The organism is Actinophytocola oryzae (genome assembly GCF_004364325.1).
Taxonomy (GTDB): domain Bacteria; phylum Actinomycetota; class Actinomycetes; order Mycobacteriales; family Pseudonocardiaceae; genus Actinophytocola; species Actinophytocola oryzae.
In genome coordinates, this window is the sequence record NZ_SOCP01000007.1 from 115344 (window position 1) to 346029 (window position 230686).

Below are 230686 nucleotides of genomic sequence, written 5' to 3' on the forward strand. Positions count from 1 at the left end.
GACGACGTGGCCGAACGCGACGGCTGGCGATGCTGGGTGTGCGACGAACCGGTCGACCCCGACCGGTCGGTGAACGACCCTCGGGGACCGAGCGTCGACAGCCGCACCACCGACCGGAAGGCCAGGGTCGCCGAGCGGCTCGCGCACCGAGGGTGCAACACCCGCAAGGGCGCGGTCAAGGTGGTCATCGCCTGGCCGGAGCACCTGCACGTGGTCGAACCAGCGCCGCTGATCACGGTCGCCGGTCGGCTGGAGCGCAAGGGCGGCCGCGAGCTGGTGGCGCGTTGCCCGACCGAGCGTGACGCCCGGGAGGCGGCGGACTGGCTGGTGGACCGGTTCTCCCGGCTGGTGCCGGGGCTGCCGGTGACCGCGAACGTCGAGGCGGGCGGCGGCCAGTTCCTCGTCGTCCTGGCCACCGGCCGCCGCTGACCGAAGGGCGGCACTCCGCCTCAGAAGCCGGGGAACACCCGGCGAAGGTCGTCGAGCGTGACGCTGCCGTCGACGGTGACGCCGTCGTCGTACGGCTTCTTGAGGCGACCGGTGACCAGCCGGACGAACGCCTCCTGCGGCCCGTCGAACGTCGCGGAGGGTGACTCGAGGTGGTCCACCACGGTGACCGCGTCGTCGATCACCAGGCCGGCGCCGGGGATCGCGACGGACACCGGGTTCGCCAGCTCGGCAGGCTTGGCGAGGAAGCCGAGCATGAAGCCGAGGGGCCCGGCCAGCAGGTCGACGACCAGCGCGGCCGAGTCGGCGTCCACTCCGGCGTCCGGGTCGAAGGCCACGCGCACGTCCCACGAGTGGTTGGCCACCTCGCTCAGCCGCATGCCGAGGGCCGTCAGCAGCGGCACCGGCTCCGGCAGGAACCCGAGGTCGACGGTCAGCGACGAGCGCTGCTCCGGCGTGAGGGCCTCGACGGTGTCGACCCAGCGGGCGTTGTGCTCCAGGAAGCCCTCGGCCTGGGCACGCGGCGTGGACCCGTCCCAACGGGCCCAGATCGTCTGGTTGTCCTCGACCGCCACGGTCTCGCCCGCGGCCCTGGCGATCGGTGCGCGGCCGATCTCCGCGCCACTGCCGAGGTGGGAGACGACCTGGGCGACGGTCCATTCCGAGGCCCCGCTGGGGGCGGCCAGCTGGTCGTCGGTGAGGCTGGCGACCAGAGCGGCGAGCACGTCGTGCTCGGCGCGCAGGGCAGAGATCGTGCGGTCCACGAGTTGACTCATGCCACCCTCAACCCACGAGCGGACGCCGGTGTTCCGCCGAACCACCCGCGAACGCGAAGATTTCGACCTCGCCAGCGTCGCCGGGGGTGAGCGGACTGGCCTGTGTGGAGGCCCCTGCGGCAGGGTGTGACCGAGTTGTTCCTGATGTCCGGTCCGGGGTGCGGGGCCGTCTCGTTCAACCGAGGAACGCGCCACCACCGCCGGCGGCAGCGGGGTGGCGACGCGACAGGGTGCCTGGTTCGCGCCATGCGCGTGTGTCCGCAGTCGAACGCCGCATTGCCACGTGGGCGAACGATGGGGTGTCATGTGGTAGTCGCGGCGCCCGAGTCAGGACCAGGAGGATGGATGACGGTCATTCCGTGCCTGCGTCGAGCAGGTCGAACACGGCGTCGGCCACCCTCGCGTCGCGAAGCAGGTCCGCCGGGCGGACCGGAAAGCAGATCTCCGTCCTGGCGGACTTCGCGCCGGCACTGGAGCCCTGGGAGGTGAGAGCCGTGCCCGCTGCCCAGTCGACGTCGGCGGACAGTCGTGCCGCGGCGGCCAGATAGGACACGTACGAGCGGAACATCTCCGTGAACTCGGCGCGCATCGCATTGTCGAGAGCCAGGCGTGTGAATGCCGCGCTGATCGCGTCGTCGTAAAGCCCGACTATTTGTGTGGCTGCTTTCGGGAAGTCGTCGCCGGCGGCGTCGCACACATTTCCGCCTTCGATGAGAAGCCGTTGCCTTTCCGGTCCGGAAAGGGTCGTGATGAGTTCCACGATCCTGCCGAAGTCCCGGTGGAGGTCCGCGACCGACACCGGCTGCGGGTCGAACAACACCAGTTCCGGGCGCCGTCCGCAGGCCGACTCGATCCGGTCGGCGAGTGCGGGCAGGAACACGCAGCCCACGCAGTAACCCATGACCGCGTCGACCCGGCCGCCCACCCCGGCGGCCCAGAAGTCCAGATACTCGTTGGCAGGCAACAGATCGCGCGCACTGTCCCGAGGGGCGACGGTCTGCCAGAGCGCGTGGTCGAGATCCGACACCTCGGCGAAGTCCCCGAAGTTCGCCTCGGGGCGGCCGGTGAAGTCGAAGTCCACGGCGAGAACGGACCGCTCCACCGTCCCCACGCGCACCCTGCGCCAGGAGTCGCTTTGCCGCACAGTCCTACCTCCGTCGTGTATCGCCGGGGCTCCGGGGGAAATGTGCTGCCGACGTTACCGGAACCGGCCAACGAAATCCCCTTGCACTCGAAGGAATCTGCGCTACGGTACGAGACAGCGAATTGACTGAAATTGGATACCGGGGGGCCCGTCCTCGTGCTTGACAGAAAGTCAGCTCGTCCTTCCGTCCACAATGACCCGTTGACGATCCAGGCCGCGCTCGGTGCCCGGATGCTGTCGGCCGGTGGGCATGACGACTTCAACCAGGGGCAGGTGTCCTGCCGTCGGCCCGGCTCCGCCGACTTCGTGATCAAGGGCGCGCTGGTCGGGTTCGACGAGGCGACACCACAGGACTTCGTGCCCGGCCAGGTGGACCCACTGGCGCCCCCGCACCGGCTCGCCCCGCCGGAGATCCCGTTGCACCAGGCGGCGTACGAGGCCAGGCCGGACGTCAACTGCGTGGTGCACTCGCACTCGCCCGCCGCGCTGGTGTTCGGTGCCCTGCGGGAGGCCCTGGTTCCGCTCAGCCACGAAGGCGCCCTGCTGCACGGCGAGACACACCACTTCACCCTCACCAGCAACACGGTCCTGGACATCGGGGTCGCGCGGGCGATCGCCACGACCCTGTCCTCCGGTATCGGCGTGTTCCTGGTGAACCACGGCAGCCTCGTGGTCGGCAAGAGCGTGCGCCAGGCGGTGGTCTTCGCGCTGATGCTCGAACGCGCCTGCCGCCTGCAGTTGGACGCACTGGCAACCGGGCGCGAGTTCTCCACCTCGACCATGGTGGACGTCGAGGCCAAGCGGGAGTTCGTCTTCGCCGACCTGTCGATCCGCGCCTACTGGGAGCACGCCCGCCGCCGGGTGCTGCGGACCACTCCGGAAGCCGGGGAGTGGTAGGGATGCCCAGCGGTGGCGTCATCACCTGGTCGGACGTGAGCAGACCGAGTATCCCGCCGGTCAGCCGGTACTCGGGCCTTCCCGGCGGAGTGGCCGCCGCGGTCGCCCGACTGGAGAGGGCGGTCGGCAGGCGGCCCGGGTCCGCCAAACGGGCGGCGCCGTCCGCGGGTGCCTGCTATCCCTGCGAGATCGTGCTCGCGCCCGTCGACCACACCGCTCTCGCACTGGTGGACCTGCAGCAGCGGCGGTTGCTCGTCAGGAGCGCCGAACGCGAGTGCTGGAACGGCGACGCCTTCGTCTACTTCCTCGTCGGCCGCCCCTGGCTCTCGATGCGCAGGTACGGCAGAAGAGGCTACCTCTACCACCTGCTCGACGCCGGTCACGCCATGCTCAACCTCGCCGTCGCGGCGGCGGACCCGCCGCGGGACTTCCGGGTGCCCCGGGAGGTCCTCCGCCGCGCGGAGGAGTACGCGGCCCAACGCGCGGCGTCGGTCCTGGCCGTGGGGCTGCTCGACCGGGGTGGTCCCGGCGAGGCCGGTGCGCGCTGGATGCTGCAGGAGACGACTCGCCTGCCCGTCCCACTGTCCGATGTGGAGATGATGATCACGTCGGTGCTGCCGCCCACACCGCGTCCGGTGTGGCTTCGGCTCGACGACGATCCCGACGTGGCGGCGTTGGCCGCCGCGCTGCGGCAGCGGCACTCCGCGTCCGTGCTGGACGCCATGCCGGACACCGGCGGTCTCGGGGACGCGCTGGCACAGACGGAGAAGCTCTGCCGGCGCCTGGTTCCGGCGCTCGACCTGCCGGTGCCGGAGGTGCGCGTGTTCTCCCGCCACCCGGGGCTCGGTGCCACGCTGCCCGCCACGACATGGGTCACACAGGCGATCCTCGGGCAGTCGGACCTGGTGAACGCGAGCACCTTCGTGGTGTTCCAGGCCGAGGTGCCCGACAAGGCGAACGGCGTCCTGTCGCCGGAGGCACAACGGACGGTCATGGCCTGCGGGATGGCGGGCGAGATCGGCTACCTGGTCGCCGCGCGGTCCGGTCTCGGCATGACGGGGATCGGCGGGTTCGACCCGGTCATGTGGGCCCGGCAGTGCGGGACGGCGGAGGACGTGCTGTTCCTCCTCGCGTTCGGGCAGGAGCGGTCCGGCGAGAAGGCGGACGCGACCGGCGCGGGCGGGAACCACGGCCGATGAACGGGATCCTTCTCAGGGCGTTGACCGACAGCGTCGCCCGGCATCCCGAGTCGCTGATCGGCGCGCGGGCCGGTCGCGAGACCTGGGCGCGCACCCTCGACGACGGGTACGACCGGAGCAGGCGCCTCGCGCGAGTCCTGCCCGGCGACCGCGGTCGCGTGGCGATCATCCGCCGGAACTCGCCCGCCTACGTCTCGGATCTGCTCGCGGTGCTCGCCGCCGGACACGTGCCGATGCTGATGGACCCGGCGCTCGGCACGGCGGAGCTCGCGAGGCTCTTCGCCGACTGCGGGGTCGACGCGGTACTGCACGACGACACGGCCCGGCTCCCGGCCCTGCGCTCCACAGTGGACTGCGCGGGTACCGCGCTCGGTCTCGTCGACGGCGGGACCGGCCCGGTGCCGCAGCTGCACCCCGACACCGAACTCTGCCGGCTCACCTCCGGATCCACCAGGACACCCGGCTGCATCGAGTTCTCCGGCGCGGCGGTGACGGCGGCCGCGGCTGGCTGGCGAACGGCCTGCGGCTTCGGCCCGGAGGACCGGATCCTCTGCTTCGCCGGGCTGTACAACGGTCTGGGCTTCAACGCCGCACTGATACCCGGCCTGCTGGCCGGGGCGAGCATGTACCTGCCCGCCGGCCTGCCGTCCGCGGGCAACCTGCGGCGTCATCTGGTGGAGGTCGACCCGACCGTCCTCGTCGCGTTCCCCGCCGCGTACGACGGCCTCGCGGCCTCGGATCCGTCCACTCTGTCCCGGCACAAGGTCCGGCTGGCACTCTCGTCCGCGGCACGCCTGTCGACGAGGACCAGTTCGGTGCTGGCGGCCCACGGCATCCGGATCGGCGACTACTACGGCATTGCCGAGACCGGGCCGCTGACGTTCAACCCCGACCCCCAGCCGGGGGGCGGACAGGGCCGTCCGCTGCCGGGAGTCTCCCTGCTGTTCGACGGCGACCCACCCACGCTGCTCGCGAGGAGCAGGTCGATGGGGACGCGGTACCTGAACTACCCGGGGATGCTCGAGCAGCGGATCACCGAGTCCGGTCACTACCGGACCAGTGACCAGGGGATGCTCACCGCCGACGGGGAGCTCCGGCTCGGTGACCGGGTGGACGACACGTTCAGCGTCGGTGGCAAGAAGTTCAGCGCGGACGAGATCGAGGAGCTGCTCTCCTCGCACCCGGACGTCACCGAATGCGCCGTCACGATGGTGGTGCGGGAGGGACGCTCCTTCCTCGGTGCGGCCGTCGTGGCACCGGAAACACTCGACATCGTGGCCGTGCGCCGGTTCTGCCTGGCAAGGGCGGCCGCGTTCAAGGTGCCGGAACGGCTCGTCGTCGTGCAGGCGATCCCGCGCAACGGTGCGGGCAAGGTCCAGCGAGCGGTGATCTCGAAGCTGCTGCTCGCCGGTCTGGACCAACCATCCAACGGCTAGGGAACGGACATGCCGCAGACCGACGAGGAACTGAAGACCGAGATCACCAGCCTGATCGTGGAGACCTCCGGCGGCGTCGTGACTGGCGCGCAGGTCGTCGACGAGTCGGCCAACCTGCTGGAGAAGGGCTTCTCGTCACTGTCCTTCCTGCAGCTGATCGACGCACTGGAGACCCGCTACGGCATCTACATCGACCTCGAGGGCGACACCCGTTTCCTCGGCAGGGTCAGCTCGATCGTGACCTTCCTGCGGGAACAGCACGTTGACTGAGGTGGTGCTCGGCGTGGTGGGCGCGACGGGCCGGCTCGGCTCGGCGGTCCTCGCGGAATGCGCCCGGCTCGGCGTCGCGGTCGGGGTCACGGCGTCGCGGGCGGGCTGGGTCGGCACGACACCCGCCTCGGTGCTCGTCGACGCCAGCGGGCCGGACGCGCTCGAGGACACCGTCGACTACTGCGAGCGGAACGGCGCGGCGTTGGTCTACTGCGTCTCCAGGACCACCGACCGGACCCGCGACCGCCTCACCGCGCTGGGGGCCCGCACCCCGGTCGTGGTCGCGGACAACCTCTCGATCGGACACTGGCTGCAGACGAGACTGGTCCACGTGGTGGCGGAGCTGACACAAGCGCTGCCGACCCGGCCGCGCATGTCGGTCCACGAACGCCACCCGGTGACCAAGCGGGACCGGCCGAGCGCGTCGGCACGCTCACTCGCCGCAGTGTGGGCGAGTGCGGCGCCGCCGGAGTCGTGCGGTGAGACGACCGCGCAGCGCAGCGGGCAGCCGGTCAGCGACCACGTGGTCACCTTCGACCTGCCCGGCCTGTCCCTGTCCATCGGGCACTCGGTCACCGACCTGACCGCGGCGGCGACCGCACTGCTCGGCATCGCCGGACACGTGCGGAGCCTGCCACCCGGGTGCTACCCGGTCTTCGAGATCTACTCACGCCGGTACGGATCTGCGGGGGTGCGCGGAGATGGCCGATGAGTCCGACCGGTTGCTCGCCGAGATCGACGGCATCGTCGCCGAGGAGGTCCGGCCGGTCTGTGCCGAGCACGAGCGCACGGCGACCTATCCGGTCGACCTGGTAAGGAAGGTGTGTGCGCTCGGGCTGCCCGCGCTCGTCACCGACGAGTCGGACACGCCGTACCCGACCGAGCTGTTCTGTGCGGCCGTCGAACGGCTCGCCGTCGGCTGGGTGGCGCTCGCCGAGTCGGTGCACCTGCAGACACTGGCCGCCGTCGGGCCCGCCCGCCACGGTAGCGCCGAGCTGCGGGACCGGTTCCTCCCCGACCTGCGGCTGGGCCGCGTGATCGCGGGCAACTGTCTGTCCGAACCGGACGCGGGCTCCGACCTGTCGTTGATCCGGACCTCCGCGACACGGCACGGCGACGGGTACCGGCTCGACGGGGTGAAGGCCTACGTCGGGCACGCGGGCGTCGCCGGCCTGTTGAACGTGTACGCCAGGACCGGGGGCGGCGGACTCGGCGGCATCACCTGCTTCCTGGTCGACGCGCACGCGCCGGGCGTCGAGGTCCAGCCACCCGAGGAGAAGATGGGCGTCCGGTCGCTGCCGACCGCGAGGGTCGTGTTCTCCGACGTCGAGGTGCCCGCCGACCGGATCGTGGGCAGGCTCAACCGCGGCATGATCGTCGCGCGGAGCGTCTTCGTCCAGGGGCGCCTCGGCATCGCCGCGTGCGCGATCGGACTGGCACAGGCGGCGCTCACCCACGCGACGGCGTACGCCCGGCGGCGGTCGCAGTTCGGCTCGCACATCATCGACTTCCAGGGGGTGGGGTTCCTCCTGGCGGACGCGTCGATCGAGATCGAGGCCGCGAGGCAGCTGCTCTACCGCGCCTGCCGGGAGGCGGACACGGGAGGTGCGCGGGTCGAGCTGTTCGCCGCGCAGGCCAAGGTGTTCGCCACCGACACGGCCATGAAGGTCACCACGGACGCGGTCCAGGTGCTCGGCGCCCGCGGCTACACCGCCGTGGAACCGGTTGAGCGCTGGATGCGCGAGGCGAAGCTGTTCCAGATCATCGAAGGCACCAACCAGATCCAGCGCGCGGCCATCGCGTCACGACTCTGACGGCCAGGAGGGCCCATGCGACTACCCACCCGTTTCGGCTGTTTCACCTCCCCGCTGCACCGGCCGGGGACCGACCCCCACCTCCTGCTGAAGGAGGACCTGCGGCTCGCGGAGGTGCTCGACGAGCTCGGCTTCGACGAGTTCTGGGTAGGGGAGCACCATTCGGGCGGCTGGGCGACCCTGAGCAGCCCGGAGCTGTTCATCGCCGCCGCCGCGCAGCGGACCCGCCGGATCAGGTTCGCCACCGGCGTGCTCGGGATGCCCTACCACCACCCGTTCCTCGTCGCCGAGCGCGCGTTGCTGCTCGACCACCTGACCGACGGCCGGTTCATCCTCGGCGCGGGATCCGGTGCCTACCAGGCGGACATGCACATCCTCGGCATCGACCCGGCCACCGCGCGCGACCGGCTGTCGTCGGCGCTGGAGACCATCCAGCCACTGCTGGCAGGCGAGGAGGTCACGGCCCGGACCGACTGGTTCGAGATGAACGAGGCCCGCGTCCAGATCCGGCCGGTGGGCGCGCCGATCGAGATGGTGGTGGCCAGTGCGGCGACGCCGTTCAGCATGCGGCTGGCAGGCAGGCTCGGCATCAACGCCATGTCGCACGTCGCCCCGCCGTGGGGCGCGATCCGGGCAGGCCAGGACATCGGCGTCGACCGGCTGCCAGGACAGTGGCAGCACCTCGAGGAGGCCGCCGGGGGAGTCCGCGACCGGGGCGAGTGGCGCCTGGTCGTGCCCGTGCACGTCACCGACTCCCTGACACAGGGCAGGAACGAGCTGCTCGACGGTTGGGCCCATCAGCGGGTCGACCTCTACCGGAACACCCTCGGCGTGCCCATCCCCACCTCGGACACCGCGCAGGAGAAGGCGTTCGACTACACGGTCGAGCAGGGCGGGATCATCACGGGGTCGCCGGAGGACTGCGTCAGTGCGATCACCGCGCTCGCCGAGCGGGTGGACGGGTTCGGCGGACTGCTGCTGTCCTACCAGGACTGGGCACCCGCGCCGGAACGACTGCGCAGCCTGGAGTTGTTCGCCAGGCAGGTGATGCCGCGGCTCAGGGGACAGCTCGCCGGGGTGGCGGAGTCACAGCGCTGGGTGGGCGAGCGGCGGGAGGGGTTCGTCAAGTCGAACGCGGGCGGGCGGACCGCGCAGATGACGGCGGCGGCGACCGGCGCGGGCTCCGATGGCTGAGATGCCGACCGGCTGGCGCCGGTACGTCGGGGTCGGCATCGGGCGGAGCACGTGGCTGCTCACCGCCTGCCAGACGTTCTACTTCATGGGCATCACCGTCGACCTCACGCTCACCGGCATCGTCGGTCTCTCGCTGGCCCCCACCCCGGCGCTGGCCACCCTGCCCCTGGCGGCGATCACCATCGCGGGCTCGCTCTGCGCGTTCTTCGCCGGGTTCCTCACCCAGCGGATCGGCTACGTGCCCGTGATGGTGCTCGGGGCACTGGTGGCGATCACCGGCTCCGGGCTGTCCGTGATGGCCGTCGTGACGGGCTCGTTCCCGCTGCTGTGCTGCGGCACCGCGATGGTCGGCGTCTACCGCGCAACCGGTGGCTACATCCGTTACATGGCAGCGGACCAGGCGCCCCCGGGGCAACGGGAGCGAGCGCTGAGCTTCATCCTCTACGGCGGGCTGGCCGCCGCGTTCGTCGGGCCGTTCGTGGCGACCACGACCTCGAACCTCTTCGGTGCGCAGTACGCCGGGGCGTACCTGATGGTCGGTCTCTACGCCATGCTGAACATCCCGCTGCTGCTGGCGGTCCGCGCGAACGGGGTCAAGGCGACCAACCAGCCGGAGAAGCTGACGCCGGTCCCGCTGTCCGACGTGCGCGGGACACGACGGTTCATCACCGGACTGGTCGCCCTGCTGTGCGCGGGGTCGATGATGACCATGATCATGGCCGTCGGTCCGATCGGCAACCAGCACGCCGGTCACTCCGCGAGCGCCGGTGCCGTGATCATCCAGTGGCACCTCGTCGGCATGTTCGCCCCCTCCATCGTCAGCGGCGTCATCCTGGCCAGGATCGGGCCGGTCCGCACGGCGCAGATCGGTGCCGTGCTGTTCCTGGCCGCGGCCCTCTGCGGCGTGTCCGGGACCTGGTTCGTCAACTTCCTGCTGGCGCTGACGTTCAACGGGATCGCGTGGAACTTCCTCTACCTGGCGGGCACGACGTTGCTCGTGCGGTGCTATCCGCGTGGCCGGGGCGGGCGGGTACAGGCCATGGCCGAGGGAGTGGGCTCGGTGACCGGGGTGACGTCGTCGCTGTCGGCCAGCACGGTCTTCTACCTCCTCGGCTGGCAGGGCACGAACGTCCCGGTGCTGACGATCTCCGTGGTGCTGCTGGTCGTCATGACACTCGCCGCCCGCCGTCCGGCGGACGAGTTCGCCGCGGTCGCCGAGGAGGAACCGGCGCCGCGACCGGCGCAGCAGACCGTGGAAGCCGATCACTGAGGGCATGGGGGAGTCGTGGCCAGTCTGTCGTCAGGCCAGGAGCGGATGTGGCTGCTACAGCAGGTGAACCCGGGCAGCTGCGCCTACAACGCACGCGTCGCGCTGAGGTTCGGCCGCGGTGTGGACCGCGTGGCGCTGGAGACCTGTCTCGCCGTGCTCGTGGCGCGGCACGCGGTGCTGCGGTCGGTCTTCGGCGTCGACGAGGACGGCGGTCCGTACGCGGCCGAGGTGTCCGGGTTCTCGGTTCCGGTGCACTGGCGGGAGTCCGGTGAGGACTGGCGCACCGCCGCGGCGCCGTTCTGCGAGATCCCCTTCGACCTGTCCTCGGCGCCGCCGGTGCGCGCCCTGGTGCTCGCCCTCCCGGACGGCTCCGCCGTGCTGTGCATGGTGTTCCACCACATCGTGATGGACGGTCGCTCCTTCGAAGTCCTGCGCGGCGAACTGTCCACACTGTACGACTCCGCGTGCCGTGGGGAACCGGTCGAGCTGCCGGAACCGACCTCGACGTATGCGGACTACGTGTCGTGGCAACGGGGGGACGCCGACCCGGCGACGACCCGGACCCGGCTCGACTTCTGGCGCACCGAGCTGGACGGCGCGCGACTGCTCGACCTGCCGCTCGACCTCCCGCGAACCGCCGAGCCGGGCACGGCGGGTGCCGTCAGCGAGTTCGCCCTGTCGGCCCGCATGACGGCCGAACTGCGGGCCATCGCCCTGCGCTGGCGCTGCACGCTCTCGGGTGCGGTGGCAGGACTCCTCCAGGCGACCCTCGCCCTCTACGCGGGGCAGGAGGACATCACCATCGGGACAGTCCTCAGTGGCCGGCAGCGCCCCGGGTTCGAGGATGTCATCGGGCTGTTCGTCAACACGGTGGTGCTGCGGGGCCGGGTGTCGCCGTCGGCGTCGTTCCGGGAGCTGCTGCGTGGTGCCAACGCGGCCATGGGCCGGGCGAACGCCCACCAGGACGTGCAGTTCGACCGGGTCGTGGCGGAGCTGCGGCCCGGCAGGCAGACCAGCCGCAACCCGTTCTTCGAGGTGCTCTACATCTACCAGGGCGAGCACACCACGGACGCGGACGGGGGACTGGCCCGCCTGCCGTGGCTCGACGACGTCCCCCGGTTCGACCTCGAACTGCGTGCCGAGGTCGTCGACGACCGGCTGACGGGCGCGTTCATCTACCGCTCGGACCTGTTCCGGCCGAGTACGGTCGAGCGGCTCGGTGAGCTGTTCGTGCGCCTCACCGAGTGCCTGGTGCGCGAGCCCGACGGCAGGCTCGCCGGTGCCGTCCTGCTCGACGAGGCACCGCCCCGGGAGGTCCTGGCGCCTGCCGGGATCCCGCTCGGCACCCTGCTCACTCGCCAGGCCGCCCGCACGCCGGACGCCGTCGCCGTGTCGTGCGGCGCGGTCCAGCTCAGCTACGCGGAGCTGGACGCCCGGTCGAACCGGCTCGCCGCCCTGCTGTGCTCCCGGGGCCGGCCGGAGGTCGTCGACATCGTCCTCGATCGCGGCCCGGACCTGGTCGTCGCGATGCTCGGCATCGTCAAGGCAGGCGCCGCCTACCGGTGGCTCACCACCGAGGACCGCCCCACGAGCGCGATCGTCCTGACCGACGGCCCGCGACCGTCCGACGTGGACCCCGGCTCGGTGGTCCTCATGTCCTCGGTCGACGGGTTCCCGAGCGACCCGGTCGTGGTCCCGGCCGTACCGGTGGCGGCCGTCCACGGTTCGGTACTCCTGTCCCACGACGCGATCGCCGACAGTGCGACCTCCCGCGAGCTGGGGCGACTGGCGAAGCCGAGGACGCTGCTGCACTCCGCGCCCGCCGACCGCGCGAGCGTGCTCGAGGTCTGGTCGGCCCTGCTGAACGGTGGACGGGTCGTCGTCGCCCCGCCCGGGCCGCTGACCCCCGAGGTGCTGGGGCGGCTCACCGGCGAACGGAAGCCGAGCAGGCTCTGGCTTCGGCCCGAGACCTTCCGCGGCGTCGTCGAGGAAGACCCGAGATGTCTCACCGGCATCGCGGAGGTGTGGACCGGGCACCTGGAACCGTCGCCGGTCGGCCGGGCGCTCCGCCGGTGCCCCGGTACCGAGATCGTGGTCGCCCATGCCTGCGCGGCCACGGCAGGCTTCGTCGCGGCCCACCGGTTCACCTCCCGGCCGGATCCCGCCGCCGACCTCCCGATCGGCAGGCCGTGGCACCGGTGCTACGTCGTGGGACCGGGGATGACGCTGCTCCCGCCGGGGATTCCCGGCGAGCTGTACGTCGCCGGGGCCGGCCTCGCCATCGGTCACCGGGACCGGCCGGGCCTGACGGCACAGCGGTTCGTGGCCGATCCGTGGGGACCGCCGGGCACCCGGATGTACCGCACCGGCGACCTCGCGCGCCTGCTGCCCGACGGGGAGCTGGAACTCCTCGGGACAGCCACCGGCCGGACCCGGATCGCGGGGGTGCGGGTGGACCTCGGCGACGTCGAACGGCTTCTCGGCAGGCATCCCGACCTCGACGACGTGGTCGTCGCGCCGCAGGACCAGGACGGCGGCGGGCAGCGACTCGTCTGCTTCGTGACCGGCTCGGCCGGGACCGCGCCGGACCCCGCCGAACTCCGGCGCTTCGCGACGAGGCGACTGCCCGCCCACCTCGTGCCCTCGGTCTTCGTCGTGCTCGACGCACTGCCGCGTGACGTCGCGGGCGAGGTGGTGCGAGCCGACCTGCCCTTCCCGGGCACCGCCGCAGGCTCGCACGGCCGGCCGCCCCGCGACCTGCGCGAGGAGGTGTTGTGCGCGTTGTTCGCCGACATCCTGGCCGTGCCCACGGTGAGCGTCGACGACGACTTCTTCGCACTGGGCGGCCACTCCCTGCTGGTCGCCCAGCTGGTCGGCCGGATCCGCACCGAGCTGTCGGCCGAGCTGGGCATCCGGGCGGTGTTCGAGCACCCCACCGTCGCGCGGCTGGCCACCATGCTCCAGGACGCCGCCGTACCACGCGAACCGCTGGTGTCCCGGCTGAGGCCGCACCGGCCCGCCCTGTCGTTCCCGCAACGCAGGCTCTGGTTCCTGTTCCAGAGCCAGGGACCGGACCCGACCTACAACATGCCCATCGCGTCGCGGCTCCTCGGTGCGCTCGACCGCACCGCGCTGACCCGCGCGCTCGGCGACGTCGTGCGGCGGCACGAGAGCCTGCGCACGATCTTCCCCGCCACCGCCGGAGTTCCCCACCAGCAGGTCGTGGACGCCGAGATCGTCCCTACGCACGTGCGGGTCGCGGAACAGGACGTGCAGCGGGCGCTGGACGAGGCCGCGCTGCACCCCTTCGACCTCACCGACGAGATCCCGGTCAGGGCGTGGCTGTTCGAGTCCGGCCAGGAGGACCACACGCTGCTGGTGCTGATCCACCACATCGCGTGCGACGGCGCCTCGATCGCGCCGTTCACCCGTGACCTCGCCGAGGCGTACCGGGCGCGCGTCGCAGGGCACGAGCCCCGCTTCGCCCCGCTGCCGGTCCAGTACCACGACTACAGCCGCTGGCAGCTCGACTTGCTCGGCGACGTGAAGGATCCGCGAAGCCTCGCGGGACGCCAGGGCGAGTACTGGAAGACCCAGCTCGCCGGCCTGCCAGCCGAGGTGACGCCCCTGGGGGACCGGCCGAGGCGGGCCAGGGCGGGCATGGCAGGCGCGCGGATCCCGCTGGAGATCGGCCCCGAGCTGCACGCCCGGCTGCGTGAGGTGGGCCTGCGCTGCCACGTCAGCCTCAACATGGTCCTGCAGGCCGGGATCGCCGTGCTGATGAACAAGCTCGGGTGCGGCGAGGACATCCCGATCGGCGGCGTCGTGGCCGGGCGTACCGACGAGGCCACCGCCAGCCTGGTCGGCTTCCTGGTCAACACCGTCGTGCTCCGCCACGACCTGAGCGGCGGACCGACGTTCACGCGGCTGCTGACCAGGGTCCGGGAGGTGAACCTGGCGGCCCACGAGAACCAGGACCTCGACTTCGAGCAGGTCGTCGAGCTGGCCGCACCGGTCAGGACCCTGGGGCTGCACCCGCTGTTCCAGGTCATGATGGCCTTCCAGAGCCACGACGAGGGCGCGCTGACCCTCGCGGGCCTGACGGCGCAACGGCGGACCGCCGACGTGCGGACCGCCAAGTTCGACCTCGGGTTCACGTTCACCGAGCGGCCGGACACCGGCGGGGTGGCGGGAGTCCTCGACTACGCCGAGGACCTGTTCGACCGCGACACCGTCGAGACCATGGCGCTGCGGCTGTCGCGCCTGCTCGCCGACCTCAGTGCCGACCCGGACCGGTCGATCGACGCCGTCTCCGTGCTGGGACGGCAGGAGCTTGCTCGGATCGCGGCCTGGAACGCCACGGAACACCACGTACCCGACGTGACCCTCACCGAGCTGCTGGAGCGCCGCATGAGCGCCGACCCGGACGCGGAGGCGGTGGTGTTCGGCGGCGAGCGGCTCACCTACGCCGAGCTGGACCGGCGTTCCGCGCGGCTCGCGACCGCGCTCCGGGCACGGGGCGCCTGCCAGGAGGAGATCGTCGCGGTGTCGCTCCCCCGGTCGGTCGAGCTGGTGGTCGCGCTGGTCGGGGTGCTCCGCTCCGGCGCGGCCTACCTGCCGCTGGAGCCGGGGCTGCCCGACGGCAGGCGGGCGGCGATGCTCACCGACGCGAAGCCCGTGCTGGTCCTCGACACCGGGTCGTACGCGGAGCTGATGTCCGCCGAGGACGGTCGGTTCGCCGCCGCCGACCTGCGGCCGGGCAACCCGGCGTACCTCATCTTCACGTCCGGCACCACGGGCCGTCCCAAGGGCGTGCTGGTCGACCACCGGGCCATCGTCAACCGCCTGTCGTGGATGTCGCACAAGTTCGGCCTGCGCGCCGACGACCGCGTGCTGCAGAAGACGCCCGCGGGTTTCGACGTGTCGGTGTGGGAGTTCTTCTGGCCGCTCGTGGAGGGCGCCACGGTCGTGGTGGCGGCCCCCGACGGGCACCGCGATCCGCACTACCTGGCCACCACCATGCGCACCGAACGGATCACGACCGTCCACTTCGTACCCTCCATGCTCCGTGCGTTCGTCGCGGAGCTGCCCGCCGAGTACCCGCCGCGACACCTCCGCCGCGTGATCTGCAGCGGCGAGGCGCTCACCCCGGACCTCGTGCGGGACTACCGCAGGCTGCTGGCGACCCCGCTGTACAACCTCTACGGGCCGACGGAGGCGGCGGTGGACGTGACGAGCTGGGACTGCGTCGACGACGACACGGCGGTCACGGTGCCGATCGGCGGCCCGGTGTGGAACACGCGGCTGCGTGTCCTCGACGCGCGGCTGGCGCCGGTGCCGGTCCGGGTCCCCGGCGAGCTCTACCTCGCCGGGGTGCAGCTCGCCCGTGGCTACCACCGCAACCCGGGCCTGAGCGCCGAGCGGTTCGTCGCGGACCCGTTCGGACCGCCCGGCGCGCGGATGTACCGGACCGGCGACCGGGTCCGGTGGACGGCGGACGGGCACCTGCAGTATCTGGGCCGGGGCGACGACCAGGTGAAGGTGCGCGGCGTCCGGATCGAGCTGGACGAGATCAGCGCCGCACTGGCCACCCACCCGGCCGTGGAGCGTGCGGCGGCGTCGGTGTACCGACCGGAGTCCGGGGACGAGCGGATCGTCGCGTACGTGGTGCCCGACGGCACGGCGGCGCCCGGCGTCCGCACGCTCGCCTCGGCGGACGCCGGCGGTGCGCTGGGCGGCATGCCGAGGCACCCGCTGCCCAACGGACGGCTGGTGCTCGGCCGCAACAACGCCGAGATCGACTTCCTGTACCAGGAGATCTTCGAACGCCAGGAGTACCTGCGGCACGGCGTGACGGTGCCCGCCGGGGCGGTCGTGGTCGACGTCGGCGCACACGTCGGCATGTTCAGCCTGTTCGCCGCCACCCGGGCGCCGGAGGTGACGGTGTACGCGTTCGAGCCGATTCCGGAGCTGTACCGCGAGCTGACCCTCAACACCGCCCTGAACGAGGTGACCGCGCACACCTTCGCCTGCGGGCTGTCCGACCACGCGGGCACGGCGGAGTTCGTCTACTACCCGCAGTTCTCCATGCTGTCCGGGCAGTTCGACGACGTCGACGAGGCAGGGGCGCTGGCAGGCAGCCAGATCAGGCGGCTCACCGACGGCCTCGAGGACCTGCCCAACCTCACCGGCGCACTGGAGGTCCTGGTGTCCCAACGACTCCAGGAACGCCAGGACATCACCTGTGAGCTCCGCACCCTGTCGTCGGTCATCGACGAGCACGGCATCGAGCGCGTCGACCTGCTGAAGGTCGACGCGGAAAAGAGCGAGCTGGAGGTGCTGCTCGGGATCCGCGACGAGCACTGGCCGCGCATCCACCAGGTCGTCGTCGAGGTGCACGACAGCGGCGACCGGCTGGCGCGGGTGCTCGCGATCCTGTCCGGGCACGGCCTGACCACCGTGACGGAGACCGCGGGCATGCTCGCCGACAGCGGGCTGGTGAACGTCTTCGCGGTCCGCCCCGGCTCGGTCACGCGGCCCGCCGTCCCTCCGGAGGACGAGCGGCTGTTCGACCCGGACCGGCTCACCGCCGCACTGCGTGCCAGGGCCGAGGACCTGCTCATCCCGGCCATGGTGCCCACCGACTACCTGTACCTGGACACGTTGCCCATCTCGCGCAACGGCAAGCTCGACCGCGGCCTGCTGCCCGCACCCGGCCGAAGGGCGACGTCGTCCGGCAGGGCCCCGACCAACCCGCAGGAGGCGAGGTTGGCCGAGCTCGTCGCCCGCACCCTCGGGGTGGACAAGGTCGGTGTCGACGCGAACTTCTTCGAGCTGGGCGGGCACTCGCTGCTCGCGGCCCGGCTCGTCGGCCTCGTCAAGGAGTCACTCGGCGTCGAGCTGGGCGTCGGCGCGGTCTTCCAGGCCCCCACCGTCGCCGAGCTGAGCGACCTGATCGGGCACGGCGGCGCCGGTGAGGCGCTCGACGTGCTGCTGCCCATCAGAACCGGCGGTGACGGGCAGGCGATCTTCTTCCTGCACCCGGGAATCGGCCTCGGCTGGTGCTACTTCGGCTTCGGGCGGTACCTGCGCGGCCAGTCGCTCTACGCGATCCAGTCCAGGGCGGTGACCGGTCTGGACAACATGGCGGCGACCATCCCCGAGATGGCGGCGGACTACCTGGCGCAGGTGCGTGCCGTCCAGCCCTCGGGACCGTACCGGTTCGTCGGCTGGTCGTTCGGCGGCAACATCGCCCACGCGATGGCCACCACGGTCGAGGCCCAGGGCGAGGAGGTCGAGCTGCTCGCGATGCTGGACGCGTACCCCTACGCCGGCACCCCGCCCGCCATCGCCAACCCGGTGGTGGCCGAGGTGAACCCCCTCCACCTCGCGCTGGTGCGGCAGTGTTTCCCGGAGATGGCGGCGGCGGACACCATCGACGAGGAACGGCTGCGGCTGCTGGCGGGCATCCTCACCAGGCACCAGTGGATGGCCAGCCACTACGAGCCTGGCGTGCACCGGGGCGACATCCTCCACTTCCAGGCCGACGGGCACCCCGACGAGTGGCGGCTCAACCCGAACGCCTGGCGGGACTTCACCTCCGGTGGGGTGCGCACCTACCCGATGGGGGTCAGCCACTTCGACCTGCTGACCGCGGACTCGCTGACCCGGATCGCCTCGGGCATCGAGGCCGAGCTGAAGCGGCCGGTATGACGTTCGTCAGGCTGTTCGAGGCGCAGGTGGCACGCACCCCGGACCTGGTCGCCGTGGAGTGCCGGGGCGAGTCGCTCACCTACCGGCAGCTGAATCGGCGGGCCAACGGGCTCGCCCACCACCTGGTCGAGGTCGGTGTGCGTGCCGAGACGGTGGTCGGGCTGGTGCTGCCGCGTTCCGCCGAGCTGGTCGTCGCGGCGCTGGCGGTGATGAAGGCGGGTGGGACGTACCTGCCGATCGACCGGGAGCACCCCCGGGACCGAATCTCCCACATCCTCGGCGACGCGGCCCCCTCGGTCGTGGTCACCACCAGCGACTCGCGGCTTCGCCTCGAGGCCGTCGAACGGGTGCACCTCGACGAGCTGACCGGGCTGAGCGGCGACGACCTGCCCGTCGAGCCGGCCCCCGACGCCGCCGCGTACGTGATGTACACGTCGGGCTCGACCGGCAGGCCCAAGGGCGTCGCCGTACCGCACCGCGCGCTGGAGAACTTCCTGCTCGGCATGCGGGACGAGCTGGGCATCGGGGTCGGCGACCGGCTGCTGGCCGTCACGACCGTGGCGTTCGACATCTCCGGGCTGGAGCTGTACCTCCCGCTGATCACCGGGGCGGCGGTCGTGGTGGCGGGGGAGGAGCAGCCGCGGGATCCCGACGAGCTGGCCCGGCTGGTCGTGGACCGCGGCGTCACCGTGCTCCAGGCGACGCCCGCGCTGTGGCAGATGGTCCTCGACGGCGAGCGGGACGCGGCGTTCCGGGACGTGCTGGTCCTGGTGGGTGGCGAGGCACTGCCGTCCACGCTCGCGGACGTGCTGAAGGTGACGTCGGCCCGCGTGGTCAACCTGTACGGGCCGACCGAGACCACGATCTGGTCCACGAGGGAGTGGCTGGGGGAGGCCACCGATCCGTCGGCCATCGGCCACGCGATCCGCAACACCCGCCTGCACGTGCTCGACGGGCGCCTGTCCACCGTGCGGGACGGGACCGAGGGCGAGCTCTACATCGCCGGGGACGGCGTGGCCAGGGGGTACGTCGGACAGCCCGCGCTCACCGCGGGCCGGTTCGTGGCCGACCCTTTCGGGCCGCCCGGTTCACGCATGTACCGAACCGGTGACCTCGTGCGCCGTGCACCCGACGGGGCGCTGCACTTCCTCGGTCGCACGGACCACCAGGTCAAGATCCGCGGGTTCCGCATCGAGCTGGGCGAGGTCGAGTCGGTGCTCGCGGCGGTGCCGTCGGTCGCGCGGGCGGTGGTGGTCGCCAGGCGGCTCACGGACAGCGACGCCAGGCTCGTCGCCTACGTGACCGCGAACCCCGGCGAGGAACTGCCCACCGCCCGGCAGCTGACCCGGTACTGCCAGCGGCGGCTGCCTGCCTACATGGTCCCGTCGGCGTTCGTGGCGGTCGCGAGCTTCCCGTTGACCGCCAACGGCAAGCTCGACCGCGCCGCCCTCCCGGAACCGACCTGGGGAGCCGAGGCGACCGGAAGACTGCCACGAACCGCGGGGGAGACAGCCCTGTGCCGCCTGTTCGCGGAGCTGCTCCACGTGGACTTCGTGAGCGTCGCCGACGACTTCTTCGACAGGGGCGGGCATTCCCTGCTCGGGGCGCAGCTGCTCGGCAGGCTCCGCGCCGAGTTCGGCCTGACGCTGTCGATGGCCGACCTGTTCCGCGACCCGACGGTCGCGGCCCTCGCCGCACGGCTGCCGGTGGTCGGCGACGACACGCTCGACCCCGCGAGGATCGAGGCGACGCTGAAGGAACACGAGCTGGTGGCCGACGCCGTCGTCACGGCCGGTGTCGAGGCGCACGTCGTCCCGGTGCCCGGCTACGCGGCCCGGCTCGACACAGCTCGTCACCGGCTCGACGAATGGCGCGAGATCCACGAGACCCACTACGCGGGCGCGGCGTCGGCGGACCTGGACGAGGACTTCTCCATCTGGCGGAGCAGCTACGACGGCAGCCCTATCCCCGTCGAGGAGATGCGGGAGTGGCGGGACGCGACGGTGGGCCGGATCCGCGCCATGCGACCGCGCCGGGTGCTCGAGATCGGCGTCGGCAACGGCCTGCTGCTGTCGCGGCTGGCCGACGAGACCGAGGTCTACTGGGGCACGGACCTGTCCGCGGAGGTCATCCGCCGGCTGGCCGCCGACGTGGCCCGCCACCCCGGCAGAGGGGACAGGGTCACGCTGCTCGACCGCTCCGCCGACGACTTCACCGGCATCCCGGCGGGCTTCTTCGACCTCGTCGTGCTCAACTCGGTCGTGCAGTACTTCCCGTCAGCGCGGTACTGCCTGGAGGTGTTCGGCAAGGCTGCCGGCGCGCTGACGAGAACAGGCGCGCTCTTCGTCGGCGACGTCCGCAACCTGGGGCTCCTGGAGTGCTTCCACGCCGGGGTGGCAGCCGCCCGGTCCATCCCGGTCGAACAGAGCCTCGCGCTCGAACGGGAGCTGCTCGTCGATCCCGCCTTCTTCGCCGCCTACACGCGGTCGGACGACGCCTTCCACTCGGCGACGATCCGACTCAAGCCGGGTGCCGCGCGCAACGAGCTGACCCGCTACCGCTACGACGTCGTGTTGACGAAGGAACCGCGTCCCGACACGCCCGACGTTCCGGTGGCCGAATGGGGCACGGACTTCGCCGACGCGACAGATCTGCTGCGGTGGGCGAGGAACCGCGCCGCGTGCCGCTTCCTGGCCTCCGGGATTCCCAACACCCGCCTCGCACCGGACCTGGCCGCCCGCTACCCGGACAGGCCCGCCGTGGCCGGACTCGACCCGCAACAGCTGGTGGACGCCGGGACCGCGGCCGGTTACCGCGTCCGCGTCCGGTGGTCCCGTGACGCGGAGAAGTTCGACGCCTACTGGGCAACCGGCCCGGCCACCGTGCCCGGCGACGCGCCTGCTCCAGGGGCTGCCGAGGACGACCTGTCCGGGTACTTCAACGATCCCGTGGCCGACGGGCACGCCGGCGCCCTCGGCGAGGTGCTGCGGCGACACCTCGCCGCGGCAGGCGTCGGGCTACCGCACAGCCTGACCGTCGCGGGCTCGACCGCCGACCAGTGACAGGGGGCCGGGTCACGACAGCGGACCGGCAGGAACAGGACGACTCGGAAGGGTGCCCCGACCAGGAATACAGACTGTGCACTGATCATCCGTTCGTCGTACGGGAGCGCTTCCGTGCACCTTGAGTTCGCCGTACTCGGAGCGCTGGCGACCCGGAGATGTCGGTACGGCACTCGATCTCACTGTCCTATGCGAACCTGCCGGAGGCGGCGCGCACCTTGTTCAGACTGCTCGGATGGCTGTCGTCGCGGCGGTTCTCCACGCGGACGGTCGCGACGCTCGCCGGCACGACACCCGCCGCGACGGGCGGCCTGCTGGAGAAACTGGCCGGCGCCGGCCTACTCCAACGCAGACCGGGCGGGCTCTACGAGCTGCACTCCCTGTTCCAGGAGTTCGCGGTGGAGGCGGACGACGAGGACTGAGCCGTGCCACGGGGAAGTCGTTCGACCGCTGCTGTGTCACGGTTGAACACTCCTCGGACGCAGGTCGGTCCAGTGCTCGTCGACGTAGTCGATGCACGCCTGACGGGTGTCGTCGCCGTGCACGACGGTCCACCCCGCCGGAACCTCGGCGAACGTCGGCCACAGCGAATGCTGGTTCTCGTGGTTCACCAGCACGAAGTAGCGCTCGTCGTCGTCTTCGAAGGGGTTTGTCACAACTTGCTCCTGACTTCTGCGGGGGAGGTCACGCACGCCGAAGGTTGCCACGGGTGAACCTACCGGCATTCCCGGCGGTTCCGGTCGTGGCGGCGGTCAGGCGGTGTGGTGCTCACGCTGCTCCAGCTGCTCGGCGAAGTCGCGCCACACCTGTGCCTGCACGCGGGCGAGCACCGCGATCAGGCTCGTGCAGTGCAAGGGGGCGTTGCGGATCACGCCGGCATCCTGAGGCGTGGCCAGGTGGGTGTCGAGCCAGCGGAGCAGATCCCGCCCGGCGTCGGAGAAACGCAGCGACGGGTCCTTCTTCAGGTTCTGCAGGATCGAACCGGTGTCACTGTCGACGACCACCGGCGTCGAGCCTCCCCGGCGCGGCGTCTGGTCTTCCGGCGCCCGGTCTTCCTGTGCCTTCCTGCCGCGGGCGGGCACGGGATCCTCACCCCGCCGCAACCGGGCGCGGACATCGTGCGCGGTGGCCATGGACACGCCCGCCGCGCCGGCGATCTCCCGTATCGACGCGTCAGGACGTGCCCGGATCACCTGTGCCGCCCGCGTGCGCCCCTCGGCGATGTCCAGTGGCCGCACCTTGCCGTCCCGGCCGATCCGGCCGGCGGGGTCCGACGTCCGGTCGGGGGCGACACGGCCGCGGATGGCGGCGACGGTCTTCGCGGACAGCCCGGTGCACGCGGCGATCGACCGATCGGACCACTGTGGACACACGGCCGTGATCCGCTCGGCCGCCGCCTTGCGGTCCCGCAGGGACAGCGGCAGTCCGTTGCGGACGTTGCACTCGACGGCGAGCGCGAAGGTGAGCTCCTCGCTCTCGTCGCTGAACTGCACCTCGATCGTGTCGTCGCCACGCAGCTCCGCGGCACGCAGCCGGTGCATCCCGTCGATCACCCGCATGGTCGACCGGTGCACGACGATGGGCGGCAGGGGCTCCTCGACCTCGGCCAGTGCGCGAACGTGGTCGAGGTCCTCACCGCCGAGCCGGGGCGAGTCGGCGGCGTGCAGGCCGGCGATCCGCACCCGCACCGAGGTGGTCCGGTCGATCGAGGCCAGCAGGTTCGCCTGTTCTCGCGGCAGGGCAGGGCGAGTGGTCATCTCGGACCCGCGGCGGGCTGCGGTGCGGGTCTGCGCGTGTCCATCCGGGACCAGTCCTCGATGAGCATCTCGTTGCCCTCCAGCTGCGCGGGTGACCTCGTTCATCCCGCGGTCAGTCTTGCCGACAGCGGATAACAGGCAGATGACTCGGCGATTACACCGCACCTGCCCCGAGTTCACACGGATCCGATCGTCCTTTAAGGACGAAGGGGATGTCGCGGGCCGGTGTTCAACCGGATCCGGAAACCGGTTGAACATCCAGCGGAAATACAGGAATCGGCCGCGACCTGGCCAGAATGCCCGACGCGGCCCCGAGAACCGGCCCGCGGCGCGTCACCCTCCGCGCAGGAGCGTTGACGCACGGAACGCGCGCCGTTAACTTTCACGCGGAACTCGGTACGTTTGCCGAGCGCGTGCTGGTCCGCCCAACATTCGCAGGTGGTTCGTGTTCGACGTCGTCGTTGTCGGAGGCAGATGCGCCGGTGCACCCGTCGCCATGCTCGCCGCGAAGGCCGGACTTCGTGTACTTCTGCTCGATCGCGCCAGGTTTCCGAGCGACACCGTCTCGACGCACCTGATCCACCAGCCGGGCGTCGCGCTGCTCGCGCGCTGGGGAGTCCTCGACGCCGTGGTGGCGACGGGGTGCCCGCCGATCGAGTCCGCCGGTTACCGCCTCGCGGGCACCACGTTGCGCGGCAGGTCCGAGGCGGTGGACGGCCAGGCGGCGGCGTACGCGCCGCGCCGGTACCTGCTGGACGAGATCCTCGCCGACGCGGCGGTCTCGGCGGGCGCCGAGTTCGTCGACCGCTCGACCGTCGTCGGTCTGCTGCGCGACGAGGACGGCGCCGTACGCGGTGTCCGTTACCGCCGCGGCGACGCGCTCGTGGAGGCGTCCGCCTCGCTGGTCGTCGGAGCGGACGGGATGCGGTCGACGGTGGCGCGCCTCGCGGGGGCGCCGACGGTCGTCGAGGATCCGACGATGACCTGTGTCTACTACGCGTACTGGCGGGGACTGCCCGCCGAGTTCGCCCTGTACGAGGAGCCCGGCAGGTTCGTCGGCACCATTCCGACCAACGACGGCCTCACCGTCGTGGCCGCGTACTTCCCGCAGGTGGACTTCCCGAAGGTGCGCAGGGACGCGCGTGCCGCGTACGTGACGAACATAGGCGACACGGTGCCCGGGCTGGCCGCGGTGCGCGTCGACGACGAGCGGTTCGACCGGCTGCACGGCTTCGGCGCGCAGCGGAACTTCTTCCGGCAGGCCGCGGGGCGAGGTTGGGTGCTCACCGGGGATGCCGCGCACCACAAGGACTCCATCACCGCCAGGGGCATCTCGGACGCCTTCGTCCAGGCGGAGCTGCTGGCCCGGCAGGTGCTCCCCGCGGTGACCGACCCCCGCGCACTGCGGGACTCCCTCGCCGCGTACGCGGAACTGCGGGACGACGCACTCGCCGAGTCCTACTACACCACGCTTTCGGTGGCACGGCTGGAGGTGCGGGACGACCGGGTGGAGTTGCTCCGCGGCATCAGCGGTGACCAGCGCATGGTCGACCAGTACTTCTCCGTGGTGTCCGGGGCCCGGTCGGTCGAGGACGTCTTCGCGCGACACGTGCCGATGCTGTCCCCACTCCACTGACGTCCCTCGCCGATCCTGGAGGAAACCCGTGCGGCTGGCCGACATCTACCTCGACTCGATCGGCGTGCACCTGCCGACACCGGTCGAGGTCCGGGACGCGGTGGCCGACGGGCACTACGAGGCCGAGCTGATGGCCGAGACGGGCTTCACGCGCACGTATGTCGGCGCCGGGGTCTCGGCGCTGGACATGGCGGTGGCGGCGGGCAGACAGGCGATGGCGCGCGCCTCCGTCGACCGCGCCTCCGTCGGCTACCTCGTGCACGGCGGGGCGTACTACCAGGGCCCGCCAGGATGGTCGGCCACCGGTTATCTGATGCGCGGGATCGGCCTCGGGCAGGCGCCTTCCGTGCAGGTCGCCCAGGAGTGCAACGGGATGTTGACCGGTCTGGAGCTCGCGATCGGACAGCTCACCGGTGCCGCGGAGCGGGAAGCCGTGCTGGTGACGTCGGCGGCGAACTACGCGACGCCCCTGGTCGACCGCTGGCACCAGGCAGGCCCGCAGAGTGTGCTCAGTGACGGCGCGGCCGCGATGGTCGTCACCAGGAAGCACGGCTTCGCCGAGGTCCTGTCGGTGAACTCGCGGACGATGCCGGAGGTCGAGGGTTGGGCCCGCGGCACCGCGACGCTCATGCCGCCCACGGCGACCGACGACTGGTCGCTCGACCTCGTGCGGCGCGCCGTGGACCACTCGCAGGCGACCGGTGTGCCCATGCAGGACTGGCTGGACGACCTCGCGGACCACTGCCGCTCGCTGGCGTCGAGGTCGCTGGCCGACGCCAAGCTCGAGATCTCCGACATCCGGCGGCTGATCACCTTCCACACGGCGCGGTACGCCTACGAGGAGTCGATCGGTGACACGCTCGGTGTCCCGGTCGAACGGTCCAACTGGGAGGTCGGCCGCTCGGTCGGCCACATCGGCCCGTGCGACCACGTCGTCTCGCTGGAGTTGTTGCTCGGGGCGGGCGAACTCCGACCCGGTGACCACGTCCTGTTGGTGTCGTGGGGATCCGGCATGACCGCCACGACCGCCGTGCTGCGGATCCTCGAGCTGCCGTCGTGGACCGAGGGCACGGAGGTCCCGGCATGACACCGTCGTCACTGGCCGGCGCGGCGCTGACGCCGCACCCCGGTCGCCGCATCGACGAGATCGTCGCGAGGCGTGCCGAGGAGCGACCGCACCTGACGGCGGTCCGGTGCGGCGACGAGACGGTGTCCTACCGGGAGCTGGTCGACCGTGCCGACCGGATCGCGGCGACGCTGACGGCGGCGGGCATCGGCCCGTCGGACGTCGTGGCCGTACAGCTGCCCCGTGACATCGACATGGTCTGCGTGGTGCTCGGAGTGCTGCGGGCCGGTGCGATCTACACACTGATGCCGCTGGACTGGCCGGTGGACCGCCGCCGGGACGTCCTGGCACGAACCGGGAGCAGGCTGTGCGTGACCCGGCCCGACGACCGGTTCGACGCGGCGACGCCCATGACGAGCCCCCGCCTGCTGCACGCCGCCCCGCTCGACGCCCTCCCCCGGGCGGACGGCCACGAGCTGGGCGATCTGCGGGACGCGTGCTGCGTGTTCTTCACCTCCGGCAGCACGGGACAGCCGAAGAGCGCGGTCGCCCCGCACCTGGGCGTCATCCGCGTCGTGTTCGACCCGGTCCTGCGGTTCGACCGGGAGACCGTGATGCTGCAGGCGCATTCCCCGGCCTGGGACACGTTCGCGCTGGAGCTGTGGGGGCCGCTGCTGCACGGCGGCGTCACCGTCCTGTCGGAGAGCACCTACTTCTCCCACGACGACCTCCGCGCCGCCGTGCGGCTCGGCGTGAACACGGTGTTCCTGACCCCCACCGTCTTCGACGACGCGGTCACCGGGGAACCGGACTGCCTCGCGGGCCTGGACACCGTGGTGCTCGGCGGTGAGCGGGTCTCCCCGGCACACCTCAAGGCCTACCTCGACCGGTATCCCGGGGCCACGGTGTTCAACATCTACGGCCCGGTCGAGGCCACCATCTGCGTCACCGTCCACCACGTCACGCCGGACGACGACTTCGGCCGGGACCTGCCCGTCGGGCGCCCGGTGCCTGCGACGAGCGTCCACGTCGTCGACGCGTCACTCGTGCCCGTCGCGTCGGGCGAGGTCGGTGAGATCGTGGTGGCCGGCGACGGGATCGCCCTCGGCTACCTGGGAGACCCGGCCGAGACGGCCACCCGGTTCGCGGTGGCACCCCTCGGCGAGCACGGCGCGGACGTCCGGGTCTACCGGACCGGCGACTACGGCCGGATCGACGCGCACGGGCGGTTGTGCTTCGAGGGGCGGCGCGACCGGCAGGTGAAGATCCTCGGCCTGCGGGTCGAACCACGCGAGGTGGAACTCGCCGCGATGGCGCTCGACGGGGTGACCTCGGCACTCGCCGTGCCTGTGCCGCCCGAGGCGCCGGACATGCTCGGACTGGTCTACACGGCGCCGGACGGCACCGGACCCGAGGTCGTCCGACAGGCCGTCGGAGCCGCGCTGCCCGGTCCGTTCGTGCCGAAGGTCATCCGACGGGTCGACACGCTTCCCCGCAACGCCAACGGGAAGGCCGACCTCCCCGCGGTCGCCGCCCTGCTGTCCACTGTGGCGGAGCGGGCGCCGGTCCGCGTGACCCCGCTCACGACGGTGCTCGCCGAGCTGACGAAGCTGACGGGGCGGGAGGCGACCGAGGACTCGGACGTGATCGACCTGGGGCTCACCTCGATCACCGCGCTCAAGCTCATCGGCAGGATCAACGCCGTCCACGGCGTCCGCGTGCCGATGCGGGTGGTGTTCCGCGGCAGGACCCCCGCCGCCGTCGCCGAGTGGATCGCCGGGAGATGACGGCCACGGGAGGATGGATCGACTGGGCGGACGGCGAGTCGCGGCTGTCCACGCTGCGGGACTGGGGCTACCGCGAGACGTCGCGGCCCGTTCGTGCCGACGGCGCCGCACTGGAGGGTCGCTGGCTGGTCGTGGTGCCCGCCGACTGCCACGACGACACGGTGTCCGCGTGTGTGGCCGGGCTGGCCGGTCGTGGCGCCGAGGTCGAACCGGTGGTGCTGGCGGCGGACATGTCCCGCACCGGCCTGGCCGCCCGGCTGCGCGGCGCGGCGGCAGGGGTCGTGTCGTTGCTGGGACTCGACGCCCGGTGCAACCCCGAGGGTCTGACCCCGGGCTGCGCGGCGACCGTCACCCTCGTGCAGGCGCTGGCGGACAACGGGAGCCGGAGGCCGCTGTGGAGCGTGACCCGCGACCAGCCGCACCTGCGCGGCCTGCTGCGGGTGGCGGCGCACGAGTACCCCGCGTTCTGGGGCGGGATCGTCGAGGTGACCGACCCCCCGGACTGGGACCTGGTGGCCGCGGCCCTCGGCAACGACACCGGCGAGGACCAGCTCGTGGTGCGGTCCGGCGGACTGTGGGCGCGGCGGCTCGTCCGGGCCGGGACCGCCGGTGCCACGGGCCGGTCGTGGGCCGAGGACGGCACCGTGCTGGTCACCGGCGGCACCGGGCGTCTCGGCGCCGCCGTCGCTCGCCGGCTCGCCGAGCGGGGCCTGCGGCGGCTGCTGCTGGTCAACCGCGGTGGCCTGGGGACGCCGCGCGCACGGGAGATCACCGAGGAGCTGACCGGCCTCGGCGCACACGTGTCGGTGGTCGCCTGCGACGTGACCGACCGTGCGGCCCTGGCCGGTCTCCTCGCGACGATCCCGGCCGCACATCCGCTGACCGCCGTGGTGCACGCGGCGGCCGTCCGGCAGCAGGCCCGCCTCGACGACGTCACGGTCCGCGAGCTGGACGTGGTGTTCCAGCCCAAGGCCGCGGCCGCCTGGCACCTGCACGACCTGACCCGCGCGGGCGACCTCCGGGGCTTCGTGCTGTTCTCCTCGCTGGCAGGCGTGTGCGGCACGCGCGGCCAGGCCGGCCACGCCGCGGCCGACGAGTCGCTTCGTGCGCTGGCCGAACACCGGCGCGGCCTGGGCCTGCCGGTCGTCGCGATCGCGTCGGGGCCGTGGGCGCTGTCCGGCGCGGAGGGCAGGGCGGCCTCGCTGCGTGTCCTGCGCCGCACCGGAACCCGGCCGATGCCACCGGACCGCGCGACCGAGGGTGTCGCCGAGATCCTCGGCCGGGGGGACGGGACGGTCGTACTGGCGGACTTCGACTGGGCGCGAACTGTCCAGCTCGCGCCCGCGGACCCGATGTTCGCCGACCTCCCCGAGGTCGCCGGGCTCGGGAGCCGGGCGGACGACACCACCCAGGCCGCGCTCGTGACGGGCATGTCCGACGGACAACGGCGTCGCGTGCTGCGCGACCTGGTGTGCGGCCACGTCGCCGCCGTGCTCGGGGACGTGGACGCGGGGGCCGTCGAGGTGCACAGGCCCTTCCGCGAGCTGGGGATCGACTCCGCCGGTGCGGTGGAGCTCCGCGACCGGCTGGCCGCGAGCGGTTTCGCCGTGCCCACGTCCGTCGCGTTCGACCACCCGTCCCCGGCGGCGCTCGTCGACCACCTGCTGGAACGGGTCCCGCCGCCCGGCGGCCCGAACGAGCCCCGCCGGACAGCGGAGGAGACGGCCGAGCCGGTCGCGATCGTGGGCATGGCCTGCCGGTTCCCCGGCGGCGTGTCCTCCCCGGCGGACCTGTGGCAGCTGGTCGCGGACGGCAGGGACGTGGTGTCCCCGTTCCCGGAGGACCGCGGCTGGGACCTCGACCGCGTCCACCACCCGGACCCGGCGCACGTGGGCACGAGCTACGTGCGGCACGGCGGCTTCCTGACCGACGTCGCGGGTTTCGACGCCGAGTTCTTCGGCATCTCGCCGAGGGAAGCACTGGCCATGGACCCGCAGCAACGCCTGCTGCTCGAGGTGTCGTGGGAGGCCGTCGAGCGCGCGGGTGTCGACCCGCTCTCGCTGCGCGGCAGCGACACCGGTGTGTGGGTCGGCGGGTTTCCCCAGCTGTCGCAGGAGCTCGACGGCACGGACGGGCACGCGCTGACCGGTTCGCTCGGCTGCATGCTCTCCGGCCGCCTGGCCTACGCGCTGGGGCTCGAAGGACCGGCGGTGTCGGTGGACACGGCGTGTTCCTCCTCGTTGGTCGCGCTGCACCTCGCGAGTCGGGCGTTGCGTGCGGGGGAGTGCTCCCTCGCCCTGGCCGGTGGGGTGACGGTGATGACCTCCCCGGCGATGTTCCTGGAGTTCAGCAGGCAACGCGGGCTGGCCCCGGACGGGCGGTGCAAGTCCTTCGCCGCCGCGGCGGACGGCGCGGGCTGGGCCGAGGGCGTCGGGGTACTGGCGCTGGCCAGACTGTCGGACGCGCACCGGCACGGCTACCCCGTGCTCGCGGTCGTCCGGGGCAGCGCGGTCAACCAGGACGGCGCGTCCAACGGTGTGACCGCGCCGAACGGCACGGCACAGCAACGCGTGATCCGGCAGGCGCTCGCGAACGCGCGACTGTCCGCGGCGGACGTCGAGGTCGTGGAGGCACACGGGACCGGGACGACGCTCGGCGACTCGGTCGAGGCGCAGGCGCTGCTGGCCACCTACGGGCAGGACCGGTCGGCGCCGCTCTTCCTCGGCTCCCTGAAGTCGAACATCGGCCACACCCAGGCGGCCGCTGGTGTCGCCGGGGTGATGAAGATGGTGGAGGCGCTCAACCGAGGTGTGCTGCCGAGGACGTTGCACGTCGACGAGCCGACACCGCACGTCGACTGGACGGCGGGCGCGGTCGAACTGCTCGGCGAGGCACGTGCGTGGCCGGAGCTGGACCGGCCCCGCCGCGCGGGTGTCTCGGCGTTCGGCATCAGCGGCACCAACGCCCACGTGATCCTCGAGCAGCCGCCGACGCGGGTGGAACGACCGCGGTCGGGCGAGGCGTTGCCGGTGACGCCGGTCGTCCTGTCCGGACGGTCCGGGGACGCCGTGGCGGCACAGGCCGCCCAGGTGCGGGCACTGCTCGCGAACCCCGAGGTGGCGCCGGCCGACGTGGCGTGGTCGCTCGCCACGACCCGGTCGGTGTTCGACCACCGCGCGGTGGTCGTCGGCGCGGACCGGGCCGACCTGCGCCACCGGCTCGACGCCCTGATCGCCGGCAGCCCGGTGGACGGGGTGCTGTCCGGCACCGCGGCCGACGGTCGCGTCGGGTTCGTGTTCCCCGGCCAGGGCACGCAGTGGGTCGGCATGGGCAGGCAGCTGTGCGCGACGTTCCCCGTGTTCGCCGGGGCGTTCGACGCCGTGGCCGCCGAACTCGACCGGCACCTCGCCCGTCCGCTGCGGGACGTGGTGTGGGGCGAGGACGAGGACCTGTTGCGGAGCACGGAGTTCAGCCAGCCCGCCGTGTTCGCGCTGGAGACCGCGTTGTTCCGACTACTGGCGTCGTGGGGCGTCCACCCCGAGGCGGTCGCGGGCCATTCGGTCGGTGAGCTGACGGCCGTGCACGTCTCCGGTGCGCTGTCCCTGGCCGACGCGTGCCTGCTCGTCGCCGCACGCGGACGGCTGATGCAGGCGCTCCCGACCACCGGCGCCATGGTGGCGATCGCCGCCACCGAGGCCGAGGTCGCGCCGCTGCTCGTGCCGGGACGCGTCGGGTTGGCCGCGGTGAACGGGCCGTCGGCCGTGGTGGTCTCCGGCGACGAGGACGACGTGGCCGGGATCGCCAGCCGTTTCGCGGAGTCGGGCCGGCGCACGACCCGTCTCGCGGTGTCGCACGCGTTCCACTCGCCGCTCCTCGACGCCGTCGTCGCCGACCTCGCCGAGGTGGGCGCGACCCTGACGGTTACGACACCGGCGATCCCGGTGGTCTCGGGCCTGACCGGTGCGCTGCTGTCACCCGAGGAGCTGGCCGAGCCGGGGTTCTGGGGCAGGCACGCGCGGGAGACCGTGCGCTTCCACGACGCGGTGCGCCGTCTCACCGCACAGGGTGTCACCACGTTCGTCGAGGTCGGCCCGGGCAGCGCGCTCACGACCGCGATCCAGCGGTCGACGGCGGACGCCGTGGCGGTTCCGCTGCTGCGTGCGGACCGCACCGAGCCGACCAGTGTCCTGACGGCGCTCGCGGCGGTCCACACCACCACCGGCGAGGGCGTGCGCTGGCGGACCGTGCTCGGCGGACGCGGCGCCCGACGCGTCGACCTGCCCACGTACCCGTTCCGGCACGAGCGGTACTGGCGGCCCCTGACCGGCGCCGGCCCGCCCGCGCGGCTGGGCATGAACACCCCGGACCACCCGCTGCTCGGCGCGGCGCTGGAGCTGCCCGGGGTGGGTGGCTGGGTGTTCACCGGGCTGCTGTCGCTCGACACCCACCCGTGGCTGGCCGACCACTCGGTCCTGGGTGGCACCCTCCTGCCCGCGACCGCGTTCGCCGACCTCGCGGTGCGGGCCGGCGACCAGGTGGGGTGCACGGCGGTCGAGGAACTGGCCGTCGAACTGCCGCTCGTCCTGCCCGATCGCGGCGCGGTGCGGCTCCAGGTCCTGGTGGGCGCCCCCGACGAGTCCGGCAGACGGTCGATGACCGTGCACTCCCGGCCGGACCACCGGGACGAGGCACTCGACACGGAGTGGACCCGCCATGCCAGTGTGACCCTGGGCCCGTCCGCCGCGTCGCCCGAGCACCTCGAGTGGCCTGCCGACGTGCCCGACATCGACCGCGACGAGGTGTACGAGGACCTCGCGGGCCGCGGGTACCGCTACGGGCCGCACTTCCGAGGGCTTGGTGCCACGCTGCGGCGGGGGGACGACCTGTTCGCCTCCGCCGCCTTGCCGAGCGGTGCCGAGTCCGACGGGTTCGGGCTGCACCCGGCGCTCCTGGACGCGGCACTGCACTGCCTCGTGGGTCCCGGCGGGTTCTTCGGCGACGAGGGGCACGCGTACGTGCCGTTCTCCTGGCACGACGTGGTGCTGCACGCCTCGGGCGCGACGGCGCTGCGGCTGCGGGTGACGCGCACCGGCGCGGAGACCGTGCGCCTGACGGCGACCGACCAGGCAGGCGGGCCCGTGCTGTCGGTCGGCAGGCTGGTGCTGCGCCGGGTCAGCGCGGAGCAGGTCGGCGGGCGGCGGACCGACGCCTTGTTCCGGCTGGACTGGGTTCGGGTCGACCCCACCGGTGACGTGGCCGGCCTGGTGCACCTCGGCGCCGCCGACGGTCCGCAGGCCGCGATCGAGGACGGATCCACCCCGGCGTTCGTCGTGGCGCCGTGCATGTCCGACGAACCCGTGCTCGGCGCCGCGCACGCGGTGACGAACCGCGCGTTGGACCTGGTGCGCGACTTCGTGGCCGGCGAGCAGTCCGTGGACGCGAAGCTCGTACTGGTCACCCGCCGAGCCGTCGCGACACCGGGGGACGGGGTGGACCCGGCCGCCGCGGCGGTCTGGGGACTGGCCCGGTCGGCGCAGACCGAGTACCCGGACCGGATCGTGCTGGTCGACGTGGACGAGCTGTCGCCGTCCGCGGTGCGACGGGCTCTGGCGACGGGCGAGCCGCAGGTGGCGGTGCGGGACGGGGCCCTGCTGGTGCCGCGGCTCGCGGCGGTCGACCCGGCGCAGGCCACGCTGTCGTTGGACGGCACGGTGCTGGTCACCGGCGGCGTAGGCGCTTTGGGTGCCCGGCTCGCCCGGCACCTCGTCACCACACACGGTGTGCGCCACCTCGTGCTGACCGGCCGGCGCGGCGCGGCGACCCCGGGTGCCTCGGAGCTGGTGGACGAGCTGGCCGCCCACGGCGCCGACGTTCGCGTCGAGGCGTGCGACGTCACGGACCGGGCCGGCCTCGCCGCCCTGTTGGCGTCCATTCCGGACCGTGCGCCGCTGTGCGGGGTGTTCCACGTGGCGGGGGTACTCGACGACGGCGTGATCGAGTCGATGACCCGCGAGCGGCTCGCCGCGGTGTTGGGCCCCAAGGTGGACGGCGCCTGGCACCTGCACGAGCTGACCAGGGAGCTGCCGCTCTCGGCCTTCGTGCTGTTCTCGTCAATGGCGGCGACGCTCGGTACCGCGGGGCAGGGCAACTACGCGGCGGCCAACGCCTTCCTCGACGGCCTCGCCGAGTACCGGCGTGCACTCGGGTTGCCCGGCCTGTCGCTCGGCTGGGGAATGTGGGAACAGACCGACGGCATGGCCGACCGCCTGACGAGCACCGACCGCGCCCGACTGCGCCGGAGCGGGATCGCCGGCATGACACCGGCACGTGCGCTGACGCTGTTCGATCACGCGGTGACTTCGCACCACGCCGTGGTCATGCCTGCCGAGCTGGACTGGGCCGGCCTCCGCGAGCTGGGGGCCTCGGGCGCGGTGCCCCCGGTGCTGCGGGGACTGGTTCGCAACCGGCCTCGGCCGGTCAGCGCCACCTCGTCCTCTGGCGCGGACCTGCGGGCGCGGTTGGCGTCACTGCCCGCCGCCGAGCGGGAACGGTCGCTGGTGGGGCTGGTGCGGGAACAGGCCGCGGGGGTGCTCGGGCACGCGACGGGTGACACGCTCGCCGTCGACCGGGGTTTCCTGGAGCTGGGTTTCGACTCCCTGACCGCGATCGAGCTGCGTGGTCGGCTGAACGCGGTGACGGGGTTGCGTCTTCCCGCGACGCTGCTGTTCGACCTGCCGACGGTGACGGAGCTGGCACGGCACCTGCGGACCGAGCTCGTCGGCGAACGGGACGACGTCGAGCCGACCGCGCCCGTGCCCCGCGCCGACGACGCCATCGCCGTGGTGGGCATGGGATGCCGGCTGCCCGGTGGTGTGTCCTCGCCGCAGGACCTGTGGGACCTGGTTGTCTCGGGAGGTGACGCGGTCGGGCCGTTCCCGTCGGACCGAGGTTGGGCGGACCTGTTCGACCCGGATCCCGACAGCGCGGGGAAGAGCTATGTCCGCGAAGGCGGGTTCCTCGCCGACGCCGCCGGTTTCGACGCGGAGTTCTTCGGTGTGCCGCCGGGGGAGGCCCTGGCGATGGACCCGCGGCAGCGGGTGTTGCTGGAGGTGTGCTGGGAGGCACTCGAACGGGCGGGCATCCCGCCCCTTTCGCTGCGGGGCACACCCGCCGGGGTCTTCGCCGGCGTGATGTCACACCACAGCGGCGGTGCGCCGGACGTGCCTGCGGCCCTGGAGGGTTTCCTCGCGACCGGCACCGCGGGCAGCGTCGTGTCGGGCCGGGTGGCGTACGCGCTGGGACTGGAAGGGCCCGCGGTGTCGGTGGACACGGCGTGCTCGTCGTCGTTGGTCGCCGTTCACCTTGCCGCGCAGGCGTTGCGCAGTGGCGAGTGCTCGCTGGCGTTGGCGGGCGGGGTGACGGTCATGACGACGCCGAGTCCGTTCGTGATGCTGAGCCGCCAGCGCGGACTGGCTCTCGACGGCCGGTGCAGGTCGTTCGCGGCGGACGCGGACGGCACCGGCTGGGGCGAGGGCGCGGGCGTGCTCGTGCTGGAGCGGTTGTCCGATGCGCGGCGCGGTGGCCGTCGGGTGCTGGCGGTGCTGCGTGGGTCGGCGGTGAACCAGGACGGGGCGTCGAGCACTCTGTCGGCTCCGAACGGGCCGTCGCAGCAGCGGGTGATCCGGCAGGCGTTGGCGAACGCGGGGCTTTCCGCGTCCGAGGTGGATGTGGTGGAGGCGCACGGGACGGGTACGCCTCTTGGTGATCCGGTCGAGGCGCAGGCGTTGCTTGCCACCTATGGGCGGGATCGGGTGGCGCCGTTGTGGTTGGGGTCGGTGAAGTCGAACCTCGGGCACACCCAGGCCGCCGCCGGCGTGGCGGGTGTGATCAAGATGGTGATGGCGTTGCGACACGACGTGTTGCCGCCGACGCTGCACGTGGACGAGCCGACACGGCACGTGGACTGGTCGGCCGGGTCCGTTCGGCTGTTGACGGAACGGACGCCATGGCCCGCCGGGGACCGGCCCCGCCGGTTCGGTGTGTCGTCGTTCGGCATCAGCGGCACCAACGCACACGTCATCGTCGAGGAGGGCCACGAGCCCGGTGTCGAGGCACGGCCGGATGCGCCGTCGGTGTGGGTCCTGTCCGCCCGCTCGGCGGAGGCGTTGCGGGCGCAGGCCGAGCGGTTGACGGCCTTCGTGGCCGCGAGCCCAGGGGTGTGCGTGCAGGACGTGGGGCTGTCGTTGGCTACCACGCGGAGCCACTTCGGGCATCGCTTTGCCGTGGCAGGCGATCGGGCCGCGTTGCTGAGGGGCTTGTCCACCGTGAGCGGCAGTTCGCCGAACGCCGCGGCTGACCGCCCGGTGTTCGTGTTCCCGGGTCAGGGTTCGCAGTGGGTGGGTATGGCGGTGGAGTTGTTGGACGTCTACCCGGTGTTTGCCGCGTGGATGGATGAGTGTGCGCGGGCTTTGGCGCCTCATGTGGATTGGTCGTTGTTGGGGGTGGTGTGTGGTGGGGGAGTGTTGGACCGGGTCGAGGTGGTGCAGCCGGTGTTGTGGGCGGTGATGGTGTCGTTGGCGGGGTTGTGGCGGTCGTTTGGTGTGGAGCCTGCGGCGGTGGTGGGGCACAGTCAGGGTGAGGTCGCCGCGGCGGTCGTGGCGGGTGGTCTGTCTCTTGAGGACGGTGCACGCGTGGTCGCGTTGCGGAGCAGGGCGTTGCGTGGTTTGTCGGGTGGGATGGTGTCGGTTCCGTTGTCCGAGCGTGAGGTTGGGGAGTGGCTGACCGGGGATCTGGCGGTGGCGGCGGTGAATGGGCCGGGGTCGGTTGTGGTGTCGGGCGCTGCCGATGCGGTGGTGGAGCTGCTCGATCGGTTGGTGGCGGCGGGTGTGGATGCGCGGCGGATCGCGGTGGACTATGCGGCGCATTCGTCGCAGGTCGACCAGATCCGTGACGAGCTGTTGGTGTCGTTGGCGGAGATCAGGCCGTGTTCGGGTGATGTTCCGTTTGTCTCCACGGTGACCGGTGGGGTGGTGGACACGTCTGTGCTGGATGCTCGGTACTGGTTCGAGAATCTGCGTGAGCCGGTGCGTTTTGTGGAGGCGGTGCGGGTGTTGTTGGCCGACGGGCATCGGACGTTGTTGGAGGTAAGTCCGCATCCGGTGCTGAGTCTGGGGATGCAGCAGACCCTCGACGAAGCAGGCGTCTCGGGGACGCTGTTGGCCACGCTGCGTCGAGACGACGGCGGCCGGCGCCGGATGCTGACCTCGGTGGGACAGGCCTTCGTCGCCGGCGTCGAACTCGACTGGGACGCCGTGTTCGCCGGTAGCGGCGCGAGGCGAGTCGAACTACCCACCTACGCCTTCCAGCACCAACGGTACTGGCTGCCATCCCTCCCCACCCCGTCCCGGGCGACCGGACATCCCTTCCTGGAATCGGCGGTCACGTTGGCCGACGGCGACGGCGCCGTCCTGACCGGGCGACTGTCCCTCGCGACCCACCCCTGGCTGGCCGACCACTCCGTGTTCGGCACCGTGCTGGTGCCGGGATCCGCCATCGTCGAGCTGGCGTGGCAGGCGGGAGCACACGCGGGATGTGCGCACATCGCCGACCTCGTCACAGAAAGACCGTTGGTGCTGCCGGAGAAGGGAACCCTCGAGCTACAGCTACGGGTCGGCCCAGACCGGGACGGACGGCGTGAACTCGGTGTCCACATCAGACCGGACACCGACCACGAACAGGACTGGACACGAGCCGCCACCGCCGTACTCACCGGTCGTCCGAGATCGCCTCACCACGAGCGGACATGGCCGCCGAGTGGGGCCACACCCATCGACGTCGACGACTTCTACGACCGGACTGCCGACCAGGGTCTCCGCTACGGCCCGGCCTTCCGAGGGCTGCGCGCCGCGTGGCGACATGGCGACGACGTGTACGCCGAGGTGGCACTGCCCGACGAGATGACCACCCGGACCGGCGGCTACGGACTGCACCCCGCGCTGCTGGACGCGGCACTCCACGCCGCGAGCCTGTGGTCGCCACTCGACGCCGTGTCCCTTCCCTTCGCCTGGCGCGACCTGTCCCTGGAGTCGGTCGGCGCCACGAACCTCCGCGTCCACGTCACGTCGGCCGACGACGGCGGCGCACGCCTCGAACTGACGGACGAGTCGGGTGGCCCGGTCGCGACCGTGGCGTCCCTGACGTTCCGAGCCGCGTCGAGGGACCAACTGGCCGGCGCCGGCACGGACTCGTTGTTCCGGCTGGGCTGGAAACCCGTGCCACCGGCCGACGCCACGACCCGCGTGGTCGTCACCCGGGACCTCGAGTCACTGCTGGCGGCGGACGACGTGCCCGAGGTCGTGGCCGTGCGCGTCGAGACACTCGGCCGTGACACCGCCGCTGTCCTTGCCGCACTCCAGACCTGGCTCGCGCACGAACGGTGTGCCGGTTCGCGTCTCGTGCTGGTCACCCGCGGCGCGGTCGCGCTCGACGGGGAGTCGCCGGACCTGTCCTGGGCGCCCACATGGGGTCTGGTGCGGTCCGCGCAGGCGGAGCACCCCGGACGGTTCGTGCTCGTGGACACCGACGAGGACACCGTCGACACCCTGACCCGTGCCGTGGGCACCGGCGAGCCGCAGGTCGCCGTCCGCGCCGGCCGGATGTCCGTGCCCCGACTGGAACCCGCGACCCCGGGCACCGGCGGGCAGCGCGTCGACCAGGAGGGCACCGTCCTCATCACGGGCGGTGTCGGCCGGCTCGGCGCCGAGCTGGCCAGGCATCTCGTCACCGTCCACAACGTAGGACACCTGCTGCTCACCGGCCGCCGTGGCATGAGCACCCCCGGCGCGGCGGAACTGGCCGCCGAACTCACCGCGCACGGCGCCGACGTCGACATCGTGTCGTGTGACGTGACCGATCGCGCCGCGCTGGCACGACTCCTGGCGGACGTCCCGGACGAGCACCCGTTGACCGCCGTCGTGCACGCGGCAGGCACCCTCGACGACGGCGTGGTCGAGTCCCTCACCCCGGAACGCCTCGACGCGGTACTGGCGCCCAAGACGTCCGGGGCCTGGCACCTGCACGAGCTGACACGGGACAGGGACCTGTCGGCGTTCGTCCTTTTCTCCTCGATGGCCGCCACGCTCGGCCCCGCGGGCCAGGCCAACTACGCGGCCGCCAACGCCTTCCTCGACGCCCTGGCCCACCACCGGCACGCGCGTGGCCTGCCCGCCCTGTCGTTGGGCTGGGGACTGTGGGACCAGAGCAGCGGCCTCACCGGACACCTCCAGGACACCGACCGCACCCGCCTGCGGCGCACCGGCCTCGCCGGCCTCGCCACCCCCGAGGCCCTGCGCCTGTTCGACACCGCCCTGACCACGTCCGACCCCGTGGTGCTGCCGGCCCGCGTCGACCGCGCCGGCCTGCGCGACCTCGGCGAGGAGGCCCCTGCCGTGCTGCGCGGCCTCGTCCGGACCCGGCCAAGGCACGCGACGGACGCCTCGGCCTCGCTGGTGCGCCGGCTCGCCACGCACACCGAGGCCGAACAGACCCGGCTGCTGCTCACGCTCGTGCGCGAACAGGTGAGCACCGTGCTCGGCCGCGGCGGCCCGGACGGCGTCGAGCCGGCGAAGGCGTTCCGCGAGCTGGGCGTCGACTCGCTGACCGCGGTCGAACTGCGCAACCGGCTCAGCGCCAGCACCGGCCTGCGCCTGCCCGCCACCGTCGTCTTCGACCAGCCGACCCCGGCGGCACTGTCCGAGTTCCTGCGCACGCAGCTCGGCATCGCCGATCCTGCGGAGGAGGACGAGGAACGCCGTGTCCGTGCGGCCATCGCGGCGATACCCACCAGCCGGTTGCGGGAGACCGGGTTGATCGACGTCCTGCTCGACCTCGCCGGAACGACCGCGCCCGGGACCACCGCGGGCGACCCCGCCGACGAGTTCGCCGCCATGGACGCCGAGCGGCTCGTCCGGCTCGCACTCGGCGCCGGGCAAGAGGAGTCGGGATGACCTCGGCGCACAAGCTCGTCGAGGCGCTGCGGGCGGCACTCCGGGACGCCGATCGCCTACGGCGGGAGAACCGGGACCTCGCCGCGCGGCAGCGCGAGCCGATCGCGATCGTCGGTATGGGCTGCAGGCTGCCCGGCGGCGTCGGCTCTCCGGACGAGCTGTGGGACCTCGTGCGGTCCGGCCGGGACGCGATCGGGCCCTTCCCCGCCGACCGGGGCTGGGACCTCGCAGGCCTGTACGACCCCGACCCGGACCATCCCGGCACGACCTACACGCGTGAAGGCGGGTTCCTCGACGACGCGGCCGGGTTCGACGCCGGGTTCTTCGGCGTGCCGCCACGCGAGGCCCTCGCCATGGACCCGCAGCAGCGACTCCTCCTGGAAGTCTCCTGGGAGGCACTGGAACACGCCGGGATCCCGCCCGCGGGCCTGGCCGGGAGCCCCACCGGGGTCTTCGCGGGCGTCATGTACCACGACTACGTCGACGACGTCGGCATCGTGCCGGACGGGCTCGAGGGCTACATCGGCAACGGCAAGGCGGGCAGCGTCGTCTCCGGCCGCGTCGCCTACGAGCTGGGGCTGGAGGGGCCCGCCGTGTCCGTCGACACGGCCTGCTCCTCCTCGCTGGTCGCGATCCACCTCGCCTGCGGGGCACTGCGTGCCGGCGAGTGCTCACTCGCGCTCGCGGGCGGCGTCACCGTCATGGCCACACCGCGCGTGTTCGTGTCCTTCAGCCGCCAGCGCGGCCTGGCGCCGGACGGCCGGTGCAAGTCGTTCGCGGACGGCGCGGACGGCGCGGGCTTCTCCGAAGGCGCCGGAGTCCTGGTCCTGCGGCGGCTTTCCGACGCCGTGGCCGCCGGGGACCGGGTGCTGGCCGTGATCCGCGGGTCCGCGGTGAACCAGGACGGCGCGTCCAACGGCTTCACCGCGCCGAACGGCCAGGCGCAGCGGCGGGTCATCGCCGAGGCCCTCGCCAACAGCGGACTGGCCGCGAGGGACGTCGACACCGTCGAGGCGCACGGAACCGGGACGGCGCTCGGCGACCCCGTCGAGGCGCAGGCGTTGCTGGCGGCCTACGGGCAGGACCGCGCCGAGCCGTTGTGGCTCGGGTCGGTGAAGTCCAACATCGGCCACACACAGGCGAGCGCGGGCGTCACCGGTGTCATCAAGACGGTGCTGGCCCTGCGGCACGGCGTCCTGTCCCCGACCCTGCACGTCGACGAGCCGTCGAGGCACGTCGACTGGACGCGCGGGTCCGTCCGGCTGCTCACCGAGGCGCGGCCGTGGCCGGGTGGCGACCGCCCGCGCCGGGCGGGTGTGTCGTCGTTCGGGGTGAGCGGCACCAACGCGCACCTGATCCTCGAACAGGCGCCCGGACCCGTCGCCGAGGACGGAGGACCGGACGCGGGACCCGGGTTGTGGGTGCTGTCCGGGCACTCCGACGCTGCCGTGCGGGCGCAGGCGGAGCGGCTGGGTGCCTGGCTCGCCACGCGTCCGGGACCGCGTGTCCAGGACGTGGGCCGGTCACTGGCACGCAACCGCACGCACTTCCCGCACCGCGCCGTCGTGCTCGGCCGCGACCGCGCCGAACTGCTGGCCGGCCTGGCCGACCCGGACACCGCGCAGCGGGGTGTCGCGGGGACCGACGCCCGGCCGGTGTTCGTGTTCCCCGGCCAGGGCTCGCAGTGGGTGGGCATGGCGGTGGACCTGATGGACGGCTCGCCCGCGTTCGCCGCGCGCATGCGGGAGTGCGAGGAGGCGCTGGCGCCGTTCGTCGACTGGTCGCTCTCGGCGGAACTGCGTGCCGGGACCGACCTCGACCGGGTCGACGTCGTGCAGCCGGTGCTCTGGGCGGTGATGGTCTCGCTCGCGGGACTGTGGCAGTCCTACGGTGTCACGCCCGCCGCGGTGATCGGCCACAGCCAGGGCGAGATCGCGGCGGCGTGTGTCGCGGGCGCACTGTCCATCTCGGACTCCGCGCGCGTGGTCGCGATCCGTGGGCAGGCCCTGCGGGAGCTGTCCGGGCTCGGCGGCATGGTCTCCGTCCCGTTGCCGGAGAACGAGGTCGCACACCGGATCGAGGCGTACGCAGGCGCAGTCGGCGTCGCCGCGGTCAACGGCCCGGAGTCCGTCGTGGTCTCGGGTGACGCCGACGCCCTGGCGGAGCTGCTGGCGGAACTGCGGACGTCGGGGGTCGACGCGCGGCGGGTCAACGTCGACTACGCCGCGCATTCCGTCCACGTCGAGAGGATCCGCGACACGCTCGCGACCGGTCTCACCGGCATCGACCCACGGCAGGCGCGCGTCCCGTTCTACTCGACCGTCACCGGCGAACGCGTCGACACGAGCGGGCTGGATGCCGGGTACTGGTACGACAACCTCCGCCGGACGGTGCGTTTCGACGCCGCCACCCGGTCGGTGCTCGCCGCCGGGCACCGCACACTGCTCGAGGTGAGCCCCCATCCGGTGCTCGCGCTGGGCATGCAGCAGACCATGGACAGCACCGACACCAGGGCCACGCTGCTCGCCACCCTGCGACGCGGCGACGGCGGCCCCGACCGGTTCCTGACGTGCCTGGCGCAGGCCCACATCGCGGGCGTCGACCTCGACTGGGCCGCGGTCTTCCCCTCGGACGCCCGCACCGTGGAGCTGCCGACCTACGCGTTCCAGCACGAGCGGTTCTGGCTGCCCCGGGCGCGGCACACCCCCGACACCTCGCAGTGGCGCTACCGCGAGGAGTGGCGGCCCCTGCCGTCGTCCGCGGCGGCGCTGTCCGGGCACTGGCTGGTGGTCACCCCCGCCGGCTCGGTCGACCCCTGGGTCGACGACCGCATCGCCGAACTGGCGGCCCGTGGCGCCGACATCACGCGCGTCGCCGCCACGGACCGGACGACGATCGCCGCGCGGGCGCGGGACGTCACCGGGGTGCTGTCCTTCCTCTGGCTGGACGAGCGGCCGCTCGCGAGCACGGTCGCCTCGCTCGCGCTGCTGGCGGCGCTCGGCGACGCCGACCTCGACGCTCCACTGTGGACCGTGACGCGTGGTGCGGTCGGCGCGGGCGCGCCACTGCACAGCCCCGCACAGGCCATGGCCTGGGGACTCGGCCGCGTCGCCGCACTCGAGCACCCGGACTGCTGGGGCGGCATGGTCGACCTCCCAGCGGTCGTCGACGAGCCGGTCGCGGCACGGTTCGCCGCGGTGCTGGCCGGCGCGGGCACCGAGGACCAGGTGGCGGTGCGTGACACCGGGGTGTACGGCCGCAGACTGGCGCGTGCGCCGGAGGCTCCGGCGACGTCGTGGCGGCCCGCGGGGACCGTGCTCGTGACCGGCGGCACGGGTGCCCTCGGCGGGCACGTCGCACGCTGGCTCGCCGACCACGGCGCGGAGCACCTGCTGTTGCTGAGCAGGCGGGGCCCCGCCGCCCCTGGGGCGGCGGAGCTGGCGGCCGACCTCGCCGAGCGTGGGGCACGGGTCGACGTCGTGGCGTGTGACGTGGCGGACCGGGCGGCGCTCGCGGAGGTCCTCGCCCGCCACCCGCCGGACGCCGTCGTGCACACCGCGGGCACCCTGGACGACGGTGTCCTGGCGGCACTCACACCGGAGCGCGTCGAGGCGGTGCTGCGGCCGAAGGTGGCCGGGGCGTGGCACCTGCACGAGCTGACGCGGGATCGGGACCTGTCCGCGTTCGTCCTGTTCTCGTCCATGGCGTCGGCCGTCGGCAGCGCCGGGCAGGGGGCCTACGCGGCGGCGAACGCCTACCTGGACGGCCTGGCCGAGTTCCGCCGCGGTCGTGGACTGCCGGCCGTGTCGGTCGCCTGGGGTGTGTGGGCGGGCGACGGGCTGGCCGTCGGCGCGTCGACGGCCCTGGCGCGGCGAGGTGTCGTGCCGATGAGACCGGAGGCCGCGGTGGCCGCGATGGCGACGGCCGCCGCGGGCACGGACCCGACCGTCGTCCTGGCGGACGTGCGGTGGGACCGCTTCGTCCCGGACTTCGTGTCCGCCCGGCCCGGTACGTTGCTGAGCGAGCTGGCCGAGACGACCGCGCCCAGGGCCGACACGGCGCGCCTCGCCGACCGGCTCGCGGCCTTGCCGGGCGCCGAGCGGCTCGACCTCGTGCTGGGACTGGTCCGCTCGACGGCCGCGGCGGTCCTCGGCTTCGCGGGCACCGAGGACATCGAGCCGTCGCAGGCGTTCCGGGAGACCGGGTTCGACTCGCTCACCGCCGTGCGACTGCGCAACCGGCTGGTCGCGCTGACCGACCTGCGCCTGCCCACCACGCTGGTCTTCGACCATCCCACGCCCGCCGCGCTGGCTCGGCATCTCCTGGCGGAACTGACCGGTGTGGCAGAACACGTCGCCCCGGTCGCGGCCGCCGTGGTGCCGACCGACGATCCCGTCGCCATCGTCGGTATGGGCTGCAGGTTCCCCGGTGGGGTGAACTCACCGGACGACCTGTGGGACCTCGTGGTGTCCGGCGGCGACGCGGTCGGCGAGTTCCCCGCCGACCGCGGCTGGGACCTGGAGAACCTCTTCCACACCGACCCGGACCACCCGGGGACCAGCTATGCCAGGGAAGGTGGCTTCCTCGCCGACGCGGCCGCGTTCGACCCGGAGTTCTTCCGGATCTCCCCGCGTGAGGCGTTGGCGATGGACCCGCAGCAGCGGCTGCTGCTGGAGGTGACCTGGGAGGCGCTGGAGCGCGCGGGCATCGACCCCCACTCCCTGGCAGGCGGCGCCACCGGCGTCTTCACCGGCGTGTCCCGGCAGGACTACGGGTCGGTCGCCGACGCGGAACCCGAGACGGAGGGCTACCTGCTGACCGGCAATGCGGCGAGCGTCGTGTCCGGCCGGGTGTCCTACGTCCTCGGCCTGGAAGGGCCTGCCGTGTCGGTGGACACGGCCTGCTCGTCCTCTCTCGTCGCCCTGCACCTCGCCGCGCAGGCACTGCGTAACGGTGAGTGTTCACTCGCGCTGGCAGGCGGCGTGACGGTGATGACCAACCCGGACGTGTTCGTCCTGTTCAGCCGTCAACGCGGCTTGGCGGTCGACGGCCGGTGCAAGGCGTTCTCGGCGGCCGCGGACGGCACCGGGTGGGGCGAGGGCGCCGGGGTCGTGGTGCTGGAGCGGCTTTCCGACGCCAGGCGCAACGGGCACCGGGTGCTGGCGGTGGTGCGTGGGTCGGCGGTGAACCAGGACGGTGCGTCGAACGGCCTGTCCGCGCCGAGTGGTTCGGCGCAGGAGCGGGTGATCCGTCAGGCACTCGCGAATGCCGGTTTGTCCACTCGGGATGTCGACGCGGTCGAGGGGCACGGTACCGGCACCGCGTTGGGTGATCCGATCGAGGCGCGGGCGTTGCAGGCGACGTACGGGCAGGATCGGGCGGAGCCGTTGTGGCTCGGGTCGGTGAAGTCGAACATCGGGCACACCCAGGCCGCGGCGGGTGTGGCTGGGGTGATCAAGTCGGTGTTGGCGTTGCGGCACGGCGTGTTGCCGCCGACGCTGCACGTCGACGAGCCGACGCCGCATGTGGACTGGGATGCGGGCGCGGTGCGGTTGTTGACCGGGCGGTCGTGGTCGGTGGCGGGGAGGCCGCGGCGGATCGGGGTGTCGTCGTTCGGGGTCAGCGGGACCAACGCGCACGCGGTGCTCGAAGCCGGGCCCGCCGAGGAACCGGCCGCGTCGGCGGGTGACGGCCCGTCGGTGTGGGTGCTGTCCGGACGGACGCCTCGGGCGGTCCGGGACCAGGCACACCGCCTGTCCGAGTTCGTCGCGGCCCGACCGGAGCTGACCGCACGCGACGTGGCGTACACGCTCGCGGTGACTCGCGGCCACTTCCCGCACCGCACGGCCGTGGTGGGCGGCGGCCGCGAAGAGCTGCTCGCCGCGTTGCGTGCCTGCGGCGACGTGACGGTCGGGTCCGGTGGCGCGGTGGCTTTCCTGTTCTCCGGGCAGGGCAGCCAGCGGCCCGGGATGGGCCGGGAGCTGTACACGGCCTTCCCGGTGTTCGCCGCCGCCTTCGACGAGGTGTGTGCCGCGTTCGACGGTGTGCTCGGCGAGTCGCTGAAGGACGTGGTGTTCGGTGACGGCGAACTGCTCGACCGGACGCTGTTCACGCAGGCCGGGCTGTTCGCGTTCGAGGTCGCGCTGTACCGGCAGGTGACGGCGTGGGGGCTGCGACCGGACTACCTGGCCGGCCACTCGGTCGGCGAGCTGACCGCGGCGCACGTGGCCGGTGTGTTCACCCTGGCGGACGCGTGTGCCCTGGTCGCCGCGCGTGGCAGGGCGATGGGCGAGCTTCCCGCCGACGGCGCGATGGTGGCGGTCCAGGCGAGCGAGGCCGAGGTGCTCCCGATGGTGGCGGACCGCGTGAGTCTCGCGGCGGTCAACGGCCCCGACTCGGTCGTGGTGTCCGGCGACGCCGACGCGGTCGAGGAGATCGCCGCGTGGTGGCGGGACAAAGGGCGCAGGACGAAGCGGTTGCGGGTCGGTGCCGCGTTCCACTCCCCGCACCTCGACGGCCTCCTCGACGACTTCCGGTCGACCGTGGCGGGGGTCCGGCGCACCCCGCCCGCGATTCCCGTGCTGTCCAACGTGACCGGCGACCTCGCCACCGCCGACCAGCTGTGCTCCGTCGACTACTGGGTCGAGCACGCGCGCGCCACCGTGCGGTTCGCGGACGACGTGACGCGGCTCCTGGCCGAGGGGGTCACGACGTTCGTCGAGCTGGGCCCGGACGGTGTGCTCACCGCGATGGCCACGGCGTGTGCGGGTGGCGTGGACATCCTCGGTGTGCCGACGTCACGTGCCACGGCACCGGAACCGACCACGCTCCTGTCCGCGCTCGCCCGCGCGCACACCGCCGGCGTGCCGGTGGACTGGGCGGCCGTCCTCGCCGGTGGCCGCCAGGTGGACCTGCCCACGTACGCGTTCCAGCACGAGTGCTACTGGCGCACGCCCGGCACCGAGCACCCGCTGGTCACCAGCGTGGTGGAGCTGGCAGGTGACCAGGGGGCGGTGCTGTCCGGTCGTCTCTCGCCGAGGACCCACCCGTGGCTGGCCGACCACGCGGTCATGGGCGCGGTTCTGTTCCCCGCGACGGGGTTCGTCGAGCTGGCCTGGCAGGCGGGCAGGCGGTTCGGGTGCACACGGGTCGAGGAGCTGACCGTCGAGGCGCCCCTGGTGCTCCCGGGCGACGGCACCGTCGAGATCCAGGTGCGGATCGGCCCCGCCACCGGCCACCGGCGTCCGGTGACCGTGCATTCCCGGCGTGACAACGGTTCCTGGACCCAACACGGCTCCGGCGCGGTGGGTGAGCACGACGCCGGGGTGCACGTCGAATGGACGGCGTGGCCGCCATCGGGCGCTGAGCCACTCGACACGACCGGCTTCTACGCGTCGTTGGCAGAACAGGGCTTCGACTACGGCCCGGTGTTCCAGGGGCTGCGTGCGGCCTGGCGCCTGGGACCCGACGTGTTCGCCGAGGTGGCCCTGCCGGATGAGCGTGCGGCGGACTTCGGCCTGCACCCGGCACTGCTCGACGCCGCGCTGCAGGCGGGGACCCTGCGGGGCGACCGGGGCGAGTACCTGCCGTTCGCCTGGAACGGGGTCACGCTGGACGCGGTGGGTGCCACCGCGCTGCGAGTGCGGATCTCGCCCAGGGGGCCCGGCGCGATCGCCGTGGTGATGACCGACACCGCGAACCGCCGGGTCGCGGCCGTGGAGTCCTTGCTGTTCCGGCCGATCTCGCCGGAACTCACGCGCACGACCGGCCCTGTGCGGGACAGCTTGTTCGGTGTCGACTGGGTCCCGATCGCGGATCCCACCGGGGTGGACGCCACTGGCTGGACGGTGGTCGGCTCGGAGGGCTACGCGACCGTCGCCGAGCTGACCAGAGCTCTGGCCGAGGGGACCGAAGTCGCCGGGACGGTCGTCGTCCCGGCCGACCGGCTGGACCGCGACCACGCCGTCGGCGAGGCGTTGGACCTGCTGCGTTCCTGGCTTGCCGCGCCTCGGACAGCCGACGCGCGGCTGGTCCTCGTCACCCGCAACGCCATCACCGCGGAGGGCGAGTCGCCGGACCTGGCGTTGGCGCCGGTGTGGGGGCTGGTGCGGTCGGCCCAGTCGGAACACCCGGGCCGGTTCGTCCTCGTGGATGTCGACGACCCGACCGCGTCGGTGGCCGCGGCGGCGGCGACCGGCGAGGCCCAGGTGGCGGTGCGGGCCGGTCGGCTGCTGGTGCCCCGCCTGACACCCGCGACCCCCGGCGACGGGAGGCTGGCACTGCACCCGTCCGGAACCGTGCTCGTCACCGGTGGGCTCGGGGTGCTGGGTGCGGCGGTGGCACGGCATCTGGTGTCCGCGTACGGCGTGCGGAACCTGGTGTTGGCCGGTCGTCGTGGCCTGGGTGCCCCGGGTGCCGCCGAGTTGGCCGCCGAGCTGACCGAACGTGGGGTGAGCGTCGAGGTTGTGGCGTGTGACGTGCGGGACCGGGCGGCCGTCGCGGGCGTGGTGGCGGCCGTTCCGGAGAGCCGACCCCTGGTGGCCGTCGTGCATGCGGCGGGCGTGGTCGACGACGGGCTCGTCGAGTCGCTCACCAGGCAGCGGTTGGCCGACGTGCTGGGTCCGAAAGTGCTTGGTGCGTGGCATCTTCACGAGTTGACCAGGGATCTTTCGCTGTCGGCCTTCGTGTTGTTCTCGTCGGTGGCGGGGACGACGGGTGCGCCGGGACAGGCGAGCTACGCCGCCGCCAATGCCTGGCTCGACGCGCTCGCGCTGCACCGGCGTGCCGTCGGACTGCCCGCGCTGTCGCTCGCGTGGGGGCCGTGGGACCGGGAGAGCGGCCTGACCGCGAGCCTCCGGGACACCGACCGGGCACGCTTCCGGCGCGCGGGCCTCACCGGGCTGCGGACCGACCGCGCGCTGGCGCTCTTCGACGCGGCGTTCGCGGCCGGGCGCGCGGTCGTCCACCCGGTGGAGCTGAACCGGTCCGGCTGGGACGAGGTCCCGCCGATCCTGCGTGGCGTCGTGCGGACCCGGCCGCGCCAGGCCTCGGCGGACGACGGCGCGGCGTCGCTCCGTGAGCGGTTGGCGGCGATGCCGGCCGCCGAGCAGGAACGGCACCTGACCGGCGTGGTGCGCGAGCAGGTCGCCCGCGTCCTCGGGCACGTGACCGTCGACAGGGTCGACGTGCGGCAGGGCCTGCTCGAGTCGGGCTTCGACTCACTGACCGCGCTCGAGCTGCGCAACCAGCTGATCAGGCTCACCGGCGCGCGGCTGCCCGCGACGCTGGTGTTCGACCACCCCACGGTGACGGCACTCGCCCGGTTCCTGCGGGCAGAGCTGACCGGTGCGCCCGCCGCCCCGGTCCCGACGCCGGTGTCGGCACGGGACGTCGACGAGCCGATCGCGATCGTGGGCATGGGATGCCGCTACCCCGGCGGTGTCGCGTCGCCGGAGGACCTGTGGCAGCTCGTCGTCTCCGGCGGCGACGCGATCGGGCCGTTCCCGGCGGACCGCGGTTGGGACCTCGACGGCCTCTACGACCCCGACCCGGACCGGACCGGGAAGACCTACGTCCGGCTCGGCGGTTTCCTCGCGGACGCCGCGGGTTTCGACGCGGAGTTCTTCGGGATCTCGCCCCGTGAGGCGTTGGCGATGGACCCGCAGCAGCGGCAGCTCCTGGAGGTGTGCTGGGAGACGCTGGAACATGCCGGCGTGGACCCCACGTCGTTGCGCGGCAGCGGCACCGGGGTGTTCGCCGGGGTGATGTACCACGACTACCTCGACGCGGTCGGCGTGGTGCCGGCGGAGCTGGAGGGCTATGTCGGCAACGGTAACGCGGGCAGTGTGGTGTCGGGTCGGGTGGCGTATGCGTTGGGTCTGGTGGGGCCGGCGGTGTCGGTGGATACGGCGTGTTCGTCGTCGTTGGTGGCTGTTCATCTTGCCGCGCAGTCGTTGCGGAGTGGTGAGTGTTCGTTGGCGTTGGCCGGTGGGGTGACGGTGATGGCGACGCCGGGGCCGTTCGTGGGGTTCAGTCGGCAACGTGGCCTGGCCGTGGACGGCCGCTGCAAGTCGTTCAGCGCCGCGGCGGACGGCACCGCCTGGTCCGAGGGCGTCGGCGTGTTGGCTTTGGAGCGGTTGTCGGATGCGCGGCGCGGTGGCCGTCGGGTGCTGGCGGTGCTGCGTGGGTCGGCGGTGAACCAGGACGGGGCGTCGAGCACGTTGTCGGCTCCGAATGGTCCGTCGCAGCAGCGGGTGATCCGACAGGCGTTGGCGACTGCCGGCCTGGACCCGTCCGATGTGGACGCCGTGGAGGCGCACGGCACCGGCACGTCGTTGGGTGATCCGGTCGAGGCGCAGGCTTTGTCGGCGGTGTATGGCCGGAACCGGTCGGCATCGTTGTGGTTGGGGTCGGTGAAGTCGAACATCGGGCACACCCAGGCCGCCGCCGGTGTCGCGGGAGTGATCAAGATGGTGATGGCGTTGCGACACGAGCTTCTGCCGCCGACGCTGCACATGGACGAGCCGACACCGCACGTGGACTGGGCATCGGGCGCGGTGGAGTTGCTGGCGTCGCCGGTGCCGTGGCCTGCGTCCGGTCGACCCCGTCGGTTCGGTGTGTCGTCGTTCGGGGTGAGCGGCACCAACGCGCACGTCGTGATCGAGCAGGGACCCGCCGTGGACGAGCCGGTGCCTGCGGCCGGGCCGACTGTCTGGGTCGTGTCCGGACGGTCGGAGCAGGCGTTGCGGGCACAGGCCCAGCGGCTGATGTCCTTCGTGGACGGTGGCGCCGATGTGCACGCGGTCGCGGCCACGTTGGCGACGGGCCGGACACACTTCCCGCACCGGGCCGCCGTGGTGGCCGACGACCGGGACGACGTGGTGGCCGGGCTTGCCGAGGTGGCGAGCGGGTCACCTGGTGTCCTGCGGGGCGTCGCGGGCGCTGACCGCCCGGTGTTCGTGTTCCCGGGTCAGGGTTCGCAGTGGGTGGGTATGGCGGTGGAGTTGTTGGACGTCTACCCGGTGTTTGCCGCGTGGATGGATGAGTGTGCGCGGGCTTTGGCGCCTCATGTGGATTGGTCGTTGTTGGGGGTGGTGTGTGGTGGGGGAGTGTTGGACCGGGTCGAGGTGGTGCAGCCGGTGTTGTGGGCGGTGATGGTGTCGTTGGCGGGGTTGTGGCGGTCGTTTGGTGTGGAGCCCGCGGCGGTGGTGGGGCACAGTCAGGGTGAGGTCGCCGCGGCGGTCGTGGCGGGTGGTCTGTCTCTTGAGGACGGTGCGCGTGTTGTGGCGTTGAGGAGTCGTGCGGTGGTGGGGTTGTCGGGGGCGATGGTGTCGGTTCCGTTGTCCGAGCGCGAGGTTGGGGAGTGGCTCACCGGGGATCTGGCGGTGGCGGCGGTGAACGGGCCCAGGTCGGTTGTGGTGTCGGGTGCTGCCGATGCGGTGGCGGAGCTGCTGGTTCGGCTGCGGTCGGCGGGTGTCGACGCCCGGCGGATCGCCGTGGACTACGCGGCGCATTCGTCGCAGGTCGACCAGATCCGTGACGAGCTGTTGGCGTCGTTGGCGGAGATCAGGCCGCGTCCGGCTGATGTTCCCTTTGTCTCCACGGTGACCGGTGGGGTGGTGGACACTTCCGCGCTGGATGCCCGGTACTGGTTCGAGAATCTGCGTGAGCCGGTGCGGTTCGCGGAGGCGGTGCGGGTGTTGTTGGCCGACGGGCATCGGACGTTGTTGGAGGTGAGTCCGCATCCGGTGCTGAGTCTGGGGATGCAGCAGACCCTCGATGAAGCAGGCGTCTCGGGGACGCTGTTGGCTACACTGCGTCGAGACGACGGCGGCCAGCGCCGAATGCTGAACGCCCTGGCACAGGCCCATGTCGCCGGCGTCGAACTCGACTGGAACGCCGTCTTCCGCGATGAGATGGCCCGCGTAGAGCTGCCCACCTACGCCTTCCAGCACGAGCGATACTGGCTCACCCGTCGGACATCGGCCGAGGCATGGCACCCTTTCCTCGACACGGCGGTCGACCTCGCCGACGAGAACGTGACCGTGCTGACCGGCCGCCTGTCGTCGGCGACACACCCGTGGCTCGCCGACCACACCGTGCGGGGGGTGCCCGTGCTTCCCGGCACGGCATTCGTCGAGCTGGCGTGCCAGGCAGCCAACCACGTCGGCTGCGACCGGCTCGACGAGCTGACCCTCGAAGCACCCCTCGCGCTCGACGGCACCGTCGAACTCCAGGTCCGGATCGGTCCCGACCGCGACGGCGGCCGGGAGCTGAGCGTCCACGCGCGCCACGTCGACGACGACCGGTGGGTGCGTCACGCCACCGGCACCCTGACCGGCGGTGCCGCCACGACCTTCGAAGATCACCCCCAGTGGCCGCCCGGGGGCGCCGAACCCGTCTCGGTGGAGGAGCTGTACGACTCGCTGGCCGACGGCGGACTCGACTACGGACCCGCGTTCCAGGGTGTCCAGGCGTGCTGGCGGCACGGCGACGACCTCTATGCCGAGATCGAGCGGCCGGACGTCCCGACGGGACAGTTCGCCGTGCACCCCGCGCACCTCGACGCGGCCCTCCACGCGGTGGTCCTTCACCGGCCGAAGCAGGATGCCCCGCTGCCGTTCGTGTGGAGTGGGGTGACGTTCGGCGTGAGGGGCGCGTCGACACTGCGTGCGCGGATCTCCCCGGCCGACACAGGTGGCGTCGCGCTGCTCGTCACCGACGAGGCGAACAGGCTCGTGCTGTCGGCGGACTCGCTCGTGTTCCGTACCGCCACTGCGGACCAGCTCGCCGGTCGACGCGGGAACCAGCTGTCGCGCGTGGACTGGGTCCCCGTCGAGGAAGGCACGCCCGGCCCGCTCACGTTGCGCACGGAGGTCGCGGACCTGGTCGCGACCGAGGCCGGCGTGGCGGTCTCCACCGACGCCCTCCCCGGCGGGCTGACCGCGGCGCTGAGCCTCCTGCAGACCTGGCTGGGCAGCAGCCAGGGGGACGAACAGCTCACACTGGTCACCCGAGGCGCGGTGGCACTCGACGGCGAGTCACCCGACCTCGGCTGGGCGCCCCTGTGGGGTCTGGTGCGCTCGGCACAGGCCGAGCACCCGGGACGGTTCGTCCTCGTCGACACCGACGACGACTCCGCGGCCACCGTCGCCCGCGCGGTCAGCTCCGGAGAACCCGCCGTGATGGTCCGCGACGGACGGCTCCTCGCGCCCCGGCTGACACCCGTCACGACTCCGGCACGCGGGGGCGCGCCGTTCGACCCGTCCGGAACCGTGCTCGTCACCGGCGGCGTCGGCGCGCTGGGCGCGGCGGTCGCACGCCACCTGGTGACCACGCACGGGGTCCGGAATCTCGTGCTCACCAGCAGGCGCGGCCCGGCGGCGCCGGGGGCCGTGGAGTTGGCCGCCGAGCTGGCGGAACGTGGTGTGAGCGTTGAGATCGTGGCGTGTGACGTGCGGGATCGGGCGGCTGTCGCCGGTGTTGTCCGGGCCGTTCCGCCGAGTCGGCCGCTGGTGGCGGTCGTGCATGCGGCCGGTGTGCTCGACGACGGGGTCGTCGAATCGCTGACCGGGGAGCGGTTGGATGTCGTGTCGGCTCCGAAGGTGCTTGGTGCGTGGCACCTTCACGAGTCGACCAGGGACCTGCCGTTGTCGGCGTTCGTCCTGTTCTCGTCGGCTGCGGGGACGCTGGGTGCGCCGGGGCAGGGGAACTACGCGGCTGCCAACGCCGGTCTCGACGCGCTGGCCCAACACCGGCACGCGCTCGGGTTGCCCGCGCTGTCCGTGGCATGGGGTCGCTGGGCGCAGGACAGTGCGATGACCGGAGAGCTGCGGGACGCCGACCGCGCACGCATGCGCCGAGCCGGCCTCGCCCCACTGTCCACCGAGGACGCACTCGCCATGCTCGACGCCGCGCTCACCACCCCGCACCCCGTCGTCGTCGCGGCCAGGGTCGACCGGGCCGAGCTGCGTGACCTCGCCCACGAGGTGCCGCCGCTGCTACGCGGGTTCGTCCGAGGCAGGGCCGGGAACCGGGATGCCACGGGCCTACCCGACCTCGGGCGGCTGGCGGCGATGTCCGAGGAGGACCGGGAGACCGCACTGCGCGAGCTGGTCAGGGAACAGGTCGCGGCCGTGCTGGGACACAGCGACGCCGCCGCCGTCCACGCGACCCGCGCGTTCTCCGAGATCGGGTTCGACTCACTCGCCTCGGTCGAGCTGCGCAACCGGCTCGCCGCCCGCACCGGCCTGCGCCTGCCCGCCACGCTCGTCTTCGACCACCCCAACCCGGTGGCCGCGGCGGCCTTCCTCGCCGTCGAGCTGCGGCGGACGACGGCCCTCCCCGTCGGCGACCCGCTCGTGCGCCTGACGGAGCTGCAGGCTCTCCTCGACTCGACCACGGAACCGGCAGTGCTGCACGACGTGACGAGACGGTTGGCGGACATGCTGTCCGGCTGCCGTGACCGGCTCGACGGGCAACCGGGACGAGGCGGTCCGGAGACGTTCCGGACGGCCTCGGACGACGAGCTGTTCGCGTTCATCGACCAGAGGCCGGAACCGAGCGGGGGGCGCGGTGTCTGACGAGACCAAGGTCCGGGAGTACCTGCGGCGCGCGTCCGCCGAGCTGCACGAGTCGCGCACGCGGCTGCGTGCGCTCGAGAGCGGTCTGCACGAGCCGGTCGCGATCGTCGGGCTGGGCTGCCGCTTCCCCGGTGGGATCGACTCGCCGCGACAGCTGTGGGAGTTCGTGCTCGCGGGCCGGGACGCGATCGGCGCGTTCCCGGACGACCGCGGCTGGTACCTCGCCGACCCGTCCACCCCCGAGGCGACGAGCCACGTCCGCGAAGGAGGTTTCCTCGACGACGCGGGCGGTTTCGACGCAGGCCTGTTCGGGATCTCCCCGCGTGAGGCACTCGCGATGGACCCACAGCAGCGGTTGCTGCTGGAGGTGTCGTGGGCGGCGCTGGAACACGCCGGGCTCGCCCCCAGGTCCCTCGCCGCCACCCCGACCGGGGTCTTCGCCGGAGTCATGTACCACGACTACGTCGACGGGACCACACAGATCCCGCCCGAGCTCGAGGCCTACATCGGCAACGGCACGGCGGGCAGCGTCGTGTCCGGCCGCGTCGCCTACGCACTCGGGCTCGCGGGCCCCGCGGTCACCGTGGACACCGCGTGCTCCTCGTCGCTGGTGGCGCTGCACCTCGCGGCACAGGCGCTGCGCGACGGCGAGTGCTCGCTCGCCCTCGCGGGCGGGGTCACGGTCATGTCGACCCCCACCGTGTTCGTGTCGTTCGGCAGGCAGGGCGGCCTCGCCGCCGACGGGCGCTGCAAGTCCTTCGCCGACGACGCCGACGGGACCGGCTTCTCCGAAGGTGCCGGCATGGTCGTCCTCGAGAAGCTGTCCGACGCGCGGCGCAACGGCCACCGGGTGCTGGCCGTCCTGCGCGGCTCGGCCGTCAACTCCGACGGCGCCTCCAACGGGCTCTCCGCGCCGAACGGCCCCGCACAGCAACGCGTGATCCGGCAGGCGCTCGCCAGGGCCGGTCTGTCCACATCGGACGTCGACGCGGTCGAGGCGCACGGCACCGGCACCACGCTCGGCGACCCCGTCGAGGCGCAGGCGCTGCTCGCCACCTACGGTCAGGGCAGGCGGCACCCGCTGTGGCTCGGCTCGGTGAAGTCCAACCTCGGCCACACCCAGGCCGCCGCCGGAGTGGCCGGTGTCATCAAGACGGTGATGGCGCTGTGCCACGGCATCCTGCCGCCGACCCGCCACGCCGAGCGGCCCACGTCCCGCGTGGACTGGACGGCAGGGGCGGTGGAGCTGCTCACCCGGTCGCGGCCGTGGCCGGACGTGCACCGGCCACACCGTGCCGGCGTCTCGTCGTTCGGCATCAGCGGTACCAACGCGCACGTCATCCTCGAACAGGCGCCCCCGGTCGTCCCCGCCGCCGAGAGCCCCGGCGAGGTCCGTGGCCGAGGCGTGTTGGCGATCTCGGGCATGTCCGAGCAGGCCGTGCGTGCCCAGGCCGAACGGCTCGTCGCGCACGTGGTCGAGCACCCCGAGCTGGCGGTTCATGACATCGGGTACTCGCTCGCGGGCACCCGCACGCACCTGCCGTGCCGGGCCGTGATCCTCGGGGCCGACCGGGGCGAGGTGCTCGCCGGGCTGACCGCCGTGGCGGCGGGCGCGCCGGGGCCCGGGGTCGTCCTCGGCACCGCCGCGCCGGGCGGCACCGCGTTCCTGTTCTCCGGACAGGGCAGCCAGCGGGTCGGCATGGGCCGGGAGCTGCACGCGGAGTTCCCGGTGTTCGCCGAGGCGTTCGACGAGGTGTGCGCGGGCTTCGACCGCCTGCTCGACAGGTCGCTCGCCGAGGTCGTCCGGAGCGACGGCGCCCTGCTCGACCAGACGCTGTACACGCAGGCCGGCCTGTTCGCGGTCGAGGTCGCCCTGTTCCGGCTGCTGTCGCGATGGGGCGTGCGCCCGGACTACGTGCTGGGGCACTCCGTCGGCGAGCTGGTGGCCGCGCACGTGGCAGGCGTGTTCTCCCTGGCGGACGCGTGCGAGTTGGTCGCCGCCCGCGGCCGGGCGATGAGCGACCTGCCACCGACGGGGGCGATGATCTCCGCGCAGGCGGGCGAGGACGAGGTCCGGCCGCTGCTCACCGGCCGCGTGAGCCTGGCCGCGGTGAACGGGCCGCGCTCGGTCGTCATCTCCGGTGACGAGGACGTGGTGGCGGACATCGCGGACCGGTTGGCGCGGCAGGGCCGCAGGACCAGGCGGCTGCGTGTCAGCGGCGCGTTCCACTCCCCGCACCTCGACGGCCTCCTCGACGAGTTCGCCTCGGCAGCGGCGCGTGTGCGGTTCAGCCCGCCGTCGATCCCGGTGCTCTCCAACGTGACCGGCGCGGTCGCCACCCCCGACCAGCTCTGCTCGCCCGACTACTGGGTGCGCCACGCCCGCTCGACCGTCCGGTTCGGGCAGGGCGTGCGGCACCTCGCCGAGGCGGGCGTCGCCCGGTTCGTCGAGCTCGGTCCCGACGGCGTGCTCACCGCCATGACCCAGGACTGCCTCGACGGGGCCGGGGCGGCGGTCGTCCCGGTGCTCCGCACCGACCAACCCGAGCCGCGCACGGTGCTCGCCGCCGTCGCCACGGTCCACGCGACCGGCGGCGACCTGGACTGGGAGCGGATCCACGAGGGGTCGCGCGCCCGCCACGTCGAACTCCCGACCTACGCCTTCCAACACGAGCGGTACTGGCTGCCCAGCGGCCGTGACCGGCCGGTCACCGCGAGCCGGCGCTACCTCGTCGACTGGACGCGGCTCACCGGCACGCCCGGCCCCGTCACCGGGAGGTGGCTGGTGGCCGTCCCCTGCGGGGTGACCGACCCGAGGGTGTCGACGTGTGTCGACGCGTTGGCGGCACGGGACGTCGAGGTCGTACGGGTCGAGGTGGACTGCACGGCGCCCGACCGGATCACCGGGCACGTCCCTGACACCCCGGTCGACGGCGTGCTGTCCTTCCTGGCTCTCGACGACCGCCGCCTCTCGGGCGGCCTCCCCGCCGGGCTCGCCGCGAACGTGGCGCTGCTGCGGGCTCTCGGCGACGTCGCGCGCACGTGGTGGGTGACCGCGGGCGCGGTGTCCACCGGCCCCGGCGACGCACTGACCTGCCCCGCCCAGTCGATGGCGTGGGGGCTCGGCAGGGTCGCGGCCCTGGAGCACCCGGGGACCTGGGGCGGTCTGGTGGACCTGCCCGCCGTCGTCGACGCACCCGCCGCGGACCGGTTCGCCGAGGTGCTCGGCGGATTCGCCCACGAGGACCAGGTGGCCGTGCGGTCCTCCGGTGTCTTCGGCAGACGGCTCCTGCGGGCGCCCGCACGCAACGCGGAGGCCTGGCGCCCCGGGGGGACGGTGCTCGTGACCGGCGGGACCGGCGCGCTCGGCAGGCACGTGGCACGGTGGCTCGCCGGGAACGGTGCCGAGCACGTGGTGCTGCTGAGCCGTCGAGGTCAGGACGCCCCCGGCGCCGCCGAACTGGGGGCAGAACTCGGTGCGCTGGTCAGCGTCGTGGCGTGTGACGTCACGGATCGGGACGGACTGGCCCGCGTCCTCGCAGACCACCGGCCGACCGGCGTCGTCCACACGGCGGGCGTCGGGGCGTCCGCCCCGCTGTCCGGGACCGGACCGGCCGAGCTGGCGGCGGTCCTCGCGGCGAAGGTCGTCGGCGCGCACAACCTGCACGAGCTGCTCAGGGACGTCCCGCTCGAGGCCTTCGTGCTGTTCTCCTCCGGCGCCGGCGTGTGGGGGAGCGGCGGCCAGGGCGCGTACGCGGCGGGCAACGCCTACCTGGACGGGCTCGCCGAGCACCGCCGCTCACTCGGGCTGCCCGCGCTGTCGGTGGCGTGGGGTACCTGGGCCGGGGACGGCCTGGCCGACGCGGCAGGCGCCGACCGCCTGGTCCGCCACGGCGTGGTGCCGATGGACCCCGGGTCGGCCGTCGCCGCGCTGGGACAAGCCGTCGGGCTCGGCGAGACGCACGTGGTGGTCGCGGACATCGACTGGCCGCGGTTCGCGGCGGCGTTCACCTCGGCCCGGCCGAGCGCGTTGCTCGCCGACCTGCCGGAGGCGGCGCCGACCGCCCCGGAGGTGAGTGGAGGCGCCGGGCTGCGCGGCCTGCCGGCGTCGCGGTCGCCGGCGGAGCAACGCAGGTCCCTGCTCGACCTGGTGCGGCGGGAAGCCGCGGCCGTGCTCGGCCACACCGGCGCGGACAAGGTCGAGGCCGAGCGGGGCTTCGTCGACCAGGGCTTCGAGTCCCTCACCGCGGTGGAGCTGCGGAACCGGCTCACGGCGGCGACCGGGCTGCCGCTCGCCACGACCGTCGTGTACGACCATCCGACGCCCTCGGCGCTCGCCAGGCACCTGCAGGCGTGCCTCGCCGGCGCGGGCGCGCGGGCGGGAGCGGTGACCCAGGTGTCGGCGGCCGACGAGCCGATCGCGATCGTGGGCATGGGCTGCCGGTTGCCGGGCGGTGTCGGCTCACCGGAGGACCTGTGGGACCTGGTGGTGTCCGGCGCCGACGCGATCGGCGACTTCCCGGCCGATCGCGGCTGGGACGTCGGCGCGCTGTTCGACCCCGACCCCGCCGCGCCGGGCCGCAGCCACGTCCGGCACGGCGGGTTCCTCGCGGACGCGGCCGGCTTCGACGCGGACTTCTTCGGCATCAACCCACGCGAGGCGCTCGCGATGGACCCGCAGCAGCGCCAGCTGCTCGAGGTCACCTGGGAGGCACTCGAGAACGCCGGCATCGACCCCGGCACGCTCGCGGGGTCGCCCACCGGCGTGTTCGCGGGCGTGTCCAGCCAGGAATACGGGTCCTTCGACGGCCGGGAGCCCCAGTCCGAGGGCTACCTGCTCACCGGGACCGCCGCGAGCGTGGTGTCCGGTCGGGTGGCGTACGCGCTGGGGCTGGAGGGGCCCGCTCTGTCGGTGGACACGGCGTGTTCGTCGTCGTTGGTCGCTGTCCACCTTGCCGCGCAGGCGTTGCGCAACGGCGAGTGTTCCCTGGCGCTGGCCGGCGGCGTGACCGTGCTGACGACACCTGGCGTGTTCGTCGCGTTCGGCCACCAGCGTGGTCTGGCGGCGGACGGCCGCTGCAAGTCGTTCGCGGCGGCGGCGGACGGGACGGGGTTCGCCGAGGGCGTCGGCATGATCGTGCTCGAACGGCTCACGGACGCGGAGCGGCTCGGGCACCGGGTGCTGGCGGTGGTGCGTGGGTCGGCGGTGAACCAGGACGGTGCGTCGAACGGTCTGTCGGCGCCGAGTGGTTCGGCGCAGGAGCGGGTCATCCGTCAGGCGCTCGCCAGTGCCGGTCTGTCCACCCGGGACGTCGACGCAGTCGAGGGGCACGGCACCGGCACCACGTTGGGCGACCCGATCGAGGCGCGGGCGTTGCAGGCGACGTACGGGCAGGACCGCGACGAGCCGCTGTGGCTCGGGTCGGTGAAGTCCAACATCGGGCACACCCAGGCCGCTGCCGGTGTGGCCGGGGTGATCAAGTCGGTGCTGGCCCTGCGGCACGGCGTGTTGCCGCCGACACTGCACGTCGACGAGCCGACGCCGCACGTGGACTGGGACGCCGGCGCGGTGCGGCTGCTGACCGGGCGGTCGTGCTCGGCGGCGGGGAGGCCGCGGCGGATCGGGGTGTCGTCCTTCGGGGTCAGCGGGACCAACGCGCACGTCATCCTGGATCGACCGGTCATCGTGGACACCCCGGCGGACGCGGACGGTCTCGGCGGTATGTGGTTGCTGTCCGCCCGGTCCGAGGCCGCGCTGCGTGCCCAGGCCGAGCGGCTGCGCGACCTGCTCGCGTCCGACGCCGACTGCCGTGTCCTCGCCCGCTCGCTGGCGGTGACGAGGGCACACTTCCCGCACCGCGCGGTGGTGCTCGGCGACGACCTCGCCGAGCTGACGGCCGCGTTGCCCGACCTGGCCGGGCCTGCCGTCGTGCGTGGTGTGGCTCGTCCCGGCGCTGAGCCCGTGTTCGTGTTCCCCGGGCAGGGGTCGCAGTGGGTCGGGATGGCAGGGGAACTGCTCGACCGGTCGCCCGTGTTCGCCGCCGCGGTCGCGGAGTGCGCCGAGGCGTTGGCCGAGTGGGTGGACTGGTCACTGCCCGCCGTTCTGCGTGGCGAGCCGGACGCACCCGGTCTCGACCGGGTCGACGTCGTCCAGCCGGCGCTCTGGGCCGTCATGGTGTCGCTGGCCCGCGTGTGGCAGTCCTACGGTGTGCGGCCGGCCGCGGTCATCGGCCACAGCCAGGGCGAGATCGCCGCCGCCTGCGTCGCGGGTGGACTGTCCCTCCCGGACGCGGCCCGCGTGGTGGCGTTGCGCGGTAGGGCGTTGCGGGCGCTGTCCGGGCTCGGCGGCATGATGGCCGTGCCCCTGTCCGCCGACGAGGTGGGACAGTGGTTGTCCGACGACACGGTGTCGGTCGCGGCGGTCAACGGGCCGGGGTCCGTGGTGTTGTCGGGTGCCGTCACCGCACTGGACGAGCTGTCGGCCCGGTTCACGGCGGGGGGCGTGGACGCGCGGCGGATCGAGGTGGACTATGCGGCGCACTCCGTGCAGGTCGAGCGGATCCGGGCCGGGCTGACCGACGCGCTCGCCGGGATCACACCGCGGCCTGCCGAGATCCCCTTCTACTCCACGGTGAGTGGCGAGCTGCTGGACACCGCCACCCTCGATGCCACGTACTGGTACGAGAACCTGCGGCGGCCCGTGCTGTTCGAGGACGCCACGCGCGCCGTGCTCGCCGACGGGCTCGAGGTCCTGCTGGAGGTGAGCCCGCACCCGGTGCTGACGCTGGCGATGCAGCAGACCGCCGACGCCGTCGAGTGCCAGGCGACCGTGCTGGCGACGCTGCGGCGGGACGACGGCGGTGTGGACCGGTTGCGCACCGCCATCGCCAGGGCGCACGTGGCCGGGATCGAGGTGGACTGGACGGCGGTGTTCCCCGGCGGGCCGACCGTGGAGCTGCCGACCTACGCCTTCCAGCACCGGCCATTCTGGCTGGCCCCGCGCCCCACCGGGGCGGTGGTGCCTCGGCACCCGCTGCTGAGCGACGTGGTGGACCTCGCCGACGACCAGGGCACGGTGCTGACCGGCGTGCTGTCGACGGCCACCCACCCGTGGCTCGCCGGTCATCGGGTCATGGGCTCGGTGCTGTTGCCCGGCACGGTGTTCGTGGAGCTGGCCTGGCAGGCCGGTCACCGGGTCGGCTGCGGCCGGATCGCCGAGCTGACCCTGGAGACGCCGCTGGTCCTCCCCGACGACGGTGCCGTCCGGGTCCAGGTGCGGGTCGGCGCGACCGCCGACGGCGTCCGTGAGCTGACCGTGCACTCCCGGCCCGCCGCCCGACCGGCCGACGCCTGGGTGCGGCACGCGTCGGCCACGCTGGCCGCCGACGAGGACCGGGACGACCCCCGACCCGCGGTCTGGCCGCCCGCCGACGCGGAACCCGTCGCGGTCGACGGGTTGTACGACCTCCTCGCGGCCCGCGGGCTGGACTACACCGGTGTGTTCCGCGGGGTCCGGGCGGTGTGGCGGCGCGGCGCGGACCTGTTCGCCGAGGTCGCCGTGCCCGGGGACGCGGCGGCGCGGTTCGGTGTGCACCCGGCGTTGCTCGACACCGCGGCACACGCGCTCGTGCTGGCCGAGCCCGGTGACCGGGCACGCGGGTGGCTGCCGTTCGTGTGGCGCGGGGTGTCGGTGTCGGCGGTCGGCGCGTCCGTCCTGCGGGTGCGGATCACGGTCGGCGACGACGGGGCCGTGTCCTTCGTTGCCGAGGACGCGTCGGGGAGGCTGGTGGTTTCCGTCGACTCGCTGGTGTTCCGGCCGGTCGCCGCGGACGGGCCGACCGGGAGCCGGGCGAAGGGCTCGCTGTTCCGGCTGGACTGGGTGCCGGCCCCGGTCGACACCGAGCCGGGTGCGGTCGAGGTCTGCCCGGACGTGGTGGCGTTGCTCGACGCCGTGACGGCCGGTGCCCCCGCGCCGGAGACCGTCGTGGTCGTGGCGCGCCCGTCGGTGACCGAGGTGCTGGAACTGGTGCGGGCGTGGCTCGCGTGTGAGCAGGTGGCCGGGTCGCGGCTGGTGCTGGTGACCCGGCGGGCGGTGGCCGTCGGGCACGAGGTGCCCGATCTGGACGCCGCCCCGGTGTGGGGGCTGGTACGCAGCGCGCAGTCGGAGCACCCGGACCGGTTCGTGCTCGTCGACCTGGACGACCACGAGGCGTCGCGCTCGGCTCTCGGTTCGGCCGCCGGTTCCGGTGAGCCGCAGCTGGCCGTTCGCGCAGGCGTGGTCGTGATGCCGAGGGTCGGGCCGGTGGAGGACGGGTTGCGGGTGCCGCCTGTCCCGGCCTGGCGGGTGGAACTGCCTGTGCGGGGGAGCTTCCGCGACATGGCGCTGGTGGCCACGGATGCCGACACGCGTCCGCTCGGCGCGGACGAGGTGCGTGTCGTCGTGCGTGCGGCGGCGCTGAACTTCCGGGACGTCGTGGTGGCGCTGGGGATGGTCGACGCACCCGAGGAACCGCTCGGCAACGAGGCGGCGGGCGTCGTGGTCGAGGTCGGCCCGGCGGTGTCCCGGTTCGCGCCCGGCGACCGGGTGGCGGGCTTGTTCGCGGGCGCCTTCGGTTCCGTGGCGGTGACCGACGAGCGGCTGGTGCACCGGATCCCGCCCGGTTGGTCCTTCGTGGACGCGGCGGCGGTACCCGTGGCGTTCCTGACCGCGTACTACACGTTGGTGGACGTGGTTCGTGCGCGCCGTGGCGAGTCGGTGCTGGTCCATGCCGGTGCAGGCGGCGTCGGTATGGCCGTCATCCAGCTCGCGCGGTGGCTGGGGCTCGAGGTGTTCGCGACGGCGCGTCCTGACAAGTGGGGTGCGGTGCGTTCCCTGGGGGTGGCCGAGGACCACGTCGCTTCGTCGCGGTCGACGGACTTCGAGGCCGCCTTCCGCGCGGTGACCGGTGGTCGGGGCGTCGACGTCGTGGTGAACTCGTTGACCGGGGAGTTCGTGGACGCGTCGTTGCGGCTGCTCGCGCCGGGCGGCCGGTTCGCCGAGCTGGGGAAGGCGGACGTTCGCGATGCCGGCGTAGTCGCGGCGGAGTGTCCGGGTGTCTCCTACCGGCCGTCGAACTTCCACGACGCCGGCCCCGACCGTGCGCACGAGATGCTCGACGAGGTCTTCGCACTGTACGAACGCGGCGTGCTGGACACGCTGCCGGTGTCGGTGTGGGACATGCGGGAGGCGCCCGATGCCATGCGGCACCTCGCGCAGGCCAGGCACGTCGGCAAGGTGGCCATGGCAGTGCCGACGCCGCCGGACCCTGACGGCACCGTCCTCATCACCGGCGGTGTCGGGGTGCTGGGCCGCGAACTGGCGCGACACCTGGTCACCGGTCACGGCGTCCGGCGGCTCGTGCTGACCGGTCGCCGCGGCCCGGACACCGAGGGCGCGTCGGCGCTGGCGGCCGAACTGACCGCCCACGGCGCGCACGTGGAGATCGTGGCGTGCGACGTGACGGACCGGGCCGCGGTCGCGGGCGTGCTCGCCGAGATCCCGGCCGGGCACCCGCTGACCATGGTCGTGCACGCCGCGGGTGTCCTGGCCGACGGCGTCGTCGACACGCTCACCCCGGAGCGGATGGCCGCGGTACTGGCGCCGAAGGTGACGGGCGCGTGGCACCTCCACGAGCTGACCAGGGACAAGCCGCTGTCGGCGTTCGTGCTGTTCTCGGCGATGGCCGCGACGCTGGGCAGCAGCGGGCAGGGCAGCTATGCGGCGGCGAACGCCTACCTGGACGCCCTGGCCCACTACCGGGTCGGGCAGGGCCTGCCTGCACTGTCGCTCGGGTGGGGTCTGTGGGCGCAGGCGAGCGGCATGACCGACCACCTCGACGACGGCGACCGGGCCAGGATGCGGCGCTCCGGGCTGGCCGGACTGTCCACCGAGGACGCACTGGCGCTGTTCGACGCCGCGCTCGCCGCTCCCCACGCCGCGGTGCTGCCCGCGCACCTCGACCGTGCCGCACTCGCCACCCGTGAACAGGTCCCCGCCGTCCTGCGTGGTCTCGTCCGCGCGCGGCCTCGCCGGGCGGCCACCGAGGACACCGGCGCCACGACGCTGCGGGACCGGATCTCCGGCCTGTCCCCGGCCGACCGGGCACGCATGCTCCTGGACCTGGTGCGTGAACAGGCGGCGACCGTGCTCGGGCACACCGCGCCGGACGCGGTCGAGCCCGGCAGAGCGTTCCGGGACCTGGGATTCGACTCCCTGACGGCCGTGGAGCTGCGCAACCGCCTCGGTGCCGTGACGGGCCTGCGGCTGCCCGCCACCCTCGTGTTCGACCACCCGAACCCCGGCGCGCTGGCCGAGTTCCTCCGTGCGGGGCTGACCGGCGACACCACCCCGGTCGCGACGGTGTCCTCGGCCGTCCCGGTCGACGAGCCGATCGCGATCGTCGGCATGGCCTGCAGGCTGCCCGGCGCGGTGGCCACGCCCGAGGACCTCTGGGAGCTGGTGCTGTCCGGCACGGACGCCATCGGCCCGTTCCCGACCGACCGCGGCTGGGACATCGAGGGCCTCTACGACCCGGATCCCGCGCGGCAGGGGAAGAGCTACGTCCGCGAGGGTGGGTTCCTGGCCGACGCGGGTGGTTTCGACGCGGAGTTCTTCGGCGTGTCGCCGCGTGAGGCCCTGGCGATGGACCCGCAGCAACGGGTGCTGCTCGAGGTGTGCTGGGAGGCCCTGGAAGACGCCGGGTTCGCGCCCGGCTCGCTCGCGGGCTCGCCGACCGGGGTTTTCGCCGGCGTGTCCGGACAGGGCTACGGCGGCGCGGTCGCACGGGAGTCCGGCGCCGAGGGATACCTGCTGACGGGCAACGCCGCCAGTGTCGTCTCGGGACGGGTCTCCTACGCGCTCGGCCTCGAAGGGCCCGCGGTGTCGGTGGACACGGCGTGCTCGTCGTCGTTGGTCGCGCTGCACCTGGCCGCCCAGGCGCTGCGCGCCGGTGACTGTTCGCTGGCACTGGCAGGCGGGGTCTCGGTGATGGCGACGCCGACCCCGTTTGTGGTGTTCAGCCGCCAGCGCGGCCTCGCCCCCGACGGCCGCTGCAAGCCGTTCGCGGCGAACGCCGACGGCACCGGGTGGTCGGAAGGGGCGGGTGTCGTCGTGCTCGAGAGGCTGTCCGACGCGCGCCGGGCCGGGCACCGGGTGCTGGCCGTGGTGCGGGGCTCCGCCGTGAACCAGGACGGAGCCAGCAACGGCCTCTCCGCTCCCAACGGGCCGTCGCAGCAGCGGGTGATCCGGCAGGCGCTGGCGAACGCGGGGCTTTCCGCGTCCGAGGTGGATGTGGTGGAGGCGCACGGGACGGGCACGACTCTCGGTGACCCGATCGAGGCGCAGGCGTTGCTTGCCACCTACGGACAGGACAGGGTGGAGCCGTTGTGGTTGGGGTCGGTGAAGTCGAACATCGGCCACACCCAGACCGCGGCGGGTGTCGCCGGCGTGATCAAGATGGTGCAGGCGTTGCGCCACGGGGTGTTGCCGCCGACGCTGCACGCCGACGAGCCCACCCCGCACGTGGACTGGTCGGCCGGGGCGGTCAGGCTGCTCACCGAGACGAGGCCGTGGGCCGACCCGGGGCGGCCACGCCGCGCCGGGATCTCCTCGTTCGGGGTGAGCGGTACCAACGCGCACGTCCTGCTCGAACAACCACCCGAGGTGGACGAGGACGGACCGGTCGCCGGCATCGGCGGCATGTGGGTCGTGTCCGGCAGGACCGAGGAGGCGTTGCGGGCCCAGGCGGAGCGACTGCGGTCCGTAGTGGACGAGGCTGTCGACGTCCATGGTGTCGGTGCCGCGCTCGCGTTGGGGCGGGACCATTTCGCGCACCGGGCCGTCGTGGTGGGGGAGGATCCCACCGCCCTCGCCCGAGGGCTGGACGCCCTGGCCCGTGGTGTTGCCGGGACCGGTGTCGTGCGTGGCGTCGCGCGCGCCGGTCGACCGGTCTTCGTGTTCCCGGGTCAGGGTTCGCAGTGGGTCGGGATGGCGGCCGGGTTGCTGGACGAGTCGCCGGTGTTCGGGGCCGGGATGGCCGAATGTGCGCGCGCCCTTGCGCCCCACGTCGACTGGTCGCTGCTGGAGGTGGTGCGTGGTGGGGGAGAGCTGGACCGGGTCGAGGTGGTGCAGCCGGTGTTGTGGGCCGTGATGGTCTCGCTGGCGCGCCTGTGGCGGTCGTTCGGTGTCGAGCCCGCGGCGGTGGTGGGGCACAGTCAGGGTGAGATCGCCGCGGCGGTCGTGGCGGGTGGCCTGTCTCTTGAGGACGGTGCACGCGTGGTCGCGTCGCGCAGCAGGGCGTTGCGTTGGCTGTCGGGTGGGATGGTGTCGGTGTCGCTGCCCGAGTCCGAGATGCGGCAGTGGATCGGGTCGTCCGCTGTGTCGGTCGCCGCGATCAACGGCCCTCGTTCCGTTGTGGTGTCGGGGGAAGTCGCCGCGATCGAGGACCTGCTGGCCCGGCTGGCGGCCGAGGAGGTCGACGCCCGGCGCATCGCCGTCGACTACGCGGCACACTCGGCCGAGGTCGATCAGGTTCGTGACGAGCTGTCGGCAGCGTTGGCGGACATCAGGCCACGCTCCGGGGAGATTCCCTTCGTGTCGACGGTGACCGGCGAGGCGTTGGACACCGCCGCGCTCGACGCCAGGTACTGGTTCGACAACCTGCGTGAGCCGGTGCGGTTCCAGAGCGCCACACAAGCGGTGCTCGCGGCGGGGCACCGAGTGTTGCTGGAGGTCGGCCCACACCCGGTGCTGAGTCTGGGGATGCAGCAGACCCTCGACGAGACCGGTGTTTCCGCCACCCTGCTGGCCACCCTGCGCCGGGATGACGGCGGGATGGACCGGTTGCGGACCGCCCTGGCGCACGCGCACGTCGCCGGCGTCGAACTGGACTGGCAGGCCGTCTTCGGCGCCGGTGCCCGACGGGCCGAACTGCCCACCTACGCGTTCCAGCACGAGCGCTACTGGCTGACCGGCCGGCCCGAGGACACGTCGGGTACCCCGCACCCGTTCCTGGACACCGCCGTGGACCTCGCCGAGGACAACGGAACCGTGCTGAGCGGCCGGCTTTCCCTTGCCGCCCAACCGTGGCTGGCCGACCACGCGGTGCTGGACACGGTCGTGTTGCCCGGGGCGGCTTTCGTCGAGCTGGCGTGGCAGGCGGCCGAGCACGTCGGTTGCACACGAGTGGAGGAGCTCGCGCTCGAAGCGCCCCTGGTCGTGCCGGAGACCGGCACGGTGCGTCTCCAGGTGCGTGTCGGCCGGGAGATCGACGGTCGACGGACCGTCACGCTGTACTCGTGTGCCGATGACGAGACCTGGACCCGCCACGCGACCGGCACCCTCACGCCCGACGACGGGAGACCCGCCGAACGGCACCACGAATGGCCACCCCCGAACGCCACGCCCATCGACGTCGACGACCTCTACGCGGCGTCGTCGGCGCGCGGCCTCGACTACGGCCCCGTGTTCCAGGGCCTGCGCGCGGCGTGGTCCAGGAACGACGAACTGCTGGCCGAGGTCGTCCTGCCCGACGCGGCCGACCCGTCCGGGTACGGGCTGCACCCAGCCCTGCTCGACGCGGCGCTGCAGACCCTCCTGGTCAGGCCCGGCGCCTCGGACGATCGGACACGCATGCCGTTCACCTGGAGCGGAGCGACACTGCACGTGTCGGGAGCTTCGGCGCTGCGAGTGCGGATCACGCCTCTCGGCACCGACGCCGTGACCGTCGCGATCACCGACTCGACGGGCCGGGCCGTGGCCACGGTGGACTCCGTGACGTTCCGGACGGGCGCCACCGACCAGCCGGCCGCGCCACGGAGGCGAAGGGACACACCCTTCCAGCTCGACTGGGTGCCGGTGCCGACGGCTGCGCTCGACGGAGCCCTCGCCGTCCTGGACTCGCCCGACCTGACCGCGGTCGACGGGACGCCGGACGTGGTCGTCGCCCCGCTGCCGAAGGCGGCAACACCTCACGACGCGGTCGTCGCGGCCCTGGCGCTGGTCAAGGCATGGCTCGCTGACCAGCGGTGGACGGCCTCGCGGCTGGTGGTCCTCACCCGCGGCGCGGTGTCGGTCGCCGGTGGTGCACCGGACCTGGTGTCCGCGCCGGTGTGGGGCCTGCTGCGGTCGGCGCAGTCCGAGCACCCGGACCGGCTCGTCGTGCTCGACGTCGACACGGACGTGGACCAGGCACTGCTCGGCGCGGCGATCGGCACCGGGGAGCCGCAGCTCGCTATCCGGTCCGGCGTCGTGCTGGTGCCGCGGCTGGCGCCCGCGGCCCCCACGACCGGCGGGCTCGCCCTCGATCCACGGGGGACGGTGCTCGTCACGGGAGGCACCGGTGCCCTCGGCACGGAGGTCGTCCGGCACCTCGTCTCCGACCACGGCGTTCGCCGCCTGCTGCTGGCCGGTCGCCGCGGTCCCGAGGCGCCGGGCGCGCTCGAGCTGGCGGCCGAGCTGGCCACCCGAGGTGTGCACGCCGACGTCGTGGCGTGCGACGTCGGTGACCGGGCCGCGGTCGCCGAGCTGCTCGCGTCCGTTCCGGACACCCGGCCGCTGACCGCGGTCGTGCACGCGGCCGGTGCGCTGGACGACGGGGCGCTCGAGTCGCTGACCCCCGAGCGCGTCGCCACCGTGTTCGGCCCCAAGGTCGACGGCGCCCGGCACCTGCACGAGCTGACGAAGCACCTGCCGTTGAAGGCGTTCGTCCTGTTCTCCTCGATGGCCGCCACGATCGGCGGCGCCGGTGTCGGCAGCTACGCGGCCGCCAACGCCTTCCTCGACGCCCTCGCCTGCCACCGACACGACCAGGGGCTGCCCGCCGTGTCGCTCGGCTGGGGCATGTGGGAGCGGACCGAGGGCATGGCAGGACACGTCGGCGAGCTGGACCGCCTGCGAATGCACCGGATGGGCCTGAACGCACTGACCACGGAACACGCCATGGCGTTGTTCGACGCGGCGTTCACCACCGGGCGACCGTTCGTGCTGCCGATCGACGTCGACCGGCGGGCTCTGCGCGAGGACGCGGCCTCCGGGACCGTGCCGCCGGTGCTGCGCAACCTGGTCCGCGTCCGACGCCGACACACAGGCGACGACGCGACCGCGTTGCGCCGACGCCTCGCCACGATGAACACCGCGGACCAGGAAAGAACACTGCTCCAGCTGGTCCGCGCCAAGGCCGCCGTCGTCCTCGGGCACACGGACGCCTCGGGCGTCGACGCGGCGCGGGGCTTCCTGCAGTCCGGGTTCGACTCCATGACCGCGGTGGAGCTGCGCAACCTCCTCAACTCCGCGACCGGACTGCGCCTGCCGGCCACCGCGATCTTCGACCACCCGACCCCGCTCGCACTCACCCGTGCGCTCCACACCTGGCTCACCCCGGGGGAAAACGGCGGGGAGAGCACCGAACAGTCCGAGGAAAGCCGCATCCGCGAGGTCATCGCGTCGATCCCGACGGGCAGGCTGCGCGAGTCGGGCGTGCTCGACATCCTTCTCGGACTGGCAGGTGCCGAGCCGACCGCGAACGACGCGCCCGTCGAGCAGCCGCTGGACACCATGGACCTGGAAAGCCTCGTCGAGATGGCCCTCGGTGCGCGTTCGGACGATGCCGGGGAGGCCGACGGTTGAGAACGACCCCGACACGGGACATGGCACCGCTCGAACAAGCACGATGGAGGGCACCGCGTGGCTTCGTCGGAGAAGATCGCCGAGGCTCTGCGGGAGTCCCTGAAGGACGCGAACCGGCTGCGCGGGCTGAACCGCGAACTGACCGCCCGGCACCGCGAACCCGTCGCGGTCGTGGGGATGGCCTGCCGGTTCCCGGGTGGGGTGTCCTCGCCGGAGGAGCTGTGGGCGCTGGTCGCCTCGGGCGGTGACGCGATCACGCCGTTCCCGTCGGACCGTGGTTGGCCGGACCTGTTCGACCCGGACCCCGGTCGCGCGGGCAGGAGCTGTGTCCGCGAAGGCGGGTTCCTGGCCGACGCCGCCGGTTTCGACGCGGAGTTCTTCGGGATCTCGCCCCGTGAGGCGGTGGCGATGGACCCGCAGCAGCGGGTCTTCCTGGAGGTCTGCTGGGAGGCGGTCGAACACGCCGGTCTGGCGCCCGGATCGCTCGCGGGCAGCAGGACCGGGGTGTTCGCGGGGGTCTCGACCCAGGGCTACGGCGGCTCGGCCGGTTCGTCGGAGGAGGCGGAAGGCTATGTGCTGACCGGAAACGCCGCCAGTGTGGTGTCGGGACGGGTCTCGTACGTGCTGGGGTTGGCCGGCCCGGCGGTGTCGGTGGACACGGCGTGTTCGTCGTCGCTCGTGTCCCTGCACCTCGCCGTGCAGGCACTGCGCAACGGCGACTGCGCGCTGGCGCTCGCCGGTGGTGTGACCGTGATGGCCACCCCGGGCGTGTTCGTGGGGTTCAGCCGGCAGCGCGGGCTCGCGGCGGACGGCCGCTGCAAGCCGTTCGCGGCCGCGGCGGACGGCATCGGTCTCGCCGAGGGTGCCGGCGTCGTGGTGCTGGCGCGCCTGTCCGACGCACGGCGCGACGGGCTTCCGATCCTCGCGGTGGTGCGGGGTTCCTCGGTGAACCAGGACGGGACGTCGAGCGGCCTGTCCGCGCCTAACGGCCCGGCACAGGAGCGGGTGATCCGGCAGGCACTCGCGAACGCCGGGCTCGGTCCGGCCGACGTGGACGCGGTCGAGGCGCACGGCACGGGCACCAGGTTGGGTGATCCCATCGAGGCGCGGGCGGTGTCCGCGACGTACGGGCAGGGCCGCGCGACACCGCTGTGGCTGGGATCGGTGAAGTCCAACATCGGCCACACGCAGGCGGCGGCCGGGGTGGCCGGTGTGATCAAGATGGTCATGGCGCTGCGGGAGAACGTGCTGCCACGGACGCTGCACGTGGACGAGCCGACGCCGCACGTCGACTGGTCGGCCGGCGCCGTGGAGCTGTTGACGTCGCCTCGGGCCTGGCCGGACAGGGACCGGCCGCGTCGGTTCGGCGTGTCCTCGTTCGGGGTCAGCGGCACCAACGCGCACGTCGTGTTCGAGGAGGCGCCGCGGGCGGTCGTCGCGCCGCGGCCGGACGTGCCGTCGTTGTGGGTGCTCTCGGGCCGGTCCGGCGAGGCGCTTCGTGCACAGGCCGGTCGCCTGAAGTCCTGGGTGGACTCCCGGCCTGACCTTAGTGCACAGGACGTGGGGCTGTCGCTCGCGACCACGCGAAGCCACTTCGGCCACCGCGCCGCGGTGGTCGGGGACCGGGACGCGTTGGTCACCGGGTTGACGGATCTGTCGCGTGCGACCGTGGGCCGGGCCGCGGCCGACGCCGCCCGCCCGGTGTTCGTGTTCCCGGGCCAGGGGTCGCAGTGGGTGGGGATGGCGGCGGAGCTACTGGACGTCTACCCGGCCTTCGCCGCACGGATGGGCGAGTGCGCCGAGGCGCTCGAGCCCTACGTGGACTGGACGCTGCCGGACGTGTTGCACGGTGAGCTGGACCGGGTCGAGGTGGTGCAGCCGGTCCTGTGGGCCGTGATGGTGTCGTTGGCCGGGCTGTGGCGGTCGTTCGGTGTCGAGCCTGCCGCGGTCGTCGGCCACAGCCAGGGGGAGATCGCCGCGGCGTGCGTGGCCGGTGCGCTGTCCCTCGAGGACGGTGCGCGTGTCGTCGCCCTGCGCAGCCGCGCGTTGCGGGACCTGTCGGGTGGCATGGTGTCGATCCCGTTGCCTGCCGGAGAAGTCCGGGACTGGCTTGGCGACGGTGTCTCGATCGCCGCGGTGAACGGTCCGGGATCCGTGGTGGCTTCGGGGGAGGTCGCCGCCGTGGTGGCACTGTCGGACCGGCTGCGGGCGGCGGGTGTCGATGCCAGGCGGCTCGCGGTCGACTACGCGGCACACTCGGCCCAGGTGGGCCCGGTCCGGGACGAGTTGTCGACGGCGTTGTCGGCGATACGGCCGCGGTCGAGCGAGGTTCCCTTCGTGTCCACGGTGACCGGCGCGGTGTTCGACACCGCCGGTCTCGACGCCCGCTACTGGTTCGACAACCTGCGGGAGCCGGTCCGGTTCGCGGACGCCACACGGGCGGTGCTCGCCGAGGGGCACCGGGTGCTGCTGGAGGTCGGTCCGCACCCCGTGCTGAGCCTCGGGATGCAACAGACCCTCGACGAGGCCGGTATCACCGCGACCCTGCTGGCCACCCTGCGCCGCGACGACGGCGGACGCCACAGGATGCTGACCGCACTGGGGCAGGCCTATGTCGCAGGCGTCATGCCGGACTGGGACGCGGTGTTCGCCGGAGACGACGCCCGGCGGGTCCGGCTGCCCACCTACGCCTTCCAACACAGGCCCTACTGGCTCACCCCGCCGATGCCCTCCGCGCCCGGCCACCCGCTGCTGGACACCGCCGTCGACCTGGCCGACGACCAGGGAACCGTGCTGACCGGGCGGCTGTCCGCCGCGACGCACCCGTGGCTGGCCGGCCACACCGTGCTGGGTTCGGTGGTGGCACCCGGGACGTTGCTCGTCGAGCTGGCGTGGCAGGCAGGCGAGCGCGTCGGCTGCGCCCGGCTCGACGAGCTGGTGCTGCGGTCCCCACTGGTGCTGCCCGAGCAGGGCGAGGTGCGTGTCCAGGTCCGGGTCGGCGCCGACGACACCGGGCGGCGCCCGGTCAGCGTGCACACCCAGCGCGAGGGACACGACTGGCGCTGCCACGCGACCGGAGTCGTCGGCGCCGCCACCCGCCCCGTCGACCTGGAGGCGTGGCCCCCGGCCGGCGCGGAAGCGGTCGACGTGGCGCCGGTGTACGACGTGCTGGCCGGCCGGGGGTTCGCGTACGGGCCGGTGTTCCAGTGCCTGACCGCGGCCTGGCGTCGAGGTGACGAGGTCTTCGCCGAGGTCGCACTGCCCGACGGGGTGGACGTCGACGGCTACGGGATCCACCCCGCGTTGCTCGACTCCGCGATGCACGCCTTCGCCTACGTGGCGAGCGGCGCACAGTCCGGCACGCGGCTGCCGTTCGCCTGGACCGGGGTGTCCCTGTATGCCGTGGGTGCCACCGCGTCACGGGTGCGGGTCGCCCCCGCGACGTCCGGTGACGGCGCGGTGTCGATCGTCGTCGCCGACGGTTCCGGTGCGCCCGTCGCGGCCGTGGACTCGCTGGTGTTCCGCCCGGTCGACACCGACCAGCTGGTCGCGCCCGCGGTCGGGCACGACTCGCTGCTCCACCTCGACTGGGTCCCGGCCGACACCGACGGCGTCGCGGGCACCGAGGGCTGGGCCGTGCTCGGACCACACGACCTCGGCCTCGACCTGCCGGTCTACCCCGACCTCGACGCACTCGCGGGCGCGCGGGTAGCACCGACCACTGTCGTCTTCGACCTGTCGCGGGAGGACACGCCGGTCGGCACGACGCTGACGCTACTGCGGTCCTGGCTGGCGGAGTCCGCGCTGGACGGGTCCCGGCTCGTACTGGTGACACGTGGTGCGGTGCCTGTCGGCGACGAGGCTCCCGACCTGGCGGCGGCCTCGGCCTGGGGGCTGACGCGGTCGGCCCAGGTCGAGCACCCCGGCCGGTTCGTGCTCGTGGACACCGACGACACCGCCGATGTCGAACCGTCCACCGTGGCGGCCGCGGTCGACTCCGGCGAGCCGCAGTGCGCGATCCGCGCGGGCGCGGTGTTCGTGCCCCGGCTGACGCCCGTCGCGGGCCGCGGCACCGCGCCCGAGATAGATCCTGACGGAACGGTGTTGATCACCGGTGGCCTCGGCCTGCTCGGCGCCGAGACCGCACGCCACCTCGTCGCGGAGTACGGCGTCCGGCGCCTCGTCCTCGCCGGCAGGCGAGGCGCGGACACCCCCGGCGCGCCGGACCTGGCGGCCGAGCTCACCGCCGGGGGCGCCGACGTCCGGGTCGTCGCGTGTGACGTCGCCGACCGCTCGGCGGTGGCAGCGCTGCTGGCCTCGATCCCCGACGAGCACCCCCTGACCGGCGTCGTGCACGCGGCCGGGGTGCTGGACGACGGTGTCGTCGAGACCCTCACACCCGACCGGCTGGCGACGGTGTGCCGACCCAAGGCCGACGGCGCGTGGCACCTCCACGAGCTGACCAAAGACCGGCCGCTCGCGTTGTTCGTCCTGTTCTCGTCCCTGGCCGGCATCCTCGGCGCGGCCGGACAGGGCGGCTACGCGGCCGCCAACGCCTACCAGGACGCGCTCGCCCGGTACCGCGCCGCCGCCGGGCTGCCCGCGACGTCCATCGCATGGGGGCTGTGGGACCGGCCCAGCGAGCTGACCGGCCGCCTCGGCGCCGCCGACCGCGCACGACAGCGCCGCACCGGCATGTCCGGCCTGTCCGTGGCGGACGGGCTCGCGCTGTTCGACAGGGCCGTGACGGCCGGGCACCCGGTAGTGGCCGCGGCCAGGCTCGACCGCGCCGCACTCCACGAGCGCGGGATCGGCGACGGTCCGCCGCCGCTGTTCCGCGCGCTCCTGCGGACGCGACCACGACAGGCCACGAACCGCGCGGGCACGCCGTCGCTCACCGCCCGGCTGGCCGCGTTGCCGCACGCCGAGCGTGACCGTGCCGTGCTGGCGCTGGTGCGACAGGAGGCAGCCGCCGTCCTCGGCCACGTCGACGACCGGGCGATCGACCCCGGCCGCGCCTTCCGCGAGTCGGGGTTCGACTCCCTGACGGCCGTCGAGTTCCGCAACCGGCTCGCGGCACTCACGGGGCTGCGGCTGCCCGCCACCCTGGTCTTCGACCACCCGAACCCGCTCGCGCTGAGCAGGCACGTGCTGGGCAGGCTCTCCGGTGCGCGGACGGCGGACGCGCCCGCGTCGGTGGCCGCCACCGGCGACCCGGTGGCCGTCGTCGGGATGAGCTGCCGGCTGCCCGGCGGAGTGTCCTCGCCGGAGGACCTGTGGGACCTGGTCGTGTCCGGCGGTGACGCGGTCGGCCCGTTCCCCGACGACCGGGGCTGGGACCTGGAGACGCTGTTCGACCCCGACCCCGGACGTGCGGGCACCAGCTACGTCCGCGAAGGCGGGTTCCTGGCCGACGCCGCCGGTTTCGACGCGGAGTTCTTCGGGATCTCGCCCCGCGAGGCGCTGGCCATGGACCCGCAGCAGCGGTTGCTGCTGGAGCTGTCCTGGGAGGCACTGGAGCGGGCCGGGTTCGACCCCCGGTCGCTCGCGGGCTCGCCGACCGGGGTGTTCGCGGGCGTGATGTACCACGACTACCTCGAAGGACTGCGCGAGGTCCCGGCGGAGCTGGAGGGCTATGTCGGCAACGGCAACGCGGGCAGTGTGGTGTCGGGCCGGGTGGCGTATGCGCTGGGGCTGGAGGGGCCCGCTCTGTCGGTGGACACGGCCTGTTCGTCGTCGTTGGTGGCTGTTCACCTTGCCGCGCAGTCGTTGCGGAGTGGCGAGTGTTCGTTGGCGTTGGCCGGTGGGGTGACGGTGATGGCGACGCCGGGGCCGTTCGTGGGGTTCAGTCGGCAACGTGGCCTGGCCGTGGACGGCCGCTGCAAGTCGTTCGCCGCCGCCGCGGACGGCACCGGGCTGTCCGAGGGGGTCGGCATGCTCGTGCTGGAGCGGTTGTCGGACGCGCGGCGCAACGGCCATCCGGTGCTGGCGGTGCTGCGTGGGTCGGCGGTGAACCAGGACGGGGCGTCCAACGGCCTGTCCGCGCCGAACGGCCCGTCGCAGGAGCGGGTGATCAGGCAGGCCCTCACCGCCGCCGGGCTGTCCGGTGTGGACGTCGACGCCGTCGAGGCGCACGGGACGGGCACGCGACTGGGTGATCCGATCGAGGCGCAGGCGGTGCTGGCCACCTACGGGCAGGACCGCGACGAGCCGCTGTGGCTGGGGTCGGTGAAGTCGAACATCGGCCACACCCAGGCGACCGCGGGTGTGGCCGGTGTGATCAAGATGGTGATGGCGCTCCGGCACGGTGTGCTGCCGAGGACGCTGTTCGTCGACGAGCCAACCCCCCACGTCGACTGGTCGGCAGGCGCGGTAGAGCTGCTGACCACGCAGTGCGCGTGGCCGGAGCGGGACCGGCCTCGGCGGTTCGCCGTGTCGTCGTTCGGTGCGAGCGGGACCAACGCCCACGCCGTCTTCGAACAGCCACCAGTGGTGGAACCCGGCCGCGCAGCCGGTGGTGACGGCGTCTGGCTGCTGTCGGCGCGGACCGAGGACGGGCTGCGTGCCCAGGCGTCGCGACTGCGTGAGCACGTCACGGCCCATCCGGAGCTGGGCGTCGCCGACGTGGGTCACTCCCTCGCGACGACCCGCACCCACTTCTCACAGCGCGCCGCCGTGTCGGGCGGCCGGTCGGCGTTGCTGGCCGGGCTCGCCGCGATCGCCGACGGTGGGTCCGGCGCGGGTGTCGTCCGGGGCACGGCGCTCGCCGACCGTCCGGTGTTCGTCTTTCCCGGCCAGGGCTCGCAGTGGGTGGGCATGGCGGTGGACCTGATGGACGCCTTTCCCGTCTTCGCCGCCCGCATGGGCGAGTGCGCCGCGGCGCTGGAGTCCCATGTGAGCTGGTCACTGGCGGAGGTGCTGGGGGATGAGGAGGCCCTCGGCCGCGTCGACGTGGTGCAGCCCGTCTTGTGGGCGGTGATGGTGTCCCTGGCCCACCTGTGGCAGTCGTTCGGTGTGCGGCCTGCCGCGGTCGTCGGGCACAGCCAGGGTGAGATCGCCGCCGCCTGTGTCGCGGGCGCGTTGTCCCTCCAGGACGGTGCACGCGTGGTCGCCCTGCGGGGCAAGGCGTTGCGTGGGCTCTCGGGTGGGATGGCGTCGGTGCCGCTGTCCGAGAACGAGACCCTGGCATGGCTCCGCACGGAAGACGGCTTGTCGGTCGCCGCCGTGAACGGACCGCGTTCCGTGGTGGTGTCCGGCGAGGTGGCGCCACTGGGGAAGCTCCTCGAACAGCTGCACGCGGCCGGGGTCGACGCCCGGCGGATCGCGGTGGACTACGCGGCCCACTCCGCCCGGGTGGACCAGGTGCGTGAGGAGCTGCTGACGGCCCTCACGGGAACCGACCCCCGGCCGTCCGAGGTGCCGTTCGTGTCGACGGTGACCGGCGAGGTGCTCGACACCACCGCGCTGGACGCCCGGTACTGGTTCGACAACCTGCGGGATCAGGTGCGCTTCGAGGACGCGACACGGACGGTCCTCGCCAAGGGCCACCAGGTCCTGCTGGAGGTGAGCCCGCACCCCGTCCTGAGCCTGGCCATGCAGCAGACCCTCGACGACACGGGCGTGCCCGGCAACCCGCTGGCCACGTTGCGCCGCGACGACGGCGGCCGGGCGCGGATGCTGACCGCGCTCGCAGGGGCCCACTGCGCCGGTGTCGAGGTCGACTGGCGGCAGGTGCACCCGGGCGCGCGGGTCGTCGACCTGCCGACGTACGCGTTTCAGCGTGAGCGGTACTGGTTGCCTGGTGGCGGTGATCGGTCGGTTATGGCGAGTTGGCGTTATGTCGTTGAGTGGGTGCGGCTCACTGCCGGGCCGGGTTCTGTTGGTGGGAGGTGGTTGGTGGCGGTTCCTTCGGGTGTGGTGGATCCGAGGGTGTCGGTGTGTGTTGATGCGTTGAGGGCGCGTGGTGTCGAGGTGGTCTGGGTTGAGGTGGATTGCACGGTGCCGGACCGGATCGGCGGGTATCTGCCCGATGTTCGCGTTGATGGTGTGTTGTCTTTTCTGGCTTTCGATGATCGGTGGCTCTTGGGTGGTGTTCCTGCGGGGTTGGCGGCGAATGTGGGGTTGCTGCGGGCTTTTGGTGACGTTGCGCGGATGTGGTGGGTGACTGCGGGTGCGGTGTCTACTGGGTCGGGTGATGCGCTGACCTGTCCTGCTCGGTCGATGGTGTGGGGGCTTGGCAGGGTCGCGGCTCTGGAGTATCCGGCGGCCTGGGGTGGTTTGGTGGATTTGCCGGCTGTTGTTGACGGGGTGGCTGCGGAGCGGTTTGTCGGGGTGCTTGGTGGTGTGGCTGGTGAGGATCAGGTGGCGGTGCGGCCTGCTGGTGTCTTCGGTCGGCGGCTCGTGCGGGCGCCTGGACGCGGTGTGGGGGTTTGGCGTCCTAGGGGGACGGTGCTTGTGACGGGTGGGACCGGTGCGCTCGGTAGGCGGGTGGCGCGGTGGCTTGTGGGGAATGGTGCGGAGCATGTGGTGTTGTTGAGTCGCCGGGGTGTGGCTGCGCAGGGTGTCGCTGAGTTGAGAGCTGAGTTTGGTGGGTTGGTCAGTGTTGTGGCCTGTGATGTCACGGATCGGGACGCGTTGGCGCGTGTCCTGGCGGAGTATCCGCCGAGTGGTGTTGTCCATGCGGCGGGGGTGGGGGCGTCTGTGTTGTTGTCCGGGACCGGGCCGGCTGAGTTGGGGGAGGTTCTTGCGGCGAAGGTGGTTGGTGCGCTGAATCTGCACGAGTTGCTTCGGGGTGTTCCGCTTGATGCTTTCGTGTTGTTTTCTTCTGGTGCTGGTGTGTGGGGGAGTGGTGGTCAGGGCGGGTATGCGGCGGGTAATGCCTATTTGGATGGGCTGGCTGAGTTTCGCCGTTCGCTTGGGTTGCCTGCGTTGTCGGTGGCGTGGGGTATGTGGGCTGGTGGCGGGATGGTTGACGGGGTGGGCGTCGATCGTCTGGTTCGTCATGGCGTGATGCCGATGGATCCGGGGGTGGCGGTGGCTGTGTTGGGGCAGGCTGTCGGGTTGGGTGAGGCGCACGTGGTGGTCGCGGACATCGACTGGCCGCGGTTCGTGTCGGCGTTCACCTCGGGCCGGCCGAGCGCGTTGCTCGCCGACCTCCCGGCCGTCGCGGGCGTGGCGGCGGCCGTGAGTCCAGGCGAGTCCCTGCACGACCGGATCGCCGGGCGGACCACGGCGGACCAGGACCGGCTCCTCCTCGAGCTAGTCCGGCGGGAGGCGGCCGGGATCCTCGGGCACCCCGGCGCGGACGCCGTGGCGCCCGGCAGGGCGTTCAGGGACATGGGGTTCGACTCGCTCACCGCCGTCGAGCTGCGCAACCGCCTGAACGCGCTGAGCGGGCTGAGCCTGCCCGCCACGTTCGTCTTCGACCACCCCAACCCCGCCGCGCTCGCCACGGCACTGCGCACCCGCCTGGCAGGCGGCGCGGGCCGGACGATCGTCGCGAGCGACCTGGACAGGGTCGAGAAGCTGCTGAACGGGCTGCGCCCGGACGACCAGGAGTTCACCGAGGGCATGGCGCGCATCGAGGCGATGCTCCGCAGGGGAAGGCGACGGCTGGAGCGCGCAGGCGACCCCCCGACCGGGGACCTGATCGACCGCATCGACGGCGCGACCGATGACGAGATCTTCGGGTACATCGGCGCCGAGTTCGGCATCACCGCCGTGCGGGACGCGGACAGGACAACGTCAGGAGAAGCTGGATCCGATGACTAACGAGGACAAGCTGCGGTTCTTCGTCAGGCGGCTCACCGTCGACCTGCACGACGCCAGGACCCGTCTGCGCGACCTGGAGGACGAGCGGCGGGAGCCGATCGCCGTCGTCGGCATGGGCTGCCGCCTCCCCGGTGGGATCGAGGCGCCGGACCAGCTGTGGGACATGGTGGTGAACGGCCGCGACGCGTACGGCCCCTTCCCGCAGAACCGGGGCTGGGACCTCGCGAACCTGTTCGACCCGGATCCGGACAGGAGCGGCAGGAGCTACGTGACCGAGGGCGCGTTCCTCGCGGACCCCGCCGCCTTCGACGCCGAGTTCTTCGGGATCTCGCCACGCGAGGCGGCGGCGACGGACCCGCAGCACCGGTTGCTGCTGGAGGTCACCTGGGAGGCGCTCGAGGACGCCGGTATCGACCCCACCACGCTCGCCGGGTCGCCGACCGGGGTCTTCGTCGGCACCAACGGCCAGGACTACGCGATGGGCGTCATGCAGGTCGCCGAGGCCGAGGGCTACGTGCTGACCGGCAACGCGGCGAGCGTCGTGTCCGGAAGGGTGTCCTACGTGCTCGGGCTGGAAGGCCCGGCGCTCTCCGTGGACACCGCCTGTTCGTCGTCGCTGGCGGCGATCCACCTCGCAGTGCGGTCCCTGCGCGACGGCGAGTGCTCGCTGGCACTCGCGGGCGGGGTGACCGTCATGTCGACGCCCGGCGTGTTCGTGTTGTTCAGCCGCCAACGGGGGATGGCGGTCGACGGGCGGTGCAAGCCGTTCGCGGACGCGGCGGACGGCATCGGCTGGGGCGAGGGCGCGGGCGTCGTCGTGCTGGAACGGCTGTCGGACGCCGTCCGCAACGGGCACCGGGTGCTCGCCGTCGTCCGCGGCTCGGCGGTCAACCAGGACGGTGCGTCGAACGGGCTGACCGCGCCGAACGGGCCGTCGCAGGAGCGGGTGATCCGGCAGGCGCTCGCCGACGCGGGACTCGCGCCGTCCGAGGTGGACGTCGTGGAGGCGCACGGGACGGGCACCACCCTGGGGGATCCCATCGAGGCGCAGGCCCTGCTGGCCGCCTACGGGCAGGACCGGACCGAGCCGCTGCGGCTGGGCTCGGTGAAGTCGAACATCGGGCACACCCAGGCCGCTGCCGGTGTCGCGGGTGTGATCAAGATGGTGATGGCGTTGCGGCACGGGGTCGTGCCGCCGACGCTGCACGTGGACGAGCCGTCGTCCCACGTCGACTGGTCGGCGGGCGCGGTGGAGCTGGTGACCGAGCGCGGGCCGTGGCCGGTGAGCGACCGCCCGCGCCGCGCTGGTGTGTCCTCGTTCGGCGTGAGCGGCACGAACGTGCACGCGATCCTCGAACAGGCACCCCGAACCGTGCCGGACGACGCACCGCGTGGCTCCGCGGGCGCGGCGTGGGTGCTGTCCGCCCGGTCGGCCGCCGCACTGCGTGCGCAGGCCTCCCGGCTGCGCGCGTGGGTGGCGGCGCGGCCGGAGCTGGCCGTCGAGGACGTCGGCTACTCGCTCGCGACGACCCGCGCACACTTCCCCCACCGCGCCGTCGTCTCCGGCGCCGACCGCGACGAACTGCTCGCCGGGCTCGACGACCTGCCGACCGGACGGCCGGTCACCGGCTCGGGTCCGGGTCCGGTGTTCGTGTTCCCCGGGCAGGGTTCGCAGTGGGCGGGCATGGCGGTGGAGCTCCTCGACTCCTCGCCGGTGTTCGCCGACCGGATCCGGGAGTGCGCCGAAGCACTCCGGCCGCACGTCGACTGGTCGCTGCCAGAGGTGCTGCGGGCCGGCACCGACCTCGATCGCGTCGACGTGGTGCAGCCGGTGCTGTGGGCCGTGATGGTGTCCCTCGCCGGACTGTGGCAGTCCTACGGTGTCCGGCCCGCCGCGGTCGTCGGGCACAGCCAGGGTGAGGTCGCCGCCGCGTGTGTCGCCGGACGCCTCTCACTGGCGGACGGCGCGACCGTGGTGGCGTTGCGGGGCAGGGCACTGCTGGCACTGTCCGGCCTCGGCGGCACGATCACCGTACCGCTGCCGGTCGCGGACGTGACCGCCCGTCTGGACGGCTACGGCGGACGGGTGTCGGTCGCGGCGGTCAACGGCCCGGCCTCCGTGGTGGTGTCCGGTGACCTGGACGCCGTCGACGACCTGCTGGCCGCGCTCCTGGCGGACGGGCTCGACGCGCGCCGGGTCGCCGGGGTGTCCTACGGGGCGCACTCGGCCCAGGTGGACCGGATCGAGGCGGATGTCCGCACCGCGCTGTCCGGGGTCGCGTCGCGTCCGGGATCGGTGCCGTTCTACTCGACGGTGACCGCCGGCCCCGCGGAGGGCGAGGACCTCGACGCCGGGTACTGGTACCGGAACCTGCGGGACACCGTGCGGTTCGACGAAACCGTGCGCGCGGCCGTCGACGCCGGGCACGAGGTCTTCGTGGAGATCAGCCCGCACCCGGTGCTGGCCATGGGGCTGGCACAGATCCTGGAGGCCGAGGAGAGCCCGGGTGTGGTGCTGTCGACGCTGCGGCGCGGCGACGGCGGCCCCGCACGGATGCTGACGGCCGTCGCGGGCGCCCACGTCGCGGGTGTCCCGGTCGACTGGGCGGCGGTGTACGCGGGGTCCGGAGCACGCGTCGTGCCGCTGCCGTCCTACGCCTTCGCCCGCGAACGGTACTGGCTGAGCCCGCGACCGACCGCGGGTGACGTGACCGCGGCGGGGCTGCGGCTCGCGGAGCACCCCATGCTGGGCGCCGCCGTCGACCTGGCCGACGGCCAGGGCACCGTCCTGACCGGACAGCTGTCCCTGGCGACCCACCCGTGGCTCGCCGACCACGCGCTCCTCGGCACGACGCTCGCGCCGGGCACCGCACTGGTCGAGCTGGCGTGGCAGGCGGGTAGGCACGTGGGCTGCCCGCACATCGACGAGCTGGTCCTGCACGTGCCCCTGGTCGTGGCCGACCCCGTCCGCGTCCAGGTGCGGGTCGGTGCGGGGACCGGCGGTCCGCGTGAGGTCGGCGTCTACTCGCAGCCCGTCGCGGCGGCGGGCGACACCTGGGTGTGCCATGCCTCCGGCACTGTCGCCCCGGCGGAGGAGCCCGGCGCCGGCTGGGGTGCGTGGCCGCCCACGGGCGCGGCCGAGGTCGACGTCGACGGCGTCTACGACGTGCTGGCAGGCCGGGGTTTCGAGTACGGGCCGACGTTCAGGGGCCTGCACGCGGCATGGCGCCGGGGCGACGAGGTGTTCGCCGAGGTCGCCCTGCCGGACGCGGACGCTGCCGAGCGGTTCGGGCTGCACCCCGCGTTGCTGGACGCGGCGTTGCACGCCGGGGCGTTGCGTGGCGGTGACCTCCCACCCGGCGGTGCGCGCTGGGGCGGGCTGCCGTTCGCGTGGACCGGTGTCGCGTTGCACGCGGCCGGCGCACGGGCCCTGCGGGTCCGGCTGGCGCCCGTGCCCGGTTCCGACGCCGTCACGGTCGCCGTCGCCGACGAGTTCGGCAGGCCGGTCGCGACCGTGGCGTCGTTGGCGTTCAGACAGGCCGACCTCAGCCAGGTGAGCCCGCCCGCGCCGCTGTACCACGTCGGCTGGACGCCCGTCGTCGTCGAACACGGCACGAGCGCGGGTGACTGGGCCGTGCTGGGGGTGGACCGACTGGCGGCCGGCGTCCCCGCCTACCAGGACGTGGCCGCCATCGCGACCCTCGACACCGTGCCCGCGACGGTCGTCGCCGACCTTCCGGCCGTCGACGCCGTGCGGGAGGCGGCCGGTGCGGCACTGGCGCTGGTCCGGTCCTGGCTTGCCGAGCCCACGCTCGCGAACACCCGGCTGGTGCTGGTGACACACGACGCGGTGGCGGTGGGCGCGCGGGAGTCGCCGAACCCGGCGAGTGCCTCGGTGTGGGGCCTGCTGCGGTCAACGCAGTCCGAGCACCCCGGCCGGTTCGTACTCGTCGACACAGACCCCGCCTCCGCCCCGGCCGTGCTGGTGGACGCGGTCGAGAGCGGCGAACCGCAGGTGGCCGTCCGGGCCGGGAACGTCTACGTGCCACGGCTCGTCACCGTCGCCGCGCGGACGGGCGCCGCCATCGAGCCGTCAGGCACCGTGCTGGTCACCGGCGGCACGGGGGAGCTGGGTGGTGCGGTCGCCCGGCATCTGGTCGCCGCACACGGGGTACGCAGCCTGCTGCTGACCAGCCGCCGCGGCGCGGACGCCGACGGCGCGACCGACCTGGCCGCCGAACTGACCGCGCTGGGCGCCTCGGTGCGGATCGCGGCGTGTGACGTGGGGGACCGGGCCGCCGTCGCCGCCCTGCTGGACACCGTGCCTGCCGAGCACCCGCTGACCGCGGTCGTGCACGCCGCCGCGGCGCTCGACGACGGGATGGTCGAGACCCAGACGCCCCAGCGGCTCGACAACGTCCTGCGCGCCAAAGTGGACGGCGCCCTGCACCTGCACGAGCTGACGCGGGCGCTGCCGCTGTCCGCGTTCGTCCTGTTCTCCTCGATCGCGGGCACACTCGGCTCCGTGGGCCAGGCCAACTACGCCGCGGCGAACGCGTTCCTGGACGCGCTGGCACAGCGGCGCCGCGCCGAGGGACTGCCCGCGGTGTCCGTGGCGTGGGGCCTGTGGGAGACCCGCAGCGAGCTGACCGACAAGCTGGACACGGCGGACGAGGCCAGACTTCGGCGGGTCGGGCTGGCCGGCCTGCCGACGGGACAGGCGCTCGCGATGTTCGACGCGGCACTGGAGAGTCCGCACTCCGACGTCGTGGCGGTCCGCGTGGACCGTCCCGCCCTCCAGGCGCTCGCCGGCACGAGCGGCGACGCCGTCCCCCTGGTCCTGCGGAGCCTGTGCCCGCCGCGTGCCCAGGCCGCGGGCTCGGCCCATCTCCGTCGCAGGCTCGCCACCATGACGCCCGCCGACCAGGAACGGGCGCTGGACCGGCTGGTGCGGGAACAGATCGCCGTTGTGCTCGATCACGCCGACGCGGCGGCGATCGACGCGGGCCGGGCGTTCCGCGACATCGGCTTCGACTCGCTGACCGCGGTGGAGCTGCGGAACAGGCTGGCGGCCCTCACCGGTGTGAAGCTCCCCGCCACGGTCGTGTTCGACCACCCCAACCCGCGTGCGCTGTCCCGGTTCGTGGCCTCGCGGCTCCCCGGTGCGACGAGAGCCGTCCCGACGGCGGGCACACCGGTGGCGGACGAGCCCATCGCCGTGGTGGGCATGGCGTGCAGGCTTCCCGGCGGGATCGACTCCCCCGACGAGCTGTGGGAGCTGGTGATGTCCGGTGGCGACGCCATCACCGAGTTCCCGGCCGACCGCGGCTGGGACACGGAAGCGATCTTCGACGCCGAGCGTGGCCGGCCGGGCCGGACCTACGTCCGCGAGGGCGGCTTCCTCTCCGACGCGGCCGGTTTCGACGCGGGCTTCTTCGGCATCTCCCCACGCGAGGCCCTGGCGATGGACCCACAGCAGCGCCAGCTGCTCGAGGTCTCCTGGGCGGCTCTCGAACACGGCGGGATCGACCCCCGGTCACTCGCCGGTTCTCCCTCGGGCGTGTTCGCGGGTGTGATGCAGCACGACTACCTCGACGGTCTCGACCGCATCCCCGAGGAGCTGGCAGGTCATCTCGGCAACGGCAACGCGGGCAGCGTCGTCTCCGGGCGCGTGGCCTACGCCCTCGGGCTGGAAGGCCCTGCGATGACCGTCGACACCGCCTGTTCGTCGTCCCTGGTGGCGATCCACCTCGCCGCACAGGCACTCCGCGGCGGGGAGTGCTCCCTCGCGCTGGCCGGCGGCGTCACGGTGATGGCCACGCCCGCGATCTACGTGTGGTTCAGCGGGCAGCAGGGGCTGGCCGCGGACGGCCGGTGCAAGTCGTTCGCGGCCGCCGCCGACGGAACGGGCATCTCGGAAGGCGTCGGCGTGGTCGTGCTCGAGCGGCTGTCGGACGCGCGGCGCAACGGTCGCCGGGTGCTGGCGGTGTTGCGTGGTTCGGCGGTGAACCAGGACGGTGCGTCGAACGGCCTGACCGCGCCGAACGGGCCGTCGCAGGAGCGGGTGATCCGGCAGGCGCTCGTGAGCGCGGGACTCGCTCCGTCCGATGTGGACGTCGTGGAGGCGCACGGCACGGGTACGACGCTCGGCGACCCGATCGAGGCGCAGGCGTTGTTGGCGACATACGGGCAGGACCGGGTGGAGCCGCTGCGGTTGGGGTCGGTGAAGTCGAACATCGGGCACACGCAGGCGGCGGCCGGTGTCGCGGGTGTGATCAAGATGGTGATGGCGTTGCGGCACGGGGTCGTGCCGCCGACGCTGCACGTGGACGAACCGTCGTCCCACGTCGACTGGTCGGCGGGCGCGGTGGAGCTGGCGACCTCGCCGGGGGAGTGGCCGCCGGCGGGCAGGCCGAGGCGGTTCGGCGTCTCGTCGTTCGGTGCGAGTGGGACCAACGCCCACGCCGTCTTCGAGGAGCCACCCCAGGCCGACACGCGGGTCGCCGACCGGCGGCCGGTGGACGTCGCGATGTGGGCGGTGTCGAGCCCCACCGAGTCCGGCCTTCGTGCACAGGCCCGGCGGCTGCGCGGACACGTCGCGTCCCGGCGGGAGCTGGACGTGGCCGACGTGGGCTACTCGCTGGCGAAGCGCACCCACTTCCCGCACCGCGCCGTGGTGACGGGCGCCTGCCGCGAGGACCTGCTGCGCGCACTGGACAAGGTCGCCGCGGGCGAATCGGCCGCCGACGCGATCCGGGGCGTGGCCACCACGGGTGGGTGCGCGCTGCTGTTCTCCGGGCAGGGCAGCCAGCGGGTCGGGATGGGCCGGGAGCTGTACGACGCCGTGCCCGCGTTCCGGGCCGCGTTCGACGAGATCTGTGCGCACTTCGACGGGCTGCTGGAACATCCGCTCCGCGAGGTCGTCGCCGGGGCGGCGGGTGCGGACGGGCTGCTGGACCGGACCGAGTACACGCAGGCCGGGCTCTTCGCGGTCGAGGTGGCGGCGTACCGGCTCGTGCACGGGTGGGGTGTCCGCCCGGACTTCGTGGCCGGACATTCCATCGGTGAGCTGACCGCCGCGTACGTCGCGGGCGTGCTGGACCTCGCGGACGCCTGTCGCCTGGTCGCCGCGCGAGGCCTGGCGATGACGTCCCTGCCCGCGACCGGCGCGATGGTGTCGGTGCAGGCCACGGAGGCGGAGCTGCTGCCGGTGCTGGCCGGGCTCGCCGACCGCGTGGGCCTCGCCGCTGTCAACGGACCGGAGTCCGTCGTGATCTCCGGCGACGCCGACGCCGTGCTCGAGGTGGCGCGGCACTGGGCGGAACAGGGCCGCAGGACCAGGCGGCTGACCGTCGGCCACGCCTTCCACTCGCCGCACCTCGACGGCAGGCTCGAACCGTACGCGGCGGAGCTGCGCCGCACCCCGTTGCGGCCACCGGTGATCCCCGTGGTGTCGAACGTGACGGGCCAGGTCGCCTCGGCCGCACAGCTGTGCTCTCCCGAGTACTGGCTCGACCAGGCTCGGCAGGCCGTGCGTTTCCGGCAGTGCGTCGAGACCCTGCGCGCCGAGGGTGTGACGTGCTACCTGGAACTGGGCCCCGACGGCGTGCTCACCGCCATGACGAAGAACTGCCTCGACGCGACCGGGAGCGGCGAGGTCTGCGTGCCGCTGCTGCGTGCCGACCGGCCCGAGGTCGAGTCCATGCGTACCGCCCTGGCCACCCTGTACGTCGCCGGTGTGCCCGTGGACTGGGCGGCCGTGCACGGCGGCGCTTGCCCCGTCGAGCTGCCCACGTACGCGTTCGAACACGAGCGGTACTGGCTGTCCGCGCGGTCCAGCTCGGACACCGCGGTGGCGCACGGCCTGGTGGACACGGCCGTCGAGCTGGCCGAAGACCAGGGGATCGTGCTGTCCGGTCGGCTGTCGTCGGAAACCCACCGGTGGCTGACCGGGCACGCGGTCCTCGGTGCGGTGATCCTACCGGGCACGGCACTGGTGGACCTGGCCTGGCAGGCAGGATCCCGGCTCGGGTACGGCCGCGTCGACGAGCTGGTGCTGCGGTCGCCGCTGGTCCTGCCCGAGACGGGCGCGGTGCGTGTTCAGGTCCGCGTCGGCGCGAACCGCGCGGTGAGCGTCCACTCGCGACCGGACACGGGTACCGGCCCGTGGGTCTGCCACGCCACGGGCACGGTCGCGTTCGACACCGAGCCCGGTGCGACGGACGTGGCGACGTGGCCGCCCGAGGACGCCGAAGCCGTGGACGTGGGTTCGGTCCATGACTTGTTGGCCGAACGCGGGTTCGACTACGGGGACGTGTTCCGGGGGTTGCGGTCGGCGTGGCGTCGGGGGGAGGACGTGTTCGCCGAGGTGGCCCTGCCGGAGGGGGTGGAGGTCGCGGGATTCGGTGTCCACCCGGCGTTGCTCGACTCGGCGCTGCACGCCCTGGCCTGCGCGAACGGGAACGAGACGGCGGTGGCCGCCCGGCTGCCGTTCGCGTGGAGCGGCGTGTCCGTCCACGCCGTCGGCGCCACCGCGCTGCGGGTGCGGATCGGCCCGGCCGAGTCCGGTGACGGCGCCGTCGCCCTGTCGGCGGCCGACGAGTCCGGCAGGCCGGTGGCCACCGTGGAGTCGTTGACGTTCCGCGAGGTCGCCTCCGGACAGTTGACCGTCGCGAGCACGGTCGACGACTCACTGTTCCACGTGGACTGGCGACCCGTCGCCGTCGAGGGCGGTGCGAGCACCGACGGCTGGGCGGCCATCGGCCCGCTCGACCTGGCCGTCCCGGAGTACTCGGATGCGGCCGACCCCGTGCCGTCGATCGTGGTGACCGACGTCTCCACCCGGCACGCCCGCTCCGCCCGCGACGCCGTGACCGCCGTGCTCGACCTGGTGCGGTCGTGGTTGGCCGACCCGAGGACCGGCGACACCCGGCTGGTGGTCGTCACGCGCGGCGCGGTGGCAGTCGCTGCGCACGAGACCGCGGACCTGGTCCTGGCGCCGGTGTGGGGCTTGCTGCGCTCGGCCATGTCCGAGCACCCCGGTCGGTTCGTGCTCGTCGACATTGACATCGACGCCTCGGCCGCCGCGGTGCCGGACGCGGTCGCGACCGGCGAACCGGAGCTGGCGGTGCGCGGCGACGCGGTGCTGGTGCCCCGGTTGGTCCGCGGCGGCGGCCTGGTGGTGCCCGCCGACGCCGAGGCCTGGCGGGTGGGCATGCGTGCGCGTGGGTCCTTCGACGACGTGACGCTGGTGCCCGCGCCGGAAGGGCTTGTCGCGCTCGGCGAGGGCCAGGTGCGGGTGGCGGTACGCGCGGCCGGCGTGAACTTCCGGGATATCGTCGTCGCGCTGGGTGTCGTGGACGCACCGGGGGAACTGCTGGGTGGCGAGGCGGCCGGTGTCGTGGTCGAGACGGGTCCCGGCGTGTCCGACCTGGCGGTGGGGGACACCGTGGTCGGGCTGTTCCTCGGCGCGTTCAGCACCACGGTGGTCGCGGACTCCCGGCTGGTGTGGCGGATACCGCCCGGCTGGTCCTTTGTGGACGCGGCGGTGGTGCCCGTGGTGTTCCTGACGGCGTACTACACGTTGGTGGACGTGGTGGGTGCGCGGCGTGGTGAGTCGGTGTTGGTGCATGCGGGTGCGGGTGGGGTGGGTATGGCCGCGATCCAGTTGGCGCGGTGGTTGGGGTTGGAGGTGTTCGCGACGGCGCATCCTGACAAGTGGGGTGTGGTGCGTTCTCTGGGTGTGGCGGAGGATCGTGTGGCGTCCTCGCGGTCGTCGGATTTCGAGCGGGCGTTCGGTGGTCGGGGCGTCGACATCGTGGTGAACTCGTTGACCGGGGAGTACGTCGACGCGTCGTTGCGGCTGCTCGCGCCGGGCGGCCGGTTCGCCGAGCTGGGGAAGGCGGACGTTCGTGATCCCGATGTCGTCGCGGCGGAGTGTCCGGGTGTCACCTACCGGCTGTCGAACTTCGACGAGGCGGGGATCGAGCGGGTCCGCCAGATGCTGGCGGAGGTCTTCGCGCTGTTCGAGCAGGGCGTGCTGCACCCGTTGCCGGTGACCACGTGGGACATGCGCCACGCGCCGGCTGCCTTCCGCCACGTCGCGCAGGCCCGGCACGTCGGCAAGGTGGCGTTGACGCTGCCGGGACCGATCGACGCGGGCGGTGCGGTCCTCGTCACCGGCGGCACCGGTGCCCTCGGCGGGCTCGTGGCCCGGCATCTGGTCGGCCGGCACGGAGTCCGCGACCTCGTGCTGACCAGCCGCCACGGTCCGGAGGCGCCAGGAGCGGCGGAACTGGTCGCCGACCTGACCGCCGAGGGCGCCCGGGTGCGGATCGTCTCCTGCGATGTGGCCGACCGGGCCGCGGTGCGCGCACTTCTCACGTCGGTCACCGACGAACGCCCGCTGACCGCGGTCGTGCACGCCGCCGGTGTGCTGGACGACGGTGTCGTCGAGTCCCTGACCCCCGAACGCGTCGACACCGTCTTCCGGGCGAAGGTGGACGGCGCCCTGCACCTGCACGAGCTGACGGCCGGGATGCCAGTCTCCGCGTTCGTGTTGTTCTCCTCGATGACGGCCGTTCTCGGTGGTGTGGGACAGGGCAACTATTCAGCCGCGAACGCCTTCCTGGACGCGTTGGCGCTGCGGCGTCGGGCGCTCGGTCTGCCCGCGGTGTCGCTGTCGTGGGGTGCGTGGGAGCACCCGGGCGGGATGACCGCGCACCTGACCGACGCCGACCGCGCCAGGATGCGCCGGGCCGGCCTCGGTGGACTGTCCACAGAGGATGCGCTGGCGTTGTTCGACACGGCCCTGGCCGGCCCCCACGGCGTGGTGGTTCCGACCCGCGTCGACGAAGGCGCGCTCCGGGAACTGGCCGAGGCAGGCGGCCTCCCCCCGATACTGCGCGCCCTGGCCGGCGGAACGCGGCGTCGTGCGACCAACACGGTGGCCGCGGCCGACGCGGGCGCCGCGCTGCGCCGACGACTGGCCGGGCTGATGCCGCCCGACCAGCGCCGCAGCCTGGTCGTCCTCGTCCAGCAGCACGTCGCCGCGGTGCTCGGGCACACCGACCCGGACCGCGTCGACCCGGGAAAACCCTTCCAGGACATCGGGTTCGACTCGCTCACCGCGGTGGAGCTGCGCAACCGGCTCACCGTCCACACCGGCCTGCGGCTCCCCGCCACGCTCGTCTTCGACCACCCGACACCGACGGCGCTCGCCGAGTTCCTGCACACCGAACTCACCGGTGACCTCGACGGCACGGCCGCGCTCGACCAGTACCTGGACCGGCTGGAGGAGTTGATGTCGGCCGCCGAGACCGGCACAGCGCTCCCGGACACCGTGCGGAGCCGGATCGACCTCCTGGCCCGGAAGTGGGGCCTGCGCGAGGCCGAGCACCCCCAGGTCGCCTCGGTGGCAGTGGCGGAACACCTCCACGAGGCAACCGCCGAGCAGGTCGTCGAGTTCATCGAGAGGGAGCTGCGCGGCTGACGCGTCCGCGCCGGTCGTGCGATGGGAGAAAACCGCTGTGGACAACGACAAGCTGCTCGAACACCTGAAGAACGTCACGGTCACGCTGTACGAGACCCGCGCGCGCCTGCGTGAGCTGGAGGACGGGCGGCGTGAGCCCGTCGCCGTGGTCGGCATGGGGTGTCGCTTCCCCGGCGGCGTGACCACACCGGACGAGCTGTGGGAACTGGTGTCCACGGGTGGTGACGCGGTGGGCCCGTTCCCCCAGGACCGCGGCTGGGACCTCACGGACCTGTTCGACCCGGACCCCGACCGCGCCGGCACGAGCCACGTCGGAGAAGGCGGGTTCCTGGCCGACGCCGCCGGTTTCGACGCGGACTTCTTCGGGATCTCGCCCCGTGAGGCGCTGGCGATGGACCCGCAGCAGCGGCTGCTGCTGGAGATCTCCTGGGAGGCGCTGGAGAACGCCGGCATCGCCCCTGCCGGGCTGGCGCGCACGCCGACCGGTGTGTTCGTCGGCGTGGCAGGCCAGGGCTACGGTGCGGGCGCCGCCGAGACCGAGGCGTACCTGCTGACCGGCAACACGGCGAGCGTCGTGTCGGGACGGGTGTCGTACGCGCTGGGCCTCGAGGGGCCCGCCGTGTCCGTGGACACCGCGTGTTCCTCGTCGCTCGTGTCCATCCACCTGGCGGTCCAGGCGCTGCGTGGCGGCGAGTGCTCGCTGGCGCTCGCGGGCGGCGTGACCGTGATGGCCTCGCCCGGTGTGTTCGTGGGGTTCAGCAGGCAACGCGGGCTCGCGGCGGACGGCCGGTGCAAGCCGTTCGCGGCCGCCGCCGACGGTACCGGGTGGGGTGAGGGCGCGGGCGTCCTGGTGCTGGAACGGCTTTCCGACGCGGAACGCGCGGGTCACGACGTACTGGCCGTGATCCGTGGCTCGGCGGTCAACCAGGACGGCGCGTCGAACGGTCTCGCGGCGCCGAACGGGCCGTCGCAGCAACGGGTCATCAACCAGGCACTGGCCAACGCCGGGCTGTCCGGGTCCGATGTGGACGTGGTCGAGGCGCACGGCACCGGCACCACACTCGGCGACCCGATCGAGGCGCAGGCGCTGCTCGCCACGTACGGGCGGCAGCGGTCCGGGGACCGGCCGCTGTGGCTGGGGTCGGTGAAGTCGAACATCGGGCACACGCAGGCGGCCGCCGGCGTGGCAGGCGTGATGAAGATGGTGCTCGCGGTGGGTCACGGCGTCCTGCCCGCGTCGTTGCACGTCGACCGGCCGACACCGCACGTGGACTGGTCCGCGGGCACCGTGGAGCTGCTGACCGAGCGCAGGCCGTGGCCGGAGACCGCGGCGCCGCGCCGGGCAGGCGTCTCGTCGTTCGGCGTGAGCGGCACCAACGCGCACCTGATCATCGAACAGGCGCCCGCACGCACCGAGGACGCAGGCGGGGCGGGGCACGAGGGCGTGACCGTGTGGCCCGTGTCGGCACGGTCCGCGGCCGGCGTGCGGGCACAGGCGGCGCGCCTGCGGGAGCACGTCTCGGCCCACCCCGGGCTGTCCGCGGCCGACGTGGGCCGGTCGCTCGCGACGACCCGGTCGCACCTCGCCCACCGGGCCCACGTGGTGGGTACCGACCGTGCCGAGCTGCTGGCCGGGCTGGCCGCGCTCAGCGAGGGCGGACACGTGTCCGGCCCGGTCGCGGACACCGACCCGGTGTTCGTGTTCCCAGGACAGGGCTCGCAGTGGCCGGGCATGGCCGTCGACCTGCTCGGCTCCTCCCCGGTGTTCGCCGCGAGGCTGGGGGAGTGCGCCGAAGCACTCCGGCCGCACGTGGCATGGTCGCTGCCGGAGGTGTTGCGTGGTGCGCCGGGGGCACCCGGCCTCGACCGGGTGGACGTCGTCCAGCCGGTGCTGTGGGCCGTGATGGTGTCGCTGGCGGCGGTATGGCGGGCCGCGGGTGTGGTCCCGGCGGCGGTGGTGGGCCACAGCCAGGGCGAGATCGCCGCGGCCTGCGTCGCGGGCGGGTTGTCGCTCGAGGACGGCGCCACGGTGGTGGCGCTGCGCAGCCGGGCACTGCGGTCCCTGGCCGGCTCCGGGGCCATGGTGTCGGTGCCGCTCACCCCGGACGAGGTGGCGGACCGGCTGGCCGCCTTCGGTGCCCGGTTGTCGATCGCCGCCGTGAACGGACCGGCGTCCGTCGTGGTGTCCGGCGAGAGCGCCGCCGCCGAGGCACTGCTGGCCGCCCTGACCGAGGACGGCGTGGACGCACGCCGCGTCGCGGTCGACTACGCCGCCCACTCCGCCCAGGTCGAGCTGGTGCGCGACGAGCTGAGCACCGCGCTCGCGGGTGTGCGCCCACAGCAGGGAACGGTGCCGTTCTACTCGACGGTGACCGGGGACGTACTGGACACCACCGCGTTGGACGCCGACTACTGGTACCGGAACCTCCGTGCGGCCGTGCGGTTCGACGACGCCGTCCGCGCGGTCCTCGGCCAGGGACACCGGGTGCTGCTGGAGGTCGGTCCGCACCCCGTCCTGACCATCGGCCTGCAGCAGACGGTGGACGCGGCCGGGGTGCCCGGCACGCTGCTCGCCACACTGCGCCGGGGCGAGGACGGTCCGCGACGGCTGGCGACCGCGCTGGCCGCGGCCCACACGGCGGGCGTCCGGGTGGACTGGCCCGCGGTGCACGCCGGCTCCGGCGCCCGCGTCGTCGGCCTGCCCACCTACCCGTTCGAGCACGAGCGGTACTGGGTGTCGGCGCGTCCCTCGGCGGGCGGCGGCTCCGGGCACCCCCTGGTGGACACGGCCGTCGTGCTGGCCGACGGCCAGGGCGTCGTGCTGACCGCGCGGCTGTCCCTGGCGACGACCCCGTGGCTGGGTGCGCACGCGTTGTCGGGCACCGTCGTGGTGCCAGGCACCGCGTTCGTGGAGCTGGTGTGGCAGGCGGGTTCCCGGGTGGGCTGTGGCCACGTCGACGAGCTGGTGCTCGAGGCGCCACTTGGCCTGCCGGCGCGAGGTGGGGCCCGCGTGCAGGTCCGGGTGGGTGCCGAGGTCGACGGCCGGCGTGCGGTGAGCGTCCACTCCCAGCCCGACAGCGGGGACGCCCAGGCAGAGTCCTGGGTCTGCCACGCCACCGGCACCGTTTCCGCGGACGCGGTGTGCGACGACGTGGAGTCGCAGGCGTGGCCGCCCGAGGACGCCGAGGCCGTGGACGTGAGCTCGCTCTACGAGTCGCTGGCCGGGCGCGGGTTCGCGTATGGGGCGGCCTTCCGGGGGCTGCGGTCGGCGTGGCGTCGTGGCGACGAGGTCTTCGCCGAGGTGGCGGTGCCCCAGGACGTGGACGTGGCGGGTTTCGGTGTCCATCCCGCGCTGCTCGACTCGGCACTGCACGCGGTCGCTCTCCTGCCCGCGCCCGGCGAAGGCACGCGCGGTGGGTTGCCGTTCGCGTGGACCGGTGTGTCCCTGTTCGCCGTCGGCGCCACGGCGCTGCGGGTGCGGGTGAGCCCCGTCGAGTGCTCGGACGCGATCTCGGTCGCCGTGGCCGACCAGTCCGGCCGGCCCGTGGCCGTGGTGGACTCCCTGGCGTTCCGTCCGGCGACCGCTGCCCCGCGATCGACCCCGGCGGGCGAGGCGTTGTTCCGCGTGGACTGGGCACCGGTCGCGGTCGACACCGGGGCGGACATCGACGGCTGGGCGGTGCTGGGGCCGGACCGGCTCGGTCTCGGCGTCCCCGCGTGCCCGCAGGTGGCGGCCGTCGCCGCGGCGAAGCCGACGACCGTGGCGGTCGACGTGTCCGCCCTGGCCGACGGGGTCGACACAGTGCGTGGCGCCGTGGGGGCGGTGCTGGAGCTGCTGCGCGCGTGGCTGGCGGAGCCGACGCTCGCGGGAGTCCCGCTGGTGCTGGTGACGCGCGGCGCCGTGGCGGTCGCCGGGCACGAGACCCCGGACCTCACGTGGGCGCCCGTGTGGGGGCTGGTGCGCAGTGCCCAGGCGGAGAACCCCGGCCGGTTCGTGCTCGTGGACATCGGCGAGGACGGGCCGGCGGCCGTGACCGGTGTGGTCGGTGTCGTCGGGTCCGGCGAGCCGCAGTGCGCGGTCCGCGGCGACGCGGTGTTCGCGCCACGGTTGTCGAGGGCGCTCGAACACGGCGGCGACCTGTCGGTGCCTGACGGCGTCGACGCCTGGCGGATCGGGATGCGCGCCCGGGGGTCCTTCCGTGACCTCACTCTGGTGAGTGCGCCGGAAGGACTCGGCACCCTGGGTCATGGGCAGGTGCGGCTGGCGGTCCGCGCGGCGGGCGTGAACTTCCGCGACATCGTGGTCGCGTTGGGCGTGGTCGACGCGCCGGACGAGCTGCTGGGCAGCGAGGCGGCCGGTGTCGTGACCGAGGTGGGGCCCGGCGTATCCTCGCTCGCGGTCGGCGATCACGTCACCGGTCTGGTCGCAGGCGCGTTCAGCACGACCGCCATCGCCGACGAGCGGATGCTGCACCGGATCCCGCCCGGTTGGTCGTTTGTGGACGCGGCGGTGGTGCCTGTGGCGTTCCTGACGGCGTATTACACGTTGGTGGATGTGGTGGGTGCGCGGCGTGGTGAGTCGGTGTTGGTCCACGCGGGTGCTGGTGGTGTGGGTATGGCCGTCATCCAGCTCGCCCGGTGGTTGGGGCTGGAGGTGTTCGCCACCGCGCATCCCGACAAGTGGCACGCCCTGGGCGTGGCCGAGGACCACGTGGCTTCGTCGCGGTCGACGGACTTCGAGGCCTGCTTCCGCGCGGTGACCGGTGGTCGGGGCGTCGACGTCGTGGTGAACTCGTTGACCGGGGAGTACGTGGACGCGTCGTTGCGGCTGCTCGCGCCGGGCGGCCGGTTCGCCGAGCTGGGCAAGACCGATCTCCGCGACCCGGCACAGGTGGCCTCGGACCACCCGGGGCTGACCTACCGGCCCTCGAACTTCCACGAGGCGGGCGTCGAGCGGGTCCAGCGGATGCTGACCGAGGTCTTCGCACTGTTCGACCGGGGCGTGGTGCGGCGCTCACCGGTGACCGCATGGGACATCCGCCGCACGCCGGACGCCTTCCGGCACATGGCGCAGGCCCGCCACGTCGGCAAGGTGGCGCTGACCATGCCCGGGACCCTCGACCCCGGCGGCACGGTCCTCGTCACGGGCGGTCTCGGCGTGCTGGGCGGCGCCCTGGCCCGGCACCTGGTCGCCGCGCACGGCGTCCGGGACCTGGTGCTGACCGGTCGCCGCGGTGCCGACACCCCCGGCGCGACTGACCTCGTGGCCGAGCTGACGGCGGCGGGCGCGCGAGTGCGGGCCGTGGCGTGCGACGTGGCCGATCGTGACGCCGTGCGGGATCTCCTCGCGTCGGCCGGGGACTCGCTGACCGCGGTCGTGCACGCCGCCGGGGTCCTGGACGACGGCGTCGTGGCGTCGCTGACCCCCGAGCGCGTCGACACCGTGTTCCGGCCGAAGGTCGACGGCGCCGTGCACCTGCACGAGCTGACGAGCGGGACGCGGCTGTCGGCGTTCGTCCTGTTCTCCTCCGCGACCGCCACGCTGGGTGGCGCCGGGCAGGGCAACTACGCTGCCGCCAACGCGTTCCTGGACGCGCTCGCCCGGCACCGCCGCGTCAACGGGCTGCCCGCGGTGTCGCTGTCGTGGGGGATGTGGGCCCAGGTCACCGGGATGACCGCGCACCTCACCGACACCGACCGCGCCCGCATGCGGCAGGCAGGCGTGACCGGACTGTCCACCGAGGACGGACTGGCGTTGTTCGACGCCGCCGTCGGCACACCCGATCCGGTGGTCGTGCCGCTGCGCCTGGACCGCGCTGTTCTCCGCCGCCTCGCCTCGGGCACCGGCGTGCCGCCGGTGCTGCGTGCTCTCGTGGCCGCGACGCCACGGAAGGCCACCAACACCACCGCGGCCGATGGCGCCGGGACCTCCCTGCGGCGACGCCTTGCCGGCATGACCGCCGCCGAGCGGCAGGGCAGCCTGCTCGATCTCGTCCTGGAGAACGTCGCGGCCGTGCTCGGGCACACCGACCCCGCGCGCATCGACGCGGCGAAGCCCTTCCGCGACATCGGGTTCGACTCCCTGACGGCGGTGGAGCTGCGCAACCGGCTCGCCGCGCAGACCGACCTGCGGCTCCCCGCCACGCTCGCGTTCGACCACCCCACGCCCTCGGTGCTCGCGCGGTTCCTGCACGGTCACCTCGCCGGTGACGCGGTACCCGTCGCGACGACGGTGCCCGCGGCTGTCGCGGGCACCGACGAGCCGGTCGCGATCGTCGGGATGGGCTGCCGGTTCCCCGGTGGCGCCGACTCGCCGGAGGAGCTCTGGGACCTCGTGCTCTCCGGCGGCGACGCGATCGGGGCGTTCCCGGACGACCGCGGCTGGGACCTCGCCGCGTTGTTCGACGCCGACCCCGACAGCCCCGGCACGAGCTACGTGAGCGAGGGCGGTTTCGTCCCGACCGCCACGTGTTTCGACGCCGGGTTCTTCGGGATCAGTCCGCGCGAGGCACTCGCCATGGACCCGCAGCAGCGCGTCATGCTCGAGGTGGCGTGGGAGGCCCTCGAACGCGCGGGCATCGCCCCCACCTCGTTGCACGGCAGCGAGACCGGCGTGTTCACGGGCATCTCCGGTACGGAGTACGGATCGCTCGTCGCGCGGGGCACACCCGACGCGGAGGCGTACCTGCTGACCGGCAACACGGCGAGTGTCGTGTCCGGCAGGGTGGCCTACACCCTCGGCCTGCGGGGCCCGGCGATCTCGGTGGACACGGCCTGCTCCTCGTCGCTGGTGGCCGTCCACCTCGCGGTCCAGTCGCTGCGTGGCGGCGAGTGCTCGCTGGCACTGGCCGGGGGCGTCACGATCCTGACCACCCCGGGTCCGTTCGCGGTCTTCAGCAGGCAACGCGGGCTCGCGCCGGACGGCCGGTGCAAGCCGTTCGCGGCCGCAGCCGACGGCACCGGGTGGGGCGAGGGCGCGGGCGTCGTCGTCCTGGAGCGGCTCGCCGACGCGCGCAGGCACGGTCACCACGTGCTGGCGGTCGTCCGCGGCTCGGCCGTCAACCAGGACGGCGCCAGCTTCGGTCTCGCCGCCCCCAACGGGCCGTCGCAGGAGCGGGTCATCCGGCAGGCCCTCGCCAACGCCCGGCTGCGCCCGCACGACGTCGACGCCGTCGAAGCCCACGGCACGGGCACCACCCTCGGCGACCCCATCGAGGCGCAGGCCCTGCTCGCCACCTACGGCCACGACCGCGACCGTCCGCTGTGGCTCGGCTCCGTGAAGTCCAACATCGGCCACACCCAGGCGGCGGCGGGCGTGGCCGGCGTGATCAAGATGGTGATGGCGCTGCGCCACGAGACACTGCCGCCCACACTGCACGTCGACGAGCCGACACCGGAGGTCGACTGGACGTCGGGCGAGGTACGCCTGCTGACGACGCCCCGGCCGTGGCCGCACACCGAACACCCCCGCCGCGCCGGGATCTCCTCGTTCGGGGTCAGCGGCACCAACGCCCACCTGGTGGTGGAGGGAGTCGCGGTGGACGAGGCTCCGCCGGACGAGGCCGACGGCGGCGTACTGCCACTCGCCGTCTCGGCCGGCAGCGCCGAGTCGCTGCGCGGCCAGGTGCGGCGACTGCGCCGGTTCATGGCCGCCCGCCCCGCCGTGTCCACGGTGGACATCGGGTACTCGCTCGCCGCGACGCGGTCGACGTTCGCCCACCGCGCGGTGTTCGTCGGCGCCGGCCGGGACGAGCTCGTCGCGGCGATGGACCGCACCCTGGCCGAAGGGGCGGCGCCGAACGTGTTCCAGGGCGTGGCCCGTGCCGGCAGGTCCGTGTTCGTGTTCCCCGGACAGGGATCCCAGTGGATCGGCATGGCCGCCGAGCTGCTCGACACGTCGCCGGTGTTCGCCGAGCACGTCCGGGAGTGTGCGGACGTGCTCGCGCCGCTGGTGGACTGGTCGCTGGTGGACGTGCTGCGCGGCCACTCGCCCGAGTCCGGCCTGGACCGCGTCGACGTCGTCCAGCCCGCGTTGTTCGCGGTGATGGTGTCGCTGGCCGCGATGTGGCGGGCCCACGGCGTCGAGCCGGATGCCGTGGTCGGCCACAGTCAGGGCGAGATCGCCGCGGCGTACGTGGCCGGCGGGCTGTCGCTCGCCGACGCCGCGAGGACCGTGGTCGCGCGCAGTGCGGCGTTGACGCGCAAAGCGGGTCTCGGGGGCATGGTCTCGGTGCCGCTGCCCGAGGCGGCCGTGCTCGACCGCCTCGCGGCGTTCGGAGGGCGGCTGACCGTCGCCGCGGTGAACGGGCCGGCGTCCGTCGTGGTCTCCGGCGACACCGTGGACACCACCCGCCTGCTCGACGACCTCACCGCGAGTGGCGTCCGGGCGAAGCGGATCCCGGTCACCGTCGCCAGCCACTCCCACCAGGTCGAGGAACTGCGCACGGAGCTGCTCGCGGCGCTGGCCGGCATCGTGCCTCGGTCGGGACGCATCCCGTTCTGCTCGGCGACGACGGGTGAGTTCCTCGACACCGCGAAGCTCGACGAGCACTACTGGTACGACAACCTCCGGCGGCCCGTCCGGCTCGATCGGGCCACGCGTCGGCTGCTCGACCACGGCTGTCGCACGTTCGTCGAGGTCAGCCCGCACCCCGTGCTGACAGCGGCGCTGCAGGACACCTTCACCCTGGTCCAGCCCGAGGCCGTCGCGCTCGCCACGCTGCGCCGCGACGACGGCGGCACACGCCGGGTCCTCACGTCCCTCGCCGAAGCGCACGTGGCGGGCCTCGACGTGTCCTGGCTCCCGGTGTTCGAGGACCGGGCGCCCGACCGGATCGACCTCCCGACCTACGCGTTCGACCGCAGGCGGTACTGGCCGGAGAACCCGCCGGCCGTCGGCGACCTCGGTTCCGCCGGCCTCACCTGCGGCGAGCACCCACTGCTCGGCGCCGTCGTCGACGTGGCCGACGGTTCGCGCGCGGTGCTCACCGGTCAACTGTCCGTCCGCACCCACCCGTGGCTGGCCGAGCACGTCGTCATGGACACCGCGCTGCTGCCGGGGTCCGCTTTCGTCGACCTCGTCCTGCACGCGGGCGACCGGTTGGACTGCCCGCACCTCGACGAGCTGGTCCTGGAGACCCCACTCGTCCTGGCCGCGACGGCGAACGTCCGGCTCCAGGTCGTGGTCGGCGAGGCGGACCAGGCAGGCCGTCGCGAGGTCGCGGTGTACTCGCAGGAGGCGGAACACGGCCAGGACGCGTGGGTGCGCCACGCGAACGGCGTCGTGAGCCCCGGCGAACCCGCCGCCGCGCCACCCGGCCCGGCGGTCTGGCCGCCCGACGCCGCGGTGGCGCTCCCGGTCGACGGCGTCTACGAGGCCATGGCCGACAACGGGTTCGCGTACGGCCCGGTCTTCCGAGGGTTGGTGGCCGCGTGGCGGGTGGGGGAGGACATCCATGCCGAGGTCGCACTCCCCGAGGCCGCCCGCCGCCAGGCGGACAGGTTCGGCCTGCACCCGGCGCTCCTCGACGCCGCGCTGCACCCGCTCTTCCTCCAGGCCACCGGGCAGGCCGACGGCGGGCGGCTCGCGTTCGCGTGGACCGGTGTCCGGCTGCACGCGGTCGGGGCCGACACCCTGCGGGTCCGGCTGACGCCGACCGGGACGGACTCCGTCGCACTCGCACTGTTCGACGTGACCGGCGCGCCAGTGGCCACCGTGGACGGACTCGTCACCCGCCCCGTGTCCCGGCAGGGGTTGAGCACGGGCGCCACCCCGGTCCACGACTCGCTCTTCGGCCTCGGCTGGGCGCGCATCCCCGTCGCGGCGCCGGAGACCGACCTGCGCTCGGCGGTCCTCGACGGCCCCGAGGACGCGGACCTGACGGCCGCGAAGCCCCACGCGGGCCTCGACGCGCTGCGCCAGGCGCTCGACGCGGGCGAGCCCGTTCCCGACGTGGTCGTCGCGTGGGTCGGCCTCGGCACCGCCGACCGTGTCGAGACCGGCACGGCCGTGCGGGCGAGCGTGGGTGGCCTGCTGGCTCTGGTGCGGTCGTGGCTCGCCGACGAGCGGCTGCGCGAGTCACGGCTGGTGATCGTCTCCCACAGCGCTGTCGCGGTCCGCGACGGCGAGCGCCCGGACGTGGCGCTGGCGGCGGCCCTGGGGCTCCTGCGGTCGGCCCAGACCGAGAACCCCGGCCGGTTCACGCACGTGGACGTCGACACCACGGCCGTCCCGCTCGCACTGCTCCACGCGGTGGTGTCCAGTGGCGAGCCGCGTCTCGCGATCCGGCGGGGCGAGGTCCTCGCGGCGCGCCTGACCCGTGTGGCGGCGACCGGCTCCCCGACGCCGTGGGATCCGGCCGGGACGGTCCTGATCACCGGGGGCACCGGGGCGCTCGGCGCGTTGCTCGCCCGGCACCTGGTCGAGCACGGCACGCGGCACCTGGTGCTGACCAGCAGGAGCGGCTCGGCCGCACCGGGTGCCGCGCAGCTGCGGCAGGAGCTGGCCGACCTCGGCGCGGACGTCACCGTCGCCGCCTGCGACGTGACCGACCGGGCCGCGCTCGCGGCGGTGCTGGCCGCGATCCCGACCCGACACCCGCTCACCGCCGTCGTGCACACCGCCGGCGTGCTCGACGACGGGCTCGTCGAGGCGCTCGACCAGGAGCGGGTCGACCGGGTGCTCGCGCCGAAGGTCGACGGCGCGTGGCACCTGCACGAGTTGACGGCGCACCTGGACCTTGCCGCGTTCGTCCTGTACTCCTCGATCGCGGCGACCTTCGGCAGCCCCGGTGTCGGCAACTACGCGGCCGCGAACGCCTTCCTGGACGCGCTCGCACAGCACCGGCGTGCGGCGGGCCTGCCCGCGCAGTCGCTGGCGTGGGGCTGGTGGGGGCAGTCGGGCGGGATGGCCGAACGGCTCGGCGCGGGGGAGCGGGCGCGCCTGCGCGGCGCGGGCATGACCCCGATGTCGGACGAACGCGGGCTCGCACTGTTCGAGGCGGCCCGTCGAGCCGGTTCACCCGTGCTGTTGCCCGTGCGGATCAACGCCTCGGCACTGCGCCAGGCGGCCACCGGCGACGTTCCGCCGTTGCTGCGCGGACTGGTCCGGGTGACACCGCGGGCCGCGGCCAACGCGGCGGTGGCGGACCGCACACGGCTGCGCGGGCGTCTCGCGGCCATGCCCGAGGCCGAACAGCTCGACGTGCTGGTCGACGTGGTCCGCGCCGACGTCGCGGCGATCCTGGGGCACCCGGACAGCGACGCGATCAGTGCCACACAAGGGTTCCTGGAGGCGGGCTTCGACTCGGTCACCGCGGTCGAGCTGCGCAACCGGCTCGCCGCCGTCACCGGCCTCGCACTGCCGACGACCGTCGTGTTCGACAACCCGTCGGCCGCCGCCCTGGCCGCGTACCTGCACCCGAGGTTGACGGCCGAGACCGCCTCGTCGCCGCCGGACGTCACGGAGCACGCCCTGAACACGCTGTACCGCCGGGCGTGCGCCGCGGGCAAGGTGATCGAGGCGACCGAGCTGCTGATGAGCGCTTCGAAGGTCAGAGCGGACTTCCTCGATCCGGCCACTGTCGTCCAACGGCCCACCGCGGTGACGATCGGCGGCAACTGCCCGGGATCCGACCGGGACGTCGTGTGTTTTCCTTCCGTGTCGGCCATCTCCGGCGCGCACGAGTTCGCCAGGCTGGGCACCGCGTTCGACGGGCGGCGCAGGCTGCTCGTGCTCCCGAACGTGGGCTTCGTCGGCGGCGAGCCGTTGCCCGCCGCGGTGTCGGCTGTCGTGGACCTGCACCTCGACACGATGCTGCGGCACGGGCTCGATCCCCGGACCTGCGTGTTGATGGGGGTGTCGTCCGGTGGCTGGGTGGCACACGCCGTGGCGGAACGGCTCGCCCGCCGCGGCGAGCCGGTCGCCGCGGTCGTCCTGCTCGACACCTATCTGCCCGCGGACCTCCACGAGTCCGACGGCGAGGGCAACCCTGGTGCCGGGGCCGTGGTCGCGGCGAAGATGCTCGACGCCGCGGCGGACTTCGGCGGCACCGACGACACCCGGTTCTCCGCGATGGGCGGGTACTTCCGCGTGTTCCGGGACTGGCGGCCGAGCGAGGTGCCGTCCCCGACGCTGTTCGTCCGGCCGAACGACTACGTGGCCGCGCACGTCCGGCAGCCGGTCGACGGCGAGACGTGGCGGGCACGTTGGCCGCTGCCCCACGACCTCGTCGACGTGCCAGGCGACCACTTCTCGATGTTCGACGTGCACTCGGCAGCCACCGCCGAGGCCGTGGACGGCTGGCTCACCGGGCGAGGCATGCGCTGACGCCGATCTGATTACCGGCGGCTCTTCCGGCGAACCACGTCGCTGTCGCCAACGCCGCGAAGAGGAGGACCAGCACGAGGTTCGCCTCGGCCCGGGGTAGGCGTTGTCCCAGCCACCGGCGCCGGAACCACGTCGGCGCCAGGCCGATCGCGGCCACGACCAGTACCGAGATCAGGCCGTACACCAGCAGGACGCGGCCCGTCGACCGCGATCCGGTCGCCGGGGCGCAGGCCGGGCGAGGTGGATTTTGTGGCGTCCACGGTGCTGGTGTCGACCGTTTCCAGGCCGGCTCCGCCGGTGTGTGGCGCGCACGTCGGCCACACCCCCTGCGATGCGCAGGGGGTGTGGCCTCGGCGTTCTAGTCCGCTGTGGACGCGGACAGGTACGCGGCGAGCGCGGCCGGACTCGGGTGGTCGAACACCAGCGTCGCCGGCAGTCGCTTCCCGGTCACCATGGCGAGTCGGTTGCGCAGCTCGACGGAGGTCAGTGAGTCGAAGCCCAGGTCGCTGAACGCCGTCTCGGTGTCGACGCCGTCGGCGCCGCTGTGCCCGAGGACGGCCGCGGCCTGGCCGCGCACGATCTCCAGCAGGGCCGTGGCCCGTTCGGCCTGCGCCATCGCGGCGAGCCGGTCGCGCAGCGAGGTCATCTCCTCGGCCGACGCTCTGACCGTCCGGTCACTGGTGCGTTTCACCAGTGAGCTCCAGATCGGTGCCGACCCGCCCGCCCGGGAGAACGCGGCGAGGTCGAGCTGTATCGCCACCACGGTGCCCTCGTCGAGGCCGGTCGCCGTGTCGAACAGCGACAGGCCCTGGGTCGCGGTCAGCGGCGCCATTCCGGCGGCGGTCATCCGCTCGACGCCCGCGCTGTCGACCGCGCGGCCCATGCCGTCCGTCCACATCCCCCAGGCCAGCGACTGGGCCGGCAGTCCTTCGGCGCGCCGGTGCTGGGCCAGCGCGTCGAGGAAGACGTTCGCCGACGCGTAGTTCGCCTGGCCCGCCGACCCGAGCGACCCCGAGGCCGAGGAGAACAGGACGAACGCGGCGAGGTCGAGGTCGCGGGTCAGCTCGTGGAGGTGCCACGCCGCCACGCCCTTGGGACGCATCACCGTCTCCAGCCGCTCCGGCGTCATGGCGTCGAACACGCCGTCGTCGAGCACGCCCGCGGTGTGCAGGACCGCCGTGAGCGGGTGCCCGGCGGGGATCGAGGCCAGCAGCGCCGCGAGCGCGTCCCGATCGGCCACGTCACACGCCGCGACCTCCACCTCGGCACCCAGCTCGACCAGCTCCTCGACCAGCTCCGCCGCGCCGGGGGCGTCGGGCCCCCGCCTGCTGACCAGCAGCAGGTGGCGGACCGCGCGGGTCTCCACCAGGTGCCGGGCCACCAGCGCGCCGAGTCCGCCCGTGCCGCCGGTGACCAGCACCGTGCCCTCGGGGTCGAGGGTCCTGGGGAAGGTCAGCACGACCTTGCCGACGTGCTGGGCCTGGCTGATGTGGCGGAACGCCTCCGGCGCCCTGCGCACGTCCCAGCTCGTCACCGGGAGCGGGCGCAGCTCGCCGGTGGCGAACAGGTCCATCAGCCGGCCGGTGACCGACTCGACCTCGACGTCGTCGATCCGGTTGAGGTCGAGTACGGCGTACTCGGCTCCGGCGTAGGCGTCCGCGACCTCGGCCGGGTCCCTGAGGTCGACCTTGCCGAGCTCCAGGAAGCGGCCACCGGGCGCCATCAGCCGCAGCGACGCGTCGACGTACTCCCGCACGAGCGAGTTCACCACGACGTCGACGCCGCGGCCGCCGGTCGTGGCCCGGAACTTCTCCTCGAATTCGAGGTCACGTGAGCTGGCGATGTGCGCGTCGTCGAGGCCCAGCTCGCGCAGCACGTGCCACTTGCGCGGGGACGCGGTGCCGAACACCTCCGCGCCGAGGTGCCGGGCCAGCTGCACGGCGGCCATGCCGAGCCCGCCCGCCGCGGAGTGCACGAGCACCCGGTCGCCGGGCCGCACCGGCCCGAACCAGTTCAGCGCCCACCAGGCCGTCAGGAAGGCGATCGGTACGGTCGCGCCCTGCTCGAAGGTCCACCCGTCCGGCAGCTTGGCGACCGCCATGCGGTCGAGTACGGCGTAGCTGCCGAAGGTGGTGTGCCGCGACCCGATTATCCGGTCGCCCGGCCGCAGGTGGGTGATCGCCGAGCCGACCTCCAGGACCACCCCGGCGCCCTCCCCGCCGAGCACGGCGAGGCTCTCGGCGCCGGGATACATCCCGAGTGCGACCAGCACGTCGCGGAAGTTGAGGCCGATCGCGCGTGTCGCCATGCGGATCTCCCTCGGTGCCAGCTCGCGGGTCGCGTCGTCGGACTCCACGAGTGCGAGGTTGTCCAGGGTGCCGGTGGCGGTCACGTCGAGCCGCCAGTCGCCGGAGCTGCCCGGCGGCACGAGCGCACCGCCCGTGTCGGCCGGCCGCAGCCGCGCGACCGACGTCGTACCGGCCCGGATCACGAGCTGGGGTTCCTCGGCGGCGAGCGCCGCGGCAAGTGCGGCGGGCAGCGCCGCGCGGGAGTCGTCGTGGTCGTCGAGGTCAACCAGCACGATCCGTCCCGGGTTCTCCGACTGGGCGCTGCGCACGAGACCCCATGCGGCCGCGCCGGCGAGGTCGGTGACGTCGTCGGCGTGGCCGACCGCGACGGCCCCCCGGGTCACGACGGCCAGCGTGCTGCCGGTGAACCGGTCATCGGCGAGCCATTCCCGCAGCCGCCCGAGCAGCTCCGAGGTGACCGAGCGGACGGCGCCCGGCACGTCCGGACCGGAGCCGCCGCAGGGCAGGAGTACCGCCTGCGGCGCCGTCAGCTCGCCTGCCTCGACGGCCTTCGCCAGCGCGTCGAGGTCGGCATACGTCGGCGCGCCGTCGAAGTGCGTGCCACCGAGCGAGGCGTGGTCGAGCCGGACCTCCCGCGGCGCCTTCAGGTTCTCCCATCCCAGCCGGTACAGCGACTCGACCTGGTTGGGCCGGGTGACGAGCTGGTCGGCCGAGATGACGCGCACGGTCAGCGAGCGCACCGAGGCGACGGGCCTGCCCTCGGTGTCGGCCACCTCGAGCGAGAGCGAGGTGGGACCGACCCGGCGTTGGTGCACCCGCAGGGCGGTCACTCCTTCGGCGTACAGCGACACGTCCGACCACGCGAACGGCAGCGCCATCCGGCGCGGCCCGCCCAGGTGGAAGTCGGGAGTCATGTGCAGCATCGCGTCGAGCAGCGCCGGGTGCACGGCGAACCGGTCGGCCTGCTCCCCCATGGCCTCCGGCAGGGCCACCTCGGCGAAGACCTCGTCGTCGCGCTCCCACGCGGCACGCAGCCCCCGGAACGTGGGGCCGTAGTGGCGTCCTCGGCGGGAGATCCGGTCGTACAGCTCCTCGACGTCGACGGGGCGCGCGTCGCTCGGCGGCCACTCGGAGAGGTCGAAGTCCGCCTCGGGCGACGCCGGGGCGAGGGTGCCCTCCGCGTGCCGGACCCACCGCTGGTTCCACGGCTCGTCGTCGGCGGTGCCCTTCGGTGCCGACCACACCGCCACCGTCCGGCGGTTCGACTCGTCCGGCGTGCCGACCGTGACCTGCACACGCACCGTGCCGTCCGCGGGCAGCACCAGCGGCCTGCCAAGCGTCAGCTCCTCGACGTGCGGGCACCCCACCTGGTCGCCGACGTGGATCGCGAGCTCCACGAACGCCGTGCCGGGCAGGATGGTCGTCTCGAAGACGGTGTGGTCGGCGAGCCAGGGCTGGCTCGCGAGCGACAGCGCGCCGGTGAGGACGGTCTCACCCGAACCGGCCACCGTGAGGACGGCCCCCAGCAGCTGGTGCGGCGCGGGCTCGAGACCGAGCGAGCCGAGGTTCGTCGTCCTCGCCGGCGTGTCGACCCAGAACCGCTTGCGCTGGAACGGATAGGTGGGCAGGTCGACGCGGACGGGCGGGTCCTCTGGATCGGGGGTGACCACGGCAGGCCAGTCGACGGTCGCCCCGTTGGTGACCAGCTGCCCGGCGGCGAGCAGCACGCTCTCGACCTCGGACCGGTTCCGCCTGCCGGTCGGCACGAACACGGCGTGGGGATCCTCGACCGTCTCCTCCCCGACGGACGTGAGCGGCGCGGTCGGGCCGATCTCCAGGAAGGTCGTGACGCGGTGGTCCGCGAGCCAGCGCATGGCGTCGGCGAACCGGACCGTCTGGCGCACGTTGCGCACCCAGTAGTCCGCCGTGCCGAACTCGGCCTCGTCGACCAGCTCGCCGGTGACGCTCGAGACGACGGGGACGGTCATCGGCTGGAAGGTCATGCGCTTCGCGACGTCGGCGAAGTCGGCGATCATCGGTTCCATCAGCGGCGAGTGGAAGGCGTGGCTGACGGCCAGCCGACGGGACTTGCGGCCCGTGAGCGCCGCGACGACCGCGTCCACCTCGGACTCGACGCCCGACACCACGAGCGAGGTGGGGCTGTTGATCACCCCGATGCTGGTGCCCTCGGTCAGCAGCGGCGCGACCTCGTCCTCGCTCGCCTGCACCGCGACCATCGCGCCGCCGGCGGGCAGCGCCTGCATGAGCCTCGCCCGCGCGGCGACCAGCCGGGCGGCGTCCGGCAGCGTCAGGAGACCGCTGACGTGCGCGGCCGTCAGCTCGCCGATCGAGTGGCCGGTCAGGTAGTCGGGGCGCACCCCCCACGACTCGAACAGGCGGTAGAGGGCGACGCCGTAGGCGAAGAGGGCGACCTGTGCGTTCTGGGTCCGGTCGAGCGCGGAGCCGTCCTCACCCCACATCACCGACGTGACCGGTGCCTCGGTGCGCCCGGCGAACTCCTCGCACACCTCGTCGAAGGCCGTGGCGAAGACCGGGAAGCGTGCACGCAGCTCGCGGCCCATGCCGAGGCGCTGCGCGCCCTGCCCGGAGAACTGGACCGCCAGCCGCCCCCTGGAGCGGGCCCGGCCGCGCACCGAGGCCCCCGGCTCCCCGCCCGCGCCGAACTCGTCGAGCATCCGCGTCAGCTCGACGCGGTCCGCACCGACGAGGACCGCCCGGTGCTCGTGCGCGGTGCGGCTCCTGGCCAGTGCGTCGGCGACGTCGGCGACACTCGCCTCGTCGTCGTCGGCCAGGTACGCGCTGAGCCGCCTGGCCTGCTCGCGCAACGCGGGCTCGCCGCGTGCCGAGAGCAGCCATGCCGACTCGGCCCGCGTCGCCGGATCGACCCGGACCTGGCGGACCTGTCGCACCTCCTCGAGGATCACGTGCGCGTTGGTGCCGCTGATGCCGAACGACGAGATCGCCGCGCGCCGAGGACGGCCGTTCTCCGCCCACGGCCGGGCCTGCGTGAGCAGCGCCACCGCGCCGGCCGACCAGTCGACGTGGGGGCTCGGCTCGTCGACGTGCAGGGTTGCCGGCATCAGCCCGTGCCGCATGGCCTGCACCATCTTGATGATGCCCGCGACACCGGCCGCTGCCTGGGCGTGGCCCATGTTGGACTTGAGCGAGCCCAGCCACACCGGCTGGTCGGCGGGCCTGCCCTGCCCGTACGTGGCGATCAGTGCCTGCGCTTCGATGGGGTCGCCGAGCCGGGTGCCGGTGCCGTGCGCCTCGACGACGTCCACGTCGGCGGCGAGCAGCCCGGCGTTGGCGAGTGCCTGGCGGATCACCTTCTCCTGGGCCGGGCCGCTCGGGGCGGTCTGGCCGTTCGACGCGCCGTCCTGGTTCACCGCCGAGCCGCGCAGGATGGCGAGTACGGGGTGGTTGTTGCGGCGCGCGTCCGAGAGCCGCTCCAGCACGAGCATGCCGACGCCCTCGGCCCAGTTCGTGCCGTCGGCGGCGGCGGAGAAGGACTTGCACCGGCCGTCGGCGGCCAGCCCGCGCTGCGCGCTGAACCCGATGAACGAGTCGGGCCTCGACATCACGGTCGCGCCGCCTGCGAGGGCGAGCGAGCACTCGCCGAGCCGCAGCGCCTGCGCGGCGAGGTGCAGTGCGACCAGCGACGACGAGCAGGCGGTGTCCACCGTCATCGCGGGACCCTCGAGGCCGAGCACGTAGGCGATCCGGCCGGAGGCCAGGCTGCCCGCGGCGCCACCCTCGTCGTAGTCGTGGTACATCAGCCCGGCGAACACCCCGGTGTCGCTGCCGCGCAGCGTGCGGGGGTCGATGCCGCCGCGCTCCAGCACCTCCCACGACGTCTCCAGCAGCATCCGCTGCTGGGGGTCCATGCCCTTCGCCTCCCGAGGGCTGATGTTGAAGAACGCCGGGTCGAACAGGTCGGCGTCGTGCAGGAAGCCACCCGTGCGCACGTAGGTCTTCCCGGGTATGCCCGGCTCCGGGTCGTAGATGCCGTCGATGTCCCAGTTCCGGTTGACGGGGAACCCCGAGATCATGTCGGCGCCGTCGGCCGCGAGCCGCCACAGCTCCTCGGGGCTGTCGGCCCCGCCGGGGAACCGGCACGCCATCGACACGATCACCACCGGGTCGTCGAGCGCGGCGCCCGCGGTCGGCCGGACCGGCGCGTCGGGCTCGGTGGCGGCCGACCCGCCCAGGCCCGTCAGGAACCGGGCGAGTGCGGCAGGGGTCGGCCGGTCGTAGACGAGGGTCGCGGGCAGCCGCAGCCCCGTCAGCTCCTGCAACCGGTTGCGCAGCGCCATCGCGGACACGGAGGTGAACCCGATGTCGAGGAACGTGTCGTCCGGCTGTGGATCGGCGTCCTCGCCGAGCACCTCCCGTGCGGCGGCGAGGACGACGTCCAGCGCCGCGGGCTCGCTGTGCGGGTCCACAGTGGTCCGCGCCCCGCCATCCCGGGCACTCGGCTCTTCCGAGCTGCTCATGTTGACTTCCATTCTCGACGGACGGGGAATTGCGTCGTGGGGCAGGATTCAGGCGCTGGCCGCGAGGATCTCCGCCAGCCGGCCGCAGAGCGCGGTCGGTGCCTCGGCCAGGTAGAAGTGGTCGCCGGGCAGGACGTGCAGCTCGAACCCACCGGTGGTGAACTCCTGCCACGCCTGTGCCTCGGCGAGGTCGACGGTGGCGTCCCGGTCCCCGACGAACGCGGCGATCGGTGCGCACAGGGGCGGCGCGGACGGCGGCACGTAGGACCGCAGCGCCATGATGTCGGCACGCAGCACGGGCAGGAGCGCCTCGAGCAGGTCCGGGTCGTCGAGCACCTGGTGGTCCGTGCCCGCCAGCCCCCGCAGCCCGGTCGCGACCTGACCGATGTCGACCTGGCCGGGCTGGACCCGGTCGAGGTCGCGGGGAATGGCCGGGTGGTCGGTCATCGTCTGCGCACAGTGGGGTGCGGGCTTGCCGGAGACGATCAGCGCCGTGGGCACCGGCCCGGAGTGGTCCTCCAGCCTTCGCGCGACCTCGTAGGCGACCAGCGCGCCCATGCTGTGCCCGAACAGCCCGAACGGTTCGAGCCGCTCGGGAGGTGTCGACCGGAGTGCCGCGCACACGCCGTCGGCGAGCCGCTCGATCGTGTCGAGTGCCGGTTCGTCACGGCGGTCCAGCCTGCCGGGGTACTGCACCGCGAGCACCTCGACGTCCGGGCGCAGTCTCGCCGCCAGCGGCCCGAAGAAGCCCGCGGAGCCACCCATGTGCGGGAAGCAGATCAGCCGTGTCCTTGGCGCCGCACGGCTGCCGAAGCGCCGGATCCACCGGTCCTCAGTCGCCATTCGGCTCCCCACGAAGGATGTCGTCGGCCCGATGCCCGTTCGTCCGCCACCGCGGTGAACGAGGACCGGCCTGTCGCGTCGTTCCGGACGGAAGGGTCGTATCGATCGCGGGGGATGTCCACCTGTGCAGAGTCGGGTGGTGGACAGTCGCCGAGGGCTGCTGCTTCGCTGCCCCGGTCGGGTCTCCGCCGGAGGACACCCGCCGTGCGGTCAGTGCGACTGGGTGCGCGAACCAGTTGAACAGCCCCGGGTCGCGCCATCGTGGACCGGTCACCGAACCCGAGGAAGGCCAGGATGATCGAGAAGCGGCTGCGCGCGACGTACCGGCGACCCGGCACGCCCGACACGCGGGGACCGTTGTGGCTGTTGTGGTGGCTCGTGCGCAGCCAGCGGGTCAGGGTGCTCTTCGGTGCGCTGTGGGGCACGCTGTGGATGGTCTGCCTGATGCTGCCGCCCTACCTCATCCAGCGGGCCATCGACGACGGTGTGCGCCCGGGGAACACGGGGGCGCTCGGCCTGTGGACGGCGGCGGTGCTCGGCGTCGGGATCCTCACCGCGGTGCTCGGCCTGCTGCGGCACCGCACGATGACGCTGATCCGGCTGGACGCCTCGCTCCGGGTCGTCCAGGTGATCGTCCGGCACGCCGTGCGCCTCGGTGTCACGTTGCGGCACAGGCTGTCCGCCGGTGAGGCGGTCAGCGTCGGCATCTACGACGCCGTGCTGATCAGCCTCGCGCTGACCGTCACCGGCCCGGGCGTCGGCGCCGCGGTCGCCTACGTGCTGGTCACGGTCATCCTCCTGACCATCTCGCCGCTGCTGGCCGTGGTCGTCCTCGTCGGCGTGCCCGTCCTCGGGATCGCGGTCCGCCCGCTGCTGGCGAGGTTGCAGGTGCTGCAGGGCACCTACCGCGACGACCAGGCCCGGCTCGCCTCGCGCTGCGGCGACATCGTGTCCGGCCTGCGGGTGCTGGGCGGTATCGGCGGCAAGGACCTCTTCGCGAGGCGGTACCGCGACGCCTCCGGGGCGCTGCAGGAGGAGGGCTACCGGGTCGGTGCCGTCACCAGCTGGATCGACGCGCTCGGGACCGGCCTCCCGGTGCTGTTCCTCGCCGTGGTCACCTGGCTCGCCGCGCGGCTCGCCGCCGGCGGCGAGATCACCGTCGGGCAGCTCGTCGCCGTGTACGGCTACGTCGCGGCGCTGGCCGCACCCGTCGCCGCCTTCATCGAGGGGTTCGGCGACGTCGGGCGTGCCGTGGTCGCCGCGCGGCGGGTGATCGCGGTGCTGGACCTGGAACCGGCGGTGGGCGGCGGTGCCGAGCGGGGACCGGCGGGCCCGGCTCCCCTGCACGACCCGGAGTCCGGTCTGGTCGTCGCACCCGGCCTGCTCACGGCCGTCGCCGGCGACGAGAAGGCGGGTCTCGGCGCGCTCGTGGAGCGGCTCGGGCGCTACCGCGACACGCGGGTGACATGGGGCGGCATCCCCATCGACACCGTGGCGCTCGACGAGGTGCGCGGCCGGATCCTGGTGCTGGACAACGACTCCTACCTGTTCGCGGGCTCGCTGCGCACGACGGTCGCCGGGTGCGGCACCGACGCCGACGTCGTCGCCGCACTGCACACCGCGGCCGCCGACGACATCGTGGCCACCATGGCCGACGGCCTCGACAGCCAGGTCGCCACCCAGGGCCGCAACCTGTCCGGCGGGCAGCGCCAACGGGTCCGGCTGGCCCGCGCGCTGGCAGCCGAACCCGAGGTACTGGTGCTGGTGGAGCCGACGTCCTCCGTGGACGCCACGACCGAACGGGTCGCGGCCGGGCGGCTCCGCGCGTGGCGGGCGGGGCGGACGACCGTCGTGGTGGCGACCTCCCCGCTGCTGCTCGAACAGGCCGACGAGGTGGCCTGGGTCGTCGACGGGCGGGTGCGTGCCCGCGGCAGCCACCACGAGCTGCTCGCGGCGCAGCCCGGCTACCGGGCGCTGGTGCGCCGAGGTGAGGACGACGACGCGGATCGGGACACCTGCGCCGAGCCACGCACGTCGGGAGCGGCGCGATGAGCGTGCCCCAGTTCGTGCCCCACAACACGACCGAGACCACGCTCCCGGTGGCCGACGCGGCCACCGTGCGCCGCGAGGCGTTCGCGCTCGTCCGCGGCGACCGCACGGCCATGACCATGGTGGTGCTGCTCTACTGCTGCGCGGCGGCGAGCGGCATGGTCGCCCCCCGCCTGCTCGGCACCATGATCAACGACTTCCAGGCGGGCAGGCCGACCTCGCGCGTCGACCAGCTGGCGCTGGTCATCGGGGTGGCCGCGGTGCTCCAGCTGGTGCTCAACAGGTTCGCCAGGTACGCGGGGCAGCGCATGGGGGAGCGGGCACTGCGCAGGCTGCGCGACCAGTTCGTCGCCAGGGTGCTGGAGCTGCCCACCTCGCTGGTCGAGCGCGCGGGCACCGGAGACCTGCTGGCACGCAGCACCGGCGACGTGGCCGTGATCGGCACGACCTTCCGGGAGGCGCTGCCGCAGGTGCTCATCTCGGTGGCGCAGATCGTGTTCGTGGTCATCGCGGTCGCGTTGCTCGACCCGCTGCTCGGGCTGGTCAGCCTGGTCGGGCTGCCGGTCGTGCTGGCGGTCACCCGTTGGTACCTGCGCCGGGCACGCTCGGCCTACCTCGCGGAGGGCGAGGCCAACACCGCGCTGGCAGGCAGCCTCGCGGCCACCGTGGACGGGTCCGGGACCGTCGAGGCGCTCGGCCTGCGCGACGCCAGGATCGAGGCGAGCGAGTCGGTCGCCGAGCACACCGTCGCCACCCGGCTGCGCACGCTCCACCTGCGGAACGTGCTGTACCCGGTGGTGGACTTCGGGCAGGCGCTGCCGGTGGCGCTCGCGCTGGTCGTCGGCGGCCTGCTCTACCAGCACGGTGCGCTCAGCCTCGGCGTGCTCGTCGCGGCCGCCCTCTACCTGCTGCAGCTGGTCGCGCCGGTGGAGACCATCCTGATCTGGGTCGAGCAGCTGCAGCGCGGCGGCGCGTCGTTCGCCCGGCTCGCCGGGGTCGGCCAGGTCCCCGCGGAGCCCGTGGCGCTCGCCGACACACCCGCCGACGACCGGATCGAGGCCACCGGGGTGCACTACACCTACGACGGCGGCCGGCCCGCGCTGCGCGGCGTCGACCTCGTCGTGCGGCCGGGGGAGCGGCTCGCGGTCGTCGGGCCCTCCGGCGCGGGCAAGACCACCCTGGCCAGGCTGCTCAGCGGCGTCGAGGCGCCGACCGAGGGGACCGTGACCGTGGGCGGCGTCCCACTGGTGGCGCTCCCGACGGCCGACCGCTGCCGCCGGATCGTGGCGGTGACCCAGGAACACCACGTCTTCATGGGCACCCTGCGCGACAACCTCACCATCGCCACCGACGAGGCCGACGACGAGGCGCTGTCGGCCGCGCTCGCCTCGGTCGGCGCGGACTGGGTGGACTCGCTGCCCGACGGCCTCGACACCCCGGTCGGCGCCTACGGGACGGGGCTCGACGCCGCACGTGCCCAGCAGCTCGCGCTCGCGCGGGTGGTGCTGGCCGACCCGCACACCGTGCTGCTCGACGAGGCAACGGCGATGCTCGACCCGAGGACGGCCCGGCGCACCGAGCGGGCACTGGCCGCCACGCTGGTCGGCCGGGGCGTCATCGCCGTGGCGCACCGTCTCCACACCGCCCACGACGCGGACCGGATCGTCGTGCTGCGGGAGGGCCGGATCACCGAGACCGGCACCCACGACGAGCTGGTGGCCCTCGGCGGTTCCTACGCCGCGCTGTGGAATTCCTGGCACGGCTGATCATCCGCGTCCGCCTGCACGCTTCCTCGTCCCGTTTTCGCGAACTAATCTGTACGAGATGGTCGCGGCCTGCCGGTTGTCGCCATTCTCCGCGCACCGGTCCCGGCCCGCGCACATCATTTGGAGTAGCCGAATGGCGAATTCAGGAACTGTCTCGGCATATTCCGGGGAGCAGTCGTGACCGCCTATCTCAGTGATATCGCCGTCCTCGCTGGCGACCCGGTGCCACTGGAGCGGGTCGCGGGAGTCACGCCGGAGCTCGCGCAGCGGCTGTCGTCGGACGGGCTCGGCACGGCCCGCGTGTTCGGCGAGGCGCCGTGGCGCATGGCGGCCGACTGCGCCCGCAGCACGCTGGCCGCGAGCACGCTCGTCCCGGACGTGGTGGTGTACGCCTGCGAGGGGCGCCTCGACCAGAAAGCCCAGGACCTCGCCACGGACGCGGCCCGGTTCCTCGCCGCGGCCGGGCTGAACGAGACCCCCGTCGTCGGGGCCGGTCTCAACCAGTGCGCCAACCTCGGCTCGCTGCTGCTGTCGGCGTGCGCGCTGGTCGGCTCGGACGCGTCGCGGGCCTGCCTGCTCACGACCGTCGGCAGTGCCATGCCGGAGGAGCGCGTGGTCAACGGCGAGATCGGGGTCTTCAGCGACGCGGCGGGCAGCGCGCTGGTCAGCGCGCGGCTCGTCGGCTCCGACGGCTTCGAGGTACTCGGCATCGAGCACGCCACCTGCGCGAAGCTCGGCGTCGTCGCGTCGCTGCAGGACGACCAGCCTGCCGCGTCGGCGTTCGTCGAGCGCATCGGCGACGCGATGCTGCGACTGGCCGAGCGGACCGGCGTCAAACCGGACGGGTTCACCCATGCCCTCGCCAACAACTACGCGACCATGGCGACCGAGGTCGTCCTCGGCCTCGTGGGCGTGCCGCCGCACAAGGCCTTTCGCGGCACGGCCCGCGACTACGCGCACTGCTTCGCCGCCGACGGACTGCTCAACCTCGAACACCTGCGCCGCACCGGCGCGTTGCGGGACGGCGACACCGTCCTGATGCTGTGCACCGCCGCGAACACCTGGTTCCTCGTCGCGCTGCGGTACCAACTCGTCTGACTTCCGGGGGAGATGTGCTCACCTACCTGACCGACGAGCAGCGGGCCGCTGCCGCCCGGTTCCGCGCGTTCGCCCAGGAGCGGATCGCGCCGCACGCCGCCACCGCCGACCGCGACCAGCGGCTGCCACGGGAGGTCGTCGACGCGCTCGCCCGCGCCGGTCACCTCGGCGCGACCCTCGGGAAGGAGTGGGGCGGCGCCGAGCTGGACATGATCGACTACGGCCTGCTCACCGAGCAGCTCGGGCGCGTCTGCCAGAACGTGCGCAACTTCGTGGCCTGTGCGGACATGGTGTGCCTCGCGCTGGCCCGGTGGGGTACGGCGGAGCAGCGCGAGCGGTGGCTCCCCGCGATCGTGGCGGGCACCGCGGTGGCCGCCTTCGCGCTCACCGAACCGGACGTGGGCAGCGACGCCGCGAGCGTCGGCACCGAGGCGACACCCGACGGCGACACCGTGGTGCTGAACGGGCACAAGAAATGGATCAGCTTCGGCGAGATCGCGGACGTGTACCTGGTGTTCGCCACCTACGAGGGCGGGCACACCGCGTTCCTCGTCGAGCGCGACACCCCCGGTCTCACGGTCGAGCCGATCCGCGACCTGCTGGGGCTGCGTGGTTCCCAGCTCGGCGAGCTGCGGCTCGACGGCTGCCGCGTCCCCGCGACGAGCATGGTCGGCCTGCCGGGCACCGGGCTCGTCTTCGTCGCGTCCTCCGCACTGGACCTCGGCCGCTACAGCACGGCATGGGGCGCGGTCGGCCTGGCGCAGGCCTGCCTGGAGGTGGCGGGGGCCCACGCCGCCGAGCGCGTCCAGTTCGGCACGCCGATCGCCGACCACCAGCTGGTGCGCAGGCTGCTGGCCGACATGGTCACCGATGTCTCGGCCGTGCGGCTGTTGTGCCACCACGCGGGTGCCGCCAAGGACGGCGGTGACATGGACACCGTGCACCCCACCCTGATGGCGAAGTACCGGTCGTCCACGGTGGCCGTCCGGACGGCCACCGACGCGGTGCAGATCCTCGGCGCGCACGGCGTCGGCGCCGACACGGCCGTCTCCCGCCTCTACCGCGACGCCAAGGTGTTGGAGATCATCGAGGGGACGACCCAGATCCAGCAGTCGATCCTCGGCCGGTTCGCGGTCGACTCCGTCCGCCACGGGTGAGCACGCGCCAGACGGGGTGCTACGCGCCGATCCTGTCCTGGCCCGCCGCGTCGAGCTCGCCTGCGAACCGCGCCCACACCTCGGAGATCTGGCGGGCGGCGTCGGCGACGGAGTCGGCGTGGAAGGGCGGGACCACCGCGACGAACGGGGACAGGTTCTGCTCGAGGGCCTGGCTGGCGCCCAGGATCCGCAGCAGTACCCGGCCCTGGTCCGACATCCGCACGAGCGGGTCGTTCCTGAGCCGGTCGAAGATCGTGGTGACGCCCGCCTCCGCGCCGCGTCCGAGCCGGCAGGTCGCCCGCACCGCGGGCGCGTCCTCCCCGGCACCGGGCAGGTCCGCCTCCGGCCGCCGCGAGGGCACCGGGTCGCGTCCCGACCGCAGCCGCAGCCGCACGTCACGGGCGGTGCCGACGGACAGTCCCGTCGCCCGCGCGATCTCGCGGAGGCTGGCGCCCGGGTGCTCGCCGACGTAGCTCGCCGCGGCCACCCTGCGTTCCGCGATGTCCGAACCACGCACCCGTCCGTCGAGCCCGACGCGTGCGCCGTCCGGCACGCCCCTGGCCGCGCGCCGTCGCGCCACCACCCTGGGCGAGACACCGACCAGCGCGGCGATGCGGCGATCGGACCAGTCGGGATGGGTGCCGAGGATGCGCACGACGGCGGTGCACCGGTCGGCCCTGGTCAGCATCAGCCCGTGCCGCGCGTTGAGCCGCACGGCGAGCAGGAAGCAGTCGCGTTCCGGTCCGTCGAAGAACCGGACGGCGACCCTCTCGTCACCTCGGCGCACCGCCGCCTCGAGACGGTGCGAGCCGTCGATGACCCGCATCGTGGGGCGGTGCACGACCAGGGGTGGCAGGTCCTCGGTGAGCTGGCAGAGCGATTCGACGTACTCGGCGGACAGCCCGGCGACCCGCAGCTCCCCGGCCGGTCTCAGCGCGGCGGGTGGCACCCGGACGACCGGCGACTCCGAGACCGCGCCAAGTATCCGGTCACAATGTTCGACGCTCTCCACGGCTGGCCTCTCCTGACCAAACAGAACTCCTGATTTCCGAAACGAAACGTAAGGTCGGTTCGTCAAGCAGGCGTGGAGAGCGGATATAGTCTGCGAAGAGCGTTCGGTGGGGGTGCTCAGAAATCACAGCAGACACCACGCATCGTAGCCACCTCCTTCCCTGCCTTCTCGGCACACCTCACACCGGTCGCAGCGGCGTGAGGTCCAGCTCGGCGAGGGTCGCCGCGTCCCCTCGGTCGAGGCTCAGCAGCCCGGCCTCGATCGCGGCGGCCACCTCGGCGGGCGCGTCACCCGGCAGGCAGGCCTCGCTCGCGCCGACGCCGATCAGCAGCCCGTCGCCCATCGCGATCGCCAGGTGCAGGTTGGGGCCGGTGCGCTGGCTGGAGCGGCGCCAGGACACCCCGGTGCGCAGCGCGGAGCCTTCCTCCGGCTCGGTGTCGACCGGGCCGAGGAAGTTGAAGTGCTTGGCGAACGCCGTCGGGTCCGGGTCTTCGATGCCCGCCTCGGCGAGGGCGGCACCCAGGGCATCGACGTCGTAGCTGCCGTTCAGATAGGCGGTCAGGCACAGCGGGTAGACCGCCGCGACGAACTCGTCCGGGTGGCTGCCGCCGTCGAGGTCGATGGTGACCGGGGCGTACTGGTTGAGCGAGCCGACCAGCCCGGCCCACCTCGGGTCGAGCCGGTTGGCCGCCATCAACGCCATGCTGAGCCGGTCCCGGCCCTCGACCCGGCCCAGTGCCACGGCGCCCACCGCCAGCAATACCGCCTGCACCGAGACCCGCAGCCGCTCGCACACCCGCCTGGTCGCCGCGAGGGCCTCGACGCTGTAGAGCGACGCCCGCCGCCGGGGGCTGGGGTCGGCGGGGTCGCGGTCGGCGGGCTCCAGGTCCGGCCACACCGAGACCCAGTGCCGCAGTGTGGGGGAGTCGGCGCTCGCGGACTGGACGGCCGCCAGGTCGGCGGGCTGGACCTCCGCGGCCACCGGGTCACCGTCCACGGCACGCAGGAACGCGGGTTCCAGCAGCCGCAGCGCCTCGTTGTCCACGGCGACGTGGTGGATCGCGACGACCAGGTGCACCGGGTCACCGAGCTCGGTGGTCAGCACCGCCCGCCACGGCGGTCCGGTGGCGATGTCGATGGGCTCGGCGGCGAGCACGGCGCCGATGGCGGCGGCCTGTGCCGCGGGGTCGGCGCCGTCCTCGACCTCGACGTTGCCCACCCCGGCGGGCGCGAACGGGTGCACGGTCGCCGTGAGGTCGTCGCCGTCGGCGGCGAACGTGGTGCGCAGCGACTCGTGCGCCGCGACCAGCCGCAGCCAGGCGTCCTCGACCTGCGCGATGTCCGGTCCCGGCGGGACCTCCCACACCGCGGTCAGGTTCGCCACCGCCCGGCCGCGTTCGCCGTGGACGACCAGCGAGCGCAGCACCGAGCGCTGTCCGTGGGTGAGCAGGGTCATCGCGCCCCCGCCCTCCCGCCGTGGCCCGCGGCGCTCATACCGGTGCGCGCCAGTCCGTGCCTGCCGGTCAGGTTGACGAGCACGACCTCGTGGCGCCCGATCCGGCCCGCCATGGCCTCGTTGCGCAGGGAGGCCACCGTCGCCGCCGACGAGTGGCACACGTCGAGCCCTTCCAGCTCCAGCAGCCGGGCGCGGGCCGTGCGCAGGTCGTCCTGGCTGACCTCGACGATGGCGCCGCCGCTGTCGGCGGCGATCCGGTGCATGTAGGGGTAGGTCGCGCGGCCGTCGCCGAGCAGGATGGCCCGGCCCAGCCCGTCCGGTGCGGTCACCACGTCGTCGTCGGTGAGCTCGGTCCGGCCCTCGCGCCAGGCCCGTGCCATCGGGGCGCAGGTGTCCTGCTGGACCATCAGGAACCGGGGCTCGCGGGCGAGCCGTCCGGTCCGGAGGTACTCGTCGGTGCCCTTGCGTGCGGCCATCATGCCCATCCCGCTGCTGATCGCCTGCACCACGACGTCCGGCGCCACCCCGGCGGCGGCCATCTCGTCGTAGGCCTCCAGGTAGGTCAGTTTCAGGCCCTCCCGGCGGGCCCAGTTGAAGAACCCGCCCTCCCAGACCAGCCCGCGTGCCGCGGCGAAGCGGCGGGCCGTCGCGGTGGCCTCGGCGTAGGTGCCGTCGACCACGGTCAGCGTGACGTGCTCGTCGACCGCGATCCGGTGTTCGGCGACGAAGTCCCGCCCGCAGAACAGGTGCGCGCGCACGCTGCCGTCGCGGGGGACCGCGGCGGCCAGCGCGGTCGAGCTGTTGCCGGTGCTGGCGGCGACCCACGTCGAGATCCCGAGGCGGGCGAACACGCCGAGCACCACGGCGGCGAACCGGTCCTTGGTGGTCCCGGTCGGCTGCCGGGACTCGTCCTTGACCCACAGCCCGGGCACCCCGATCGCGGCCCCGAGCGCGGGTGCCGGTCGGCAGGGCGTGGCCACGCTGAACGTGCCGGGCGGCAGGTCGTGTTCGTCGACCGGCAGGAAGTCGAGGTAGGCCAGCTCGGGCCGCTCGTGTCCGCGCACCCTGGCGCGGTCGAGGTCGACGACCGGCTCGACGGCACCCGAGCAGGCCGGGCACTGCAGCACGAACCCGGTGACGTCGCTCCAGCCGCAGAGCGGGCAGGCCAGGTGCACCCCGCGTGCGGCAGCCGGTGGCGTCCGGGTCGGGTGCCGCCGTTCGTTGGTGTCCACAACGCTCCAGTCGCAGCTCAGATGGTCGGGACGTCGCCCGCGCCGGTGAGCGCGGCGAGCGTGGTGAGGGGGCCGGTCCGGTCGTCGTCGGTGTCGTTGCGCATGGTGGCCAGCACGTCCGCGCCGCCTCCCGAGGCGTTCGCGCACTGGCGGAGCGCGGGCACCAGCACCGGGTGGGCGCTGATCTCGACGAGCACGTCGGCGCGTTCGAGCAGTACGGCGACGGCGTCGGCGAGCCGGACGGTGTGGCGCAGGTTGCGGGCGAAGTACGCCGCGTCGACGGTGCGCCAGTCCAGCTCCGCCCCGCTCACCGAGGAGATCATCGGGATCGGGTTGCGGCGGGGGCTCAGTGTCCCGATCGCGGCGACGAGGTCGTCGGTGATGGCGTCGATCGCCGGGCTGTGCGCGGCCAGGTCGACCCGGACGAGGGCGCACAGCTCGTCGCGGGCCCGCAGCGCGGTGATCACCTCGGTCAGCTCGTTGGCCGGTCCGGCCAGCACGGTGGTCCTCGGCCCGTTGATCGCCGCGACGCTCAGGCCGTGCCCGGGGGGCAGCCGCCCGACCAGCTCGTCGACCGGCAGCTCGGCCACGGCCATCCCGTGGCCCGGCCCGGCGACCCTGCGCTGCTGGTCGCTGTAGTGGTGCACCAGCCGGGCGGCGTCCGGGACGTCCAGGATCCCGGCGATCACGCAGGCCGCGATCTCGCCGACGCTGTGTCCGGCCACGGCCACCGGCGCCACCCCGGACCCGGAAAGCCAGCGAGCGAGGCCGACCTGCACCGCGAACACCACCGGCTGCATCACCCCGACGTCGCCTGTGCGTGCGTCGGGCTCGTCCAGGAACAGCTCGTCGACCAGGGAGAACCCGGCGTGCCTCGCGAACTCGGCCGAGCACTCCTCGACCGAGGAGCGGAACGTGGGCTCGGTCCGGAACATCGTGCGGCCCATGCCGACCCACTGCTGGCCGTACGGAGAGCAGACGAACGCGGCCCGCGCCCGGCTCACCGCGACGGCCCGTGGTGCGGGACCCGGCGACCTCGGCGCACCGAGGTCGCGCAGCCGCACGTCGGGATCGGCGGCCACCGCGGCGAGCAGGGTCGTGACGCGGTCCAGCAGCGCGGCCGCGTCGGCGTCGCCGACCAGGTCGACGGCGTGGGTGAGGCTCGCCGCGATCTCGGTACCCCCGCCTGCCGAGGGCCGTTCGACCAGCTCGAAGCGCAGGTCGAACCGGGTGGACTCGGCGCGCACCGGCTCCGGTGCCACTCGCAGCCCGGTCAGCTCCAGGCTGGCCTGCGGTGTGTTCTGGAAGGCCAGCATGACCTGGACCAGCGGGTGCCAGGCGGGGGAGCGGTCCGGGTTGAGCTCGCGCACCACGCGGTCGAACGGCACCTCGGCGTGGGCGAACGCGGCGAGGTCGGTGCAGCGGATCCTCGCCAGCAGCTCCCGGAAGGTCGGGTCACCGTCGGTTCGGGTGCGCAGCACGACGGTGGTGACGAAGAAACCCACCAGCTCGTCGAGGGCGGGGTCGGTGCGCCCGGCGACCGGGGTGCCGATGGCGATGTCGGTGCCCGCTCCCGCGATGGTCAGCGCGGCGGCGATCGCGGCGTGGCAGATCATGAACACGCTGGTCCCGGTCTCGACGGCCAGCGTGGCGAGCCGGGCACACACCTCGGGCGGGACGGTCCGCCCCACCGAGGCGCCGCGGTCGGACAGCACCGGGGGGCGCTCGCGGAAGCAGTCGAGCCGCAGCCGGTCGGGCATGCCGGCCAGCTCGCCGCGCCAGAACCGCAGCGAGCGGGCCAGCAGCGAGTGCTCGACCTCCTCGTCGCCCAGCACCTCCCGCTGCCACAGCGCGTAGTCCGCGTACTGCACCGGCAGCGGGGACCGTCGCGGCTCGGTCCCCGCGAGCCGAGCGGTGTAGGCGGCCCCGAGGTCGGTCAGCATGGGGGCGAGCGACCAGCCGTCGCACGCGGTGTGGTGGACCAGCAGCAACAGCACGTGCCGCTCCTCGGCCAGCCGGAACAGGTGCACCCGCAGCGGCGTCTGCTCGCACACGTCGAACGGCACGGCGGTGGCCGAGGCCAGCGCGCCGGCCAGCTCCCCCTCGGTGACCGCGGTGACGGTGACGGGGGCCGGGGCCTCGTGGGGGTCGAGCACGACCTGCCGGGGGCCCTCACCCCAGTCCGGCAGTGCCGTGCGCAGGGACTCGTGCCTGGCCACGAGGTCGTCGACGGCCGCCCGCAGGGCACCGGTGTCCAGCGGGCCGGTCAGCCGGTACGCGCACGGCATCGTGTAGGTGGCCTCGCCGCCGCGGAGCCGGTTCAGGAACCACAGCCGCTGCTGGGTGGGGGCGAGCGGGACGAGGTCGGGACGTTCGTGCGGGGCCGTGGCGGTCAGCGGCGGGCGCCGGTCGGGTGTGCCGGCGGCCAGTCGCGCGGCGAGCCGGGCCACGGTCGGCGCCTCGTGGACCGCGGTCGGCGCCAGCTCGGTGCCGGTCACCGCGCGCAGCCGGTGCACCAGCCGGGTGGCCAGCAGGGAGTGCCCGCCCATGGCGAAGAACGACTCGTCGACACCGACGTCGTCACGCCCGAGCACCTCGGCGAACACCGCGCGCAGCAGCTCCTCGTGGGCGGTCGTGTCGGCCGTGCCGGGTGCGGTTCCCGCCGTCACCGGTGACCACTCCCCGGCAGGCACCGCCGCAGGGGCTCCGGCCAGGCCGCCGGGTCGGTGCCGTGCTGCCACAGGACGGCGTAGGCGAGGCGTTCCAGCCCGAACCCGGCGCAGGCGCTGTGGGCGACGGGCGCACCCCGGTGGCTGCCGGCGCGGATGTCGAAGGTGGTGCCGAAGGCGTTGTCGTGCAGGTTGAACGAGCCGACCGCGATGTCCCGGTCCGCGGCCACCGGCAGGCGCAGCTCGTACTTCAGGCTCAGCAGCCGCTGGCTCAGGATCCGCGCGGGGGTGTCGGTGGCGCCGAAGAACGGGTCGTTGGCGACCTGCGCGGTCCCGGCGAGGCCGAGATCCTCGGCCAGCGCGAAGACGGTGTGCATGAACCGCTCGCGGGCGGCGACGACCTCGTCCCGCCCGCCGATCAGCACGATCTCGCGGATCGTGAAGTCCCAGAGCCGTTCCAGCGTCGTGGCGTAGCCCGCCTCGAAGCGGAAGGCCTTGCCCCGCGCGGTCACCACGTGCACGGGGTCGCCGTCGACCACGGTCCCGCTCAGCTGGCTGAACGTGTGGTAGCACATCGTCGGCGGCAGGCAGTAGTCGACGTTGCCCGCCAGCTCGAGCACCGAGGCGCCGGGGCCGTCGCCACCGGCGTGCTCGTCGCGGAAGCGCCGGTACACCTCGACGTCGTTGCGCAGCCTGGTCACCAGCATCAGGTGCTGCGGGAAGTTCGCGAGGTAGCCCGACCTGGCCAGCGACCTGGTGCTGATCAGGGTCGGGTACCGGTAGCGGTGCACGGTGAAGTCCCCGGCCAGCGCCTCGACGACCAGCTCGTCGAGGGCCTCCAGCAGTGACAGGAGGGGCTCGCCGATGGCGACCTGACCCTCCCCGGCCTCGTGGACCACACCTGCCGCGCACAGCTCCGGCCACAGGTCGCCCCGGTCGGCCGGGGCGTGCGGGGAGGTCCACACGGTGCCTGCCGGGGCGGCGGGCTGGGTGCGGACGTCGTTGTCGAGCATGTCGTGGACCTTGCCCTCGACGGCCGCGCCGAGCGGGCCGTCGGAGTACAGCGTCACCTCGCGCAGGTCGCCGTCGCCGACCGGGCCCAGCTCGTAGTCGACGATCTCCGGTGAGACGAACAGCAGCCGGCTCCCCACCTCGCCCGCGAGTGCCGCGGGCACCGGCGGACGCAGCGCGATCCTGGTGCCGACCGTCGGGCTCACGACGCGTCGCCGACGAGCCGGACGAGCCCGTTCACGGTCCGGAAGTTGTCGAAGACCATCTGCTGCGGCCCGAGGGTCAGGCCGAACTCCTTCTGCACGAACACCACGAGCTGCATGGCGAACAGCGAGTTCACCATGCCGAGCGCGAAGTAGTCGTCGGTGTCGGCCAGGTCGGGCCCGGTGTGCCTGCACAGGAAGGCGCGGATGCGCTCCCGTGCCTCGTCGGTGGTGACTGTCGCCATCTCGCTCGCTCCTCGGCGGGTGTCGGTGCGGGTCCGTCTAGTAGCTGTAGAAGCCCTGGCCGGTCTTGCGACCGAGCTGCCCGGCCTCGACCATGCGCACCAGCAGCGGTGCGGGCCGGTACTTGCTGTCGCGGTAGCTCTCGTAGAGCACGGTGATCGAGTTCAGGATCGTGTCGAGGCCGATCAGGTCCCCGGTCTCCAGCGGTCCCATCCGGTGCCCGAAGCAGCCCCGGAACATCCGGTCGACCTGTTCGGGGGTGGCGACCCCGTCCTGTACGCAGAACACGGCCTCGTTGATCGTGGGCATCAGCACCCGGTTCGTGACGAACCCCGGCGCGTCGGCGACGACGATCGCCTCCTTGCCGATCCGCTCCAGCAGCCCGGTCGCGGCGGCGAGCGTGTCCTCGCCGGTGTAGGTGCCCCGCACCACCTCGACGGTGTCGAGCATCGGCACCGGGTTCATGAAGTGCAGGCCGAGCACCTGTCCCGCGCGGCGGGTGACGGAGCCGACCCGGGTGATCGGCACCGCGGAGGTGTTCACCCCGAAGATCACCTCGGGACGGCACACGGTGTCGAGCTCCTCGTAGACGGCGCGCTTGACCGCCCAGTCCTCGGTGACGTTCTCCACCACGAAGTCCGCGCAGGACAGCTCCGCCAGCGCGGTCGCGGTGCGGATCCTGGCCAGCACCTTCTCCGGTGCCTCCCCGTTGCCGGGCCGGGCACCCGGCAGCATCCCCAGCACGAGCAGGTCCCGCCCGATCTGCTCGAGCGCGGACGCCAGCTGGGCCGCCGAGACGTCGACCAGCACGACGTCGAACCCGGCCTGGGCGAACGACTGCGCCACCCCGCGTCCGATCGTGCCGGCCCCGACGACTCCGATGGTCTGGATCATGTGTCGCTACCGCCTTCCGTCCGTGCGCCCGCCGCGTCGAGGTGCGCGGCCAGCTCGGCGACGGTGTCGAGCCGGAACATGTCCGCCATCGACACCCGCACCCGCAGGTTCTTGTGGATCTGTTGGGCGATCCGCAGCCCGGTGAGCGAGTCCACGCCGAGCGCGACCCCGCTGTCGTGCACGTCGATCTCGGTCAGGCCGGTCTCGGCCGCCCAGATCCCGGCCAGCGTCCGCTCGGTGTCGCTGTAGCCGGTGTCCCGGCCGGTCAGCGCGGGCCCGTCACCGGTGGCAGGCCCGTCCGCACCGCCGTCTCCGGCGCCGGTGAGGGCACGGCGCAGCGGCTCGCCCAGCGTGACCGGTGAGCGGGCCAGCGTGGCGGCGATCGCCGGGTCGCCGCGCCTGGCGAGGTTGACCTCGCCGACGACCACCCTGGCCCGGTCCGCGGTCAGGATCTCCTCGAGCGAGTCGAGCGCGTCCTCGATCCCGATGGACCGGAAGAAGCCCTGGTCGGCGCGCACGTCGTGGTCGTGGGCCATTCCGGTCCCGAGCCAGTCGGTCCACGCCACCGACACCGAGGGGCGCCCGCGTGCGGTCAGCTCCTCGGCGTAGGCGTCGAGGAAGGCGTTGGCCGCGGTGTAGTCGCCCTGCCCGGCCGCGCCGAAGACGGCGACGGTCGAGCTGAACAGCACGGTCAGCTCCGGCGGCTCGTGCCGGGTGGCCTCGGCGAGCGCGACGGCGCCGAGCACCTTCGCGTCCAGCGTCGCCCGGAAGGTCGCGGCGTCCTTGCGGAACAGGAACCCGTCCCCGGCGACCCCGGCCGCGTGCACGACGACCGAGATCCGGCCCTGCTCGGCACGCACCCGCGCGACCGCGTCGGCGACCCGGGCCGCGTCGGCGACGTCCACGGCGTACACCCGCACGTCGGCGCCTGCCTCGGTCAGTGCGGTGACCGCCGCCTGCCTGGCGCGGGAGCGGTCGTCGTCCCCGTCCGGCAGGTCGCGGGCCAGCAACGCCAGACGCACCCCGGGGACGGTGGCCGCGAGCCTGCCCGCGAGCGCGAGACCCAGCCCGCCGAGCCCCCCGGTGATCAGGTGGACACCGGCGGGGTCCGGCGGGACCGGGCGCCGCCGCTCGCCGAGGTCGACGCGGACCAGTTCGCGGACGTGGCGCTCGGTCCCGCGCAGCGCGACGGTGACCGGGGCCCGCTCGCCGAGCAGCTCGGCGCACACCGCGCCCGCCCCGACACCCGGACCGGCGTCGACGCAGCGCACCTCGGCGTCGCCGATCTCCGCCCCGATGACCGTGGCCAGGCCGAACAACGCGGCGTGCACGGAGTGCGGGCCGTCCTCGTGCCCGTCGACCGGGCTGACCGACGGCGCGACGACGTCGAGGCGGGTCGGCACGACGCCGCGTTCGGACAGGGTCCGGAACAGCTGGAACAGCGCGTGGACGCCGACGTGGAGGTGGGCTGGCACCGGCTTCGGGTTCGCGGAGGCGACGTGCACCAGGTGTCGTGGGCCGCCCTCGCGCAGCGCGTCGGCCAGCTCGGCGAACCCCTCGGCGCTCGCCCGCACCAGGGAGCGTCCACCGACCGAGGGTCCGGTGCCCGGGGTGTGGGTGGTCAGCTCCACCAGTGTCACCGCGGCGCCCGCCGCGGCCAGCTCGTCGGCCAGCTCGGTGCCCGCCGAGTCCGGCTCGGCGACGACCAGGATCTCGCCTGGCGCCCGTCGCGGGCCGGGGCCGCCGGTCGCGGGGACCCACCGCAGCTCGTGGTGCCGGGTGCGTGGCCGCAGCCGGGCCACCGTCCGCGCCGCGTCGGGGACCCGGCGGACGGTGAACCCCCGGACGGTGACGGCCACCGCGCCGTCGTCGTCGCACACGAGCACGTCGGAGACACGCACGTCGTCGTCGAGGGTGGTGCCCGGTCGGGGCTCGATCAGGCTGACCCCCGACGCCGGCAGGGGGCGGTGCAGCCGCAGCTCGTCGTAGCCGATCGGCAGGAAGAAGCCGCGCTCGGCGTCGCCGGCGCCGGCCAGCGCGAGCCCGGTGAACCCCGTTGCCAGGTCGAGCAGGGCCGGGTGCAGTGCGAGGGTGTCGCACTCGGCCCGGTACCCCTCCGGCAGGTTCAGCTCACCGACGGCGGCCCGCTCGCCGACGTGCACCACGGGCAGGCTGTGTACCCAGCGCTCGCCGAACGTCATCACCGCGTGCCCGGCCTGGACGGTCGAGGTGTCCACCTTCCTGGCCGTGCAGCGCTCGCGCATCCGGGGCAGGTCGGCGTCGGCGGGCACGGCCTGCCGCCGTGAGCCGGCCAGGCCGCGTACGTGGGTGGTCCAGCCGCCGGTGCCGGGGTCGTGGGAGGCGACGGTGAACTCGACCTCGGTGTCCGCGTGGCCGTCCTGCCCCTCGCGGACGGTGACGTGCACGGTGCGGCTCTCCCCGTCCGGCACCATCAGCGGGACGAGGAACTCGACCTCGCGCAGCACGGTGACGGGGCGGCCGAGGTGCAGCTCGGCCGCCGCGCGGCCCATCTCCAGGTAGGTGGTGCCGGGCACCAGTGCCTCGCCGAGCAACCGGTGCTCGGACAGCACCCAGTGCCGCTCGGCGGACAGCTCGGTGCCGAACACCGTCTGCCCCGCCGAGCGCAGCAGCTCCTGGTCCAGCAGAGGGTGGGGACCGCGGCCCCTGGGGCGTGGCGCGTCGTCGGCGGGCACGTCCATCCAGTGGCGGCTGCGCTGGAACGGGTAGGTGGGCAGCGGGATCCGACGGCCGCCCGGGGGAGGCGTGACACGCGCGCCGAGCGTCCACAGCCGGTCCAGGGCGTACCGCAGCGTCTGCGCGGCGTCGCGGCGGTCCCGCCGGTGCGGCAGCGTGGTCACGGTGACCGCCGGGTCGCCGTCGCCGGTGTGGCCGCGCCGGACGAGGGTGGCGAGGGTGTTCCCCGGCCCGACCTCCACGTAGACCGTCGACGGCGTGGTCGTGGCGGTCACCGCGGCGTGGAACTCGACGGTGCGCAGCACGTGCTCGGCCCAGTAGCCGGGGTCGGTGGCCTGCTCGGCGGTCAGCGGGGCGCCGGTGCGGGTGGAGGTGATCGGGATGTTCGGCGGGGACAGTGCCAGGCCGGCCAGGTGCGCGCGCAGCGTCTCGGCGGCCGGGGCGGCGCTGGGGTGGTGGAACGCGCGGGTGCCCGCCACCGGCGCGACCGTCGTGCCCCGTGCACGGGCGGCGGCGGTGAAGGTGGCGACGGCGTCGGGGGAGCCGCTGACCACGCAGTCGCGGACGGAGTTGTGCGCGGCCAGGGCCAAATCGTCGGGCAGCTCCAGCCCGTCGCGGTCGGCGACCACCGACGCCATCGAGCCCGCGGGCAGGTCGTGCATGGCCCTGGCCCGCAGCACGACGGTCGCCAGGGCGTCGGGCAGGGTGAACACCCCGGCGACCGTGGCGGCCACGAGCTCGCCGAGGCTGTGGCCGATCATCGCCGACGGCGCGATCCCCCGGTCGCGAAGCAGCGTGGCCAGTGCGTACTCGGTGGCGAAGAGCGCGGGCTGGGCGTGCAGGGTGTCGTCGACATCGACGTCGGGATCGAACAGCACGTCGAGCAGGTCGGTGCCGAGCAAGGGCGACACGATCTCGGCGCAGCGGTCGACGGCGTCCCGGTAGACCGGCTCGCCGAGGTACAGCTCGTGTCCCATGCCGGTGCGCTGGGCGCCCTGGCCGGTGAACAGGAACACGATCCTCGGGTCGCCCGCGACGCCGGTGGCCACCTCGGTCGAGCCGCGCCTGCGCAGCATCGCGGCGGCGGCGACCGGATCGTCGCCAGGGACGCTCACCGCCCGGCGGTGCCGGTGCGCACGCCTGCCCTCGGCGAGGGTGTGCGCGGTGTCGGCCAGGTCGGGGCGGTGGTGTTCCAGGTGGTCGGCCAGCCGGTCGGTCAGCTCGTCGAGGGCCTCGGGGGTGCGTGCGGACAGCCGCAGCGCGCACACCGGGGGTGCGTCGCGGACGACCCCGGGTTCCGGCGCCTCCTCGAGGACCACGTGGGCGTTGGTGCCGCCGAACCCGAAGGCGCTCACCCCGGCGCGGCGCACCCGGTCGGGCCGCCTCGGCCACGGCGCCGCCTCGGTACGGATCCGGAAGGGGCCGCCTGCCAGCGGGACGTCCGGTGAGGGCCGGTCGAAGTTCACCGAGGGCGGCAGCGTCTCGTGGGTCATGGCCAGGACGGTCTTGATGAGGCCCGCCATGCCGGAGGCCGCGTCGAGGTGACCGACGTTGCCCTTCACCGACCCGAGATCGGCACTGCCGCGCCCGTCGAAGACCCGGCGGAGCGCCTGGAACTCGATGGCGTCCCCGACGACGGTGCCCGACCCGTGGGCCTCGACGAGGTCGATGTCCTCCGGCCCGGTCCCGGCGGCCGCCCATGCCTCGCCGATCACCGCCGCCTGCCCCGCCGCGGCGGGCGCGGTGAAGCTGGCCTTGTCGGAGCCGTCGTTGTTCACGGCGGACCCGGCGATCACCGCGTGCACGGTGTCGCCGTCGGCCAGCGCGTCGGCGAGCCGCTTGAGCACCAGCACCCCGGCCCCGTTGCCGAAGACGGTGCCACGGGCCGCCGCGTCGAACGGGCGGACGTGTCCGTCCGGGGAGAGGAAGGCGCCGTCCCGGTAGAGGTAGCCGGTGCCCGGCCGGACCTTGTAGGCCACCGCCCCGGCCACGGCCATGTCGCACTCCAGGTCCAGCAGGGCCTGGCAGGCCAGGTGCACCGCGACCAGCGACGTCGAGCACGCCGTCTGCACCGGGACCGTCGGGCCCCGCAGGTCGAGCTGGTGGGCCACCCGGCTGGTCAGGAACGCCAGCTCGAAGCCCAGCCCGACGTTCTCGCCGCGGATCGACTCGCCCCGGTCCAGGTTGGCGGTGATGTTCTCCAGGTAGGCGGTGGTGCTCGCGCCGCCGTAGACGCCGACCCGTGAGCCGGGGGCACCTGCCCCGTACCCGGCGTGCTCCAGCGCGGCGACGGCCTGCTCGAGGAAGATCCGGTGCTGCGGGTCGGTCGTCATGGCCTGGCGTGGCGAGAAGCCGAAGTACTCCGCGTCGAACAGGTCGATCCCGGCGAAGTCCGGCTGCACCGGCACGTAGTCGGGGTCGCCCGACTCGGCGGGGTCGACGCCCGCGGCGGCCAGCTCGTCCTCGTCGATGGTGCGCATCGACTCCACCCCGTCACGCAGGTTCGCCCAGAACGTCGCCGCGTCGGGTGCGCCCGGGAACCGGCAGGACAGGCCGACGATGGCGACCTTCGCGTCGAGGTCCTCGTCCTGGCCGTTCACGTGCGCTCCTTCGTGGTCCTGCGGTGCGCTCGCATGGCGCGGCGCATGCGCACCGCGTCGCGGCGCCGCTCGCCGCCGCGGTCCTGGTCGGGTTGTCCCGCGGCGGGCGGCGTCGGCGCGGCCAGGGGAGCCAGCCGGGCGGCGGTGCCCGCCTCGAACAGGTCGGCCACGGTGAGCGTGGCGGCGAGCCGGTCGTTCACCGCTCTCACGATCTGGATGGCGACCAGCGAGTTGCCGCCGAGCTCGAAGAACCCGTCGTCGGGGCCGACATCGTCGACGCCGAGCAGCTCGCCGAACACGTCACGGACGACCTGCACGGCGTCCTGCCCCGGCAGGGCCCTGGCGCGGGGCGCGTCGTCCGGCGCCGCGGGCGCGGCCGCCGCGACGAGATGGTCGACGGGGACCGGGGACACCGTCACCTGGGGCACCGCGGCGCGTGCCAGCACGGTGTCGAGCGCCAGCATGCCCTCGGACACCGACATGCCCAGCGTGGCCACGTCACGTCGTCTGGCCTGCTCGACGCCCTCGGGGAGCGCCGTGGTGACGGCCATGCCGACGCCCTTCCACGACCCCCAGTCCACCGTCAGGACCCGGGTGGTGGTGACCGCGTGCGCGACGGCGTCGAGGAAGCAGTTCGCGGCGCAGTAGTCGACCTGGCCCGCGCTGCCGACGTTGGCTCCGTTGGACCCGAACAGCACCATGAAGTCCAGCGGCTGCCCGGCGAGTGCCTCCGCCAGGACCAGGGTGCCGACGACCTTCGGTGACAGCACGGTCCGCGCGGTGTCCAGGTCCTTGAGCGCGATGATCCCGCCGCCCGCCACCCCGGCCAGGTGGAACGCGCCGTGCACCGCCCCCCACCGGTCGGTCGCGGCGGTGACCGCGCCCCGCACGGCGTCGGGGTCGGTGACGTCGGCGGTCACGGACAGGACCCGGTCGCCGCGTGCCCGCAGCCGCGCCGCCACCCCGGCGTCCCGGCCCGCGACGGGGCCGTCCTCGGCAGGCAGCGGGGACCGGCCGACGAGCACCACCCGTGCGCCTGCCGAGGTGAGGTGGTCGGCCAGGGCCAGGCCGAGACCGCCGGTGCCGCCGGTGACCAGGTACACCCCGTTCTCGCGGACCGGGGACGGTCCCTCGTGCGGGACCAGTGGGTGCGGCTCGTGGTGGCGGGTCCAGCGGCCGGCCCCGCGCCACGCGACGTCCGGGGCGCCAGGACCTGGCTCGGCGCCCAGCTCGGTCAGCAGTCGAGCCACGACCGGCGGCCCGGGCTGGTCGAGGTCGACGACCCGGCAGGTCAGCCCGGGGACCTCCCTCGGAAGCACCCGCGCCGGACCGAGCAGGGTCGCCTTCAACGGTGCCGTCCGCTCCGGGCCGGTCACCCGGTACAGGCCGTTCGTGACCACCCACAGCCGCCGCACCGGGTCGCCGTGCCGGTTCAGGGCGCGGGCCAGCAGCAGCAGGCTCGCGAACCCGAGCACGTCGGCGTCGGCCGCCGCCTCCGCCGGGGGCAGCTCGCCCCAGGCGCCCGTCGTCGGCGCGCACGGCTCGTCCAGGGTCCAGGCGTGCACCACGTGCGTGGGCAGCCCCCCGCCGGAGGCGTCACGCAGCCCGTCGAGGAGGCGGTCGAGTTCGGCGGGGCGCCGCGGGTCGACGGTGTAGTCGTCCTCGTCGGCCGCCCACCCGGACCCGGGTCGCACCACGCTCACCCGCGCACCGGCCGCGCGCAGGCCCGCGGCCAGGTCGGCCCCCGGTCCCGTGGGGCGGGCGAGCACCAGCCAGTGCGCCGTGGTGTCCGGACCGTCGTTTCTCGGCAGCGGAGCCTGCCGCCAGGACGGCACGGTGAACCACTCCCGCACGTCGTCGCGGCGGGACGGGGCCGAGCCCGCGGCCTCGGCCGGGGGCGTGGCCCGTCGGTCCAGCCAGAAGCGGCGTCGCCGCAGCGGGTGCCCGGGCAGCGCGACGACCCGGCGGTGCGGCCCGTGGTGGCGTGCCCAGTCGACCACCGCCCCGGCCGTCCACAGCGCGCCGACAGCCCGACGGGCGGTGGTGGCGTCGTCGGCGCGGGGGTCGTCGGGGTGGGGGAGCGTGGCCACCACCGTGGGGGTGCCCGTCGTGCGTACGGCGGCGAGGGTGCGCCTGGCGAGCGTGGTCAGCGTGTTGCCGGGGCCGATCTCGACGAACGCGGCCGACGGTGTCGCGGCCGCCAGCACCGCGTCGTGGAACCGGACGGGCGAGGTGATCTGCCCGGTCCAGTAGGCCGGGTCGGTGGCCTGCGCGCCGGTCAGCGGCTCGCCGGTCACGGTGGACACGATCGGCACCGTCGGCTCGCCGGGCGAGCGGGCCGCGACGTGCTCGTACAGTTTCTCGGCCGCCTGGCCCATCGACGGGTGGTGGAACGCGTGCCCGGCGAGCAGCGGCCGTACCGTCAGCCCCCGTGCCCGCAGTCGTTCGGCGAACGCCGTCACGTGCTCGACGGGCCCGCTGACCACGCAGTCCCTCGGCGAGTTGTGCCCGGCCAGGCTCAGCTCCCCGGACAGCTCCAGCTGCTCGGGACCGGTGGCGACGCCGAGCATCGCACCGGGTGGCGCCTCGCGCATCAGAGCCGCCCGGTGCGCGGTGACCGTCAGCGCGTCGGGCAGCGTGAACACCCCCGCGACGGTGGCCGCGACCAGCTCGCCGAGGCTGTGCCCGACCATCACCGACGGCGCCACCCCCCACTCCGCGAGCAGGGCCACCAGCGCGTACTCGGTGACGAACAGCGCGGGCTGGGTCAGTCGCGTGTCGTCGATGCCGTGGCCGGGCCGGTAGAGGACGTCGCGGATGTCGGCGTCGAGCAGCGGCGCCAGCAGCTGCGCACACTGGTCCACGGCGTCGCGGTAGACGGGTTCGGTGTCGTAGAGGCCCCGGCCCATGCCGACGTGCTGGGCCCCCTGCCCCGGGAACAGGAACACCACCGGGGCGGTGTCGACGGCGCAGTGCCCGTGCACGAGCTGACCGGTCTCCCCGGTGCCGCGCGAACGCAGCGCCGACGCCGCCTCGGTCGCCGAGCCGGTGGCGGTGACCAGCACCCGGCGGTGGGCGAAGGCGGTGCGCCCGGTCGCCAGCGTGTGCGCGACGTCGGCCAGGTCGGGCCGGTGCCGGTCGAGGTGGTCGGCCAGCCGGTCGGTGGCGGTCTCCAGCGCCTCCTGGCTGCGCGCGGACAGCACGAGCAGCTGCCGGTCGCCGGGGTCGGGCACCGGCGGGGTCCCCGGCGCCTCCTCGAGGACCACGTGGGCGTTGGTGCCGCCGAAGCCGAACGCGCTGACCCCGGCGCGGCGCGGCGCTCCGGGGACCCGGGGCCACGGGGCGGTCTCCGCCTGGATGCGCAGCGTCCCGTCGTCGAGGGGCAGCGCCGGGTTCGGGCGGCGGAAGTTCAGTGTCGCGGGCAGCAGCTCGTGCCGCAGCGCCAGTACCGTCTTGATCAACCCGGCCATGCCCGCGGCGGCGTCCAGGTGGCCGATGTTGCCCTTCACCGACCCGATGGCGCACGATCCGCGCCCGCCGAACGCCTGCCGCAGTGCCGCCACCTCGATCGGGTCGCCCAGCGCGGTGCCGGTGCCGTGCGCCTCGACGTAGTCGATGTCGGCGGGGTCGAGGCAGGCGTCGGCCAGCGCGGCGGTGATCACGGCGGCCTGCCCCGTGACGCTCGGCGCGGTGAACCCGACCTTGACCGCGCCGTCGTTGTTCACCGCGGAGCCACGCACCACCGCGTGGACGGTGTCGCCGTCGGCCAGTGCGTCGGCGAGCCGCTTCAGCGCGACCACCCCCACGCCGGACCCGAAGACGGTGCCGCGGGCGTCGGCGTCGAAGGGGCGTACGTGCCCGTCCGGCGACACGAACGAGCCCTCCAGGTACTCGTAGCCGTTGCGCTGGTCGGCGTCCAGGTACACCCCGCCCGCCAGCGCCAGGCCGCACTCGCCGTCGCGCAGGCTGCGCACGGCCAGGTGCAGGGCCACGAGCGAGGTCGAGCACGCGGTGCGCAGCGACAGGCTCGGCCCGGTCAGGCCCAGCTTGTAGGAGACCCTGGTCGCCAGGAAGCCCAGTTCGTTGCCGAGCAGCACCTGGCTGCGGCCGATCGCCGCCACCAGGTCGGCGTGTGACCGCACGTGCGCCAGGTAGTGGTTCGTGCCCGCGCCGCCGAACACCCCGATCGGGGCCGGGTGGCGGGTGGGGTCGCAGCCCGCGTGCTCCAGCGCCGCCCACGCCGTCTCCAGGAACAGCCGGTGCTGCGGGTCCATGGTCTCGGCCTCGCGCACGGTGTAGCCGAAGAACTCCGCGTCGAAGTCCTCGATGCCCTCGAACCGCGGTGCGGCCCCCACCCTGCCCTCGGCCGAGCGCACCGGCTCGATCGACTCGACCCCGTCGCGCAGGTTCGCCCAGTAGGTGTCCAGGTCGGGGGCACCGGGGAAGCGGCAGGCCATACCGACGACGGCGACGGCGCTCATCCGGCGGTCTCCGGCTCCCGCACCAGCGCGGCCAGCGTGCGCACGGTCGGGCCCTCGTAGACGACGGTCAGCGGCAGCGGGGCGGCCAGCTCGCCGCGCAGCCGGTGCACGACCTGCAACCCCAGCAGGGAGCTGCCGCCCAGCTCGAAGAAGTTGTCGTGCGCGCCGACGTCGGACACCCCGAGCAGCTCCTGCCAGATGCCGGCGATCCGCTCCTCGACCGCGCCCTCCGGCACGACGTAGGGGTTGCGCAGCGCCGGGCGGCGGTGCCGCGCGGGCGCCGGGGCGGGCGCCGCCGGGGTCGCCCACTGCCGTTCCCTGCGGTTCAGGTCGCCGGTCGAGATCGCGACCTGCGGGCACGGCGTGCTGTCCAGCAGCCGGTCGACCACGGCGCGGCCCTCGTCGGGGGTGAGGGCCAGCTCCTGTACCGCCGCGCCGACGGTGCCCCCGGTCCCGCTCGTCCTCCCGGTGCCGGGGAACAGCCACGCCTCCCAGTTCACGCTGGTCCACGGGCGTCCGGTGTCGTGGTTGGCGTGCGCGAACGCGTCCAGCGCCGCGTTGGCGGCGGCGTAGGCACCGAACCCGAGCCCGCCGAGCACCGAGGCCACCGACGAGCAGATCAGGGCGAACCGCAGTGACTGCCCCTCCAGGGCCTCGTGCAGCACCCGCACGCCCCGGACCTTCGGGCCGAGGTGTCGCGCGATGTCGTCCGGGCCCGTCTCGCCGACCGCGCGGTGCGCGTCGGGACCGGTGGTGCCCGCGCAATGCACGACCCCGTCGACCCGGCCCAGCCGCGCCACGAGCGCCCGCATCCCCGCCGCGTCGGTGACGTCGAGGGCCGGGGTCTCGACCTCGGCGCCCAGCGCCGCCAGCTCCCGCAGCGCACCGGCGGCCGGTGCGTCCCGGTCGACGGGTGCGCCGCGGCGGCCGGTGAGCACCAGCCGCACCGGGGCCCGCTCGGCCAGCGCCCGCGCGACGACCAGCCCGATCCGCCCGAGACCGCCGGTGACCAGGTAGGTGCCGCCTGCCACGACAGCGGGCTCCGCGGCCGGGGCGGGGTCGGCCGCGACGAACACCGGTGCCCACCGGTGGCTCCCGCGCCGGGCCGCCGTGCGCGTGCCGTCGTCGGCGAGCGCGTCGAGCAGCGCGCCCACCTCGGTGCCCGAGGCAGGCACGTCGTGGTGCACGCAGGTCAGCGACGGGTACTCCTGGCCGAGCACCCGCACCACGCCGCGCAGTGCGGCCCGCTCGGGTACCAGCGCCTCGTCGCCGAGCACGGCGCACGCGCCGGTGGTGACCACGTCCCAGCGCCAGGCGCCGGTCATCAGTTCCGCGTCGTAGGCTCGCGCGAGGCCGAGCAGTGTGTCCGGACCGCGCTGCCACTCCACCGCGCCTGCGGCGCCGGGAGCGCCCGAGGACCAGCAGTGCAGCAGGCGGTCCGGCACCCCGCCCGGTCGCAGCCGCACGACCAGGTCTGTGGCCGCGCCGGGGTCGGCCGGGTCGAGGACGTCGTCCCCCGCACGCGTCGCGCCGGGCGGCACCACGGTGCGTACCGTCGCGCCGAGCCCACGCAGCCGGGCGGCGAGGTCGTGGCCCGGGCCGGTGTCGTCGGCCAGCACCAGCCACCGCGCGTCCGCGAGACCGGTCGTGTCGACCGGTGCCGGGGCGGGCAGCCGGGTCCAGGAGGGCGTCCAGTACCAGCTCGAGCCCGGGCCGCGCCGGTGTGCCGCGTCCGGCGCGGCCCGGGACTCGCCGGGCTCCAGCCAGAACCGGGTTCGCTCGAACGGGTAGGTCGGCAGCGCGGTGCGCCGGGTGCCGTCCTGGCGGGTGAACGGCGTGTCGGCCCCGGCCAGCCACAGCCGGGCCGCCGCCGAGTGCATCGCCCCACGAGCGGTCCGGCCGGGCAGTGGTCCCGGCAGCGACGGCACGCACACCCGGTCGGTGCCCTCGGCCGCCGGATGCCGCAGCACCCCGGAGGTCAGGGTCGGCGCGGCGCCGACCTCGACCAGCGTCACCCCCGGCACCGCGAGGACGGTGGCGACACCGTCCGCGAACCGGACCGGGTGGCGCAGGTGCTCCGCCCAGTACCCGGGATCGGTGGCCTGGGCGTCGGTGATCCACGTGCCGGTGATGTTCGAGACGAACGGGATGCCCGGCGCCCGCAGCTCCACGGCGGCGACCAGCTCGCGGAACCGGTCGACCACCGGGTCCATCATCGGCGAGTGGAAGGCGAACCCCGCGCCAAGCAGCCGGTGCGGGACCTCCGCAGAGGCCAGCCGCTCGCGCACGGCGCCGATCCCGTCGACCGTCCCGGACAGCACGCAGGTGGCGGGTCCGTTCACCGCGGCGAGGGACACCTCCGGGCCGGTGTGCGCCGTGGCCGCGTCCTCGCCGAGCTCGACGGCGAGCATCGCCCCCGGCCCGCACTGTTCGATCAACCGGGCCCTGGCCACGACCAGGCGCACCGCGTCCGGCAGCCGGAACACCCCGGCGACGCAGGCCGCCACCGTCTCGCCGAGGCTGTGGCCGATCATCACGGCCGGGCTGACCCCGCGTGCCTGCCAGAGCCGCGTCAGCGCCCACCCGAGCGCGAACGTCGCCGGGTACCCCAGCAGCGGGCCGTCGAGCGGGTCGTCGCCGCGGCCACGCGGGTCGAGCATGGCGGCGAACGCGTCCCGTCCCGAGTCGGCGAGCACGACCTCGCGCAGCTGCCTGCCGAGGTCCTCGTCCAGCAGCTCGGCGCACTCGTCCAGTGCCGCGCGGAACACGGGCTCGCCGGTGTACAGGTCCCGGGCCATGCCCCGGTGCTGGGCACCGAACCCCGAGTAGACGAAGCCGACCGGCCGTCCCGCGGCGCTGCCGGTGTACCCGCTCAGCACCCGCCCCTCCTCGGGGTGGGATAGCGCGTGCACGGCGTCCACCCGGCCGGTGACCACGACCGCCCGCCGGTACGGCAGGGTCTCGCGGCCGGTCCGCAGCGTGTCGGCGACGTCGGCGAGCGCCACGTCGGGGTGGAGGTCGAGGTGGTCGTGCAGCCGCCGGGTCATCGCCTCCAGCGCGTCGGCCGAACGCGCGGACAGCACGAGCAGCTCGTCGCCGTCGGACGGACCCGCGGGAGGCCCGGGCGCCTGCTCGAGCACGACGTGCGCGTTCGTCCCGCCGAGCCCGAACGAGCTGACGCCTGCCCTGCGCGGCCCGTCGCCCGGCCACGGGAGGGTCTCGGTGGCCATCGCGAACGGGCTGCCGTCGAGCGGGATCCTCGGGTTGGGTCGCTCGAAGTGCAGGCTCGCCGGGACGGTCCCGTGCTCGACGGCCAGCACGGTCTTGATCAGGCCGGTCACGCCGGCCGCGGCGTCGAGGTGCCCGACGTTGGTCTTGACCGAGCCGAGCAGGCAGCGGCCCGACGCGACCCCGCCGAACGCGGTGCGCAGGGCGGCGAACTCCACCGGGTCGCCGAGCGGGGTCGCGGTGCCGTGCAGCTCGACGTAGCCGATCGTGTCCGGGGCCAGCCCCGCGGCGGCCAGCGCCGAGGCGATCACCTCGGACTGGGCCGCCGCGGCTGGCGCGGTGAACCCGGCGCGGGCCGAGCCGTCGTTGTTCACGGCGGTGCCCCGGATGACGGCGTGCACGTGGTCCCGGTCGGCGACCGCGTCGGAGAGCCGCTTGAGCACGACCAGCCCGACCCCGTCCCCGCCGGTGGTGCCCCTGGCGTCGGCGTCGAACGTCCTGGTCCGCCCGTCGGGGGACAGGATGCCGTCCGGGTGGTACCGGTAGCCGCGGGCGCGGGTGTCGTCGACCGCGACGCCCCCGGCCAGGGCCGCGTCGCACTGGTAGGCCAGCAGCGCCTGACACGCCTCGACCACCGCGACCAGTGAGGTCGAGCAGGCGGTCTGGACGTTCACCGCCGGTCCGCGCAGGCCGAGCTTGTAGGCCACCCGGGAGGCCAGGAAGTCCGACCGGTTGCCGAGCAGGGTGGCCTTGTCCAGGGTCAGCTCCCCGGCGCCGGGCTGGGTGCCGACGTTGCGCAGCAGGTAGGTGTTGTAGCCCCCGCCGACGTAGACGCCGACCGGTCCCGGATACGTCGACGGTGCCAGGCCGGCGCTCTCCACCGCCGCCCACGCACACTCGAGCAGGACCCGGTGCTGCGGGTCCATCAGCTCGGCCTCGCGCGGCGCGATCCCGAAGAACGTGGCGTCGAACCCGTCGCTGCCCGCCATCGGGTAGGCGACCGGGACGAAGCCGTCCGCCGTCCCGGCGCCGGTGTCGACCGCCGCGCATCGTCCGGCGAGCAGGTTCGCCCACAGCTGTGGGACCGACTCGGCGCCGGGGAACCGTCCCGCCATCCCGACCACGGCGATGTCGAGGCTGGCGTCGTCCTCGCTGATCGTGTCGGTCATCTGGCGTCCCGGATGGTTCGGCTGTGCTGGACGCGACGGCGCAGCAGGGCGTCCTGCTGGGGGGTCCGCCGCCCGGCCGGTGCGGTCGCCAGGCCTGGGTGCCTGCCGGACAGCAGTCGCGCCTGCGCCTGGACGGTCGTGTGGGCGAGCAGGTCGATCAGGTCGACCGGCTGCCCGGTGCCGTCCCGCAACCGCTGCTGGAGCTGGACGAGCAGCAGCGAGTGGCCGCCCGCGTCGAAGAAGTTGACGTCGGCGGCCACGGAGTCGACGCCGAGCACGGCCGACCACGCCGAACTGACCGTGCGTTCCAGGTCGGTGGCCGCGGCGGCGCCCTCGGCGGGCTCCGGCGGGACGGGCAGGGCGGCCCGGTCGACCTTGCCGTGCGCGCTGAGCGGGATCCGGTCGAGCACCACGACCGCCCGAGGGACCTGGTGCGGCGCGAGCCGGGCCCGCAGGTGCGTGAGCAGCTCGTCCGGCGTGGCACCGGTCTGGGCGTAGGAGACGATCGCGCGCTCGCCCGACAGGTCCCGGACCACGGTCGCCGACGCGTGCACGGCGGGGTGCGCGCGCAACGCGGCGTCGACCTCACCCAGCTCGACCCGGAAGCCGTTGACCTTCACCTGGTCGTCCTGGCGCCCGACGAACGCGATCGTGCCGTCCGCCAGCCTCCGCACCTGGTCCCCGGTCCGGTAGCGCCCGAGGGCGAACGCGGTCGCGGTCAGCTCCGGGCGGCGGTGGTAGCCGCGTGCCACGTACGGCCCGGCCACGACCAGCTCGCCGATCTCCCCGTCCGCCACCGGATCGCCGTGCACGTCCACGACGGACACCCGGACACCGGGCAGCGGCCCGCCGATCGGGGCGATGTCCCAGTCGGCGTCGGGATGGTCGGCGACGGCGAGGGTGAGTACGCCGACCGTGGTCTCGGTGGGGCCGTAGTGGTTGACCACCCGGCAGTGGGGACGGGCTCGCTGGAGCGCCTGGAGCCAGCGCCAGTCGGCGGCCTCCCCGCCGACGACCAGCCGTGCCTGTGGCAGCAGTTCCTCGAACCGGGGGGAGGACTGCAGGGCACGCAGGTGCGACGGCGCGATCTTGAGGACGTCCATGCCGTGTTCGCCGACCCAGTCGGCGAACCGTCCGGGGTCCAGCACCGTCTCCCTGCGCAGCAGGTGCACCTCGCCGCCGGTGCACAGCGGGGGGAACAGGGCGGTGACGCTGGAGTCCACGGTCAGCGGCTGCACCATGGCGAAGCGCATCGGCCGGTCGATCGCCAGCCTGCGCACGACACCGTCGACGTACGCGGTGAGGTTGCGGTGCTCGACGACCACGCCCTTGGGGCGGCCCGTGGAGCCGGAGGTGTAGATGACGTAGGCCGCGCGCCGCGGATCGTCGGCGACGTCCGGCGCGTGCGCCGGGGCGGCGTCGAGTGCGGCGCTGCCGAGGTCGAGAACGTCCACACCGGACACCTCGACCGGCCCGTCGGTGAGCACCAGCGCCGCGTCAGCGTCGTCGATCACCAGGTCCCGGCGTGCCGGCGGGTCGTTCGGATCCAGTGGCACGTAGGTACCGCCCGCCCGGAACACCGCCAGGACCGCCACCGGCAGCCACGGTCCCCGGTCGAGGCACAACGCGACCGCGGTCTCGTGCCCGACACCGCGGTCACGCAGCAGGTGCGCGAGACGGTTGGCCCGATCGTCCAGCTCGGCGTAGGTCATCGAGGTCGCGCCTGCCCGGACCGCTACGGCGTCGGGGTGCCGCGCGGCACGTTCGGCGAAGATCCGGTGTACCGGACGACCCGAGAACAGGTCGTCCCCGTCGGTGCCGGCGAACGCGCCTTCCACGGCCGCGGTCCCCGTGGTCATCCCGCGGGACATTATCCGCTCTCCCCTCAGCATTCCTGCCTGGTGCGATCGCGCGAAAGACTCCCGAAGTTTCCGGGGTCGGCGCCGCGTGGAGCCTATTGGTTCCGGTGATGTGCACGAGTCCCGTGTTCGACTGGCACTCGTCCGCAGTTGAATGCCTTCCGTGTCCGGGAACGCGCCTGACCAGCGGCGACGACGCCCGGGTCCACTCGGGACGGGAGGGTGTGCCGGGTGGACGTTATCCGTGCTCTATCGCCGCTTTACGCGGTTCCCCTACGTTGGTTTCGGTGGACGAATTGGGTCAGATCCGCATGTCGCGCTGAACCCGGGTGAATTGGCTCACGAATGGTCGGGTAGTCACCGCGCTGGAGGTGCCCTGTGTCAGAAATCAGTTTTCGGCCCATCACGCCGATCACCGGCGCGGAGGTGGAGGGCGTCGACCTCGTCGACGGCCTGCGGCCACCCGTGGTCGCCCGCCTGCGCGAGGCCCTGCTCCGCCACAAGGTCCTCGTCTTCCGCGACCAGCCGATGGACGACGAACGCCAGGTCGCGCTCACCGACCTCCTCGGCGGCGCCACCGCCGCCCATCCCATCGTGAACGGTCTGCGCGACGCCCCGGCCGTGCTGCGCACCGCGTTGTCGGCGGACCGGTCCGGACTGGCCGAGGCCGAGGTCGGCGCCGACGATCCCTTCGGGGGGACCGTGGCACGACGTCTGCGCACCGAGTGGCACATCGACAGCACGTTCATGGCCAACCCCACCGCCATCACGATCCTGCGTGGCGTGCAGATCCCGCCCGCGGGCGGCGACACCCTCTTCGCGAACCTGGAAGCGCTCTACGGTGGACTGTCGCCCTCCCTGCGAGGCTACCTCGACACGCTGCAGGCCATACACTCCCGGTTCGACAGTGCGCCGCCGCCCCGCTTCGACGGCCGGTCCTCCGGCCCGTTCTCCGCGCTCCACCCGCTGGTGCGGGTCCACCCCGAGACCGGGGCGCGGCAGCTGTTCATCAGCAGTGTCTTCATGCAGGCCGTCTGTGGGCTCAAGCCGCGGGAGAGCGCGGCCCTGCTGGACTTCCTCCTCGACGAGCTGGCCGGGCGCGACGAGCTCCACGCCAGGGTCCGCTGGGAACAGGACACCCTCGTCATGTGGGACAACCGCGCCGTGGCCCACGCCGGGCCGGTGGACGGTCTCATGTTCGACGAGGAGCGGATCGTCCACCGCACCACCGTGGTCGGCGACCTGCCCTGCGGCCCGGACGGCTTCGTCTCGCGGGCACTGATCGGTGACCTGTTCGAAGCGATCGCCTGAGCACCGCGGTAGCGGCGACCGAGAGGATTTGGGGCGCAACCAATGTCGAACGTCAAGTCGGACGACGTGATGTCAGTCATCTCCGAAGTACTCACCCCTCGGGAGGTCTCGGCCGACAGCAGCATCAACGGCCTCGGCGTCAACTCCGTGCTGATGCTCCGCCTGATGGTCGCGTTGCAACGCGAGTTCGACGTCGCGCTGAGCGTCGCCGACATGTTCGGCGCGGAGGACGTCGGTGACCTGGTCCGGCTCGTCGAGGAGCGGGCACCTGCCACCGGAGGGAGGTCGTGACCGTGGGGCCGGACACCAAGTACTTCCTGTCGTGCTACCTCTCACCGCCCGACGGCCTGTCCGTCATCGCACCGAGGCACGACCAGAACATCGCGCTGTGGCGGACGTCCGGTGCACGGGTCGATCTCGTCAGGGTGTGGGAGCTCGAGCGCGTCAGTGGGCAGAAGCACCACTACTGGCCGATCTTCACCGTGGGCCGCTACAACCGGGTCCTGGCCGAGCTGCTGGCGGCGGAAGGACTGTCCCCCGAGGACGTGAGTGCGTGCTGGGGCACGCCAGGCCTGCCACGGCACGCGGAGATCCGGATGCCTGCGGGTTCCGAGGACTTCCCCGTGCACAGCCTCGCCCACCTCTACAGTGGACTGCTCCTGGACTCCGAGATCTTCCGGAGCCAGACCATCGTGGGCATGGCGGTGGACGGCAGGCCCGACTTCGGTCTCGACCAGGAGGGCAAGAAGTACTGGTACGCGGGCTGCGTGTCCAGGAAGGGCAGCGTCAGCTTCAGCCCGGTCGAGTCCCCGGCGCCCATCTACGACGCCGCGACCGCGAGGTTCGGCAGTGAGCCAGGCACCTTGATGGCGCTGGCGTCGGCGTGTCCCACGGAGATCGACTTCGACACCGAGGCGGCGGTGCGTGACCTGGAGCTGTTCGGCGGCCAGCGCGTGCCACTGGTCGACACGCTCGTGTTCCTCGACGAGGTCATCCGCTCGGCGCGGTCCCAACTGCCGTCCCGGGAACTGGACGGGCGTTTCACCGAGCGGGAGCACCTCCAGTCCGCCGTGATGAAGGTCGTCCAGACGGCCTGCGAGATCGTCATGGTGCGCAACATGGACCGGCTGCTCGACTCCGGAGCGGTGGACCCGAGCGAGGCCTACCTGTCCCTGAGCGGAGGGTTCGCGCTCAACTGCCCGACGAACTCCTTCCTCCTGCGCCGCTACGGCTTCAGGGGTCTGCTCATCCCGCCGTGCGCCAACGACTCCGGCCAGGCACTCGGCCTCGGCCTGCTCGCCCTCCACGGAACGGGTCATCTGCCGGACGGCGAGTTCCGCCTCGCGACCCCCTACCGCGGTGCCCTGCCGACCGACGTGGACGCCGCGCTACGGCAGTTCGACGAGTTCGTCGTGGACGTGCAGCCGTTCACGGAGGCCCGGTTCGTCGAGGACATCTGCCGAGGACCGCTCGTGTGGGCGGACGGCGCGGCCGAGATCGGCCCCAGGGCGCTGGGCGCCCGCAGCATCCTCGCCGATCCCCGCACTCTCTCGTCGAAGGACCGGTTGAACGAGTGGAAGAACCGGCAGTGGTGGCGCCCCGTCGCGCCGATCGTCCTGGAGGAGCACACCGGCGAGTGGTTCGACGAGCCGGGCCCGTCGCCCTACATGCTCCAGACGGCCTTCGTGCGCGAGGACAAACGCCCGCTGGTGCCTGCGATCCTCCACCTGGACGACTCGGCCCGGCACCAGACCCTGGCCCAGGAGACGAACCCTCTGCTCCACCGGGCGATCGAGGCGTTCCGGCAGGAGACCGGGATTCCGATGCTGTGCAACACGTCCCTGAACGAGAAGGGCGAGCCGATCGTCGACACGGCGGCCCAGGCTCTGAGCTTCGCCGTGCGCAAGAACGTCGCGGTCGCCTATATCGCGGGCAGGCGGGTCCTGCTGAGGTCGGACGACCAGGGACAGGGTCCGGCCGCCGCGGGCCGGCACCCGCGCCGACAAGACCTCTTCGCGGGTCAGGAGCCGGAACGGGACGAGATCTGGGACTCCTGGGTCGGCGCGGGCTACGGCACCGCGGCGATGGTCCTGATGGCTCGCTCCCCGGAGCTGCGTGACCAGGAGCTGGCGACACCCGAGGTGGTCAACCAGCTGGCCGAGGTCGCGAGCTCCCGCGACGAGAGCGGCACACTGACCCTCGCCGCCGAGAAGCACGCCAGGATGTTCGGACCGACCGCCGTCTTCGACCCGGACTCCCAGGAAGGCGCGACCTTCTGACGAAGGACGTCCGCCCCTGGCGTGGTGTGGGTTGTTCGGCGGACGCGAGCTGTTGGTGATTTTGCTACCTTCCTAACCCGATGCGGTGGTCTGGCAACGGGATGGGGATTCGTGCGGGCGCTTCCTGCTTCCTCTGCGCTGCAACGGATACGGCCGGAAGCTGCCAGTCGGCGACGCGGATTCCGTCATGGGAGGAACATGGAGATCAAGGTTCTCGGACCGTTCGAGGCCACGCTTGACGGTCGCTCCATCGTGCCGTCGGCCGGAAAGGCGCGGCAGGTTCTCTGCCTGCTGGTCCTGAACGCCGGCAAGATCGTGCCGGTGGCGGCACTACAACGTGAGGTGTGGGGGGAGCGGCCGCCGAAGACGGCGTTGACGACACTGCGCACCTATGTGATGCACCTGCGGAAACTGATCACCGAGGCGGCAGGCGGCAGACCCGACGTCGCGAAGAGGATCGTCACGACCTCGGCGACCGGCTACATGTTCAGGATGGAGTCGGGCGGGCGGGACCTCGACCGCTACCGCCACCTGGTGCGAGTCGGCGAATCGGCGCTCCGCGCGGGCGAGGTCCCCCACGGTTCCGGCCTGCTGGGTGCGGCCCTGGACCTGTGGAGCGGCGACGAGGCGTTGATCGACGTGCGCCGGGGCGTGCTGCTCGAGGCGGAGGCACAACGGTTGCGGCAGTCGCGGGCCACGACCCTCGAACAGCGCATAGCCGCGGACCTCGAGCTGGGCAGGCACCACCAGCTGCTCGGCGAACTGATCGAGCTGACCGTCGCCGACCCGTTCAACGAGGGGCTGCGTGCGCAGCAGATGGTGGCGCTGTACCGCTCCGGCCGCCGCTGCGAGGCCCTCTCCGTGTTCACGTCGACCCGCAGGACGCTGGTCGAGCAGGTGGGGATCGAGCCGTCGCCGACACTGCGGCGACTCCATCAGTCCATCCTGGCGGGAGACCGGGCGCTGGACCTCGACCACAGCCTGCGGGGTGGCCTGCGCGGGGTCGTGTGACCGCGCCCGGTCCGCGTTCCACGGCGGACTCCCACCAACCACCGGCCGTAACAGTTCCCTAATCTCCGATCAGTCGGACGGGCGTCGGCCGAGGGCTAGCATCGGCCGATGTTCCGATCATGGTGGCCGCTCGCGGTCGCGGTCGCGCTGCCCGGGTTGTTGCTCGCCGGTTTCGGCACGACGCATCCCAGCGGGTTGCACGCAGGCAACGCACACTGGTGGGCGACCCTGCACATCCTCTTGCTCCCGGTACTTCCACTGCTGGCGGTGTCCCAGTGGGTGCTGCTCGAACCGGCGGCCAGACCGCTCCGCTGGGCAGGACGACTGGCGGCCTACGGCTACGCCACGTTCTACAGTGGACTCGACGCCGTGGCCGGGATCGCCGCGGGTACGGTGGAGGAGGCCTCGGCAGGCACGTCGCCGTTGACCGCCAGGCTCTTCGAGATCGGTGACGCGCTCGGCTACGTCGGGGCGTGGTCCTTCCTCGCCGGGAGTGTGTGCGTCGTGGCGGGCATCGCGCCGCACGCGGGATGGCGGGTCGTGCCAGGATCGGTGCTCCTGCTGGCCGCGTGTGTCTCCTTCCTCGACAGCCACCTGTTCTGGCCGCGCGGCGTCTGCACCATGGCAGCCATCGCGGTCGGCATGTTCCTGCTGAGCTGGTCAGGGTCCAACCCGGTCAGGAATCGAGAAGCGTCCGACACGGTCCGGAACTAGCGTCGACCCCGTGACGTTCATCGACTCCGTCGGAAAGGCCTGATCACATGTTCACGAAGAAGGGCGACGCGGCTGTCCTCGCCAAGCTCGGTGACGCTCCTATCCAGTACCGGGAGATCGGCGAGCGCCTGCACCACATCATCCGGGAGAGCGCGCCCTCGCTCGAGCCGATCGTGCGGTGGGGGCTTCCGTTCTACGTGCGGGACGGCAAGGACGTCTGCTACATCAAGGTGGACGAGGACTTCATCGCGTTCGGCTTCGGTGAGGTCGTGAACCCCGCCCGTGAGGACGGCGCCGGCATGCACCCCGTGGCGTGGACACTCACGTCGCTGGACGATTCGACGGAAGCCACGATCCGGGCGCTCGTCACGAAGGCGGTGGCCTGACACGGACCGCCCGTGGCTGTCGGCTGTCCCGGCGCGACGGTCGGTCGGGACGCCGCGCCACGTCCGTGCCGACCTTCGGCCTCCCGACGCGCGGCCGCGGTTACCGACCTTCGGTCGCCGGAGGCACGGCGAAGGTCCGCACGTGGTCGATGGCCGCTCGCAGGGCGTTCTCCAGCGGGGCGATGTCGCGGGCTGTCTGGGCGAGGAGGGTGCCGCCCTGGTGGGCGGAGAGCAGTAGGTAGGCCAGCCGAGTCGGATCCGCTTCGGCGCTGAGGCGGCCCAGCCTACGCATCCGTTCGAGTCCGTCCCGGAAGACGTCCCTCCACTGCTCGAACGCGGTCGCGAGTTCGGTGCGGACGTCGAGGTCGGTCTTGATGATCTCGCTCGCGAGTGAGCCCAGGCTGCAGCCTTCCCGGTAGGAGTGCTCGTAGGCGATGTAGTAGTCCGCCCATTCGCGCAGCGAGTCGAGGCTGTCGAACCGGGTGAACCGCTCGCTGCGGTGGAACGTGAGGACGCGCTCGGCCTGCCACTCGATGACCGCCAGGACAAGGCTTTCCTTGGTCGGGAAGTAGTGGTTGAGCTGTGAGCCGCTGATGCCCGCTGCCCGCCGGAGTTGCTCGTTGTTCGTCGCGTGGACGCCCCTGGTGTAGATGAGCGCCGCGGCGTGTTCGAGGATGCGGGCCCGGGTCGCCTGCCCCTTGCCCGTGAGCTTCTGCGGCACCCGGGCTTCTGGTGTGGCTTCCATGCCGCACACGATAACCCAGGAGTGGGCTTGACAGCCCACATTGGGTCGTGCTCACTGCCATAAGTGGGCTTGCTAGCCCAAAACTGACAAGGCAAGTGGAGGCACCGATGAAGGCGATCGTCGCGACGGACCAGGCCGCGGAAGCTGCCGGGATCACCCTCGCGGAGCGGCCGGAGCCGACGCCGGCGATCAACGACGTCGTCGTCGACGTCCACGCGTCCGGCTTCGTCCCCGCGGAGTGGGAGTGGCCCTCGACGTGGGTCGACCGCTCCGGTCACGACCGGGCCCCCGCGGTCATCGGCCACGAGTTCGCGGGCGTCGTCTCCTCCCTCGGCTACGGCACCACGGGCCTGTCCCTCGGACAGCGGGTGTTCGGGATCACCGACTGGCACCGCGACGGGACCCTCGCCGAGTACGTGGCGGTGGAGGCACGCAACCTCGCGCCACTGCCGGGGAACGTCGACTTCACCGCGGGTGCGAGCCTGCCGATCTCCTGCCTCACGGCGTGGCAGGGCCTCTTCCAGCACGGTCGTCTCCAGGCGGGACAGACCGTGCTCGCACACGGCGCCGCAGGCGCGGTCGGGTCCGTGGTGACGCAGCTCGCCCGCGAGTTCGGTGCCTACGTCATCGGCACCGGCCGCGCCGCGGACCGCCAGGCAGCCCTCGACCTCGGCGCCAACGAGTTCCTCGACCTCGAGCACGACGACCTCAGCGACCTCGGTGGGGTCGACCTGGTCTTCGACGTCATCGGCGGCGACGTCCAACGGCGCTCGGCAGGCATCATCCGGCCTGGTGGGACCCTGGTGTCGGTGGTCGGGCCCGCCGAGACCCGCCCTGCCGACGGCCTCGCGATCGACTTCGTCGTCGAGTCCGTTCCCGGCCAGCTGGTCGAGATCGTCGACCGGGTGCGGGACGGGCGCCTTCGCCTGCACGTCGGCACCGTCGCGACCCTCGACGACGCCGTCCCGGCGCTCAACCCGACCGAGCGGCGCAAGGGCAAGACCGTCGTCCGCGTGCGCCCCTGAGCGTTCGGGACCAGACCAGACAGCACCATCCTGCCACCGACCGGACCAGTCGCGATCGCACGAGGCGCTCCCGAGGTGGTTCCTTCGGGGCAGGGCGGCCGGTCCCGAGGTCGCAGCCGTCACCCACGGAGTGCGGCTGCCTGTGCGGTGAGGTGGTTCCGTTCGGCGGTGCCGGGTGCGAGTGAGGCCGCGGTCTCGTAGGCGGTGGCGGCTTCCTCGTTGCGGCCGAGGCGGCGCAGCAGGTCGGCGCGGGTGGCGTGGAAGGCGTGGTAGTCGGGCAGGGTCAGCTGGTCGACCAGGGTGAGCGCCGCCCGAGGGCCGTGGACCTCGCCGACCGCGACGGCTCTGTTCAGGGCGACCACCGGTGTCGGGGCGTGGACCACGAGCTGGTCGTAGAGGGTGAGGATCTGCGGCCAGTCGGTCGCCCGGTCGGTCGGGGCGTCGGTGTGCACGGCGTTGATCGCGGCCTGGAGCTGGTAGGGGCCCGGGCGGTCACGGCGTAGACAGGCCCGCACCAGCGTGTGGCCCTCGTCGATCAGGGCACGGTCCCAGCGCCCGCGGTCCTGGTCACGCAGCAGCACGAGCCTGCCGTCGCTGACCCGGGACGCGAAGCGGGACTCGGTGAGCAGCAGCAGCGCGAGCAGCCCGGTCGCCTCGAGTTCGTCGGGCAGCAGCGCGGTGACGATGCGGGCAAGCCGGATCGCCTCGGCGCGCAGGCCGTCGTCGGCGTTGTCGGCGCCCGCGTTGTAGATCAGGTAGAGCACCGCCAGCACGGCACGCAGCCGTCCCGGCAGCTCGGTGTCGCGGGGCACCCGGTAGGGGATGCGGGCGAGCCTGATCTTGCGTTTGGCGCGGACCAGGCGCTGGGCCATGGTGGTGTCGGGGACCAGGAAGGCGCGGGCGACCTCGTCGGTGCGCAGGCCGCCGAGCAGCCGCAGCGTCAGGGCGACCCGGGCCTCCGGCGCGAGCGCGGGATGGCAGCAGGTGAAGATCAACCGGAGGCGGTCGTCCGGCACCGGTCCCACCTCCTGCGCCGCCGTCCGGTCGGGGTGGTCCAGGGTCGCCAGCTCCTCGACCAGTTCGCGGCCCCGCACGTCCCGACGCAGCCGGTCGATGGCACAGCGTCGCGCGGTCGTGGTGATCCAGCCGCCGGGGTTCGGCGGCAGACCGTCCCGCGGCCAGTGGCGCAGGGCGTGGGTGAAGGCGTCCTGGACGGCGTCCTCGGCGAGGTCGATCTGCCCGGAGAAGCGGACCAGGGCGGCCACCGACCGGCCGGACTCCTCGCGGAAGACCCGGCCGATCGCGGCCTCGTCCACCTCAGGACCTCGTGTCGAAGAACGGCCGGACCTCGATGGGCATGCCGATGACGGCCGACGTCCTGGTCGCCCAGCCCAGCGCGGCGTCGAGGTCGTCGGCCTCGACGATGTAGAAGCCGGCCAGGTGCTCCTTGGACTCCGCGAACGGACCGTCCGTCGTGAAGGTCTCTCCGCCGGACACCCGCACCACCGTGGCCACGTCGGCGTCGGTCAGCCGCCCGGAGAACAGCCAGGCGCCGGTCGACTTCATGTCCTCCTCCAGCGCGGCCATCTGCTGGTACTGGTCCCGCGCGGCCGACTCGTCGGACGGCACGTCCTGGGGCTCGCCGGTGTGCACGGACAACAGGTACTGGGGCATCGAGGTGCTCCTCGTTCCGGGCGGGCCTCTCCCGCTCACGCAACACTACGAACGACCATCCGGCGAATCGACACCCGTCGACCACGGATCAGCCGAACACGAAGTAACGCAGCCACAGGTAGGGGGCGGCCAACGCGATCGTGATGACGGTGACCAGGGCACCCTTGCGGGTGAACTCCCAGAACGAGATCGGGGTGCCGTTGCGTTTCGCGATGCCCAGCACCACGACGTTCGCGCTCGCGCCGATCGCGGTCATGTTCCCGCCGAAGTCCGCGCCCAGCGCCAGCGACCACCACAGCGCCTCCGCGTGGACGGGGTTCGCGATCCCCGCCGACAGGTCCGCGACCAGCGGGCTCATCGTCGCCACGTACGGGATGTTGTCGATCACGCCGGACAGCAGCGCGGACACGAACAGGATCAGCAGCACGGCCGTCAGCGCGTCGCCGCCGGTCGCGTCGGCGGCGAGCCGGGCCAGGTCGCCGATGACGCCGGTCTTCACCAGCGCGCCGATCATGACGAACAGGCCCGCGAAGAACAGCAGCGTCTCCCACTCCACGCTCGCCAGGAACTGCTTGGGCTTGCTCGAGGAGATGAGGACCAGGACCCCGGCACCGAGCAGCGCGACGACCGACGGCTCGAGGTGGAACACGGAATGCCCCACGAACGCGGTGAACACCGCCAGCAGGACGACGCCGCACTTGACGAGCAGCGTCCTGTCCTGGATGGCCTCCCGCTCGTCGAGGTCCATGACGCTCGCCGCGCGTTCGGGGTCGACGGTGAACGAGCCGCGGAACAGCAACGGCAGCACCAGCGTGAACACGAGGATCTCGATCACGACGATCGGGGTCATGTGCACGAGGAAGTCGTTGAACGTCAGCCCGGCGCGGCTGCCGATGATGATGTTGGGCGGGTCGCCGATCAACGTCGCCGCGCCGCCGATGTTCGACGACAGCACCTCCGCGATCAGGAACGGGACCGGGTCGATGTCGAGGCGGTCGCACACCAGCAGCGTGACCGGCGCGACCAGCAGGACGGTGGTGACGTTGTCCAGGAACGCCGAGGCGGTCGCGGTGATCAGCACCAGCAGGACCATCACCCGCAGCGGCGATCCCTTGGCGCGCTTGGCCGCCCAGATCGCGACGAACTCGAACACGCCGGTCCGCCGGAGCACCCCGACGATGATCATCATGCCGAGCAGCAGGAAGATCACGTCCCAGTCGATGCCGGTCTCGCGGGAGTAGAACGCGTCCGCCGAGCCGACCACGCCCAGGCCGAGCACCAGGCCGGCGCCCGCGAGCGCGACCGCCATCTTGGGCACGCGTTCGGCGGCGATGAACACGTAGGCCACCACGAACACGGCGACCGCGACCCACATCACGACGGCCGACCCGCGACTACCGCAGCGCCAGCTCCAGCAGCCGGGACGCGGTGATCACACCCACCAGCGTCCTCCCCGCCATCACCGCGGCCAGCGGGCACTGGAGCCGCGCCATCACCGCCGCCACCTCGACGATCGTGTCGTCGTCGCGCACCACGGCCAGCTCGGGCGGCTCCTCGGGCACCAGCGCCCGCACCTTCTTGCCGCGCAGCTTGTCCGCCACCCGGTCGGCCATCGACTCCGACAGCACCCCGGCCAACGACGGGTCGTCCTGCACGTAGGTCGGGACGAGGAACCGCACCACCTGCGAGGCCGGGAGGATCGAGTGCGGACACCCGTCCGGGTCGGTCACCACCAGGCCGGGTAACCGGTGCTCTGCCAGCAGCCGGGCCGCCTCCCACGCGTCGGAGTCCAGCCCGATCACGGGGAACTCCTCCGCCATCTCGCGTGCGTGCACACTCGCAGGCTACGGCGTCATCGCCGACAACGCCGCCCTGGTCCCCGGCCCGCGCCACACGCATCCCGCCCGTCGACTGTCGACCCGCCCCGACGGTCGGGGCGGGTTGCCGACCAGACTTCCCGGCGCACCGGTCATCAAGATGCCGTAAAAATGATCGCCGGGCAAACCGGCCGCCGACAGTGGAACCTCCTCGCCCCGGCCTGGTGACCGCCGCACCGAGGTCACCCAGACCCACGACTGGTCGGCGTTCACCCACACCGCCATGCTCTCCCGCCTGCCCGTGGTGAACCACGACCAACCGCGGGCGTCACTGGACAGTCTGGCGGCCAACCTCGGGCCGGAGGCCTGACTGCCGTCGGGCTCAGCGGAGAGGGCGGTCGAGCCAGACCCGGTCGCGTAGTTCGATGCCGTCGACCAGGATCCCCGGGGCGTAGCCGGTGGCCGGGGTGAAGGCGTCCCGCTCGACACCGCGAAACCGGAACCCCTGGCGCTGGTAGAAGCGGAGGTTGCCGATGTCGGCGGCGGCCGTGGCGACCACCAGCACCGATACCGCCTCGGCGGTCAGCAGCTCGACGGCGGCACGGATCAGCCGGGCGCCGATCCCGTGGCCCTGCCGGTCTTCCCGGACCGCCATGCTCTTCAGCTCGACCTCGTCCGGTCGCTCGGTCTCGACCAGCTGCAGATGACCCACCACCTCGTCGTCGAGCCGCGCGGCGAGGACGCGGCCGGCGTTCAGGTAGCTGTCGAGCTGGGCAGGCGAGTCCTCGGCCAGCTCGAACAACGACCGCAACGCCGCCCGCGAACCGCTGTACAGCTCCACGCCCACGGCTTCCGGCTCGACGTCCATGGCCGGAAGCCTCGCAGAGCACGTCGCCCGACGACACGTCGAGCCGGTGATCGGTAATGGTCAGGTAAGGGGTCGCGGCTACCACCGGTCGGCTCGGCTCGGGCACAGTGGACTCTCGTGAACGACAACCGGACGCCCCTGTTCTGCGACACGGCACTCGCCGAGCGGATCGAGCGGGCCGAGGCGCAGCTCATGGCCGTCTGCGCCGCGGCGGCCTCGGGTTTCGCGCGGTCGCTTGCCGGCGGTGTGGCGTCCTTCGCCGAGCCGGGCTCGCCGTTCAACAAGGTCGCCGGACTCGGCTTCGACGGCCTGCCCGAGCCGGCGGACCTGGACGAGGTCGAGCAGGCGTTCGCCGCCAACGGCGCCGCGACGCAGGTCGAGCTGGCCCACCTCGCCGACCCCGCGATCGGTGTCCTGCTCACCGAGCGCGGCTACCGGCTCGAGTCGTTCGAGAACGTGCTCGGCCTCGCACTCGACGGTAGGCACGAGAGCGTCACGCGACCCGGGATCGTGGTGCGGCGCAGCGGCGACGACGAGTTCGACCGCTGGCTCGACGTCGTGGCCGACGGCGTGGCCCATCCCGACACCCAGGGCGTGCCCTGGCACGAGGAGTTCCCTCGCGAGGTCTACCTCCGTGCCGAACGCCACCTGGCCGCGGCCGGCGTCCGACGTTATGTCGCACTGCGCGAGGGTGTCTTCGCGGGCGGCGCCGGGCTGCGCACATCGACGGGCATCGCACAGATGGCAGGCGCCGCGACCGCGCCCGCGCACCGACGCCGCGGAATCCAGTCCGCGCTCCTCGCCACCCGGCTCGCCGACGCCACGACCGCGGGCTGCGACGTCGCCGTCATCACCACCCAGCCGGGCTCGAAGTCGCAGCAGAACGCCCAGCGCCAGGGTTTCGACCTGCTCTACACCCGAGCCATCCTGGTGAAACAGCCCTGACCCCCGGCCGACGCGGCGGCACGTGGTCCCCGAGCGCGAACGGACCGGCGAGATCACCGATGCGGCCTGCGCTCACCCGCTTGGCATCATGTGCCCATGATGGTCGAACCGGATGACGCCGACCTGGCGCGTTTCCTGGACGAGGATCCCGGCGGTCCGGTCGTGATGCTCAACCTGCTGCGGTTCGCCGAGGGCGGGTTCGAGGCGTACCGCGAGTACTCGCGGCACATGCGGAACACGTTCCTGCCCCGCTACGGCGCCGAGGTGGTGTACGCGGGCAGCGGCTCGACGGTCCTGGTGGCCGAGGACGGCCGGAGCTGGGACGCGGTCGTGGTCGTGCGCTACCCGGACCGGGCGGCCTTCGGCCGGATGGTCGCCGATCCCGAGTACCTCGCCATCACGCACCTGCGTACGGAGGCGCTGTCCGAGACGGTGCTCCAGGCGACCTCCCCATGGCGGTGACCGTCCGGGCGCGACAGCGCTGTTCGCCCGCCGGTCGCGGCCACGCCGACCTCGGGCCGGTCCCGCTCCTCGCCGCGTTCCGACTGGGGAGACGTGAGAATCACGCCCGAGAGAAACCGCAGATCCTCCGGACGTCCCGATGTCGTCTCGGGCACGGTCCACCCCCATATCGTGGTTGGCGCCTCGCGTCGCCGGGCCCATTCCGCGCCATGCGCTGATCGGACCCGAACGCTGTCGCCGGTGCGGTGTCAGTGCTCGTCGACGACGACCGACTCGCGGAACGTCCGACCGGCAGGGGCGAACGGCCTGCCCGCGCCGTCCGCGATGAGTTCCTGTCCCGCCTCCGCGTCGACGTCGAGCAGGTAGCCGGTCGCGGCGAGCCAGTGCGGCCACGCCGTCTCCGGTCCGTCGACGGTGACCTCGCCGCCGGCGCGGCCCTGGTCCCAGTCCGTCTCGCCGGCCGCCCAGCGGTCGAGGAACGCCGAGCTGGTGGCAACGATCAGGTCGGGGTCGCTCGCGGGGCCGGGGTGCTGGTGCAGCCGCCCGGCGGTGAACCTGAGGGTGGCGGGCTCGCCGTCGACGTCGAGCTGGAACTCGCCGTCGGGGACGTGCTGGATGCCGCGCACGTAGGTCACGTCGAAACGCTGGTCGGGGGCGCCGTCGGCGGTGGGGTCGGCGAGGAATCCCACACCCCACCGCCGCAGCTCCCGCAGCGCGTCGTCCAGCGCGTGGCCGCGGTCGGTGAGCGTGTAGACCACGCCGCCACCGACCGGTCCGGGCTCACGGGTGCCGACGTCATCCTGACGGGCCCGGCGAGGGACGTGTTGCTCGCGATGGTCCGCCGGGCGCCGGTCGACGAGGTCGACGTCCGGATCGAGGGCGACACCGCCCTGTGGCGCTCGTGGCTCGACCTGACCCCGTTGTGAGCGGACGACCCGACCGGCGATGGTCCGAACATCAACGGGAAACAGCGCCATGAACTGCCCGAAATGGACGGAAAGGCTTTGACGGTCCTGTCCGATGACCGTGGCAAACCGGTCCAACTGGATCAATGGTCATGCACGACATGGGCAATTGCCAGTGGTTTGTGACAACGGGTAGGTTCGCGGGCAGGGGCCCCGAATTCCCGGAGCCTTGGTGATCAGGTGGATTCGTCATGGCCTTACCGTCCGCGTCCGATGTGGTGCCCGGCTCGGCCCGTGGGTCGAGAGCACTGTCCCGATCGGACCGTCGTTCCCTGACCGGGATGTTCGGGTTCGTCCTGTTGCTGCACGTGGTGGGCTTCGGTGTGCTGGCGGTGCTGGTGATTCCCCGGCACTACGACCTCGGCGGCAGCGGGGTCTTCGGGATTGGTGTGGGAATGTTGGCCTACACCCTGGGAATGCGGCACGCGTTCGACGCCGACCACATCGCCGCCGTGGACAACACGACCCGAAAGCTGATGGCCGACACTCCCGCGCGGCGACCGCTGTCGGTGGGGTTCTGGTTCTCGCTGGGGCATTCGACGATCGTGTTCGGGTTGGCGTTCCTGTTGTCGGTCGGGGTGCGGGCGCTGGCAGGCCAGGTGGAGGACGACGACTCGGGGCTGCACTCGGTCACCGGGATCATCGGGGCGTCGGTGTCCGGGGTGTTCCTGTGGATCCTGGGTGTGCTGAACCTGGTGGTGTTGCTGGGGATCGTGCGGGTGTTCCGGCGGATGCGGTCGGGCGAGTTCGACGAGCGGGAGTTGGAGGCGCAGCTGAACCGGCGTGGGTTCATGAACCGCTTGCTGGGCGGGTTGACCAGGTCGGTCACGAAGCCGTGGCACATCTACCCGATCGGTGTCCTGTTCGGACTCGGGTTCGACACGGCGACCGAGATCGGGCTGCTGGTGCTGGCCGGTGGCGCGGCGGTGTTCAACCTGCCGTTCTACGCGATCCTGGTGCTGCCGGTCCTGTTCGCCGCCGGCATGTGCCTGCTGGACACGGTGGACGGGGTGTTCATGAACCTGGCGTACGGGTGGGCCTTCGCGAAGCCGGTGCGCAAGGTGTTCTACAACATCACCATCACCGCGTTGTCGGTGGCGGTGGCGCTGGTGATCGGCACGATCGAGCTGGTCGGGGTGATCGTGGAGCAGGCGGGGATCGACTCGGGGCCGTTGGCCGCGATCGCGGCTATCCCGCTGGACTACGCCGGGTACGGCATCGTGGCCCTGTTCGTGATCGCCTGGGCGGTGGCGCTCGCGGTGTGGCGGCTCGGCCGCATCGAGGAGAAGTGGACCGCCCGGCTGGCAGACGACTGACCGAAGATGCCCCCGCCGGTCCGGTGAAAGGACGGCGGGGGCATCTTCCTGTGGCAGGCTCGGGCTTGTCGGAGCGCCAACCTGCCAGTCCAGGGGTCGGGTCGTCAGCGGGTCGTGGCTACCTGGCCGGCGCGGCGAGGCCGGTCTGTCCGGCGCGAGCGGCGTCGAAGCGGCGGGTCACGTCGGTCCAGTCGACGAGGTTCCACAGCTTCTGCACGTAGTCGGGGCGCACGTTGCGGTACTGCAGGTAGTAGGCGTGCTCCCAGGCGTCGAACACCAGCAGCGGAGTGGTGTTCATGCCGACGTTGCCGTGGTGGTCGTACACCTGCTCGACGACCAGCCGCCTCGACAGCGGCTCCCACGCCAGCACGCCCCACCCCGAGCCCTGCACCGTCGCGGTCGCGCTGGTCAGCTGCTTGCCGAACGCCTCGAACGACCCGAAGTGCTCGTCGATCGCCGCCGACAGCTCACCCTCGGGCCGGTCGCCGCCGTCGGGGGAGAGGTTCTCCCAGAAGATGGTGTGCAGCACGTGCCCGGAAAGGTTGAACGCGAACGTCTTCTCCAGCCCGACCAGGCCGGAGAAGTCGCCCTTGTCGCGGGTCTCCGCCAGCCGGTCGAGGGTGTCGTTGGCGCCCTTCACGTACGCGGCGTGGTGCTTGCTGTGGTGCAGCTCCAGGATCTCCCCGGTGATCGCGGGCTCCAGCGCGCCGTAGTCGTAGGGCATGTCCGGGAGCACGTACTGAACCGTCATGGGGTCAACATACCGTCTAACTGCAACTCATGTGCAACAGCCACACTGATGCGCCTGCTCGGCCGTCCATGTCCGCCGGTTCCCCCGTCCAGGGGTGTACTCCCCGTGCCTCCCTGAGGGGGAGTAACGCGTTGTATGTTCGGTTGGTTGCTCCTGAACCCCTGCATCCGATTGAGGAGCTTTATGTCTGTTCGACATCTCGTTCCGTTGATGACGGCCGTCGCCCTCGTCGTGTCCGCGTGCGCCTCGGCGCCCGCCGAGCCCAGACCCGCCGCGTCGGCGGAGCTGGTGCCGGTGACGCTGGTGGTTCCCGACGGGCTGGGTGCCGCGCCGCTGGACGCCCCCCGGCAGGTGCTCGTGCCGGACGGCTGGACCATGTCGGTGTTCGCGCGGATCCCGTCGGCGCGTCTGGCCGCGTGGGCGCCCGACGGCGCGTTACTCGTCTCGGCGCCGGGGAACGGCTCGGTGGTCCGGCTCACCCCGGACGCGAACGGCACGGCGTCGGTAGCGGTGCTGCTGTCCGGACTGCGGCAGCCGCACGGGATCACGTTCGTGGGCTCGACACTGTATGTCGCGCAGACCCACCGGGTGGACGCCTACGCCTACGCGGACGGCGCGGCGACCGATCCGCGGCCGGTCGTCACGGGTCTGCCCGACAACCAGACCCCGGGTCTGGGTGGCTACGGGCACGTGTTGAAGAGCGTGGCCGTCGGTGCGGACGGGTCGGTGTACGTGTCCGTCGGCTCCGTCGGCAACGTCTCTCCCGATGACCTCACCGCGACCCCGCCCCGGGCGTCGATCCTGCGGGTGCCGCCGGGCGGTGGGGCGCCGGAGCCGTTCGCCACGAACGTGCGCAACGGCACCGGGCTGGCGATCGCCCCGGACGGCGCGGTGTGGACGGCGGTGAACAACCGGGACAACATCGCGTACCCGTTCGACAAGCCCTACGGCAACGCCACGGAGTCCTCGCTGGGACAGGTGATCCCCGCGTACGTGCGTGACCATCCGGTCGAGCCGCTCGCCAAGCTCACCCCTGGCCGGAACCTGGGTTGGCCGTACTGCAACCCCGACGCCGACGTCGACCCCGGGGTCCAGGGCAGCCCGCAGGACTTCTCGGACGTCCCGTTCGTCCGGGACGTCCAGACCAACGCGGACGGACGGCTGCTCGACTGTGCCACCCTTCCCCCGTTGGAGCAGTCGCTGCCCGGGCACTCCGCGCCCCTTGGTCTGTCCTTCGTGGACGGCGCGCTGCCCGGCGACTACGCCCAGGGCGCGCTGGTCGGTGTGCACGGCTCGTGGAACGCGTCACCGCCCAGGGCGCCGGAGGTGTCGTTCTTCCCGTGGCACGACGGCGAGCTGGGTGACCAGCAGACCCTTGTGGGCGGCTTCCAGGCCGCGAACGGCTCCAGGTGGGGTCGTCCGGTGGCCGCGGTCACCGGCCCGGACCACGCCGTCTACATCACCGACGACTCGGCAGGTGCGGTCTACCGACTCGCCCCGCCGGCATGACCATCGGGCATCCGGGTGCGTCACGCACCCGGATGCCCGGTCGCGGGCGCGTCGTGTCCGAACTCGCCTCCCGCCGAGTGGTATTGGCATTCTCTTTTTCCGCAAGTACCATATCCATCAATGGACGACTTCGCGCACACCGCTTCCGGGTTGCCGCTGCGACCGGTGTACGGACCGGCGGACCGCGTCGCCGCGCCACCCGACCCCGGCCGGTTCCCCTTCACCCGAGGCAACTTCCCGACCGGGTACCGCGGTCGACTGTGGACGTTGCGGCAGTACTCGGGGTTCGGCACGGCCGAGGAGTCCAACCGGCGCTACCGGTACCTGCTCGACCAGGGCGGCACCGGGTTGTCGGTGGCGCTCGACCTGCCCACCCAGTGCGGCTACGACTCCGACGACCCCGAGGTGGCCGACGAGGTCGGGCGCGTCGGGGTCGCCGTCGACTCGCTCGCCGACGTGGAGATCCTCTTCGCGGGCATCCCGCTCGACAAGGTCAGCACCAGCTTCACGATCAACGGCACGGCCGCGATCCTGCTCGCGCTCCACATCGCCGCCGCGGAGCGCGCGGGCGTGCCCAGGGCGAAGCTCACCGGCACGATCCAGAACGACATCCTCAAGGAGTACGCCTCCCGGGGCACCTGGATCTGGCCGCCGGAGCCGTCGCTGCGGCTGATCGCCGACACCGTCGAGTTCTGCGCGGCGCAGGTGCCGAGGTTCAACGCCATCTCCGTGGCGGGCGCGCACTTCCGGGACGCGGGCGCGAACGCGGTGCAGGAGATGGCCTTCACCCTCGCCGACGGCGTCACCTACTGCGACACCGTGGTGGAGCGCGGCAGGCTGACCATCGACCAGTTCGCGCCGCAGGTCTCGTTCTTCTTCTACACCCACGGCGACTTCTTCGAGGAGATCGCCAAGTACCGGGCCGGCCGCAGGCGGTGGGCGACCATCGTGCGGGAGCGGTACGGCGCGAACACGGACAAGGCCTCCATGTTCCGCTTCGGCTGCGTCGCGGGCGGCGCCTCACTCCACGCACCCCAGGCGCACAACAACATCGTGCGCGTGGCCTACGAGGCGATGGCGTCGGTGCTCGGCGGGGTGCAGTCGATGTTCACCGCCGCGTGGGACGAGCCGTTCGCGCTGCCCAGCGAGGAGTCGGCCACGCTCGCCCTGCGGACACAGCAGATCCTCGCCCACGAGACCGGGGTCACCCGGGTCGCCGACCCGCTCGGCGGGTCCTACTTCGTCGAGGCGCTGACCGACGCCACCGAGGCGCGGATCGTCGAGATCATGGCCGACCTCGACGCGCACGGCGGCATGGTCCACGCCATCGAGGACGGCTACCTCCAGGGACTCATCGCCGACGCGGCCTTCCAGCTGCACAACGAGATCGAGTCGGGGGAGCGGCCGGTGGTCGGCGTCAACAGGTTCGCCACGGCCGAGGACCCGCCCGAGGTCGTGACCTACGAGCTGGACGCGGACGGCCGGGACGCGCAGCTCAAACGCCTCGCCGAGGTCAGGGCCACCCGTGACCCCGGTGCGGTCCGGGCCGCGCTCGCCGCCCTGTCCCGGGCCGCTGCGGGCACCGACAACCTCATGGGACCGCTGATCGACTGCGCCACCGCGTACTGCACGGTCGGGGAGATGGTCGGCGCGCTCACCGCGGTGTGGGGCGAGTTCCGGCAGCCGGTGGTGTTCTGATGCCCGCGCGCGTGCTGGTCGCCAAGCCCGGGCTGGACGGGCACGACCGAGGCGCGAAGATCGTCGCGCGGGCGCTGCGCGACGCGGGGTTCGAGGTCATCTTCACCGGGATCCGCCAGCGGGTCGAGCACATCGTGACCGTTGCCGTGCAGGAGGACGTCGCGGTCGTCGGGCTGAGCATCCTCTCCGGCGCGCACCTCACGCTGACCGCCCGGATCGTCGAGGGGCTGCGGGCGGCCGACGCGGCGAACATCGCGGTGGTCGTCGGCGGCACGATCCCGCCCGCCGACGTGCCCCGCCTCCTGGCCGCGGGCGCCGCCGCCGTGTTCCCGACCGGCACCCCGCTGGACACCGTCGTCACCGGCGTCGGCGCGCTCACCAGCCCACCACAGGAGAAGCCGTGCGCATCGGTGTGATGATCGGACCGGAGCGCGGCGACACCGCGCGCAAGGTCGAGCGGATGGTCGCCGACGTCCGGTGGGCCGAGGACGCCGGGCTCGACACGGCGTGGATCCCGCAGATCCCGACCGACTTCGACGCGTTGACCGCCGCCACGCTCATGGGGGCGGCCACGTCCCGCATCGAGTTGGGCACCGCGGTCGTGCCGCTCCAGGCGCAGCACCCGATCGCCCTGGCCCGCCAGGCGTTGTCCGCGCACGCGGTCACCGGCGGCAGGCTGGCGCTGGGTGTCGGGCCGTCGCACCACTGGATCGTGCGCGACATGCTCGGCCTGCCCTACGACCGGCCCGCCGCGTTCACCCGCGACTACCTCGACGTGCTGGAGCTCGCGCTGGACGGCCCCGGCCCGGTCGAGGTCGGCAACGACACGTTCCGCGTCCACAACCCGCTCGGCATCGGCCCGGTGGCGCGGCTGCCGCTGCTGGTCGCCGCGCTCGGGCCCGTGATGCTGTCGATCGCGGGGGAGCGGACCGACGGGACCGTGCTGTGGATGGCCGACGAGCGCGCCATCGCCGACCACGTCGTCCCCCGCATCACCAAGGCCGCCAAGAACGCGGGCCGCCCGGCACCCAGGGTCGTCGCGGGTGTCCCGGTCTGCCTGTGCCGTCCGTCCGAAGTGGATGCGGCACGCGAGCGGGCCAACCGGATCCTCGGCGAGGCGGAGATCTCGCCGAACTACCGGCGGCTCCTCGACCGAGGCAACGCCACCGACATCGGCGACCTGTGCGCGGCGGGCGACGAGAGGGCCGTCGCGGCCCGGCTGCGCTCGTTCGCCGACGCCGGGACCACCGACCTGTCCGTGCGGCTGCTGCCGATCGGCGACGACCGGGACGAGCTGGTCGCGTCCAAGGAACGCACCAGGGACCTGCTGTCCGCGCTCGCCGCGGAGCTGCGGTGAACGCGCCGCTCGCCGGTATCCGCGTCATCGAGGTCGGCACGATGCTCGCCGGCCCGTACGCGACGATGATGCTCGCCGACCTCGGCGCGGAGGTCACCAAGGTCGAGCCGCCGGGCGGGGACATCTCGCGCCGGGTGGGCGACTCCTACTTCGCGAGCCTCAACCGGTGCAAGCGCAGCGTGTGCCTCGACCTGACCACCGCGCAGGGCAGGCGACGGCTCGGCGAGCTGGTCGAGGACGCGCACGCGCTGCTGGTGAACCTGAAACCGTCGGCCATCCGCCGCCTCGGCCTCACCTACGAGGACCTGCGGCACAGCAACGAGCGCATCGTGTGCGTCGCGCTCACCGGCTACGGCCTCGACGGGGGCGACGAGCCCGCGTTCGACTACGTGGTCCAGGCCGCCACCGGCGTCGCCGCCCTGACCGGTGACCCGGACGGCCCGCCGACCCTGCCCGGGTACTCCTCCGCGGACAACTCGACCGGCCTCACCGCCGCGCTCGGGCTGCTGGCCCTGCTCGTGTCCGGCCGGGGCGGGCAGGTCGACGTGTGCCTGCGTGACGTCATGCTCTCCCAGCTCAACTACCGCGCGTCCGCCTACCTCAACGACGGCGTGGCACCGCGGCGGCACGCGTTCGGCGCGCACTCCTACTACGTGCCCGCGCAGCTGTTCCCGACCGCCGACGGCTACCTGGCCCTGTTCGTCACCCACGACGGCTTCTGGCGTTCCTTCGCCGCCGAGGCGGGAGTCGACGGCTTCGCGACGATGGCCGCCCGCGTCGCACACCGCGACGAGGTGCTGGCCGCCGTGACCACGGCGCTGGCCGCGGACACGGCCACGGGCTGGGAGGCGAGGCTACGCCCGCTCGGCGTGCCCGCCGCCGCCGTGCGCACGCTGCCGGAGGCACTGGCCGAGGCCCCGCACATGCTCGTACGAGCAGGAGACTTCACGCTGGTGGGCAGCCCAATCCGGCTCACAGGCCACACCCCGACCTACACCCCACCCCCACCCCCGCACTGAAGGACGCCTTCGTAACGCTGGCCGTACTGAAGGACGCCTTCGTAACGCCGGGCGCACTGATGGGAGCCTTCGTAACGTCGGCTGCACCGAAGGGACCCTTCGTAACGCTGGGCGCACCGAAGGCGTCCTTCAGTACCGTCATTCGTAGACCACCGTCACCGACGGGGTCTCCGGCACGCCCTGGCAGGTCAGGACGTACCCCTCCTCGACCTCCTCGTCGGTGAGCGCGTCGTTCACCCGCATCACCGCCCTGCCCTCCGTGAGCCTGGCCATGCACGTGGCGCAGTTGCCCGCCTCGCAGTTGAACGGCGGGTACAGCCCGGCGCGCCGCGCGCTCTCCAGCAGCGTCTCGTCCTCGCGCCTGGGCACCGTCGCGGTCCGCCCGCCGAGGTGGATCGTCACGGTCCCCGCCACCGGCGCGGCAGGCGCGGCGGCGCGCCGGGGCGGCCCGCCGCCGAACCGCTCGCCGAACACCTGGCCGGGGCCGGGCACCGAGGACTCCACGAGCGCCATGAACGGCTCCGGGCCGCAGACGTAGGCGTCCCCGTCCGTGTCGGCGCCGACGAACGCGCGGATCGCGTCGGCGTCGAGGAAGCCGCGCTCGTCGTCGAGGTGGCGGGTCACCGTCAGCCGGTCCGGGTAGCGCTCGACCAGCTCGGCCAGCACGGCGTCGAAGATCACCGACGACCGGTCCCGGTCGGCGCACAGCAGCCGCACCCGGCGGTCGGTGGCGGCGAGCGCGCTCTTGGCCAGCGACAGGACCGGGGTGATCCCGCTGCCGCCGCTGAAACCGAGCAGCGGCACCTCCGCCGGGCGCAGGCAGAACCGGCCCGTCGGCACGGTCATCTCCAGCTCGTCGCCCTCGGACACGTTGTCGTGCAGCCAGTTCGACACCGCGCCGCCCGGTACCCGCTTGACCGTGGTCATCAGCTCGTCGTCGGTCTCTGGTGCGCTGGACATGGAGTAGGACCGCAGCAGGTCCGTGTCGTGCACCCGCACGCGGAAGGTGCAGAACTGCCCGGCGCGGTAGGGGAGCGGCCCGTCCTCCGGCGCCAGCACGAACGTGCGCGCGTCGGCGCTCTCCTTGACGATCCGCGTCACCCTCGCGCGCCGGAACAACGGGGGTCTCGCCATGAACGTCTCCTCCTGGTATGAAGGTTCTATCCAGATGAGAATACTATTCTCACACGCGAGACGGGATTCTCCCAATGACGGAGCGCGTGGCACTCGCCTTCGAGGAGCGGGAGTACCCGCTGTCGCTGCTCGACGCGCTGGCGGGCGGGTTGGCGGCGACGCTCGCGCGCAGAGGGGTGCGTGCGGGACAGCGCGTCGCGCTGATGTCCTCCAACCGGCCGGAGTTCGTGGTGGCGGTGCGGGCGATCTGGCGGCTGGGTGCCGCGGTCGTGGTGCTGAGCCCGGCGTGGCGCACGGCCGAGGTCGACCACGCGCTGGCGGTCACCGGGCCCGCGCACGCCGTCGGCGACCACGAGGTGCTGGCCGCCGCGCTGCCGATGCTGCACCTCGACGAGCCGATCACCCCGGCCGATCACCCCGCGCCGGTGCCGGACCCGGCCGCCGACGCGGTGATGGTGTTCAGCTCCGGCACGACCGGGATGCCCAAGGCGGTCCGGCACACCCACGCCTCGTTCGGCGCGGCCGTGCGGCACTGGCGGGACGCCCTCGCGCTCACCGCGGCGGACCGCGTGCAGGTCACCACGCCGCCCTCGCACATCCTGGGGCTGCTCAACATCGTCACGGCCCTGGAGACCGGCGCCTGGCTGCGGCTGCACCGCCGGTTCGACCTCGACCGGATGCTGCACCACGTCGAGCTGGACCGGATCACCGTGGAGATGGCGGTCGCGCCGATCGCGCTCGCGCTGGCGTCGCACCCGAAGCTCGAGACCTACGACCTGTCCTCGCTGCGCTACATCATGTGGGGCGCGACGCCGGTGACGGCGAGCGTCGCCGAGACCGTCACGCGCCGGACCGGGGTCGGCTGGGTGCCGGCCTACGGCGCCAGCGAACTGCCCGTGATCACGTGCAACCCCCTCGACGGCGCCCGCCTCGACAGCGCGGGCCGGGCAGTCCCCGGGGTGACCCTGCGCGTGGTGTCCCTGGCGACCGGCGAACCGGTCGCCCCCGGTGAGCCGGGCGAGATCCAGGCACGCGCGGAGTCGCTCATGGCGGGCTACCTGCCCGCGGACGCGACGGCGGAGGCGTTCCACGACGGCTGGTACCGGACCGGTGACGTCGGCACGATCGACGCGGACGGCTGGCTGCGGCTCACCGACCGGTCCAAGGAGATGATCAAGGTGCGCGGGTTCCAGGTCGCGCCCGCCGAGGTCGAGGCCGTCCTGCACGGCCACCCGTCCGTCGTGGACTGCGCGGTGTTCGGCGTGCCGGACGACGCGGACGGGGAGGCGGTCGTCGCGGCGGTCACCACGTCCGGACCGGTCGCCGCGGCGGACCTCGTCGCGCTGGTCGGTGCGCGGCTCGCCTCCTACAAGCGGCCGCACGAGGTGGTGTTCGTGCCGGAGATCCCGCGCCTGCCGTCGGGCAAGGTGCTGCGCCGAGTACTCAGGGAGCGCCATGGACGCACGGCTGACCGGTGAGCAGCGCCAGCTGCGGGACGCGGCGGCCAGGCTGGCCGACGACCTCGGGCCGGGCTCGGTCGCGGACCTGTCCGACGTGGACAGGATCGCGCGGCTGGAGAAGGCGGTCGACGCCACCGGGTGGCGGTCCCTGCGCTCCGACGGCGCGTCGGGAGTGGAGGTGGCGCTGGTCGCCGAGGAGTTCGCCCGCGGGCTCGTCGACGTGCCCTTCCTCGGCCCGGTGCTGGCCGACGACCTCGGCGGCCACGTGGGCCCCGCGACCGTCGCGGTCGACGGGGTGGCGATCGACGCCCGCGGCGCGCGGCGGGTCCTCGTGCGGGTGGGCACGCGGGTGGTCGCCCGCACGGTCGGTGAGCCGGTCGCCTCGGCCGACCTCACCAGGACGAACGCCCGGCCGGCAGGCAGCCCCGAGCCCCTCGGTGAGCTGGACCCGCAACGGGCGCGGCGGTGGCGGGCTCTGGCATTGGTCGTCGCGTGCGCGGAGATGGTCGGCGCGGCGCGGGGTGCGCACGCGCTCGCCTGCGACTACGCGAAGGTGCGTGAGCAGTACGGCCGCACCATCGGCTCCTACCAGGCCGTGGCGCACCTGCTCGCCGAAGGGCTCGCGCTGGTCGAGGGGTCGGTGAGCGTGCTGCGGCACGCAGCGTGGGCCGTGGACGAGCTGAGTCCCGCGCAGGCGGTGCAGGCCGCCCGGGTCGCGGTCCTGTACACGGCACGCGCGGCGAGGACCGTGTGCGAGACGGGTGTTCAGGTGCACGGCGGCATCGGCAACACGTGGGACTGCCTCGCCCACGTGTACCTGCGGAAGGTCCTCGCCGACACGCGCCTGTTCCCGGTCACCCTCCAGGAGGTCCACAGTGGACTATCGTGACTCGGTCGGGGAGGCCGCGTTCCGGGACCGGCTGCGTGCCTGGCTCGCCGAGCACGCCGGGCAGTTCCCGACCTCCGGTGACGACTACTGGGCGCGGCAGCCCGACTGGCACCGGGCTTTGCACGCGGCCGGGTTCTTCGGGCTGTCCTGGCCCCGCGAGTACGGCGGCCACGCGCTGCCACCGGTCTACGACGTGATCCTCGACGAGGAGCTGGCGCGCGCGGGCGCACCGCCGCGCCCTAGCCTCGGCTACCTCGTGCAGGGGCTCGGCAGGCACGGCGGCGAGGAGCTGCGGCGGCGCTTCCTGCCCGGCATGATCGACGGCACGCAACGGTGGTGCCAGGGGTTCAGCGAGCCGGGCGCCGGGTCGGACCTGGCCTCGCTCACCACCACCGCCACCCGGCACGGCGAGGAGTGGGTCGTGCACGGCCACAAGGTGTGGACGAGCTACTCCGACGTCGCCGACTGGTGCCTGCTGCTCGCCCGCACGGACCCGACCGCGCCGCGCCACCGCGGCCTGTCGGCGTTCGTGGTCTCCATGCACCAGCCGGGGGTGACGCAGCGTCCACTGCGGATGATCAACGGCGTGACCCGCGAGTTCGGCCAGGTCACCTTCGACGGCGCGACGGTCCCCGCGGACCACCTGGTCGGCGCGCCCGGGGAGGGCTGGGCGCTGGCGATGACCGTGGTCGGGCACGAACGGGAACCGGCCGAGCTGGGTTTCTCCGCCCGGTACGGGAAACTCGTGCGCACCCTGCTGGGCCGGGTCGACGGTGAGCCGCCGCCGGAGCTGACGTGGGCGGCGGTCGAGACGGAGATGCTGCGCCTGCACGTGCGCAGGCGGCTCTCGGAGCGGCTCGACGGTGTGGTGCACGGACCGGACGGTTCGCTGGACAAGCTGCTGATGACGTGGGTCGAACAGTCCGTCGGGCACGCGGCGCTCGCGGTCGGCGGGGCGGAGTCGCTCGACGCCTACCTCTACAGCCGAGCGCAGAGCGTCATGGGTGGCACCTCGCAGGTGCAGAAGAACATCATCGCCGCGCGCATCCTGGGATTGGGGAGCTGACGTGTACGACATGCCCGACGAGGTCGAGGTGCGTGCCGACGGTCCGCTGAGGATCATCACGCTGAACCGGCCGGACGCGCTGAACGCCATGAACGACGTCCTGCACACCGCGCTGGCACGCCTGTGGCCCCGGCTGGGCGAGGACCGCGAGGTGCGTGCCGCGGTGCTCACCGGCCGCGGCAGGGCCTTCTCGGCGGGTGGTGACTTCGCCTACCTCGACGAGCTGCGCCGCGACGCCGACCTCCGCGCGGCGACGATCGCGCACGGCCGCGACATCGTCCTCGGCATGGCCCGGTGCCGGGTCCCGGTGGTCGCCGCGGTGAACGGCCCGGCGGTCGGGCTGGGCGCCAGCCTGGTCGCGCTCTGCGACATCGTCTACCTCGCGGAGACGGCCTACCTCGCCGACCCGCACGTCCAGGTCGGCCTCGTCGCGGCCGACGGCGGGCCGCTGACGTGGCCGCTGCACACGAGTCTGCTGCTGGCCAAGGAGTACGCGCTGACCGGTGCCAGGATCCCGGCGTCGCGTGCCGCGGAGCTGGGGCTCGCCAACCACGTCGTCGCCGACCCGCTGGCCGAGGCGCTGGCCTGCGCGAAGCGGATCGCCGGGCTGCCGAGGCAGGCGGTGGAGAGCACCAAGCGGCTGCTGAACCTGCACCTCGAACGAGCCGTGCTCGCGACACTGGACTTCGCGACCACGGCGGAGGACCAGTCGTTCCGCACCGACGACTTCGCGCGCACGATCGCCGGCCTCACAGCGAAGGACTGAGGCCCAGGAGCCGCTCCGACCGTTGCACGGTGCCGGTGATGCCGCCCGCGTCCTGACCGGCCAGCAGCACCGCCGCCGCGGCCATCGTCTCGGGTGGTTCGACGGCCTCGGGCGGCAGGTCCCCGCCGCCCGAGGCCACCCAGCCCTCGGTGCGCACGACCCGGTTGGGGCACAGGCAGTTCACCGCGATGTTGGCGCCGCGCAGCTCGGCCGCGAGCCCGAGGTAGAGGCGCTCGACGGCGGCCTTCGAGACCCAGTAGGCGTTGGCGCCGCGGTCGGTCATGCCGACGCCGGTCGTGGTGACCGCGACCAGCGAACCGCCGCCGCGCGCCCGCACGTGGGGGATGACGGCCCGGGTGACGAGGAAGACGCCGGTGAGGTTCACGTCGAGGCACCGCTGCCAGCGGGCGAGCGGGGTGGACTCGACGGGCCCGAGCCAGAGCACCCCGGCGTTGGCGACGAGGACGTCGATCCCACCGAACTCGGCGACCGTGGCGGCCACGGCCGCCTCGACCGACTCCTCGGACGTGACGTCACAGGGAACGGCCAGCGCGTCGCCTCCCGCCGCGTGGATCCGTTCCACGACACCGTGGATGGTGCCAGGCAGCCTGCCACGCGACTCGGACCGCGCGGCGACCGCGACCGCGGCCCCCGCCCCGGCGAGCCCCACGGCCACCGCCGCACCGATCCCACGACTGGCCCCCGCGACGAACGCCACCTTCCCGACCAGCGCCCGCCCCCTCACCGCCCCCGCCCACTGCACTGAAGGACGCCTTCGTTACGCCCAGCGCACCGAAGGCGTCCTTCAGTACACCGGTCACGTGCGCCCGTCACTTCGGGGGGAAGCGGAGCGCGCCGTCCAGGCGGATGACCTCGCCGTTGAGGTAGTCGTTCGCGCAGATGTGCTCCACGAGCGCGGCGTACTCCGGCGGTTGGCCCATGCGCTTCGGGTGCGGGACCTGCGGGCCCCAGTAGGCCTCCAGCTGCTCGCCGGACTTGCCGTAGGCGGGCGTGAGGAAGGTGCCCGGCGCGATCGTGACCACCCGGATGCCCAGCGGCGACAGGTCCCGCGCCGCGACGACCGTCATGCTGACCACCCCGCCCTTGGCCGCCGCGTACGGGATCTGGCCGATCTGGCCCTCGTAGGCCGCGATCGACGCGGTGCTCACGATGACCCCCCGGCCGCTCCCGGTCGGCTCCTGGCCCGCCATGGTCGCCGCCGCGAGGCGCATGACGTTGAAGACACCGGTCAGGTAGACGTCGATGGTCGTGCGGAACCCCGCGAGGTCCAGCGGCTCGCCGGTCTTGCCGACCAGCCGGCCGCCACTGGCCGGTCCGCCGTGGGCGTCGACCGACACGCGCAGCGGGGCGACTGCCGCGGCCTCCGCCATGGCCGCCCTCACGCTGTCCTCCGACGTGGCGTCCGTGCGCACGTACCGGACACCCAGCTCGTCCTCGAGGGCCTTGCCCTTGTCGTCGGCGAGGTCGGCGACGACGACCTTCGCGCCCGCCGCGTGGAGCCGCCGCACGGTCGCCTCGCCGAGCCCGCCCGCGCCGCCGACCACGATCGCCGACGTCCCGCTGATGTCCATGGGCGATGTCCTCTCTTGCAATTGGCACTCTTCGTTCGAGAGAATAGCATTCTCATGAACATCAGCATGATCCTCGAGATGGCGGCGTCGGCCGGTGACCGGGTGGTGGTCACGGCCGAGGGCCGGTCGCTGACCGCCGCCCGGCTCCTCGACCTGGCGCGTGCCGCGGCCGAGCGCTTCCTCGGGCATCCGGCGGTCCTCTACCTGGGCGCCAACCACCTCGCCTACCCCGTGGCCCTGTTCGGGGCGGCGTCGGCAGGCGTGCCGTTCGTGCCCCTGAACTACCGGCTGGGCGACGAGCAGCTCACCCGCCTGCGGGCCCGGCACCCCGGCGCGCTGGAGCTGCGCCCCGAGGACCTCGACGACCTGCTCGACGGCCCCGACGCCACCGTCCCCGTCGCGGTGCCGCAGGACCCGGACGCGGTCGCGGTCCTGATCTACACGAGCGGGACGACCGCGGCGCCCAAGGCGGCGGTGCTGCGCCACCGGCACCTGCTCGCCTACGTGCTCAACACCCTGGAGTTCGGCTCGGCCGAGCCTGCCGACGCCGCGCTGGTGACCGTGCCGCCCTACCACATCGCGGGCCTGACCAACCTGCTCTCGAACCTCTACACCGGTCGCCGGATCGTCTACCTCGCCGCGTTCGACGCGGCCCGCTGGCTGGAGACGGTCCGGCGCGAGCGGATCACCCACACGATGGTGGTGCCGACCATGCTGGCACGCGTCGTCGCGGCGGTGGCCGGTGCCGACGCGGGCACGCCGACCCTGCGCAGCCTCGCCTACGGCGGCGCCAGGACCCCGCGTGCCGTGGTGGAGCGTGCGCTGGAGGTCTTCCCCGGCACCGGTTTCGTCAACGCCTACGGGCTGACCGAGACCGCGTCCTCGATCGCCGTCCTCGGCCCGGAGGACCACCGCGCCGCGGTCGCGTCGGGGGAGGAGGCCGTGCGGGACCGGCTCGGCTCTGTCGGTCGCGCCCTGCCCGGCGTCGAGATCCAGATCCGCACGGCCGACGGCACGCAGGCCGCCACGGGGGAGACGGGGCTGGTGTTCGTGCGGGGCGACCAGATCTCGGGGGAGTACGGCGGCACGAGCGCCCTGGACACGCAGGGCTGGTTCCCCACCCGCGACCTCGGGCGGCTCGACGCCGACGGGTACCTGTTCGTCGAGGGACGCGCCGACGACACGATCATCCGCGGCGGCGAGAACATCGCCCCGGCCGAGATCGAGGACGTCCTGCTCGCGCTGCCCGGCATCGTCGACGCGGCGGTCGTCGGCGTGGCGGACCCCGAGTGGGGCCAGCGCATCGTCGCCGTCGTCGTCGGCGAGGGCGAGCCCGCCGAGATCCGCGCGTGGGTCCGGGCGCGGCTGCGCTCGTCGAAGACCCCCGACACCGTCGTGTTCCGCACCGAGCTGCCCAAGACCGAGACCGGAAAACTACTGCGCCGCACGTTGCTGGCCGAGTTGGAGAGCACCCATGCCTGAGGCAGTACTGGTATCCGCCCTGCGCACCCCCGTCGGCACCGCGTTCCGGGGCACGCTGCGCGACACCTCCGCGTTCGACCTCGCCCACCACGTCGTCACGTCCGCACTGTCCGAGGTGGACCCCGCGCTGGTCGACGACGTGGTCCTCGGTGAGGGCCTGCACGGCGGCGGGGACATCGCCCGGCACGCCGCGATCACCGCCGGGCTCACCGGAGTGCCCGGCCTTGCGGTGAACCGGCACTGCGCCGCGGGCCAGTCGGCCGTGCAGACGGCCGCCGCGAGCATCCGCGCCGGCATGGACGAGCTGGTGCTCGCGGGCGGGGTCAACTCGGCGTCCACCGCGCCGAGGTCCCGCGTGCAGGTCGACGGCGAGTGGGTCGACTGGATGTCGCCGACCCACCCCGACCGGCCGGACGCGCCCAACAAGGACATGTCGATCACCGTCGGCTGGAACGCGGCGGTGAAGGCGGCCGTGACCCGCGAGGCGATGGACGCGTGGGCACTGCGTTCGCACCGCAACGCCGTCCGCGCCATCGACGAGGGCAGGTTCGACGCCGAGATCCGGCCCATCGCGACACCGCACGGGCTGTTCGCGGTCGACGAGCACCCGCGTCGCGACACGAACATGGACAAGCTCGCGAAGCTCAGGGTGCTGCACCCGGAGATCGAGGGGTTCAGCATCACGGCGGGCAACTCCTCCGGCGCCAACGACGGCGCCGCGATCCTCGCCGTCGCGAGCGACGCGCTGGGACTGCCCGCGTTGGCCAGGGTCGTCTCGTGGGCGTCGGTCGGTGTCGACCCCGCCGAGACCGGCATGGCCGCGGTGGGGGCCATCCCGAAGGCACTCGGCCGTGCCGGTATGTCCGTCGCCGACGTCGACCTGTTCGAGATCAACGAGGCGTTCGCCGCGATGTGCGTGGCGACGGTCGAGCTGCTGGGCCTGGACGCCGACCGCGTCAACGTCAACGGCAGCGGCTGCTCGCTCGGCCACCCGGTCGCGGCCAGCGGGGCGCGGATGCTCGTCACGCTCACCCACGAGCTGCGCAGGCGCGGCGGCGGCGTCGGCGTGGCCGCGATGTGCGCGGGCGGCGGCATGGGCTCGGCGACCGTCATCGAGGTCCCGGCCCCCTGACCCGACCCCGCCCCCCCGCCCCGACCGCACTGAAGGACGCCTTCGTAACGCCCAGCGCAACGAAGGCGTCCTTCAGTGCATCCACGCCGGGCCGGGTGCTACCCCAGCGCCGCGACGATCTGCGGGAGGTCCACCGTGGTCCGGATGCCGGGTGGGGCCGCGCAGACGACCGGCACCGCGTTGACGGCGCGGTTGGCCGTGTAGCCCGGGGTGACCGAGGCGATCGTGTCGAGGGGGACCGGGAACCGGATCGCGATGTCCAGCGGGGCGTCGCCCTCGACGGTGACCTGCCAGCCGGTGTCGCGGACGTCCCAGGCGGGGGTCAGGTCCGTGGTGCAGTACCAGGTGGCGCGGAAGCGCAACAGGACCCGGTCCGCGCGCACGCCCTCGACCGTGATGCGCTGCGCCGCCACGGTCCCCGACCGCAGCGTCCCGGCGGCGATCTCCGTGGTGTCCCGGGCGGTCGCGAACTCGCCGTGCGAGCGCAGCGCGTCCAGCGGCACACCCAGTGCGTCGGCCACCAGGCGCAGCGACGGCCCGAAGCCGGCCTGCGCGTGCGCCACCCGTCCCGCCAGGTCGGTGCTGGACCGGCCGAAGCCCATCAGGTCGAACAGCAGCTCCGGTGAGTCGCGGTAGGACAGGTCGGCGAACTCGTCGACCGTGAGGGTGTCCAGGCGCCGCTGGGTCGAGCTGAGCACCAGCGGCAGCGCCTCGGAGATGAAGCCGGGGCTGCTGCCGGTGCTGTGGACCGACGTGCCGCCCTCGGCGCACGCGGCCACCACCCGGTCCCGGACCTCGGCGGCCATGCTCGCCGGGTGGTGGAACTCGCCGCAGGTCGTGACGACGTTCGCTCCCGAGGACAGCAGCCGGCAGACGACGTCGAGGTCGCACAGGCGCGGCATGTACAGCACGCAGTCGGCGCCCAGGGCCACGATCTCGTCGACGTCCCGGGTCGTCGTGACCCCGGTGGGGGACAGGCCGCAGAGCGCGCCCGCGTCCTGGCCGGCCTTGTCCTCGGCGTAGACGTACACGCCCGCCAGCGCCAGGTCCGGGTGCCGGACCACGGCACGCAGCGCGTGGGTCCCGATGTTCCCGGTGGCCCACTGGACGACACGACAGGTCATCTCACACCTCGCTGTGGAAACGCAGGAGTGCCTCCTGGGCGTAGGAGGCGACGAGCGTGCCGTCCTCGGTGTGGACGTCGCCCCGGCCGAAGCAGCGGCCGTGCGCGAGCAACGGGCTGTGCTGGCGCAGCAGCAGCCACGTGTCCGTCCGGAAGGGACGGTGGAACCACAGCGTGTGGGACGTGACGGCGGAGGTGAACGCCCGGCCGGTGTCCCGCTGCCCGACGCCGTCGACGTGGCGCAGCGCGGTGGCGATGAGGCTCAGGTCGGTGGCGTACGCGGTCAGTGCGGGCGCCAGGTCGGGCTCGGTGGGCGGGGTCCGCATCCACAGGTCCACCTCGGGTGTGCCCGCGGCGGTGGCGTCCAGGTCGGCCAGGGACCGGGTGTCCCACGGCAGCAGGTCCAGCTCCAGCCGGTGCTCCGTGCCGGGCACGGTGGGCACGGCGGCGGCGGTCTGCCGGTCGAGGCCGTCCTCGCCCGCGTGCGTCGACGCCGACGCGGTGGCGACCACGCCGCCCGCCTGCCGGGCGAGCACCGACAGCGTGGCGAACGTGGCGCCCTCGTGGTGGCGGGTCACCTCGTAGCGGACCGGCTCGTCGGTGCGGCCCGCGCGGGAGAACACGACGTGCAGCGACTTGACCGCCTTGCCGGGGCAGGACAGCGCCGCCGCGCGGACGAACTGCGCGAGGAGTTGCCCGCCGAACACGCGGTGGTAGGTCAGCTGCTGGTTGCGGCCGTCGAACGTGCCTGCCGCGGCGGCGGGCACGAGGTCGAGGCAGTCGAGGAGGTCACTCCAGAGGTCGGCCACACCGCCGAGTGTAAGTGATGCTCTCGCAAGATGAGAACCCTGTTCTCGCGCGAGTTACTTGGCGAACCCCCGTGCGCAGAACTCCCAGATCTCGTCGGCGGTGATCGGGTGCGCGGTCTCCTCGTCGGCGGCGCCGCCGGACTGGGCCACGAACATGACCGTCTGCATCGTCAGGGCGGCGAGCCTGCGCGGGTTCGTGCCGGGACGCAGCTTCCTGGTCTCCTCCAGCTCGGTCATCAGTTCGGTGAGCAGCGCCATCAGCGGGGCGTGCGCGATCTTGACCTCGGCGGGGTGGGAGATCAGCAGCTGCGGCGCGAAGTCGGTGAACAGCGGCCGCTGCGCCGTGGGGTCGGGACGGGACAGTTCGAAGAGGAGCTTGACGGCGATCTCGAGCCGTTCCATGGCCTTCTTCTCGCTGGTCGCCGCGGCGCGGATCTGGTCGGCCGCACGACGCATCGCGTCCTCGAACAACGCCAGCAGCAGCTCGTGCTTGCCGTTGAAGTGCTGGTAGAAACTGCGCAGCGACTGGCGGGAGCGGTCGACGACCTCCTGCACCGTGAAGTCCGTGGTGCCCTTCTTGGTGATGATCGCCTGCGCGGCGTCGAGGAACCGCTGCACCCGCTGCTCGGCGCGCAGCTTGGCCGCTTTGGTGGAACGTTCGACCGCGCGCTGCTTCCACGCGGGCTCCTCGCTCGGGCTACTCACGAGCGGTCCCGGGGTGTGCGCCACCAAGAGAACATGACTTCACTGTACCGGTAGAAGGGACGCACCAGGCATAACACGCCCCCAGGAAGTTGAGACTATCGCTATCCTCAGGTGAGAATGATATTCTCACGACGGTATCTGCCGGCCCGTTCCGAGCGGGGGAGCCGCCGTGATCTTCGAGTTCGACGCCGATCAGAGACTTCTGCGGGACACCGTCCGCGAGGTCCTCGACAAGGAGTGCTCGGCGGCCTTCGTGCGTGCCGTGGTGGACGACGGCGCCGACCCGGACCCGCTGTGGCACACCTGTGTCGACCTCGGCTGGACCGAGCTGACCGGCGCGGACGAGGTGGTCGAGCTGGCGGTCGTGCTCGAGGAGCTGGGCCGCCACACCGACCCCACCCCCTACCTCGCCACGATGACCCAGTTCGCCCCGCTCGCGCCCGGCGCGGCGAAACCGGACCGGACGGGCGCGGCCGTGTTCGACGGTGTGTCGGCCCGCGCGGACGGGAGCGCCTGGGTGCTCGACGGCACCGCGTCCCACGTGCTGGACGGCGACCGGGCCGAGTGGCTCGCGGTCGTGACCGGCGCTGGCGTGTTCACCGTCCCCGCGACGGCGGCGCACGTGACCAGGGCCTCGGTCTTCGACCCGCTTCTGCACGTCGCGGAGGTCGCCTTCCGCGGGGTGCGGGTGAGCACCGACGACCTGGTCGAGGTCGACGCCGGTCGGGCGCGGCAGGTGGCCGTCACCGGTCTCGCGATCACCATGGTCGGTGCCTGCCGCCGCATCCTGGACCTGGTCCTCGCCCACGTCAGGGACCGCCACCAGTTCGGCGCGCCCGTCGGGTCCTTCCAGGCCGTGCAGCACAAGGCGGCCGACATGCACGTGGCGATCGAACGGGCCCGCGCGCTCGCCTACTTCGCCGCACTGACCCTCGCCGCCGACGACCCGCGCCGCACGCTGGCCGCGTCGATGGCCAAGGCGGCGGCAGGCGAGTGCCAGTCCCTGGTGTTCCGGCACGGGTACCAGCTGTTCGGGGCCATGGGCTACACGTGGGAGAACGACGTCCAGTTCGCGCTCAAGCGGGCCAAGGCGGGCGAGCTGATGCTCGGTGGCGCGGCGGAGCACCGGGCACTGGTCGCACAGGGAGCATCATGCGGTTGAGCTTTGACGCCGACGTCGAGGCGTTCCGGGCCGAGTTCGTCTCTTTTCTGGACGCACACGTGCCGAAGGAGGCGGGCACCCGTTCCCGGTCCACGGCAGACGTGCCGGACTGGGCGCGGGCCTGGCAGCGGCTGCAGTTCGACGAGGGCTGGCTCGTGCCGGGCAACCCGCCCGAGTACGGCGGCCGGAACGCGACGCTGCTGCAGCAGTACGTCCACCTCGAGGAGCTGTCCAGACGGCGGATGGTCCAGAGCTTCAACCCCCAGGGCCTCGGCATCATCGCCGCGTCGCTGCTGTCGTTCGGCACCGAGGAGCAGAAGCGCCGCTGGGCCGTGCCGATCCTGCGGGCCGACCGCACGGCCGCGCTGGGCATGAGCGAGCCAGGCGCGGGCTCGGACCTGGCGTCGCTGCGCACCAGGGCCGTCCTGGACGGCGAGCACTTCGTGGTGAACGGGCAGAAGGTGTGGACCTCCGGCGCCCACGACGCGGACGTGCTGCTGACGTTCGTCCGCACCGACCAGGACGCGCCGAGGCACCGGGGCATCAGCGTGCTGCTGATCCCCACGGACCTGCCCGGCGTGACGCGCCGCCCGTTCGGCTCCATCGCCGCACGCGACGACCTCGACTTCAACGAGGTCTTCCTGACCGACGTCCACGTGCCGGTCGAGAACCTCGTCGGCACGCTGAACGGCGGCTGGCGGGTGGCGACGGGTTCGCTCGGCCACGAGCGCACCCTGATGTGGCTGCACTTCGCCGACCGGCTGGAGGACCTGGTCACCGACCTCCGCCCGGACGACCCGCTGACGGCCGACCGGTACGCCACGCTCGTCATGGACCTGCACGCGCTGCGCCTGCTCGGGTCCGCGGCCCTGGCCGAGGCCGCGCGCGGCGAGCAGGACGTCGCGGGCCTGTCGGTGCTGAAGCTGCTCGGCTCGGAGGCCGTGCAGAACGCGACCGAGCACGCGCTGGCCGCGGCAGGCCCGTCCGGGCTGGCGCACCCGGCCGTGACCGGCGACGCCGCCCACCCGCACCTGAGCATGGAGTCCTTCACCGCCAGCTGGTTCGAGCGCTACGCGAGGACCTTCGGCGGCACCATCGCGGGCGGGACGTCCGAGATCCAGCGCACGATCATCGCCGAGCGGGTGCTCGGCCTCCCCCGAAGTCGAGGAGCGTTGCCGTGAACGTGGTGTACGAGGTCGCCGACCGGATCGCGACGATCACCCTCAACCGGCCCGAGGTCGCCAACGCGCAGAACGCCGAACTGCTCGACGAGCTGGACGCGGCGTGGACGCGGGCGGCGGCCGACGAGGACGTGGTGGTGATCGTGCTGCGGGCCGAGGGCAAGCACTTCTCCTCGGGTCACGACCTGAAGGACCGCTGGCCGGAGCCGAAGGAGATCACCCTCGAGTGGATCTACCAGGCGGAGAGCAGGCGGTACCTGGAGTACACGCTGCGGTGGCGGAACGTGCCGAAGCCGTCGATCGCGGCCGTGCAGGGCCGGTGCATCGCGGGCGGGCTGCTGCTGTGCTGGCCGTGCGACCTGATCGTCGCCGCGGACGACGCGAAGTTCTCCGACCCGGTCGTGATGATGGGCATCGGCGGGGTCGAGTACCACGGGCACACGTGGGAGCTGGGTGCCCGCAAGGCCAAGGAGATCCTGTTCACCGGTCGGCCCGTGACCGCACTGGAGGCCGAGCAGGTCGGCATGGTGAACCAGGTGGTGCCCCGCGACCGGCTCGACGAGGAGACCCGGGCACTGGCGCTGCGCATCGCCAGGATGCCACCGTTCGCGCTGCGACAGGCCAAGCGTGCGGTGAACCAGACACTGGACGTGCAGGGCTTCCAGACGGCGGTCCAGGCGGTGTTCGACGTCCACCAGACCGGACACGGCAACGCCCTGAGCGTGAACGGCTACCCGATCCTGGTCGAACTGGACGAGATGAAGACCAAGATCGAGTGAGGCGGTGTGCCCTACCCGCTCATGGCGACGAGCGGCGCCTGGGCCAGGTCCGCGACCCGACCTGACGGCGGTCGCGTACCCCGAGACGTCGCGGCAGCTCCGGCAGGACCGCACTGCGCCGCGGAGGTGGGCGACCCGCCGGGCCGCGCCACGTTCGCGGGCGGGTACCGGCTTTGCGGATGAGCGCGGAGGTGGGCGAACCGAGGGCCGGGCCACGATCCCGGACGGGGTGTCGGTTTTGTGGGTGGGTGTCGAGCGACCCCGCCGCCACCGCCGTGCTCCGCGAGGCATGGGGCGTGCCGTCGGGGCCGGTCGTGCACCTCCTCTGCACCTCCGAACGCCGAGGTGGTTGTGGGTGGTTCAGAGGTGAGTGAGTCGAGGGGCCGAGCCGCGTTCGCGGACGAGCGTGCCTGCCTCGCGGGTCAGCTCCCGGGTGCTGCCGAGGAGGCCGTCGAGGACGAGGGCGCGCCGGACGTGGCGGTGCAGGGCGTGCTCGGCGGTGAAGCCGATACCGCCGAGCACCTGCTGGCAGTGGCGGGCGGCCGTCAAGGCCGCGGCCCCCGCCGCGGCCTTGGCCAGCAGCGAGCCGAGGTCGTCGGAGGCCAGTGCCAGCGTGGCCTCGGCGCCCTCGACCGCGACGTGAGCCTCGGCGAGCCGGTGCCGAACCGCCTGGAACGACGCGAGTGGCCTGCCGAACTGGGTGCGGTCCAGAACGTGCCGCCGTGCCAGGGCAAGCATGGCTCGGCCGGTGCCGACGAGCCACCAGCCCAGCGCCCGCCGCCCGGCAGCGAGCGGAACCGCGCTCCCGGCGGCGACCCGGCGCAGTGGCAGCTCCTGATCGAGCCCACCCCCGTGCCCCTCGCGCTCCCACACGACCCACGCCCCGCCCGCATACGGGAGACGAAGGACGCCTTCAGTGCGCCGGCCGTTATGAAGGCGTCCTTCGTTGCGCTGAGCGTTGGGAAGGCGTCCTTCAGTGCGTTGGGGCGGGGCCAGCGGTGGGGGCGGGTCGGCGCGGATCACGTCGTTGAGCAGGGGGGCGTGGGCGCCCGTCTCGCCCAGCAGGCGGAACACCAGCGGCACGACCACGTCGGGGTACCCGGCCAGCATGTCCGGCCAGCCGAGGTCGTCCAGCGCCGCGGCCAGCTCGGGGCCGGTGGCCGTCGTCATCGTCTTGAGCAGGGTCGTGGTCAGCAGCGCGACCTCGTCGACGTCCACGGGTCACTCCCTGCCGAGGTCGAGCAGTCTGCGCGCGATGATGTTGCGCTGGATCTCCGCGGTGCCCCCGTAGATGGTCGCCGCGCGCGAGTACAAGTACTCCGTGCGCCAGGACGAGTCGCCCAGCTCGATCTCGCCCGGCAGCAGGTCGCGGGCGGTGTCGAACACGAGCTGCTCCGCCGTGGCCAGCAGGACCTTGTCCACCGACGTCTCCGGGCCGAGCCGCCCACCGTCGGCCAGCCTGCGCTGTGTGCCGTGGGAACGGCAGCGGGCGGTGTGCAGCGCCAGGTACGCGGCACCCAGCGCGGCATCGTCCTCGACGGACACCTGCGCCCCCAGGCGGTCCAGCCGCGTGTACAGGTGCGCGATCCGGTGCCAGAAACAGGTCGAGCGCTCGTGTGGCAGCAGGTCCATCGCGAGCGCCCACCCGTCGCCAGGCGCGCCCAGCATGCGGTCGCCCGGCACGACCACGTCGTCGAGGAACACCTCCGCGAACTCGTCGACCCCGTGCATCGTCCGCAGTGGACGGACCGTGATGCCCGGGGTGTCCATGTCGACCAGGAACGCGGTGATCCCGCCGTGGCCCGGCGCCGTGCGGGTCAGCAGCACACAGCGCGCGGCGTACTGGGCGAGGCTCGTCCACACCTTCTGCCCGGTGACCACCCAGTCGCCACCGCGCGCCACGGCTCGCGTGGTGAGCGACGCGAGATCGCTGCCCGAACCGGGTTCGGAGAAGCCCTGGCACCACTGCTCCCGGCCGCTCAGCAGCAGCGGCACCACCCGCGCCGCCAGGGCCGCCGGGCCGTGGGAGATGACCGACGGGACGAGCACCTCGACCATCGAGTAGATGCCCGGCTCGGCCAGCTCCCTGGTGGCGACCTCCTCGCCGAGCACCGCCCGCAGCACGGCCGGCCCGCCGAGACCGTCCACCTCGGACGGCCAGCCGTACCGCATCCAGCCCGCGTCGTAGAGCGCGCGGCGCACGCGGGCGAGCTGCGCGACCTGTGCGTCGAGCGACTGGTCCGCGCCGGGGGACAGGTCGTTCGTGTCGAGCCAGTCCCGCACGGCCGTCCGGAACTCCGCGACCCTCACGGCCGCTGGTAGGCGTGCGGCCGCCCCGAGTCGTGCGCGCCGCTGCGGCGGATGAACGTCATGGCCCGCGTCCGCAGCCGCCAGCCGTGCGCGGTCCTGGCGTAGGTGTCGGTGTAGTAGCCGATGCGCAGGTCGTGCGTGGCGTGGTCGACGAAGCACAGCGGCTGGGTGCCGGTGCCGGTGTCGCCGTCCAGCTCCACGACCGCGGTCCCGGTGAGGAACAGGCCCTTCGGCGCGGCGTCGACCAGCGCCGGGAACTCGTCGAGGCCGTAGGTGTCGCCGAACGCGCTGTAGGTGCCGTCCGGGGTGAACACGGCGAGCAGGCCGTCGAGGTCGCCCCTGGTGATCGTCACCGCGTACCTCGCCAGGAGCTGGTGGATCGCCATCAGGTCATCGGTGGACATACACCTTCCCGCCCTTCATCACGAACCGCACGTCCTGGGTGACGGTGATGTCCCGCAGCGGATCGCCCGGCACACCGACGACGTCGGCGAGCAGCCCCTCGCCCAGCCGGCCCCGGTCGGTGACGTCGAGCAGCTCCGCCGCGGTGACGGTCGCCGCCCGCAGCACGGCGAGCGGCGGCATGCCCCGGCTCACCAGCGCGACCAGCTCGTTGGCGTTCCTGCCGTGCGGGATCGCGGGCGCGTCGGTGCCCACGGCGATCCGCACGCCCGCCTCGTACGCGGCCCGCACGGACTCGCGGGCGCGCGGGAACATCTGCTCGGCCTTCTCCCGCAGCTCCGGCGCGGCGTTGGACACGTCCATGCCGTCGGCCAGCGCGGTCGTCGGGACGAGGAAGGTGCCGCGCTCCACCATCAACGCGATCGCGTCGCCGTCGACGAGGAAGCCGTGCTCGATGCAGTCGATGCCTGCCCCGACCGCCGCCCGCACCGCGTCGGCGCCGTGCGTGTGCGCCGCGACCCGCAGCCCGCGCCGGTGCGCCTCGTCGACGATGGCGCGCAGCTCCTCGTCGGAGTAGTGCTGCGCGCCCGGCAGCCCGGTGTGGGACATGACCCCGCCGGAGACGCACACCTTGATCAGCTTCGCGCCGTGCTTGATCTGGTACCGCACGGACTTGCGGACCTCGTCCACCCCGTTGGCGATGCCCTCCTCGACCGTCAGCGGCAGGACGCCGGGGGCGAACGCGGCGAACATCGTCGGGTCGAGGTGTCCGCCGGTGGGGGTGATCGCGTGCCCGGCGGGCACGACCCGGGGGCCGTCGATCCAGCCCGCGTCGATGGCCCTGGCGAGGGCCACGTCGAGCAGGTAGCCGCCGGTCTTGACGAACAGTCCCAGGTTGCGGACGGTCGTGAACCCGGCCCGCAGCGTGCGACGGGCGTTGCCGACGGCACGCAGCATGCGCAGCGGCGGGTCGTCCTGGACGGGGGAGTACGCGGCGGTCTCGCCCCGGCCGCCCATCAGGAGGTTGACCTCCATGTCCATCAGGCCGGGCAGCAGGACCAGGTCACCGAGGTCGAGCACCTCGCCGTCGGGGGTCCCGCCGACACCGGCGATCCGGTCGTCCTCGACCCGGAGGACGCCGGGGCGGACGATCTCACCGGAGTCGACGTCGAGCAGCCCGGCGGCACGCAGCGTCAGCACGTCAGCGCCCCGGCCCTGGTTCGCGCTCCGGTTCGACGCCGAACGCGTTGAAGGCCATCGCCATCATGCAGTAGCCGCCGATCGTGAGGACCAGGTCCATGCGCTGGCGTTCGTCGAGGTGCTCGGCGAGTGCGTCCCAGGTCCTGTCGGACAGGGTCGAGGTGTCGTCCAGCTCGTCGACCGCGGCCAGCACCGCGCGGTCCAGCTCGGGCCCGGCCGCGCCGCGCCCGGCCGCGTCGATCTCCGCGTCGGTGAGGCCCGCCCGCGCGGCCATGCGGGCGTGGTGGCTCCACTCGTACCGGCAGTCGCGGCGCCTGGCGACCCGCAGGATCGCCAGCTCGCGCACGCGGGGCGGCAGGGTCGAGCGCGTCAGCAGGTGGGCGCTGAAGCCCAGGAACGCCTCGGTCAGGTCGGGGTGGCGGACGAGGGTGCCCAGCGCGTTGCCCGCGCCCCGGAGGTTGCGGCGCTTCTCCGGCAGCAGGCCGGCGAGCGCGGCGCGTGCCCGGTCGTCCCACTGGTCGTCCGGCAACGGCGTCAGGGGCATCCGCGGACCTCACCTTCTCGAATCGGAGAATCACATTCTCATCCGCTACCTGAAGGTTTCCATGCGGACTGGGGCCAGTCAACCGTCGGGCCATCGCTGTTGATTCTCGTCAGAAGAGAAGATAGTTTCCAGACAGTGAGAGGGCTGTGTCGACACGGAGCCGGCCGGTCCGCCACCTGACTGCCCAACGGGGGACAGCAGAGGAGGCTCATCGTGAGACCGCAGACCGTCCTCGCCGCCTGTGCGGCCGTCGTGCTCCTCGCTGCCGGCTGTGCCCGCAGCGGACCGTCGGGTCAGGAGGAGGACTCGCCGACGGCGACGGCGAGCTCCGCCGACTTCGGCGACCTGAAGAACGTCTGCCAGAAGGGCGACGCGAAGAGCGCGCCGACGCAGGGCGTCACGGCGGACGCGATCAGTGTCGGGGTGTTCAGCGACGTCGGCTTCACGAAGAAGTCCGAGTTCGTGGACGCCGCGACGGTGTTCACGAAGTGGTGCAACGAGTTGGGCGGTGTCAACGGCCGCGAGCTCGTCGCCACGACCCGGGACTCGAAGCTGACCGAGGTGCCGCAGCGGATGCTGGAGGCCTGCCGCGAGGACTTCGCGCTCGTCGGCGGCGGCGCCGCCCTGGACGCACTGGGTGTCCGGGAACGGCTCACGTGTCTGCTGCCGTCGTTCCCGGCCCAGGTCAGCATGGCGGGCAACTACGGTTCGGACCTGCAGGTCGCGAGCCTCGGCGGCGCCTCGTACAGCCGGTACGCCGGCTTCTACCACTGGCTGCTGAAGGACTCCTACCCCGACTCGGCCGGCGCGCTCGGCGTGATCTCCGGCGACTCCGCGATCACGAAGCTCCTCGCGGGCCAGACCAACGAGGTGCTGGCCGGCTCCGGCGGCACCGTCACCTACGAGGACCTCTACCCGGCGCAGGGCGTGGCGGACTGGACGCCCTACGCGCAGTCCATCAAGACCAAGGGCGTCAGGGGACTGGTGTTCCTCGGCGACTTCACCCAGCTCGCGAAGCTGGAGCAGGCGCTGACGAACATCGGCTACGCGCCGGACTGGATCGACGCGAACAGCAACGCCTACGGCCCCGCGTTCATCCAGCTCGCGGGCGCCGCCCTCGACTCGCAGAACAACGTCGCCGACGTGAGCGGTGTCTTCCCGCTGGAGAAGGCGGACGACAACCCGGCGACGAAACAGCTGGTGGACCTGTTCGCCAGGTACGCCCCGGACGCGGAGGTCACCCTGCCCGCGGTGCGCGCGTTCGCGGCGTGGCTGCTGTTCGCGAAGGCGGCGGGCTCCTGCGGCGACGACCTGACCCGCCGGTGCGTGTACGACGCGGCGACGAAGGAGACCGCGTGGACCGGCGGCGGACTGACCGCGCCTGCCGACATGTCCGAACAGGACGGTCCGATCGAGTGCTTCAACGTGGAGAAGGCCACCAAGGACGGTTGGGAGCCCGCGGACTTCGAGCCCGACAAGGGCGCCTACCGGTGTGACGCGCCCGTGTACAGGTACCAGGGCCAGTACCCCCGGCCCGTGACGCTGGCCGACGTGGGTAAGAGCATGAACGACGTCAAGTGATGGAACTGTTCCTCACCTTCGGGATCGTCGGTCTGTCCACCGCCGCCGTCTACGCGGTCATCGGCAGCGGGCTGGTCCTGACCTACACCACCACGGGTGTGTTCAACTTCGGGCACGGCGCGGCGGGGATGCTCGCGGCCTTCACCTACTGGCAGCTGACCGTCGGCTGGGGCTGGCCGGTGCCGCCGGCGCTCGTGGTGGTGCTGGGGGTGCTCGCGCCCGCGTTCGGCCTGTTCGTGGAGCGCGTGGTGCTGCGGCCGGTCCAGGACCTCGGCGAGGCCGAACGGCTCGTGATGACCGTGGCGCTGCTGAGCGGGTCGATCGCGCTGGCCCGCTGGGTGTGGGACCCGAACGAGCCCCGGCCGCTGCCCGCGTTCTTCGCCGACCGGCCGCCGCTGCGGATCGGGCCGGCCGTGGTCACCTGGCACCAGGCGACCACGATGGTCGTAGCGGTGGTGGTCGCGGCCGGGCTGTGGGTGCTGCTGTACCGGACGCGACCCGGCGCGGAGATGCGGGCCACGGTGGACGACCGCGCGCTGGCCGGGCTGACCGGCGCCGACCCGTTGCGTGCCAACCGGTTCGCGTGGATCCTCGGCACCCAGCTCGCCGCGGTCGGCGGGATCCTCATCGCACCGACCGTCGCGCTCGACGCCTCGCAGCTGTCCCTGCTGATCGTGAGCGCCTACACCGCCGCCGTGTTCGGCAGGCTGCGCAGCCTGCCACTGACGTTCGTCGGCGCGGTCGTGGTCGGCTGCATGGAGAGCTACCTGACCGGTTACCTGCCGCAGAACCCGTACCTGCCCGGGCTGCGGCTGGCCGCGCCCGCGCTCCTGCTCATCCTCGCGCTGCTGGTCTTCCCGCACGGCAGGCTCCGGGGACGGGACCGCAGGCTCGTCAGGGTCCCGCTGCCGACGATGCGCGGCACCTGGGTGTTCGCCGGGGTCGTCGTGCTGTTCGGCATGGTGATGGCGACGGTGCTGGGGGAGGCCGACCTCATCACCTACGGCCCGATCTTCTCCCTCGGCGTGGTCGCACTGTCGTTCGTGCCGCTCGCCGGGTACGCGGGCCAGATCTCGTTGTGCCAGCTGAGCATGGCGGGCATCGGCGCGGTCGTGTGGGGCCACCTCGGCGCACACGGCAACCCGGCGGCGCTGCTGGGCGCGGTCGCGGTCGCGGGGCTGGTAGGGGCGCTGGTGGCGGTGCCCGCGCTGCGGCTGTCGGGGGTGTACCTGGCGCTGGGCACGGCCGCGTTCGCCGTCGTGCTGGACCGGTGGGTCTTCACCCTGCCCTCGTTCGACCTCTGGGGGATCCGGATCGCGCTGTTCGACCAGGGCTCGGTCGCGATGAACGGGCCGTGGCTGTTCGGGTGGCACCTCGACAGCGGGCAGGAGCTGATGGTGCTCGCCGCCCTGTGCCTCGCGCTCGCCTCCCTCGGGGTCGCGGCGCTGCGGCGGGGCCGGGCCGGGCGGCGGTTGATCGCGTTGCGGGACAGCGAGGCCGCCTACGCCACCCTCGGCGGCAAGCCGCTCACCGCCCGGGTCGCGGTGTTCGCCCTGTCGGCGGGCATCGCGGGTCTCGGCGGTGCCCTGTACGGGATGCAGCAGCGGTCGATCACCGCCGAGCAGTTCACGTTCGTTGCCGGGCTGCCGCTGTTCCTCGTCGCGGTGATCGGCGGGCTCGGCGCGGTCGGCACCGGCCTGTTCACCGGCACCGCCTACGTCTGGCCGCTGAACGCCCTGGTCGTCGTCGCGCCGTGGACGCAGAACCTCGTGGCCCTGCTGCCCAGCCTCGCAGGCATCGGACTCGGCCGGGACCCGGACGGGATCGTGACGCGGTTCCGCCGCCAGTGGGCGCCGCTGGGCCGCGACCGTGCCGCGCTGACCGCGCTCGCCGCCGGGCTCGCCGCGCTGTGGCTGCTGCGGCTGACCGACGTCATCGGCGGGTGGGCGCTGTTCCTCGGCGCACTGGCCCTCGCGCTCGTGACACGGGCCTGGGCGGACGCACGGGGCCGCGCCGAACCGGAGGTCCCGGTCGAGTGGTGGGGCGTGCGGCGGCCGTGGCAGGCCCGCGACGAGGAGGTGATGGACCGTGTCATCGCTGGCGGTTAGCGGGCTGACGGTCACCTTCGGCCGCGACCGGGCCCTCGACGACGTCGCGCTGAGCGCCGAACCCGGCACGGTCACCGGCCTCATCGGACCCAACGGCGCGGGCAAGAGCACCCTGTTCGACGTCGTCTCCGGGCTGCGCAGACCGGTGGCGGGCCGGGTGCGCCTTGACGGGCACGACATCACCCGCCTCGGCCCGGCACGCCGGTCGCGCCGCGGCCTCGGCCGGACCTTCCAGCGCCTCGAGCTGTTCGGCCGGCTCAGCGTCCGCGACAACCTCCTCGTCGCCGCCGAGCTCGGCCCCCACCGCGCGCACGCGGCCCGCACCGCCTCCGACCTCCTCGACCGGCTCGGCATCGCCCACCTCGCCGACCACGCCGCCGACGCCCTGCCCACCGGGCTCGCCCGCCTCGTCGAGGTGGGCCGCGCCCTCGCCGTCCGCCCGACGGTCCTCCTGCTCGACGAGCCCGCCGCAGGCCAGGACACCGCCGAGACCGGGCGGTTCGCCGCCCTGCTGCGGTCGGTCGCCGCCGACGGCACGGCCGTCGTGCTCGTCGAACACGACATGTCGCTGGTGATGGCCGTCTGCGACGTGGTGCACGTCCTCGACCTCGGCAGGATCATCGCCGTGGGCCCGCCGGAGGCCGTCCGGCACGACAAGGCCGTCGTGGCCGCCTACCTCGGCACCCCGCCCGCCCCCGACCGCACTGAAGGACGCCTTCCTGACGCTGGGCGCACTGAAGGCGTCCTTCAGTACCGGGAGGGCGCATGAGGCCGCTGCTCGAACTGGTCGACGTGCACGCGGCCTACGACCGCATCACCGTCCTGCACGGCGTCGACCTCACCGTCGCCGCCCGCGAGGTGGTCGCCCTGCTCGGCCCCAACGGCGCCGGCAAGACCACCACGCTGCGCGTCGCCGCGGGCACCCACCCGCCGCGGTCCGGCCGACTGCTGCTCGGCGGCCACGACGTCACCGGTGCCGCGCCACGCGACCTCGCGCGGGCAGGCGTCTGCCTCGTCCCCGAGGGCCGCGGTGTCTTTCCCAACCTGACCGTCCGCGACAACCTCCTGATGATGACCTTCGCGGGCCGGGACCGCGACGAGGTCGAGACCATCGCCTACACACGTTTCCCGGTCCTCGCCAGGCGTGCGGCGCAGCAGGCGGGCACGCTGTCCGGCGGCGAGCAGCAGATGCTGGCGCTCGCCAGGGGTCTCGCCACCGACCCGGCCGTGCTGCTGCTGGACGAGCTGTCGATGGGACTCGCGCCCCGGGTCGTCGCCGAGCTGTACGACCAGGTGGCCGAGATCGCCCGGCAGGGACCGGCCGTCCTGGTCGTCGAGCAGTTCGCCACCGCCGTCCTGGGCATCGCCGACCGCGTCACCGTCCTCGTCCGGGGCCGGGTCGAGCACGACGGCCGCCCCGACGACGGACTGCGCACCGAACTGGCCGGGCTCTACCTAGGGAGTTCCACATGACCACCACCGAGACCCGCGCGGACCGGTTCGTCCGCGAGCTGGCCGAGCTGAAGATCCCCGACCCGGCCGCAGGACGGTCCGCGCTCTGGTTACGCGTGGGCGCCACGCTCATGGTGCTGGGCCTCGTGCTGGCCGGGTCCGCCTACCTCATGACCCACAGCACGTCCGACCCGCTCGCCCAGCGTGACGCCCTCGCACTCGGCCTCGGCGGGATCGCCTGCTGCGTCGTCGGGTCGGCGTTGTTCCTGCGGTACTCGCTGACCGGCTTCCTCCGGTTCTGGATGGCCCGCCAGTCCTACGACATCGCCGCGCTCGCCGACCGGGTGCGGGAAGGGAGCGACCATGCGCCCCGGTGACCAGCTCGCCAGCACCGCCTGCAGCACACGGGTGCTCGTCATCCGCGCCAACGTCGACAGCCAGGTGGTGGTCGCGTGCGGCGGCAAACCCATGGTGCCCGCGGTCGGGGCGGCGAGCGGGCCCGACGGCGCGCTGCCCGGCACGCTCGTCGGCAAGCGGTACGTGGACGGGACCGGCTCGCTCGAACTGCTCTGCACCGCCTCCGGTGGGGGCTCGCTGACCTGCGACGGCGTGCCGATGGCCGTGAAGGCCCCCAAGCCGTTGCCGGCATCCGACTGAAGGAGAGGGAAACGCAATGCACCGCGACGACATGATCCTGATCAGCGTCGACGACCACATCATCGAGCCACCCGACATGTTCGTGAACCACCTGCCGAAGAAGTACCGGGACGACGCTCCACAGCTGGTGCACCGCGACGACGGCACCGACGTCTGGACCTTCCGCGACCGGGTCATCCCGAACGCGGCGCTGAACGCCGTTGCCGGGCGCCCCAAGGAGGAGTACGGCATGGAGCCGCAGGGTCTCGACGAGATCCGGCCCGGCTGCTACGACGTGAACGAGCGGGTCAAGGACATGGACGCGGGCGGCATCCTCGCGTCGATGTGCTTCCCGTCGTTCCCCGGGTTCGCCGCGCGCCTGTTCGCCACCGAGGACTCGGACTTCTCCCTCGCGCTCGTCCAGGCCTACAACGACTGGCACATCGACGAGTGGTGCGGCGCCCACCCCGGCCGGTTCATCCCCATGGCGCTGCCCGCGATCTGGGACGCCGAGCTGTGCGCAGCGGAGGTCCGCCGCGTCGCCGCGAAGGGCTGCCACTCCCTGACGTTCACCGAGAACCCGGCCGCGCTGGGCTACCCGAGCTTCCACAGCGAGTACTGGAACCCGCTGTGGAAGGCCCTGTGCGACACCGACACGGTCATGTCCGTCCACATCGGATCGTCGGGGAGGCTGTCGATCCCCGCGGTCGACTCGCCGCCGGACGTGATGATCACGTTGCAGCCCATGAACATCGTGCAGGCCGCGGCGGACCTGCTGTGGTCGAGGCCGGTCAAGGACCACCCGGACCTCAAGATCGCGCTGTCCGAGGGCGGCACCGGCTGGATCCCCTACTTCCTGGAGCGGGTGGACCGGACCTTCGAGATGCACGCGACCTGGACGCTGCAGGACTTCGGCGGCAAGCTGCCCAGTGAGGTGTTCCGCGACCACTTCCTGACCTGCTTCATCTCCGACCCGCTCGGCGTGCGGCTGCGTCACGACATCGGCATCGACAACATCTGCTGGGAGGCCGACTACCCGCACAGCGACTCGATGTGGCCCGGCGCGCCGGAGGAGTTGCACGAGGTGATCGAGCGCTACGAGGTGCCCGACTCCGACACCGACAAGATGACCCACGAGAACGCGATGCGCTGGTACTCCTTCGACCCGTTCGGGCACCTCCCGCGCGAGCAGGCGACGGTCGGCGCGCTGCGGCGGCGGTCGGCGGGCCACGACGTGAGCATCCAGCCACGCAGCCACCAGGTGCTCACGCCGTCGGAGAAGCTCGAGGGCTACCGGCAGCGCGCCCGCGCGGCCACGGCCGCGGGCATGACCTCGTGACCATCACCGCGGCCCCCGGCGCACTGAAGGACGCCTTCATAACACCCGGCGCACTGAAGGACGCCTTCAGTGCGTTCGGGGCGGGGCGGGGGTGACGTGGACTTCGCGCTGACCGAGGACCAGGAGCTGATCCGCGCGGCGGTCGCGGGGCTCGCGAGGAAGTTCGACGACGCGTACTGGATGGACAAGGACCTGTCGCACACCTTCCCCACCGAGTTCTACGACGCGATCGCCAGGGGCGGCTGGCTGGGCATCACCGTGCCCGAGCGGTACGGCGGGCACGGGCTCGGCATCACCGAGGCCACGATCCTGCTGGAGGAGGTGGCGCGTGCCGGCGGCGGGATGAACGCCGCCAGCGCGATCCACCTGTCGATCTTCGGCATGCAGCCGGTGGTGGTGCACGGGTCCGAGCAGCTCAAGGCCCGGACCCTGCCCCGGATCGCGACCGGCGACCTGCACGTGTGCTTCGGCGTGACCGAGCCGGGTGCGGGTCTGGACACCTCCCGCATCACCACCTCCGCCCGCCGCGAGGGCGACCACTACGTCGTCGACGGCCGCAAGGTGTGGATCTCCAAGGCGGGCGAGTCGGAGAAGATCCTGCTGCTGACCCGGACCACGCCGCGCGACGAGGCGGCCCGTCCGACCGACGGGATGACCCTCCTGCTCGCCGACCTCGACCCGTCCCACGTGGACATCCGGCCCATTCCCAAGATGGGCCGCAACGCCGTGGCGTCCAACGAGGTGTTCATCGACGGCCTGCGCGTGCCGGTGACCGACCGGGTCGGCGAGGAGGGCGAGGGGTTCCGCTACCTGCTCGACGGGCTCAACCCGGAGCGGATGCTCATCGCGGCCGAGGCGCTCGGCATCGGCCGCGTGGCCCTGGAGCGGGCCGTGCGGTACGGGAACGAGCGCGAGGTGTTCGGCAGGCCCATCGGCATGAACCAGGGCCTGCAGTTCCCCCTCGCCGACTCGCTCGCGAGGCTCGACGCGGCGGAGCTGGTGCTGCGCAGGGCGACCTGGCTGTACGACAACGGGAAGCCGTGCGGGCGTGAGGCGAACACGGCCAAGTACCTGTGCGCGGACGCGGGTTTCACGGCGGCCGACCGGGCACTGCAGACCCACGGCGGCATGGGTTACGCCGAGGAATACGCCGTGGCCCGCTACTTCCGCGAGGCGCGCCTCATGAAGATCGCGCCGGTCAGCCAGGAGATGGTGCTCAACTACCTGGGCTCCCACGTGCTCGGCCTGCCGAGGAGCTACTGATGGCCGTGCGCACCGACGACTCCGTGCCCGGCCCGCTGGCGGGGGTCACGGTCGTCGGCCTGGAACAGGCGGTGTCCGCGCCGATGTGCACCCGCACGCTCGGCGACCTCGGCGCGCGGGTGATCAAGGTGGAGCACCCGCGCGGCGGCGACTTCGCCCGCCACTACGACGACGTGGTCCACGGGCTCGGCGCGCACTTCGTGTGGGTCAACCGAGGCAAGGAGTCCGTGGCACTCGACCTGAAGACCGACGCGGGAACGGCCGCGTTGCACCGGCTGCTCGACCGCGCGGACGTCCTGGTGTCCAACCTCGCGCCGGGTGCGACGACCGCGCTCGGCATCGCGCCGGACGACCTCGCCGCGAGCCACCCCGACCTGATCGCGGTGGAGATCGACGGCTACGGGCGCGGCGGCCCGCTGTCCCACAAACGCGCCTACGACCTGCTCGTGCAGGCTGAGTCGGGGGCGTGCGCGGTGACCGGCCTGCCCGGCGCGCCCGCCAAGCCGGGGCCGCCGATCGCCGACGTGTGCGCCGGCCTCTACGCGGCGCTGTCGGTCGTGGCCCTGCTCGGTGCGCGCCGCGGGGGCGGCCGGGTCGCGGTGAGCCTGTTCGACACGATGACCGAGCTGATGGGCTACCCGCTCACGTTCACCCGGCACACCGGCGTCGACCAGGAGCCGGCGGGCATGGGGTCGCCCGCCGTCGCCCCCTACGGCGCCTACCGCACGGCCGACGGCGCGACGGTCGTGCTCGGCACCACCAACGACCGCGAGTGGCAGCGCCTCGCGCGGGACCTCCTCGACCGCCGGGACCTGGCCGAGGACCCCCGTTTCCGCACCAACGCGGGCCGCGTCGGGCACCGCGCCGTGCTCGACGCGGTGCTCGGCGAGTGGTGCGCACGCCACGACCTCGGGGCCGTGCAGGAGAAGGCGGACGCCGCCGGGATCGGCAACTCCCGGCTGAACGGGCCCGGTGAGGTGGTCGCGCACCCGCACCTCGCGGCTCGGGACCGCTGGCGCACGGTCGACACCCCCGGCGGCCCCGTCCAGGCCCTACTGCCGCCACCGGTGATCGCCGGCTACGAGCCACCGATGGGCCCGGTGCCCGCCCTCGGCGAGCACACCGGGGCCGTCCTCGCCGAGTTGGGACTGGACGCCGAGGAGATCGAGATGCCGCGAGTGCCGTCATGACCCGCGACGCGGTGGTCGTCGAGGCCGTCCGCACCCCGGTCGGCAGGCGGGGCGGCGGGCTGTCCGGCGTGCACGCCGCGGACCTGTCCGCGCACGTGCTGACCGCGCTCGTCGAACGGGCAGGCATCGACCCGGTGGTCATCGACGACGTCGTCTGGGGGTGCGTGTCGCAGGTCGGCGACCAGCCCAGCAACATCGGCCGCTACGCCGTGCTCGCCGCGGGCTGGCCGGAGAGCATCCCGGGGACGACGGTCAACCGCGCGTGCGGGTCGAGCCAGCAGGCGCTGGACTTCGCCGCGCAGGCGGTGCTGTCCGGGCAGCAGGACGTCGTCGTGGCCGGTGGTGTCGAGGTCATGAGCCGGGTCCCGCTCGGCGCGACCGGCACGCCCTACGGACCGTCGGTGCTGCGGCGCTACGACGGCTTCTCGTTCGACCAGGGCCTCTCGGCCGAGAGGATCGCGAGGAAGTGGGGGCTCTCCCGCGCCCGGCTCGACGAGTACGCCGCCCGGTCGCACCGGCGCGCCGCGGCGGCCCAGGACGCGGGCGCGTTCGACGGACAGCTCGTGCCCGTCCACGCGGACGGCGTGACGGTCCGCGCCGACGAGGGCGTGCGCCGCGACACCTCCGTCGAGGTGCTCGCCGGGCTCCGGCCGTCCTTCGCGGCCGACGGGGTGATCCACGCGCGCAACGCGTCGCAGATCTGCGACGGCGCGGCCGCGCTCCTGGTGACCACGTCCGACCGGGCGAGGGAGCTGGGCCTGACCCCGCTCGTGCGGTACCGGGCAGGCGTGGTCGTCGGCTCCGATCCCGTGCTGATGCTCACCGGCCCCATCCCCGCGACCGGGGAGGTCCTGCGCAGGGCCGACCTGAGCCTCGCCGAGATCGGGGTGTTCGAGGTCGACGAGGCGTTCGCCCCGGTGCCGCTGGCGTGGCTCGCCGAGACCGGCGTCAACCCCCACCGGGTGAACCCGCTCGGCGGCGCGATCGCCCTCGGACACCCGCGTGGCGCGTCCGGCGCGGTCCTGATGACCCGCATGATCCACCACATGCTGGCGGGCGGGATCCTGTACGGCCTGCAGACCATGTGCGAGGGCGGCGGCACCGCCAACGCCACGGTCGTCGAGCTGGTGGCGTGACGTGCGCCGCGACGTCTTCACCGCCGACCACGAGTCGTTCCGCGAGTTCGTCAGGGACCTCGTGGCCAAGGAGGTCGTGCCGCACTACGCGGACTGGGAGGACGCGGGCGTGCTGCCCCGCGACCTGTTCACCCGGCTCGGTTCGCTCGGGGTGCTGGGCATGGCGATCCCCGAGGAGTACGGGGGAGCGGGCCTGTGCGACTACCGCTACAACGTGGTACTGCAGGAGGAGGCGGCCCGGGCCTGCGTCACCCTCGGCACGGTCCGCACCCAGCTCGACGTGATCCTCCCGTACTTCCTCGCCTACGCCGACGAGGCGCAGCGGGAGCGCTGGTTCCCCGGGCTCGCGAACGGCGGGCTGCTGACCGCGATCGCCATGACCGAGCCGGGCACGGGCTCGGACCTGGCCGGCATCCGCACCACGGCGGTCCGCGACGGCGACGACTACGTCCTCAACGGGGCCAAGACGTTCATCACGGGCGGCCTGCTCGCCGACCTCGTCGTCGTGGTGGCGAGGACGTCGACCGACCCCGGGGACCGCCGCGCGGGGCTCACGCTGCTCGTCGTCGAGGACGGCATGCCCGGGTTCACCCGCGGCCGGGTCCTGCCGAAGATGGGCATCAAGGTGCAGGACACCGTCGAGCTGTCCTTCGCCGACGTCCGGGTGCCGGTCGCGAACCGGCTGGGCGAGGAGGGTGCCGCGTTCGGCTACCTCGGCCACAACCTGCCGCAGGAACGGCTGACGGTCGCCGTCGGTTCGGTCGCGCAGGCCAGGGCGGCGCTGGCCGCGACCATCGCCTACGTCAGGGAGCGCACGGCGTTCGGCACGCCGGTCGCGTCGTTCCAGAACACCAAGTTCGAGCTGGCCTCCGTGGACACCGAGGTCGAGGCCGCCCAGGTCATGCTCGACCACGCGGTGCTGGAGCTGGTCGCCGGCAGGCTCTCCGCCGCCGACGCGGCCAGGGTCAAGCTGTTCTGCACCGAGGTGCAGGCCAGGGCCGTCGACCGCTGCCTGCAGCTGTTCGGCGGCTACGGCTACATCACCGAGTACCCGATCGCCCGGCTCTACGCCGACGCGCGGATCACCCGCATCTACGCGGGCACGAGCGAGGTGATGAAGGTGATCATCGCGAAGTCGCTCGGCCTGTGAGCGCAACCCCGTGTCCAACGAAACAGTTCGAGGAGTGGTGTTGATGGCGAAGGACTACGAGGCGCTCGACTTCTTCCGGGACGAGGGACTCGTCGACGATCCGTACCCGTACTTCGAGGCCATGCGCGGCCGGTGCCCGGTGCACCGCGAACCCCACCACGACGTGATGATGGTGACCGGGTACGACGAGGCGCTCGCCGTGTACAACGACACCGACACCTACTCGTCGTGCGTCTCGGTGACCGGCCCCTTCCCGGGCTTCCCCGTCCCGCTGGAGGGCGACGACGTGAGCGCGCTGATCGAGGAGCACCGGGACAAGCTGCCGATGTCCGACCAGCTGCCGACGCTCGACCCGCCCACCCACACCGACCACCGGGCGCTGCTGATGCGGCTGATCACCCCGAAGCGGCTCAAGGAGAACGAGGCGTCGATGTGGCGGCTCGCGGACGGGCTGCTGGACGAGTTCCTCGCGGGGGAGCGGGGCGAGTTCATCGGCGGGTTCGCCGCGCCGTTCACCCGGGTCGTCATCGCCGACCTGCTGGGCGTGCCAGACGAGGACCACGAGGACTTCGCCGACGCCCTGCAGGGCAGGCCGCGGTCCGGCAACACCGTCGGGAACACCGGCTCGGAGACACTGGCGCACTCGCCGCTCGAGTTCCTGTACGACCGGTTCAGCCGCTACATCACCGACCGGCGCCGCGAGCCGCGCGAGGACGTCCTCACGAGCCTTGCCAGGGCGACGTTCCCCGACGGCTCGACACCGGAGGTGATGGACGTCGTCCGGGTCGCCGCGAACCTGTTCTCGGCGGGGCAGGAGACCACGGTCCGGCTCCTCGGCTCGGCGATGGTGCTGCTCGGCGACGACCCCGAGCTGCAGCGGCAGCTGCGTGCCGAACGCGACCGGGTGCCGAACTTCATCGAGGAGACGCTGCGGATCGAAAGCCCCATCAAGGGAGACTTCCGGCTGGCGAAGAAACCGACGACGCTGGGAGGGGTGGCGGTCCCGGCAGGCACGACGCTGATGGTGGTGAACGCGGCGGTCAACCGCGACCCGCGGCAGTTCACCGAGCCGGCGACGTTCGACCTGGGGCGCGCCAACGCGCGGCGGCACGTGTCGTTCGGCCGAGGCGTCCACTCCTGCCCCGGCGCGCCGCTGGCGAGGGCCGAGGCACGGGTGGCGATCGAACGCCTCCTCGACCGGACGGCCGACATCCGCCTCTCGGCGGCGGCCCACGGCCCGGCGGGCGCACGCCGGTTCGACTACGTGCCGACGTTCATCCTCCGCGGGGTGACCTCCCTCGAGCTGGAGTGGACACACGCGGAGGGCACGACACGATGAGGGCCCACGTCGACGACGACCGCTGCAAGGGCCACGGGGTCTGCTGGTCGCTGTGCCAGGAGGTCTTCGACCTGACCGACGACGGTTACGCCGTGGTGCTGGTCGCCGAGGTGCCGGAGGAGTTCGAGGAAGCGGTCGCCACGGCCGTCTCCGGCTGCCCGGAACAGGCCATCACAGCGCACTGAAGGACGCCTTCCTAACGCTGGCCGTACTGAAGGACGCCTTCGTAACGCTGGCCGTACTGAAGGACGCCTTCGTAACGCTGGGCGTACTGAAGGCGTCCTTCAGTACGTTCCAGTTGTCCACAGGTGCCGGTCGGTGATTTGAGTCCGGGGGCCGCGCGGCCGATTGTGGGTTCGTGCGTGGAATCGATGTACTGGAACTGCGGCGGCACAGCCGGCACGGCGCGATCAGGGTGGCCGAGCTGGAGCGGCTCGGTGTGCCGCCGCCGACGGCGTACCGACGGTGCAGGCCGGGTGGGCCGTGGCAGCGACCGCTGCCGGGAATCGTCATCCTCGGGGACGCGCCGCCGTCCCGGCGGCAGCTGGTGGAGGCGGCGCTTCTGTACGCCGGTCCGCAAGCCGTGGTCACCGGACTGGAAGCGTGTCACCGCCACGGGCTGCGGGCCGCGTCCGGCGCGGAGACCGTGCACGTGCTCGTGCCGCACGATCGGAAGGTCAAGAGCAGCGACTATCTCATCGTCGAACGCACGATCCGGCTTCCCACGGCCGTGCCGCGCGACGGTGTGCCGCTGGCCCCGAGGGCAAGGGCGGTGCTCGATGCCTGCCGCCGGCTTCGCGCACTCGATCCGTGCCGTGCGTTGATCGCGGAGGCGGTACAGTGCGGGCAGGTGTCGCCGGTGGAACTCGAACGCGAGCTCGCGTTCGGCAGTCAGCGTGGTACCTCGGTACCTCGTGAGGTCCTGCGTGACGTACTGCACGGCGCGCACTCCGTGGCCGAGCTCGACGGAATCCAGGTGTGGAGGCGGACCGGCCTGCCTTCGCTGGCATGGAACGTCGACCTCTACGACCAGAACGGCCAGTTCGTTGCCCGGCCTGACGGCTGGTGTGAGGAGGTCGGACTGGCCTGGGAGATCGACTCGTACGAGTACCACTTCGAGCGCGACGACTACGCGCGAACGCTCAAACGCAACGCGCGGTACGCGGCAGCCGGCGTCGTGCTGGTCCAGACGTTGCCGAACCGGCTTCGGACCGAGCCCGACGCCGTGGTGGCCGAGTTGCTGGCCGCGTACCGGGCAGCGGCAAACCGCCCCCGCCCCCGACTGACGCCCCGCGCCGCCGCCTCCTGAACCGCACTGAAGGACGCCTTCGTAACGCCCAGCGTTACGAAGGCGTCCTTCAGTGCACCAAGGTAGGGCGCTTGACGACGACCCAGGGCGAGAATACGCTTCTCATCAACGGAGAGCTACATTACCGCCCCGGTGGAGGACGGACCATGCCGCATTTCGCGAAGCCCCCAGAGGGTTCCTGGACCGAGCACCTGAAGATCGACACCGGGCCGGTCTCCTACGCGGACTCGATCTCACCGGAGCACTACGAGCTGGAGCGGGACGCGATCTTCCGGCGGACGTGGCTCAACGTGGGACGGGTCGAGCAGCTGCCCAAGGCGGGGTCGTACTTCACCAGGGAGCTGGACGCGGCGCGGACGTCGGTCATCGTGGTGCGCAACCTCGCCGGTGACGTGCGTGCGTTCCACAACGTGTGCCGCCACCGGGGGAACAAGCTGGTGTGGAACGAGTTCCCGCGCGAGGAGACCAGCGGGTTCTGCCGCCAGTTCACCTGCAAGTACCACGCCTGGCGCTACAACCTCGACGGTGAGCTGACCTTCGTCCAGCAGGAGTCGGAGTTCTTCGACCTCGACAAGGCCGACTACGGCCTGGTCGCGGTCCGGGCCGAGGTGTGGGAGGGGTTCATCTTCGTCAACCTCGACGCCGACGCCAAGCCCCTGCGCGACTACCTCGGCAGGTTCGGCGCGGGCCTCGAGGGCTACCCGTTCCACGAGCTGACGCAGGTCCACAGGTACCGCGCGGAGATCGGCTCGAACTGGAAGCTGTTCATCGACGCGTTCGCCGAGTTCTACCACGCGCCGATCCTGCACTCGGGACAGTACATGCCCGACGAGGCCCGCAAGATCCAGAAGTACGGCTACGAGGCGCTCGCCTACGACGTCGACGGCCCGCACGGCCTGGTCTCGTCCTGGGGCGGCATCGCGCCGCCGCACGACCGGAAGATGGTCAAACCGATCGAACGGGTGCTGCGCAGCGGGCTCTTCGGCCCGTGGGACGCCCCGGACATCGGCATCGACGAGCTGCCGCCGAGCGTCAACATGACCCGCAACCCGTTGTGGGGCATGGACTCCTTCGTGTTCTTCCCGAACTTCATGCTGCTGATCTGGAAGCCGAACTGGGTGCTGACCTACCACTACTGGCCGACCTCGTACAACACGCACATCTTCGAGGGCACGGCCTACTTCGTCCCGCCGCGCAACGCCTTCCAGCGCCTGCAGCAGGAGCTGGCAGCGGTCTCGTTCAAGGAGTACGGCCTCCAGGACGGCAACACCCTCGAGGCGACGCAGACCATGCTGGAGTCGGGCACGGTCACGGACTTCCCGCTCAACGACCAGGAGGTCCTGCTGCGCCACCTGCACCGGACCGCGCTGCGCTACGTGCACGAGCACAAGCAGGCCACCACCCGCGTCCAGCAGACCGTCTAGGAGACCACGCAATGCCTGTCCTGCCACCAGACTTCGCCGACCTGGAGCCGTTCGCGGACTGGGCGGTCCCCTCCGAGCGCGCCCGCTACGCCAAGCGGATCGCCAGCAGCATGGACGAGCTGCAGGCCTTCTACGACGTCGCGTTCCCGTGTCTGGAGTCCGCCACCGGCTACCTCGAACAACTCCGCCTCGAGGACATGGCCGAGGACGAGAAGCGGTTGCTGTGGCTGTTCTGCGCACTCGTGACCGTCGCCTTCGCGATCGAGGCGTGGCGCCAGCCCAGAGTGCCGGACAGCGGCGCCTCCAGCATCGACGCGGTGGTCGAACCCGCGATCTGAAAAGGGTCCCGTTTCGTTCGGGTACGCCTCTTGTCACGACGGGGAAACCAACCTAACGTGGGTTCAGTAGGTTGTTCCTAGGAGGCATCGGTGCCCCAACAGCGGCCGTACGCGTCCCTCTTCGCCAAAGGGGAGGACCGCAAGCAGCGCATCCTGGCGGTCGCGCAGCGCCTGCTGACCAAGAACGGTTGGCGTGCCACCACACTCGGGCAGATCGCCAGGGAGGCGGGGGTCACCCCGGCCGGTCTGCTGCACCACTTCGAGTCGAAGGAACAGCTGCTGCACGCGGTGCTCGAGGCCCGCGACGCCGACGACGACGCCAACGCGAACATGTCCGGCGACATCCTGGAGGAGATCCGGAACGCCGCGGAACGGTTCACCCGGTCGCCACACCTGATCGGGATGTTCGCCGTGATCCTGGTCGAGAACCTCGATCCCGAGGCGACGCTGCACAAACGCCTCCTGCACCGGTACCGCACGGCTACCGGCGTCGTCGCGGACGGGATCCGCCGAGGGCAACGCGAGGGCCGGTACCGGCCCGACCTGGATCCGGACCTCAAGGCCGCGGAGGTCGTCGCCTTTCTGAACGGGATGGAGACATCATGGCTGCTCGATCCATCGATTCCGTTGACCGAGGTGTTCTCGGAATACACGAGATCTCTCGCCGTCCAGCTGGCCGTGCCGGAGAGCTCCTGAAGCCGCGCCTGGTCGTCGTCGCGCCGGGCGCGGCCGACGCGGTGCGGTGGGCGGGCGGCTGGCTGTTCGACCAGGTGATGGCAGGCTGGGAGGCCGTCGTCCTCACGGCGGACGGCACCGACCCGCGGCCACTGCGGATCCTGGGCGCGCGCCCGCTCGACCTGGCGACCGACCTCGCCACGTCACTGCGGCCGCCCGGCCCGCAGGCCCTCGCCGTGGACGCCCGGTTCTGCGAGTCGGACGAGCGGGTCCGAGCGCTGGTGCTGTCCACTCTGGACAGTAGGACGGCCGAGGTGCGGCTGTGGGGCGACCACTGGCCCGCCGGTCTCGACGACACGGCGGGCACACCGCGACAGCACCGCCTGAGCGTGGCCGCCCAGGCGTTCAAGGCACAGGCCATGACCGCCGCCGTGGCCGGCGCGAGCACCGGCGCCGACACCGAGGTGTTCCACGGCGTGCGCCACCACGCGAGAACCACCCTGGTCTCGGTCGGCCCGCACTGAAGGACGCCTTCGTAACGCTGGGCGTTACGAAGGCGTCCTTCAGTGCATCGGGCGGCGGGCCGGGGCTCGGGGCGGTCAGCGCGTGACGTCCAGGACCACCTTGCCGATCGCGTGGCCGTCCGCGACGTGGCGCAGTGCGGCGGCGGCCTCGTCGAGCGGGAACGTCGCGCCGATGTGGGGCACCACGCGGCCGGTGGCCAGCAGGTCGAACAGCTCTGCCTCGGTACGCAGGAACTCCGCGTGCCCGTCCCGTGCGAGGTCCTGCAGCTGGAGGCCGCGGATCTGCACCCCCTTGACGAGCACCAGGTTGAGCGGGATGCGCGGGATGACACCGGACGCGTAGCCGATGGTCACGAACCGGCCGCCGCGGCGCAGTGACCGCAGCGCGGGTTCGGACAGGTCACCGCCGACGGGGTCGAGCACGGCGTCCGCGCCGCCCGGCAGCGCCGCCCGCAACGCCTGCCGCAGGTCGCCCGCGCGGTGGTCGACGAGCGTGGTGGCCCCGTAGGACGCGGCGACGTCGAGCTTGGCCGTCGACGAGGCCACGGCGGTCACCGAGGCGCCGAGCAGGACCCCGAGCTGCACCGCGGCGAGACCGACCCCGCCGCCCGCGCCGAGCACGACCAGCGCCTCGCCCGGCTCGACCCGGGCCACCGAGCGCAGCGCGTGGAAGGCGGTGCGGTGCGCGACGCCGAACGCGGCGGCCAGCTTCTCGTCCACCCCGGCCGGGATCCGCGTGACCGACGCCGCGGCGGCGACCGCCTCCTGCGCGAACGCGCCGAACAGGCCCGTGCGGATCACCCGGTCGCCGACGGCGAGACCGTCCACGCCGTCGCCGACCTCCGCCACCACCCCGGCGAGCTCGCTGCCCGGCACGAACGGCGCGGGCACGCGCACCTGGTACTCGTCGGCGACCAGCAGCACGTCGGGGAAGTTCACCGCCGCGGCGCCGACGTGGATCCGTACCTGCCCGTGGCCCAGGGGGAGCGGCGGGATGGTCTCGACCGCCACGACCTCCGGCGGCCCGTGCCTGCGGCACACCGCGGCGCGCACGTCGGTCACCGCCCGCGCCAGCGCGGCTCGCGTTTCTCGACGAACGCCGCCGCGCCCTCCCGTGCGTCCTCACTGGCGAACACCACCCGCTGCCACTCGCGCCCGCGTTCCCCGGCGCGCGCCGGGTCGGTGACGCCGAGCCGGACCAGCTCCTTGGTCGCGGCGAGCCCCAGCGGGGCGTTCCGCGCGATCCGCCCCGCGAACTCCAGCGCGGTGGCGAGGACCTGGTGGGACGCGGTGACGGCGTTCACGAGCCCCAGCTCGTACGCGCGGGTCGCGTCGACGAGGTCCCCGGTGAGCGTCATCTCCAGCGCGACGCCGAGCGGGACGCGCCTGCCGAGGTTGGTGCCGCCGCCCGCGGGGAACAGGCCGCGCCGCACCTCGGGGAAGCCGAACTTCGCGAGCTCGGCGGCGACGATCACGTCGCAGCCGAGCAGCAGCTCGAGACCGCCGCCGATGGCCGTGCCGTTGGCGGCGCCGACGAGCGGGACGGTGATCTCGCCCGCCAGCAGCCGGTAGTAGGCGGCGGTGGCGTCGCCGGCCTCGATGGTCTCGCCGTTCGCGAACGCGCGCAGGTCCATGCCCGCGCAGAACGCGCGGTCGCCGCTGCCCGTGACGACCACGGCGCGGACGTCCGGGTCGGCCTCCGCGGTGATCATCGCCGCGCCGAGCTGCGCGATCAGCCCTGGGGTGAGCGCGTTCCTGGCGTCGGGCCGGTTCAGTCGGAGGACGAGCACGGCGCCGTCGCGTTCGAGTACCAGCTCCTCGGTCGTGGCGGTCACGGCCGGTACCCGCTGGACTCGGCGAGCTCCGCGGCGGACCGCATCAGCTCCGGCACGATCGGCCCGAACGACAGCAGTTTCCTGTCGTTCCCGGCGCGCTGGAACCCCTGTTCCAGGACGATCGCGAGCTTCCACCGCGCGAGCACGACGTAGTAGTCGATGTCGTCGACCTGGCGCCCGGAGACCTCGGCGTAGTGGGCGAGGAGCCGGTCGCGTGAGGGCATCCCGTACAGGTCGACGTAGCTGGCGTCGGCCGCCGCGGGCGTGCCGGTGTCCTCGGGCCAGGACTGGAGCATCCAGGCGAGGTCGAGCTTGGGGTCGCCGACGGTGCCCATCTCCCAGTCCACGATGGCCGCGAGCCGGGCCGGTGTGCCGTGCTCGTACATCACGTTCGCGAACTGGTAGTCGCCGTGCATCAGGCCGGGCAGGTAGTCGAGCGGCCGGTGCGCGCGCAGCCATGCCGTCGCGACGTCCATCCCGTCCAGCTCGCGACCCTTGACGCGGTCGAAGAAGCCGGTCCAGCGATCCACCTGTCGCTCGTGGAAGCCGTCCGGGCGGCCGAGGTCGGTGAGGCCCCGCGCACGCCAGTCCACTCCGGACAGCAGGGCGATGCCTTCCACGAGCTGGTAGGCGAGTCCCGCCCGCGCGGCGAGGTCGGTGTCGTAGGGCGCGGGCCAGCCCTTGCGGTCCATCGGCGACCAGCCGTCGACGAAACCCATGAGGTAGAAGGGTCTGCCGAGGACCTCGGGGTCCGCGCAGAGCGCGACCGCCCTGGTGTGCGGGACGTCCGTGCCGTCCAAAGCCTCGATGATCCGCCACTCGCGGACCATGCCCTCGTCCCGGTTCGCGGGTGCACCTGGCGGCGGGATGCGCAGCACGCAGCGTTCGTCACCGCGCCGGATCTCGTAGATGTCGTTCTGCGTCCCACCGGACAGGAACCGGTGCTCGACCGGGGCGCCCGCGCCGGGCAGGCCGGCACCGTCCATCCAGGCCGCGAGCCGGTCGGTGTCGATCTTCGGGTCGATCGTGGCGGTCACAGGTTCCCCACTTCGAGTTCGAGGTGGTCGGCGAACTTCGCCCTGGCGGCGGCGCGTTTCTGGGGGAGCCACTCGCTCGGCCAGATGTCGTCGGTCGGGCGGTGGTCGCGGAGCACCTGTTTGGCGACGGTGACCTTGTGGACCTCGGTCGGGCCGTCGGCGAGACCCATGACGGCGGCGCCGTGGATCATCCGGAACAGCGGCAGCTCGTTCGTGACGCCGAGCGCGCCGTGCACCTGCATGGCGCGCCAGGCGATGTCGTGCAGCACGGTCGGCATCACGACCTTGGCCGTCGCGATGTCCTTGCGGACCCTCCGGTAGTCGTCGTACTTGTCGATCTTCCACGCGGTGTGCAGCACGAACAGCCGGAACTGGACGAGCTGCGCGTAGGAGTCGGCGATGTAGCCCTGGACGAACTGCTTGTCCGCGAGGCGGCTGCCCGCGGTCTCCCGGGACAGCGCGCGCTCGCACATCATGTCGAACGCCTTCTGCGCCAGGCCGATCGTCCGCATGGCGTGGTGGATGCGGCCGCCGCCGAGCCGGGTCTGCGCGACCGCGAACGCCCCGCCCTCCGCGCCGAGCAGCGCGTCGGCGGGCACCCGCACGCCCGCGTACCGGATCAGCGCGTGGCCGCCCTCGCCGGGCGGGTCGCCGAACAGCCCGACGTCACGCACGATCTCCACGCCCGGGGTGTCGGTGGGCACCAGGAACATCGACATGCCCTCGTAGGCGCTCACCTCCGGGTCGGTGACCGCCATGACGATCAGGAACGACGCCGTGCGCGCGTTGGAGGAGAAGAACTTCCAGCCGTCGATGACCCAGTCGTCGCCGTCGCGGGTGGCGCGGGTCGTGAACCGGGCCGGGTCGGCACCCGCCTGCGGCTCGGTCATCGAGTAGCTGGAGAAGATCTCGCCTGCGAGCAGCGGCGCCAGGTAGCGCTCCTTCTGCGCGGGCGTGCCGTAGTGCGCGATGATCTCGGCGTTGCCGGTGTCGGGTGCCTGGCAGCCGAACACGATCGGCGCCCACTGCGACCGGCCGAGGATCTCGTTGAGCAGGGCCAGCTTCAGCTGTCCGTGGCCCTGGCCGCCCAGCTCGGGCCCGAGGTGGGTCGCCCACAGCCCCTGGCGCCGGACCTCCTCCTTGAGCGGGTCGACGATCTTGCGCCGGGCCTCGTCGAGCGGCACGAACTGTTGGTCGGCGAACACCAGGTCCAGCGGCTCGACCTCGGCCCGCACGAACGCGTCGGCCCAGTCGAGCTTCGCCTGGTACTCGGGGTCGGTCTCGAAGTCCCACGCCATCGCAGCTCCTCTCGCTTTGTGAGAATACTGCTTTCATATCAGAGAATACAATTATCGCAGGTGGTCGAGCGGGACGTGGTTGGCCCAGCCCGAGTCCGGCCAGTTGAACCAGCCTGCCGACGCGTGGGTGCCGCCGTCGGGGTGCAGCGTGGTCCCGGTCAGGAACCCCGACAGGGCCGAGGCGAGGAAGACGACGCAGCCCGACACGTCGGTGACCCCGCCGACCCGTCCCATGGGGATGGCCGCACGCACGCCGACCGGGTCGGACAGGGCGTCGTCACCGGCCGACAGGGCCGCGAGCCGGGGCGTTGGCACGAAGTCCGGGGCGACGTTGTTGACGCGGATGCCGTTCGGGGCGACCTCGACGGCGAGCGTGCGGGCGAACTGCTCGACCGCCGCCTTGGCCGCCGCGTAGACGGCGAACCCCGGCGCCGCGCGGTGCGCCTCGATGGTCGTGATGTTGACGATGCTGCCGCCCGCGCGCATCCTCGGCACCGCGAGTGCGCAGGCGTGCAGGACGTGCAGGAGGTTGGTGCGCAGCAGTGCGTCCCAGCCCTTCGGCGTGGTGTCGAGGAACGGGGCGCGGAAGGTGCCGCCGACGACGTTGACGAGCGTGTCGAGCCTGCCCCACCGCTCCTCGGTGGCCTTGAACAGCGCGGCGAGCGCGTCCGGGTCGCGTGCGTCCCCGTGGTGGCGCAGGGAGTCGGTGTGGCGGAGGTCGTCGAGTGCTTCGCGGTCCCGGTCGATGATCGCGAGGCGCACGCCGTTAGCGGCCAGGTCGGTCGCGATGGCCCTGCCGAGCCCGCCCGCGCCGCCCGTGACCAGCGCGACCGTGCCCGCGAGCCCGCCGCGCTCCTCGAACCAGCCCATGGACGTTCCTCTCAGGACAGGTAGGTCGCACCGAAGCCGTCGAGGAACTCGAGCGTCGCGGCGGTCGTACCGGTGCCGCTGGACACGAGCGTCCACGTGACACCGGCCCCGGCCAGCTCGGCGAACGCCTCCCGGTGCCGGTCGGGGCTGTCGGTGTTCGCGCCGTGGTAGGAGAAGACGACGTCGAGGTGCCGCCCGGCCGACTCGCGCAGTGCGGTGATCGCGCCGGCCAGCTCCGCGACGCCGCCGAGCGCGGGTGTCCGCGCGGTGGCGCTCAGCTGTGGGCCGCCGCTCATGGGCATCCACCCCTGCGCGCGTTCGGCCGCGCGGGTGCGGGCCAGCCGCGAGTTGCCGCCGACCCAGATCGGGATGGGATCCTGCACCGGGCGGGGACGGGCGATGACGTCACGGGCGCTGAAGTGCCTGCCCCGGTAGGAGAAGGGTTCGCCGCGCCAGTGCAGGGGGAGCACGTCGAGCGCCTCGTCGAACAGGGCGTTGCGCTCGGCGAAGTCGACACCGAGGGCGTGGAACTCGCTCTTCTGGTACCCGGCGCCGAGCCCGACGACCACCCGGCCACCGGAGAGCAGGTCGAGCGTCGCGGCGGCCTTCGCGAGCAGGAACGGGTTGCGGTAGGGCGCGACCGCGAGATAGGTGAGCAGCCGCAGCCGTGTGGTGACCGCGGCGGCGTACCCGAGCGCGACGAACGGGTCGAGGGTCTGGTGGCCGCCCGAGGCCAGCCACCGCGCCCCGGGCACCGGGTGCTCACTGAACGACAACCCGTCGAACCCGGCCCGCTCCGCCGCGACGGCCACCTCGGCCAGCGGTCCGGCACCGAGCGCGTCACCGTCCGGCCCGGACGCCTCCGGGTAGTGGTAGATGAACCGCATGGCCCCGGCCGCGGTCATCGCCGCCACCACGCGGAGTCAGCGGCCTCTGGACAGCGCATGAGTGTCCCTTTCGCTCGCTCTCGCCGACGAAACCTGTCCACAGCCGACGCTGACGTGCGGTTTTGTCAGTGCCACCGAGTAGACTGGCGTGGCGGGGTGCCCCCGGGATCGGGTGGGGGCTGCCCGCTCTACCACCTGTGTTGGCGTTGATCAACAAGTTGTCGATGCCTGGTGCAGCTCCGATGGGCTCGGTGACCCGGAGGTCATCGGGGGTGGTGCATGAGGGCCAGTGCGGCGTCCGCGGCGGTCAGTGCCGCGTTGTCGGTCGTGGGGGTCAGGGTCGCGATCAGGCCCACGTCCTTGCACAGCAGTGCGCCCGCGTGTGCGGCGATGCGGTCGAGCGAGCCCGCGTCGGCCACGCGGCCCAGCGCGAAGCTGTTCCCGCTGCCGTGGCCGATCACCTCGGCCAGCCGTTCCGGTGCCACCCCCAGAGCGTCCCCCAGCGCGAAGGTGCCCGCCGCCGTCGCCAGGTTCGCCGTGAACAGCACGTTGTTCAGCAGCTTCGCCACCTGCCCGGCACCGACCGCGCCAAGGTGCACGACCGGGTCGCCGAACGTCGCGAACACCGGGCGGCAACGGGCCACCGTCGTCTCCTCACCGCCGACCATCACCAGCAGCCGGCCTGCCGTGGCCGCCGGGGCGCCGCCGCTCACCGGCGCGTCGATCACCGACACGTTCCACAGCGCGGCGTCCTCGGCGAGCCGTCGGCACGTGTCCGGGTGCACGGTGCTGTGCACGGCGACCACCCCGCCGGGCGGCAGCGCCGTCAGCACCTGCCGGACGACCTCCTCGACCCCTGCGTCGTCCACCACGCACACGCACACGAGGTCGCTGCCCGCGGCCAGCTCCTCCACCGACCCGGCGACCGTCGCCGCCGTGTCCGCGAACGGCTCCAGCGTCGCCGCCCGCCGCGCCCACAGCGTCGTCGCGAACCCCGCGTCGACGATCCGGCGCGCCATCGGCCCGCCCTGACTGCCAAGGCCCACGAAACCCACCCGCATCAGCTCTCCTCACCAGGACGCCAGAACAGCGCCAGCAGACCGGCCGTCGCGACGACCGCCACCCCGAGTGCGATCCCGCCGCCCGCCCAGCCGGACACCTCGATGCCGGCCGCCTGGTCCACCGACAGCCTGCCCGGGCCGAGCACCGCCAGCGCCAGGCACACCACGGACAGGACCAGCACGTACTCGTAACCGTCCTTGAACACGAAGAAACCGTTGGGGCGGTGGGCCAGCACACCGGCGACGAGCATCACCGAGATGACCGCCGCACACGCCAGCGGCGTGAGCAGACCGAGCACCAGCAGCAGCCCGGCACCGACCTCGGTCACCACCGACAACCACGCCTGCAGCCGTCCGTGCCGCAGGCCCAGACCGCTGAACCAGCGCGCGGTGCCCTCGATGCGGCCGCCGCCGCGCCAGTGGTTGAGCCCGTGCGCGACCATCGTCACCCCGACCACCACGCGCACCAGCAGCAGCGCCACTCCCGCCTCGTCCACCGTCTCACTCCCTTTCGCGCGCCAGCACGCATTCCTCGACGAACGACAGGACCTTCAGGTGGTAGGCCATGGCCGTGCGCCCGAGGCTCAGGTTGTGGCCGGCGTCCGCCTGCTCGTCGACCGTCACCCGGGGCGCCGCCGTGAACAGGCCCGCGATGTCGGCGAGCGCGTCCGCGCCTGACCGCCACACCAGCTCGTGGTCGCCCAGCGTGTACCGGACCGGCACCCGCACCCGTGCCGCGAGCGCGGCGAAGTCCGTGGCCGCCCACCCCGCCACCACGTCGGCCTCGTACCCGGGCGACCGGGAGGTCATCCGCGCGCCGCCGACCGCGGCGGACGGGTACAGCACGTCCGGCTGCCACAGCAGCGTGCGCAGCCCGCCGGGTGGCCGCGGCGGGTCCGCGCGCCAGGCGTCGATGATCTCGCGCGCCACCGGGTGGTGGTGGCGGCCCGTCCCGGCGATCTCCAGTCCCAGCAACGCCTTCCCCCGGTGGTCGGCGGCCATGCGCAGCGCCAGCTCGCAGCCGATGGAGTGCGCCATCAGGAAGACACCGACCCCGGGAGGCGCCAGCTCCGCGACCGCCGCGTAGGCGAGGTCCACCCGCCGCGCCGGTGCCCGCACCGCGTCGGCGTGGCTCGCGGACGCGCCGTAGCCTGGCCGGTCCAACGCGACCACCGTGAAGCCGAGCGCGGCGCCGGTCCGCAGCAGCGACGCGCGGGGCAGGTCCGGGTAGTCGAAGTACGCCGAGGTGGCGGATCCGCCGTGCAGTGCCACCACGACCGCCCGCGGTTCCGGCACCTCGCACACCAGAGCCGACAGGGGCACGCCGTCGACCTGAACGACCCGGGGTATCACCACGTCGGTGTCGGTCATGCGTCCGCCCTGAGCAGGAGGACACCGCTCGGCGTGAGACCACCGCTGCTGACGACCGCGACCCGCGCGTCCGGCACCTGGCGGGCGCCGCCCTCGCCGCGCAGTTGCGTGATCGCCTCGTGCAGGAGTCCCATGCCGTGCGTGCGGCCGTGGGAGAGCTGGCCGCCGTGCGTGTTCAGCGGCAGGAGCCCGTCGCGGGCGATGGCCCTGCCGCCGTCGAGGAAGTCCTTCGCCTCGCCCATGCCGCAGAACCCCAGTCCCTCCAACCAGGACAGTGCGTTGAACGTGAAGCCGTCGTACAGCTGCGCCACGTCGACGTCGCCGGGCCGCAGCGACGTCCGCGACCACAGGTGCGCCGACTGGCCGAGCACCTGCGGCTCGTGCGTGGACGTGCTCTGGTCCCACTCGATCCGCTCGATGATCTGCGTGCCCACCGCCTCCACGAACACGGGCGGCCGGGGGAGATCGCAAGCGGTCTCCTTGGCCGACACGACCACCGCCACCGACGCGTCGCACGGCACGTCGCAGTCGTAGAGCCCGAACGGGGTCGTGATCGGCCGCGCGGTCAGGTAGTCGTCCATCGTCATCGGGTCGCGGTAGATGGCGTCCGGGTTCAGTGCCGCGTTGGCCCGCTGGTTGAGCGCGATCCAGCCGAGGGTCTCGCGGGTGGTGCCGTAGCGGTGGAAGTGCCGTCCCGCGTTCTGCGCGAGGGTGTGCGCGGCCGACGTCGCGCCGAACGGCACGAGCCAGCTCGTCGTGCGCCCGCCGGGCGGCCTGATCCGCCCCCGCTTCACCAGCTCGCCGTACGTGGACTCCCAGACGGTCCGGTAGCACAGCACGTGCCGGGCCAGTCCACTCGCGACGGCCAGCATCGCCGCGATCACCGACCCGCCGGGGCCGAACGTCTCCGAGCCGCCGTTGTACCAGGTGGGCCGCAGCCCCAGCGCGGCCTCCAGTGCCGTGAGCCCGCCCTCGCCGAAACCCGCGACCTGCCCGGCGCCGGGGTAGGTCGAGAGGCCGTCGATGTCCGAGAAGGACAGTCCGGCGTTGGCGACCGCGCGTTCGCACGCCCGGACCGTCAGCGCCAGGGGGGACACCATGAGCCGCCGCCCGATCTCCGACGCGCCGATGCCGGTGATGGCGACGTCGTCCTCGAACTTGCGCGTGGTGGGCATCGGCCGCACGTGTCGCGTGACCTCTTCCGGCGCCGGCCCGATGCACTGAAGGACGCCTTCAGTGCGCTGGGCGTCAGGAAGGAGTCCTTCAGTGCACGGCGCCGGGCGGAACAGGGGGAGCCACACGTCCTCGTGCTGCTCGAACACGACCGTCATCCGCCTGCCGAGTTCGAGCGTGTCCGGGTCGGCGTCGACCACGTTCGTCGTCAGCCGGACCCGGGGGTCCTCCTCCAGCGCGACCTGCGCCACCACATAGGGCGCGATCAGCCCGGGCAGGCTGAACCGGTGGTTGACCGTGAACCCCACCAGCGTCGCGAAGCCGGAGACCTCCCGCACGCCCAGGCGGTCGCCGCGGCAGCGGCGGCAGACCGGCTGGGGTGGGTGGATCAGCGTGGCGCAGTCCGCGCACTCCTGGATCCGCAACCGGCCGTCCGCGCCCGCGGTCCAGAAGAACTCGTTTTCGTCCGTCACCACCGGCAGGGGACGCCCGGGCACAGTCGTCTCCTCGCTCAGCGGGTGCTCGTCGACCTGGCCACCGGCTCGGCGAGGCGTTGCTCGTCGGCCATCGCCTGCAGGGCGGTCAGGGTCTCCTCGAGACCCGGGCCCAGCCGTGGGCCGGGGGTGAAGGTCGCGGGCAGCTGCCGCATGCCCTGGATGACGCCGATCGTGTCGTAGTGGACGGTGCCGTCGGGATCGCAGACGTAGTCCGGCATCCGGTCGAGCACCGCGACGATCATGCGTTTGAACACGGTCCGCGCGACGTTCGAGCCGATGCAGCGGTGGATGCCCAACCCGAAGCTGTGGTGCCGGTTTCCTCTGCGCCCCAGGTCGATCTGGTTGGGTTCCGGGAACAGCGACGGGTCCCGGTTGGCCATCGCCCAGGACAGCCACAGCCGGTCACCCTCCCTGAAGGACGTGCCCGCGATCTCGCAGTCGACCGCGATGGTGCGTGCGTCACCGGGGGCCGGGGTGTAGAAGCGCAGGAACTCCTCGGTCGCGAAGTCCAGCAGCGTGTCCCGTCCCTCGCTCAGCCTGGTGCGTTCGGCCGGGTTCTCGCCGAGCCACTCCAGTGCGTGCGCGGTGAGGGCCGTGGTGGTGTCGAACCCGCCGCCGATGAGCAGGCTCAGCACACCGAGCAGCTCGTCGTCGGGTGGGGTCCGGCCGTCGATCTCGGCGGTGGCCAACGCGTCGATCAGACCGGGCCGGGGGTTCGCCCGGATCGTGGCGAGCTGGTGGGCCAGGTCCTGCGTCATCTCCGCGTGCAGCTTGCCGACCCGGACGATGTCCGGCGAGTCGTGCGGGGTGTAGATCGGGGCGTGGGCGGCCTCGCAGTAGATCTCCCAGTGGTCGAGGGGGATCCCCATCATCGCCAGCGTGAACACCGCCGGCACGACGTTGGCGAGGTCGTCGACGAAGTCGATGCGCCCGCTCTCGATCCGTTCGTCCAGGCTCGCGCGCACCACCTCGTCGATGAACGCGACCCAGCGGCTGATCGCGGCCGGGGACAGGTAGGGGTTGAGCGCCTGCCGGTAGTAGCGCTGTTCCGGCGGGTCCATCTCGAGGAAACCGCCACGGCGTCCCCGTGCTCTGGGCGGGGCCGGGATGGAGATGCCCCGGTACCCGCGTCGCTCACCGGCCACGTCGTGGTCGTTGGACAGCTTGTCCGCCGAACGGGCCAGCTCGAACACCTCGCGTGCGCCGCTCGCGACCCAGTGCCCGCCGTAGGTGTCCGACCAGGCGACCGGACACCGCGACTGCATCTGCTCGGTGATCGTCTCGAACTGCTCGCGGTACTGCGGCGTGTGCCGGTCGAAGTCGAACCGGTTGCGCTTGCGGTCCTCGTCGTCCATGTGTGCTGTCCCTCGCCTAGGAGATGAAGATCGCTTGCTCTGGACAGGTATGGGCGGCCTCGCGCACGCCGTCCTCCAGGTCGGCCGCGACGTCCTCGCTGACCGCCGAGGAGTGGCCGTCGATGTCGTCGAGTTGGAACGCGCGGGGCGCGATCATGGCGCAGAGCGTGTGGCCCTGGCAGCGGTCGGGGTCGACCCGCACCTTCACGATGTCCTCCTGTGGTGGGTCAGCGCTGGAAGTCGTGGGACTTGAGGTAGCCGCCGCCGTCGACGCGCAGCTGCATGCCGGTGATGTAGCGGGCCTCGTCGGAGGCGAGGAACAGCACGGCGTTGCTGATGTCGACCGGCTCGACCCACGGGATCGGCATCGCCTGCATGGCGGGGAACGCGGGCAGCGCGTCCTCGAGCGTCGGGTGTTCGAGGTCCTTGCGGAACGACTGGTACATCGGCTCGCTCTGCAGCATGGGCGTGTTCGTGTTCGTCGGGTGCACGACGTTGGCGCGGATGGACCGCGACGCCAGCACCCGCGCCAGCTCGTGCACGTACTCCGCGACGGCGCGCTTGGAGAACTGGTAACCGGTGCCGCCCGGGTCGGCGCCGGGATCCTCGGCGATGACGTTCATCAGCGCGGCGGTCGAGCCGGTGACGATGATCGAGGCGCCCTCGCTCAGGTGCGGCAGCGCCGCGTGCACCGCGTTGACCGAGCCGGCGAGGTTGATGTCGACGACGTCGGCCCACCCCTGCAGCGGCGGGTTCCCCTTCATGGGCGCGATTCCTGCCTGCGCCACCACGATGTCGAGCCTGCCCAGCTCGGCGATGCCCCGCTCGAGCGCGGCACGCAGCTGCGCGGGCTCCCGCACGTCGGCCTGCGCGGCCACGATCCGCCTGCCCTGCTTCTCGACCAGGCGCACGGTCTCCTCGAGGTCCTCCGGCGTGGCCATGGCGTACCTGACCGACTCGACGTCCCGGCAGATGTCGACGGCGATGATGTCGGCACCCTCCTCGGCCAGCCGGACCGCGTGGCTGCGGCCCTGACCCCGCGCCGCGCCCGTGATGAAGGCGACCTTGCCCTGCACGCGTCCCATGATTCCTGCCCTTCTACTGGTGCACTGCCAACTCGAGCGCGCCGAGGTCGGCGCCGAGCTCGGCGGCGACCGCCCTGACGGTGTCGATGTCCTTGCCGACGAAGTCCCCGACGGCCGTGGCGAAGGCCGCGACCGAGCCCCTGGCCGCGACGCCGGTCAGCGCGCGGCTCGCGGCGCTGCCGTGGGGGAGCGCGTCGAGGAGGACGGCCTCGGCCACGCCCAGCCGCTCGCCGAGCCGGACGGCGGCGGCCACCAGGCCGACCTGTGCGGCGAACAACGCGTTGTTGACGAGCTTCACCCGCTGCCCGGCGCCCAGGGGTCCGACGTGGAGCACCGGATCGGCGTAGGCGTGCAGGACCGGCCGGACCCGCGCGATGTCGGCGTCCGTGCCGCCCGCGAACACGGTGACCCGCCCGGCCGCGATGTCGTGCGGGCCGCCGCTCACCGGCGCGTCGACGACGGGGTGGCCCCGCGCGGCGATCTCCTCGACCGTGCGCGGGTCGCCCGTGGTGTGCACGACGACCGTGGCCCCACGCGGCAACGCGGTGTCCAGGCACACCTCGCGGACCTGCTCGTCGGTGAACACGCACACCACCACGACGTCCACGTCCGGCAGGCTCGTCACCGCAGCCAACCCGTTGTCCGCCAGCGCTTTCCGCTTCCGCTCCGACCGGCCGAGCACCGCGACCTCGTGGCCTGACCCGGCGAGCCGGCGCGCCATGGGCAGCCCCATCCGGCCCGCGCCCACGAAACCGACACGCGTCATGTGTTGCGCCCGCCGTTCACGCCGAGGATCTGGCCGGTGATGTACCCGGCCTCCTCGGACACCAGGAACGAGCACGCGGCCGCGATGTCCTCGGGTCTGCCGACGCGCCGGACCGGGGTCCGCTCGACGTGGTACTCGACGGAGCCGCCGAGCAGGTCGCGTTCCTCGGCCCTGCGCAGCATCGGGGTGTCGATGAAACCGGGCGGCACCGCGTTGACCGTGATGCCCGCCGGGCCCAGCTCCAGGGCGAGTGCCTTGGTGAGCCCGTTGACCGCCGACTTGGCCGCGACGTAGTGGGACATGAACGGCTGTCCGGACTGCGCGCTGGAGGAGGAGATGTTGACGATCCGCCCCCAGCCCGCCGCCGTCATGTCCGGCAGGACTGCCTGCACGCAGTGGAAGACGCCGTTGAGGTTGACGTCGATGACCCGCTGCCAGGTGGCGAAGTCGAGCCTGGCGAACCGTTTGAACCCGTCCAGGCCCGCCGCGTTGACGAGGATCGTGACGGGCCCGAGCCGCGTGCGGATGGCGGCGAGCGCGGCGGCGACGGCGGCCGGGTCGGTCACGTCCGCGGTCTCGCCGCCCTCGGTGTCCGACAGGTCGAGGGCGGCGACGTGGTGGCCGTCGGCGGCAAGCCTGCGCGCGATGGCCTGCCCGATGCCGGAGGCGCCTCCGGTGACCACGGCCGTCTTCATCAGTACGCCTCCTCGACCACGGAATCTCCTTCCCGCTGATCGAGAACCATACTCTCCCGTTCTCCCCAAGTGAATGTAGTATTTCCGATATTGAGAACCAGACTTCCACGCTGAGGTGAGGAGACCGGATGCGAACCCAGACGGACGCGGGAAGGGGCCTGCTGATCGACGGCAGGCTGGTGGCGGGGATGCGGACGTTCGCCTCGGTCAACCCCGCCACCGGCGAGGTGCTCGGTCTCGCGCCGGACGCGACGGCCGCCGACGCGGAGCGCAGTGTCGCCGCCGCCCGCGCGGCGTTCGACCACACGACGTGGGCGACCGACACGGCCCTGCGCCTGCGCTGCCTCGAACAGTTCCACCGTGCGCTCACCGAGCACGTCGAGGAGCTGCGGGAGCTGACGATCGCGGAGGTCGGCGCCCCGAGGATCCTGACCCACGGCGCCCAGCTCGAGCAGCCGATCGAGCTGGTCCGCTTCTACACCGACCTGCTGCGTGACCACCCGATGACCGAGGACCTCGGCGAGGTCGAGATCCGCGGCCGGCGCCACCGCCGCTGGGTGGAGAAGGAGGCGGCAGGCGTGGTCGCCGCGATCATCCCGTACAACTACCCGAACCAGCTCGCACTGGCGAAGCTCGCGCCCGCGCTCGCGGCAGGCTGCACGGTCGTGCTGAAGGGCGCGCCCGACACGCCGCTGGTGACCGCGGCGCTCGGTAAGCTGATCGCGCGCCACACCGACCTCCCGCCCGGCGTGGTCAACATCCTCACCTCGTCGGACGCGGCGGTCGGCGAGGTGCTCACCACGCACCCGGACGTCGACGTCGTCACCTTCACCGGCTCCACGGCGACCGGCCGCCGGATCATGGCCGCCGCGAGCGGCACGATCAAGCGCGTCTTCCTGGAGCTGGGCGGCAAGTCCGCGATGATCGTGCTGGACGACGCCGACTTCGCCGCGGCGGCCCAGTTCGCCGCGTTCACCATCTGCTCGCACGCGGGCCAGGGCTGCGCGCTCACGTCGCGGCTGCTGGTGCCGAGGGCACACCACGACGAGATCGTCGAGCAGGTCGCGGCGAACATGGGCCGGGTGCGCACCGGCGACCCGGCGGACCCGAAGACGTTCATGGGGCCGCTTATCAGCGAGCGGCAGCGCGACAAGGTCGACGGCATGGTCGCGCGCGCGGTCGAGGGCGGGGCGACGCTCGTGACCGGCGGCAGGCGGATCGACCCGGGGTACTTCTACGAGCCGACCCTGCTGTCCAATGTGGACCCGTCGGCCGAGATCGCGCAGGAGGAGGTCTTCGGCCCGGTGCTGGCGGTGATCCCGTACGACGACGACGAGCACGCGGTCCGGATCGCCAACGACTCCGTCTACGGCCTGTCGGGCGCGGTGCACAGCCGCGACACCGACCGCGCGGTCGCGCTGGCGCGGCGGATCCGCACCGGCACGTTCAGCATCAACGGCGGCAACTACTTCGCCCCCGACGCGCCGTTCGGCGGGTACAAGCAGTCCGGCATCGGCCGGGAGATGGGTGTGGCGGGGCTCGAGGAGTTCCTGGAGCGCAAGACGTTCGCGGCGGTGGTCGCGTGAGCGCGGCGCCGACCGGTCCCCTCGACGGCGTCCGCGTCCTGGAGGTCGCGATGTACGGGTTCGTCCCGTCGGCGGGCGCCGTGCTCGCCGACTGGGGCGCGGACGTGATCAAGGTGGAGCACGCCGTCACCGGCGATCCGCAACGGGGGCTGCGCCAGACCGGCGCGTACCGCGTGGAGGGCGACCCGAACCCGAACATCGAGCACGCGAACCGCGGCAAACGCAGCCTGGGCCTGGACATGGCCAAGCCGGAGGGCAGGGAGGTCCTGCACGAGCTGGTGCGCAGGGCGGACGTGTTCCTGACGAGCTTCCTGCCCGGCGCAAGGCAGCGGCTGGGGATCGACGTCGACGACATCCGGGCGGTCAACCCGGAGGTCATCTACGCGCGGGGGAGCGCGCTCGGCCCGCGCGGTCCGGAGGCCGACCGCGGCGGCTACGACATGACCGCGTTCTGGGCCAGGGCGTCCACGGCGGCCAGCATCACCCCGCCGAACGTGCCCGGCCTGATCAACCCGCCCGCGCCCGCGTACGGGGACACCATCTCCGGCACCAACCTCGCGGGCGGCATCGCGGCCGCGCTGTTCCGTCGTGCGCGGACCGGCGAACCGTCCGTCGTGGACGTCTCGCTGCTCGGCAGCGGGCTGTGGGCGATGGGCCAGGCCATCGGGGTGTCGCTGCACCTGGACCGGGCCTGGGTCGCACCGGAGGCGGGCAGGCACGGCTCCCCGACCAACCCGCTCACCGGGCTGTACCGCACCGCCGACGACCGCTACCTGAGCCTGGTCATGTTGCAGCCGACGAAGTTCTGGGCCGACGTGTGCCGCCACGTCGACCGGCCCGAGCTGGCCGACGACCCCCGCTTCGCCACCGCCGAACTGATCGCCGAGAACACCGGCGAGGCCGTGAAGCTCCTGCGCGAGGCCATCGCGACCCGCACCCTCGCCGAGTGGGCCGAGCGGTTCACCACGCTGTCCGGCCCGTGGGCCCCGGTACAGGACACCCTGCACCTGCGTGACGACGGCCAGGTGGAGGCCAACGAGTACCTCGTCCGCGCCGGCGAGCTGGACCTGGTGGCGAGCCCAGTGCAGTTCGACGTGCGGTCCCCGGACCTGGCGGCGGCGCCGGAGTTCGCCGCGCAGACCGAGGAGATCCTGACGGAACTGGGCCTGGACTGGGACCGCGTCATCGCCCTCAAGGCGACGGGCGCGGTCACCTGACGACGAGTCCCGGGCGGCGGCGGGTGGGCGCGTCGGCCTGCCCGCCGCGTGTCAGCGCAGACGCGCGGAACCGTGGCGCTCGGCCGCGCCCCAGGTCGCGAGGAACTCCGCGGTCGCGCCGACCGCCTCCTCGCGCAGGGTCTCCGCGTCCCGCCAGACTCGCAGGTCCACCGGGATGCGGTGGTGTGCGACGCGGGCGGCGAAGCCGAGCGAGTCGTCGAGCAGGCACTCGCTGCTCGCCACCAGCAGCCGCACCGGCGGCAGGCCGTCGAGGTTGGCGTGCAGCGGGCTGAGCAGGGAGTCGGTCCTGGGCAGTCCCGCGGCGTAGACCGCGGCGAACCGGCGTGCCTCGGCCAGGTCGAACCGGGGATCGGTGCTCGCGTTGAACTGCAGGCTCTTCGCGTCCAGCGTCAGGTCGAGCAGCGCCGACCTCAGCACCATGCAGCCCGGCATCGGCTCGTCGGTGTCCCGCAGGTCGACCAGCAGGGAGGCGGCGAGCCCGGCCCCCAGCATCTCCCCGCCCACCATCGCGACCCGGCCGAGGTCCTGTGCGAAGCGGTAGGCGTCCCGCGCGTCCGCCAGCGCCGCCGGGAACGACGGCCGGTACCCGGAACAGACGACGGTGGCACCAGTCCGCTCGGCGAGGCGCTCGGCAAGGCCCACGCCCGACACCGACCCGTCCGGCCGGGTCGAGAGCTGCAGGACGGTCGCCCCGCTCGCCTCGCGGGGGCGCACGACCGTGCCGAACCGGCCGGTCTCCAGGTGCACGTCAGCTGCCACGACTCATCCCTTCCGCGTCCGGGCCACTGCCGACCAGTGCGCCTCGGCGACCCACAGGCGCGCGAACGCCCGCGCCGCATCGCCGGCGGTGACCCCGCCCGCGACGACCCGCTTGATCTCCCGCGCCGCCGGGGTCGCGAGCGACCGCGCCATGGCGCGCCACCCCGCCTCGAACGACGCGCGGGGGAGCACCTCGTCGACCAGCCCGACCCGCTGCGCCTGCGCCGCGGTCAACACTGCGCCGGAACCCGCGAGCAGCAGCGCGCGGCTGCGGCCGACCACCGAGGCGAGCCGTTCCGCGCCGCCCCACGCCGGCATGATCGCGAGCGTCGACTGGGTGAACCCGATCTTCACGTCATCCGCGGCCACCCGGATGTCCGCGGCGACCGCGACCTCCGCGCCGCCGCCGAGGGCGTGGCCGTTGAGTGCCGCGAGCACCGGACCGGGGAAGCCGGCGAGCCGGTCGCAGATTCCCCGCATCCGCAGCGCCATCGCGGTGGCGTCGTCCTCGGTGCGGATCGCGCTCAGCTCCTTGAGGTCGCCCCCCGAGATGAACGCCCGGTCGCCCGCGCCCCGGATCACCAGCGCCCGCGCGTCGGCCGCGGCCACGAGCGCCTTCTCCAGCTGGTCCATGGTGGCCGGGGCGATGGCGTTGCGGACGTGCGGCCGGTCGATGGTGACGACCGCCAGCCCGTCGTCCAGCTCCAGCTCGACCATCGGCGGCACTCCCGGTGTTCGCCCCGCGTGATATTGGCATTCTCCTGTACGGAGAATAGCATGTTCAAGCATGCGAAAGATCCCCGCCGAGCTGGCCGAGCGGTACGAGGCGCACGGGTGGTGGACCCGCGACACCATCGGTGACCTGCTCGCCCGAGGGCTCGAAGCCGCGCCGGACGCGGTGTTCCGCGTGCACTCGGCGGTGCGGCCGTGGGCGGGGACGTTCCGCGACGTCGAGCACGTCGCGCGCAGGCTCGCGGCGGGGCTGCGGCGACGCGGCGTCGGCCCGGACGACGTGATCGCGTTCCAGCTGCCCAACTGGATGGAGGCGGCGGCCGTCTTCTGGGCGTCGGCGTTCCTCGGGACGGCGGTCGTGCCGATCGTCCACTTCTACGGCCGCAAGGAGCTGGGCTACATCCTCGAGGAGGTCTCGCCGACGGTGTTCGTCGGCGCCGAGAGCTTCGGGCGGCTGACCCACCAGCCCGACCTGTGCGCGCACGTGCCGGTCGTCGGCGTGGTGGGCCGCGACTTCGACGATCTCCTCGCCGACGAGCCCATGCCCGGCACCCTCCCCGCCGACCCGGCCGGGCGCGCGCTGATCGCCTTCACGTCCGGTACCACCCGCGACCCCAAGGGTGTGGTGCACAGCCACCAGACGCTCGGGCACGAGACGCGCCAGCTCGCCGGCCTGTACCCGCCCGACCGCGCCCGGCAGCTCACCGCCGCGCCGGTCGGGCACTTCATCGGCATGGTCAACGCGTTCCTGATCCCGGTCCTGGACGGCGTCCCGGTGCACCTCGCCGACACCTGGGACCCCGCGCGGGCGCTGGCGTTGATGGTGTCCGACGGGCTCACGGTCGGCGGCGGCGCGCCGTACTACGTCACGAGCCTGCTCGACCACCCCGACTTCACGCCCGCGCACCTGGCGCACATGAGGTACGCGGGCCTCGGCGGCGCGTCCGTGCCCGCGGCGGTCACGACGAGGCTGGCGGCGCTGGGCATCACGGTGTTCCGCTCCTACGGCAGCACCGAGCACCCGTCGGTCACCGGCTCGCGCCACACCGCGCCCGAGGCCAAGCGCCTGTTCACCGACGGGGACGTGCTGCCCGGCGTGGAGATCAGGCTGGCACCCGACGGCGAGATCCTGACCCGCGGCCCCGACCTGTGCCTCGGCTACACCGACGACGACCTGACCAGGCGCGCCTTCGACGACGAGGGCTGGTACGCCACCGGCGACGTCGGCGTGCTCGACGAGGACGGCTACCTCACGATCACCGACCGCAAGTCCGACGTGATCATCCGGGGCGGCGAGAACATCAGCGCAGCCGAGGTCGAGGAGGTGCTGCTCGGCATGGCGGGCGTCGCCGAGGCGGTGGTGGTCGCGGCCCCGGACGACCGGCTCGGCGAGCACGTCGCCGCACTGCTGCGCCTGCGCCCCGGCGCGGTACTGCCCACCCTCGCGCAGGTGCGGGACCACTTCGCGGCCGCGGGCCTCGCGAGGCAGAAGTGGCCGGAGGAACTGCACGAGGTCGCCGACCTCCCACGCACCGCGAGCGGCAAGGTCCAGAAGTTCGTACTCCGCGAAAACCTGGCAGCCACCCGAACCCCGACCCCGACCCCGCACCCGACGCACTGAAGGACGCCTTCCTTACACCCAGCGCAACGAAGGACGCCTTCAGAACGCCCAGTGCACTGAAGGACGCCTTCAGTGCGCCGGGCGGGAGCGGGACGGCTTCGGCGTTGCGGGGTTGGCTCTGGTGAGAATATGATTCTCGCAAAGTGACAAGGAGGATCTCATGCCAACGCGCGAGCTGCCGTTCCCCCTCTTCGATGCCGACAACCACCTGTATGAGACCGAGGACGCGCTCACCAGGTACCTGCCGGCCGCCTACGAGGGCGCGATCCAGTACGTGCAGGTGAAGGGCCGCACCAAGATCGCGATCCGTGGCCAGATCAGCGACTACATCCCCAACCCCACCTTCGAGGTGGTGGCCAGGCCCGGTGCGTGGGAGGACTACTACCGCGACGGCAACCCCGAGGGCAAGACGCTGCGCGAGGTGACGGGCAAGCCGATGAAGGCGATCCCGGCGTTCCGCGAGCCCGGGCCGCGCCTGGAGCTGATGAACGAGCTGGGGATCGCGCGCACGCTGATGTTCCCGACGCTCGCGAGCCTGATCGAGGAGCGGATGCGCGACGACCCGGAGCTGATCCACGTGGTCGTCCACGCGCTGAACCAGTGGCTGCACGAGACCTGGTCGTTCGACTACCAGAGCCGCATCTTCACCACGCCCGTGATCAGCCTGCCCATCGTGGACAAGGCGATCGAGGAGCTGGACTGGTGCCTCGAGCGCGGTGCGCGGGTGATCCTCGTGCGACCGGCGCCGGTGCCGGGGTACGGCGGCTCGCGGTCCTTCGCGATGCCCGAGTTCGACCCGTTCTGGAAGCGCGTCGAGCAGTCCGGTGTCCTGGTCGCGATGCACTCGTCCGACAGCGGCTACGCCCGCTACTCCGCGGACTGGGAGGGCTCACGGCTGGAGATGCGACCGTTCCAGGCGGACACGTTCCGCATGGTGGCCGAGTGGCGGCCGGTCACCGACGCGATCGCGTCGTGGGTCTGCCACGGGGCGCTGTACCGCTTCCCGGAGCTGAAGATCGCGGTCATCGAGAACGGGTCGGCCTGGCTCGTGCCGCTGCTCGACCAGCTGGCGACCGTCTACAAGAAGCAGCCCCAGGGCTTCCCGTCCGATCCGGTCGAGGAGATCCGCTCGCGCATCAACATCTCCCCGTTCTGGGAGGAGGACATGGCCGACCTCGCCGGCGTGATCGGGGTCGAGCGCGTGCTCTTCGGCTCGGACTACCCGCACCCCGAGGGCCTCGCCGACCCGGTCACCTACGTCGACGCGCTCGCGAGGATGACCCAGGAGGACCAGGCGAAGATCATGGGCGGTAACCTCGCCCGGCTCGTCGCGGTGTAGCCGTGACCTGGGCGTCGATCCCACGCATGGTGCAAAGCGCGGCCGACCGCTTCGGCGACGCCGAAGCGGTCGTCGACGGCGACCTGCGGCTCACGTTCACCGAGCTGGTGGCGCGGGTCGAGGTCGCCGCGGGCGCCTTCGCGTCCGCGGGTGTGGCGAAGGGGGACCGGGTCGCGGTCTGGGCCCCCAACTCCGCCGAGTGGATCGTGGCGGCGTTCGGCCTGCTGACCGCGGGCGGGGTGCTCGTGCCGATCAACACCAGGCTGAGACCCGCCGAGGCCGCCGACGTCGTCGTGCGGAGCGGCGCGAAGGCCGTGTTGGTGCGCAAGGACTTCCTCGGCATGGACTTCACCGGCCCGCCCGGCGTCCCCACGATCGACCTGGCGTCGGGCTTCCTCGCCAGCGGGTCGCCGCTGGTGCGTGAGTCGAGCGGCGACGACGTCTGCGACATCTTCTTCACCTCGGGCACGACCGGGCGGCCCAAGGGCGTGCTGATGACCCACGCCCAGACCCTGCGGCTCTACGCCGAGTGGTGCGACCTCGCCGACCTGCGAGAGGGCGACCGGTACCTGATCGCCAACCCGTTCTCCCACATCTTCGGCTACAAGGCGGGATGCGTGGCGTCCCTCATCCGCGGCGCGACGATCCTGCCGGTGCCGGTGTTCGACATCGACCGCGTGCTCGACCTGGTCGAGCACGAGCGCGTGACGATGTTGCCGGGACCACCCACCCTGTACCACTCGCTGCTCGCCGCGCGCGGGGACCGGGACCTGTCGTCGTTGCGCGCCGCGGTGACGGGTTCGGCGGACATCCCGGTCGAGCTGATCCGCCGCGTCCGCGAGGAGCTGCCGTTCCGGTCGATCATGACCGGCTACGGCCTCACGGAGGCGGGCACGGTGACGGCGTCGCGGCCGGGTGACTCGTTCGAGGACATCGCGACCACCGTCGGCACCGCGTGCGACGGAGTGGAACTGCGCGTCGCGGCGGACGGCGAGGTCATGGTGCGCGGCTACACGGTGATGAAGGGCTACCTGGACGACCCGGCCGCGACCGCCGAGGTCGTCGACGCCGACGGCTGGCTCGCCACCGGCGACCTCGGCACGCTCGACGACGCCGGCCGCCTGCGCATCGTGGGGCGCAAGAAGGACATGTTCATCGTTGGCGGGTTCAACGCCTACCCGGCCGAGATCGAGAACTTCCTCGCCGAGCACCCCGCGGTGGACCAGGTCGCGGTCGTCGGGGTGCCGGACGAGCGGCTCGGACAGGTCGGCAAGGCGTTCGTGGTGCCGCGCGGCGAGGTGACCGCCGAGGAGCTGATCGGCTGGAGCAGGGACAGGATGGCCGGGTTCAAGGTGCCCCGGTCCGTCGAGTTCCTGGAGGCGTTGCCGCTCAACGACTCCGGCAAGGTGCGCAAGGACCGGTTGCGGTGATCAGCTTCCGAGGCAGGGCACTGGTGCGGGACCGCGCCCTGGTCATGGCGATCGTGAACCGCACCCCGGACTCGTTCTACGACCGGGGCGCCACGTTCACCGACCGGCGCGCCATGATCGCGGTCGAGCGGGCGGTGGTCGAGGGCGCCGACCTCGTGGACATCGGCGGGGTCAAGGCCGGGCCCGGCAGCGAGGTGACCGTCGCGGAGGAGATCCGCCGGGTCGTCCCGTTCGTGGCCTCGGTCCGCGCGCGGTTCCCGGACCTGGTGATCAGCGTGGACACGTGGCGGCACGAGGTCGGGCGCGCGGCGCTCGTCGAGGGCGCCGACCTGGTCAACGACACGTGGGCGGGCGCGGACCGCAGGCTCGCCGAGGTCGCGGCGGAGTTCGGCGCGGGCTACGTGTGCTCCCACACCGGCGGGGTGCCGCCACGCACGCGGCCCCACCGCGTGCGTTACCCCGACGTGGTCGCCTCGGTGGTCGAGGAGACGGTCCGCCGCGCCGAGGAGGTGGTCGCGCTCGGCGTGCCCCGCGAGGGCGTGCTGATCGACCCGACGCACGACTTCGGCAAGAACACCTGGCACGGCCTCGAGCTGCTGCGCCGGGTGGACGAGCTGGTGGCGACGGGCTGGCCGGTGCTCATGGCACTGTCCAACAAGGACTTCATCGGCGAGACGCTCGGGGTGGGCCTGACGGAACGGGTCGACGGCACCCTCGCCGCGACGGCGATCGCGGCCCACCACGGGGCGGCGATGTTCCGCGCCCACGAGGTCCGCCGAACCCGGCAGGTCGTGGAGATGGCGGCCAGCATCGGCGGTACCCGGGCGCCGTCGTCGGGTGTGCGCGGTCTGGCGTGATGTCCACGGAGGACTGTCCGGAGCCGGCCTGGGCCGCGTCGGGAGCCATGGCGCTGACCGGCGAGCCGGACGGACCGCCGCTCCTGCCCGAAGCGCCGGTCGCGCCCCCGCTCCCGCTGGCCCCGTGCACTGAAGGACGCCTTCCTAACGCTCAGCGTTAGGAAGGCGTCCTTCAGTGCAGTCGGGCGGTCCGGGGGCGGGTGGGTCAGGGTTCGTGGGCTGGTTCTCCCGAGATGATCGTGGTGCGGACCGTTGCCGTCAGTACCTCGGCCACTGGACGGTCCAGCAGCACCAGGTCGGCCGGTGCGCCGCGGGTGATGCGGCGTGGTGGTCCGCCCGGGTCGGTCAGCGGTGACAGCATGCCGCGCAACGCCACCTCGACCGGGACCCGTTCGTGGGGGCCCAGCTCCCGCCCGGCCGCCGCGCGCAGGCACGCCCACGGGTCGGGGTCGCCGTACGGGGCGTCGCTGCTGGGTGCGACACGGACACCCGCCCGCAGCAGCGTCGCGTACGGCCACAGGTCCTGCCTGTCCTCCGGCTCGACGCGGTCGTGGTAGTCGTCGCCGCGCAGGGAGACCAGCGTCGGCTGGGTCACCACCCGGAGGCCTCGTCGGGCGAGTTCGCCCGCCAGTGCCGCGTCGGCCACCGCGCAGTGTTCGATCCGGTCGCCGGGCAGTCCGCCGGCGAGGTCGATCGCCGCGATGGTCAGCACGAGCGCGACACGGGTCACGCAGTGCACGGCGACCGGCCCGCCCCGGGCGTGTACCTCCCGGATCTGCTCGGCCAGCTCGTCGAGGGTGGGCAGGTGGTGGTCGGAGACGACCAGCTTGCGTGTCCCCAGCGCCAGCACGTGTTGGGGCAGCACGAGGTCTGCCGGGTCGGCTCCCGGTGTGGCGTCGGTGACGTGGGTGATCCCGAACGCGGCCAGCCGCCTGCCCAGGGGCGCCAGGTCCGGCACCGTCGCGCCGAGCACCGAACGCACCCACGCGTCGGCACGCCACAGCCGGCCGGTCGGGCGGCCGGTGTGGTCGCGTTCGATGCCGGGGTGCGTCGCGGTCGCCGCGCCCAGCCGGTCGAGGCCCGCCGAGTTGACCACCCACAGCGCGCCCGACCGGTGCTGCACCCGCAACGGCACCTCACCCCGCAGGCGGTCGAGCGTGTCGCGGTCCAGGGGGCCGTGCCGGACGTCGTCGTAGCCGGTCACCCGGAGCCAGCCGTCGGTGCCGGGGGCCGCGTGGGCCAGCGCCGGGAAGTCGGTGGCGGGGGCGGCGCACGCGGCCAGGTGGAGGTGGTGGTCGGCGAGGCCCGGCAGCAGTGCGCCACCCGCGCCGTCGAGGACCCGGTCGTCGGGGGCCGGCCGCAGTCCCCGGCCCACCTCGGCGATCGTGCCGTTCCGCACCCGGCAGTCGCCCCGGCCGATCCCGTACAGCTCGGCGTCCCGGATGAGCAGTCCGGTCATGACACCTCGTCCACCAGGCCCCACTCGAGTGCGGTGGCCGCGTCCAGCCGGGTGCCGGTGAGCATCAGCCACGCGGCACGCCACCGCCCGATCCGGCGGGGCACGCTCACCGTCCCACCCGCGCCCGGCACGAGTCCCATCGCGACCTCCGGCAGGGCGAACCACGCGTCCGACGCGGCGACGACCCGGCCCGCGAACGCCGCCACCTCCACACCCGCACCGACCGCCGCGCCGCCCACGCGCACGGTGACCTTGTCCCGCACCCGGTCGACGAGACGCCATGGTGCCTGCGCGAGCCGCGTCAGGTAGGCGGCGACCAGGTCCGTCGCGGTGCCGAACTCGGCGAGGTCACCGCCCGAGCAGAACACCGGTCCGGCGCCGGACAGGTCGACCCGCTGAACGGTCCCGTCCCACACCGCGACCTCGAGCGCCTCGCACAGCGCCGCCCGCATCGACGCCCCGAGCGCGTTGCGACGCTCGGGGCGGTCGAGCACGACCGACAGGAGGTCACCGTCCCGCTCGACCCGCACCGGCGTCCGCCCGGGCGCCACGGCCCGCACGGGTGGGCGGCCGGGCCCCGTGTCCGGCGTGGGTGGGAGGTCGGGGGCCGCGATCGGCGTCGGTGGTTGGTCGGGTGTCGCGACCGGTACGGGCGGGCGGTCGGACGGCGCGGCTGGCACGGGTGGGTGGTCAGGCGCCTCGGCCTGCACGGGTGGGAGGTCTGGCACCGCGCCCGGCGCCGGGGAGCGGTCGGGTGTCGCGTCCGGCCGGGGCGGTCGGTCGGCCGCAGCACGCACGGGTGGGCGTCGTGTCAGCCAGTCGGCGAACTCGTCGCCGCCCAGCAGCATCGAGTACGCGGCTGCCTCGGCCGCGAGGCCGGCCGGGACGGTCAGCTGTTCGGTCTGTCGCAGGAGCCTGCCGAGGACCGCCGCGGCCTGCGGCCGGCGCCGGACCGCGTCGGACAGCGCGCGGACTGCCTCCCCCACGTCCGGCACCGGGACGAGTTCCCGTGCCCGGGTGGGAAAACCGGCGAGGGTGAGGGTCGACGCCGACACCAGGGGCCGCAGGCGCGGTGGCGGTGGCCGGTTCGCGAGACACACCGTGAGCTGCACCGAGTCCACCACCTCGACGGCGGCACGCGTGATCGACTCCTCGTCCGCGTCGTGCCAGTCGTCCAACACGATCCGCCTCATCTGGCGAAGCCGGGTGGGACGAGCACGTCGTCGGGGGAGAGGTCGTGGACGTTGTCGTGCCCCAGCGCGAGCACGGTCGAGTCGATACCGGCCCGCAGCACGTCGAGGACGTTCTCCACCCCCGCCTGCCCACCCGCCGCCAGGCCCCACAGGTACGCGCGGCCGATCATGACCGCCCGCGCCCCCAGCGCCACCGCCTTGACCACGTCGCTGCCCCGCCGGATCCCGCCGTCGAGCAGCACCTCGACCTGGTCGCCGACGGCCGCCACGACGGCCGGGAGCGCGCGGATCGTCGCGGGCGTGCCGTCGAGGTTGTTGCCGCCGTGGTTGGAGACCGAGATCGCGCTCACGCCCGCGTCCACGGCCCGCCGCGCCTCGTCCGGCCGGTACACGCCCTTGAGCAGGAACGGCCCGTCCCACTGCTCCCGCAGCCAGCGCACGTCCTCCCAGCTCGGCGGCGGGGTCTGCATCCACTGGCCGTACGCGCCGAAGAACGCCGGCGGGGCCTGGCCGCCCGTGGCCATGTTCGGCACCGTGAGGTCCGGTACCCGGCCCGACCGCAGGTAGGCCCACAGCCACCGGGGTCGCGCGAGGGCCTGCGGCGCGAACCGCAGCGCCTCCCGCACGGTCAGGCGTTCCGGGATGTGCGGGCTGCCCCAGTCCCGGCTGTGCGAGAACGACCAGTCCAGCGTCAGGATCACACCCACCACCCCGGCGGCCCTGGCCCGTGCGAGGCGTTCGAGCATCTCGTCCCGGGTGCCGCACCAGTAGACCTGGAAGAACGTCCTCGGGTTCGCGGCGACGACCTCCTCCACCGGCTTGCTGGCGAACGAGCTCAGGCCCATCGCCGTGCCCCGTGACGCCGCCGCGCGCGCGACCGCGACCTCGCCCTGCGGGCACACCGCCTGCACCCCGGTGGGCGAGATGACCACGGGCATCGACACCGGCTGCCCCAGCACGGTCGTGGCCAGCTCGCGCTTGGCGGACAGGCCGGCCGTGCGTGGCGCGAAGCCCAGCTCGTCGAACGCGGACTGGTTGTCCCGCAGGGTCACGCCCTTCTCGGAGCCCGCGATCAGTGCACTGTAGACGGACGTCGGCAGTCGCTTCTTCGCCTGTCGCTGGGCATCGGCGACGGACTCGAACCAGGCCATGTCTCACGTCCTCGGGTGGGTGCGCCTGCGGATGCTCGGCAGCAGCGCGGCGGCGGTGCGGTGGGTGACGCTGCCCGCCCACACCCCGCTGCCGTAGGCGAGGTCGTCGGCGAGCCGCCCGAGCACGAACCGCGCCGGGTCCAGGGTGTGCCGGTGGCGCCACCACTCGGCCAGCGCCGGGCCGACCACCAGCGACGCCACCGCGGTCCGGTGGCCGCGGCGTGCGGCGAGCGCCGCCAGCACCGGCAGCGCGTACTGGGTGCCGTAGCGGCCGACGCCGAGCCACGTCCGGTAGGCCGCGTTCGCCATGACGCGGGTGACGCCGGGGTCCGGTTGTCCTGTGTGGCGCACCGCCTGCCGGGTGGTCAGTACGGATATCGCGAAGGCGGTCGCGGCCAGTGCGGGCCTGCGTGCGAGTGCGGCGGCGACGGTGGCCGCAGGCCACGGGAACAGCACCAGCGGCGGCACGTTGCCGGGATGGCGGAGCGCGAGGGGCGCGGCGGACGTGCCGTAGCGGAACCGCCGGTGCAGCAGGCCCCGCCAGGTCTCCGGTTCCAGGTGTCGCACGTGGACGGTCGGGTCGAAGCGCAGCCGCCAGCCCGCCTCGTGCAGCCGCCACACCAGGTCGACGTCCTCGCCGGCGACCGACAGCCCCGGGTCGAGCACGTCGCCGTCGCGGGCGACCGCGGCCAGCGCGGCACGGCGGAGCACCAGTGCGGCCGTCGGTGCCCACGCCACCCGGGTGCCCGGCGCGACGGCGGCGGGGGTCTCCCCGAGGTCGAGGCCGAACGTGGCACGTGTGTAGCGGCCCGCCCAGCTGTCCGGGGCGACCGGCACCACGCGGGGTGCGACCGCCGCGACCAGCGGGTCGGCGAAATGCCGTGCCAGGGCGGCGATCCAGCCCGGTGGCGGCACGCAGTCGCTGTCCACGAAGGCCACCAGCTCGGTGTCGGACGCGTCGATGCCGGTGTTGCGGGCGGCGGCCGGGCCGCCGTTGACCGGCCGCACGACCAGCCGGGCGCCGAACCGCCGCGCGGCGCGTGCGACCGCGCCGGGGTCGCGGGACGCGTCGTCGACGACGACGATCGGGTGGCCGTCGCGTGCCACGGCGGTGAGGCAGGGGACGAGCTTGTCGACCCGGTCGTGGACGGGGACCACGACGGTCACGTCGGGCGCGTTCGTCGAGGCGGGCGGCTCGGGGTGCGCGAGCCCGGCGTCGGTGAGCCTGCGGGCGAGGACCCCGGCGGCGGCGCTCGTGACCGGGCCGTTCGCCAGCTCCGTCCACGCGGCCCGGCCTGCCGGGGTGAGCCGGACGATCCTGGCGGGTGAGCCGCCGTACCAGCTGGTGGGGGAGAGCCGCCTCGTCGACTCGTCGAGCGTGATCCGGAACCCGGCGGGAAGTGGGGCGGTCGCGTGCCGGACGCACTGAAGGACGCCTTCATGACGCTGGGCGTTACGAAGGCGTCCTTCAGTGCGCTGGGGGTCGGGTGTCGCTGTCACAGGGAGAGTCCTCCGTCCACCGGGACCACGGCGCCGGTCATGCCGCTGCCCGCGGGACCGGCGATGAACGCGAGCACCTCGGCGACCTCCACCGGGTCCAGCAGGCGTCGGACCGGTTGCTGCGCGGCGAAGTCCTGTGCGCCGTCGAGGCCGTAGAGGCGGGCGCTCTCGGCCAGGACCGGGGTGTCGGTGGAGCCGGGGCTGACCGCGTTCGCGGTGACGCCGGTGCCGCCCAGCTCCACGGCCAGCGCCCGGACCAGCCCGGCGACCCCGGCCTTGGCCGCGCAGTAGGCGGCGAGCATCGGCAGCCCGCGCGTCGCGGCCACCGACGCGACCGCCAGGAACCGGCCCGAGCGCGGCACGGGCCTGCGCAGCAGCGCGGGCACGGCCGCCCGAGCCAGGTTCACCACCCCGCCGAGGTCCACCTCGAGCACCGCGCGCTGCTGGTCGACCGGGACCTCCCACAGCGGCGCGCCGCCCGCGACCACACCGGCGGCGGCCACCGCGATGTCCAGCCCGCCGTAGCGGGACTCGGCCTCCGCGACCGCCGCCACCATCCCGCCGGGGTCGCGCACGTCCGCGATGAAGGCCGCCGCGGTCGCGTGCCGGTTCGCCTCCTCGACCACGGCGGCGAGGTCGGTCTCGGTGCCGAGCGGGTAGGGGAGCGCCGGGTCGTCCTTGGCCCGGTCGACCGCGAGCACCGACCACCCCCTGGTCGCGAGCGCCACCACGGTCGCCGCCCCGATCCCGCGGGCCGCCCCGGTGACCAGCGCGACCCGGGTCACCACGGCTCCTCGCGCACCGCCCGGCACCGGCTCACGGCGCGAACCCCGCGAGCGGGCTCTCGTCGCAGGACCGGTCCGGCGGGCGACGCATCCCGATCGTCACCGGCACGGGTCGCCCGCGGTGCGAGTGGTCCAGCGACGGTCGCGGCTTGGTGTCCACCCCGGACAGGGCGGTCGCCCCGTGCCCCTTGACGCACTCCGGGTCGGGTCCGTCGAGCGGCAGGCCGGTGAAGA

The 230686-nt window shown here is 73.0% G+C and carries 134 protein-coding genes (2 of these 134 only partly in view); 74 read left to right on the top strand and 60 right to left on the bottom strand.

Going from position 1 to position 230686, the window contains the following annotated elements:
- On the top strand, positions 1-429 hold the 3' portion of the coding sequence (locus CLV71_RS20575) for a hypothetical protein (protein WP_133904454.1). Its footprint begins 12 nt before the window's first position; only the last 429 of its 441 coding nucleotides appear in the window; its start codon lies beyond the left edge, outside the window; it ends in the stop codon at positions 427-429.
- A 20-nt stretch (positions 430-449) separates the two neighbouring features.
- Here the strand turns inward: CLV71_RS20575 and CLV71_RS20580 are convergent, their stop codons facing one another.
- Both CLV71_RS20580 and CLV71_RS20585 read right to left on the bottom strand, forming a co-directional pair.
- Positions 450-1223 carry a maleylpyruvate isomerase family mycothiol-dependent enzyme gene (locus CLV71_RS20580; protein WP_133904455.1) on the bottom strand — a complete coding sequence of 258 codons (774 nt, stop codon included), beginning with the start codon at positions 1221-1223 and terminating at the stop codon, positions 450-452.
- A gap of 352 nt (positions 1224-1575) precedes the next feature.
- Positions 1576-2367, bottom strand: a complete 792-nt coding sequence (locus tag CLV71_RS20585) for a hypothetical protein (protein WP_133904456.1) — start codon at positions 2365-2367, stop codon at positions 1576-1578.
- A gap of 201 nt (positions 2368-2568) precedes the next feature.
- Between CLV71_RS20585 and CLV71_RS20590 the strand changes: the two genes are divergently transcribed.
- The 11 genes from CLV71_RS20590 to CLV71_RS20635 all read left to right on the top strand — a co-directional run bounded on the left by CLV71_RS20590 (position 2569) and on the right by CLV71_RS20635 (position 21644).
- Entirely contained in the window at positions 2569-3264 is a 696-nt protein-coding gene (locus CLV71_RS20590) for a class II aldolase/adducin family protein (RefSeq protein ID WP_208297641.1), read from the top strand.
- Positions 3265-3266: 2 nt separating this feature from the next.
- The gene (locus CLV71_RS47780; protein ID WP_166664182.1) at positions 3267-4463 is read left to right on the top strand and encodes a nitroreductase family protein; all 1197 of its coding nucleotides are present in this window, start codon (positions 3267-3269) and stop codon (positions 4461-4463) included.
- Entirely contained in the window at positions 4460-5899 is a 1440-nt protein-coding gene (locus CLV71_RS20595) for a class I adenylate-forming enzyme family protein (RefSeq protein WP_166664183.1), read from the top strand. The genes CLV71_RS47780 and CLV71_RS20595 overlap by 4 nt, the downstream gene beginning before the upstream one ends.
- A 9-nt stretch (positions 5900-5908) precedes the next feature.
- Positions 5909-6169 carry a phosphopantetheine-binding protein gene (locus CLV71_RS20600; RefSeq protein ID WP_133904458.1) on the top strand — a complete coding sequence of 87 codons (261 nt, stop codon included), beginning with the start codon at positions 5909-5911 and terminating at the stop codon, positions 6167-6169.
- 1 nt (position 6170) lies between these two features.
- Positions 6171-6881, top strand: coding sequence for a dihydrodipicolinate reductase C-terminal domain-containing protein (locus tag CLV71_RS20605; protein WP_243866624.1), 711 nt, complete (start codon positions 6171-6173; stop codon positions 6879-6881).
- A complete protein-coding gene (locus CLV71_RS20610) occupies positions 6871-7983 on the top strand; it encodes an acyl-CoA dehydrogenase family protein (RefSeq protein ID WP_133904460.1) in 1113 nt (370 codons plus the stop codon). Before CLV71_RS20605 ends, CLV71_RS20610 begins: the two co-directional genes overlap by 11 nt.
- Positions 7984-7998: 15 nt before the next feature.
- Complete coding sequence (locus CLV71_RS20615) at positions 7999-9177, top strand: LLM class flavin-dependent oxidoreductase (protein ID WP_133904461.1); 1179 nt, start codon at positions 7999-8001, stop codon at positions 9175-9177.
- Complete coding sequence (locus CLV71_RS20620) at positions 9170-10447, top strand: MFS transporter (RefSeq protein ID WP_133904462.1); 1278 nt, start codon at positions 9170-9172, stop codon at positions 10445-10447. Before CLV71_RS20615 ends, CLV71_RS20620 begins: the two co-directional genes overlap by 8 nt.
- 15 nt (positions 10448-10462) lie before the next feature.
- The gene (locus CLV71_RS20625) at positions 10463-18160 is read left to right on the top strand and encodes a non-ribosomal peptide synthetase (protein ID WP_133904463.1); all 7698 of its coding nucleotides are present in this window, start codon (positions 10463-10465) and stop codon (positions 18158-18160) included.
- Positions 18157-21222 (top strand): non-ribosomal peptide synthetase, encoded by a 3066-nt coding sequence (locus tag CLV71_RS20630; protein ID WP_133904464.1) that lies wholly within the window; start codon positions 18157-18159, stop codon positions 21220-21222. The genes CLV71_RS20625 and CLV71_RS20630 overlap by 4 nt, the downstream gene beginning before the upstream one ends.
- A gap of 158 nt (positions 21223-21380) precedes the next feature.
- Complete coding sequence (locus tag CLV71_RS20635) at positions 21381-21644, top strand: hypothetical protein (RefSeq protein ID WP_133904465.1); 264 nt, start codon at positions 21381-21383, stop codon at positions 21642-21644.
- 36 nt (positions 21645-21680) lie between these two features.
- Here the strand turns inward: CLV71_RS20635 and CLV71_RS20640 are convergent, their stop codons facing one another.
- Both CLV71_RS20640 and CLV71_RS20645 read right to left on the bottom strand, forming a co-directional pair.
- The gene (locus tag CLV71_RS20640) at positions 21681-21878 is read right to left on the bottom strand and encodes an MbtH family protein (RefSeq protein WP_243866610.1); all 198 of its coding nucleotides are present in this window, start codon (positions 21876-21878) and stop codon (positions 21681-21683) included.
- A gap of 96 nt (positions 21879-21974) precedes the next feature.
- Positions 21975-22979: a ParB/RepB/Spo0J family partition protein gene (locus tag CLV71_RS20645; RefSeq protein WP_133904467.1), complete on the bottom strand. Its 1005-nt coding sequence runs from the start codon at positions 22977-22979 to the stop codon at positions 21975-21977.
- Between the two features lie 445 nt (positions 22980-23424).
- Here CLV71_RS20645 and CLV71_RS20650 point away from each other — a divergent pair, with 445 nt between their 5' ends.
- The 9 genes from CLV71_RS20650 to CLV71_RS48525 are packed head-to-tail and all read left to right on the top strand — an operon-like array spanning position 23425 to position 103309.
- Positions 23425-24615 (top strand): NAD(P)/FAD-dependent oxidoreductase, encoded by a 1191-nt coding sequence (locus tag CLV71_RS20650; protein ID WP_133904468.1) that lies wholly within the window; start codon positions 23425-23427, stop codon positions 24613-24615.
- 28 nt (positions 24616-24643) lie between these two features.
- Positions 24644-25702: a ketoacyl-ACP synthase III family protein gene (locus CLV71_RS20655; protein WP_133904469.1), complete on the top strand. Its 1059-nt coding sequence runs from the start codon at positions 24644-24646 to the stop codon at positions 25700-25702.
- Complete coding sequence (locus CLV71_RS20660) at positions 25699-27468, top strand: non-ribosomal peptide synthetase (RefSeq protein ID WP_133904470.1); 1770 nt, start codon at positions 25699-25701, stop codon at positions 27466-27468. Before CLV71_RS20655 ends, CLV71_RS20660 begins: the two co-directional genes overlap by 4 nt.
- Positions 27465-39473 (top strand): type I polyketide synthase, encoded by a 12009-nt coding sequence (locus tag CLV71_RS50155; RefSeq protein WP_208297642.1) that lies wholly within the window; start codon positions 27465-27467, stop codon positions 39471-39473. Before CLV71_RS20660 ends, CLV71_RS50155 begins: the two co-directional genes overlap by 4 nt.
- A gap of 26 nt (positions 39474-39499) precedes the next feature.
- Positions 39500-54055 carry an SDR family NAD(P)-dependent oxidoreductase gene (locus CLV71_RS49360; RefSeq protein WP_424923898.1) on the top strand — a complete coding sequence of 4852 codons (14556 nt, stop codon included), beginning with the start codon at positions 39500-39502 and terminating at the stop codon, positions 54053-54055.
- Complete coding sequence (locus CLV71_RS48520; protein ID WP_208297643.1) at positions 54048-69719, top strand: type I polyketide synthase; 15672 nt, start codon at positions 54048-54050, stop codon at positions 69717-69719. Before CLV71_RS49360 ends, CLV71_RS48520 begins: the two co-directional genes overlap by 8 nt.
- Positions 69720-69776: 57 nt before the next feature.
- Positions 69777-79490 (top strand): type I polyketide synthase, encoded by a 9714-nt coding sequence (locus CLV71_RS20765; protein ID WP_133904472.1) that lies wholly within the window; start codon positions 69777-69779, stop codon positions 79488-79490.
- Positions 79483-90981, top strand: a complete 11499-nt coding sequence (locus CLV71_RS20770; protein ID WP_133904473.1) for a type I polyketide synthase — start codon at positions 79483-79485, stop codon at positions 90979-90981. The genes CLV71_RS20765 and CLV71_RS20770 overlap by 8 nt, the downstream gene beginning before the upstream one ends.
- Positions 90982-91018: 37 nt before the next feature.
- Entirely contained in the window at positions 91019-103309 is a 12291-nt protein-coding gene (locus CLV71_RS48525) for a type I polyketide synthase (protein WP_133904474.1), read from the top strand.
- Here the strand turns inward: CLV71_RS48525 and CLV71_RS20780 are convergent.
- From CLV71_RS20780 to CLV71_RS20790, 3 genes are all read right to left on the bottom strand, one after another.
- The gene (locus CLV71_RS20780; protein ID WP_133904475.1) at positions 103287-103493 is read right to left on the bottom strand and encodes a hypothetical protein; all 207 of its coding nucleotides are present in this window, start codon (positions 103491-103493) and stop codon (positions 103287-103289) included. The two genes, CLV71_RS48525 and CLV71_RS20780, sit on opposite strands and share 23 nt — an antisense overlap.
- 174 nt (positions 103494-103667) lie before the next feature.
- Positions 103668-110135: a type I polyketide synthase gene (locus CLV71_RS20785; protein ID WP_166664184.1), complete on the bottom strand. Its 6468-nt coding sequence runs from the start codon at positions 110133-110135 to the stop codon at positions 103668-103670.
- Positions 110136-110183: 48 nt separating this feature from the next.
- Positions 110184-110978, bottom strand: coding sequence for a thioesterase II family protein (locus CLV71_RS20790; protein WP_133904477.1), 795 nt, complete (start codon positions 110976-110978; stop codon positions 110184-110186).
- A gap of 294 nt (positions 110979-111272) precedes the next feature.
- Between CLV71_RS20790 and CLV71_RS20795 the strand changes: the two genes are divergently transcribed.
- From CLV71_RS20795 to CLV71_RS20810, 4 genes are all read left to right on the top strand, one after another.
- A complete protein-coding gene (locus tag CLV71_RS20795; protein WP_208297644.1) occupies positions 111273-113030 on the top strand; it encodes an ABC transporter ATP-binding protein in 1758 nt (585 codons plus the stop codon).
- Positions 113027-114793: an ABC transporter ATP-binding protein gene (locus CLV71_RS20800; protein ID WP_133904478.1), complete on the top strand. Its 1767-nt coding sequence runs from the start codon at positions 113027-113029 to the stop codon at positions 114791-114793. The genes CLV71_RS20795 and CLV71_RS20800 overlap by 4 nt, the downstream gene beginning before the upstream one ends.
- Before the next feature lie 177 nt (positions 114794-114970).
- Positions 114971-115891, top strand: coding sequence for a 3-oxoacyl-[acyl-carrier-protein] synthase III C-terminal domain-containing protein (locus CLV71_RS20805; protein WP_133904479.1), 921 nt, complete (start codon positions 114971-114973; stop codon positions 115889-115891).
- Positions 115892-115905: 14 nt separating this feature from the next.
- Positions 115906-117048 (top strand): acyl-CoA dehydrogenase family protein, encoded by a 1143-nt coding sequence (locus tag CLV71_RS20810; RefSeq protein WP_133904480.1) that lies wholly within the window; start codon positions 115906-115908, stop codon positions 117046-117048.
- Positions 117049-117067: 19 nt separating this feature from the next.
- On the opposite strand, the gene CLV71_RS20815 is transcribed toward CLV71_RS20810, so the two are convergent.
- From CLV71_RS20815 to CLV71_RS20860, 11 genes are all read right to left on the bottom strand, one after another.
- Complete coding sequence (locus tag CLV71_RS20815; RefSeq protein ID WP_166664185.1) at positions 117068-118060, bottom strand: ParB/RepB/Spo0J family partition protein; 993 nt, start codon at positions 118058-118060, stop codon at positions 117068-117070.
- 178 nt (positions 118061-118238) lie between these two features.
- Complete coding sequence (locus CLV71_RS20820) at positions 118239-119516, bottom strand: condensation domain-containing protein (RefSeq protein ID WP_133904482.1); 1278 nt, start codon at positions 119514-119516, stop codon at positions 118239-118241.
- Complete coding sequence (locus CLV71_RS20825; protein WP_166664186.1) at positions 119513-120748, bottom strand: threonine synthase; 1236 nt, start codon at positions 120746-120748, stop codon at positions 119513-119515. The genes CLV71_RS20820 and CLV71_RS20825 overlap by 4 nt, the downstream gene beginning before the upstream one ends.
- A gap of 17 nt (positions 120749-120765) precedes the next feature.
- Complete coding sequence (locus tag CLV71_RS20830; RefSeq protein WP_166664187.1) at positions 120766-123417, bottom strand: condensation domain-containing protein; 2652 nt, start codon at positions 123415-123417, stop codon at positions 120766-120768.
- Positions 123414-124634: a class-II aminoacyl-tRNA synthetase family protein gene (locus CLV71_RS47830; RefSeq protein ID WP_166664188.1), complete on the bottom strand. Its 1221-nt coding sequence runs from the start codon at positions 124632-124634 to the stop codon at positions 123414-123416. Before CLV71_RS47830 ends, CLV71_RS20830 begins: the two co-directional genes overlap by 4 nt.
- Complete coding sequence (locus CLV71_RS20835) at positions 124631-124876, bottom strand: acyl carrier protein (RefSeq protein ID WP_133904485.1); 246 nt, start codon at positions 124874-124876, stop codon at positions 124631-124633. Before CLV71_RS20835 ends, CLV71_RS47830 begins: the two co-directional genes overlap by 4 nt.
- A gap of 37 nt (positions 124877-124913) precedes the next feature.
- Positions 124914-125768: a 3-hydroxyacyl-CoA dehydrogenase family protein gene (locus CLV71_RS20840; RefSeq protein WP_133904486.1), complete on the bottom strand. Its 855-nt coding sequence runs from the start codon at positions 125766-125768 to the stop codon at positions 124914-124916.
- Complete coding sequence (locus CLV71_RS20845; protein ID WP_133904487.1) at positions 125765-131083, bottom strand: type I polyketide synthase; 5319 nt, start codon at positions 131081-131083, stop codon at positions 125765-125767. The genes CLV71_RS20840 and CLV71_RS20845 overlap by 4 nt, the downstream gene beginning before the upstream one ends.
- On the bottom strand, positions 131080-135564 hold the full coding sequence (locus tag CLV71_RS20850) for an SDR family NAD(P)-dependent oxidoreductase (protein WP_133904488.1): 4485 nt from the start codon (positions 135562-135564) through the stop codon (positions 131080-131082). Before CLV71_RS20850 ends, CLV71_RS20845 begins: the two co-directional genes overlap by 4 nt.
- Positions 135561-139961 carry a type I polyketide synthase gene (locus CLV71_RS20855; protein WP_133904489.1) on the bottom strand — a complete coding sequence of 1467 codons (4401 nt, stop codon included), beginning with the start codon at positions 139959-139961 and terminating at the stop codon, positions 135561-135563. Before CLV71_RS20855 ends, CLV71_RS20850 begins: the two co-directional genes overlap by 4 nt.
- The gene (locus CLV71_RS20860; protein WP_166664189.1) at positions 139958-141820 is read right to left on the bottom strand and encodes a non-ribosomal peptide synthetase; all 1863 of its coding nucleotides are present in this window, start codon (positions 141818-141820) and stop codon (positions 139958-139960) included. Before CLV71_RS20860 ends, CLV71_RS20855 begins: the two co-directional genes overlap by 4 nt.
- Positions 141821-142198: 378 nt before the next feature.
- Between CLV71_RS20860 and CLV71_RS20865 the strand changes: the two genes are divergently transcribed.
- From CLV71_RS20865 to CLV71_RS20890, 6 genes are all read left to right on the top strand, one after another.
- Positions 142199-143131 carry a TauD/TfdA dioxygenase family protein gene (locus CLV71_RS20865; protein WP_133904491.1) on the top strand — a complete coding sequence of 311 codons (933 nt, stop codon included), beginning with the start codon at positions 142199-142201 and terminating at the stop codon, positions 143129-143131.
- Positions 143132-143173: 42 nt separating this feature from the next.
- A complete protein-coding gene (locus tag CLV71_RS20870) occupies positions 143174-143422 on the top strand; it encodes an acyl carrier protein (RefSeq protein WP_133904492.1) in 249 nt (82 codons plus the stop codon).
- Positions 143419-145410, top strand: a complete 1992-nt coding sequence (locus tag CLV71_RS20875) for a carbamoyltransferase C-terminal domain-containing protein (RefSeq protein ID WP_133904493.1) — start codon at positions 143419-143421, stop codon at positions 145408-145410. Before CLV71_RS20870 ends, CLV71_RS20875 begins: the two co-directional genes overlap by 4 nt.
- A gap of 198 nt (positions 145411-145608) precedes the next feature.
- Positions 145609-146421, top strand: a complete 813-nt coding sequence (locus CLV71_RS20880; protein WP_133904494.1) for an AfsR/SARP family transcriptional regulator — start codon at positions 145609-145611, stop codon at positions 146419-146421.
- Positions 146422-146529: 108 nt separating this feature from the next.
- Positions 146530-147135 carry a hypothetical protein gene (locus CLV71_RS20885; RefSeq protein WP_133904495.1) on the top strand — a complete coding sequence of 202 codons (606 nt, stop codon included), beginning with the start codon at positions 146530-146532 and terminating at the stop codon, positions 147133-147135.
- A gap of 47 nt (positions 147136-147182) precedes the next feature.
- Positions 147183-147521: a DUF1801 domain-containing protein gene (locus tag CLV71_RS20890; RefSeq protein ID WP_133904496.1), complete on the top strand. Its 339-nt coding sequence runs from the start codon at positions 147183-147185 to the stop codon at positions 147519-147521.
- A gap of 100 nt (positions 147522-147621) precedes the next feature.
- Here CLV71_RS20890 and CLV71_RS20895 read toward each other — a convergent pair whose 3' ends face one another.
- A complete protein-coding gene (locus CLV71_RS20895) occupies positions 147622-148266 on the bottom strand; it encodes a TetR/AcrR family transcriptional regulator (protein ID WP_133904497.1) in 645 nt (214 codons plus the stop codon).
- A 107-nt stretch (positions 148267-148373) separates the two neighbouring features.
- Here CLV71_RS20895 and CLV71_RS20900 point away from each other — a divergent pair, with 107 nt between their 5' ends.
- The gene (locus CLV71_RS20900; RefSeq protein ID WP_133904498.1) at positions 148374-149291 is read left to right on the top strand and encodes an NADP-dependent oxidoreductase; all 918 of its coding nucleotides are present in this window, start codon (positions 148374-148376) and stop codon (positions 149289-149291) included.
- Between the two features lie 119 nt (positions 149292-149410).
- Here CLV71_RS20900 and CLV71_RS20905 read toward each other — a convergent pair whose 3' ends face one another.
- From CLV71_RS20905 to CLV71_RS20925, 5 genes are all read right to left on the bottom strand, one after another.
- Entirely contained in the window at positions 149411-150607 is a 1197-nt protein-coding gene (locus tag CLV71_RS20905) for an RNA polymerase sigma factor (protein ID WP_133904499.1), read from the bottom strand.
- Position 150608: 1 nt separating this feature from the next.
- Entirely contained in the window at positions 150609-150965 is a 357-nt protein-coding gene (locus CLV71_RS20910) for a YciI family protein (RefSeq protein WP_133904500.1), read from the bottom strand.
- 88 nt (positions 150966-151053) lie between these two features.
- Positions 151054-152340 (bottom strand): ArsB/NhaD family transporter, encoded by a 1287-nt coding sequence (locus CLV71_RS20915; RefSeq protein ID WP_133904672.1) that lies wholly within the window; start codon positions 152338-152340, stop codon positions 151054-151056.
- A 19-nt stretch (positions 152341-152359) separates the two neighbouring features.
- Positions 152360-152800: a CBS domain-containing protein gene (locus CLV71_RS20920; RefSeq protein ID WP_166664190.1), complete on the bottom strand. Its 441-nt coding sequence runs from the start codon at positions 152798-152800 to the stop codon at positions 152360-152362.
- Between the two features lie 364 nt (positions 152801-153164).
- Positions 153165-153650: a GNAT family N-acetyltransferase gene (locus CLV71_RS20925; protein ID WP_133904501.1), complete on the bottom strand. Its 486-nt coding sequence runs from the start codon at positions 153648-153650 to the stop codon at positions 153165-153167.
- A gap of 117 nt (positions 153651-153767) precedes the next feature.
- Here CLV71_RS20925 and CLV71_RS20930 point away from each other — a divergent pair, with 117 nt between their 5' ends.
- Both CLV71_RS20930 and CLV71_RS20935 read left to right on the top strand, forming a co-directional pair.
- Entirely contained in the window at positions 153768-154595 is an 828-nt protein-coding gene (locus CLV71_RS20930) for a GNAT family N-acetyltransferase (protein WP_243866612.1), read from the top strand.
- Positions 154596-154691: 96 nt separating this feature from the next.
- Positions 154692-155057 carry a DUF1330 domain-containing protein gene (locus CLV71_RS20935; protein ID WP_133904502.1) on the top strand — a complete coding sequence of 122 codons (366 nt, stop codon included), beginning with the start codon at positions 154692-154694 and terminating at the stop codon, positions 155055-155057.
- A gap of 248 nt (positions 155058-155305) precedes the next feature.
- On the opposite strand, the gene CLV71_RS20940 is transcribed toward CLV71_RS20935, so the two are convergent.
- On the bottom strand, positions 155306-155815 hold the full coding sequence (locus tag CLV71_RS20940) for a hypothetical protein (RefSeq protein ID WP_133904503.1): 510 nt from the start codon (positions 155813-155815) through the stop codon (positions 155306-155308).
- Between CLV71_RS20940 and CLV71_RS20945 the strand changes: the two genes are divergently transcribed.
- Both CLV71_RS20945 and nicT read left to right on the top strand, forming a co-directional pair.
- A complete protein-coding gene (locus CLV71_RS20945; protein WP_133904504.1) occupies positions 155786-155983 on the top strand; it encodes a hypothetical protein in 198 nt (65 codons plus the stop codon). The two genes, CLV71_RS20940 and CLV71_RS20945, sit on opposite strands and share 30 nt — an antisense overlap.
- A gap of 230 nt (positions 155984-156213) precedes the next feature.
- Positions 156214-157338: a Nickel transporter NicT gene (gene nicT, locus CLV71_RS20950; protein WP_133904505.1), complete on the top strand. Its 1125-nt coding sequence runs from the start codon at positions 156214-156216 to the stop codon at positions 157336-157338.
- Positions 157339-157456: 118 nt separating this feature from the next.
- Here the strand turns inward: nicT and CLV71_RS20955 are convergent, their stop codons facing one another.
- Positions 157457-158089, bottom strand: coding sequence for a superoxide dismutase (locus tag CLV71_RS20955; RefSeq protein ID WP_133904506.1), 633 nt, complete (start codon positions 158087-158089; stop codon positions 157457-157459).
- 210 nt (positions 158090-158299) lie between these two features.
- Here CLV71_RS20955 and CLV71_RS20960 point away from each other — a divergent pair, with 210 nt between their 5' ends.
- The 5 genes from CLV71_RS20960 (at position 158300) to CLV71_RS20980 (ending at position 163672) form a co-directional block, all read left to right on the top strand.
- Positions 158300-159598, top strand: coding sequence for a PQQ-dependent sugar dehydrogenase (locus CLV71_RS20960; protein WP_208297645.1), 1299 nt, complete (start codon positions 158300-158302; stop codon positions 159596-159598).
- A 120-nt stretch (positions 159599-159718) separates the two neighbouring features.
- Entirely contained in the window at positions 159719-161296 is a 1578-nt protein-coding gene (locus tag CLV71_RS20965) for a methylmalonyl-CoA mutase family protein (protein ID WP_133904508.1), read from the top strand.
- Entirely contained in the window at positions 161296-161712 is a 417-nt protein-coding gene (locus tag CLV71_RS20970) for a cobalamin B12-binding domain-containing protein (protein WP_133904509.1), read from the top strand. Before CLV71_RS20965 ends, CLV71_RS20970 begins: the two co-directional genes overlap by 1 nt.
- Positions 161697-162653 carry an LLM class F420-dependent oxidoreductase gene (locus tag CLV71_RS20975; RefSeq protein ID WP_133904510.1) on the top strand — a complete coding sequence of 319 codons (957 nt, stop codon included), beginning with the start codon at positions 161697-161699 and terminating at the stop codon, positions 162651-162653. Before CLV71_RS20970 ends, CLV71_RS20975 begins: the two co-directional genes overlap by 16 nt.
- On the top strand, positions 162650-163672 hold the full coding sequence (locus CLV71_RS20980) for a CaiB/BaiF CoA transferase family protein (RefSeq protein ID WP_133904511.1): 1023 nt from the start codon (positions 162650-162652) through the stop codon (positions 163670-163672). Before CLV71_RS20975 ends, CLV71_RS20980 begins: the two co-directional genes overlap by 4 nt.
- 138 nt (positions 163673-163810) lie before the next feature.
- On the opposite strand, the gene CLV71_RS20985 is transcribed toward CLV71_RS20980, so the two are convergent.
- Positions 163811-164806, bottom strand: coding sequence for a ferredoxin--NADP reductase (locus tag CLV71_RS20985; RefSeq protein WP_133904512.1), 996 nt, complete (start codon positions 164804-164806; stop codon positions 163811-163813).
- Between the two features lie 74 nt (positions 164807-164880).
- Between CLV71_RS20985 and CLV71_RS20990 the strand changes: the two genes are divergently transcribed.
- The 4 genes from CLV71_RS20990 to CLV71_RS21005 are packed head-to-tail and all read left to right on the top strand — an operon-like array spanning position 164881 to position 168987.
- On the top strand, positions 164881-166284 hold the full coding sequence (locus tag CLV71_RS20990) for a class I adenylate-forming enzyme family protein (protein WP_133904513.1): 1404 nt from the start codon (positions 164881-164883) through the stop codon (positions 166282-166284).
- Positions 166262-167155, top strand: coding sequence for an acyl-CoA dehydrogenase family protein (locus tag CLV71_RS20995; RefSeq protein WP_133904514.1), 894 nt, complete (start codon positions 166262-166264; stop codon positions 167153-167155). Before CLV71_RS20990 ends, CLV71_RS20995 begins: the two co-directional genes overlap by 23 nt.
- Positions 167142-168221 carry an acyl-CoA dehydrogenase family protein gene (locus CLV71_RS21000; protein WP_133904515.1) on the top strand — a complete coding sequence of 360 codons (1080 nt, stop codon included), beginning with the start codon at positions 167142-167144 and terminating at the stop codon, positions 168219-168221. Before CLV71_RS20995 ends, CLV71_RS21000 begins: the two co-directional genes overlap by 14 nt.
- Before the next feature lie 10 nt (positions 168222-168231).
- Positions 168232-168987 (top strand): enoyl-CoA hydratase/isomerase family protein, encoded by a 756-nt coding sequence (locus tag CLV71_RS21005; protein WP_208297670.1) that lies wholly within the window; start codon positions 168232-168234, stop codon positions 168985-168987.
- On the opposite strand, the gene CLV71_RS21010 is transcribed toward CLV71_RS21005, so the two are convergent.
- Positions 168971-169732 carry an SDR family NAD(P)-dependent oxidoreductase gene (locus tag CLV71_RS21010; RefSeq protein WP_133904517.1) on the bottom strand — a complete coding sequence of 254 codons (762 nt, stop codon included), beginning with the start codon at positions 169730-169732 and terminating at the stop codon, positions 168971-168973. The genes CLV71_RS21005 and CLV71_RS21010 overlap by 17 nt on opposite strands.
- A gap of 85 nt (positions 169733-169817) precedes the next feature.
- Positions 169818-170579, bottom strand: coding sequence for an SDR family NAD(P)-dependent oxidoreductase (locus tag CLV71_RS21015; RefSeq protein ID WP_133904518.1), 762 nt, complete (start codon positions 170577-170579; stop codon positions 169818-169820).
- A 54-nt stretch (positions 170580-170633) separates the two neighbouring features.
- Here CLV71_RS21015 and CLV71_RS21020 point away from each other — a divergent pair, with 54 nt between their 5' ends.
- Entirely contained in the window at positions 170634-172061 is a 1428-nt protein-coding gene (locus tag CLV71_RS21020) for a class I adenylate-forming enzyme family protein (RefSeq protein WP_133904519.1), read from the top strand.
- The gene (locus tag CLV71_RS21025) at positions 172054-173193 is read left to right on the top strand and encodes a thiolase family protein (protein ID WP_133904520.1); all 1140 of its coding nucleotides are present in this window, start codon (positions 172054-172056) and stop codon (positions 173191-173193) included. Before CLV71_RS21020 ends, CLV71_RS21025 begins: the two co-directional genes overlap by 8 nt.
- Before the next feature lie 98 nt (positions 173194-173291).
- On the opposite strand, the gene CLV71_RS21030 is transcribed toward CLV71_RS21025, so the two are convergent.
- The 3 genes from CLV71_RS21030 to CLV71_RS21040 are packed head-to-tail and all read right to left on the bottom strand — an operon-like array spanning position 173292 to position 175830.
- A complete protein-coding gene (locus CLV71_RS21030) occupies positions 173292-174317 on the bottom strand; it encodes an NAD(P)H-dependent amine dehydrogenase family protein (protein WP_133904521.1) in 1026 nt (341 codons plus the stop codon).
- 1 nt (position 174318) lies between these two features.
- Entirely contained in the window at positions 174319-175125 is an 807-nt protein-coding gene (locus tag CLV71_RS21035) for an acyl-CoA thioesterase (protein WP_133904522.1), read from the bottom strand.
- 54 nt (positions 175126-175179) lie between these two features.
- Positions 175180-175830, bottom strand: a complete 651-nt coding sequence (locus tag CLV71_RS21040) for a TetR/AcrR family transcriptional regulator (RefSeq protein WP_133904523.1) — start codon at positions 175828-175830, stop codon at positions 175180-175182.
- Positions 175831-175999: 169 nt separating this feature from the next.
- On the opposite strand from CLV71_RS21040, the gene CLV71_RS21045 reads away from it, so the two are divergent.
- From CLV71_RS21045 to CLV71_RS21055, 3 genes are read left to right on the top strand one after another with little or no spacing between them, the layout of a single operon-like run.
- On the top strand, positions 176000-176992 hold the full coding sequence (locus CLV71_RS21045; RefSeq protein WP_133904524.1) for an acyl-CoA dehydrogenase family protein: 993 nt from the start codon (positions 176000-176002) through the stop codon (positions 176990-176992).
- Positions 176983-178173 carry an acyl-CoA dehydrogenase family protein gene (locus tag CLV71_RS21050; RefSeq protein ID WP_133904525.1) on the top strand — a complete coding sequence of 397 codons (1191 nt, stop codon included), beginning with the start codon at positions 176983-176985 and terminating at the stop codon, positions 178171-178173. The genes CLV71_RS21045 and CLV71_RS21050 overlap by 10 nt, the downstream gene beginning before the upstream one ends.
- Positions 178170-178952 (top strand): enoyl-CoA hydratase, encoded by a 783-nt coding sequence (locus tag CLV71_RS21055; protein WP_133904526.1) that lies wholly within the window; start codon positions 178170-178172, stop codon positions 178950-178952. Before CLV71_RS21050 ends, CLV71_RS21055 begins: the two co-directional genes overlap by 4 nt.
- 360 nt (positions 178953-179312) lie before the next feature.
- Here CLV71_RS21055 and CLV71_RS21060 read toward each other — a convergent pair whose 3' ends face one another.
- From CLV71_RS21060 to CLV71_RS21080, 5 genes are read right to left on the bottom strand one after another with little or no spacing between them, the layout of a single operon-like run.
- Positions 179313-180170: an acyl-CoA dehydrogenase family protein gene (locus CLV71_RS21060; RefSeq protein WP_208297646.1), complete on the bottom strand. Its 858-nt coding sequence runs from the start codon at positions 180168-180170 to the stop codon at positions 179313-179315.
- Positions 180171-180173: 3 nt separating this feature from the next.
- Positions 180174-181262 carry an acyl-CoA dehydrogenase family protein gene (locus CLV71_RS21065; RefSeq protein ID WP_133904527.1) on the bottom strand — a complete coding sequence of 363 codons (1089 nt, stop codon included), beginning with the start codon at positions 181260-181262 and terminating at the stop codon, positions 180174-180176.
- Positions 181259-181666, bottom strand: a complete 408-nt coding sequence (locus tag CLV71_RS21070) for a nuclear transport factor 2 family protein (protein ID WP_133904528.1) — start codon at positions 181664-181666, stop codon at positions 181259-181261. Before CLV71_RS21070 ends, CLV71_RS21065 begins: the two co-directional genes overlap by 4 nt.
- Complete coding sequence (locus CLV71_RS21075) at positions 181653-182864, bottom strand: metal-dependent hydrolase family protein (RefSeq protein WP_133904529.1); 1212 nt, start codon at positions 182862-182864, stop codon at positions 181653-181655. Before CLV71_RS21075 ends, CLV71_RS21070 begins: the two co-directional genes overlap by 14 nt.
- A 1-nt stretch (position 182865) precedes the next feature.
- Positions 182866-183408, bottom strand: a complete 543-nt coding sequence (locus tag CLV71_RS21080) for a carboxymuconolactone decarboxylase family protein (protein ID WP_133904530.1) — start codon at positions 183406-183408, stop codon at positions 182866-182868.
- Between the two features lie 213 nt (positions 183409-183621).
- On the opposite strand from CLV71_RS21080, the gene CLV71_RS21085 reads away from it, so the two are divergent.
- The 18 genes from CLV71_RS21085 to CLV71_RS21170 all read left to right on the top strand — a co-directional run bounded on the left by CLV71_RS21085 (position 183622) and on the right by CLV71_RS21170 (position 200872).
- Entirely contained in the window at positions 183622-184989 is a 1368-nt protein-coding gene (locus CLV71_RS21085) for an ABC transporter substrate-binding protein (protein ID WP_208297647.1), read from the top strand.
- Positions 184989-187097 (top strand): branched-chain amino acid ABC transporter permease, encoded by a 2109-nt coding sequence (locus tag CLV71_RS21090; RefSeq protein ID WP_133904532.1) that lies wholly within the window; start codon positions 184989-184991, stop codon positions 187095-187097. The genes CLV71_RS21085 and CLV71_RS21090 overlap by 1 nt, the downstream gene beginning before the upstream one ends.
- Positions 187078-187866 carry an ABC transporter ATP-binding protein gene (locus CLV71_RS21095; RefSeq protein ID WP_133904533.1) on the top strand — a complete coding sequence of 263 codons (789 nt, stop codon included), beginning with the start codon at positions 187078-187080 and terminating at the stop codon, positions 187864-187866. Before CLV71_RS21090 ends, CLV71_RS21095 begins: the two co-directional genes overlap by 20 nt.
- On the top strand, positions 187863-188570 hold the full coding sequence (locus CLV71_RS21100; protein WP_133904534.1) for an ABC transporter ATP-binding protein: 708 nt from the start codon (positions 187863-187865) through the stop codon (positions 188568-188570). The genes CLV71_RS21095 and CLV71_RS21100 overlap by 4 nt, the downstream gene beginning before the upstream one ends.
- Positions 188567-188926 (top strand): hypothetical protein, encoded by a 360-nt coding sequence (locus tag CLV71_RS21105; protein WP_133904535.1) that lies wholly within the window; start codon positions 188567-188569, stop codon positions 188924-188926. Before CLV71_RS21100 ends, CLV71_RS21105 begins: the two co-directional genes overlap by 4 nt.
- Entirely contained in the window at positions 188913-189206 is a 294-nt protein-coding gene (locus CLV71_RS21110; RefSeq protein ID WP_133904536.1) for a hypothetical protein, read from the top strand. Before CLV71_RS21105 ends, CLV71_RS21110 begins: the two co-directional genes overlap by 14 nt.
- Positions 189207-189222: 16 nt before the next feature.
- Positions 189223-190524, top strand: a complete 1302-nt coding sequence (locus CLV71_RS21115; protein ID WP_133904537.1) for an amidohydrolase family protein — start codon at positions 189223-189225, stop codon at positions 190522-190524.
- A gap of 69 nt (positions 190525-190593) precedes the next feature.
- Positions 190594-191787, top strand: coding sequence for an acyl-CoA dehydrogenase family protein (locus tag CLV71_RS21120; RefSeq protein WP_243866613.1), 1194 nt, complete (start codon positions 190594-190596; stop codon positions 191785-191787).
- A complete protein-coding gene (locus CLV71_RS21125; RefSeq protein WP_133904538.1) occupies positions 191787-192977 on the top strand; it encodes a CaiB/BaiF CoA transferase family protein in 1191 nt (396 codons plus the stop codon). The genes CLV71_RS21120 and CLV71_RS21125 overlap by 1 nt, the downstream gene beginning before the upstream one ends.
- A complete protein-coding gene (locus CLV71_RS21130) occupies positions 192974-194113 on the top strand; it encodes a thiolase family protein (RefSeq protein ID WP_133904539.1) in 1140 nt (379 codons plus the stop codon). The genes CLV71_RS21125 and CLV71_RS21130 overlap by 4 nt, the downstream gene beginning before the upstream one ends.
- Position 194114: 1 nt before the next feature.
- Complete coding sequence (locus CLV71_RS21135; RefSeq protein WP_133904540.1) at positions 194115-195263, top strand: acyl-CoA dehydrogenase family protein; 1149 nt, start codon at positions 194115-194117, stop codon at positions 195261-195263.
- Positions 195264-195306: 43 nt separating this feature from the next.
- A complete protein-coding gene (locus CLV71_RS21140; protein ID WP_133904541.1) occupies positions 195307-196602 on the top strand; it encodes a cytochrome P450 in 1296 nt (431 codons plus the stop codon).
- Positions 196599-196787, top strand: coding sequence for a ferredoxin (locus CLV71_RS21145; RefSeq protein WP_133904542.1), 189 nt, complete (start codon positions 196599-196601; stop codon positions 196785-196787). Before CLV71_RS21140 ends, CLV71_RS21145 begins: the two co-directional genes overlap by 4 nt.
- A 173-nt stretch (positions 196788-196960) precedes the next feature.
- On the top strand, positions 196961-197911 hold the full coding sequence (locus tag CLV71_RS21150; protein WP_243866614.1) for a hypothetical protein: 951 nt from the start codon (positions 196961-196963) through the stop codon (positions 197909-197911).
- Between the two features lie 146 nt (positions 197912-198057).
- Complete coding sequence (locus CLV71_RS21155; RefSeq protein ID WP_133904543.1) at positions 198058-199335, top strand: aromatic ring-hydroxylating oxygenase subunit alpha; 1278 nt, start codon at positions 198058-198060, stop codon at positions 199333-199335.
- An 11-nt stretch (positions 199336-199346) separates the two neighbouring features.
- Positions 199347-199673 (top strand): hypothetical protein, encoded by a 327-nt coding sequence (locus CLV71_RS21160; protein ID WP_133904544.1) that lies wholly within the window; start codon positions 199347-199349, stop codon positions 199671-199673.
- Between the two features lie 90 nt (positions 199674-199763).
- Positions 199764-200369, top strand: a complete 606-nt coding sequence (locus CLV71_RS21165) for a TetR/AcrR family transcriptional regulator (protein ID WP_133904545.1) — start codon at positions 199764-199766, stop codon at positions 200367-200369.
- Between the two features lie 41 nt (positions 200370-200410).
- Entirely contained in the window at positions 200411-200872 is a 462-nt protein-coding gene (locus CLV71_RS21170; protein WP_133904546.1) for a hypothetical protein, read from the top strand.
- 75 nt (positions 200873-200947) lie between these two features.
- On the opposite strand, the gene CLV71_RS21175 is transcribed toward CLV71_RS21170, so the two are convergent.
- The 15 genes from CLV71_RS21175 to CLV71_RS21245 form a co-directional block, all read right to left on the bottom strand.
- Positions 200948-201934 (bottom strand): NADPH:quinone oxidoreductase family protein, encoded by a 987-nt coding sequence (locus CLV71_RS21175; protein ID WP_243866615.1) that lies wholly within the window; start codon positions 201932-201934, stop codon positions 200948-200950.
- On the bottom strand, positions 201931-202707 hold the full coding sequence (locus tag CLV71_RS21180; RefSeq protein WP_133904547.1) for an enoyl-CoA hydratase-related protein: 777 nt from the start codon (positions 202705-202707) through the stop codon (positions 201931-201933). The genes CLV71_RS21175 and CLV71_RS21180 overlap by 4 nt, the downstream gene beginning before the upstream one ends.
- A complete protein-coding gene (locus CLV71_RS21185; RefSeq protein WP_208297648.1) occupies positions 202704-203744 on the bottom strand; it encodes a phosphotransferase family protein in 1041 nt (346 codons plus the stop codon). Before CLV71_RS21185 ends, CLV71_RS21180 begins: the two co-directional genes overlap by 4 nt.
- Positions 203741-205042, bottom strand: coding sequence for an acyl-CoA dehydrogenase family protein (locus CLV71_RS21190; RefSeq protein WP_133904548.1), 1302 nt, complete (start codon positions 205040-205042; stop codon positions 203741-203743). Before CLV71_RS21190 ends, CLV71_RS21185 begins: the two co-directional genes overlap by 4 nt.
- A 51-nt stretch (positions 205043-205093) precedes the next feature.
- On the bottom strand, positions 205094-205912 hold the full coding sequence (locus CLV71_RS21195) for an SDR family NAD(P)-dependent oxidoreductase (protein ID WP_133904549.1): 819 nt from the start codon (positions 205910-205912) through the stop codon (positions 205094-205096).
- An 11-nt stretch (positions 205913-205923) separates the two neighbouring features.
- Positions 205924-206817, bottom strand: coding sequence for an LLM class F420-dependent oxidoreductase (locus CLV71_RS21200; RefSeq protein WP_208297649.1), 894 nt, complete (start codon positions 206815-206817; stop codon positions 205924-205926).
- A gap of 245 nt (positions 206818-207062) precedes the next feature.
- A complete protein-coding gene (locus CLV71_RS21205; RefSeq protein ID WP_133904550.1) occupies positions 207063-207860 on the bottom strand; it encodes an NAD(P)-dependent oxidoreductase in 798 nt (265 codons plus the stop codon).
- Positions 207860-208357 (bottom strand): DoxX family protein, encoded by a 498-nt coding sequence (locus CLV71_RS21210; protein ID WP_133904551.1) that lies wholly within the window; start codon positions 208355-208357, stop codon positions 207860-207862. The genes CLV71_RS21205 and CLV71_RS21210 overlap by 1 nt, the downstream gene beginning before the upstream one ends.
- A 4-nt stretch (positions 208358-208361) precedes the next feature.
- Positions 208362-209231, bottom strand: coding sequence for an alpha/beta fold hydrolase (locus CLV71_RS21215; protein ID WP_133904552.1), 870 nt, complete (start codon positions 209229-209231; stop codon positions 208362-208364).
- A complete protein-coding gene (locus tag CLV71_RS21220) occupies positions 209228-210877 on the bottom strand; it encodes a thiolase C-terminal domain-containing protein (RefSeq protein WP_243866616.1) in 1650 nt (549 codons plus the stop codon). Before CLV71_RS21220 ends, CLV71_RS21215 begins: the two co-directional genes overlap by 4 nt.
- A gap of 38 nt (positions 210878-210915) precedes the next feature.
- A complete protein-coding gene (locus tag CLV71_RS21225) occupies positions 210916-212256 on the bottom strand; it encodes a cytochrome P450 (protein ID WP_133904553.1) in 1341 nt (446 codons plus the stop codon).
- Between the two features lie 16 nt (positions 212257-212272).
- Positions 212273-212464 (bottom strand): ferredoxin, encoded by a 192-nt coding sequence (locus CLV71_RS21230; protein WP_133904554.1) that lies wholly within the window; start codon positions 212462-212464, stop codon positions 212273-212275.
- Between the two features lie 19 nt (positions 212465-212483).
- Positions 212484-213341, bottom strand: coding sequence for a mycofactocin-coupled SDR family oxidoreductase (locus CLV71_RS21235; protein ID WP_133904555.1), 858 nt, complete (start codon positions 213339-213341; stop codon positions 212484-212486).
- Positions 213342-213354: 13 nt separating this feature from the next.
- Positions 213355-214107 carry an NAD(P)-dependent oxidoreductase gene (locus tag CLV71_RS21240; protein ID WP_133904556.1) on the bottom strand — a complete coding sequence of 251 codons (753 nt, stop codon included), beginning with the start codon at positions 214105-214107 and terminating at the stop codon, positions 213355-213357.
- Entirely contained in the window at positions 214104-214802 is a 699-nt protein-coding gene (locus tag CLV71_RS21245; protein WP_133904557.1) for an SDR family NAD(P)-dependent oxidoreductase, read from the bottom strand. The genes CLV71_RS21240 and CLV71_RS21245 overlap by 4 nt, the downstream gene beginning before the upstream one ends.
- Before the next feature lie 128 nt (positions 214803-214930).
- Between CLV71_RS21245 and CLV71_RS21250 the strand changes: the two genes are divergently transcribed.
- Positions 214931-216388 carry an aldehyde dehydrogenase family protein gene (locus CLV71_RS21250; RefSeq protein WP_133904558.1) on the top strand — a complete coding sequence of 486 codons (1458 nt, stop codon included), beginning with the start codon at positions 214931-214933 and terminating at the stop codon, positions 216386-216388.
- Positions 216385-217605 carry a CaiB/BaiF CoA transferase family protein gene (locus tag CLV71_RS21255; protein ID WP_133904559.1) on the top strand — a complete coding sequence of 407 codons (1221 nt, stop codon included), beginning with the start codon at positions 216385-216387 and terminating at the stop codon, positions 217603-217605. Before CLV71_RS21250 ends, CLV71_RS21255 begins: the two co-directional genes overlap by 4 nt.
- A gap of 51 nt (positions 217606-217656) precedes the next feature.
- Here the strand turns inward: CLV71_RS21255 and CLV71_RS21260 are convergent, their stop codons facing one another.
- Positions 217657-218385 carry an alpha/beta hydrolase fold domain-containing protein gene (locus CLV71_RS21260; RefSeq protein ID WP_208297651.1) on the bottom strand — a complete coding sequence of 243 codons (729 nt, stop codon included), beginning with the start codon at positions 218383-218385 and terminating at the stop codon, positions 217657-217659.
- Positions 218386-218388: 3 nt separating this feature from the next.
- Entirely contained in the window at positions 218389-219102 is a 714-nt protein-coding gene (locus CLV71_RS21265; RefSeq protein ID WP_133904560.1) for an enoyl-CoA hydratase/isomerase family protein, read from the bottom strand.
- A gap of 70 nt (positions 219103-219172) precedes the next feature.
- On the opposite strand from CLV71_RS21265, the gene CLV71_RS21270 reads away from it, so the two are divergent.
- From CLV71_RS21270 to folP, 4 genes are all read left to right on the top strand, one after another.
- Positions 219173-220738, top strand: coding sequence for an AMP-binding protein (locus CLV71_RS21270; RefSeq protein WP_133904561.1), 1566 nt, complete (start codon positions 219173-219175; stop codon positions 220736-220738).
- A gap of 160 nt (positions 220739-220898) precedes the next feature.
- Positions 220899-222077: an amidohydrolase family protein gene (locus CLV71_RS21275; RefSeq protein WP_133904562.1), complete on the top strand. Its 1179-nt coding sequence runs from the start codon at positions 220899-220901 to the stop codon at positions 222075-222077.
- Positions 222078-222079: 2 nt separating this feature from the next.
- Positions 222080-223507 (top strand): FadD3 family acyl-CoA ligase, encoded by a 1428-nt coding sequence (locus CLV71_RS21280; RefSeq protein ID WP_133904563.1) that lies wholly within the window; start codon positions 222080-222082, stop codon positions 223505-223507.
- Positions 223508-223551: 44 nt separating this feature from the next.
- Complete coding sequence (gene folP, locus CLV71_RS21285; protein WP_133904683.1) at positions 223552-224364, top strand: dihydropteroate synthase; 813 nt, start codon at positions 223552-223554, stop codon at positions 224362-224364.
- Positions 224365-224569: 205 nt separating this feature from the next.
- On the opposite strand, the gene CLV71_RS21290 is transcribed toward folP, so the two are convergent.
- The 6 genes in view from CLV71_RS21290 to mftC are tightly spaced (at most 31 nt apart) and all read right to left on the bottom strand, a layout consistent with a single transcriptional unit that may run on beyond the window.
- Positions 224570-225823, bottom strand: coding sequence for an amidohydrolase family protein (locus CLV71_RS21290; protein ID WP_133904564.1), 1254 nt, complete (start codon positions 225821-225823; stop codon positions 224570-224572).
- Complete coding sequence (locus tag CLV71_RS49365) at positions 225820-227016, bottom strand: enoyl-CoA hydratase-related protein (protein WP_243866617.1); 1197 nt, start codon at positions 227014-227016, stop codon at positions 225820-225822. Before CLV71_RS49365 ends, CLV71_RS21290 begins: the two co-directional genes overlap by 4 nt.
- Positions 227013-228167 carry a pre-mycofactocin synthase MftD gene (gene mftD / locus CLV71_RS21300; protein ID WP_133904565.1) on the bottom strand — a complete coding sequence of 385 codons (1155 nt, stop codon included), beginning with the start codon at positions 228165-228167 and terminating at the stop codon, positions 227013-227015. The genes CLV71_RS49365 and mftD overlap by 4 nt, the downstream gene beginning before the upstream one ends.
- Positions 228168-228170: 3 nt before the next feature.
- Positions 228171-229667 carry a mycofactocin biosynthesis glycosyltransferase MftF gene (gene mftF / locus CLV71_RS21305; RefSeq protein ID WP_133904566.1) on the bottom strand — a complete coding sequence of 499 codons (1497 nt, stop codon included), beginning with the start codon at positions 229665-229667 and terminating at the stop codon, positions 228171-228173.
- Positions 229664-230452 carry a mycofactocin-coupled SDR family oxidoreductase gene (locus tag CLV71_RS21310; RefSeq protein ID WP_243866618.1) on the bottom strand — a complete coding sequence of 263 codons (789 nt, stop codon included), beginning with the start codon at positions 230450-230452 and terminating at the stop codon, positions 229664-229666. Before CLV71_RS21310 ends, mftF begins: the two co-directional genes overlap by 4 nt.
- A 31-nt stretch (positions 230453-230483) precedes the next feature.
- A protein-coding gene (mftC, locus tag CLV71_RS21315) for a mycofactocin radical SAM maturase (protein WP_133904685.1) crosses the window boundary here: on the bottom strand, positions 230484-230686 show its 3' portion. 961 nt of this gene lie beyond the right edge of the window; only the last 203 of its 1164 coding nucleotides appear in the window; its start codon lies beyond the right edge, outside the window — the gene reads right to left on this strand; the stop codon is at positions 230484-230486.

Bases quoted from the DNA above. Each gene is read 5' to 3' on its own strand.
- CLV71_RS20580 (WP_133904455.1), bottom strand. From the start codon at position 1,223: ATGAGTCAACTCGTGGACCGCACGATCTCTGCCCTGCGCGCCGAGCAC.
- CLV71_RS47780 (WP_166664182.1), top strand. From the start codon at position 3,267: ATGCCCAGCGGTGGCGTCATCACCTGGTCGGACGTGAGCAGACCGAGT.
- CLV71_RS20595 (WP_166664183.1), top strand. From the start codon at position 4,460: ATGAACGGGATCCTTCTCAGGGCGTTGACCGACAGCGTCGCCCGGCAT.
- CLV71_RS20600 (WP_133904458.1), top strand. From the start codon at position 5,909: ATGCCGCAGACCGACGAGGAACTGAAGACCGAGATCACCAGCCTGATC.
- CLV71_RS20610 (WP_133904460.1), top strand. From the start codon at position 6,871: ATGGCCGATGAGTCCGACCGGTTGCTCGCCGAGATCGACGGCATCGTC.
- CLV71_RS20615 (WP_133904461.1), top strand. From the start codon at position 7,999: ATGCGACTACCCACCCGTTTCGGCTGTTTCACCTCCCCGCTGCACCGG.
- CLV71_RS20620 (WP_133904462.1), top strand. From the start codon at position 9,170: ATGGCTGAGATGCCGACCGGCTGGCGCCGGTACGTCGGGGTCGGCATC.
- CLV71_RS20630 (WP_133904464.1), top strand. From the start codon at position 18,157: ATGACGTTCGTCAGGCTGTTCGAGGCGCAGGTGGCACGCACCCCGGAC.
- CLV71_RS20635 (WP_133904465.1), top strand. From the start codon at position 21,381: ATGTCGGTACGGCACTCGATCTCACTGTCCTATGCGAACCTGCCGGAG.
- CLV71_RS20645 (WP_133904467.1), bottom strand. From the start codon at position 22,979: ATGACCACTCGCCCTGCCCTGCCGCGAGAACAGGCGAACCTGCTGGCC.
- CLV71_RS20660 (WP_133904470.1), top strand. From the start codon at position 25,699: ATGACACCGTCGTCACTGGCCGGCGCGGCGCTGACGCCGCACCCCGGT.
- CLV71_RS50155 (WP_208297642.1), top strand. From the start codon at position 27,465: ATGACGGCCACGGGAGGATGGATCGACTGGGCGGACGGCGAGTCGCGG.
- CLV71_RS20770 (WP_133904473.1), top strand. From the start codon at position 79,483: ATGACTAACGAGGACAAGCTGCGGTTCTTCGTCAGGCGGCTCACCGTC.
- CLV71_RS20785 (WP_166664184.1), bottom strand. From the start codon at position 110,135: ATGAGCAGCTCGGAAGAGCCGAGTGCCCGGGATGGCGGGGCGCGGACC.
- CLV71_RS20790 (WP_133904477.1), bottom strand. From the start codon at position 110,978: ATGGCGACTGAGGACCGGTGGATCCGGCGCTTCGGCAGCCGTGCGGCG.
- CLV71_RS20795 (WP_208297644.1), top strand. From the start codon at position 111,273: ATGATCGAGAAGCGGCTGCGCGCGACGTACCGGCGACCCGGCACGCCC.
- CLV71_RS20800 (WP_133904478.1), top strand. From the start codon at position 113,027: ATGAGCGTGCCCCAGTTCGTGCCCCACAACACGACCGAGACCACGCTC.
- CLV71_RS20820 (WP_133904482.1), bottom strand. From the start codon at position 119,516: ATGACCCTGCTCACCCACGGACAGCGCTCGGTGCTGCGCTCGCTGGTC.
- CLV71_RS20835 (WP_133904485.1), bottom strand. From the start codon at position 124,876: ATGGCGACAGTCACCACCGACGAGGCACGGGAGCGCATCCGCGCCTTC.
- CLV71_RS20840 (WP_133904486.1), bottom strand. From the start codon at position 125,768: ATGATCCAGACCATCGGAGTCGTCGGGGCCGGCACGATCGGACGCGGG.
- CLV71_RS20850 (WP_133904488.1), bottom strand. From the start codon at position 135,564: ATGAGCGCCGTCGCCGTCGTCGGTATGGCCTGCCGCTTCCCCGGTGCC.
- CLV71_RS20855 (WP_133904489.1), bottom strand. From the start codon at position 139,961: ATGACCGACACGATCAGCGAGGACGACGCCAGCCTCGACATCGCCGTG.
- CLV71_RS20860 (WP_166664189.1), bottom strand. From the start codon at position 141,820: ATGACCACGGGGACCGCGGCCGTGGAAGGCGCGTTCGCCGGCACCGAC.
- CLV71_RS20870 (WP_133904492.1), top strand. From the start codon at position 143,174: ATGTCGAACGTCAAGTCGGACGACGTGATGTCAGTCATCTCCGAAGTA.
- CLV71_RS20880 (WP_133904494.1), top strand. From the start codon at position 145,609: ATGGAGATCAAGGTTCTCGGACCGTTCGAGGCCACGCTTGACGGTCGC.
- CLV71_RS20885 (WP_133904495.1), top strand. From the start codon at position 146,530: ATGTTCCGATCATGGTGGCCGCTCGCGGTCGCGGTCGCGCTGCCCGGG.
- CLV71_RS20890 (WP_133904496.1), top strand. From the start codon at position 147,183: ATGTTCACGAAGAAGGGCGACGCGGCTGTCCTCGCCAAGCTCGGTGAC.
- CLV71_RS20895 (WP_133904497.1), bottom strand. From the start codon at position 148,266: ATGGAAGCCACACCAGAAGCCCGGGTGCCGCAGAAGCTCACGGGCAAG.
- CLV71_RS20900 (WP_133904498.1), top strand. From the start codon at position 148,374: ATGAAGGCGATCGTCGCGACGGACCAGGCCGCGGAAGCTGCCGGGATC.
- CLV71_RS20910 (WP_133904500.1), bottom strand. From the start codon at position 150,965: ATGCCCCAGTACCTGTTGTCCGTGCACACCGGCGAGCCCCAGGACGTG.
- CLV71_RS20915 (WP_133904672.1), bottom strand. From the start codon at position 152,340: ATGTGGGTCGCGGTCGCCGTGTTCGTGGTGGCCTACGTGTTCATCGCC.
- CLV71_RS20925 (WP_133904501.1), bottom strand. From the start codon at position 153,650: ATGGACGTCGAGCCGGAAGCCGTGGGCGTGGAGCTGTACAGCGGTTCG.
- CLV71_RS20935 (WP_133904502.1), top strand. From the start codon at position 154,692: ATGATGGTCGAACCGGATGACGCCGACCTGGCGCGTTTCCTGGACGAG.
- nicT (WP_133904505.1), top strand. From the start codon at position 156,214: ATGGCCTTACCGTCCGCGTCCGATGTGGTGCCCGGCTCGGCCCGTGGG.
- CLV71_RS20955 (WP_133904506.1), bottom strand. From the start codon at position 158,089: ATGACGGTTCAGTACGTGCTCCCGGACATGCCCTACGACTACGGCGCG.
- CLV71_RS20960 (WP_208297645.1), top strand. From the start codon at position 158,300: ATGACGGCCGTCGCCCTCGTCGTGTCCGCGTGCGCCTCGGCGCCCGCC.
- CLV71_RS20965 (WP_133904508.1), top strand. From the start codon at position 159,719: ATGGACGACTTCGCGCACACCGCTTCCGGGTTGCCGCTGCGACCGGTG.
- CLV71_RS20970 (WP_133904509.1), top strand. From the start codon at position 161,296: ATGCCCGCGCGCGTGCTGGTCGCCAAGCCCGGGCTGGACGGGCACGAC.
- CLV71_RS20985 (WP_133904512.1), bottom strand. From the start codon at position 164,806: ATGGCGAGACCCCCGTTGTTCCGGCGCGCGAGGGTGACGCGGATCGTC.
- CLV71_RS20990 (WP_133904513.1), top strand. From the start codon at position 164,881: ATGACGGAGCGCGTGGCACTCGCCTTCGAGGAGCGGGAGTACCCGCTG.
- CLV71_RS20995 (WP_133904514.1), top strand. From the start codon at position 166,262: ATGGACGCACGGCTGACCGGTGAGCAGCGCCAGCTGCGGGACGCGGCG.
- CLV71_RS21005 (WP_208297670.1), top strand. From the start codon at position 168,232: ATGCCCGACGAGGTCGAGGTGCGTGCCGACGGTCCGCTGAGGATCATC.
- CLV71_RS21015 (WP_133904518.1), bottom strand. From the start codon at position 170,579: ATGGACATCAGCGGGACGTCGGCGATCGTGGTCGGCGGCGCGGGCGGG.
- CLV71_RS21020 (WP_133904519.1), top strand. From the start codon at position 170,634: ATGAACATCAGCATGATCCTCGAGATGGCGGCGTCGGCCGGTGACCGG.
- CLV71_RS21025 (WP_133904520.1), top strand. From the start codon at position 172,054: ATGCCTGAGGCAGTACTGGTATCCGCCCTGCGCACCCCCGTCGGCACC.
- CLV71_RS21030 (WP_133904521.1), bottom strand. From the start codon at position 174,317: ATGACCTGTCGTGTCGTCCAGTGGGCCACCGGGAACATCGGGACCCAC.
- CLV71_RS21050 (WP_133904525.1), top strand. From the start codon at position 176,983: ATGCGGTTGAGCTTTGACGCCGACGTCGAGGCGTTCCGGGCCGAGTTC.
- CLV71_RS21070 (WP_133904528.1), bottom strand. From the start codon at position 181,666: ATGTCCACCGATGACCTGATGGCGATCCACCAGCTCCTGGCGAGGTAC.
- CLV71_RS21080 (WP_133904530.1), bottom strand. From the start codon at position 183,408: ATGCCCCTGACGCCGTTGCCGGACGACCAGTGGGACGACCGGGCACGC.
- CLV71_RS21090 (WP_133904532.1), top strand. From the start codon at position 184,989: ATGGAACTGTTCCTCACCTTCGGGATCGTCGGTCTGTCCACCGCCGCC.
- CLV71_RS21100 (WP_133904534.1), top strand. From the start codon at position 187,863: ATGAGGCCGCTGCTCGAACTGGTCGACGTGCACGCGGCCTACGACCGC.
- CLV71_RS21105 (WP_133904535.1), top strand. From the start codon at position 188,567: ATGACCACCACCGAGACCCGCGCGGACCGGTTCGTCCGCGAGCTGGCC.
- CLV71_RS21110 (WP_133904536.1), top strand. From the start codon at position 188,913: ATGCGCCCCGGTGACCAGCTCGCCAGCACCGCCTGCAGCACACGGGTG.
- CLV71_RS21115 (WP_133904537.1), top strand. From the start codon at position 189,223: ATGCACCGCGACGACATGATCCTGATCAGCGTCGACGACCACATCATC.
- CLV71_RS21125 (WP_133904538.1), top strand. From the start codon at position 191,787: ATGGCCGTGCGCACCGACGACTCCGTGCCCGGCCCGCTGGCGGGGGTC.
- CLV71_RS21130 (WP_133904539.1), top strand. From the start codon at position 192,974: ATGACCCGCGACGCGGTGGTCGTCGAGGCCGTCCGCACCCCGGTCGGC.
- CLV71_RS21140 (WP_133904541.1), top strand. From the start codon at position 195,307: ATGGCGAAGGACTACGAGGCGCTCGACTTCTTCCGGGACGAGGGACTC.
- CLV71_RS21145 (WP_133904542.1), top strand. From the start codon at position 196,599: ATGAGGGCCCACGTCGACGACGACCGCTGCAAGGGCCACGGGGTCTGC.
- CLV71_RS21155 (WP_133904543.1), top strand. From the start codon at position 198,058: ATGCCGCATTTCGCGAAGCCCCCAGAGGGTTCCTGGACCGAGCACCTG.
- CLV71_RS21160 (WP_133904544.1), top strand. From the start codon at position 199,347: ATGCCTGTCCTGCCACCAGACTTCGCCGACCTGGAGCCGTTCGCGGAC.
- CLV71_RS21190 (WP_133904548.1), bottom strand. From the start codon at position 205,042: ATGGCGTGGGACTTCGAGACCGACCCCGAGTACCAGGCGAAGCTCGAC.
- CLV71_RS21195 (WP_133904549.1), bottom strand. From the start codon at position 205,912: ATGGGCTGGTTCGAGGAGCGCGGCGGGCTCGCGGGCACGGTCGCGCTG.
- CLV71_RS21200 (WP_208297649.1), bottom strand. From the start codon at position 206,817: ATGACCGCGGCCGGGGCCATGCGGTTCATCTACCACTACCCGGAGGCG.
- CLV71_RS21205 (WP_133904550.1), bottom strand. From the start codon at position 207,860: ATGCGGGTGGGTTTCGTGGGCCTTGGCAGTCAGGGCGGGCCGATGGCG.
- CLV71_RS21215 (WP_133904552.1), bottom strand. From the start codon at position 209,231: ATGACCGACACCGACGTGGTGATACCCCGGGTCGTTCAGGTCGACGGC.
- CLV71_RS21225 (WP_133904553.1), bottom strand. From the start codon at position 212,256: ATGGACGACGAGGACCGCAAGCGCAACCGGTTCGACTTCGACCGGCAC.
- CLV71_RS21235 (WP_133904555.1), bottom strand. From the start codon at position 213,341: ATGGGACGCGTGCAGGGCAAGGTCGCCTTCATCACGGGCGCGGCGCGG.
- CLV71_RS21240 (WP_133904556.1), bottom strand. From the start codon at position 214,107: ATGACGCGTGTCGGTTTCGTGGGCGCGGGCCGGATGGGGCTGCCCATG.
- CLV71_RS21245 (WP_133904557.1), bottom strand. From the start codon at position 214,802: ATGAAGACGGCCGTGGTCACCGGAGGCGCCTCCGGCATCGGGCAGGCC.
- CLV71_RS21250 (WP_133904558.1), top strand. From the start codon at position 214,931: ATGCGAACCCAGACGGACGCGGGAAGGGGCCTGCTGATCGACGGCAGG.
- CLV71_RS21265 (WP_133904560.1), bottom strand. From the start codon at position 219,102: ATGGTCGAGCTGGAGCTGGACGACGGGCTGGCGGTCGTCACCATCGAC.
- CLV71_RS21270 (WP_133904561.1), top strand. From the start codon at position 219,173: ATGCGAAAGATCCCCGCCGAGCTGGCCGAGCGGTACGAGGCGCACGGG.
- CLV71_RS21275 (WP_133904562.1), top strand. From the start codon at position 220,899: ATGCCAACGCGCGAGCTGCCGTTCCCCCTCTTCGATGCCGACAACCAC.
- folP (WP_133904683.1), top strand. From the start codon at position 223,552: ATGGCGATCGTGAACCGCACCCCGGACTCGTTCTACGACCGGGGCGCC.
- CLV71_RS21290 (WP_133904564.1), bottom strand. From the start codon at position 225,823: ATGACCGGACTGCTCATCCGGGACGCCGAGCTGTACGGGATCGGCCGG.
- CLV71_RS49365 (WP_243866617.1), bottom strand. From the start codon at position 227,016: ATGAGGCGGATCGTGTTGGACGACTGGCACGACGCGGACGAGGAGTCG.
- mftD (WP_133904565.1), bottom strand. From the start codon at position 228,167: ATGGCCTGGTTCGAGTCCGTCGCCGATGCCCAGCGACAGGCGAAGAAG.